Origin of the sequence: Geobacter pickeringii (assembly GCF_000817955.1) — a bacterium.
Classification (GTDB): domain Bacteria; phylum Desulfobacterota; class Desulfuromonadia; order Geobacterales; family Geobacteraceae; genus Geobacter; species Geobacter pickeringii.
In genome coordinates this window covers 2,506,120-2,730,366 of the sequence record NZ_CP009788.1, presented here as the reverse complement: position 1 = coordinate 2,730,366, position 224,247 = coordinate 2,506,120, and the positions used below count along the sequence as shown (strand labels likewise).

General features: G+C 65.5%; 211 protein-coding genes, 1 tRNA gene, 3 pseudogenes and 2 riboswitches (1 of these 217 only partly in view). Of the genes and pseudogenes, 141 read left to right on the top strand and 74 right to left on the bottom strand.

Annotated elements, in window-relative coordinates; all coding sequences use genetic code 11:
* The 7 genes from GPICK_RS12310 to GPICK_RS12280 all read left to right on the top strand — a co-directional run.
* On the top strand, window positions 1-955 hold the 3' portion of the coding sequence (locus tag GPICK_RS12310) for a lytic transglycosylase domain-containing protein (RefSeq protein ID WP_039743635.1). It extends 575 nt beyond the left edge of the window; 955 of the gene's 1,530 nt are visible here — the last part of the coding sequence; its start codon lies beyond the left edge, outside the window; its stop codon occupies window positions 953-955.
* Window positions 956-1,039: 84 nt separating this feature from the next.
* Window positions 1,040-1,771 carry a tetratricopeptide repeat protein gene (locus GPICK_RS12305; RefSeq protein ID WP_039743633.1) on the top strand — a complete coding sequence of 244 codons (732 nt, stop codon included), beginning with the start codon at window positions 1,040-1,042 and terminating at the stop codon, window positions 1,769-1,771.
* A gap of 75 nt (window positions 1,772-1,846) precedes the next feature.
* Window positions 1,847-3,061: a DUF401 family protein gene (locus tag GPICK_RS12300; protein ID WP_039743631.1), complete on the top strand. Its 1,215-nt coding sequence runs from the start codon at window positions 1,847-1,849 to the stop codon at window positions 3,059-3,061.
* A gap of 58 nt (window positions 3,062-3,119) precedes the next feature.
* Complete coding sequence (locus GPICK_RS12295) at window positions 3,120-3,989, top strand: OmpA/MotB family protein (protein ID WP_039743629.1); 870 nt, start codon at window positions 3,120-3,122, stop codon at window positions 3,987-3,989.
* 21 nt (window positions 3,990-4,010) lie between these two features.
* Window positions 4,011-4,718 carry a Smr/MutS family protein gene (locus tag GPICK_RS12290; RefSeq protein ID WP_039743627.1) on the top strand — a complete coding sequence of 236 codons (708 nt, stop codon included), beginning with the start codon at window positions 4,011-4,013 and terminating at the stop codon, window positions 4,716-4,718.
* Between the two features lie 4 nt (window positions 4,719-4,722).
* Window positions 4,723-5,145 carry a hypothetical protein gene (locus GPICK_RS12285; RefSeq protein ID WP_039743624.1) on the top strand — a complete coding sequence of 141 codons (423 nt, stop codon included), beginning with the start codon at window positions 4,723-4,725 and terminating at the stop codon, window positions 5,143-5,145.
* A 72-nt stretch (window positions 5,146-5,217) separates the two neighbouring features.
* Window positions 5,218-6,858 (top strand): aspartate:alanine exchanger family transporter, encoded by a 1,641-nt coding sequence (locus tag GPICK_RS12280; protein WP_039743621.1) that lies wholly within the window; start codon window positions 5,218-5,220, stop codon window positions 6,856-6,858.
* Window positions 6,859-6,867: 9 nt separating this feature from the next.
* Here the strand turns inward: GPICK_RS12280 and GPICK_RS12275 are convergent, their stop codons facing one another.
* From GPICK_RS12275 to GPICK_RS12255, 5 genes are all read right to left on the bottom strand, one after another.
* Complete coding sequence (locus tag GPICK_RS12275) at window positions 6,868-8,070, bottom strand: methionine adenosyltransferase (RefSeq protein ID WP_039743619.1); 1,203 nt, start codon at window positions 8,068-8,070, stop codon at window positions 6,868-6,870.
* A gap of 138 nt (window positions 8,071-8,208) precedes the next feature.
* Window positions 8,209-8,433: a hypothetical protein gene (locus GPICK_RS12270; RefSeq protein ID WP_039743615.1), complete on the bottom strand. Its 225-nt coding sequence runs from the start codon at window positions 8,431-8,433 to the stop codon at window positions 8,209-8,211.
* A gap of 36 nt (window positions 8,434-8,469) precedes the next feature.
* The gene (locus GPICK_RS12265; protein WP_052263422.1) at window positions 8,470-8,700 is read right to left on the bottom strand and encodes a hypothetical protein; all 231 of its coding nucleotides are present in this window, start codon (window positions 8,698-8,700) and stop codon (window positions 8,470-8,472) included.
* Window positions 8,701-9,056: 356 nt separating this feature from the next.
* A complete protein-coding gene (locus GPICK_RS12260; protein WP_052263421.1) occupies window positions 9,057-9,905 on the bottom strand; it encodes an autotransporter outer membrane beta-barrel domain-containing protein in 849 nt (282 codons plus the stop codon).
* Between the two features lie 37 nt (window positions 9,906-9,942).
* Window positions 9,943-12,327, bottom strand: a complete 2,385-nt coding sequence (locus GPICK_RS12255) for an Rne/Rng family ribonuclease (RefSeq protein ID WP_039743613.1) — start codon at window positions 12,325-12,327, stop codon at window positions 9,943-9,945.
* Window positions 12,328-12,600: 273 nt separating this feature from the next.
* On the opposite strand from GPICK_RS12255, the gene GPICK_RS12250 reads away from it, so the two are divergent.
* From GPICK_RS12250 to GPICK_RS12215, 8 genes are all read left to right on the top strand, one after another.
* Entirely contained in the window at window positions 12,601-14,517 is a 1,917-nt protein-coding gene (locus GPICK_RS12250; protein WP_039743611.1) for an ABC-F family ATP-binding cassette domain-containing protein, read from the top strand.
* A 127-nt stretch (window positions 14,518-14,644) separates the two neighbouring features.
* On the top strand, window positions 14,645-16,963 hold the full coding sequence (gene lon, locus GPICK_RS12245; protein ID WP_039743609.1) for an endopeptidase La: 2,319 nt from the start codon (window positions 14,645-14,647) through the stop codon (window positions 16,961-16,963).
* Window position 16,964: 1 nt separating this feature from the next.
* Window positions 16,965-17,735, top strand: coding sequence for an MlaE family ABC transporter permease (locus tag GPICK_RS12240; RefSeq protein WP_039743607.1), 771 nt, complete (start codon window positions 16,965-16,967; stop codon window positions 17,733-17,735).
* Window positions 17,736-17,772: 37 nt separating this feature from the next.
* A complete protein-coding gene (locus GPICK_RS12235) occupies window positions 17,773-18,510 on the top strand; it encodes an ATP-binding cassette domain-containing protein (protein ID WP_039743605.1) in 738 nt (245 codons plus the stop codon).
* Window positions 18,511-18,529: 19 nt separating this feature from the next.
* Entirely contained in the window at window positions 18,530-19,612 is a 1,083-nt protein-coding gene (locus tag GPICK_RS12230) for an MlaD family protein (protein ID WP_039743603.1), read from the top strand.
* Between the two features lie 157 nt (window positions 19,613-19,769).
* Complete coding sequence (locus tag GPICK_RS12225) at window positions 19,770-20,117, top strand: type II toxin-antitoxin system RelE/ParE family toxin (RefSeq protein WP_039743601.1); 348 nt, start codon at window positions 19,770-19,772, stop codon at window positions 20,115-20,117.
* A 3-nt stretch (window positions 20,118-20,120) separates the two neighbouring features.
* Window positions 20,121-20,423 carry a helix-turn-helix domain-containing protein gene (locus GPICK_RS12220; RefSeq protein WP_039743599.1) on the top strand — a complete coding sequence of 101 codons (303 nt, stop codon included), beginning with the start codon at window positions 20,121-20,123 and terminating at the stop codon, window positions 20,421-20,423.
* 243 nt (window positions 20,424-20,666) lie between these two features.
* Window positions 20,667-20,987 (top strand): hypothetical protein, encoded by a 321-nt coding sequence (locus GPICK_RS12215; protein ID WP_039743597.1) that lies wholly within the window; start codon window positions 20,667-20,669, stop codon window positions 20,985-20,987.
* Here the strand turns inward: GPICK_RS12215 and GPICK_RS12210 are convergent.
* Both GPICK_RS12210 and relB read right to left on the bottom strand, forming a co-directional pair.
* Window positions 20,984-21,253 carry a type II toxin-antitoxin system RelE family toxin gene (locus GPICK_RS12210; protein ID WP_039743594.1) on the bottom strand — a complete coding sequence of 90 codons (270 nt, stop codon included), beginning with the start codon at window positions 21,251-21,253 and terminating at the stop codon, window positions 20,984-20,986. The two genes, GPICK_RS12215 and GPICK_RS12210, sit on opposite strands and share 4 nt — an antisense overlap.
* Window positions 21,253-21,498 (bottom strand): type II toxin-antitoxin system RelB family antitoxin, encoded by a 246-nt coding sequence (gene relB, locus GPICK_RS12205; RefSeq protein WP_039743592.1) that lies wholly within the window; start codon window positions 21,496-21,498, stop codon window positions 21,253-21,255. Before relB ends, GPICK_RS12210 begins: the two co-directional genes overlap by 1 nt.
* 204 nt (window positions 21,499-21,702) lie before the next feature.
* On the opposite strand from relB, the gene GPICK_RS12200 reads away from it, so the two are divergent.
* The 3 genes from GPICK_RS12200 to GPICK_RS12190 all read left to right on the top strand — a co-directional run bounded on the left by GPICK_RS12200 (window position 21,703) and on the right by GPICK_RS12190 (window position 24,890).
* Window positions 21,703-23,187: a M16 family metallopeptidase gene (locus tag GPICK_RS12200; protein WP_039743590.1), complete on the top strand. Its 1,485-nt coding sequence runs from the start codon at window positions 21,703-21,705 to the stop codon at window positions 23,185-23,187.
* A 153-nt stretch (window positions 23,188-23,340) separates the two neighbouring features.
* Window positions 23,341-24,783: a M16 family metallopeptidase gene (locus tag GPICK_RS12195; protein ID WP_039743586.1), complete on the top strand. Its 1,443-nt coding sequence runs from the start codon at window positions 23,341-23,343 to the stop codon at window positions 24,781-24,783.
* Window positions 24,783-24,890, top strand: coding sequence for an RCKP-type rubredoxin-like domain-containing protein (locus GPICK_RS12190; RefSeq protein WP_039743584.1), 108 nt, complete (start codon window positions 24,783-24,785; stop codon window positions 24,888-24,890). Before GPICK_RS12195 ends, GPICK_RS12190 begins: the two co-directional genes overlap by 1 nt.
* Before the next feature lie 59 nt (window positions 24,891-24,949).
* Here the strand turns inward: GPICK_RS12190 and GPICK_RS12185 are convergent, their stop codons facing one another.
* From GPICK_RS12185 to GPICK_RS12165, 5 genes are all read right to left on the bottom strand, one after another.
* Window positions 24,950-25,669 (bottom strand): hypothetical protein, encoded by a 720-nt coding sequence (locus GPICK_RS12185; RefSeq protein WP_039743581.1) that lies wholly within the window; start codon window positions 25,667-25,669, stop codon window positions 24,950-24,952.
* Window positions 25,670-25,740: 71 nt separating this feature from the next.
* Complete coding sequence (locus GPICK_RS12180; RefSeq protein WP_039743579.1) at window positions 25,741-26,970, bottom strand: CxxxxCH/CxxCH domain-containing protein; 1,230 nt, start codon at window positions 26,968-26,970, stop codon at window positions 25,741-25,743.
* Between the two features lie 49 nt (window positions 26,971-27,019).
* Window positions 27,020-28,375 carry a sensor histidine kinase gene (locus tag GPICK_RS12175; protein WP_039743578.1) on the bottom strand — a complete coding sequence of 452 codons (1,356 nt, stop codon included), beginning with the start codon at window positions 28,373-28,375 and terminating at the stop codon, window positions 27,020-27,022.
* The gene (locus GPICK_RS12170; RefSeq protein WP_039743575.1) at window positions 28,372-29,055 is read right to left on the bottom strand and encodes a response regulator transcription factor; all 684 of its coding nucleotides are present in this window, start codon (window positions 29,053-29,055) and stop codon (window positions 28,372-28,374) included. The genes GPICK_RS12175 and GPICK_RS12170 overlap by 4 nt, the downstream gene beginning before the upstream one ends.
* Before the next feature lie 192 nt (window positions 29,056-29,247).
* The gene (locus GPICK_RS12165) at window positions 29,248-29,604 is read right to left on the bottom strand and encodes a PilZ domain-containing protein (protein ID WP_039743573.1); all 357 of its coding nucleotides are present in this window, start codon (window positions 29,602-29,604) and stop codon (window positions 29,248-29,250) included.
* 256 nt (window positions 29,605-29,860) lie between these two features.
* Between GPICK_RS12165 and GPICK_RS12160 the strand changes: the two genes are divergently transcribed.
* Window positions 29,861-30,493: a hypothetical protein gene (locus GPICK_RS12160; RefSeq protein WP_039743570.1), complete on the top strand. Its 633-nt coding sequence runs from the start codon at window positions 29,861-29,863 to the stop codon at window positions 30,491-30,493.
* 8 nt (window positions 30,494-30,501) lie between these two features.
* Here the strand turns inward: GPICK_RS12160 and GPICK_RS12155 are convergent, their stop codons facing one another.
* Together GPICK_RS12155 and GPICK_RS12150 are read right to left on the bottom strand one after the other, a co-directional pair.
* Window positions 30,502-30,897 (bottom strand): TraR/DksA family transcriptional regulator, encoded by a 396-nt coding sequence (locus tag GPICK_RS12155; protein WP_039743567.1) that lies wholly within the window; start codon window positions 30,895-30,897, stop codon window positions 30,502-30,504.
* Between the two features lie 124 nt (window positions 30,898-31,021).
* Complete coding sequence (locus GPICK_RS12150) at window positions 31,022-33,019, bottom strand: lipopolysaccharide assembly protein LapA domain-containing protein (RefSeq protein WP_084201433.1); 1,998 nt, start codon at window positions 33,017-33,019, stop codon at window positions 31,022-31,024.
* Between the two features lie 144 nt (window positions 33,020-33,163).
* Here GPICK_RS12150 and GPICK_RS12145 point away from each other — a divergent pair, with 144 nt between their 5' ends.
* The 5 genes from GPICK_RS12145 (at window position 33,164) to GPICK_RS12125 (ending at window position 38,216) form a co-directional block, all read left to right on the top strand.
* Window positions 33,164-33,850: a type 1 glutamine amidotransferase gene (locus GPICK_RS12145; protein WP_039743565.1), complete on the top strand. Its 687-nt coding sequence runs from the start codon at window positions 33,164-33,166 to the stop codon at window positions 33,848-33,850.
* Window positions 33,851-33,965: 115 nt separating this feature from the next.
* Window positions 33,966-35,114: a homocitrate synthase gene (gene nifV / locus GPICK_RS12140; protein ID WP_039743562.1), complete on the top strand. Its 1,149-nt coding sequence runs from the start codon at window positions 33,966-33,968 to the stop codon at window positions 35,112-35,114.
* Between the two features lie 377 nt (window positions 35,115-35,491).
* Window positions 35,492-36,298, top strand: a complete 807-nt coding sequence (locus GPICK_RS12135) for a hypothetical protein (protein WP_039743560.1) — start codon at window positions 35,492-35,494, stop codon at window positions 36,296-36,298.
* 67 nt (window positions 36,299-36,365) lie between these two features.
* Window positions 36,366-36,704 carry a P-II family nitrogen regulator gene (locus GPICK_RS12130; protein WP_039743558.1) on the top strand — a complete coding sequence of 113 codons (339 nt, stop codon included), beginning with the start codon at window positions 36,366-36,368 and terminating at the stop codon, window positions 36,702-36,704.
* Window positions 36,705-36,746: 42 nt separating this feature from the next.
* Window positions 36,747-38,216, top strand: a complete 1,470-nt coding sequence (locus GPICK_RS12125) for an ammonium transporter (protein ID WP_039743557.1) — start codon at window positions 36,747-36,749, stop codon at window positions 38,214-38,216.
* Here GPICK_RS12125 and GPICK_RS17510 read toward each other — a convergent pair.
* Window positions 38,213-38,386: a hypothetical protein gene (locus tag GPICK_RS17510; protein WP_158414178.1), complete on the bottom strand. Its 174-nt coding sequence runs from the start codon at window positions 38,384-38,386 to the stop codon at window positions 38,213-38,215. The genes GPICK_RS12125 and GPICK_RS17510 overlap by 4 nt on opposite strands.
* A gap of 53 nt (window positions 38,387-38,439) precedes the next feature.
* Here GPICK_RS17510 and GPICK_RS12120 point away from each other — a divergent pair, with 53 nt between their 5' ends.
* From GPICK_RS12120 to GPICK_RS12100, 5 genes are all read left to right on the top strand, one after another.
* On the top strand, window positions 38,440-39,186 hold the full coding sequence (locus GPICK_RS12120; RefSeq protein WP_039743555.1) for a sensor histidine kinase: 747 nt from the start codon (window positions 38,440-38,442) through the stop codon (window positions 39,184-39,186).
* A gap of 142 nt (window positions 39,187-39,328) precedes the next feature.
* Complete coding sequence (locus tag GPICK_RS12115) at window positions 39,329-40,117, top strand: inositol monophosphatase family protein (protein ID WP_039745723.1); 789 nt, start codon at window positions 39,329-39,331, stop codon at window positions 40,115-40,117.
* 82 nt (window positions 40,118-40,199) lie between these two features.
* A riboswitch (SAM riboswitch) is annotated at window positions 40,200-40,305 on the top strand.
* 77 nt (window positions 40,306-40,382) lie between these two features.
* Complete coding sequence (locus GPICK_RS12110) at window positions 40,383-41,519, top strand: trans-sulfuration enzyme family protein (protein WP_039743552.1); 1,137 nt, start codon at window positions 40,383-40,385, stop codon at window positions 41,517-41,519.
* A 17-nt stretch (window positions 41,520-41,536) separates the two neighbouring features.
* On the top strand, window positions 41,537-42,673 hold the full coding sequence (locus GPICK_RS12105; protein WP_039743549.1) for a trans-sulfuration enzyme family protein: 1,137 nt from the start codon (window positions 41,537-41,539) through the stop codon (window positions 42,671-42,673).
* A 255-nt stretch (window positions 42,674-42,928) separates the two neighbouring features.
* Entirely contained in the window at window positions 42,929-45,454 is a 2,526-nt protein-coding gene (locus tag GPICK_RS12100) for an EAL domain-containing protein (RefSeq protein WP_052263420.1), read from the top strand.
* A 79-nt stretch (window positions 45,455-45,533) separates the two neighbouring features.
* Here the strand turns inward: GPICK_RS12100 and GPICK_RS12095 are convergent, their stop codons facing one another.
* Window positions 45,534-47,021 (bottom strand): aldehyde dehydrogenase family protein, encoded by a 1,488-nt coding sequence (locus GPICK_RS12095; RefSeq protein ID WP_039743547.1) that lies wholly within the window; start codon window positions 47,019-47,021, stop codon window positions 45,534-45,536.
* Window positions 47,022-47,161: 140 nt separating this feature from the next.
* On the opposite strand from GPICK_RS12095, the gene GPICK_RS12090 reads away from it, so the two are divergent.
* From GPICK_RS12090 to GPICK_RS12065, 7 genes are all read left to right on the top strand, one after another.
* Window positions 47,162-48,316 carry an acyl-CoA dehydrogenase family protein gene (locus tag GPICK_RS12090; RefSeq protein WP_039743546.1) on the top strand — a complete coding sequence of 385 codons (1,155 nt, stop codon included), beginning with the start codon at window positions 47,162-47,164 and terminating at the stop codon, window positions 48,314-48,316.
* Window positions 48,317-48,446: 130 nt separating this feature from the next.
* Entirely contained in the window at window positions 48,447-50,414 is a 1,968-nt protein-coding gene (locus GPICK_RS12085) for a sensor histidine kinase (protein WP_039743544.1), read from the top strand.
* Between the two features lie 28 nt (window positions 50,415-50,442).
* Window positions 50,443-51,837 (top strand): sigma-54-dependent transcriptional regulator, encoded by a 1,395-nt coding sequence (locus tag GPICK_RS12080; protein WP_039743540.1) that lies wholly within the window; start codon window positions 50,443-50,445, stop codon window positions 51,835-51,837.
* A gap of 438 nt (window positions 51,838-52,275) precedes the next feature.
* Window positions 52,276-52,467 (top strand): hypothetical protein, encoded by a 192-nt coding sequence (locus tag GPICK_RS12075; protein WP_039743539.1) that lies wholly within the window; start codon window positions 52,276-52,278, stop codon window positions 52,465-52,467.
* Window positions 52,468-52,487: 20 nt separating this feature from the next.
* Window positions 52,488-52,610, top strand: a complete 123-nt coding sequence (locus tag GPICK_RS18040; protein WP_269078659.1) for a hypothetical protein — start codon at window positions 52,488-52,490, stop codon at window positions 52,608-52,610.
* Entirely contained in the window at window positions 52,591-52,842 is a 252-nt protein-coding gene (locus GPICK_RS12070; protein ID WP_039743537.1) for a hypothetical protein, read from the top strand. Before GPICK_RS18040 ends, GPICK_RS12070 begins: the two co-directional genes overlap by 20 nt.
* Window positions 52,843-52,980: 138 nt before the next feature.
* Entirely contained in the window at window positions 52,981-54,030 is a 1,050-nt protein-coding gene (locus GPICK_RS12065; protein ID WP_039743535.1) for a hypothetical protein, read from the top strand.
* An 87-nt stretch (window positions 54,031-54,117) separates the two neighbouring features.
* Here GPICK_RS12065 and GPICK_RS12060 read toward each other — a convergent pair whose 3' ends face one another.
* Window positions 54,118-54,777 carry a hypothetical protein gene (locus GPICK_RS12060; RefSeq protein ID WP_039743534.1) on the bottom strand — a complete coding sequence of 220 codons (660 nt, stop codon included), beginning with the start codon at window positions 54,775-54,777 and terminating at the stop codon, window positions 54,118-54,120.
* Between the two features lie 208 nt (window positions 54,778-54,985).
* Here GPICK_RS12060 and glgA point away from each other — a divergent pair, with 208 nt between their 5' ends.
* The gene (gene glgA, locus GPICK_RS12055; protein WP_039743532.1) at window positions 54,986-56,470 is read left to right on the top strand and encodes a glycogen synthase GlgA; all 1,485 of its coding nucleotides are present in this window, start codon (window positions 54,986-54,988) and stop codon (window positions 56,468-56,470) included.
* An 84-nt stretch (window positions 56,471-56,554) separates the two neighbouring features.
* Here glgA and GPICK_RS12050 read toward each other — a convergent pair whose 3' ends face one another.
* Window positions 56,555-57,079, bottom strand: a complete 525-nt coding sequence (locus GPICK_RS12050; protein ID WP_039743530.1) for a DUF2721 domain-containing protein — start codon at window positions 57,077-57,079, stop codon at window positions 56,555-56,557.
* A 113-nt stretch (window positions 57,080-57,192) separates the two neighbouring features.
* Between GPICK_RS12050 and GPICK_RS12045 the strand changes: the two genes are divergently transcribed.
* Complete coding sequence (locus GPICK_RS12045) at window positions 57,193-57,681, top strand: cohesin domain-containing protein (RefSeq protein ID WP_084201432.1); 489 nt, start codon at window positions 57,193-57,195, stop codon at window positions 57,679-57,681.
* A 94-nt stretch (window positions 57,682-57,775) separates the two neighbouring features.
* On the opposite strand, the gene GPICK_RS12040 is transcribed toward GPICK_RS12045, so the two are convergent.
* Entirely contained in the window at window positions 57,776-58,660 is an 885-nt protein-coding gene (locus tag GPICK_RS12040) for a carbon-nitrogen hydrolase (RefSeq protein ID WP_039743527.1), read from the bottom strand.
* Window positions 58,657-59,685, bottom strand: coding sequence for an agmatine deiminase family protein (locus GPICK_RS12035; protein ID WP_039743524.1), 1,029 nt, complete (start codon window positions 59,683-59,685; stop codon window positions 58,657-58,659). The genes GPICK_RS12040 and GPICK_RS12035 overlap by 4 nt, the downstream gene beginning before the upstream one ends.
* A 235-nt stretch (window positions 59,686-59,920) precedes the next feature.
* Here GPICK_RS12035 and GPICK_RS12030 point away from each other — a divergent pair, with 235 nt between their 5' ends.
* From GPICK_RS12030 to GPICK_RS12015, 4 genes are all read left to right on the top strand, one after another.
* Window positions 59,921-61,573: a methyl-accepting chemotaxis protein gene (locus tag GPICK_RS12030; protein ID WP_039743523.1), complete on the top strand. Its 1,653-nt coding sequence runs from the start codon at window positions 59,921-59,923 to the stop codon at window positions 61,571-61,573.
* A 193-nt stretch (window positions 61,574-61,766) separates the two neighbouring features.
* On the top strand, window positions 61,767-63,725 hold the full coding sequence (locus GPICK_RS12025; RefSeq protein WP_144400092.1) for a methyl-accepting chemotaxis protein: 1,959 nt from the start codon (window positions 61,767-61,769) through the stop codon (window positions 63,723-63,725).
* A gap of 230 nt (window positions 63,726-63,955) precedes the next feature.
* Window positions 63,956-64,234, top strand: a complete 279-nt coding sequence (locus GPICK_RS12020; RefSeq protein ID WP_039743521.1) for a peptidylprolyl isomerase — start codon at window positions 63,956-63,958, stop codon at window positions 64,232-64,234.
* A 23-nt stretch (window positions 64,235-64,257) separates the two neighbouring features.
* Window positions 64,258-64,710 (top strand): SseB family protein, encoded by a 453-nt coding sequence (locus tag GPICK_RS12015; protein WP_039743519.1) that lies wholly within the window; start codon window positions 64,258-64,260, stop codon window positions 64,708-64,710.
* 11 nt (window positions 64,711-64,721) lie between these two features.
* Here GPICK_RS12015 and GPICK_RS12010 read toward each other — a convergent pair whose 3' ends face one another.
* Window positions 64,722-65,666: a DMT family transporter gene (locus GPICK_RS12010; RefSeq protein WP_039743518.1), complete on the bottom strand. Its 945-nt coding sequence runs from the start codon at window positions 65,664-65,666 to the stop codon at window positions 64,722-64,724.
* Between the two features lie 249 nt (window positions 65,667-65,915).
* Between GPICK_RS12010 and sppA the strand changes: the two genes are divergently transcribed.
* Window positions 65,916-66,875 carry a signal peptide peptidase SppA gene (gene sppA / locus GPICK_RS12005; protein ID WP_039743516.1) on the top strand — a complete coding sequence of 320 codons (960 nt, stop codon included), beginning with the start codon at window positions 65,916-65,918 and terminating at the stop codon, window positions 66,873-66,875.
* 124 nt (window positions 66,876-66,999) lie between these two features.
* Here sppA and GPICK_RS12000 read toward each other — a convergent pair whose 3' ends face one another.
* Together GPICK_RS12000 and GPICK_RS11995 are read right to left on the bottom strand one after the other, a co-directional pair.
* Window positions 67,000-68,058, bottom strand: coding sequence for an NAD(P)-dependent alcohol dehydrogenase (locus tag GPICK_RS12000; RefSeq protein ID WP_039743513.1), 1,059 nt, complete (start codon window positions 68,056-68,058; stop codon window positions 67,000-67,002).
* A gap of 30 nt (window positions 68,059-68,088) precedes the next feature.
* Complete coding sequence (locus GPICK_RS11995; protein WP_039743511.1) at window positions 68,089-69,099, bottom strand: aldo/keto reductase; 1,011 nt, start codon at window positions 69,097-69,099, stop codon at window positions 68,089-68,091.
* A gap of 503 nt (window positions 69,100-69,602) precedes the next feature.
* Here GPICK_RS11995 and ygiD point away from each other — a divergent pair.
* From ygiD to GPICK_RS11980, 3 genes are all read left to right on the top strand, one after another.
* Window positions 69,603-70,382 (top strand): 4,5-DOPA-extradiol-dioxygenase, encoded by a 780-nt coding sequence (gene ygiD, locus GPICK_RS11990; protein ID WP_039743509.1) that lies wholly within the window; start codon window positions 69,603-69,605, stop codon window positions 70,380-70,382.
* A 56-nt stretch (window positions 70,383-70,438) separates the two neighbouring features.
* Window positions 70,439-71,680 carry a bifunctional alpha/beta hydrolase/OsmC family protein gene (locus tag GPICK_RS11985; protein WP_039743507.1) on the top strand — a complete coding sequence of 414 codons (1,242 nt, stop codon included), beginning with the start codon at window positions 70,439-70,441 and terminating at the stop codon, window positions 71,678-71,680.
* 74 nt (window positions 71,681-71,754) lie between these two features.
* Complete coding sequence (locus tag GPICK_RS11980) at window positions 71,755-72,657, top strand: YceI family protein (RefSeq protein WP_052263419.1); 903 nt, start codon at window positions 71,755-71,757, stop codon at window positions 72,655-72,657.
* Window positions 72,658-72,775: 118 nt separating this feature from the next.
* Here GPICK_RS11980 and GPICK_RS11975 read toward each other — a convergent pair.
* Window positions 72,776-72,873, bottom strand: a tRNA-Sec gene (locus GPICK_RS11975).
* Between the two features lie 272 nt (window positions 72,874-73,145).
* Here GPICK_RS11975 and GPICK_RS11970 point away from each other — a divergent pair.
* Both GPICK_RS11970 and GPICK_RS11965 read left to right on the top strand, forming a co-directional pair.
* Entirely contained in the window at window positions 73,146-73,898 is a 753-nt protein-coding gene (locus GPICK_RS11970) for a DsbC family protein (RefSeq protein ID WP_236685554.1), read from the top strand.
* 22 nt (window positions 73,899-73,920) lie between these two features.
* The gene (locus GPICK_RS11965; protein ID WP_039743501.1) at window positions 73,921-74,646 is read left to right on the top strand and encodes a rhomboid family intramembrane serine protease; all 726 of its coding nucleotides are present in this window, start codon (window positions 73,921-73,923) and stop codon (window positions 74,644-74,646) included.
* Here GPICK_RS11965 and GPICK_RS11960 read toward each other — a convergent pair.
* Window positions 74,631-75,083 carry an FxLYD domain-containing protein gene (locus GPICK_RS11960; protein ID WP_039743500.1) on the bottom strand — a complete coding sequence of 151 codons (453 nt, stop codon included), beginning with the start codon at window positions 75,081-75,083 and terminating at the stop codon, window positions 74,631-74,633. The two genes, GPICK_RS11965 and GPICK_RS11960, sit on opposite strands and share 16 nt — an antisense overlap.
* A 183-nt stretch (window positions 75,084-75,266) precedes the next feature.
* Between GPICK_RS11960 and GPICK_RS11955 the strand changes: the two genes are divergently transcribed.
* Window positions 75,267-76,607, top strand: a complete 1,341-nt coding sequence (locus GPICK_RS11955) for a hemolysin family protein (RefSeq protein ID WP_084201431.1) — start codon at window positions 75,267-75,269, stop codon at window positions 76,605-76,607.
* 34 nt (window positions 76,608-76,641) lie between these two features.
* Here the strand turns inward: GPICK_RS11955 and GPICK_RS11950 are convergent, their stop codons facing one another.
* Both GPICK_RS11950 and htpX read right to left on the bottom strand, forming a co-directional pair.
* The gene (locus tag GPICK_RS11950) at window positions 76,642-77,577 is read right to left on the bottom strand and encodes a TerC family protein (protein ID WP_039743496.1); all 936 of its coding nucleotides are present in this window, start codon (window positions 77,575-77,577) and stop codon (window positions 76,642-76,644) included.
* A gap of 53 nt (window positions 77,578-77,630) precedes the next feature.
* Window positions 77,631-78,491 (bottom strand): zinc metalloprotease HtpX, encoded by an 861-nt coding sequence (gene htpX, locus GPICK_RS11945; RefSeq protein WP_179944525.1) that lies wholly within the window; start codon window positions 78,489-78,491, stop codon window positions 77,631-77,633.
* Window positions 78,492-78,838: 347 nt separating this feature from the next.
* Between htpX and GPICK_RS11940 the strand changes: the two genes are divergently transcribed.
* Both GPICK_RS11940 and GPICK_RS11935 read left to right on the top strand, forming a co-directional pair.
* A complete protein-coding gene (locus tag GPICK_RS11940) occupies window positions 78,839-79,414 on the top strand; it encodes a TMEM165/GDT1 family protein (RefSeq protein ID WP_039745715.1) in 576 nt (191 codons plus the stop codon).
* Between the two features lie 69 nt (window positions 79,415-79,483).
* The gene (locus GPICK_RS11935; RefSeq protein WP_039743494.1) at window positions 79,484-80,371 is read left to right on the top strand and encodes a TonB family protein; all 888 of its coding nucleotides are present in this window, start codon (window positions 79,484-79,486) and stop codon (window positions 80,369-80,371) included.
* A 12-nt stretch (window positions 80,372-80,383) separates the two neighbouring features.
* On the opposite strand, the gene galU is transcribed toward GPICK_RS11935, so the two are convergent.
* From galU to ubiE, 8 genes are all read right to left on the bottom strand, one after another.
* The gene (gene galU / locus GPICK_RS11930) at window positions 80,384-81,256 is read right to left on the bottom strand and encodes a UTP--glucose-1-phosphate uridylyltransferase GalU (RefSeq protein WP_039743493.1); all 873 of its coding nucleotides are present in this window, start codon (window positions 81,254-81,256) and stop codon (window positions 80,384-80,386) included.
* Window positions 81,257-81,279: 23 nt separating this feature from the next.
* A complete protein-coding gene (locus tag GPICK_RS11925) occupies window positions 81,280-82,158 on the bottom strand; it encodes a methylenetetrahydrofolate reductase (protein WP_144400141.1) in 879 nt (292 codons plus the stop codon).
* A gap of 13 nt (window positions 82,159-82,171) precedes the next feature.
* On the bottom strand, window positions 82,172-82,819 hold the full coding sequence (locus GPICK_RS11920) for a methylenetetrahydrofolate reductase C-terminal domain-containing protein (protein ID WP_039743491.1): 648 nt from the start codon (window positions 82,817-82,819) through the stop codon (window positions 82,172-82,174).
* Window positions 82,820-82,994: 175 nt separating this feature from the next.
* A complete protein-coding gene (locus GPICK_RS11915) occupies window positions 82,995-83,249 on the bottom strand; it encodes an FmdB family zinc ribbon protein (RefSeq protein WP_039743489.1) in 255 nt (84 codons plus the stop codon).
* A 93-nt stretch (window positions 83,250-83,342) separates the two neighbouring features.
* A complete protein-coding gene (locus tag GPICK_RS11910; RefSeq protein WP_039743487.1) occupies window positions 83,343-83,651 on the bottom strand; it encodes a DUF167 domain-containing protein in 309 nt (102 codons plus the stop codon).
* Window positions 83,641-84,090, bottom strand: a complete 450-nt coding sequence (locus GPICK_RS11905) for a DivIVA domain-containing protein (protein WP_039743485.1) — start codon at window positions 84,088-84,090, stop codon at window positions 83,641-83,643. The genes GPICK_RS11910 and GPICK_RS11905 overlap by 11 nt, the downstream gene beginning before the upstream one ends.
* Window positions 84,087-84,404 carry a YggT family protein gene (locus GPICK_RS11900; protein ID WP_039743484.1) on the bottom strand — a complete coding sequence of 106 codons (318 nt, stop codon included), beginning with the start codon at window positions 84,402-84,404 and terminating at the stop codon, window positions 84,087-84,089. Before GPICK_RS11900 ends, GPICK_RS11905 begins: the two co-directional genes overlap by 4 nt.
* A gap of 75 nt (window positions 84,405-84,479) precedes the next feature.
* Window positions 84,480-85,196 carry a bifunctional demethylmenaquinone methyltransferase/2-methoxy-6-polyprenyl-1,4-benzoquinol methylase UbiE gene (gene ubiE / locus GPICK_RS11895; protein WP_039743482.1) on the bottom strand — a complete coding sequence of 239 codons (717 nt, stop codon included), beginning with the start codon at window positions 85,194-85,196 and terminating at the stop codon, window positions 84,480-84,482.
* 190 nt (window positions 85,197-85,386) lie between these two features.
* On the opposite strand from ubiE, the gene cdaA reads away from it, so the two are divergent.
* From cdaA to GPICK_RS11875, 5 genes and pseudogenes are all read left to right on the top strand, one after another.
* Window positions 85,387-86,799, top strand: a complete 1,413-nt coding sequence (gene cdaA, locus GPICK_RS11890) for a diadenylate cyclase CdaA (RefSeq protein ID WP_039743481.1) — start codon at window positions 85,387-85,389, stop codon at window positions 86,797-86,799.
* Between the two features lie 106 nt (window positions 86,800-86,905).
* Complete coding sequence (locus tag GPICK_RS11885; protein WP_039743479.1) at window positions 86,906-87,943, top strand: C40 family peptidase; 1,038 nt, start codon at window positions 86,906-86,908, stop codon at window positions 87,941-87,943.
* A gap of 70 nt (window positions 87,944-88,013) precedes the next feature.
* On the top strand, window positions 88,014-88,427 hold the full coding sequence (locus tag GPICK_RS11880; RefSeq protein ID WP_039743476.1) for a (deoxy)nucleoside triphosphate pyrophosphohydrolase: 414 nt from the start codon (window positions 88,014-88,016) through the stop codon (window positions 88,425-88,427).
* A pseudogene (locus GPICK_RS17850) lies at window positions 88,393-88,731 on the top strand (cobalamin-dependent protein); the annotation flags it as partial. The gene GPICK_RS11880 and the pseudogene GPICK_RS17850, both read left to right, overlap by 35 nt.
* Window positions 88,674-90,074, top strand: a complete 1,401-nt coding sequence (locus tag GPICK_RS11875; RefSeq protein WP_330217049.1) for a radical SAM protein — start codon at window positions 88,674-88,676, stop codon at window positions 90,072-90,074. The pseudogene GPICK_RS17850 and the gene GPICK_RS11875, both read left to right, overlap by 58 nt.
* A gap of 51 nt (window positions 90,075-90,125) precedes the next feature.
* Here the strand turns inward: GPICK_RS11875 and GPICK_RS11870 are convergent, their stop codons facing one another.
* Both GPICK_RS11870 and GPICK_RS11865 read right to left on the bottom strand, forming a co-directional pair.
* The gene (locus tag GPICK_RS11870; protein WP_039743474.1) at window positions 90,126-90,554 is read right to left on the bottom strand and encodes a hypothetical protein; all 429 of its coding nucleotides are present in this window, start codon (window positions 90,552-90,554) and stop codon (window positions 90,126-90,128) included.
* Between the two features lie 81 nt (window positions 90,555-90,635).
* On the bottom strand, window positions 90,636-93,863 hold the full coding sequence (locus GPICK_RS11865) for a YhdP family protein (protein WP_039743471.1): 3,228 nt from the start codon (window positions 93,861-93,863) through the stop codon (window positions 90,636-90,638).
* A gap of 135 nt (window positions 93,864-93,998) precedes the next feature.
* Between GPICK_RS11865 and GPICK_RS11860 the strand changes: the two genes are divergently transcribed.
* Together GPICK_RS11860 and GPICK_RS11855 are read left to right on the top strand one after the other, a co-directional pair.
* Window positions 93,999-95,300 carry an NfeD family protein gene (locus GPICK_RS11860; protein WP_039743469.1) on the top strand — a complete coding sequence of 434 codons (1,302 nt, stop codon included), beginning with the start codon at window positions 93,999-94,001 and terminating at the stop codon, window positions 95,298-95,300.
* 79 nt (window positions 95,301-95,379) lie between these two features.
* The gene (locus GPICK_RS11855; protein WP_039743467.1) at window positions 95,380-96,153 is read left to right on the top strand and encodes a slipin family protein; all 774 of its coding nucleotides are present in this window, start codon (window positions 95,380-95,382) and stop codon (window positions 96,151-96,153) included.
* A 72-nt stretch (window positions 96,154-96,225) separates the two neighbouring features.
* Here the strand turns inward: GPICK_RS11855 and GPICK_RS11850 are convergent, their stop codons facing one another.
* Window positions 96,226-97,251 carry a peptidylprolyl isomerase gene (locus tag GPICK_RS11850; RefSeq protein WP_039743465.1) on the bottom strand — a complete coding sequence of 342 codons (1,026 nt, stop codon included), beginning with the start codon at window positions 97,249-97,251 and terminating at the stop codon, window positions 96,226-96,228.
* Window positions 97,252-97,520: 269 nt separating this feature from the next.
* On the opposite strand from GPICK_RS11850, the gene GPICK_RS11845 reads away from it, so the two are divergent.
* Together GPICK_RS11845 and GPICK_RS11840 are read left to right on the top strand one after the other, a co-directional pair.
* The gene (locus tag GPICK_RS11845) at window positions 97,521-100,967 is read left to right on the top strand and encodes a pyruvate carboxylase (protein WP_039743464.1); all 3,447 of its coding nucleotides are present in this window, start codon (window positions 97,521-97,523) and stop codon (window positions 100,965-100,967) included.
* Window positions 100,968-101,100: 133 nt separating this feature from the next.
* Entirely contained in the window at window positions 101,101-101,478 is a 378-nt protein-coding gene (locus GPICK_RS11840) for a hypothetical protein (RefSeq protein WP_039743462.1), read from the top strand.
* 81 nt (window positions 101,479-101,559) lie between these two features.
* Here the strand turns inward: GPICK_RS11840 and GPICK_RS11835 are convergent, their stop codons facing one another.
* A complete protein-coding gene (locus tag GPICK_RS11835; RefSeq protein ID WP_039743459.1) occupies window positions 101,560-101,823 on the bottom strand; it encodes a hypothetical protein in 264 nt (87 codons plus the stop codon).
* 187 nt (window positions 101,824-102,010) lie between these two features.
* Entirely contained in the window at window positions 102,011-103,963 is a 1,953-nt protein-coding gene (gene htpG, locus GPICK_RS11830) for a molecular chaperone HtpG (protein WP_039743458.1), read from the bottom strand.
* Between the two features lie 381 nt (window positions 103,964-104,344).
* On the opposite strand from htpG, the gene GPICK_RS11825 reads away from it, so the two are divergent.
* The 21 genes from GPICK_RS11825 (at window position 104,345) to GPICK_RS11725 (ending at window position 129,787) form a co-directional block, all read left to right on the top strand.
* A complete protein-coding gene (locus GPICK_RS11825) occupies window positions 104,345-105,418 on the top strand; it encodes an ABC transporter substrate-binding protein (protein WP_236685553.1) in 1,074 nt (357 codons plus the stop codon).
* A complete protein-coding gene (locus GPICK_RS11820) occupies window positions 105,396-107,675 on the top strand; it encodes a sensor histidine kinase (protein ID WP_084201429.1) in 2,280 nt (759 codons plus the stop codon). Before GPICK_RS11825 ends, GPICK_RS11820 begins: the two co-directional genes overlap by 23 nt.
* A gap of 134 nt (window positions 107,676-107,809) precedes the next feature.
* Window positions 107,810-109,288 carry an anthranilate synthase component I gene (gene trpE, locus GPICK_RS11815; RefSeq protein ID WP_039743454.1) on the top strand — a complete coding sequence of 493 codons (1,479 nt, stop codon included), beginning with the start codon at window positions 107,810-107,812 and terminating at the stop codon, window positions 109,286-109,288.
* The gene (locus GPICK_RS11810; protein WP_039743452.1) at window positions 109,288-109,863 is read left to right on the top strand and encodes an anthranilate synthase component II; all 576 of its coding nucleotides are present in this window, start codon (window positions 109,288-109,290) and stop codon (window positions 109,861-109,863) included. Before trpE ends, GPICK_RS11810 begins: the two co-directional genes overlap by 1 nt.
* A 69-nt stretch (window positions 109,864-109,932) precedes the next feature.
* Complete coding sequence (gene trpD / locus GPICK_RS11805) at window positions 109,933-110,985, top strand: anthranilate phosphoribosyltransferase (protein WP_039743450.1); 1,053 nt, start codon at window positions 109,933-109,935, stop codon at window positions 110,983-110,985.
* Window positions 110,986-110,989: 4 nt separating this feature from the next.
* Window positions 110,990-111,790: an indole-3-glycerol phosphate synthase TrpC gene (gene trpC, locus GPICK_RS11800; RefSeq protein WP_039743447.1), complete on the top strand. Its 801-nt coding sequence runs from the start codon at window positions 110,990-110,992 to the stop codon at window positions 111,788-111,790.
* Window positions 111,791-111,821: 31 nt separating this feature from the next.
* A complete protein-coding gene (locus GPICK_RS11795) occupies window positions 111,822-113,177 on the top strand; it encodes a TrpB-like pyridoxal phosphate-dependent enzyme (protein ID WP_039743445.1) in 1,356 nt (451 codons plus the stop codon).
* 16 nt (window positions 113,178-113,193) lie between these two features.
* A complete protein-coding gene (locus GPICK_RS11790) occupies window positions 113,194-113,805 on the top strand; it encodes a phosphoribosylanthranilate isomerase (RefSeq protein WP_039745710.1) in 612 nt (203 codons plus the stop codon).
* A 21-nt stretch (window positions 113,806-113,826) separates the two neighbouring features.
* On the top strand, window positions 113,827-115,017 hold the full coding sequence (gene trpB, locus GPICK_RS11785) for a tryptophan synthase subunit beta (protein ID WP_039743443.1): 1,191 nt from the start codon (window positions 113,827-113,829) through the stop codon (window positions 115,015-115,017).
* 348 nt (window positions 115,018-115,365) lie between these two features.
* Complete coding sequence (locus tag GPICK_RS11780) at window positions 115,366-116,013, top strand: transglycosylase SLT domain-containing protein (RefSeq protein ID WP_039743441.1); 648 nt, start codon at window positions 115,366-115,368, stop codon at window positions 116,011-116,013.
* Between the two features lie 254 nt (window positions 116,014-116,267).
* Window positions 116,268-116,768: an LEA type 2 family protein gene (locus tag GPICK_RS11775; RefSeq protein WP_039743439.1), complete on the top strand. Its 501-nt coding sequence runs from the start codon at window positions 116,268-116,270 to the stop codon at window positions 116,766-116,768.
* Window positions 116,765-118,672 (top strand): energy-dependent translational throttle protein EttA, encoded by a 1,908-nt coding sequence (ettA, locus tag GPICK_RS11770; RefSeq protein WP_039743438.1) that lies wholly within the window; start codon window positions 116,765-116,767, stop codon window positions 118,670-118,672. The genes GPICK_RS11775 and ettA overlap by 4 nt, the downstream gene beginning before the upstream one ends.
* Window positions 118,673-118,799: 127 nt before the next feature.
* Window positions 118,800-120,983 (top strand): methyl-accepting chemotaxis protein, encoded by a 2,184-nt coding sequence (locus GPICK_RS11765; protein WP_039743436.1) that lies wholly within the window; start codon window positions 118,800-118,802, stop codon window positions 120,981-120,983.
* A gap of 69 nt (window positions 120,984-121,052) precedes the next feature.
* Complete coding sequence (gene trpA / locus GPICK_RS11760) at window positions 121,053-121,853, top strand: tryptophan synthase subunit alpha (protein WP_039743433.1); 801 nt, start codon at window positions 121,053-121,055, stop codon at window positions 121,851-121,853.
* A 120-nt stretch (window positions 121,854-121,973) separates the two neighbouring features.
* Window positions 121,974-122,816 carry an acetyl-CoA carboxylase, carboxyltransferase subunit beta gene (accD, locus tag GPICK_RS11755; protein ID WP_039743432.1) on the top strand — a complete coding sequence of 281 codons (843 nt, stop codon included), beginning with the start codon at window positions 121,974-121,976 and terminating at the stop codon, window positions 122,814-122,816.
* Window positions 122,817-122,930: 114 nt separating this feature from the next.
* Entirely contained in the window at window positions 122,931-124,202 is a 1,272-nt protein-coding gene (locus GPICK_RS11750) for a bifunctional folylpolyglutamate synthase/dihydrofolate synthase (protein ID WP_039743430.1), read from the top strand.
* A 10-nt stretch (window positions 124,203-124,212) separates the two neighbouring features.
* Window positions 124,213-126,288, top strand: a complete 2,076-nt coding sequence (locus tag GPICK_RS11745; RefSeq protein WP_039743428.1) for an LPS-assembly protein LptD — start codon at window positions 124,213-124,215, stop codon at window positions 126,286-126,288.
* A 41-nt stretch (window positions 126,289-126,329) separates the two neighbouring features.
* A complete protein-coding gene (gene rfbB, locus GPICK_RS11740; RefSeq protein ID WP_039743427.1) occupies window positions 126,330-127,406 on the top strand; it encodes a dTDP-glucose 4,6-dehydratase in 1,077 nt (358 codons plus the stop codon).
* Window positions 127,403-128,245, top strand: a complete 843-nt coding sequence (rfbD, locus tag GPICK_RS11735; protein ID WP_039743425.1) for a dTDP-4-dehydrorhamnose reductase — start codon at window positions 127,403-127,405, stop codon at window positions 128,243-128,245. Before rfbB ends, rfbD begins: the two co-directional genes overlap by 4 nt.
* A gap of 16 nt (window positions 128,246-128,261) precedes the next feature.
* A complete protein-coding gene (locus GPICK_RS11730; RefSeq protein ID WP_039743423.1) occupies window positions 128,262-128,639 on the top strand; it encodes a cupin domain-containing protein in 378 nt (125 codons plus the stop codon).
* Window positions 128,636-129,787: a Na+/H+ antiporter NhaA gene (locus GPICK_RS11725; protein ID WP_039743421.1), complete on the top strand. Its 1,152-nt coding sequence runs from the start codon at window positions 128,636-128,638 to the stop codon at window positions 129,785-129,787. The genes GPICK_RS11730 and GPICK_RS11725 overlap by 4 nt, the downstream gene beginning before the upstream one ends.
* 34 nt (window positions 129,788-129,821) lie before the next feature.
* On the opposite strand, the gene GPICK_RS11720 is transcribed toward GPICK_RS11725, so the two are convergent.
* A complete protein-coding gene (locus tag GPICK_RS11720; RefSeq protein WP_039743419.1) occupies window positions 129,822-131,633 on the bottom strand; it encodes a chloride channel protein in 1,812 nt (603 codons plus the stop codon).
* Between the two features lie 224 nt (window positions 131,634-131,857).
* Between GPICK_RS11720 and GPICK_RS11715 the strand changes: the two genes are divergently transcribed.
* The 4 genes from GPICK_RS11715 (at window position 131,858) to GPICK_RS11700 (ending at window position 134,631) form a co-directional block, all read left to right on the top strand.
* Complete coding sequence (locus tag GPICK_RS11715) at window positions 131,858-132,358, top strand: MarR family winged helix-turn-helix transcriptional regulator (protein WP_039743417.1); 501 nt, start codon at window positions 131,858-131,860, stop codon at window positions 132,356-132,358.
* A 106-nt stretch (window positions 132,359-132,464) separates the two neighbouring features.
* Window positions 132,465-132,761: a hypothetical protein gene (locus GPICK_RS11710; RefSeq protein WP_236685552.1), complete on the top strand. Its 297-nt coding sequence runs from the start codon at window positions 132,465-132,467 to the stop codon at window positions 132,759-132,761.
* A gap of 81 nt (window positions 132,762-132,842) precedes the next feature.
* Window positions 132,843-133,439 carry a peptidoglycan-associated lipoprotein Pal gene (pal, locus tag GPICK_RS11705; protein WP_039743412.1) on the top strand — a complete coding sequence of 199 codons (597 nt, stop codon included), beginning with the start codon at window positions 132,843-132,845 and terminating at the stop codon, window positions 133,437-133,439.
* 235 nt (window positions 133,440-133,674) lie between these two features.
* Complete coding sequence (locus tag GPICK_RS11700; protein ID WP_039743410.1) at window positions 133,675-134,631, top strand: hypothetical protein; 957 nt, start codon at window positions 133,675-133,677, stop codon at window positions 134,629-134,631.
* Window positions 134,632-134,759: 128 nt separating this feature from the next.
* Here the strand turns inward: GPICK_RS11700 and rbr are convergent, their stop codons facing one another.
* The gene (rbr, locus tag GPICK_RS11695) at window positions 134,760-135,332 is read right to left on the bottom strand and encodes a rubrerythrin (protein WP_039743409.1); all 573 of its coding nucleotides are present in this window, start codon (window positions 135,330-135,332) and stop codon (window positions 134,760-134,762) included.
* A gap of 273 nt (window positions 135,333-135,605) precedes the next feature.
* Here rbr and GPICK_RS11690 point away from each other — a divergent pair, with 273 nt between their 5' ends.
* From GPICK_RS11690 to GPICK_RS11670, 5 genes are all read left to right on the top strand, one after another.
* A complete protein-coding gene (locus tag GPICK_RS11690; protein ID WP_039743407.1) occupies window positions 135,606-136,496 on the top strand; it encodes an ATP-binding protein in 891 nt (296 codons plus the stop codon).
* Window positions 136,493-136,966, top strand: a complete 474-nt coding sequence (locus tag GPICK_RS11685; RefSeq protein ID WP_039743405.1) for a nucleoside 2-deoxyribosyltransferase — start codon at window positions 136,493-136,495, stop codon at window positions 136,964-136,966. Before GPICK_RS11690 ends, GPICK_RS11685 begins: the two co-directional genes overlap by 4 nt.
* Before the next feature lie 98 nt (window positions 136,967-137,064).
* Window positions 137,065-137,544: a ferritin family protein gene (locus GPICK_RS11680; protein ID WP_236685551.1), complete on the top strand. Its 480-nt coding sequence runs from the start codon at window positions 137,065-137,067 to the stop codon at window positions 137,542-137,544.
* A 219-nt stretch (window positions 137,545-137,763) separates the two neighbouring features.
* The gene (gene ald, locus GPICK_RS11675; protein ID WP_039743401.1) at window positions 137,764-138,861 is read left to right on the top strand and encodes an alanine dehydrogenase; all 1,098 of its coding nucleotides are present in this window, start codon (window positions 137,764-137,766) and stop codon (window positions 138,859-138,861) included.
* 27 nt (window positions 138,862-138,888) lie between these two features.
* Window positions 138,889-139,122, top strand: coding sequence for a hypothetical protein (locus GPICK_RS11670; protein ID WP_039743399.1), 234 nt, complete (start codon window positions 138,889-138,891; stop codon window positions 139,120-139,122).
* Window positions 139,123-139,131: 9 nt separating this feature from the next.
* Here the strand turns inward: GPICK_RS11670 and GPICK_RS11665 are convergent, their stop codons facing one another.
* Window positions 139,132-140,670, bottom strand: a complete 1,539-nt coding sequence (locus GPICK_RS11665; protein ID WP_052263417.1) for a R3H domain-containing nucleic acid-binding protein — start codon at window positions 140,668-140,670, stop codon at window positions 139,132-139,134.
* Between the two features lie 368 nt (window positions 140,671-141,038).
* Here GPICK_RS11665 and rpsA point away from each other — a divergent pair, with 368 nt between their 5' ends.
* From rpsA to GPICK_RS11625, 8 genes are all read left to right on the top strand, one after another.
* On the top strand, window positions 141,039-142,247 hold the full coding sequence (gene rpsA, locus GPICK_RS11660; protein ID WP_039743398.1) for a 30S ribosomal protein S1: 1,209 nt from the start codon (window positions 141,039-141,041) through the stop codon (window positions 142,245-142,247).
* On the top strand, window positions 142,248-142,733 hold the full coding sequence (greB, locus tag GPICK_RS11655; protein WP_039743396.1) for a transcription elongation factor GreB: 486 nt from the start codon (window positions 142,248-142,250) through the stop codon (window positions 142,731-142,733).
* Window positions 142,734-142,931: 198 nt separating this feature from the next.
* Complete coding sequence (locus GPICK_RS11650; protein WP_039743394.1) at window positions 142,932-144,005, top strand: mannose-1-phosphate guanylyltransferase; 1,074 nt, start codon at window positions 142,932-142,934, stop codon at window positions 144,003-144,005.
* Between the two features lie 16 nt (window positions 144,006-144,021).
* Window positions 144,022-146,037: a cation:proton antiporter domain-containing protein gene (locus tag GPICK_RS11645; RefSeq protein ID WP_039743392.1), complete on the top strand. Its 2,016-nt coding sequence runs from the start codon at window positions 144,022-144,024 to the stop codon at window positions 146,035-146,037.
* Complete coding sequence (locus GPICK_RS11640; RefSeq protein WP_039743390.1) at window positions 146,034-146,504, top strand: flavodoxin family protein; 471 nt, start codon at window positions 146,034-146,036, stop codon at window positions 146,502-146,504. Before GPICK_RS11645 ends, GPICK_RS11640 begins: the two co-directional genes overlap by 4 nt.
* A gap of 3 nt (window positions 146,505-146,507) precedes the next feature.
* Complete coding sequence (locus tag GPICK_RS11635) at window positions 146,508-147,080, top strand: HD domain-containing protein (RefSeq protein ID WP_039743388.1); 573 nt, start codon at window positions 146,508-146,510, stop codon at window positions 147,078-147,080.
* A gap of 29 nt (window positions 147,081-147,109) precedes the next feature.
* The gene (locus GPICK_RS11630) at window positions 147,110-147,448 is read left to right on the top strand and encodes a DUF2845 domain-containing protein (protein WP_039743386.1); all 339 of its coding nucleotides are present in this window, start codon (window positions 147,110-147,112) and stop codon (window positions 147,446-147,448) included.
* 30 nt (window positions 147,449-147,478) lie between these two features.
* Window positions 147,479-148,447: a hypothetical protein gene (locus GPICK_RS11625; protein WP_039743384.1), complete on the top strand. Its 969-nt coding sequence runs from the start codon at window positions 147,479-147,481 to the stop codon at window positions 148,445-148,447.
* A gap of 4 nt (window positions 148,448-148,451) precedes the next feature.
* Here GPICK_RS11625 and GPICK_RS11620 read toward each other — a convergent pair whose 3' ends face one another.
* Both GPICK_RS11620 and metX read right to left on the bottom strand, forming a co-directional pair.
* Window positions 148,452-149,561: a phosphotransacetylase family protein gene (locus tag GPICK_RS11620; RefSeq protein ID WP_039743382.1), complete on the bottom strand. Its 1,110-nt coding sequence runs from the start codon at window positions 149,559-149,561 to the stop codon at window positions 148,452-148,454.
* Between the two features lie 30 nt (window positions 149,562-149,591).
* Complete coding sequence (gene metX, locus GPICK_RS11615) at window positions 149,592-150,689, bottom strand: homoserine O-acetyltransferase MetX (protein ID WP_039743380.1); 1,098 nt, start codon at window positions 150,687-150,689, stop codon at window positions 149,592-149,594.
* 89 nt (window positions 150,690-150,778) lie between these two features.
* Window positions 150,779-150,997: riboswitch (SAM riboswitch) on the bottom strand.
* A gap of 215 nt (window positions 150,998-151,212) precedes the next feature.
* Here metX and GPICK_RS11610 point away from each other — a divergent pair.
* The 6 genes from GPICK_RS11610 to GPICK_RS11590 all read left to right on the top strand — a co-directional run bounded on the left by GPICK_RS11610 (window position 151,213) and on the right by GPICK_RS11590 (window position 155,131).
* Complete coding sequence (locus GPICK_RS11610; RefSeq protein WP_039743378.1) at window positions 151,213-151,602, top strand: DUF948 domain-containing protein; 390 nt, start codon at window positions 151,213-151,215, stop codon at window positions 151,600-151,602.
* A gap of 4 nt (window positions 151,603-151,606) precedes the next feature.
* Entirely contained in the window at window positions 151,607-151,921 is a 315-nt protein-coding gene (locus GPICK_RS11605) for a YtxH domain-containing protein (protein WP_039743376.1), read from the top strand.
* A gap of 79 nt (window positions 151,922-152,000) precedes the next feature.
* Entirely contained in the window at window positions 152,001-153,101 is a 1,101-nt protein-coding gene (locus GPICK_RS11600; RefSeq protein WP_236685550.1) for a YihY/virulence factor BrkB family protein, read from the top strand.
* A gap of 59 nt (window positions 153,102-153,160) precedes the next feature.
* On the top strand, window positions 153,161-153,355 hold the full coding sequence (locus GPICK_RS17845; protein WP_236685549.1) for a hypothetical protein: 195 nt from the start codon (window positions 153,161-153,163) through the stop codon (window positions 153,353-153,355).
* A gap of 150 nt (window positions 153,356-153,505) precedes the next feature.
* Complete coding sequence (locus GPICK_RS11595) at window positions 153,506-154,846, top strand: penicillin-binding transpeptidase domain-containing protein (RefSeq protein ID WP_039743375.1); 1,341 nt, start codon at window positions 153,506-153,508, stop codon at window positions 154,844-154,846.
* 15 nt (window positions 154,847-154,861) lie between these two features.
* On the top strand, window positions 154,862-155,131 hold the full coding sequence (locus GPICK_RS11590) for a CxxCxxCC domain-containing protein (protein ID WP_052263416.1): 270 nt from the start codon (window positions 154,862-154,864) through the stop codon (window positions 155,129-155,131).
* On the opposite strand, the gene GPICK_RS17840 is transcribed toward GPICK_RS11590, so the two are convergent.
* Together GPICK_RS17840 and GPICK_RS11585 are read right to left on the bottom strand one after the other, a co-directional pair.
* Window positions 155,103-155,255 (bottom strand): hypothetical protein, encoded by a 153-nt coding sequence (locus GPICK_RS17840; protein ID WP_236685548.1) that lies wholly within the window; start codon window positions 155,253-155,255, stop codon window positions 155,103-155,105. The genes GPICK_RS11590 and GPICK_RS17840 overlap by 29 nt on opposite strands.
* Window positions 155,249-155,932, bottom strand: a complete 684-nt coding sequence (locus tag GPICK_RS11585; protein WP_236685547.1) for a UDP-2,3-diacylglucosamine diphosphatase — start codon at window positions 155,930-155,932, stop codon at window positions 155,249-155,251. Before GPICK_RS11585 ends, GPICK_RS17840 begins: the two co-directional genes overlap by 7 nt.
* On the opposite strand from GPICK_RS11585, the gene GPICK_RS11580 reads away from it, so the two are divergent.
* The 26 genes and pseudogenes from GPICK_RS11580 to GPICK_RS11455 all read left to right on the top strand — a co-directional run bounded on the left by GPICK_RS11580 (window position 155,922) and on the right by GPICK_RS11455 (window position 187,123).
* Window positions 155,922-156,365, top strand: a complete 444-nt coding sequence (locus GPICK_RS11580; RefSeq protein WP_039743374.1) for a UPF0158 family protein — start codon at window positions 155,922-155,924, stop codon at window positions 156,363-156,365. The two genes, GPICK_RS11585 and GPICK_RS11580, sit on opposite strands and share 11 nt — an antisense overlap.
* Window positions 156,366-156,429: 64 nt before the next feature.
* Entirely contained in the window at window positions 156,430-157,473 is a 1,044-nt protein-coding gene (locus GPICK_RS11575) for an AI-2E family transporter (protein ID WP_039743373.1), read from the top strand.
* Between the two features lie 4 nt (window positions 157,474-157,477).
* A complete protein-coding gene (locus GPICK_RS11570) occupies window positions 157,478-158,533 on the top strand; it encodes an AI-2E family transporter (RefSeq protein ID WP_039743372.1) in 1,056 nt (351 codons plus the stop codon).
* The gene (locus tag GPICK_RS11565) at window positions 158,526-160,922 is read left to right on the top strand and encodes a heavy metal translocating P-type ATPase (protein WP_039743369.1); all 2,397 of its coding nucleotides are present in this window, start codon (window positions 158,526-158,528) and stop codon (window positions 160,920-160,922) included. The genes GPICK_RS11570 and GPICK_RS11565 overlap by 8 nt, the downstream gene beginning before the upstream one ends.
* 55 nt (window positions 160,923-160,977) lie before the next feature.
* Window positions 160,978-162,291 (top strand): sensor histidine kinase, encoded by a 1,314-nt coding sequence (locus GPICK_RS11560; protein ID WP_039743367.1) that lies wholly within the window; start codon window positions 160,978-160,980, stop codon window positions 162,289-162,291.
* 64 nt (window positions 162,292-162,355) lie between these two features.
* Entirely contained in the window at window positions 162,356-163,171 is an 816-nt protein-coding gene (locus tag GPICK_RS11555; RefSeq protein WP_039745705.1) for a PstS family phosphate ABC transporter substrate-binding protein, read from the top strand.
* A 113-nt stretch (window positions 163,172-163,284) separates the two neighbouring features.
* Window positions 163,285-163,683 carry a peptide-methionine (R)-S-oxide reductase MsrB gene (msrB, locus tag GPICK_RS11550; RefSeq protein ID WP_039743365.1) on the top strand — a complete coding sequence of 133 codons (399 nt, stop codon included), beginning with the start codon at window positions 163,285-163,287 and terminating at the stop codon, window positions 163,681-163,683.
* 30 nt (window positions 163,684-163,713) lie between these two features.
* Window positions 163,714-166,398, top strand: a complete 2,685-nt coding sequence (locus GPICK_RS11545; RefSeq protein ID WP_039743363.1) for a 2-oxoglutarate dehydrogenase E1 component — start codon at window positions 163,714-163,716, stop codon at window positions 166,396-166,398.
* A 149-nt stretch (window positions 166,399-166,547) separates the two neighbouring features.
* Window positions 166,548-167,762 (top strand): 2-oxoglutarate dehydrogenase complex dihydrolipoyllysine-residue succinyltransferase, encoded by a 1,215-nt coding sequence (gene odhB / locus GPICK_RS11540; protein WP_039743361.1) that lies wholly within the window; start codon window positions 166,548-166,550, stop codon window positions 167,760-167,762.
* Window positions 167,763-167,778: 16 nt separating this feature from the next.
* The gene (locus GPICK_RS11535) at window positions 167,779-168,519 is read left to right on the top strand and encodes a tetratricopeptide repeat protein (RefSeq protein ID WP_236685546.1); all 741 of its coding nucleotides are present in this window, start codon (window positions 167,779-167,781) and stop codon (window positions 168,517-168,519) included.
* Window positions 168,520-168,760: 241 nt separating this feature from the next.
* Window positions 168,761-170,170 carry a dihydrolipoyl dehydrogenase gene (lpdA, locus tag GPICK_RS11530; RefSeq protein WP_039743357.1) on the top strand — a complete coding sequence of 470 codons (1,410 nt, stop codon included), beginning with the start codon at window positions 168,761-168,763 and terminating at the stop codon, window positions 170,168-170,170.
* A gap of 200 nt (window positions 170,171-170,370) precedes the next feature.
* The gene (locus GPICK_RS11525; RefSeq protein WP_039743355.1) at window positions 170,371-172,311 is read left to right on the top strand and encodes an aconitate hydratase; all 1,941 of its coding nucleotides are present in this window, start codon (window positions 170,371-170,373) and stop codon (window positions 172,309-172,311) included.
* Window positions 172,312-172,384: 73 nt separating this feature from the next.
* Window positions 172,385-174,046, top strand: coding sequence for a sensor histidine kinase (locus GPICK_RS11520; RefSeq protein WP_236685545.1), 1,662 nt, complete (start codon window positions 172,385-172,387; stop codon window positions 174,044-174,046).
* Between the two features lie 39 nt (window positions 174,047-174,085).
* Window positions 174,086-175,063 carry a pyruvate dehydrogenase (acetyl-transferring) E1 component subunit alpha gene (gene pdhA / locus GPICK_RS11515; protein ID WP_039743352.1) on the top strand — a complete coding sequence of 326 codons (978 nt, stop codon included), beginning with the start codon at window positions 174,086-174,088 and terminating at the stop codon, window positions 175,061-175,063.
* Window positions 175,064-175,165: 102 nt separating this feature from the next.
* Window positions 175,166-175,873 carry a hypothetical protein gene (locus tag GPICK_RS11510; RefSeq protein ID WP_144400088.1) on the top strand — a complete coding sequence of 236 codons (708 nt, stop codon included), beginning with the start codon at window positions 175,166-175,168 and terminating at the stop codon, window positions 175,871-175,873.
* A 98-nt stretch (window positions 175,874-175,971) separates the two neighbouring features.
* Window positions 175,972-176,457, top strand: a complete 486-nt coding sequence (locus GPICK_RS11505) for a VOC family protein (RefSeq protein WP_039743348.1) — start codon at window positions 175,972-175,974, stop codon at window positions 176,455-176,457.
* Window positions 176,458-176,484: 27 nt separating this feature from the next.
* Complete coding sequence (locus GPICK_RS11500) at window positions 176,485-177,471, top strand: alpha-ketoacid dehydrogenase subunit beta (RefSeq protein WP_039743346.1); 987 nt, start codon at window positions 176,485-176,487, stop codon at window positions 177,469-177,471.
* 174 nt (window positions 177,472-177,645) lie between these two features.
* Complete coding sequence (locus GPICK_RS11495; RefSeq protein ID WP_039743344.1) at window positions 177,646-178,893, top strand: dihydrolipoamide acetyltransferase family protein; 1,248 nt, start codon at window positions 177,646-177,648, stop codon at window positions 178,891-178,893.
* 31 nt (window positions 178,894-178,924) lie between these two features.
* Window positions 178,925-179,620 carry a cobalamin B12-binding domain-containing protein gene (locus tag GPICK_RS11490; RefSeq protein ID WP_052263415.1) on the top strand — a complete coding sequence of 232 codons (696 nt, stop codon included), beginning with the start codon at window positions 178,925-178,927 and terminating at the stop codon, window positions 179,618-179,620.
* Window positions 179,617-179,883: pseudogene (locus GPICK_RS18035) on the top strand (uroporphyrinogen decarboxylase family protein); the annotation flags it as partial. The gene GPICK_RS11490 and the pseudogene GPICK_RS18035, both read left to right, overlap by 4 nt.
* Window positions 179,864-181,231, top strand: coding sequence for a uroporphyrinogen decarboxylase family protein (locus GPICK_RS18030; protein ID WP_269078657.1), 1,368 nt, complete (start codon window positions 179,864-179,866; stop codon window positions 181,229-181,231). The pseudogene GPICK_RS18035 and the gene GPICK_RS18030, both read left to right, overlap by 20 nt.
* Window positions 181,224-183,044 (top strand): sensor histidine kinase, encoded by a 1,821-nt coding sequence (locus GPICK_RS11475; protein WP_039743342.1) that lies wholly within the window; start codon window positions 181,224-181,226, stop codon window positions 183,042-183,044. Before GPICK_RS18030 ends, GPICK_RS11475 begins: the two co-directional genes overlap by 8 nt.
* Entirely contained in the window at window positions 183,041-183,676 is a 636-nt protein-coding gene (lipB, locus tag GPICK_RS11470; RefSeq protein ID WP_039743340.1) for a lipoyl(octanoyl) transferase LipB, read from the top strand. Before GPICK_RS11475 ends, lipB begins: the two co-directional genes overlap by 4 nt.
* Window positions 183,666-186,122, top strand: a complete 2,457-nt coding sequence (locus GPICK_RS11465) for a Lon protease family protein (protein ID WP_039743338.1) — start codon at window positions 183,666-183,668, stop codon at window positions 186,120-186,122. Before lipB ends, GPICK_RS11465 begins: the two co-directional genes overlap by 11 nt.
* On the top strand, window positions 186,119-186,439 hold the full coding sequence (locus GPICK_RS11460; RefSeq protein WP_039743336.1) for a c-type cytochrome: 321 nt from the start codon (window positions 186,119-186,121) through the stop codon (window positions 186,437-186,439). The genes GPICK_RS11465 and GPICK_RS11460 overlap by 4 nt, the downstream gene beginning before the upstream one ends.
* An 87-nt stretch (window positions 186,440-186,526) precedes the next feature.
* Complete coding sequence (locus GPICK_RS11455; RefSeq protein ID WP_039743334.1) at window positions 186,527-187,123, top strand: transglutaminase-like domain-containing protein; 597 nt, start codon at window positions 186,527-186,529, stop codon at window positions 187,121-187,123.
* Between the two features lie 80 nt (window positions 187,124-187,203).
* On the opposite strand, the gene GPICK_RS11450 is transcribed toward GPICK_RS11455, so the two are convergent.
* The 6 genes from GPICK_RS11450 to GPICK_RS11425 form a co-directional block, all read right to left on the bottom strand.
* Entirely contained in the window at window positions 187,204-187,803 is a 600-nt protein-coding gene (locus tag GPICK_RS11450; protein WP_236685544.1) for a hypothetical protein, read from the bottom strand.
* Between the two features lie 6 nt (window positions 187,804-187,809).
* Entirely contained in the window at window positions 187,810-188,220 is a 411-nt protein-coding gene (locus tag GPICK_RS11445; RefSeq protein ID WP_052263414.1) for a response regulator transcription factor, read from the bottom strand.
* Between the two features lies 1 nt (window position 188,221).
* A complete protein-coding gene (locus GPICK_RS16705) occupies window positions 188,222-189,769 on the bottom strand; it encodes a sensor histidine kinase (RefSeq protein ID WP_052263413.1) in 1,548 nt (515 codons plus the stop codon).
* A gap of 8 nt (window positions 189,770-189,777) precedes the next feature.
* Window positions 189,778-190,764 carry an ABC transporter substrate-binding protein gene (locus tag GPICK_RS11435; protein WP_236685543.1) on the bottom strand — a complete coding sequence of 329 codons (987 nt, stop codon included), beginning with the start codon at window positions 190,762-190,764 and terminating at the stop codon, window positions 189,778-189,780.
* 260 nt (window positions 190,765-191,024) lie between these two features.
* Complete coding sequence (locus GPICK_RS11430; RefSeq protein WP_039743328.1) at window positions 191,025-191,789, bottom strand: PEP-CTERM sorting domain-containing protein; 765 nt, start codon at window positions 191,787-191,789, stop codon at window positions 191,025-191,027.
* Between the two features lie 257 nt (window positions 191,790-192,046).
* Window positions 192,047-192,502: a hypothetical protein gene (locus GPICK_RS11425; protein WP_039743326.1), complete on the bottom strand. Its 456-nt coding sequence runs from the start codon at window positions 192,500-192,502 to the stop codon at window positions 192,047-192,049.
* A gap of 144 nt (window positions 192,503-192,646) precedes the next feature.
* Between GPICK_RS11425 and GPICK_RS11420 the strand changes: the two genes are divergently transcribed.
* Window positions 192,647-193,543 carry a diacylglycerol/lipid kinase family protein gene (locus GPICK_RS11420; protein ID WP_084201428.1) on the top strand — a complete coding sequence of 299 codons (897 nt, stop codon included), beginning with the start codon at window positions 192,647-192,649 and terminating at the stop codon, window positions 193,541-193,543.
* Window positions 193,544-193,643: 100 nt separating this feature from the next.
* On the top strand, window positions 193,644-194,006 hold the full coding sequence (locus tag GPICK_RS11415) for a hypothetical protein (RefSeq protein WP_039743321.1): 363 nt from the start codon (window positions 193,644-193,646) through the stop codon (window positions 194,004-194,006).
* A 13-nt stretch (window positions 194,007-194,019) separates the two neighbouring features.
* Here GPICK_RS11415 and GPICK_RS11410 read toward each other — a convergent pair whose 3' ends face one another.
* Entirely contained in the window at window positions 194,020-195,138 is a 1,119-nt protein-coding gene (locus GPICK_RS11410) for a TIGR04283 family arsenosugar biosynthesis glycosyltransferase (protein WP_039745693.1), read from the bottom strand.
* Between the two features lie 110 nt (window positions 195,139-195,248).
* Between GPICK_RS11410 and GPICK_RS11405 the strand changes: the two genes are divergently transcribed.
* Window positions 195,249-195,566, top strand: a complete 318-nt coding sequence (locus GPICK_RS11405; protein WP_039743318.1) for a DUF4258 domain-containing protein — start codon at window positions 195,249-195,251, stop codon at window positions 195,564-195,566.
* A gap of 3 nt (window positions 195,567-195,569) precedes the next feature.
* Entirely contained in the window at window positions 195,570-195,800 is a 231-nt protein-coding gene (locus tag GPICK_RS11400; protein WP_039743315.1) for a type II toxin-antitoxin system MqsA family antitoxin, read from the top strand.
* An 88-nt stretch (window positions 195,801-195,888) separates the two neighbouring features.
* Here the strand turns inward: GPICK_RS11400 and GPICK_RS11395 are convergent, their stop codons facing one another.
* From GPICK_RS11395 to GPICK_RS11330, 15 genes are all read right to left on the bottom strand, one after another.
* Window positions 195,889-196,827, bottom strand: coding sequence for a chemotaxis protein (locus GPICK_RS11395; RefSeq protein WP_039743313.1), 939 nt, complete (start codon window positions 196,825-196,827; stop codon window positions 195,889-195,891).
* Between the two features lie 125 nt (window positions 196,828-196,952).
* Complete coding sequence (locus GPICK_RS11390; RefSeq protein ID WP_236685542.1) at window positions 196,953-197,822, bottom strand: ATP-binding protein; 870 nt, start codon at window positions 197,820-197,822, stop codon at window positions 196,953-196,955.
* 20 nt (window positions 197,823-197,842) lie between these two features.
* Window positions 197,843-199,750 (bottom strand): anaerobic carbon-monoxide dehydrogenase catalytic subunit, encoded by a 1,908-nt coding sequence (gene cooS / locus GPICK_RS11385; RefSeq protein ID WP_039743311.1) that lies wholly within the window; start codon window positions 199,748-199,750, stop codon window positions 197,843-197,845.
* Entirely contained in the window at window positions 199,747-200,136 is a 390-nt protein-coding gene (locus GPICK_RS11380; protein ID WP_201773195.1) for a 4Fe-4S dicluster domain-containing protein, read from the bottom strand. The genes cooS and GPICK_RS11380 overlap by 4 nt, the downstream gene beginning before the upstream one ends.
* Window positions 200,137-200,138: 2 nt before the next feature.
* Window positions 200,139-200,315, bottom strand: a complete 177-nt coding sequence (locus GPICK_RS18240; protein ID WP_201773194.1) for a 4Fe-4S dicluster domain-containing protein — start codon at window positions 200,313-200,315, stop codon at window positions 200,139-200,141.
* Window positions 200,316-200,549: 234 nt separating this feature from the next.
* Window positions 200,550-201,629 carry a hydrogenase large subunit gene (locus GPICK_RS11375; RefSeq protein WP_039743309.1) on the bottom strand — a complete coding sequence of 360 codons (1,080 nt, stop codon included), beginning with the start codon at window positions 201,627-201,629 and terminating at the stop codon, window positions 200,550-200,552.
* Window positions 201,626-202,162: an NADH-quinone oxidoreductase subunit C gene (locus tag GPICK_RS11370; protein ID WP_039743307.1), complete on the bottom strand. Its 537-nt coding sequence runs from the start codon at window positions 202,160-202,162 to the stop codon at window positions 201,626-201,628. The genes GPICK_RS11375 and GPICK_RS11370 overlap by 4 nt, the downstream gene beginning before the upstream one ends.
* On the bottom strand, window positions 202,159-203,067 hold the full coding sequence (locus GPICK_RS18235; protein ID WP_084201427.1) for an NADH-quinone oxidoreductase subunit B family protein: 909 nt from the start codon (window positions 203,065-203,067) through the stop codon (window positions 202,159-202,161). Before GPICK_RS18235 ends, GPICK_RS11370 begins: the two co-directional genes overlap by 4 nt.
* A 148-nt stretch (window positions 203,068-203,215) precedes the next feature.
* The gene (locus GPICK_RS11360) at window positions 203,216-203,881 is read right to left on the bottom strand and encodes a Crp/Fnr family transcriptional regulator (protein WP_039743305.1); all 666 of its coding nucleotides are present in this window, start codon (window positions 203,879-203,881) and stop codon (window positions 203,216-203,218) included.
* 16 nt (window positions 203,882-203,897) lie between these two features.
* Window positions 203,898-205,913, bottom strand: coding sequence for a molybdopterin oxidoreductase family protein (locus GPICK_RS11355; protein WP_039745686.1), 2,016 nt, complete (start codon window positions 205,911-205,913; stop codon window positions 203,898-203,900).
* Window positions 205,914-206,019: 106 nt separating this feature from the next.
* The gene (locus tag GPICK_RS17080) at window positions 206,020-206,391 is read right to left on the bottom strand and encodes an endonuclease domain-containing protein (RefSeq protein WP_084201426.1); all 372 of its coding nucleotides are present in this window, start codon (window positions 206,389-206,391) and stop codon (window positions 206,020-206,022) included.
* Between the two features lie 224 nt (window positions 206,392-206,615).
* Window positions 206,616-207,011 carry a response regulator gene (locus GPICK_RS11345; RefSeq protein ID WP_039743301.1) on the bottom strand — a complete coding sequence of 132 codons (396 nt, stop codon included), beginning with the start codon at window positions 207,009-207,011 and terminating at the stop codon, window positions 206,616-206,618.
* Window positions 207,008-208,636 (bottom strand): ATP-binding protein, encoded by a 1,629-nt coding sequence (locus tag GPICK_RS11340; RefSeq protein ID WP_052263412.1) that lies wholly within the window; start codon window positions 208,634-208,636, stop codon window positions 207,008-207,010. Before GPICK_RS11340 ends, GPICK_RS11345 begins: the two co-directional genes overlap by 4 nt.
* A 32-nt stretch (window positions 208,637-208,668) precedes the next feature.
* A complete protein-coding gene (locus tag GPICK_RS11335) occupies window positions 208,669-209,541 on the bottom strand; it encodes an ABC transporter substrate-binding protein (RefSeq protein WP_039743299.1) in 873 nt (290 codons plus the stop codon).
* A gap of 20 nt (window positions 209,542-209,561) precedes the next feature.
* Window positions 209,562-211,382 carry a TonB-dependent receptor plug domain-containing protein gene (locus tag GPICK_RS11330; RefSeq protein ID WP_236685540.1) on the bottom strand — a complete coding sequence of 607 codons (1,821 nt, stop codon included), beginning with the start codon at window positions 211,380-211,382 and terminating at the stop codon, window positions 209,562-209,564.
* A 613-nt stretch (window positions 211,383-211,995) separates the two neighbouring features.
* On the opposite strand from GPICK_RS11330, the gene gptM reads away from it, so the two are divergent.
* The 3 genes from gptM to GPICK_RS11315 are packed head-to-tail and all read left to right on the top strand — an operon-like array spanning window position 211,996 to window position 214,014.
* Window positions 211,996-213,306 (top strand): geopeptide radical SAM maturase, encoded by a 1,311-nt coding sequence (gptM, locus tag GPICK_RS11325; RefSeq protein ID WP_039743294.1) that lies wholly within the window; start codon window positions 211,996-211,998, stop codon window positions 213,304-213,306.
* A gap of 34 nt (window positions 213,307-213,340) precedes the next feature.
* Window positions 213,341-213,574: a DUF4160 domain-containing protein gene (locus tag GPICK_RS11320; RefSeq protein ID WP_039743292.1), complete on the top strand. Its 234-nt coding sequence runs from the start codon at window positions 213,341-213,343 to the stop codon at window positions 213,572-213,574.
* Window positions 213,571-214,014 (top strand): DUF2442 domain-containing protein, encoded by a 444-nt coding sequence (locus GPICK_RS11315; protein ID WP_039743290.1) that lies wholly within the window; start codon window positions 213,571-213,573, stop codon window positions 214,012-214,014. The genes GPICK_RS11320 and GPICK_RS11315 overlap by 4 nt, the downstream gene beginning before the upstream one ends.
* Before the next feature lie 78 nt (window positions 214,015-214,092).
* On the opposite strand, the gene GPICK_RS11310 is transcribed toward GPICK_RS11315, so the two are convergent.
* A complete protein-coding gene (locus GPICK_RS11310) occupies window positions 214,093-215,187 on the bottom strand; it encodes an AAA family ATPase (protein ID WP_039743288.1) in 1,095 nt (364 codons plus the stop codon).
* Window positions 215,188-215,348: 161 nt separating this feature from the next.
* On the opposite strand from GPICK_RS11310, the gene GPICK_RS11305 reads away from it, so the two are divergent.
* The 3 genes from GPICK_RS11305 to GPICK_RS11295 are packed head-to-tail and all read left to right on the top strand — an operon-like array spanning window position 215,349 to window position 217,796.
* Complete coding sequence (locus GPICK_RS11305; RefSeq protein WP_039743285.1) at window positions 215,349-215,903, top strand: chromate transporter; 555 nt, start codon at window positions 215,349-215,351, stop codon at window positions 215,901-215,903.
* Window positions 215,903-216,427 (top strand): chromate transporter, encoded by a 525-nt coding sequence (locus GPICK_RS11300; RefSeq protein WP_039743283.1) that lies wholly within the window; start codon window positions 215,903-215,905, stop codon window positions 216,425-216,427. The genes GPICK_RS11305 and GPICK_RS11300 overlap by 1 nt, the downstream gene beginning before the upstream one ends.
* 43 nt (window positions 216,428-216,470) lie before the next feature.
* A complete protein-coding gene (locus GPICK_RS11295; protein ID WP_039743281.1) occupies window positions 216,471-217,796 on the top strand; it encodes a radical SAM protein in 1,326 nt (441 codons plus the stop codon).
* Here GPICK_RS11295 and GPICK_RS11290 read toward each other — a convergent pair.
* From GPICK_RS11290 to ligA, 3 genes and pseudogenes are all read right to left on the bottom strand, one after another.
* Entirely contained in the window at window positions 217,793-219,052 is a 1,260-nt protein-coding gene (locus GPICK_RS11290) for a sensor domain-containing diguanylate cyclase (RefSeq protein WP_039743279.1), read from the bottom strand. The genes GPICK_RS11295 and GPICK_RS11290 overlap by 4 nt on opposite strands.
* 3 nt (window positions 219,053-219,055) lie before the next feature.
* Window positions 219,056-219,331 carry an acylphosphatase gene (locus GPICK_RS11285; protein ID WP_039743277.1) on the bottom strand — a complete coding sequence of 92 codons (276 nt, stop codon included), beginning with the start codon at window positions 219,329-219,331 and terminating at the stop codon, window positions 219,056-219,058.
* A pseudogene (ligA, locus tag GPICK_RS11280) lies at window positions 219,328-221,363 on the bottom strand (NAD-dependent DNA ligase LigA). The gene GPICK_RS11285 and the pseudogene ligA overlap by 4 nt, the downstream one beginning before the upstream one ends.
* 163 nt (window positions 221,364-221,526) lie before the next feature.
* Here ligA and GPICK_RS11270 point away from each other — a divergent pair.
* Window positions 221,527-223,569, top strand: coding sequence for an ATP-dependent helicase (locus tag GPICK_RS11270; protein ID WP_039743270.1), 2,043 nt, complete (start codon window positions 221,527-221,529; stop codon window positions 223,567-223,569).
* 82 nt (window positions 223,570-223,651) lie between these two features.
* Here the strand turns inward: GPICK_RS11270 and GPICK_RS11265 are convergent, their stop codons facing one another.
* Window positions 223,652-224,194, bottom strand: a complete 543-nt coding sequence (locus tag GPICK_RS11265; protein ID WP_269078685.1) for a peroxiredoxin — start codon at window positions 224,192-224,194, stop codon at window positions 223,652-223,654.
* Between the last annotated feature and the right edge of the window lie 53 nt (window positions 224,195-224,247).

The following is a 224,247-nucleotide window of genomic DNA, read 5'->3' as shown; positions in this document are numbered from 1 at the left end:
CGATTCGTGGATCGACGAGCGCCGTGACCCCCTCAAGTCGACGGTGGCCGCGGCCCTCTACCTGAAGGAGCTCTACGCCCTCTTCAACAACAACTGGTACCTGGCGGCCGCCGGCTACAACGCCGGTGAGAACAAGATCCTGCGGGCCATCGAGCGGTACAACACCCGCGACTTCTGGGAAATCTCCAAGGGATCGTACCTCAAGCGCGAAACGAAGGACTACGTGCCGAAGCTCCTTGCCGCGGCCATCATCGCCAAGGAGCCGGCCAAATACGGGTTCGCCGACGTGGCGTACCTCCCCCCCGTGGAGTTCGACACCGTCACGATCCCGTCCCGCACCGACCTGGAGCTCGTGGCGAAGCTGAGCGACGTGAGCTACCAGACCGTGAAGGAGTTGAACCCGGAGCTGCGCCGCTGGTGCACCCCCCCGAGCTATCCGGCATACGAACTGAAGATTCCGAAGGGGACGAAGAAGCTCTTCGAGGAGGCCTACGCCAAGGTCCCCGAGGACCAGCGCTTCAAGGAGAAGATCGCCTACGCCCGCCACCGGGTCAAAAAGAAAGAGACCCTGGAGGCGATCGCGCGCCGCTACGGGACCACCGCCCAGACCCTGGCGGAGGTGAACAGGATTGCGGTCGGGAAGAAGCTCCGTGGCCGGACGATTCTCGTGCCGATCCCTGCCGCCACCGAGGAGCACGCCGAGGTGAAGGTGGCCGCGGCAGAGGCCGGCCGGAAGGAGAATTTCCGGGAGTTCCACAAGTACTACACGGTGAAGCGGGGGGATACCCTCGCGTCGCTGGCGAAAAAGTTCAATATCTCCTCCCGCATTCTGGCGACGTGGAACAATATCAGGGGGAAGCTGGCGCTTCGTCCCGGCAAGCGGATCATCGTCGCCAAATACGTGGAGAAGAAGGGGGCGATGGTCCCCGCGCCGAACGGCGAGGGGAACGGCTAGCCGTTTCGCCGGTCCGGCACGGCCCCGTCAGGGCGGTCCCGCAGCAGTGTTGCATGAGCCTCACACGAAAGGAACCTTCATTCAATGTATAACTTTTTGATTTCCGGCGGCATCGCCCTGGTCGCAATCCTGGTCATCATCCTTTCCGCGGGCGCCTCTTCCTGGTGGTGGGCGATCCTCGTCGGCCTCGTCCTCTTCGGGGGATCGTTCCTGCTCATCTCCCGCATCGTCATGAAGAAGGTGCTGGAGGTGATGGAGACCGCGAACCGGGACCTCCAGGCGCAGCGTGTCGACAAGTCGATCCGCGAGCTCAAGGAGGCGTTCCGCTATTCCAAGTGGCAGATGTACGTCGAGGGGCAGATCAACGCCCAGATCGGCATGATCTACTACCTGAAGCGGGATTTCAGCAATGCCTTCCCGTACCTGGAGAAATCGTTTGGCAAGAACTGGGTCGCCATGGGGATGCTCGCCATCACTTACATGAAGCGCACCAAGCGCGACAAGATGAAGGAGACCTTTGAGAAGGCGGTGCAGTGGAGCCCGAAGGAGTCGCTCATCTGGGCGCTCTACGCCTACTGCTGGACCGAGTGCGAGGATTTCGGGCAGGCGAAGGACGTGCTGGAGCGCGGCCTCAAGAAGCTCCCCGGCGACGAGAAGCTGAAGGCGAACCTCGAAGCGCTCCAGGCCACGAAGAAGATGAAGATGAAGGTGTACGGCGACATGTGGCTGCAGTTCCACCTGGAGCGCCAGAGCGTCGTCATGAAGCAGCAGGCCGCCGCCATGGGCGGCATGAAGCGGCGGATCGTCCGGAGGTAGGCGGAGGGTGCGGCACGGATATTTTCGGGAGAAAGGGACGGCGTCGTCCCTTTTTTCATTGGAGGGGGGAACCGAATGACGGACCTCCTGAAAACGATCGCCGTCCTTGCTGTCGTGGTGTGGCTGCTGCGGCGCAAGGTCCATCTCGGGACGGTCATGGTCGCCGGATCGCTCCTCCTGGCCCTCCTTTACCTGACGCCGCCGCTGCGCTTTCTCTTCGGGGTCCGGACCGCCCTGGTCTCCCCCCAATCGCTGGAGATGACCGCCACCCTCGTCTTCACCATGATCATGGAAAACATCCTCCGCACTACGGGGACCCTGAAGCGGATGGTGGAGAGCCTCTCGGAGCTCCTTCCCGACCCCCGCCTCGTGATGGCGGCCATGCCGGCCATGATCGGGATGCTCCCGTCCCCCGGGGGGGCGGTGTTTTCCGCCCCCATGGTCCGCGAGGCGTCGGCCCGGCTCTCGCTCCCTGCCGACCAGAAGGCGATGATCAACTACTGGTACCGGCACATCTGGGAGTACGTCTCTCCGCTTTACCCCGGCATTATCCTCGTTGCCGGCCTCAGTCACATCCCCTACCAGCGGATCGTCCTCGCCAACGCCCCCTTCGCCGTCTCGGTGGTGTGCTGGGGGGCCTTGTTCTGCTTTGCCGGCATCGGCTCCATTCCCGCCGCCGCGGAGAACCGGACCGGCAGGGGGCGGGCGCTGCGGACCTTTCTCTTCACCATTGCTCCGATTGTGGCGACGCTCGCCGCCGTGGTGCTGTTCCGGGTGAATCCGGTGATCGCCATGGGGAGCGTCACGGCGCTCCTCTATGCCGGCCATCGCTACCGGCCGTCTGCCATCCTGACGTCCCTGCGGGAGAGCGTGTCGCTCAAGGCGCTCTTCCTCGTCTTCGGGATCATGATCTTTCAGGAGACCCTCCGGGTGACGGGGGCGCTGGACGGCATCTCCCGCTTCTTTGCCGCCAGCGGCCTCCCGGTGCTTCTCATCATCACCGCCATCCCGTTCCTGGCCGGCCTCATGACCGGCCTCACCATCGCCTACGTGGGGATCACCTTTCCGATCCTCATGCCGCTCATGGGGGGTGACCCCCCGTCGCTCGGCCTCCTCGCCCTTGCCTTCGGAAGCGGTTTCGCCGGGGTGATGCTCTCGCCGGTCCACCTCTGCCTGGTGCTGACCCGCGAATACTTCGAGGCGGACATGTCCCGGGTGTACCGTCGCCTCTGGATTCCCCAGACCCTTGTGCTTGCGGCAGGCGCGGTGCCGGTGTATATTTTCTCGTAGCGCGCGTACCGCGGAACCCCCCGCTTCGCGCGAACCTTCAGGATCAAGGAGGATTTTCATGGTGAAACGTCTCGCATACCTCGTACTCGTTGCCTGCGCCTCGTGTGCCCTTTCCGGCTGCCTCGTAGCGGAGAGCAAATATCTCAAGAAGGTGGAGGAGGCCGATACGCTCTCCAAGGACCTTTCGACGCTTCAGGAGAAATACCAGGCCTTGACGGCCGAGAACGCCACCCTGAAGGCGCAGCTGGCGAAGGCGACAGGGGAGGCGGCAGGCCTCGGGAAGGAGAAGGAGAAGCTCATCGCCGACAACCGGGAGCTGGAGAAGGTCCTGAAAGCCAAATCCGACAGCCTTTCCCAGTCCGTCTCCGACCTGCGGCAGAAGGTGGCCGATCTGGAGGGCGAGAACGGGCGCCTCAGGGCCGAGATCGCGTCGACCCAGAAGGCGAAGGAGGAAAAGGTCAAGGAGGTGAGCAAGACCTACGAGGACCTTCTCGACAAGATGAAGAGCGAGATATCCCAGGGGCAGGTCACCATCTCCGAGCTCAAGGGGAAGCTGACGGTGAACATGGTGGACGCCGTTCTTTTCGACTCCGGCAGGGCCGAGGTGAAGCCCGAAGGGCTCCAGGTGCTTCAGAAGGTGGTCGATATCCTCACGGAGGTGAAGGATAAGGCGATCCGGATCGAGGGGCATACCGACAACGTCCAGATCGTCGGCAACCTGACGAAGAAGTTTCCCACCAACTGGGAGCTCTCGGCGGCGCGGGCCATCAACGTTGCCCGTTTCCTCCAGAGCCGGGGCATCGACCCGCAGGTCCTGTCGGCGGTTGCCTATGGCGAGTATAAGCCGGTGGCCGACAATGGCACCGAAGAGGGAAAGGCGAAGAACCGGCGGATCGAGATCATCCTTGTGCCGAAGGAGGCTCCGTAGCCGGCTGCGGATGTCAGGCGAATGAAGAAGAAAACCCACAAAACCGAACAGCCCGGGAAAAAAGAGCCTGACTTCGGCAGCAGGCCCTTTTCGACCCTGAAGGGGTTCCAGGCCGAGCCGGCACGGCGGGCGGAGCCGGAGAAAAAAGCCGCTCCGCCTCCCCCCCCGGTGTCGGAGCCGGACGATGCGACCCTGTTTCTCCGCGCGGTCAGCGACGCGAAGCCCCTCGCTCCCCGTGCGGCGGCATCCGTCTCCCCGAAGCACGATGCCCCCCGGTCGGCCCCGGCGCCCGCGGTGGACGAAGGAGACCAGCGGGAATTCCTCGCCGCCCTCTCGAAGCTCAAGCTCGACGTCTCGTTCCGCGAGGGTGTGCCTGCCTCGGGGGGGATGCTGCGGCCGCTGCCGGTGAACCGCCTCCGAGAGCTGAAGAAGGGGACGATCCGGATCGTGAGGGAGCTCGATCTCCACGGCCTGACGCGGGAAGAGGCGGTGCAGGCGCTGGAACGTTTCGTTGCCACCGCCTACCGCCAGGGGGAGAAGGCGCTGCTCATCATCACCGGCAAGGGGAACAACTCCGCCGGCGAGCCGGTGCTGCAGGGGGCGGTGGTCGGCTGGCTCCGGGAGAAGGGGAAGGGGATGGTGGCCGAATTCGCTCCCGCCCCCCGCGATATGGGGGGGAGCGGGGCGTTGGTGGTCTTTCTGAAACGCCCCGACCAGAAGGACGGATAGGGCCGTGTTCGGCTTTCTGCGTCGCCGCACGCGCGAACCGATCGTCTTCCCGGATTCCGGGGCCGCCTTCCGCTACGCCTGCGAGAATCTCGACAACGCCCTCCTCCTGGAGGCGGTTGTCCCGGCCCTCGTGGAGGAGCGGGGGCGGGTCGGCGCCGAAGGGGAGCGCTACTTCAGCATCCGCCTGGCGAACCGGAGCGGGGGGAGGGTGATCGACGCCTGTACCCTCAAGGAGGCGACCGACGCTCCCGCCGTGGGGGACCTGGTTGGCTTCAAGGTGGTCCGGGTCGAGCCGGAGCTCCCCGAACCCTTCGATCTGCTCGGCTTCATCGCCTACCGCCTGGCAACGGTCTATGTCCCCGGTAAGGGGTGGCCGGTGGAACGGAACTATGTCCCGGACAACATCAAGCCGATGCTCCGCCTGTAGGCCAACCGCAATCCTCCCCGCATCCAACGAGAGCGAACGCTCCCCACTCTACTGCCTCACCCCGGATCTGCCATGCTCAAGCTTCTGATCGACAACCCGCTCCTTCTCCTTTTCCTGGTGGCCGCCGTCGGCTACCCCCTCGGCCGGATCCGGATCCGCGGTTCGAGCCTCGGCGTCGCCTCGGTGCTCTTCGTCGGTCTCGCCATCGGCTCGATCCACCCCGAGTTGAAGCTCCCCGAGATCGTCTACGTCCTGGGGCTTGCCCTCTTCGTCTACACCATCGGTCTCTCCAGCGGACCGGCCTTCGTGGCGTCGCTGCGCCAGGATGGGGTCCGCAACAACCTCTTCGTTCTGGGCGGCATCGTCATAGCCGCGCTCCTCACCGTCGGCGCCCAGCGTCTCCTCGGCCTGTCGGGGAGCGTCACCGCCGGCCTCTTCGCGGGAAGCCTCACCAATACGCCGGCGCTGGCCGGGGCCCTGGAGACGATCAAGCACCTGGCCTCCCCCGGCCTCGTCGACCAGCTCCTGGCCGAGCCGGTGGTGGGGTATTCCATCGCCTACCCCATGGGGGTCATGGGGGTGGTGCTTGCCATCAGCCTCGTCCAGAAGCTCTGGCGCATCGACTACGCCGCGGAGGGGAAACGACTCAAGATTGCCGGCGCTGCCACCGAGGCGCTGCGGAGCGCCACCATCCGGGTCGCGTGGCCCGGCGCGGAGCGGCAGACCATCGCGGCCCTCTCGCGGCAGGAGAAATGGGACGTCATCTTCGGGAGGATCAAGCGGGGCGAGGCGTATCTCCTGGCGGGTCCCCAGGTCCGGCTGCAGCCGGGAGACCTCGTCATCGCCATCGGCACGGCATCGGAGCTGGACCGGGTGGCGGCGGTACTCGGCGAGGTGAGCGAGGAGGAGATTGCCCACGACCGGAGCGAATTCGACTACCGGCGGATCTTCGTCTCCAACCCGCGGGTGGCGGGCCGACGGCTCGGGGATCTCGGCCTCTTCGAGCGGTTCGACGCCACCGTCACGCGGGTTCGCCGGGGCGACGACGATTTCCTCCCCCATGACGACATGGTGCTGGAACTGGGGGACCGGGTCCGGGTAGTGACCCGGCGGGACCGGATGGCGCAGGTCACCTCCTTCTTCGGCGACTCCTACCGGGCCGTTTCAGAGGTCGACATCCTCACCTTCAGTCTCGGCCTCGCCCTGGGGCTCCTCCTCGGCACCGTGCCGATCCCTCTCCCCGGCGGGGTGACCCTCAAGCTTGGCTTTGCCGGCGGTCCCCTCATCGTGGCGCTCATCCTCGGCACCATCGGCCGCAGCGGCGGGATGGTCTGGAGCCTTCCCTACAGTGCCAACATGACCCTTCGCCAGATCGGCCTGGTGCTCTTCCTGGCCGGAATCGGCACCCGGGCCGGCTACGGCTTCGTCTCGACCCTCGCCAAGGGGGGAGGCGTCGCCATCTTCGCCGCCGGCGCGGTCATCACCTGCGTTACCGCTCTCCTTGCCCTCTGGGTGGGGCACAAGCTCCTGAAGATCCCCATGAGCCTCCTGATCGGCATGGTGGCCGGCCTCCAGACCCAGCCCGCCGTTCTCGGATACGCCCTGGAGCAGACCGGCAACGACCTGCCGAACATCGGCTACGCCTCGGTCTATCCGGTGGCGACCATCGGGAAGATCCTCATCGTGCAGGTACTCCTCTCGCTCCTCATGTAGCGTCGCCCTTCAGCAGACCGGGTGTCGCCCCTCCGCCAGCTCCCGGCAGAATTCACCGATCCCCGCCAGCCCCCGTGCGATGATCTCCTCCGCCCTGCCACTCACCTCGGTGAGCCGCCGGCCCGGCTCCAGCCGCAGCTGGGCTGCAGCCATCCGCGGCTGGTCAATGGGGGTGCCGATCCTGCTCAGCAGCAGGACCGACGCCTCCCGGATCCCCTCGATCTCCTGGCAGATCTGCCGGGCGAGGCGGTGGGCCAGGACGTTGTAGATTTTCCCCACGTGGCTCACCGGGTTCTTGCCGGCGGCCGCCTCGGTACCGAGGGGGCGACCCAGGGCGATGATCCCGTTCACCCGGTTGCCCCGTCCCACCTGCCCTGAGTCGGCATCCTCAGCCGAGGTGCCGAGGAGCGAGAGATAGACCCCCCCAAGCCCCCGCCCCGGCTCGTCCAGGGCGTTCAGACTGACCTCCCGGCGTCCGAAGCCGGCCAGCGCCTCCACGAAGGAGCCGATCGCCCTGCGGATGACCTCCCGGCGCGCGAAGTACTCCCCCTCCGAGCCGATGAACCGGGCGATGAGCGGCATCGCCACGGTCAGTTCCAGGTCGGTTCCCGTGCGCAGCCCCATCACCTTGACGTCCTCCCCCGTTTCGGGGAAGCGCTCCTTGAACGACGGCGAATTGAGGAACCGTTCCAGGGAGAGCACCGCCCGCTCCGTGGGGGAGAGGGGCCAGTAGCCGACGGCGGCGGAGGTGTCGTTGGCAACCCTGACCGCGCCGGGGCGGGCGAAGATGTCGGTCAGTTCCGGGGAGCCGGGGGCGAGGACGAGCCGGAAGGTCACATGTTCGTCGGGGTCCACGAAGCGGAGGTTGTCCCGGAACCACTGCCGGGCGGTGTCCACGGCGATCTCCGCCACGGGGATCTCCTCCCCCCCCATGGCGAAGGTGGCCCGGTCGCCGATGATCAACTCCATGGGACCGGTCACGCGTCCGCCGCCGAACCCCTTTTCCACGCGCCCGGCGGCCAGCAGGCTCTTGTCGATGTTGTGGTGGAGGACCTGGCCGAACGTGCGCAGGTAGGCGCGGGAGAGTGCCACCGAGATGGCGTCCACCACCGCGTCGCAGATGGAGTCGGGATGCCCCGTCCCCTTCCGCTCAACGATTTCCACCCGGTGTTCTGCGGCCGATGGCCCGCTATGGCTCTCGATGGTGATCATGCTGTAACTCTAGCACAGCGGGAGGGAATGTCATGCCGGTCGGCCCGGCCACGCAAAAAAGGCCGCCGGCCGCGTCGGGTGCTGACCGCGCGGTCGACGGCCTTCGGGAGACCGTCTCGTCCACCGGGCCGACCTACGTTACCCGTCGCTCTCCTCGGGAGCGGCCGTCGTCGGTTTGCGGTTGGTCCACTCCATCAGGGCGCGCAGCGCGGCCAGGGCCTGGGCAACGACGATGATGGCGCAGTAGCTGAGAAAGACCACCATGAAGACCCCCGTGAATCCGTCGGTGCCGCCGGAGGAGGCGAGGGCGGGGGTGGCTGGTGCAAGAACTGCGAGCAATGCCGTTGTGATCGATGCGTTCATGGATACTCTCCTTCGAGCCGCCGAGGCGCGGCGCGTTCACGCCGGGCCGTTTCCGGCGCCGTTTCCCGGCGGGGCGATCTGCCGTGGAGTGCTGAAGATGCTCCTGACCATGGAACTGAACAGCATGAGACCCGGCAGGAGCTGGATTACCACGGCCATGGTTCCCAAGCCGGCAAAGAGCGCCAGGAGGAAATCTTCCATCCCGACACCACCGAGGGCTATGGGGGGGATACCCTCGTCGAGGGGGGGAAACGTCAAAATGCTCATCTCATTCTCTCCGCGTGTGTTACCGGTCCGTCAGGTTTGTGATCTCCTTTCTGCACCGGATGTACCAACGGTGAGCCGGCGTTCATGTTTCTTGCGTAACATGCCGGAAATAGAAGGATCACGCTGACTGTTTTCCGGAGGGAGCGGGGCGTGCCGCGGCTGTTCTGTATACTCGGGGTATACGCGCGCGGCATCTCTGAATGGCATCCGTGAAGGAATGTTGGGGGTAATGGGCTGAAATTACGGAGTTATTCTGAAGGTGGCTGGGTGCATGGTGAAGTTATACACCCGGGCAGCAAAAAGGCGGAGCCCCGTGAGGAGGCTCCGCCCGTTCTGTCGCCGTCGAAGGAGGGACGTTACCGGAAGAGGAAACTGAAGCTGAAGCCGATGATGTCCGCTGAAGATTCGGGCTGGAGAATCCCCACCAGCTGGGCGTTGACCGGATCGTAGGCGGCAACCGTGGGGGACTTGCCGAACCGGAATCCTTCGTAGTAGACGGCCGGCCGGAAGCGGCCGAACTGCGTACTCAGCTCCCCAAAGGCCGACCATGAGCCGCGGGGCTCAAGGGTCACGTTCTGGCCGAAGGCTTCGGCGTAGTTGCGGTTGAGGAACGGGTACCGGGCACCCCCCTCCAGGGAGATGCGGACCGAGTCGGAGAGGCGGTAGGTGCCACGAACGCCGAGGCGGGCGTAGAGGCTGAGCCACTCCTCGGTGGCCGAGGAGGTCTGCACGGCGACCGGGATGGCGTCGCGGGTCTGGGTGGACGATGCCTCTATGTTGCGCAGCCAGTGGCGGTAGCCGAGGCCGGCAAAGGGCTCCAGGGAGCCGTCGGGCCCCGGAAGGCGCCAGGAGAAATCGGTCTCGATCTTCCCGCCGAAGTAGTTGACGTCGCTCTTGACGGGAAGGCGGTCGAAGCGGGGGTCGGTGTCGGTGGTCTGTCCGTCGTAGTCGACCTGACCGCCGAACAGTTCCGCCTTTCCTCTCAGGAAGAGGAAGTTGTCGTGAAGGTCGAGGGTCGCCGTCCCTCCCACCCCGAAGAGGGGGCCATCCTCCTTCAGCAGGCGCGCACCGCCGCTGTCGTACTCCTTCCAGGTGAAGTACTGGATGGTGGGGTAGAGCGAGAACTCCTCGAATCCTGCGGCGGTGGCGGAGGATGCCGTGAGCGCCGCGAAAACCGCGATGGTTCCGATTATCCGCTTCATCATGTCAGTTCCTCCTTGGGACGGGAGCCGACCGAGGGGATCAGGCCGACGGCTCTTCCGGCGTCGGTTCCTTCTTCTTGCGCGGTGCCCGCTTCTTCTTTGGCGTTTCCCCTCCCTCCGGCGCCGGCTCTTCTGCCGGTGCCGCGGTGACCGCCTCCTCGGCGGGGACCTCTTTCTTCTTCCGGGGTGCCCGCTTCTTCGGCGCGGGGGGTTCTGCCGCCACTTCGGGGGCTTCGGCGGGGGGAGCGGCCGGCGCCGCTGCCGCCGGTTCGGCCGCTTCTTCTGCAGGTACGCTCTTCTTCGCCCGGGACGCCCGCGGCTTCTTCGGCTTTGCAGTCGCCGGGACCGCCTCGGGGGCGGGTTCCGGGACGGCCGGAACGACGGGGGGCTCGATCTCTGCCGCCGGTCCCTCGCTCGCCGCTTCTTCGCCCGTGGCCGCCATCCCCTCCTCGGCGCCTCGCTTTCCGCCGCGCCGGCGGCGCCGCCGGCGTTTTTTCTTCGCCTCGTCGGCGGCGGGAGCCTCCTCTTCGGTCCCTTCCGTTTCGGGTGCGGGCTGGACCGCTTCCTCGGCCGGGACTCCTTCTGCCCCTTCGGCAGCACTCTCGGCACCTTCAACCGGTGGCTTCTTGCCGCGCCGACGCCGGCGTTTCCGCTTCTTCCGGGCTCCTTCCGCGGCGGGGGGCTCGGCTCCGGCCTCCGTCTCCTCCGCCTCGTGCTCTTCGGACGGTTCTTCGACGACGGTCTCCTCGGCGGCTTCTGCGGCCGCTTCCGTCTCCAGGGGCTCTTCGGCGCCCCCCTTCTTCCTGCTCCGGCGCCGCTTCTTCTTCCCTTCCGCGGCTTCCGCCGGCTCCTCTCCCGCGGCCACCTCCTTCGGCGCCCGCTCCTTCCGCTCGACGGGTTCGGCCGCTTCCGGGGCCAGCTCGGCCGAAAGCGGTCTCTCCCGCTTGACCAGCTCCAGCTCCACCTGGTTCATGAGGAGGGAGGTCTTTCCCTTGACGGTGACGACGATGTCGTAGTCGCTCTCGATCTGGGCCAGTTCGCCCCTCTTGCGGTTGAGGAGGTAGTAGGCCACCTCCAGCGGAAGTCCCCCCTGCACCTCGGCCACGGTCCCCTTGGCGGCGGCGGCGTGGACCTTGCGCAGGAAGGAGAGGGCCATGCTCTCCACCGATTTCACCTTCCCCCGGCCGGAGCAGTGGGGGCATTCGAGGACGCTGGCCTGATCCAGGGTCTGGCGGATCCGCTGGCGCGACATCTCGAGCATCCCGAACTGGGAGATGCGTCCCACGGTGACCCGCGCCTTGTCGCTCTTGAGGGCCGCCTTGAGGGTCTTCTCCACCGCCGCGATATGCTTCTTGTCCCGCATGTCGATGAAGTCGAGCACGATGAGCCCGCCCAGGTCCCGGAGCCGGAGTTGCCGCGCCGCCTCTTCGGCGGCCTCCAGGTTGGTCTTGAAGGCGGTGTCCTCCACCCCCTTCTCGCCGGTGGACTTGCCGGAGTTGACGTCGATGGAGACCAGCGCCTCCGTCGGCTCGATGACGATGGAGCCGCCGGACTTCAGCGGCACCTTCTTTTCGTAGATCAGGTCGATCTGCTCCTCGATCTGGTAGCGGGAGAAGATGGGGCGCTTCTCCTGGTGCATCTTCACGAGCTTCTCGAACTTGGGCATCGTCTGCTTGAAGAAGTCCCGGGCCTGCTTGTAGACATCCTTGCTGTCGACGAGCACCTCGTCGATTTCGGCGGTGAAGTAGTCGCGGATGGTGCGGATCACCAGGTTCGATTCCTGGTAGATGAGGGCCGGCCCCTTGGTGTCGGCGGCCTTCTCCTGGATGGTGTCGTGGAGCTTGATGAGGTACTGGAGGTCCTTGGCGAGCTCGGTCTTGGTCTTGCCGAGGGCCTCGGTCCGGACAATGTAGCCGAGCCCCTCGGGGATCTCCATCTCCGCCACCTTCTCCTTCAGCTTCTTCCGGTCGGACTCGCTCTCCACCTTGCGGGAGATGCCGGCGGAGTCGCTCCCTGGCATGAGCACCATGTACCGCCCCGGCAGCGACAGGTAGGAGGTGAGGGCCGCCCCCTTCATGTCCCGTTCCCCCTTTTCCACCTGGACCACCAGTTCCTGCCCCCGGCGGAGGATCTCCTGAATGCGCGGCCGGCGGCTGCGCTGCTCCTCGGGGATGTCGCTGCGCCACTGCCAGAAGGAGGGGTGGATCTCCCCCATCTGGAGGAAGCCGAGCCTCTTGAGTCCGATGTCGACGAAGGCGGCCTGGAGCCCCGGTTCCACCCGGACCACCACCCCCTTGTAGATGTTGCCGCGGGTCTGTTCGCTCCCGGCGATCTCGATGTCCAGATCGACCAGCTTGCCTTCTTCGACGATGGCGACGCGGGCCTCTTCCGGATGCATCACGTTGATGAGCATCTTCTTTGCCATTGATGGGATTCCTTTGTGCGGCGCGGGAGCGTCTCCCGCGGCGCGGAGATTTCGGCCGGCCGCGGCGGGATGCCGCGGGCCCGATATGATATTCCGAACGCCCGGAGGCGTGGAAAGCGTGATAAACCTTGAAAGTATACCAGACTTTTCCCGTATTAATAACAAAAAACTTCGGCACGGGGCTGTGTTGCGGGGATCGGTGATTGACAACGCCATTTTCCCCCCCCTACAATGACCGCTGCGGCACACGAAACAAGGATCGGAACCAACGCCATGCTCCACCTGAAAAAGCTTTCCAAAGATTTCGCGGGACGCCCGCTCTTCACCGCCATCGACTGGCACCTCAAGAAGGGGGAGCGGGTCGGCCTCGTCGGCGAGAACGGGGCCGGCAAGTCGACCCTGATGCGGATCATCGCCGGGCTCGTGGAGCATTCGGCCGGCGAGATGATCTTTGCCCGGGGGGCGACGGTCGGCTACCTCCCCCAGGACGGGATCGTCACCCGCGGCCGCCCTCTCTTCGACGAGGCGATGGAGGCGCTGGGGGAGCTGCGGGAGATGGAGCGGGAGCTCCACGACCTGACGATGCGCCTGGAAGCCGCCCCGGCGGCGGGGGAGGAGCACGACGCGCTCCTCGACCGCTACGGCCGGCTCCAGGAGGAGTTCCGCCTGCGTGGCGGGTACGCCATGGAGGCGGAGGTGGGGCGGGTGCTGGCCGGCCTCGGCTTCTCCGACGCCGACGGCCGCAAGGAGTGCGGCGAGTTCTCGGGGGGGTGGCAGATGCGGATCGCCCTGGCGAAGCTCCTGCTCCGCAAGCCGAACGTGCTCCTCCTCGACGAGCCGACCAACCACCTGGACATCGAGGCCCGCAACTGGCTGGAGGAGTACCTCTGCGCCTATCCCGGATCGGTGATCCTCGTCTCCCACGACCGCTTCTTCATGGACCGGGTCTGTCACCGGATCACCGAGGTCTGGAACGAGGCCCTCTCCGACTACCACTGTTCCTACAGCCGCTACCTCGTCCAGCGGGAGGAGCGGGTGGCGGCCCTGTGGGAGGCGAAGCGGCGCCAGGACGAGGAGGTGGCCAAGCTGGAGGATTTCATCAGCCGCTTCCGCTACAAGGCCGACAAGGCGGCGCTGGTGCAGTCACGGATCAAGCAGCTGGAGAAGATCGAGCGGATCGTTCTTCCGCCGGAACGGAAGAAGATCCGGTTCCGTTTCCCCGACCCCCCCAAGAGCGGCCGGGTGGTGATAGAGCTCAAGGGGGTGACTCGGGCCTACGGCAACCACGTCGTCCTCGACCGGGTCGACCTGACCGTCGAGAAGGGGGAGCGGATCGCCCTGGTGGGGCACAACGGGGCCGGCAAATCGACCCTCATGGCGGTCCTGGCGGGGAAGGCCATTCAGGGGGGGGAGCGGATCGTGGGGCACAACGTCGTCCCCGATTACTTCGCCCAGGACCAGGCCCAGGTGCTGGACGCCGGGCGAAGCGCCTACGAGGAGATCCTGGCCGACGCCCCCTTCGACACGGTGCCGCAGCTGCGGGACATCCTCGGCGCCTTCCTCTTCTCGGGGGACGACATCCACAAGAAGGTGGCGGTCCTCTCCGGCGGGGAGCGAAACCGGCTGGCCCTGGCCAAGATGCTCCTGCGCCCCTCCAACCTCCTCCTCATGGACGAGCCGACCAACCACCTGGACCTCTTCAGCAAGGAGGTCCTCCTCGACGCCCTCAGGACCTTCGACGGCACCGTGGTCTTCGTCTCCCACGACCGCTACTTCATCGACGGCCTCGCCACCCGGGTGGTGGAGGTGGAGGGGGGAGCCCTCACCAGCTACCACGGCGACTACGAATACTACCTGGGGAAGAAGGCATCGGTCGACGGCCAGCCTCCCCTGGCCTCCGCCCCCCAGCCTCCGTCACTTGCCGATTCCAAGGAGGAGCGCCAGCGGCAGCGGGAGGAGGAAAAGGCCCGCCAGCGCGACGACAAGCGGCGCCTGAAGCGGCTGGCCGAGATCGAGGAGTCGATCGCCGCCGAGGAGCTGCGCCTTGCCGAACTGGAGCAGCGGATGGCCGACCCCGCCTTCTTCCAGGACCACGAATCGGCCCGGCGGGGGGGGGAGGAGCACGCCGCCCTCACCGCGTTCATCGCCGCTCTCTACGAGGAGTGGGAGGGGCTCGGCGCCGCCGGTTGACCGTTCCCTCTCGCCTTCCTTTCGGCGTGGAGGTATACGGCGGCGCGAATCATTGACAGTCGCGGCTTCGGGGGGTACTCTTTGAGGACTTGAACCGGCCTCGACCTCTCGATCTCAGGGATTGCCCATGTCCGAATCCGTGTCGATATCGCTCCCCTCCCACGTCCCCCTCTACCCCTTGCGGGAAATCGTCGCCTTTCCCTTCATGATTTTTCCCCTCTTTCTCAAGGATGAGGAGCTGGTCTCCTTCGAGGAGATGCTCGGCCACGAGCAGCTCGTGGTGGTCGTGCGGATCAAGGAGGAACCGGCCTCCGGCACCCCTCCGCTCCTCTGGGAAATCGGCACCCTCTGCAAGGTGAACCAGATCTATCGCCTCCCCGAAGGGGGAGGGAAGGTGGTGCTGGAAGGGCTCTCCCGGGTGCGGGTGGAGGAGATGGTGGCCGTGGAGCCGTTTCTCCAGGCGCGCTGCGAGCCGATCCACGAGTTCGTGGAGAAGTCGGTGGTGGCCGAGGCCCTGGTCCAGAGCCTGAACGCCCTCCTCAAGATCGCCCTCTCCTACGGCCGCCCCCTCCCCGACGACGTCATGAAGATGATCGACCTCATCGACAACCCGGCGCGGCTCGCGGACCTCGTCGCCCTCTACGTGAACCTCCCCCTCGACGACCAGCAGCGGCTCCTGGAGACCATCGACCCCCTGGAGCGCCTGAAGAAGGTCTACATGCACCTGACGGCGGAGGTGCAGCGCCTCCAGGTGAAGAACGAGGTCCAGACCGAGGTGACCAAGCGGGTCGGCAAGAGCCAGAAGGAGTACCTCCTGCGGGAGCAGATGAAGCAGATCCAGGAGGAGCTCGGGGAGGACGACTCCCGCTCCGCGGAGCTCACCGATCTGAAGAGGAAGCTGGAGGCGGCCGGGATGCCGTCCGAGGTGCGCAAGATTGCCGACAAGGAGTTCCGGCGCCTGGAGCGGATCAACCCCGCTTCCCCCGAGTACACCGTGTCGCGCACCTACCTCGACTACCTGGCCGGGATGCCGTGGCAGAACGCCACCACCGACAACAACGACATCAACCAGGCCGAGGCGGTGCTGGACGAGGACCACTACGACCTCACGAAGGTGAAGGAGCGGATCCTCGAATACCTCGCCGTGCGGAGCCTCCGGGAGCGGATGAAGGGGCCGATCCTCTGCTTCGTCGGCCCCCCCGGCGTCGGCAAGACGAGCCTCGGCAAGTCCATCGCCCGGGCGCTGGGGCGCACGTTCATCCGGGTCTCCCTCGGGGGGATGCGGGACGAAGCGGAGATCCGCGGCCACCGCCGCACCTACATCGGCGCCCTGCCGGGGCGGATCATCCAGGAGCTCTACCGCTGCGGCAGCAACAACCCGGTCTTCATGCTCGACGAGGTGGACAAGATCGGCCTCGACTTCCGGGGCGACCCGGCCAGCGCCCTCCTGGAGGTCCTGGACCCGGAGCAGAACTACACCTTCACCGACCACTACCTCGACGTCCCCTTCGACCTCTCCCACGTCATGTTCATCACCACCGCCAACCTCCTCGACCCGATCCCCGCGGCCCTCAAGGACCGGATGGAGGTGATCCAGCTCTCGGGCTACACCGACGAGGAGAAGGAGAAGATCGCCGTCCGCTACCTGATCCCGAAGGAGGTCGAGGAAAACGGCCTGGCGAAGAGCCCCCCCGCCTTCGCCACGGCGGCCATCTCCAAGGTTATCGGCGACTACACCCGGGAGGCGGGGGTGCGCAACCTCCAGCGGAGCATCGCCTCGGTCTGCCGCAAGGTGGCCAAGGAGATCACCCAGGGGAAGCCGCCGCGGGAGACGATCACGCCGGAGGTGGTGGAGGAGCTCCTGGGCCCCCGGAAGTTCTTCAACGAGGTGGCGGCGGAGAAGGACCGCAGCGGCGTCGTCACCGGCCTCGCCTGGACCGAGAGCGGCGGCGACATCATCTTCGTGGAGGCGACCCGGATGAAGGGGAAGGGGGAACTGATCCTCACCGGGAGCCTCGGCGACGTGATGAAGGAGTCGGCCCGGGCGGCCCTCTCCTTCGTGCGGGCCAACGCCGTGGAATGGGGGATCGACGAAGCCGCCTTCGAGGGGACCGATCTCCACATCCACGTCCCGGCCGGCGCCATCCCCAAGGACGGCCCCTCGGCCGGCGTCACCATGGCCACCGCCATCGTCTCTCTCCTGGCGGGGCGCCTGGCGCGGCGCGACGTCGCCATGACCGGCGAAATCAGCCTCACCGGCCGCGTGCTGGCCATCGGGGGGCTCAAGGAGAAAGTGCTGGCCGCCCGCCGCGCCGGGGTGAAGAAGGTGGTGGCCCCGTCCCGCAACCGGGAAAACCTGGAGGAGATCCCCGAGGAAGTGAGAAACGAACTCGAATTCGTCTTCGTGGACGACGTGCGCGAGGCGATCGCGATGGCGCTGCAGTAACATGCCCCTTACCTTCGTCGAACATAGGGTCAAATCGTTCCTGCTGGAATTCCAGGCGTTCTTCTCCCTCTGCGGGAAGGCCGTCGTCCGGATCTTCCAGCGTCCCGCCTATTACCGCGAGTTCACCACCCAGCTCGACAAGGCGGGGGTCGGCTCCCTCTTCATCATCTGCCTCACCGGTCTCTTCACCGGCATGGTGATGGCGCTCCAGGCGCTGATCCAGCTCAAGCCCTTCGCCGCCACGAGCTACGTGGGGGGGATGGTGGCGGTGACCATGGTGAAGGAGCTGGGGCCGGTCCTCTCGTCGCTCATGGTGGCGGGGCGGGTCGGCTCGGCCATCACCGCCGAGCTCGGCACCATGGTGGTGACCGAGCAGGTGGACGCCATGCGGGTGGAGGGGACCGACATCGTCAAGCGGCTCGTGGCGACCCGGCTCAAGGCGCTCCTCATCGCCATGCCGATGCTCGCCATCGTCACCGACGCCGTGTCGCTGCTTGGGGGGTTCGTCATCGCGGTGGGGTACGACATCAACCTCCTCATGTACTGGAAATCCCTCTCCCAGTTCATGGTGTTCCAGGACCTGATCGAGGGGGTGGTGAAGCCCCTGGTCTTCGGTTTCGTCATCGCCATGATCGGCTGCTACGCGGGGCTCAACACCCGCGGCGGCGCCGAGGGGGTGGGGGCGGCGGCCAAGCGGGCGGTGGTCCTCTCGTCGGTCATGGTGCTGGTGTGCGATTTTTTCATGACGAAGATCTTCATTGTGTTCCGGTGAGGGAGGGCGGGTGACGGCCAGCGGATGCAGCATCAGGATGGAGAAGGTCGCCTACGCCGTGGGGGGGAGGCGGATCCTCGACGGCTTCGACCTGGAGTTGGAGCGGGGGGTGAACCGGACCATCCTCGGGAAGAGCGGTGCCGGCAAGACCACCATCCTGAAGCTGATCCTCGGCCTCCTGAGGCCCGATGCCGGAGAGATCTACATCGACGGCACGGCCATCGGCGGGCTCTCCGAGAGCGAGCTGTCCCGGGTGCGGAAGCGGATCGCCATCGTCTTCCAGGGGGGGGCGCTCTTCGACTCCATGACCGTCGGGGAGAACGTCGGCTACCGCCTCTTCGAGGAGGGGCGGCTGACGGAGGCCGAGATCGAGCGGATCGTCCTGGAGAAGCTCGGCTTCGTGGGGCTCGAACAGACCATCGACCTCTACCCCGCCGAGCTCTCGGGGGGGATGAAGAAGCGGGCGGCCATCGCCCGGGCCCTGGCCGCCGAGCCGGACTACATCTTCTTCGACGAACCGACCACCGGCCTGGACCCCATCGGGGTCTACAACATCCGCCACCTGATGCTCCGCCTCCAGGGGGAGGGGAAGACCACCCTCATGGTCACCCACGACCTGGAGACCGCCTTCGCGGTGTCGGAGCGTTTCTCCTTCCTCCACGAGGCTCGGCTCGCCTTCGAGGGGACGGAAGCGGAGATGCGCCAGTGCGAGCTGCCGCAGATCAGGGAGTTTTTGACACCGACCGACCGGTCGCTGTTCATGGGAATGGGATAGAGGGGGGCAAAAGCCGCACATGAAACGAAGCGACAACATCGCGTGGTCCCAGTTGCGGGGCGGGGTATTCATCCTTGCCGCCCTGGCGTTTTTCGCCGGCGGGGTTCTCATCATGGGGGACAAGACCAAATTTTTCGTCCCCAAGGGGCAGCTCTCGGTCATCATGACCGATGTGGCGGGGCTCAAGGTGGGGGCGCCGGTCTGGCTCGCCGGGGTGGACGTCGGGATCGTGACCGACATCCGGTTCGAGCGCCCCGACACCGCCAACGACGTGGAGGTGGCCCTGGAGGTGGAGCGGACCGCCCTCCGGAAGATCGGGGAGGATTCGGTCATCAGCGTCAAGACCCGGGGGCTCCTGGGCGAGAAATACGTCGACATCACCCCGAGCATGACGGTTCACCACACCCCCGTCACCCGGCTCCACGGCACCCCGATGCCGAAGATCGACGACGTGGTGCAGAAGGCGGGGCAGGCCTTCGACCGGGTGAACGCCATCGTGGCCAAGACCGAGCGGGGGGAAGGGACCCTCGGCCGGTTCGCCAACGACCCGAAGCTCTACGACAACCTCGTGCGGCTCACCGGCGAGCTGAACGCCGTGGCCGTCTCGGTCAACCGGGGGGAGGGAACCCTCGGGATGCTCAACAAGAGCCGCGAGCCCTACGACAAGCTGGTCCGGATCCTGAACCGCGCCGACGACACCCTCCATGACATCCAGTCCTCCGGCGGGACCATGAGCAAGCTCCTCCACGACCGCGAGCTCTACGACAAGCTCGTCGCCCTGGCGGACAAGAGCGTCCAGGCCGCCGAAGACGTGCGGGAGCTGAACCGCAAGCTCACCTCCAAAGAGAGCACCGTCGGCAAGCTCCTCGGCGACCGCGAGTTCTACGACCGGGGGATCGCCCTCATCGACCGGGCCGACCGCTCCATGACCTCCCTGGAGGAAGTGACCGACCGGCTCAAGCGCGGGGAAGGGACCGCCGGCAAGCTCCTCTCCGACAAGGAGCTGTACGACAAGCTCAACCGGATGGTGAGCGACCTGGATGTGCTGGTGAAGGACATCAAGGAAAATCCGAAGCGGTATGTGAAGTTCTCGCTGTTCTGAGGGGACGCGAGTGGTTGCAAATCGAAAGGCGGGCTTTTGGTCATCATTGCCGCCGTCATCTATATAAACAACCAATGATCATGGAACCAAACCACAAAAATATAGCCTTGACATTATATAGCTTGAAAGCTATTTTAAAAGCAAACGGAATGAACATATGGCTTGGAAAGTTGTAACGGTCGAATACTTCGATGATTGGTTTCTGAGCTTGAATGCTTCGGAACAACAAGATGTGTTGGCAGCCATATTCGTTCTTGAGCAATACGGCCCGACGTTGGGCAGGCCACACGTTGACAGTCTCAAGGGCACTGACAAGGTAAAGAACCTAAAAGAACTCCGCGTGCAACGCAAAGGTAAACCATACCGTGTCTTTTTCGCCTTTGACCCTCTCCGCCAAGCAGTGATGCTCTGCGGCGGAGACAAAACCGGAAACAAGCAATTCTACGAAACCATGGTCCCTATTGCAGAGCGTGAGTTTCTGAACTATCTGCAAGAACTGGAGTGAGTTATGGCAAAGCACCTTTCGGAGTTAATAAAAAAAGTAGACCCGACTGTAGTCGCAGCAGCGCGTGCTAAAGCGGATGAGGAAATTTTCGAGCTTCGCCTTGCTCAGCTACGTCAAACCGTTGAGATGTCGCAGCATGATCTTGCGGTAGCCCTTGGAATATCGCAACCCTCCGTGGCCAACCTCGAAAAACGCGGTCATGAGGTCAAGATTTCTTCTCTGAAGCGATACGTAGAGGCACTTGGTGGCAAACTGTCTCTGGATGTCGAACTGGCGGACGGTCGTCACATCGGCATAAACGTCTAGCGCTTACATATGGAGAAGTTGTATTAGAAGGTTGTGAGTCAGCCTCAAAACAGTGAGGAGGGAATGGCTAAGGGGACGTAGTTGATTAGTTGAGTAACGAGGCTTCTGGGGGAACAAGTCAACAAATCAACTACGTCCCCTTTGGTCGCCCGTCCCCTTTGGTCGCCCCATAGACTCGGACGGCTAACGCCGCCGGTCATGGCCGACCCCGTTGTTCGCAGAATCAGTAAAGAGAGGCATATAATGAATAACGATCTTAAACGGGAATTCGATGCGGCCATGATGAAGATTTATGTTCGCGCACTGAGAGAGGCTGATTACCCAGCCCACCGGTATCATCAGATGTTGTGTGAGCACGGCGGATTGGAAACGGCGAAACGCCTAGTGAATGCTCCAAACGTCTCTGAGGGTTATACGGCTCTGTGGGAGAGAAAAAGACTTGACCTGACTGTCGAAGCACTCATCCAAGATAAGAAATGGCGAGAACTATTCAGTGAGGAAGAGCTGAAAAAAGCAAAAAAACGGCTTGGAGACTATGGGTACACTCTTCAGCCTGAGGACTAAAGTTTCCGGTAAACCTCCTTACGGTGCCCAACCCTCACAACCCATATCACCAGCTCGGAATCTGTAATGGTGTAGATTACGCGATAAACTCCAGTTCGGTAACTCCAAAGAGGTGGCTTGAAGTCCCCCTGCAACTGCTTACCCTGACGAGGATCATGCGCCAGTTTGGTCTCAACCGCTTCACGGATATGTTCGGCAGCCTTACGACCGAGGGTCTTAAGATCGTGTTTGGTCCCCTTTTCCCAGAGGACGGTATAGACAGGCATCATTTCCTCTGACGCTTGGGTTTTTCAGCCGGTTTGTCCCATCCAAGTTCGCGCCAGAGTTCATCACTTGTCAGAAAGGTAGGGTTCTCCTGTTCAAGACGGGCAACGGCAATTAGCTTGTCTTCCATTTCATCAAGAAAAGTGGTAATTGCCCGCTTCACAAAATATGACTTGGAACGATGGGTTTCTTTTGCTAATCGGTCGAGTCGAGATTCAGTATTCTGGTCAAGGCGTACGGCAAGCATGTGATGCCTCCTGATTTGTTATACTTTGTAATACACTTTACCGGAGAGTATCGATTTAAGCAACCTGAAAATGAAAGCGCCAACCAGCGCCGGCACGCGGTCTTCGCTACGCTCCGCCGGTGCGGCTTGAGACGTTGATCAAAGATGGAAAATCCAGAAATACCTGCAGCGAAGACATCCCAAGCTGAACGAAACGAGGTGCTGATGAAAACGGTAAGATTCGTTGTGTGCTTCATGATGATGCTCCTCTCCCTCCCGGCCTTCGGCGCCGGGCTGGAGGAGCGGGTGCGGGAGCATACCCTGAAGAACGGGATGAAGCTCCTGATGGTGGAACGCCACACCTCTCCCACGGTGGCCGCCTGGATCCGCTTCCGCGTCGGGAGCGTGGACGAGCGGAGCGACGAGCGGGGGCTTGCCCACCTTTTGGAGCATATGCTCTTCAAGGGGACCAGGACCCTCGGGACGAAGGACTATGCCGCCGAGAAGCCGGTGCTGGAGAAGATCGAGGAGACGGCCCTCGCCCTCACCGCCGAGAAGGCGAAGGGTGACAAGGCGGACGGCGCGAAGGTGGCGGAGCTGGCGAAGCGGCTCAAGGAGCTGGAGGCCGAGGGGGAGAAATACGTCGTCAAGGAGGAGTTCGCCGAGATCTACGCGCGAAACGGCGGCACCGGCTACAACGCCATGACCGGCAAGGACGGCACCACCTATCTCATCAACATGCCGTCCAACAAGCTGGAGCTCTGGGCCGCCATCGAGAGCGACCGGATGCAGAATGCCGTGCTCCGCGAGTTCTACACCGAGCGGGACGTGGTGATGGAGGAGCGGCGCCGCTCCTACGACACCGAGCCAGGGTCGAAGCTCTGGGAGGAGTTCGTGGCCGTCGCCTTCCACGCCCATCCCTACGGACAACCGACCATCGGCTGGCCCTCCGACATCATGAACCTGACCCGGACCAAGGCGGAGAAGTTCTACCGGGATTACTACAAGCCGAGCAACGCCATCATCGCCCTGGTGGGGGACCTGGACCCGGAGAAGACCATCGCCCTGGTGGAGCGGTATTTCGGCCCGGTGCCGCCGGGAACCCCCGTGGCTCCCGTCTCGGCCATCGAGCCGGAGCAGGTGGGGGAGCGGCGCGTCGAGGTGATCGCCGATGCCAGCCCCGAGTTCCTCGTCGGCTTCCGCAAGCCGACCATCGGCTCCCCCGACGATTACGTCTTCGACGTGATCGACATGATCCTTGCCGACGGCCGGACCTCGCGCCTCTACCGGAAGCTCGTGGTGGAGAAGCAGCTCGCCACCGAGGTCTCCAGCTTTGCGGGGCCCGGCAGCCGCTATCCCAACCTGTTCGTCGTCGCCGCCTCCACCCGCGCCCCCCACACGGTGGCCGAGGCGGAGCTGGCCATCGACGAGGAGCTGGAGCGGCTGAAGAAGGAGCCGGTCTCCGGCCGGGAGCTCCAGCAGATCCTCAACAAGCTGGAGTTTGAGGAGAGCCGCCAGATGCTCTCCAACGGCGGCCTCGCCCGCAACCTGACGGAGTACGAGGCGGTGGCCGGCACCTGGCGCTACCTGATCGAGCACCGGCAGAAGGTGGCCAGGGTCACCCCCGACGACGTCATCCGGGTGGCGAAGAAGTACTTCACCCGCGAGAACCGGACCGTCGGGTTCATCACGAAGAAGGCCGAGAACTGAGCCTGTGTGCCCCGATTATCAAATAGATGAGTAGCATCAATCTTCTGCGCGCCTCGCCAGACATTCCCCTCCCGTCAAGGGAGAGGGAACCCCTTGGGAGCGGAAGATCAGTGTCAATCAGGTAGGATTATTACTTCTCAACGAGGATAGCCGATGAATATCGTGAAACGATCTGTACTCATTGTCCTTGCCGCCGTTCTTCTCCCCGTCGCCGCCGGCGCCGCGGAGCCGAAGAAGGCCGACCCCCGCACCATGACCTTCGCGCCGCTGAAGTTCGAGGTGCCGAAGAGCGAGCGGGCCGTCCTATCCAACGGCATGGTCGTCCATATGATTGCCGACCGGGAGCTGCCGCTGGTGAGCATGACCGCCTACGTCAACGCGGGAAGCATCTATGAGCCGGCCGGCAAGGTGGGGCTGGCGGGGCTTGCCGGCGCGGTGATGCGCAGCGGCGGGACGAAGGAGCTCTCCCCCGAGCAGCTCGACGGGGAGCTGGAATTCATGGCCTCCTCCGTGGAGTCGGCCATCGGCGCCGAGATGGGGACCGTCTCCCTCTCCTCCCTCAAGCGGAACCTTCCCCGGACCCTGGAGCTGTTCTCCCAGGTGCTGCGGACCCCCGCCTTCCGCCAGGAGCGGGTCGAGCTCGCCCGGAACCGGACCATCGAGGCGCTGCGCCGCCAGAACGACGACTCCAAGGAGATCGCCGACCGGGAGTTCCAGAAGGCGCTCTACCCGAACCATCCCCTGGGGCGCGTCCCCACCATCGGGACGGTGACGGCCATTACCCGCGACGACCTGGTCGCCTTCCACGCCCGGTACTTCCGCCCCAACAACGTGATTCTCGCCGTGGCGGGGGATTTCGATCCGAAGGAGATGGTGGCGCTCCTGGAGAAGGTCTTTGCCGGCTGGAAGCCCGATGCGGTGGAGTTCCCCGCCGTCGCCGCGCCGGCGCCGGAGGTGAAGCCGGCGGTGCTGATCGCCCGCAAGGAGGTGAACCAGACGGCCATCCGGATGGGGCACCTGGGGATCGACAAGAACAACCCCGATCTCTACGCCATCCGGGTGATGGATTACATCCTCGGCGGTGGCTTCACCTCGCGGTTGATGACCAAGGTCCGCTCCAACGAGGGGCTCGCCTACAACGTCCACGCTGCCTTCGACGTGGGGCGGCGCTTCGTCGGCACCTTCGAGGCCGAGACCGAGACCAAGAGCGAGACCACGGCCAAGGCCATCGGCCTCATGCGCGACATCATCGCAGGCATGACGAAGGACCCGGTCAGCGACCAGGAGCTGGCCCTCGCCAAGAACGCCATCATCAACTCGTTCATCTTCGGCTTCGCCCGGGCCGACGTGGTGGCGAACCAGCGGGCGCGCCTCGAGTTCTTCGGCTATCCCGACGGCTATCTTGAGAAATACCGCGACAACATCGCCCGGGTGACGAAGGACGACGTCCTGCGGGTGGCGCGGCGCTACCTGCACCCCGACGGGATGGTGACCGTCGTGGTGGGGGACGAGAAGAAGTTCGACCGGCCGCTGGCGACATTCGGCACGGTGGAGGAGATCACGCTGGAGAACAACACCGGAAAGGGAGGAAAGTGATGGCTACGTGGAAATGCTCGACCTGCGGATTCACCAAAGAGGGGCGGTGCAAGCCGCAGAAATGTCCCCAGTGCCTGGAAAAGGGGAATTTCGAGAAACAGGAGTAGGAACAGCGAAGGGCGGCCGATGGGGCCGCCCTTTCTGTTTCTCCCCACCCGGGGGAGGGCTACTGCGGGGTGACGGTGAGGCTGCCGAAGAGGGTGTAGGAGTCGGCCTTTGACCAGAGGCCGATTCGGCCGTCGATCTCCTCCCGCCACGTCGTGTCGATATATCTGGTGCCGTTCAGGTACGCCTCGATCCGTTTCCCGCTGACGACCACCTTCAGGGTGTGCCACCGGTTCGAGGGGGTCGGGACGTTGCGGACCCAGGCGAGGGACGAGCGCCTCCCTTCCGCCATCCCGAAGAGGACCAGGTTGTTTTCCAGGGCGTTTGCCCGCACCACGAGGTAATTCCCGTTGGGCCTGATGTTGAACGCAATCCCCGCCGCCTGGTCGATTCTCCCCTCCGCAGCCTTGAAGGAGAGCTCGATGGAGCCGTTCCGGAAGGTCTTGATCCCCCGGCAGACGGAGAGGGGGAAATAGCGGTAGTTCTCCAGGCCGGCGATGAACTCGGCGTGGCGGTCGCCGAAAAGCTCCCTGGCCTTTTCCCGCGCCCCGGGGGCCATGAGCCCCTGCTCCCAGTTCCGCCCGTCCGCGGCATAGACGGTGCGGGCGCCGTCCCGGTCGGCGTGCCAGATGCCGACCAGCGGGACGAATTCCCGCGTCTCCCTGCCGCCGGTATCCTTGCTGAAGTCGAAGGCCCGCTCTCCCCCCGCGTTGGCCGGCAGGACCGTCATCCCCAGCATGAGCAGGGCCGCTGCAATCTTGCTGACACAATTCAAATTCATGATCGGTCACCTCCGCGGAAGCCTGGTGGCGGAGCCGGCCCGGACGGGCGCCGGCCCCGCGCTCCGGCCTCCTACGGTTTCTTCACGCCGATGGCGAGGGTCGTGCTGTTGATCTCCGTCTGGTCCTCGGTGAACGAGCGGTCGTTGTAGCGGTTCAGGTCATAGATCAGACGGGCCTTGACGGTGTATTCGCCCGGCTTCAGCTCCGGCGCCCACGGCAGGATCCGCTCTTCGCCGGCACGGATGATCGGCTCGTGGAGCCCCTGGGCGTCGGCCTGCATGGCGGCCACGGCATCGGGGCGCTTCTTGTCCTCTTCCAGGAACTTGCGGTCGTCGGGGCGGGGGCCGTACCACGGGGCGAACATCCACTCCTTGGTCGCCACCTGCTTCCCTTTCTTGTCGAGCACTTGCACGTTCAGGTAGATCGCCCGGCGGTTGGAGCCGGTGGGGACCGAGTGACCGGCGCCGACGTTGATTACGTGGAAGGCGAGATCGGACTTCCCGGCGGCCGGCTGGCTGGCCACGAGGCTGAGGGCGCTTGCCAGCCGCTGCTGCGAGCGGCCGCCGGTCCAGAGGTGGCGCGCCACGGCCCGCTCGGGGGTGTCGGAGCCTTCGGCGACCTTGCGCATGGTTCTCGGCATGTGGCAATCCTGGCACTGCTGCTTGCCGAGCCCCGGCTTGTTGAAGTCGTCACGCCACTCCAGGAAGGTCTGGGTCTGCTTGCCGGGCACCCGTTTCCCCATGCTGTGGCAGTAGGCGCACATGGCCGAGGTCTGGATGGCGGGGTCGGCGACCGTTGCATGGGGGCCCTTGACGTCGTACGGTCCCCGGATCTTCCCCTCGGGGGTCAGGTGGCAGCTGGCGCAGGTGATCCCGACGGCCTCTTTCCCCTTGGGGCGGGCCTTCGGCTTGGTCATCTCCGGGACGTTCATGTCGGGGATCGCGAAGGGCTCCGGGTAGTGGCAGACGTTGCACGATTTCCCTTCCTCCTCCGCCTCCCGGCTGTGGATGGGGTAGGGCTCGACGCCGGCGAAGGCGTGGGCGGTGGCGGTGGCCGATACGGTGGCGGGGAGGTCGAGCTTTTCGCCCGGCTTCGCCGGGATGGTGGTCGGCTTGTAGGTGATGTCGCTCCCGAAGCCGAAGGCGAATTCGCGATAGATCGCCTTGTGGCATCCGCCGCATGTCTCCGACGGGGTGGCGGTCCCTTCCGGGAACTGCATCTCCTGCGCCCCGGCAGCGGTGGCAAGCGCCAGCAGCGCCGCCACGCCGGCCAGGATTCCTGATCTGACGGTACGTTTCATGGTGTGCTCCTCTCTCTGTTGTTTCGCGGTCGACGTGGCGTCGACCCGGTCATCGGGCCGGCGGCACCACAATCCTGAAGGTGCTGCCGCGCCCTTCCTCGCTTTCCAGCTCAATCCGGCCGCCGTTCGCCTCTGCTCCCCATCGGGCGATGGCGAGCCCCAGGCCGGTCCCCCCCGCCTCCGGGGAGCGCCCCGTGTCGATCCGGTAAAAACGGTCGAAAATCCTCTCCCGATGGAGCGCCGGGATTCCCGGCCCGTCGTCGGCCACCTCCAGGGTGATGTCTCCCGCCGCCGAGCGGCCGGTCACCACCCGGATATGCCCCCCCCCGGGGGTGTAGCGGATGGCGTTATCCACCAGGTTCATCAGCGATTGCCGCAGCGTCGTCCGGTCGACCCCGGCAAAGAGCGGTTCTCCCCCCTCAAGCAGCAGGCTCTGGCCGTTCTCCTCCGCCAGGACCTGGAGGCAGTCGACGACCTCCGCCGCCAGCGCCGAGAGATCGGTCCGTTCGCGGGAGAGGGGGGCGGCGCCCGAATCGGCCCGGCTCAGGGTCAGGAGGCTGTCGACCAGCTTCGTGAGCCGGTCCGCCTCCTCCAGCATGCTCCCGATCACCTCCCGGCAGGCGGCCCCGTCGGCCGTATCGCGCATCCCCACTTCCCCCACGCTCCTGAGGGCGGTCAGGGGGGTTCTCAGCTCGTGGGAGGCATCGGCGGTGAAGCGCCGCATCCGGCCGAAGGAGTCTTCGAGCCGGGCGAGGGTCTCGTTGAAGACCGCCGCCAGCTGGCCGAACTCGTCGTCCGGGTTGGTCACGGCAAGCCGCTCGGAGAGGCGCTCCGCGGTGATCTCCCGCGCCTTGGCCGCCATGGCGGCCACCGGCGAGAGGGCGCGGCTTGCCAGGAAATAACCGCCGGCGGAGGCTGCCACGAGGGTGCCGGGAATGCCGATGAGGAGGATGAGCGCCAGGCTTTCCAGGGCGTGCGCCATGGCCTGTCCGTCCCCGGCGACCCGTACGAGGTAGGTATGGCCGATGGTGGCCACCACCCCCTCCTTGAGCCGATACCGGAGCCCGGTGGGGGCGCTCCATGACCGGGAGGGGGAGCCGGGGGCGGGGGGGGCTTTCTCCAGGCCGGCGCGGTTCCAGTCGTCGGTCCCGGCGACGACATCGCTCCCCTCGGTCACCTGGAAGAGGGCGACCGACCCATGCTGGGCAAGTTCGTTCATCTCGTTCGGCTCGTCCCGGACGACCCGGGCGACGGTGGCGAAGTCCCGTTCCAGCTGGCCGTCGATCTGGTGCGTGAGGCTTGCCTGGAGAAAAAGGTAGATGCCAAGCGCAAAGCCGAGAATGATGCAGGCCAGGATCGCCGAGTACCAGAGGGTCAGCCGGATGCGCACGCTGGGCCTTTTCATGGGAGATCCTCCTGGATGATGAAGCCGATGCCGCGCACGGTTCTGATCAGCTTCGGCTCCCGCTCCCCGTCCACCTTGCGCCGCAGCCGGGCGATGTGGACGTCGATGACGTTGTCGAGGGGGGTGGAGCGCTCCCGCACCTGCCAGATGTCCCGGGCCAGCATCTCGCGGGAGACGATGCGGCCGTGGTGGCGGACCAGGTATTCGAGCAGTTCGTATTCCCGGCCGGTCAGGTCGAGAGGCGCTCCGTCCCGGGTCACCCTGCGGGTCATGGGCTCTATCTCCAGATCGGCCAGCATCAGCGTGGCAGCCTGGTCGTTCCGTCCGCGGCGGAGCAGGAGCCTGATCCGGGCAAGGAGTTCGGGAAAGGCGAAGGGCTTCACCAGGTAATCGTCCGCCCCGCTGTCGAGCCCCAGCACCCGGTCTTCCACCGCATCCCGGGCCGAGAGGATCAGCACCGGCGCCTCGAAGCCGCGCCGGCGCAGGGTGGTCAGGACCTCGATCCCGTCCCTGCCGGGAAGCATCAGGTCGAGGATCACCAGGTCGAATACGTCGGCGTTGAGCTGGAAGAATCCCTCTTCGCCGGTGTGCGCCACCGTCACCCGGTACTGTTCCGCCTCGAGTCCCTTCCGGAGGGCTTCGGCGACCTTCTTTTCGTCTTCGATTACCAGCAGATGCATGTGTGTGGTCCTTGGTGGGTATTATTCGCCAGGGGAGCGGCAGGAGCAACTGAAGTTATTCTGACAAATTCTTCAGGATTGTCACGGGGGCGGGGAGGGAACGGATGGGCGAAGCGCCGCGGAAAACGGAAAAGGCAGCCGCAGGGGCTGCCTTTTCTTCGGGGTATCTGGTCGGGGAAGCTCACCCGCTCGCTACAGGAAGGAGAGCTCTTTCCGTACTTCGTCGGGCTCGGCGGAGTTGAATTCGATGATGCTCCGCAGGTGGGTCATGGAGTCGAGGTCGATCCGGACGATCTTCACGCCGACCTGCATCCCCCGCAGGTGGGCGACCTCTGCCTCGAATTCGAGGACGATATTCGAGTTGGCGAGGGCGATGGAGACCGAGCATGAGTCGCCCGGTGCGAACGGCGGCTCCTCGGCGAGGGTCAGGAGCGCCCCCCTGAGGGAAAGGTCTTCCAGCGTTGCCTTCAGCCGCTGATTGCCGGCGGCAATGAACGACTCCGTAACGAACGAAACCCGGCGAAACCGTCTCTGCTCCATGATCTCCATGACGCCTCCCATAATTCTTCACAACTATAAAATGGATTCCAGGCAGGCTCAACGTCTTTTTGGTGAATAATGTTTAAGGTTTCCGGCCTGCCCGGCAGGGAGTGCCGCACCGGCGCCGAAAGAGATGACTGGACCGGCGCCGCCGCTCCTGTTATGCTCATATCACTGTTTTTCCGCGGTCGAATCTGCGGGGAACAGGGCCCCGCCCCCGGCGATGCCGGAGATGCGGTGAACGAGACGAAGGAAGGATGCAGCGATGGGAAACGAGAGTGATGACAGAAAACGGTCGCATCTGCGGCTGGTGGTGAATAACCCCGAGTTGCGGAATCCGCGCCCCACGCCGGGGGAGGAGCCGTTCATCCCCCTTGAGGAGCTTGCGGCGAACCGGGAGACGATCCGTCCCGATTTCTACCGGGGGCTGGGGCAGTGGCAGGTCAAATGCTACGAGTTCCTGGAGCGCCACCTTGCCCGCACGGGGATCCCCTACGGCCTCGACCCGCGGAACGGGCGGCTGGTGGTGGTGCCGGCCGGGGCCGTCTGCCCCGAGATCCTGGAGCATGGCGGCACCTCCCAGGACGAGATCCTCCTCTTTGCGGCCGAAGATGTGGCGGGGGAGGGGGGGTGCCTCTCCCTGGAGATGATCCTCCCCTTTTGGAGCGACGACGACAGCCTCATGGAGGATGCCCTCCTCACTGCGCCGATCCTCCCTTACGGCTCCCTCTTCCTGGAGGAGAACCGCAACGACGAGTATCTCGACCTGATCTACCGGGTTGCCTTCCCCATCTTTCCCCCCGCCCTGACGGGGCGTCTCCTGGACAAGCTCTTCGCCGTGGCGCGCTTCGAGCTGCGGGAGACGCTCACGAGCCTGGACCGCTATCCCGAGGCGTAGGGCGGGTATTAGAGGGTGACCCCCGGCAGGGGGCGCAGCGGCTTCTCGCGCCGCTCCTGGCAGGCGACGCAGCAGGGGGCGAAGGGGACCAGCGCCAGCCGTTCTTCGGGGATGGCGACGCCGCACTCCTCGCAGATGCCGTAGGTGCCGGCGGCGAGCCTCCGCTCCGCCTCATCCATCCGGGTCAGCTCCTCGCGCCGGATATCGGTCACCTTCAGCCCCGTATCCTCGATGAGATCCACGAGGCTTCGGTCCCCCAGGTCCATCCCCCGGTCGAACTGGGCGTTGTACTCCGTCCCCAGGGTCTGGAACAGCTCGTTCCGGACCTCGCTCCAGAGCACCCGTTTCCGCTCGAGAAGAATCCCCTTCAGCCGTTCCTGGCGCTCTCTGTCCATCCGTGACATCGGCTCCTCCCTCTCCGGGCGTCTCTCTTCCCCGGCGAAGACAATCTCCGTTTCGGGCAGCGCATTGCTCCCTGATCGATTGTACCCCATTGCCGCGGTGCCGCAACGGGAGAGGAGGGTCCGCTCAGTCGGCCGTCAGTTTGAACTGGCCGACGAGGTGCTCCAGCTCCCGGGCGAGGCGGGCGAGTTGGCCGGCTGCCAGCGCCGATTCGTTGGCGCCCCGCGCCGCCTCCTGAACGACGGTCGTGATCTCGTGGATATTGCTGCTGATCTCCCCCGTGGTGGAAGTTTGTTCGCCGGCGGCGGTGGCAATCTGGTTCACCTGCGTCGTCACGTCGGAGATCCGGTGAAGGATGAGATTCAGGGCCTCGCCGGAGCGCCCGGCCTCGTCGGTGCCGATGGTCACCTCCCGGACCCCCTCTTCCATGGAGGCGACCGCCGCACGGGTCTCGGACTGGATTGCCTTGATCATCTGGCCGATTTCTTTGGTCGCCTTGGTGGTCCGCTCCGCCAGGGCCCGGACCTCGTCGGCCACAACCGCGAATCCCCGCCCCTGTTCCCCGGCGCGGGCCGCTTCGATGGCGGCGTTGAGCGCCAGGAGGTTCGTCTGGTCGGCGATGTCCTCGATGGTGCCGATGATCTCGCCGATCTGGTTGCCGCGCGCCCCGAGGCTCTCCACGGTCCGGGCGGCGTCGGTCACCCGCTGGGAGATGACCCCCATGACCGAGACGGTTTTGTCGACGACGGAGACGCCGCCGGCGGCGGAATCGTTGGCCTGACGCGCCCCTTCCGCCGCCAGGGAGCAGTTGCCGGCAATCTCGTAGGAGGTGGCGGCGAGCTCCTCGGAGGCGGTGGCGACGGTGACGGCTTGGGATGCTACCCGCTCGATATTCCCCGCAATCTCCCCCGACGTGACGTTCAGCTGACAGGCCGCAGAGGAGAGCTGGGCCGCATCGTCGGCGATGCGCGAGACGATGCCGCGGATCGACGCCGTGAGCCGGTTGATCCCCTCCGCCAGCCGGCCGATCTCATCCCGGGAGCGGACCGGCAGCACCTTCGTGAGGTCGCCGCCGCCGCTGGCCAGCTCATCCACCTGGCGGGAGAAATCGACGATGTGATTGATGATGGTCCTGCGGAAAAAGAGGTACATGGTGGCGAGGAGGATGACAAAGAAGACCAGGGCGATCCCGAGGAGTGCGAACGCGGTTCCCCGGGCGCTGGCATAGCCGTCCTCCAGAGAGGTAGTGACGAGGATGGCGCCAAGGGAGGCAGGCCCCGCGTCGTGGCACCCCTGGCAGCGCTTCTCGTTCGCGAGGGGGAGCGCCAGGCTCAGGGTGTGGACCCCGTTGATGTTCCCCCGCGTCTCCACCGCCTTCCCTGCAGCCAGCGCCTGCTTGATCCGGGGGTTGGCCGCCGTCCCCTGCGGGGCGTCGGATTCCTTCCCCTCGGCGTCGAAGATCTTGAGGTCGAGGACGAACTTCTTCCCTTTCGCTTCGGCAATGAAGCGGTTGACCTCCTTCGAGTCCCCTTTCATCATGTATTCGTCGATGTCATGGGAGAGGAGGGCCGCTGTGCTGTGGGTGTTCTTCACCTGCAGCGCCACGGACGAGTCGAACTGAAGCCAGCCGGCAATCCCGCCGAGCGTCAGGAGCCCCACCGACAGGCTGAGTCCCAGAATGGACAGCACCTTGAATGCCAGTTTCGTTCTCATGTTCGGCAATTCCCCCCGCGCAGGTGGTTTGGCGGCGCCCCGGTGCGCCGTCATGTTCTGTAAGTGATCGCTTACATTGTCAACCTTATCGGCGGAAGATGGGAAAAGTTTAAATCTTTTTTCAATGATACCGTCAGGGCTGGTCGGGGGATTCGGGGGGGCGGTTTTGGGGTTCCGCTCGTCGGCATGCCGGCGGTGGGTTTCGAGCTCGCGGCGGAGCCGCAGGCGGGCCGGCAGAGCGAACAGCCAGGCGGCGGAAGCCCCTGCCAGAAAAGTCACGAGCAGAACGGCCACGAGGGGGCCTTCGAAAAACCAGGCGAGGAAGGTGATCTGGACCCTCTGGGCGTTCTGGAGGGAAAAGACCATGGATACGAGGGCGATGAGAGCGGCGACGAGGACAGCAGGGGTCACGGGAGCCTCCTTGAAGTGGGGTGGTGCTCACCGCAAGTATAACCCGTTCCGGATGGCCTGCCAGTCGTGCCGGCCCGTTCTGTGCAGCAGTCGGTCGTGGGGCATGGGGTGCCCATCTTTTAATCATTTCGCCAGGAGGACGGTATGATCGCAGTCATCCAGAATGACCCGGAGGTGCCGGCGGGGACCTACGCCGAGCAGCTGGAAGGGGAGAAGATTCCGTTCCGGCTCGTGAAGATGTACGCAGGGGATGTCGTGCCGGCGGTGGGCGATCTCAGAGCCGCCGTGGTGCTCGGCGGTGCCATGGGGGTCCACGATACGGCGCGGCACCCGTTTCTCCTCGACGTCACGCGCTTCGTCGGGGGTGCGGTGGAGAGGGGGCTTCCGTTTCTCGGGATCTGTCTCGGCGGCCAGCTCCTGGCCGACGCCCTCGGCGCTGCGGTCACCTCCGGTGCCCACGGCGAGAAGGGAACCCTCCCGGTCGTCCTCACCCCCGCCGGCGAGGCCGACCCCCTCTTTGCCGGCATCTCCCGCGAGTTTCTGACCTTCCAGTGGCACGACGACACCTTTGCCGTCCCGCCGGGGGGGACGCTCCTCGCCTCGTCCCCCGCCTGCCCGCACCAGGCGTTTCGCGTGGGGAACGCGGCCTACGGGCTCCAGTTCCATCCCGAGGTGACCCCTGCCATCGTCGACACCTGGGCCCGGTGGGACCACGGGACCGCGCCGCTGGCGGAGCGCTTCCTCGCCGATTTCGAGGCCGGCGCTCCCTCCTACCGCCCGGCGTCGCAGCGGCTCTTCGCCAACTTCCTCCGCATCGCCGGCCTCGTCTGACGTGCTCCCGTGGCACGGCTTGTGCTAGCCTTCGGGCAAACGCGGAATCTGTCGGCAATGGAGCCCCGGGACGTTCGTACCGGGGCTTCGTCTTTTTCGGGGGAAGGGGGCGGATATGGAGCGCACGGGAAACGGCATCATCATCGACGACACGACGCTGCGGGACGGGGAGCAGACCGCCGGCGTGGTCTTCAGCAAGAAGGAAAAGATCGCCATCGCCCGGATGCTGGACGGCATCGGCGTCCGGGAGCTGGAATGCGGCATCCCGGCCATGGGGGAGGAGGAGCGTGACTGCATCCGGGCCCTCGCGGGGCTCGGGCTCAACGCCCGGCTCATCACCTGGAACCGCGCCCTGATCCCGGACATCCGGGCGAGCATCGACTGCGGCGTGTCGGCGGTGGACATCTCTCTGTCGGTCTCGGATCAGATGATTGCCCATAAAATACGCAGGGACCGCCGGTGGGTGAAGGAGCAGCTGAAGGTCGCCCTCGGCTTTGCCAAGGATAATGGCCTCTACGTCTCCGTCGGCGGCGAGGATGCCAGCCGCGCCGACCTCCTCTTCCTCGTGGAGCTGATGGGGATCATCCGCTCCCTCGGCGGAGACCGGTTCCGCTTCTGCGATACCCTCGGCATCCTCGATCCCTTCACCATGTACGAGAAGATCCGGGCGCTGCGGACGGCGGTGCCGGAACTGGACATCGAGGTCCATACCCACAATGACCTCGGGATGGCGACCGCCAACGCCATCGCCGGGATCAAGGCCGGTGCCCGTTTTGTGAACACCACCGTGAACGGCCTCGGCGAACGGGCCGGCAACGCGGCCCTGGAGGAGGTGGTGATGGGGCTCAAGCTCGCCTGCGGCATCGACCCGGGGATCGATACCCACCGGTTCCACGAGATCTCGCGCTTCGTCGGCGCGGCGTCCCGGCGCCCCGTCCCGCCGTGGAAGGCGGTGGTGGGGGAGCGGGTCTTCTCCCACGAATCGGGGCTCCATGCCGATGGGGTCATCAAGAACCCGCGGAACTACGAGGGGTTCGACCCGGCGGAGGTGGGGCTCACGCGGCACCTGGTGGTCGGCAAGCACTCGGGGAGCAGCGGACTTGTGGAGCGCTACCGGGAGCTCGGCATCGCCCTCTCCAAGAAAGAGGCGGTCTGCCTCATGGAGCAGGTGCGGGCGATTGCCCAGCGGTTGAAGCGCCCCCTCTCCGACGGTGACCTCCGGAGAATCTACTCCGCGGGAAAGTGCTCTCTGAAGGCGGCCTGAGCCCTGATGAGCGGTTGTTCAGCGGGTGAGTAAAAAATGTGCAGATGTGCGGGGCCGGGCGGGGAGACGGCCCCTCTTTTTTGCCCCGCAAAATTGATTTGCTGCGGTAACAGACTGTAATCACGGGTACAATTTCGCTCTGAAAACAGTGGCATGGCTTGTGCTAATTAAGACGGTAACAACCCGGCACAACGATGTGCCCCCAACTGCAACGAAAATCGGGAAACCAGGCAAAGGCGCCTACCACCGTGTGTGGAGGCGCTTTTTCTTTTTTATTCGAGTCGTGAAAGGGGGAGATGCTGGAGCTCTTCAAAACAAAGGCTGTTTTTGCGGGATCGCATGGAATGCAATCACTAACTACAAAGGAGTAATGATCAATGAAGAAGGCAATGAAGATTCTCTCTCTGGCAACGGCGCTTTTTACGATGACCACCGGTGTCGCCCTGGCGACCCCTTCGACGCAGATATGGATCCCTTCCACGGATATCCAGCCCTACAAGCAGTTCCATCTGAATATCGACAACTACTTCCGGGCTTCCGGAGTGCCCAAGGCCACGACCGCCACGCGGGACGCCAACGTGATGGACATCGGCCCGACCGTTGGCATCCTCCCCTTCGAGAAGGTGCAGATGGAGGTAGGCTTTGACTATCTGGTCGCCGCCAACGATCCGAACGACAACCACCCGTTCAGCGGCAACTTCAAGATCGGCACGCCGGAGGACTCCCTCTTCAAATATTCGCCTGCCCTCGCCGTCGGCATGTACAACGTGGGGCCGACCCAGTCGGCCGCCAATGCCCCGCTGGTCACCTCCGGCCAGAACATCGCCTACGTCCTGGCCGCCAGGACCCTTCCCGAGTTCGGCACGGTTCCCTCCCTCGGCCGGATATCAGCCGGTTACTATCGCGGCAGCAAGCGCGCCCTGGTCTCGGAGTCACCCACTTCCAAGCCGCAAAACGAAGGGGTCCTTCTCTCCTGGGACCGGACCATGAGCGAGATCTCCGACAAGCTCTGGGTGGCGGTGGATTACATGGGGGGCCACAACGTGGACAGCGCGACCAATATCGGCTTCTCCTGGGCCTTTGCCAAGAACGTCTCCGTGATCTTCGCCTATGACATCTACAAGGAGAAATCGCTGGCCGGCAACAATACCTTCACCACCCAGCTGGACATCAATTTCCCCTAGGGGTTCACGCAGCAGTTCCCGGGCAGCAGTGCCCCGCTGAAAATAAATGAACAGACGGAGGTCAGCAATGAAGCTTATCGAAGCCATAATCAAACCGTTCAAGCTGGATGAGGTAAAGGACGCGCTCAACGAGATCGGGATCGAGGGGATCACCGTGAGCGAGGTGAAGGGGTTCGGCCGCCAGAAGGGGCACACCGAGCTCTACCGCGGCGCCGAGTATGTTGTGGATTTCATTCCGAAGGTTAAGATTGAGATTGCGGTTGCCGACGAACTGGTGGTGAAGGTGGTGGAAACCATCGAGAATACCGCCAAGACCGGCCGGATCGGCGACGGCAAGATCTTCATCATCCCCCTCGACGAGGCGGTGAGGATCAGGACCGGCGAAAAGGGTATCGAGGCCATCTAGCGCATTGAGCCAGGAAATAAAGATCATTCACGGAGGTAAACAATGAGGTTTAAACTGTCATTCGTCACGTTGCTGGCAACCGTAGCGCTCATGCTGCCGGTCGCCCTCCTGGCAGAGGAAGCGAAGCCCGCCGCCCCGGCCCAGGCCGCCCTGTCGTCGGCCCAGAAGGCCGCTCCCGCTGCCGCCGCCGTTGCAGCCCCTGCGACAGCCCCCACCGCGGCGCCGGCCGCCCCGAAGAACGTCGATCCGGTCCTCAACACCGGCGACACCGCCTGGATGCTCGTCTCCAGCGCCCTGGTCCTCTTCATGATCCCGGGCCTCGCCTTCTTCTACGGCGGCATGGTCCGCCAGAAGAACGTCCTCTCCACGATCATGCACTCCTTCGTCGCCATGGGGATCGTCGGGGTCCAGTGGGCCGTCATGGGCTACTCGCTCTCCTTCGGCCCCGACGTGGGGGGCGGCCTGGTCGGCAACCTGAGCAAGGCGCTCATGAACGGCCTCATCAGCTTCAAGGACGGCAACCCGGTCTTCGCCCTGTTCCAGAACGTCCCCACCGAGCCGGGGGCCATTCCCGAGTACGTCTTCGCCATGTACCAGTGCATGTTCGCCATGATCACCGTGGCCCTCATCTCCGGCGCCATTGCCGAGCGGGTGAAGTTCTCCGCCTACTGCGTCTTCGTCCTGCTCTGGACCACGCTGGTGTATGATCCCCTGGCCCACTGGGTCTGGATGAGCGACGGCTGGCTCTTCAAGAAGGGGGCCCTCGACTTCGCCGGCGGCACCGTCGTTCACCTCTCCTCCGGTATCTCGGCCCTGGCGTTCCTCGTCTTCCTCGGCAAGCGGCACGGCTTCCCCCACGAGCGGATGGCCCCCCACAGCCTGCCGCTGACGCTGCTCGGCGTCGGGATGCTCTGGTTCGGCTGGTTCGGCTTCAACGCCGGTTCCGCCATCGTCGGGCCCAACTGCTCCGATGCGGCGGGGGGGCTTGCGGGCCTCGCCTTCGCCACCACCACCATCGCCCCGGCCGCTGCCGGCCTCTCCTGGATGGTCGCCGAATGGATCCATGCCGGCAAGCCTTCCGCCCTCGGCTTCGGCTCCGGCGTCGTTGCCGGTCTGGTCGTCATCACCCCCGCCGCCGGTTTCGTGCAGCCCGGCGCCGCCATCCTCATGGGCCTTGCCGCCGGCGTGGTCTGCTACGGCGGTGTCATGATGAAGGCCAAGCTCAAGTACGACGACTCCCTCGACGCCTTCGGCGTGCACGGCGTGGGTGGGACCTTCGGTGCCCTCGCCACCGGCGTCTTTGCCACGGTGGGCGCCAAAGGGCTCCTGGCGGGCGACATGAAGCAGTTCATGACCCAGGTGATCGCCGTTGCGGCCGCCGGTGCCTACGCCTTCATCGTCACCCTGGTCCTCGCCTTCATCCTCGACAAGACCATGGGGCTCCGCGTCGAGAAGGAAGACGAGATCATGGGCCTCGACCAGACCCAGCATTCCGAGTCTGCCTACAACTAATACCTGCCGACCGCAATTCGCCGGCAGACGCGAAAGCCGCCCCTCACCGGGCGGCTTTCTTTTTTTGCCATAATATTGGGCAGGTAGATGCGTAATAATGTGGCATCGTTCAGGCGTGTGGAAAAAATACCTCGTGAAATCAAGGTGCTGGAAGAGAGTTTTTCTGGCATGCCTCGTGCCTAGTAGGGGATGGAACTCTACCTGCCGGGGCTGCGGGGCATCAATGACGAACGCACTTGCGAAATACCTTGCCGACAACGGTCCGGTCGATGGCGACCTGCTCGATCTGCTGGCCTTCAACGAGAAGATGGCCGAGCTGGGGAAGATGGCGTCCGGCGTCGTGCACGAGCTGAATACCCCCCTGTCGGTCATCGTGTCGGCCACCCAGATGATTCTGCGCGAGGACGAGCTCCCCGACTTCGTCCGTGAGCTCGTGGAGCGGATCAATCTGGAAGCGGCCCGGCTCGCCGAGCTGACCAAGGGGGTCCTCTCCTTCTCCCGCGTCGAGGGGGGAGGGTGGCGGGAGGCCGACGTGAACCAGGTTCTGCGGGACGTCATGGCCTTTCTCCGCTACGAGGCCCAGAAGCGTTCCGTCACCGTCATCGAGGATCTCGATTTCCGGCTTCCCTTCATCGCTGCCGACGGCAACCGGGTGAAGCAGGTCTTCATCAACCTGATCATGAATGCCCTCCAGGCCATGGAGGAGGGGGGGAAGCTCTTCCTGCGCACCTTGCCGGCGGAAGGTGCCCGGGTGATGGTCCAGGTGGCAGACACCGGCCCGGGGATCCCCGCCGCGACCCTGGAGCGGCTCTTCACCCCCTTTTTCACCACCAAGGGGCCCGAGGAGGGGACCGGTCTCGGCCTCTTCGTCACCCGCAAGATCATGGAGGGGGTGGGGGGGACCATCGCCGTCGAGAGCGCCGTGGGCGAAGGGACCACCTTCACCCTCACCTTTCCCGTGGCGGAGTAATAAGTATTCATCTGCCGCAGACATTCCGCCATGCCTCCCGCCGTTCACCCTCCGTGGTGGGCGGCTTTTTTTGTCGCCGCTCGTCGGAATGCTCTGGTATAAGGAGAGGGATAAATACCGGCTCCGGAGGATGACGATGGTGATGGATACATATCGGGAAACGGCGGTCCGGGCCGCCAGACGCGCGGGGGAACTGCAGCGCGAGCGGCTCTGGTGCGAGCACGAAATCAAATTCAAGGGGGAGATCGATCTGGTCACCGAGGTGGACCGGGCATGCGAGGAGTTGATCGTTGGCATGATCCGCGACGCATTTCCCGACCACGACTTCCTGGCCGAGGAGAACCGGTACGACACCACCGGCTCCCGCTACCGCTGGGTCATCGACCCCCTGGACGGCACCACCAACTATGCCCACGGCTTCCCCTGGTTCGGCGTCTCCATCGCCCTGGAGGTCGACGGCGAGGTGCGGCTCGGCGTCGTCTACCACCCGATGATGGACGAGCTCTTCACCGCCGTGAAGGGGGAGGGGGCGCGGCTCAACGGGGAGCCGATCTGCGTTTCCCGTCGCCAGCCCCTCAAGGGGTGCCTCCTCGCCACCGGTTTCCCCTACGACCGGACCCGTGACAACGAGAACAACTTCGCCCACTTCTTCAACTTCCAGTTCGCCGCCCGGGCGGTGCGGCGGGCGGGGGCCGCGGCCCTGGACCTCGCCTACGTGGCGGCGGGGCGCCTCGACGGCTACTGGGAGACCAAGCTCAAGCCGTGGGACATGGCCGCCGGCCAGCTCCTCGTCACCGAGGCGGGGGGGCGGGTCACCAACCACGCCGGCGAGCCGCACTCCATCGACGATCATCGCATCCTCGCCTCCAACGGCCTGATCCATGACGAGATGCTCGCCGTGCTTGCCGGAGCGGGCGAAAAAACGGCTTGACTAAACTTTACCTCCCCAGTAGTATTAATCCAAAGTAGAAACTTTACTTGTTGCTTCACGAATAAACAACCCAATATACAAGCACTTATCACGAGCGACCGAGGGACCGGCCCTATGACGTCGCGGCAACCCCCCGAAAGGGGAAGGTGCCAATTCCTGCGGAACCGAGAGGTTCCGGGAGATAAGGAAGAGCGATGCCCCTCAAGGCGAGATGAATCCTCTTCCGTACCCCGGAAGGGGATTTTTTCATTCAAGGAGCATTGCCATGAACATCGCGACCCAGGCGGCGCAGATCGGACTCGAGTGGGATACCCGGACCGGGGCGGTGACGGTCCCCATCTACCAGACGGCGACCTTCCGGCACCCGGGGCTCGGCCAGAGCACCGGCTACGACTATTCCCGCTCCGGCAACCCGACCCGGCAGGCGCTGGAGGAAGGGATCGCCCGCCTCGACGGCGGCGCCCGGGGCTTTGCCTACGCCTCGGGGATGGCCGCCATCACCAACCTCCTCTACCTCTTCGGCAGAGGCGACCACCTGGTGGTGACCGAGGACCTCTACGGCGGCACCTGTCGCCTCTTCGACCAGCTCTTCAGCCAGTTCGGCCTCACCTTCAGCTACGTCGACACGAGCGACCTGGCGGCGGTGCGGGAGGCGATCCGCCCCGAGACGAAGGCGCTCTTCGTGGAGTCCCTCACCAACCCGCTCCTCAAGGTGGCCGACATCGCGGCCCTCTCCGATCTCTGCCGGGAGAAGGGGGTGCTGCACATCGTCGACAACACCTTCCTCACCCCCTATCTCCTCCGCCCCCTCGACCTCGGGGCCGACATCACCGTCTACAGCGCCACCAAGTATCTCGCCGGCCATAACGATACCGTGGCCGGCCTGGCGGTGGTGAAGGACCCGCAGCTGGCGGAGCGGGTCTACTTCCACCAGAACTCGGTGGGGGCGGTCCTCGGCCCCCAGGATTCGTGGCTCACCATCCGGGGGATGAAGACCCTCTCGGTGCGGCTCGACCGGCAGCAGGAGAACGCGGCTCGCATCGCCGCCTGGCTTGCCACCCACCCCCAGGTGCGTAGGATCTACTACCCCGGTCTCCCGGAGCATCCGGGCCACGCGCTCCTGGCGCGACAGGCGCGGGGATTCGGTGCCATGGTCTCCTTCGAGGTGACGGAGCGCGCCCTGGTGGAGCGGCTGCTGCTGAAGACGCAGGTTCTCTCCTTCGCCGAGAGCCTCGGCGGGGTGGAGACCCTCATCACCTTCCCCGAGGGGCAGACCCACGCCGACATCCCGGTGGAGGTCCGGCGCCGCCTCGGGATCAACGAGGTCCTGCTGCGGCTCTCGGTGGGGATCGAGGACGCGCAGGACCTGATCGACGACCTGGACCAGGCATTTAAAGCATAACAAAAGGAGCCTATCCCATGAAATTCGGCACCCGCATCATCCACACCGGCCACGAGATCGACCCGACCACCGGCGCGCTCTCGGTCCCGATCTACCAGACCTCCACCTTTGCCCAGGAGTCGGTGGACCACTTCGGCAAGTACGACTACGCCCGCTCCGGCAATCCGACCAGGGAGGCGCTGGAGGAGACCATCGCCCAGTTGGAAGGGGGGAGCCGCGGCTTCGCCTTCGCCTCGGGGATGGCGGCCATCTCTTCGGCGCTCCTCCTCTTCTCCCCCGGCGACCATCTGGTGGTCTGCGAGGATGTCTACGGCGGGACCTTCCGGGTCCTGACCCGGCTCTTCAGCCGCCTCGGGATCGAGTCGACCTTCGTGGACGCCACCGACCTCGGGGCGATCGAAGCGGCCTTCCGCCCGAACACGAAGGGGCTCTTCCTGGAGACCCCCTCCAACCCGCTCCTGAAGATCACCGATCTGGCCGGGGCGGCGCGGCTCGCCCGGGCCCGGGGGGCGCTGACCCTGGTGGACAACACCTTCATGACCCCCTACCTGCAGCGGCCGCTGGAGCTCGGCTGCGACATCGTCCTCCACAGTGGCACCAAGTTCCTCAACGGCCACAGCGACGTTATCTGCGGCTTCGCGGTGACCAGGGACGAGGAGCTCTGCACGCAGCTCGCCTTCATCCAGAACGGCTTCGGCGCGGTCCTCGGGCCCCAGGATTCGTGGCTCGTGCTCCGGGGGCTCAAGACCCTCAAGGTGCGGATGGAGGAGAGCCAGCGAAGCGCGGTGGCCGTGGCCGAATGGCTCGCCGCCCAGACCCGGGTGCCCGAGGTCTTCTACCCGGGGCTTGCCAGCCATCCGGGGGCCGGCGTCCACGCCCGCCAGGCCGGGGGGCCCGGCGCGGTCCTCTCCTTCAAGCTCGAATCGGTGGCGCTCACCCGCCGGCTCCTGGAAGGCTCGACCCTCGCCGCCTTCGCCGTCAGTCTCGGCGGGGTGGAGAGCATCATCTCCTATCCGGCGAAGATGTCCCACGCCGCCATGCCGCCGGAGGAGCGGGCCGCCCGCGGCGTTACCGACACCCTCGTCCGCCTCTCCGTTGGGCTCGAAGACGCCGACGACCTCATCGCCGAGCTGGACTCCCTCATCAACGGCTGATCCACGACCATTCTCTGCCCCCCGTTTCCCGTCGGCCGGCCGGTGCCGGTCGACGGGCCTTTCTTTCGATGATCCCCGGCACAGCTCCTGCGTATCGAAACGCCCGATGGCTCTGCCTGCTTCCCAGAGGTTTTTTTCGTTCGACCGGTAAAGTTTTCTCCGGGGCGGCCGATATGAACTGATAGATGCCATAGTATGCGGATGACGCCGGTGCGTCTCGCAACCCGATTCTTTCCCCCGGAATCCCGTGACAGCATGAAGATCAGAGATACATTGATAGCGGGATGTTGCCTCTTCGCCCTCCTCACGGCGCTGGTCGGCTATTTCGGCGGCCGTTCCCTCAAGGAGGTCAGCGGCGTGTTCAACGCCGTCACCGATGACGTCGTCCCCCACATGGTGATCCTGGACGATCTGCGCACCGCCGGCCTCCGCATCGTTTCTTCCACCCTGGAGCTCGCCTTTTCCTTCAGCGCGGGGGAGGGGCAGGGGGGGCAGGAAACGGACTGGGACGACGACCTCATCATGGTCGAGTCGGCACGCAAGATGTTCGACGATGCGCTGCGGAGGCTCGATTCCCATGGCTCCCTGGCCCCCGAAGAGCGGGAGATGGCGGGCGATATCAGGACGGTGGGGCTGCGGATGGTCGGCACGAGCCAGGAGATCGTCCAAGCCGTACAGTCCGGCGCCAGGCCGGCCGATCTCTTCGCGCTGAAAGAGCGGTTCGTGGGGGAGGAACGTGCCTTCCTCTCGCACCTTGAACGCGCCGCGGCCTACGAGGCCGAGGAGCTTGCCTCGACCCGGGAAGAGGTTTCCAGCACCATCTCCGTCGCCCATCTGAAACTCGCCACCTTTTCCGGCGTCGCCTTCATCCTCGCCATCGTCGGCGGCGTCTTCGCGGCGCGGGCCATTGCGCGCCCCATCGCCATCCTCCACGACGGCGTCGTGCGGGTCGGCCGGGGGGCACTGGAGACCCGGATCGACGTGGATGCCCATACCGAGATCGGCACCCTCGCCGCCGCCTTCAACCAGATGACCAGCGACCTCCGCTGCGCCCAGGACGAGATCGTTGCCACCAACTCCTACCTCGACAACGTCATCCGCTCCATGGTCGACGCCCTCCTCGTCCTCTCCCCCGACGGCACCATCGTCGAGACCAACTCCGCCCTCGGCACCCTCCTGGGGTATCACGAGGCGGAGCTCGCCGGCCACCCCTTCGCCATCGTCATGGACGACCGGGTCGCCGCCCAGGAACTCCTGGCGGAACTGGTCGAAGAGGGACAGGTGCCGGACCGGGAGGTCTTCTACCGGGCGAAGGATGGGGAGATAATCCCCGTCGTCATCTCCGGGGCGGCGATGCACGGCCCTGCCGGGGAGATCCAGGGGCTCGTCTGTATCGCCCACGACATCAGCGAACGCCGCAGGGCCGAGGAGGATATCCGCCAGCTCGCCTACTTCGACCCCCTCACCGGCCTCCCCAACCGGAGCCTCTTCCAGATCCGCCTCGTCCAGACCATCGCCTCGGGGAGGAGGATGGGCGGGGTTTCGGGGCTGCTCTATCTCTATCTCGACCGCTTCAAGGATGTGAACGACACCCTGGGTCATGTTCTGGGGGATCAGTTGCTGAAGGGGGTCACGGAGCGGCTCAAGGGGTGCGTCCGCCAGTCGGATTTCCTGGCGCGGGTCGGCGGCGACGAGTTCGCCATCATCTTCGCCCCGCCGTGCGACCGGCGCAGCATTGCCGAACGTGCCCGGCTGATCCTCGATCTCCTCGCCTCTCCGTTCCTCCTTGACGGGAAGGAGATCTTCATCTCCACGAGCATCGGCATCACCCTCTTCCCCGAAGACGGGGAGGATGGAGAGACGCTCCTCAGGCATGTGGACATGGCCCTCTACGACGCCAAGGCAAAGGGGCGCAATGCTTACAGCTTCTTCATGGAAGAGATGAACCGCAGCGCCAGCGAGCGCCGCGCCATCGAGGAGAGCCTGCGGCGGGCGCTGCTCGACGACGAGTTCTTCCTGGAATACCAGCCCCAGATCGACCTGCAGAGCGGGGCGATCTTCGGCGTGGAGGCGCTGCTGCGCTGGCGCCACCCGGAGCAGGGGCTGATTCCGCCGTCGCGGTTCATCCCGGTGGCGGAGGAGATGGGACTCATCCGCCGGCTCGGCGAATGGGTGCTGCGGAGCGCCTGCCTCCAGTGCCGGGCCTGGATCGAGGCCGGCTGCCAGCCGGTGGGGGTGGCGGTCAACGTTTCGGGGTACCAATTCAAGCATCCGGACTTCGTCGATACGGTGGAGCGGATCCTGGCGGAGACGGGGCTCGAACCGGAGCTGCTGGAGCTGGAGCTGACCGAGAGCACCCTCATGGAGGGGGAAGACGATACGATCATGACCCTCGTCGACCTCAAGACCCGGGGGGTCAGCCTCGCCATCGACGATTTCGGCACCGGCTACTCATCCCTCAGCTATCTCAAGAATTTCCCCATCGACCGGCTGAAGATTGACCGCGCCTTCGTGCGCGACATCGCCACCGATGCCGGCGGGCGGGCCATCGTCGAGGCGGTGGTCGCCATGGGGCGCAGCCTCGGGCTGCGGGTCCTGGCGGAAGGGGTCGAGGAGGAGACGGAGCACACGTTCCTCAGGGAGCGGGGGTGCGACGAGGTGCAGGGATACCTCTTCGGGCGGCCGATGCCCCCCGATGAGCTGCAGCGCCGCCTGGCCCCGGCAGTGCCAGGGGGGGGCTCGGAAGCGGTGCAGGGGGAGTGTCTCTTCGGCGGGGTCTGACCGCCGCTGCCGAAGGAGTGGGGGGATGGTATGCCCGGCCGGCGATTGCGGCCGGGCCTTTTTTTCGCTAAATTTTCCCCTACCGGTCGATCTGGGCCCGCTGGAGCCGGCCGCTGAAGTCGCGATAGATCACCTTCACCCGGCTGAAGAATTCCAGTGCCCCCCCCCGACCGCCCGCCTCCGGGTGTCCCGACCCCGAATGCTTCCAGCCGCCGAAGGGGAGCTGGATCTCCGCGCCGATGGTGGAGGCGTTGATGTAGACGATCCCCGACTGGAGCTCCCGCTCGGCCCGGGCGGTGGTGTTCACGTCGCGGCTGTAGATGGCCGACGAGAGGGCGTAGGGGAGGTCGTTGACGATGGCCGCCGCTTCCTCGAAGCCGGTGCAGGGGATGACGCTGACCACGGGACCGAAGATCTCCTCCCGGGCGATCCGCATGGCGGGCGTCACGTCGGCGAAGACCGTCGGCTCGATGAAGCAGCCGCGGGCGAGCTCCCCCGACGTGCTGCGCCGGCCGCCGACGGCGAGCCGCGCCCCTTCCGCAACGCCGATGCCGATATACTCCAGTACCCGGCCGCACTGCTGGCCGTTCACCACCGGCCCCACGTCGGTCCCCGCCGCAAGGCCGTCCCCGAGCCGCAGCCGCCGCGCCCCCTCGACGATCATCCCAAGGAACCGGTCGTAGACCTTTTCGTGCACCACGATCCGGCTCGCCGCCGTGCAGCGCTGGCCGCTGGTGCCGAACCCTCCCCAGAGGACCCCTTCCAGCGCCAGGGCCAGGTCGGCGTCGTCCATGACGATGATGGCGTTCTTTCCCCCCATCTCGGTGGCGAGGGGGCGGTGGCGCGCCCCGAGGATCCCTTCCAGCCGTTCCCCCGCCGTCACCGACCCGGTGAATGAGACCACGTCGACGCCGGGGTGGGTGGCGAGGTACTCGCCGATCTCGCCGCCGGGGCCGTTCACGAGGTTCACCACCCCCGCGGGGGCGCCCGCCTCCACCAGCGCCTCCACCAGGGCGGCGGCACAGGCGGGGGTGTCGGAGGAGGGCTTGAGGATCACGGTGTTGCCGCAGACCAGGGCCGCGAAGAGCTTCCAGCCGGGAATGGCGACGGGGAAGTTCCACGGGGTGATGAGGGCCGCCACCCCCACCGGCTCCCGGACGCTCCGGCACTCCTTGTCGGGGAGCTCCGACGGCACCGTTTCGCCGGCCAGGCGCCGCCCCTCGCCCCCCATGTAGAAGGCCATGTCGATCGCCTCCTGCACGTCGCCGAGCCCCTCGGCGAGCACCTTCCCCATCTCCCGGGTGACCAGCTCCCCCAGTTCCCGCTTGCGCCGGATGAGGATCTCCCCCGTGCGGAAGAGGAGCTCGCCGCGCCGCGGTGCCGGCACCAGCCGCCAGGAGCGCCAGGCGCCACGCGCCGCCTCCACCGCCCGGTCCACATCCCCCCTCCCGGAGCGGGTCACCCGCGCCACGGTCTGCCGGTCATCCGCCGGGTTGACGCTCTCGAACCATTCACCCCCCTCTGCGGGGAGCCATTTGCCGCCGATGTAGTTCAGCACGTCGCCCATGGTGCAACCTCCCTGTTCGCCATTTCCTTTTGCTTAACGATACCAGAGCCCGGGCTCGCCACAAGTTTCGACCGGCGTTGCCGCCGGCAGGAGGCCGGTTATACTGGGAGAAAAGCTGCCGCAGAAGAAGGGGGGAGATTATGGACTTTACCCTGAACGAAGAACAGACGCAGATCCGCGACCGGGCCCGGGAGTTCACCGAGGCGGAGATCATCCCCCACGCCCGGGAGAACGACGCCCTGGAGCGCTTCCCTCGCGAGACGATCCGGAAGATGGGGGAGGCGGGGCTCCTCGGCGGGGGGGTGCCGCGGCAGTACGGCGGGGCGGAGATGGAGTGGATCGCCGATGCGCTCCTCTTCGAGGAGGTGGGACGGGGGGACTCCTCGGTGCGGACCACCATCTCGGTGCAGGTCTCCCTCGTCCAGCAGGTGATCCTTCGCTGGGGGAGCGAGGAGCAGCGCCGCCGCTACCTCCCGCCGCTCTGCCGGGGCGAGCTCCTCGGCTGCTTCGCCCTCACCGAGCCGGGGGCGGGGAGCGATGCGGCCGGCATCGCCACCCGGGCCGAGCGGTGCGACGGCGGGTGGGTGCTGAACGGCACCAAGACCTGGATCACCAACGGCGGGGTGGCCGACGTGGCGATCATCTTTGCCCGGACTGCCTCCGGGACGGGGAGCGACGAGAGCGCCGCCTTTCTCGTCGAGACGGCGACGCCCGGCTTCACCACCAACGAGATCCGGGGCAAGCTCGGGCTGCGGGCCTCCAATACGGCGGGGATCGTGATGAAGGAGTGCCGCGTCCCGGAGGATGCGCTTCTGGGAGAGGTGGGGGAGGGGCTGCGGATCGCCCTCGGCGCCCTGGACAACGGCCGCTTCGGCGTGGCCGCCGGCTGCGTCGGGATCATCCGGGGGTGTGTGGAGGAGTGCACGGCGCACGCCCGCGGCCGCACCCAGTTCGGCCGCCCCCTCGCCTCGTTCCAACTCGTGCAGGATATGATCGCCCGGATGGCGGTGGACCTGGAGGCGGCGCGGATGCTCGTCCTGCGGGCGGCGGAGCTCAAGAACCGCGGCGCGCGCAACACCCTCGAAACCTCCATGGCCAAGTACTTCGCCAGCGAGGCGGCGGTGCGGGCCGCCACCGACGCCATCCAGGTCCACGGCGCCTCCGGCTACTCCAACGCCCATCCGGTGGAGCGGTATCTGCGCGACGCCAAGGTGGCCACCATCTACGAGGGGACCTCCCAGATCCAGAAGCTGATCATCGGCGAGCATCTCCTCGGCGTGCGGGCGTTCACGTAGCGGCGGGAGGGGGGTGCGGCGCCCCCTTTTCCCCGGCCGGCACGGTTTTGCAAAAATGCAAAATACTGCTGGCTTTTTTTGTCCTGTTTACATAATATCCTTCGTGACACCGCAGGGATAGAAGAGGACCATGCACCGCTACCTGTTCGCCTTCATCAACAACCTGAAGCTTCGCTGGAAGATGCTGGTGCTCGTGCTGCCGCTCGTCACGCTGCCGATCATCGTCGTGGGCGGGGTCATCAGCTACATCTCCACCCAGCAGGCCTACCGGGGGATCACGCAGACGGCGCGGGACGACCTGGAGCATATGGCCAGCTTCACCATCGACCTCCTCAACTCCCACTACCAGCAGTTCCAGGTCTACAAGCAGGACAAGGAGCGGACCTTCCGGCTGGAGCTCGCCACCCTCTCCAATCTCGCCTACAACGTGGTGGAAGCCGAGAACCGCCAGTACCGCAGCGGCAAGATCGATCTCCGCAGCGCCCAGGAGGCGGCCCGCAAGGCGCTCCGGCGGGTCAACGTCGGCGAGACCGGCTACATCTACGCCATGACCACCAAGGGGGAGCTGAAGGTCCACATCGCCCGCGAGGGGGAAAACGTCTACGGCGAGAAGGACGAGAACGGCCGACCCTTCATCCGGGTCATGTGCGAGAACGCCCTGAAGGCGAAGCCGGGGGAGGTCCTCTACATCGTCTATCCCTGGCGCAACGCGGTGCTGGGCGACAAGTACCCCCGCAACAAGGTGGTGGCGTACCGCTACTTTCCCGAGTGGGACTGGATCATCGCCGCCGGCGGCTACGTCGAGGAGACCTACGAGGATCTCGCCTTCGAGCGCCGCTCCTTCGAGGAACTGAAGGAGAAGATCAAGAGCAAGAAGGTGGGGCAGACCGGCTACATCTTCTGCATGGACGAGAAGGGGAACTTCACCGTCCACCCCGACGGGGAGGGGAAGAACTTCCTCGATGCCGTCGACTCCAGCGGCAAGAAGTTCATCAGGGAGATGGCGGAGAAGAAGCGGGGGTGGATCCGCTACCCCTGGAAGAATGCCGGCGAGAGCCACCCCCGGATGAAGATCGTCCGCTACGACTATTTCCGCCCCTGGGGGTGGATCGTGGCGGTCGGCTCCTACGAGGAGGAGTTCTACCGCGAGGCCAACCTGATCCGGGGGCGGATCGTGGGGAGCGTGACGGTCATCGTCATCGTGGTGGGGGTCCTGGCGACCCTGCTGGTCTTTCTCGCCGCCAAGGTCCTCACCGATCCGATCAACCATATGATGGCGGTGATCCGCCAGGTGAAGAAGGGGCGGCTTGACGAGCAGATGGAGGTCGACACCAGCGACGAGCTCGGCGAGCTGGCGGGGGCCTTCAACCGAATGACCGCCATGATCCGCCAGAACAAAGAGATGGAGGCGAACCTCGCCCAGCAGGGGAAGATGGCCTCCCTCGGCGTTCTCTCCTCCGGCGTGGCCCACGAGATCAACAACCCCCTGGGGGTGATCCTCGGCTACGCCTCCTACCTGGAGTCGAAGACCGCCGAGGACGAGCCGACCTACAAGTACATCCACGAGATCAAGCGGGAGAGCAAGCGGTGCAAGAAGATCGTCCAGGATCTCCTCTCCTATGCCCGGACGCCGAAGCCGTCGCTGGAGCCGACCGATCTCAACGATCTCCTCGGCCAGATCGTCGACTTCGCCGCCAACCATACCGACATGCACCACGTGAGCATCGTCAAGGAGTTCTCCGCCGACCTCCCGCCGGTCATGGTGGACGGCGACCAGATCCGCCAGGTGGCCATCAACCTGATCCTCAACGCCGGCGCCGCCATGGCCAGCGGCGGGACGCTGACGGTGAGGACCGCATCCGACGGCGAGGGGTACGTGAAGGTCGTCTTCAGCGACACCGGCGGCGGCATCCCGCGGGAGGACCAGGAGAAGATCTTCGAGCCGTTCTTCACCACCAAGACGCGGGGGACCGGTCTCGGCCTCGCCATCACGAAGCAGATCGTGGAGATGCACCACGGACGGATCGTGATCGAAAGTGAGGTGGGGAAGGGGACCGATGTGATCGTGCGGATGCCGGTGACGCCGGAAGAGCTGTAGTCGAAGAGAAAAACCGAGGTGCGATGACGTGTCAGAAACCAAACGGATCATGCTGATCGACAACGAGGAGGGGCTCTGCCGGATGATGGAGGCGGTCCTCGCCGACAGCGGCTACGCGGTGAAGGGGTATACCCGCTCCTTCGAGGCGGCGGAGGAGTTCAAGGCGGGGGAGTGGGACCTGGTGGTGACCGACATCAAGATGCCGGGGATGGACGGTCTGGAGGTCCTCCAGAAGGTGAAGGGGAAGGACCCGGCGATCCCGGTCATCATGATCACCGCCTATGCCACGGTGGAGATGTCGATCCAGGCCCTGCGCCGCGGCGCCTACGACATGCTGACCAAGCCGTTCGAGCCGGAGGAGCTCCTCTACCGGGTGAAGAACGCCCTCAAACATACCCAGCTTCTGGAGGAGAACCGGGAGCTGCGGGAGACCCTCGTCGGCAAGTTCCGGTTCGACAACATCATCGGCGCCTCCACGGGGCTCAAGGGGGTGCTGGAGCGGGTGGAGAAGATCGCCGTCCGTGACACGTCGGTCCTCATCACCGGCGAGTCGGGTACCGGTAAGGAGCTCATCGCCCAGGCGATCCACTACAACTCCCCCCGCAAGGAGAAGAAGTTCGTCGCCATCAACTGCGGGGCGCTTCCCGAGTCGCTGCTGGAGAGCGAGCTCTTCGGCTACAAGAAGGGGGCGTTCACCGGCGCCAAGGAGAACCGCCAGGGGCTGCTGGAGGCGGCCGACGGCGGGACCCTCTTCCTGGACGAGGCCGGGAACCTCCCGATGAACGTGCAGAAGACCCTGCTCCGCTTCCTCCAGGAGCAGGAGTTCCACCGCATCGGCGATACGACACCGACCAAGGTGGACGTGCGGATCATCTCCGCCACCAACGCCGACCTGAAGGAGGCGGTGAAGAGCGGCGCCTTCCGCGAGGATCTCTACTATCGGCTCAACGTGGTCAACATCCATCTCCCTCCCCTGCGGGAGCGCCAGGACGACATCCCGCTCCTGGCGGCCCACTTCATCATCCTGCAGAACCGCAAGTTCGGCACCGCCCTGAAGGGGCTCGACCACGAGGCGCTGGAGGCGGCCACCGCCTTTGCCTGGCCCGGCAACATCCGCCAGCTCAAGAACGTCATCGAGGCGTGCACCGCCATGGAGAGCGAGGAGTACATCACCCTCCCGGTCCTCTCCCAGTTCATCGAGATCCCCGCCGGCAGCGGCGAGGCGGACGCCGGCTTCGAGGGGGAAGGGGAGGAGGGGGACTACGCCGTTGCCCTCTCCCGCTTCGAGATCGACTACCTCAAGGGGCTCCTCCGGAAAAACCGCGGCAACGTGGAGGCGGCCGCCCGGGAAGCGGGGATGAACATGGCGACCATCTACCGCAAGATCAAGAAATACCAGCTGCGGCGGGAGGATTACGCCTAGCCCCGCTGGTTTTCTCCCTTCGCATTTCTGCAAAAATTCATTCTCCCCCCCTTGCACGCCTGCGAGCCGGGGGGCGCTCCGCTGCTAACCCCTCAAAAACGTTCGGCAAGCTCCTGGCTGATCCCTCCCGTTCCGTATACAGGGGCCGCCGCCTCTACTCCGATTCCTCCCCATTCTTCTCGCAGGCCTGCGAAAACGACGTTCTATGGTTTGTTCCTCCGTTGCCGTGAACGATGCGTTTTTGTTGCTGCAACACTTCGAAATTACACGCTAATAATCCGGTTAAGAATTATTTTACCATTTTGGTATACAGGTTGCTCTTAGACGTACAGTTACTCCTTCAAGCATGGGCGAAGCGGAGGATGGTGACGACCAGATGATCCCGCTTCACTCCCATGCGCATCAGTAAGACCGACACGGTTTCTCATAGAGGTTTTCATGAAGGACGGGATAGTCTGCCCCTTCTACGGCAAAAGCGATGATATTTGCGACGTGGGTTGCGGCTACATCTCTCCCCACGACGTCAACATGATCATCAAGTTCTGCAGCTGCCGGTACCGCGAGTGCATGAAGTACCAGGAACTGGCGGAACGTTTCCCCCACGAAGTACTGACCCCGGTCAAGTGCTGAACGAAACCAAGGAGGCTGCCATGCTCTACAACCTGACCCTTCATCTGCACGGTCCCTACATTCTGTACGCGCTTACACTTGTTGCGTCTTTGATCGTCATTTCAGTCGTAAAGGAGAAGAGAGATGAGCGAAAAAGAGCTTGAACTTCTGGCAAGAATCGAGCAACTCGAGCGGCACACCTGGCGCAACAGCGCCATCCTCCGCGCGGTGGCCATGGTCGCCGGGACGGCGATGATCGGCATCATCATCGCCTCGGGCGTCGTCGGCGGGGGGCACGGCAGCCACTGGTCCGGTCCGGCCTGGAACACCATGTGGCTCTACGGGCTCTTCGCGGCCAATGCGGTGTCGATGTTCTGGACGACCCACAAAGACTAGAAAAACGCCGCTTTTCCGTAATCTCTGCGTTGCTCTGCGGGATTGCTTGTGCGGCGTACGAAACAGTACGCCTCCGCGCAATCCCTTGAGCGCCTTGACCTAACGAAAAATCGACGTTTTCAGCACGGAGGTAAAGTCATGCCAATGTCAATAAAGAACTGTATCCTGCTCCTCGTGGTGGTGACGCTCTGCGCCGCCTTCAGCATGAGGATCTTCCAGGGGCTCGACGAGATGATGGGCGAGCAGTACTGGGTCGTCGACACCACCCAGGGGGATCATGGCTGGTACGCCATGGGGCTTCTCCCCCATGTGAAGCTCATGCCCAAGGACGCGGTGAAGGCGGCCAACACCGACCCCGCCGTCAAGGAGAAGTACACCATCTACGCCCAGGCGGGCGACTTCGCCGGCAACTCGGTCTACGGCATCTGCTTCGGGATTCCCCTCATCATGTACCTGATCTGGTTTGCCTTCATACTCGGCTTTCCGGACCGGGTCGATCCCTACCTGCTGCCGCGAAGGATATTCACCGTCGCGGTCATCATAACCTGTTCGGTGCTTGCCAACCTCTTCCTGATGAGGATCGCCGCCGACTTCGCCCGTGACCCGATGTCCCGCATCGCCAACGTGGCGGGGAACCACGCCTCGCTCCTCTTCCATAACGCGGGGATCTGGTTCGCCATCCTCTTCTCGGCCCTCGGTACCCACAACCACTCGGCCAACGAGACGACCGCCCCCGACAGCCGCAACTGGCAGACCCAGGCCAACGAGAAGTTCTCCTGGATGTTCATCCTGCTCGGAGTCGTCACCGTCCTGGAGATCTCCCTGGTGAAGAACAAGCTGGCGCTCCCCGATGCCGCGGTCGACTACTCGGTCTGGATCATCTGGGTCGTGATCTTCATGCGGATGTTCGGCTTCTCCCCCAAGTACTGGGCCAAGCGGAGCCGCGGTATCTCCATCATGGTCGTCGGCACGGCGCTCACCCTCGTGGCCTTCTACTTCCTGGAGCGGGTCACCGGTAACCTCGGCGCCGGCTTCGCCTCCCCGATCCTGGCCAAGGCCCTCGGCGCGGATAACCAGAACATCGGCCTCTCCCTCATGGTCTCCATCTACCTGATCTTCTGGATGGAATTCGCCGCCGCGGTCCGGATGAACGGCCCGTCCAAGAAGGCGGTGGCCGAGAAGCACTGACCGGCTGCCGAACGAGTCTGGAACGCACAAGAGGCGACGGGATTTCCTGTCGCCTCTTTTTATTGCAATCCATGGTGCCGCCGGAGTCTATCCCTCGTCCACCCGCACTTCGGACTCCTCAAGCTCCCCCTCAAGGTGGGTGATGATCTCTCCCACGAGGTCGCGGTAGCCATCGGGAAGCTCCGCCACCCCCTCCAGGGCGGTGTCGAGCCGCCGGGCCGCCGCAAGGGCCGCCCGCAGCGGCACCGCCGGGTCCCGCACCGGCTCCTGGCGGCTCTTCGCCACCTCCCGGAACTGCTTCAGCACCGTGGGGTGGCTCCGCTCCTGCTCCACGACACTCTTGCGCAGGTCGGCGTACTCTTCGTCGGAAAACCCCTTCTCTTCCCGGGCCTGGCGCAGCAGATCGATGGAGCGGTAGTCGGGAAGGGGGCGCGGCTCCTCCCGGCGGGCCATCAGTTCCGGTTCGTGCTTCTCCATGAAGCGGTAGGCGAGGGTCAGCTTCTGGGCGGTCTCCTTCTTGATCCGGATCTCCCTCGTGCAGTACTCCTCAAAGCTTCCGTACCCCCACTCCCGAAAGAGGCTCCGGGAGTTGACGGTGAGGAGCCGGTCTCCCAGCTCCACCCAGGAGGACTTGAAACGTTTGGCGCTCTGCAGCACCTGAAAGCGATCGGAGGAGGGATCGAGTTCATCCATGATCCGCTCGATGTGCCGCTCGCCGGACGATTTGGGGGTGTCGGTATCGGTCATCTGTTCATATCCTCTTCTATGTTTTCTCCTGCTGTCCGATTAGTAGCATAGATTCCGTTTCACACCAAGCAGTGAAGGCGGAAAAAGCCCCGTCCGCCCGGCGCGGCTTTCTCCGCGGCCGGCGCGTTTTGTCTTGGCGGCTGCGGAACGTTCGGGGTACAATCCGATTCTTCCAGCCATTTCAACCAATCCAGGGAGTTGCGACTCGATGAAGAAACTCAAGATCCTCATGGCCGCCTCGGAGTGCGTCCCGTTCGCCAAGGAAGGGGGGCTCGCCGATGTGGTGGGGGTGCTCCCGAAGCATCTGGCGCGCCTCGGGCACGACGTGCGGGTGGTGATGCCCCGCTACTACAAGGTCGACCCGGAAAAGTACGGTCTGAAGCAGCTCCCCGGCGTTCTCACGGTGCCGATGGGGATCATCGGCGAGCAGTACTGCGGCGTCTGGGAGGGGCGGCTTCCGGGGAGCGACGTGCCGGTCTACTTCCTGGAGCACGAGGGGTACTACGGCCGCGACGGCCTCTACGAGGTCGACAACGTGGGGTTCCTCGACAACGACAACCGCTTCATCTTCCTCTCCCGGGCCGCCATGGAGCTGCCGAAGATGATCGGCTTCGCCCCCGACATCGTCCACGCCCATGACTGGCACACCGCCGCCGTGCCGCTCCTCCTCAACACCCTCTACGTCAACGATCCCCGCTTCGCGCGGGCCGCATCGGTCCTCACCGTCCACAACATGCAGCACCAGGGGAACTTCTACGAGGGGGCCATGGACGTCCTCGGCGTCGGCTGGGAGCACTTCACCTTCCTCGGCCTGGAGAAGGACGGCGAGGTGAATCTCCTGAAAGGAGGGATCTACCATGCGACGGTCCTCAATACCGTCAGCGAGGGGTATGCCCGGGAGATGCAGACTCCGGAGTACGGCTGGGGGCTCGACGGGGTGGTGAGGGAGCGGGCCGCCGATCTGACGGGAATCCTGAACGGGGTCGACTACGACGACTGGAACCCGGAGACCGACCCCTTCATTGCGGCCACCTACTCGGCCGCCGATCTCACGGGGAAAAAGCTCTGCAAGCGCGACCTGCAGCGGGCCTTCGGCCTGCCGGAGCGGGACGACGTGCCGCTCTTCGGCCTGGTGTCGCGGCTCGTGAAACAGAAGGGGATCGACGTCCTGGCCGCGGCGATCCCCCGCATCCTCGCCCTCGACGTCCAGGTGGTGATGCTCGGGGCCGGCGAGCCGTGGGCCCACTTCTACTTCGGCGACATCAGGAATGCCTACCCCACGAAGTTCAACTGCTTCATCGGATACAACAACCCCCTCGCCCACAAGATCGAGGCCGGGGCCGACTTCTTCCTGATGCCGAGCGCCTTCGAGCCGTGCGGCCTGAACCAGATGTACTCGCTCCGTTACGGGACGCTCCCCGTCGTCCGGGCCACGGGGGGGCTCGACGACAGCGTGGAAAACTTTGACGAGGCGCGCCTCACCGGCACCGGCTTCAAGTTCTGGCGCCTCGATGCCGGGGCCCTCTTCGACACGGTGGGGTGGGCGGTCCACACCTGGTACCACCGCAGGGACGCCGTGGCCCGGCTTATCGCCAACGCCATGGCGGCGCGCTTCACCTGGGAGGATGCGGCGGCGAAGTACGAGGAGCTCTATCGCCGAGCGCTCCGCAGGAGGTTCGGCACAAAGGGATAACCGGCAGGGCCGGCGACGGAAGAGGGGAGGGCCATGGGGCTCCCCCCCTTTTTTTGTCCGAGAGGTGTCCCCCTGTCGCCCGGATCAGGAATCCTTGTTCGCGTCCCGGGAGCTCTTGCTCAGGTAGTCGATGAAATCGAGGTGCCGGTTGATGAAGGCGAGGTTATGCCGGCTTTCGTAGAGGAGGATTGCACAGGAAGCGAACAGGAAGAGCCCCCCCAGGAGGGCGATGGCGGTCGGAATCCAGCTGGTGGCCGCGGACCCGAAGGCGACGTTGAAGGCGATGCCGAGGCTCGACGCCACGAAGAGGCCGGTGGCGGTGTAGAGGGCGGCGAGGGAGCGCTGGATGAGGCGGGCGCGGATCCGCTGCCGCTGGAGTTGCTGCTCCAGGTAGGCGAACCGCTCTTCGGGGTAGGGGAGCTTGGCGGCGATGAGCCCTTCCAGCTCCGCCTTGTAGCTGTTGACCCGGTCGAAGATCCGCCCGAGGCGGGCCGCGGTGGAGAAGATGAGGGAACCGCAGGCGGAGATCAGCACCGCGGGGGTGATCATGGAGGTGAGGACCCGCGTGCTGGAGAGGGCTTCGAGGATTTCCTTTTCGTTGAGTGCCATGGCTGATACCTCGGGATTAATATTAGGACGTTTGCCAAAGGAAAAACGCTTTGGTACTATTTTGAAACCCAGTGATTGTCCGGATTTACGCTTCTCAGGGACGAGGAGGAGATATGAGATTCCTACGTAGGCTGGCGGTGCTCGGCTGGGCCGCACTGGCACTCGGTGCCTGCGGTGGAGGCGGCGGAAACGGAACCCCCGCGGCCCCTGCCCAGGCTCCCCCCACATCGCAGGCTCCCTCCGGGCCTGCCGTGGAACTGGCGGCACTTTCGGGGAGCGCGTATGTCCTGGCAGGGCATGCCCTGAAAAACGTCGGCGGGATGCAGGTCGACATCGCGTACGACCCGGCGAAGCTCGCCAACCCCCGCGTGACCCAGGGGGCGATGGTGACCGGAGGGGCGTTCGTCGTCAACACCAATCTCGCCGGAGAGGTCCGGATCGCCCTGGTCACGAGCCCTCCCCTGGCCGGCGACGGGACCCTTGCCACCCTGTCGTTCGACCAGGCGGCCGGCACCACCGGGGGGATCATGTCGGTGGCGGTGAGCGTCTATGACCAGAACGGCGCGGTGCTCCCCATCTCGATCATACCGCCGACCCCGTGACCGACCCCATTTTTTCCCTTTTCAGTGAAAACGGGGAAGCCGCCGGCTTCCCCGTTCCCGTCTCCGGGGGGCTCGCGCCCCTGTCCCCGAACCGTCAATCCCGGTAACGCCTCAGCAGGTCGCCGTATGCCTCGATCCGCCGGTCGCGCAGAAACGGCCAGATGCGGCGGACCGACTCGCTCCGCTCCATGTCCACCTCGGCGATGAGCAGTTCCTCCTGATCGTTGGAGGCCTGGGCGAGGATCTCCCCCTGAGGGCCGGCCACGAAGCTGGAGCCCCAGAACTGGGCCCCCGGCAGGATGCCGGAGGGGTCCGGTTCGTGCCCGACCCGGTTCACGCTCACCACCGGGATGCCGTTGGCGACGGCGTGGGCGCGCTGGATGGTGACCCATGCCTCCTTCTGGCGGATCTTCTCTTCGGCCACGTCGCGGGGGTCCCAGCCGATGGCGGTGGGGTAGACGAGGATCTCCGCGCCGGCCAGCGCCATGAGCCGTGCCGCTTCGGGGTACCACTGGTCCCAGCAGACGAGGACGCCGATCTTTCCCACCGAGGTCCGCACCGGCTCGAAACCGAGATCGCCGGGGGTGAAGTAGAACTTCTCGTAGTAGCCGGGATCGTCGGGGATGTGCATCTTGCGGTATTTCCCGGCAATGGAGCCGTCCTTCTCGAAGACCACCGCCGTGTTGTGATAGAGGCCCGGCGCCCGCTTCTCGAAGAGGGAGGAGACGAGCACCACGCCGAACTCCTTTGCCACGGAGCCGAGCAGCTCGGTGGTGGGGCTGGGGATCTCCTCGGCCAGGTCGAAATGGGCGGTATCCTCGTTCTGGCAGAAGTAGGGGCCGCAGTGGAGCTCCTGGAGCACCACGAGCCGCGCGCCGAGGACGCTGGCCTTGCGGATGTTCTCGATGCTCTTGGCGAGATTGAGATCCTTGTCGCTCGTGCAGCTCTGCTGGACAAGGCCGACGGTCACGGTTTTCATGGCGTTAATACTCCTTTGGGGATCTGCATGGTGACGCAATGGAGCGAACCGTGCTGGAGGACGAGGGGGCGGCAGTCGATGCCGATGATCTCGCGCCCCGGATATGCCTGGCCGACGGTCGCCAGTGCCGCTTCGTCGGCCGGGTCGTCGTAGGTCGGTACCAGCACGGCGCCGTTGATGACGAGGAAATTGGCGTAGGTGGCCGGGAGGCGGGTTCCCTCCTCGTCGAAGCAGGCCCGGGGCCAGGGAAGGGGGATGAGGCGGTACGGCTTCCCCTCCCGGGTCCGGAAACTCTTCAGCTCCTTCTCCATCAGGAAGAGGGGGGTGTAATGCTCGTCAGCGGCGTCGTCGCACCGGACGTAGACGATGGTGTCGTCCGGGGCGAGCCGGGCCAGGGTGTCGACGTGGGAATCGGTGTCGTCACCGGCCAGGTAGCCGTTTTCGAGCCAGAGGAGGTGCCCGGCGCCGAGCCGGGAGCGGAGGGCCTCCTCGATCTCGCCGCGGCAGAGGTGGGGGTTGCGGTTGGGGTGCAGGAGGCACTCGGCGGTGGTGAGGACCGTTCCTTCTCCGTCGCTCTCGATGCTCCCCCCTTCGAGGATGAGCCCCACAGTTTCGAGGGGGATCCCCCCGAAGGCGCCGTCGTGGAAGAGGCGCCGGGTGATGAGGTTGTCCCGGTCGGAGGCGAACTTCAACCCCCAGCCGTTGAATCCGTAGTCGAGGAGAACGGGTGCGCCGTCCCGTTTGATGGTGATGGGGCCGAAATCCCGCGCCCACGTGTCGTTGGAGGGGATCTCGAAGAGCCGTACCCGCTCCATCCGTGCGCCGACGGCGGTCAGGATGGCGGCGGTCCGTTCCGCGTCGGCGGCGACCACGAGGGCCGTTTCGAAGCGGGTGATCTCCTTGATGATCTGGGCGAAAACGATCTCCACCATCGGGAGCCAGGGGAGCCAATCGCTCTCTTCGTGGGGCCAGGCGAGGAGGACACCGTCCTGCTCCTCCCACTCGGCCGGTAGCCGTAGCGTCATTGCACATCCTTTGTGTCGGGTCTGTTCCAAACGCCAAATTCTATAAAAACCGGACGGAAAGTGCAATTTTCATTTTATTCACTCGGTGTGAGGAGGGATCTGCCCTCTCTCCCGCCGGAAGGAAGGGGCTAAAGTTTGCCCGCGATGGTCCGATAAGAATACCTGTGCAGATGAGAGTCGCACCGACGCGACGCTCCCTCCACTGCGGCAGTCACGGACGAAAGGAGTCATTCATATGGGGGCATGGAGCAATCTCAGGGTTCGCAGCAAACTACTCATCATGGCCGGCGGGTTCTGCCTGGCGCTCCTTCTGGTCGGCGCCATGGGGCTCCACGGCATGCGGAGCACCAGCAGCGGCATCTCCGAGTCGAATACGAGCATGAAGGATGTCTCGGTCCTGTCCGAGCTCAAGAACAATTTCCTCCAGATGCGGCTGTCGCTGGTCTACATGCTCGCCCTCACCGATCCGGCGAAGCAGGCTGCCAAGGCGCAGGAGTTCCAGAAGCGCTCCGAGATGGTGAAAAGCGACCTCGATACGTATCTGAAATCGAAACACGACGAGCTCGAAAAGGAAAAGATCGCCGCCTTCAAGGCGGGCTTCGAGGAATATGTGCCCCAGGGGAAAAAACTTGCCGAGCTGGCGACGGCGGCCGCCGTTTCCGGCTCCGCTGCGGCGCGGGCCGAGGCGGTGGCCTTTGCCACGGAGAAAGTTGCCCCGCTCTATGAAAAGCCGGCCCAGGCCGCCTCGTTCCTGGTGGACTACAACATCAAGCAGGCCGATGAGATGTACCAGGCCGACATGGCAGCGTATCGTCAGGCCTTCCTCATCACGGCGCTCATCGTGGGGGGGGCGATCATCCTGTCGCTGCTGGCCGGCACCGCCATCGCCGCCTCCATCAGCCGCCCCCTCAACGCGGTGCTCGATGTCCTCAACCGCGTCGCTTCCGGCGATCTGACCGCCCGGGCCGATATCACCACCCGCGACGAGATGGGGTGCCTTGCCCGCGACGTGAACATCACGGCGGACAAGATCAACGAGATCATCTCTCTGGTGGCCCAGAATGCCTCCCATGTCACCGCCGCCGCGACCCAGCTCCACGCCACAGCCATCCAGATGTCGACGGGAGCGGAGGAGGTGGCCCAGCAGGCGGCCACCGTCGCCACCGCCAGCGAGGAGATGGCCGCCACGTCGTCGGAGATCGCCCACAACTGCAGCGTGGCGGCCGAAAGCTCCCGCCATGCCAATGACCGGGCCGAAAGCGGTTCGACCGTGGTCAACGAGACCCTGTCGGTCATGAACCGGATCGCGGAGCGGGTCCGCTCCTCGGCCCAGACGGTGGAGAGCCTCGGCTCCCGCAGCGACCAGATCGGCGAGATCATCGGGACCATCGAGGATATTGCCGACCAGACGAACCTCCTGGCGCTGAACGCCGCCATCGAGGCGGCCCGGGCCGGGGAGCAGGGACGGGGCTTCGCCGTGGTCGCCGACGAGGTCCGTGCCCTTGCCGAGCGGACCACCAAGGCAACCAAGGAAATCGCCCAGATGATCAAGGCGATCCAGGGGGAAACCAAGGGGGCGGTCACCTCCATGGAGGAGGGGGTCAAGGAGGTTGAGACCGGGACGAGCGACGCCGCCCGCTCGGGGGAGGCTCTGGATGCGATCCTCCACCAGATCGGCAGCGTCACCCTCCAGGTGAGCCAGATCGCCACCGCCGCGGAGGAGCAGACCGCCACCACCGCCGAGATCAACAACAACATCCAGCAGATCACCGACGTCGTCCAGCACACGGCCCGGGGGGCCGAGGAGTCGGCCCAGGCCGCGGAGCAACTCGCCCGGCTGGCCGAAGACCTCCAGACGCTCGTCACCCAGTTCAAACTCGCGGCGTAACCTCCCTCCTCCCTTCTTCGCCCGCAACGGCCCGGCATTCGTGTCGGGCCGTTGTGCATCGTGCGGTTCCATATCAAAATAAAATCAAGTTTTTACCGATCACGCCGACAAGAATAAAGGATGCCGCGTGCCGCCGATACGATGCGGCGGAGGGCCCATTGCACCATAACGAACGGTATGGGAGGACTACTTGATGAAGATCGGCATCTCGACGCGGTTATACGGAATCGTGGGGCTCGCGCTGGCGGGGCTCGCCGCGGTCACGGCCATGTCCCTCTACTCACTTACCCACCAGATCGATGCCACCGAGGAGATCGTGAAGACCGACGAGACTCAGCTCGAGCAGGCCTTCATCGCCCGGGTGAACCTCGGAGAGGCGATACATGCATACAAAAACTATCTCCTCCGCAAGGACGACAAGTATGTGACCGGTTTCCGGGAGGCAGTAGGCGGGATGGAAAAGAATATCCGCGAGTACGAGCGGCTCTGCAATGCGGAAGACGAGCGTGCGGCGGTGCGCAAGGCCGCTGCCCTCTTCGAGACCTACCGTGGTTCCATTGATGAGCTGGTGACGGCCCGCCGGTCGAGCGACGATATCGCGGGGGTCGACCGGTCGGTCAAGGGGATTGATCGTCCCCTTGCCGTAGCCCTCGCGGAGATGGAGAAGCAGGCACGCAAGGATTATCTGGATAACCGTCGCGCCCTCGCCGTTGCCTCCGAACGGCTCCTGACGGTGCAGATAGTGGTTTCCCTGATTATCGGCCTGCTGGTGTCCGCCTTCGGCATTACAACCGGTCGCCGGATCGTGAAGCGGCTCGGCGTCGTTTCAGGGGCGATCAACCGGGTGGTGGAGAACGACCTGACGGCCCGCGTCGAAATCGACGGCAGCGATGAGCTGGGAGCCATGGGGAGCGACTTCAACCGGATGATGGAGAACATGGAGCGGATGATCAACTCCATCCAGGATGCGGTGCTGGAGCTTAGCCAGTCGGCCCGGCGGCTGAGCGTCAATGCCGAGCAGATCGCCACCGGCTCCGAGCAGATGGCCTCCCAGGCGGGAACGGTGGCGACGGCCAGCGAGGAGATGGCGGCGACCTCCATGGAGATCGCCCAGAACTGCACCATGGTGGCCCAGGGGGCGACGCTGGCCAGCAGCAGCGCCACCAACGGGGCGTCGGTGGTGCAGGAGACGGTGGGGGCCATGGAGCGGATCGCGGAGCGGGTCCGCAGCGCCGCCCAGACGGTGGAGAGCCTCGGCTCCCGCAGCGACCAGATCGGCGAGATCATCGGCACCATCGAGGATATCGCCGACCAGACGAACCTCCTGGCGCTGAACGCCGCCATCGAGGCGGCCCGGGCCGGCGAGCAGGGGCGCGGCTTCGCGGTGGTTGCCGACGAGGTGCGGGCGCTGGCCGAGCGGACCACCAAGGCGACCAAGGAGATCTCGACCATGATCAAAACGATCCAGACCGAGACCCGGGGAGCGGTCGCCTCCATGGAAGAAGGGGTGGCGGAGGTGGAGCGGGGGAGCGCGGATGCCGGCAGGTCGGGGGAGGCACTCCGGCAGATCCTCGACCAGGTCCGGGAGGTGAGTTCCCAGGTGGCCCAGATCGCCACCGCCGCCGAGCAGCAGACGGCGACCACCTCCGAGATCACCACCAATATCCAGCAGATCACCGAGGTGGTGGGGCACACCGCCCAAGAGGCCGGCGAAAGCGCCCAGGCGGCAACGGCCCTCTCGCGGCTGGCTGACGAACTGCAGACCGACGTGCGGCGCTTCAAGACCACCAACGGCGAACTCTTCATGCTCGATGTGGCCAAATCCGACCATGCCGCCTTTGTGGAGCGGATCGCGGACATCCTCAACGGCCGCGACCGGATGGATGCGGCCAAGGTCAGCACTCACCACACCTGCCGCTTCGGCACCTGGTACGATGCCGAGGGGGGAACGCTCTGCGGCCACCTGCCGAGCTTCCGGGCGATTGCCGGTCCCCACGAGCGGATCCACGCGGTGGCCCGGGAGGTGGTGGCGGCCGTCAACGGCGGCGACATGGCCCGCGCCGCGCAACTCTTCCCGCAGCTGAAGGAGCTTTCGCTGCAGATCGTGAAGCTCCTCTCCGACATCCGGCACGAGTTCGAGACCCACCGGTAGTGATTGAGCAGGGCGCCGCACTGGCTGATTCCTTGAGGGAACAGTGAGCCCGGGACGAGGGCCGGTCGAATCGACCGGCCCGTTCTTTTTCCCCGCCGATGGCGAAACGGCGGCAGCCCCCTTCGGGTAAGGGCATCCCCCGCCGCATCATTTGCCGGTTGCCGAATCCTTCCGATCCCGGTACGATGGCCCGATTGATACCCCACTTACCACCAATTCAAGGAGTTCCCATGCCCACTGCAACCGCCCGTCACATCCTCGTCTCCACCGAAGCCGAATGCCTGCAGCTCAAGGCCGAGATCGAAGCCGGCGCCGATTTCGCCGAAGTCGCCCGGAAACATTCCGCCTGCCCGTCGCGCATGCAGGGGGGCGATCTCGGCGCCTTCGTCCCCGGCCAGATGGTGAAGGAGTTCGATGAGGTCGTCTTCTCCGGCGAGGTCAATAAGGTGCTCGGTCCGGTCCGGACCCAGTTCGGCTATCATCTGATCGAGATCACCAGGCGCTGGTAGGGCGATTGAAAGGATTTACGAATATGACCGAACTCGACAAGGCGCTGGATACCCTGCGCCAGGACATGAGCGACGCCAAGAGCCAGTCGAAGTATTACGATCTCTTCCTCAACGCCACCTTCTTCGTTCCGACCCTCGACGAGAAGGCCCTTGAGGGGGCTGCCGGCGCCGCGCCGGAGGGAGGGGTGCTGCCGCTGGTCATCGAGGCGGAGGGGAACGACTACCTGATGCTCTTCGACACCAGGGAGCGGATGCATGCCTGGGCCGAGGCCGAGGTGCCGTGCGTGGAGGTGCCGGGGCACATCCTGGCCGCCACCAGCATGCCGCCGCTGCACTGGGCGCTGAACGTGGGGACCGACTACTCGAAGCAGTTTCTTCCCGATGAGATCGCCTGGCTCAGGGAGGTGGTGGAGCGCTGCAACGCCGAAGCCGCCAAGGCGGAGGGCGATGCTCCCCCGCCGACTGACGCCGCGTAAGGTGGGGACCCTTATCCTGCCGTGGAGCTCTGCGCGCGGACGTACAGGATCAGGCCGGCCATAGCCAGGGCGACCCCCGCCATGCCGGCCGCGCCGGGCAATGCGCCGTGGAGGAAGATGATTTCCCCCAGGAGCGAGAAGATCACCTCCATTGACTGGGTCGAGTCGACCGCGGCAAGTTCGTAAGAGGTCGTGGCGTGGTGGCGGGCGTGGAGGAAGAGGCTCGTGGCGATGACCCCGGCGAAAACGGCGACAAGGGCGGTTTTGAGCAGTTGCCCCGCCGTGGGTGGCGGCGGGGCCGTCGCCAGCACCAGCACGACCCAGAAGGGGAGCGATCCGAGCACCATCAGCAGCAGGCGCCCGACGCTGTTCTCCATGACGGGATCATGGATGACGGGGATGCGGGGGGATTTCCCGTGCCGCGCTTCCCACACCAGCTGGTTGCCGAAGGGGTAGGCGAACGCGGCCCCGAGGACCGGCAGCGTTCCGAGGAGGATCTTTCCGAGGGGGGCCGCGCCGGCCTGTTCGAGGGTAACCAGTACGATGCCGGCGAAGATGAGGGCGGAAAACAGCATGCCCCGTGCCGGTACCCGTCTGCCGAAGAGACAGAGGACAACCGGCGTGGCGAGGATCGTTGCCTGCCACGTGGTTGCAACCACCCACCCCGGCGCGAAGGATGCGCTGTAGGTGATGAGGGCGTAGAACACCCCGAAACCGATGCTTCCCGCCGTTGTCCAGAAGAGCCAGTGCCTGCGGAATATGCGCAACGCGCCGCTCAGCACGCCTCCCTGCCGTGTCAGGAGCAGCCAGAGGCAGATCATGAGCAGCATGTAGGCGTACCGCAGGCTGGCGGTCCATACCCAGTCCCCTTCCTGCAGGCTCATCGCCCGGTTGAGAATAAACGTACTGCTGAAGAAGAATGCCGACAGTATGCCGATCGAAATAAGGCGGGTCATGACGGTTCCGGCTCGCCCCGTCGTCGTGGGGCAGGGGGATTGCCCGGCACCATGGTGTGGCGGGGGTCCCTGACTGTAGGGGAAATGGAGTTCACCGGCAAGTTATTTGTGCCGCTTCCGTCCGCCGCAGGCGGCATGGTGTCTCTCGCCCGCTCCGGCACCTGACTTTCCGCGGATTTCTGCTACAGTGCAAGGGGGGACGATGGCGCCCGTCGGTCCGTGTGTGCGGCGCCCCGGAAAGGAGGAGTCATGAGGAGGATCGGTTTGCTGGCCATTTCGCTTGCGGCGGCCCTGCTGGGGGGGTGCGCCTTTGTCGACGTCCCGCTGATGAAGGCGCCGCAGCCCCTGGCGGAGCAGGTGCTGGAGGGGAAAGGGTCGAAAAAAGTGCTGATCGTCGACATCAGCGGCACCATCGGCGAGCAGGCGCGGGGGGGAGGGCTCCTCGGCCGGGGGACCCCTTCCACGGTCTCCCTGGTGCGGGAGGCGCTGCAGAAGGCGGAGAACGACCCGAAGGTGGCCGCCCTGATCCTGCGGATCAATTCCCCGGGGGGGACGGTCACGGCCAGCGACATCATCCGCCACGATCTCACGGCGTTCAGGAAGCGCCGGAACCTCCCGGTCTCCGCCTGCATCATGGGGATCGGCGCGTCGGGAGGGTATTACGTCGCCACCGCCGCCGACGAGATCACCGCCCATCCCACGGCCGTCACCGGCAGCATCGGGGTCCTGCTCATGACCTTCAACGTCGAGGGCCTGCTGGGGAAGATCGGCGTGGAGGAGAAGACCATCAAGTCGGGGGAGAAGAAGGACCTCCTCTCGCCGTTCCGCCGGGCCACCCCGGACGAGGAGCGGCTGGTGCAGGGGATCATCGACCAGTTCCATGGCCGCTTCGTCGAGATGATCCAGGAGCGCCCCGGCAACCGGATTCCCCGGGAAGAGTTGCTGAAGCTGGCTGACGGCCGCATCTTTTCCGCCGCCGACGCCCTGAAGTTCGGGCTGATCGACCGGGTCGGCTATCTGGACGACGTCATCGCCTCCCTGCGCCAGCGGATCGGCGATCCCGCCGCCCGGGTGGTGACCTACTTCCGGCCCGGCGGCTATAAGGGGAGCATCTACGCCGGAACGGCCGACGACCCCTCCCTGGCGGAGCGCCTGGGGGGATGGGATGCGGCCGGCGGCGGGGAATTCATGTACCTCTGGAAGCCGTAGCCCGCAGCACGGCCCCGGGGATGCCGCGGTGCCGCCGCTCGGGAGCATCGCCCCGGGGGAATCAAGTTGCCCGGGCGACGCGGTCCCCCTTGTCGACCCGGACGCCTCTCTTCCGCGTGCCCGCCTACTCGGCTCTGAGCGACGCCATATCGATGGAGAAGCGGTACTTCACATCGGATTTGAGCAGTCTCTCGTAGGCTTCGTTGATCCTCTGGATGGGGATGACTTCCACATCGGCGGTGATGGCGTGCTGGCCGCAGAAGTCGAGCATCTCCTGGGTCTCGGCGATGCCGCCGATGATCGAGCCGGAGATGGTGCGGCGTCCGAACAGAAGCGCGAAGGCAGAGACCTCGAGGGGCTTCTCCGGTGCGCCGACCAGGGTGATGGTGCCGTCACGGCCGAGCATGGTGAGGTAGGCGTTGATGTCGTGCTCGGCGGCAATGGTGTCGAGGATGAAATCGAACGTGCCGGCGTGCTGCTGCATCTCCGCCGCATCGGTGGAGATGATGACCTCGTGGGCCCCCAGGCGAAGGGCATCCTCCCTCTTGCCCGGCGAGGTGGTGAAGACCACGACGTGGGCGCCGAAGGCCCGGGCGAACTTTACCCCCATGTGCCCGAGCCCGCCGAGGCCAACCACGCCGACCTTCTTCCCCGTTATGTCGCCCCAGCGGCGGATCGGCGAGTAGGTCGTGATCCCGGCGCAGAGCAGCGGCGCGACTCCGGCCAGGTCGAGGGTGGCGGGGACGTGCAGCACGAAGCGTTCATCGACCACGATGCTCTCGGAGTAGCCGCCGTAGGTGACCCCCCCCAGATGCGTGTCCGGCGAGTTGTAGGTGAAGGTGGCATTCTGGCAGAACTGCTCCAGGTCGGCCTGACAGCTGGGGCAGGTGTGGTCCGAATCGACCATGCAGCCGACGCCGACAAGGTCGCCCGGCTTGAATTTCGTGACCGCGGAACCGACCGCGGTGACCCGCCCGACGATCTCGTGCCCCGGCACGCAGGGGTAGACCGTGGGCATGACGCTGTTCCACTCGTCCCGCACCGTGTGGAGGTCCGAGTGGCAGATGCCGCAGAAGATGATCTCGATCTGCACGTCGCGGTCGGTGGCGTCCCGGCGCGGGATGGTGTCGAGGGCCAGCGGCGCGGTGGCGCTGGCGGCGGAATAGGCTTTGGCTTTATACATGGATTGTTCTCCTGTTTTGGCTTCGTGTTGTCAGCGTCCGGTCAACTGCTCCAGCTTCTCCGGATAGCGGTTGCCGTGCACGGTGATCCGGGCGGCGGCGCGGTCGATCTCACGGAGATCGTCGGCGGTTAGTTTGACGGCCAGCGCGTCAATGTTCTCGTCCAGGCGCTCCAGTCTCGTGGTTCCCGGAATCGGCACGATCCACGGCTTCTGGGCCAGCAGCCACGCGAGGGCGATCTGGGCCGGTGTCGCGTTCTTCTCGGCGGCGATCCTCCCCAGCAACTCAACGAGGGCCTGGTTCGCCTTCAGCGCCTCTGGCGCGAAGCGGGGGAGGGTGCTGCGGAAGTCGGTGTTGTCGAAGGTCGCTTTCTCGCCGATCGTGCCGGTGAGGAACCCCTTCCCCAGCGGGCTGTAGGGAACGAGGCCGATTCCCAGCTCCTCCAGCGTCTGCAGCAGTCCCTCTTCCGGGCGCCGGAACCAGAGCGAGTACTCGTTCTGCACGCAGGCCACCGGCTGTACGGCATGCGCGCGACGGACCGTCTCTATGCCCGCCTCGGAAAGCCCGAAGTGCTTCACCTTCCCTTCCTGGATCAGCTCCTTCACCGCTCCCGCCACCTCCTCGATCGGTACCTCCGGATCGACCCGGTGCTGGTAGAAGAGATCGATGACCTCGGTTCTGAGTCGCCTGAGGGAGGCCTCGGCCACCTCCTTGATGTGCTCCGGCCGGCTGTTGAGAACCGGCATCCCCCCCGTCATCCCTCGCGGGTCCTTGCCGGGACTGGTATCGAACCCGAACTTGGTGGCGATCACCACCCGGTCCCGCAGCGGGGCGAGCGCCTCGCCGACCAGCTCCTCGTTGGTGAACGGGCCGTAGACCTCCGCCGTGTCGAAGAAGGTGATTCCCCGCTCCACTGCAGTGCGCAGCAGCGAGATCATCTCCTGCCTGTCTTTGGGGGGGCCGTAGGAAAAGCTCATCCCCATGCAGCCAAGCCCGAGGGCCGAGACTTCCAGGCCGCTATCTCCCAATGTACGTGTTTGCATTGCTCTCTCCTTTCACCTGTTCATAACTTCCGTACCGGTCTTCCTGATGATGGTAACGTACTCCTGAAGCGTCGGGAATCGGTAGACCAATCCTGTCGAATTGTTGCCCGATCGTACGAATCATTGGCTAAAGATTGTAACGCAGGGTGGGGTGAGTGGTGTCTGTGTTGATGGGATGTGCTTGAAAAAAGGAGGTTGTGCAGGCGATTGACGGCGTCGGGTTTCGATTTGTCTTCGCGGTATCGGATGAGGAAATTGCCCGATGGACCGGACGTGATGGACAGGTTGCAACCGCAGTCACGGGCTGGGCGCTCTTTCGGCGGGACGAACCGACTGGGCCGGCCGGCGGCAGGTACGAAGCGGGTATCTGTCGGGCCCACGGGGAGGGTTGTCAATGTCTGCTGACTTGCTAGTATAGTGATTGTTGCCCGGTACCGAATAACCGCGGTATTGCAAATACGACCGATCAGGACGCGAATCCTGAACCGGCAAGGAGCTACTGAATGCACGAAACATTACCGGCGATCTTCCTCGGACACGGGAATCCCCTGAACGCTCTTGCCGACAACAGCTACACCCGTGCCTGGCGGCGCATCGGAGAGCAGACACCACGGCCGAGGGCCATTCTGGCGATTTCCGCCCACTGGTACGTGCCGGGAACAGGCGTCACCATAAACGCGACGCCGCGGACCATCCACGATTTCGGCGGCTTTCCCCAGGAGCTGTACCAGGTGCAGTACCCCGCCCCCGGCGACCCGGCACTGGCCCGCAGGGTGCAGGACATGCTGGCCCCTCTGCCGGTCGCGCTCGACGATTCGTGGGGGCTCGATCACGGGACCTGGGCCGTGCTCTGCCACGCGTATCCTGACGCCGACATCCCGGTGGTGCAGCTGAGTATCGACAAGACGCGGCCCGCCTCCTTTCATTTCGAGGTGGGGCGACGGCTCGCGCCGCTGCGCGACGAAGGGATCCTGGTCGTGGGGAGCGGCAACCTCGTCCACAATCTTCACGCATATGCATGGGGGCGGCACGCAGCCGATCCCTATGACTGGGCGGTCCGCTTCGAAGCGAAGGCGAAGGAGCTGCTGCTTGCCGGCGAGTACCAGCCGCTCATCGATTACGAGACGCTCGGTGAGGATGCGATGCTTGCCATTCCGACCCCCGACCACTATCTGCCGTTGCTCTACGTCATCGCCATGAGAAGGGAGCGCGATGCGGTGACGTTCCCGGTCGCAGGGGTCGATGGGGGCTCCATATCGATGCTTGCCGTGCAGGTGGGGTAGGGGAGCCTGCGGCGGCCACCGACGAGCGATCCCCGGGAAAACCAGGGGAGGTACCGATGAGAACCGAGAGGATCACCTTTTCCAACGCGCAGGGCCAGCGGCTTGCGGCCCGTCTGGAGCTCCCCGAAGGCGGACCGCCGCTGGCCTACGCCCTCTTTGCCCACTGCTTCACCTGCTCCAAGGAGCTGACTGCCGCGGTACAGATCACCCGCACCCTGGGCAGCCGGCGCATCGCCGTGCTCCGTTTCGACTTTACCGGACTTGGCGAGAGCGAGGGGGAATTCGCCGCAACGACGTTTTCCTCCGAGGTCAGCGACCTTGTGGCGGCAGCCCGGTTCCTGGAGCGGGAATACCAGCCTCCGCGGCTGCTGATCGGCCACTCCCTGGGGGGGATGGCGGTGCTGGCCGCGGCGGCGGAGATCCCCTCGACGCAAGCCATCGTCACCATCGCGGCGCCGGCCCGGCCCGGCCAACTGCGGGGGCTGCTCGGCGAAGACGCGACCCGGATCGAGCAGAAGGGGGAGGCCTCGGTCAACATCGGTGGCCGCGCGTTCATCATCCGCAAGAGCCTGCTGGATGACCTGGAAGCCCAGCACCCCCTTGAGGCGCTGCGCCGGCTCAGGGTCGCGCTCCTGGTGATGCACTCTCCCCGCGACCGGGTCGTGGCGATCGACAACGCCACCGCCATCTACCAGGCCGCGTTCCACCCCAAAAGCTTCATCTCCCTCGACCCGGCGGACCATCTCCTCTCCGACGGCAGGGACTCCCGTTACGCCGGCGAGATGATCGCCGCCTGGGCCGGCCGCTATCTGGCGCCCCCCGAGTCGCCGGTCCCTTCCCCCCACCCCCCGGAGGCAATGGACGGACGGCTGACGGCGCGTACCGGGACCGAAGGATTCCGCACCGACCTGTCCGTCAGCGGCTTCAGTCTCGTGGCTGACGAGCCGGTGGAGGAGGGGGGCGGCAACCAGGGCCCCTCTCCCTACGACTACCTGCTGGCCGCCCTCGGCGCCTGCACGGGGATGACGCTCCAGATGTACGCCCGCCGCAAGGGGTGGCCCCTGGAGGAGGCGGTCGTGCGGCTCTCCCAGGAGAAGATCCACGCCGAGGACTGCCGCGACTGCGACGAAAAGGATCGCCGCATCGACCGGTTCGAACGCGAGCTGGAACTGCGCGGGCAGCTGGATGAGACGCAGCGGCAGCGCCTGCTGGAGATCGCCGGGCACTGTCCGGTTCATCGCACCCTGACGGGGGAGGTGCAGATCGTGACCACCCTGCGGCCGGATTCCCCGTCCTGAAACAGGGCGCGGACTCCGGCCCGGGGCTAGCCGATGCGGGTTTTACGGCGTGAACACCAGGAAAGGATCAATGAATGAATGCCACGTTGTCGTGCAGTGAACTGATGCGGCGCATGGGAGCCGGCGCGGTGGTGGTCGATGTGATGACGCCGGAAGAGTACGCCGCCGGGCATCTGGCCGGTGCCAGGAATGCCTGCATCTACGAGATTGTTTTTCTCGACCGCATCGCCGAACAGGTCCCCGACCGGGATACCGACCTGATCGTCTATGATGCCACCGGCACCACCAGAGCGGCCGACCTGGCACGGGAGCGGCTGCTTCAGGCAGGGTACACCAGAGTTTCCGTGCTTGCCGGTGGCCTTACGGCGTGGCGCGACGCGGGCCTGCCGCTGGAGGGGGGTGAGCCCTTCGTGGCCGGGCCGGAGCTCCGGGACGGCAGCTACCGGATCGACACGGAACAAAGCACGCTGGAGTGGATCGGCCGCAACCTCAGCAAGCGTCACCATGGCCGCATCGCCATCCAGGCAGGAGAGCTGGCCGTTGCCGGAGGGAGAGTGTCGGCAGGGAACATCGTGCTGGATATGGCCACGATTTCCTGTCTCGATCTGCAGGATCCGGTCTGGAATGCCATGCTGATCCGGCATCTGAAATCCGATGACTTTTTCGCGGTCGACCGCTTTCCGACCGCTTCGTTCACGCTGACCCGGTGGGAAGCGCGGATTGGGGCCTCGCCGGAAGCGCCCCAGGGGATTGTTACCGGCGACCTGACCATCAAGGACGTGACCCGGCCGGTCAGCTTCCCGGCCATAGTCGCTCCGCAACAGGATGGCGGCATCAAGGCCCATGGGGCCTTCGACATCGACCGTACCCTCTGGAACGTCTGCTACGGGTCGTGCCGGTTGTACGAACATCTCGGCATGCATCTGGTGCATGACACCATCAGCCTGGAGTTGTTTGTCGTGGCGCTCAGATCGTGATTTCAGCGGAATGGAAGATCAAAATTCGTCGTCGATCGGCAGGTGACGACGGACAATAAAAAAACCCCGCTATTTCTAGCGGGGTTGCGGGTTTAACCAGCCGTGGCTGGATTGTGTCTGGCGGAAGCGCATGGGAATCGAACCCACCGGGGAGTTTTCTCAACCCCCCCACCGGTTTTGAAGACCGGGCGGCCCACCAGCGACCGACGCGCTTCCGTGAAGTGGGATGTTGAACAGGCTTTGCTGAAGAGAGCGTAACGTTCAATACATAGTATATTCATGGCGACAATACAACCCCCTTTTCCCGCAACGCGGCGAACGGGTTAGTTGTTTCTTGATGAAATGTGTGTGAAGTGCTATCAATGCTCCTATTGTCGTGCTGCTGCGTTCGAAGGACGGTGCCAGGCCTGTCCAACCTGTTTTCCGGAGGAGTCATGTCGAGATTGAGAATCAGATGGATCGGTGGGTTTTGCCTGTTTCTCTGCTGTATGACGTCCGCTGCAGTGGCGGCGTCCAAGGATGCGGGGCGGGAGGAGAATCCCGAAGCGGCAATCCGGAAGCTCTTTCCGAGGCTGCCGGTGTCGAGCGTGAAGAAGACCGATATCGACGGGTTCTACGAGGTGGTGGCCGACGGCAATGTGATTTACGTGCACCTCAAGACCGGCCACCTGTTCGTGGGGGATCTCTACGCCAGGGACGGGAAGAACCTGACGGCGGAGGCGCGCAACCGCTTCGCCGCCGAACGTCTGAGCGTTCTGACCGAAGCCGACAAGGAGAAGGCGGTGAAGGTGGGCAACGGCAAGCACGTGGTGATCGAGATTACCGATCCCGACTGCCCCTTCTGCCGCAAGATGCATGAATACTGGGCCAAGCGTCCGGACGTGACCCGGTACGTCTTCTTCCTCCCGTTGAGCATCCATCCCGACGCGGAAAAGAAGGCGCGCTACATCCTGGCCGCCGAGAACAAGGAGCTTGCCCTCTGGGAGGCTTACTCCGGGGAGCTCGACAACAACCGGGAGAAGCTCTCGAAATCATACGACGACAAGGGTCTCCTGGCGGCGCACCGCGCCGTGGTCACCAAGCTTGGGGTGCAGTCCACCCCTGTCTTCTGGGTCGACGGCAAGTATGTGAGCGGCGCCAATATCCCCCTGGTGGAGAGCATCATCGGCAAATGCAAGCTTGCGGAGGGAACCAAGCCGGGAGCTGCGGCCGCCTGCGAGGACGAAGGGCAGAAGAAGTGACGCAGGGGCGGGAGAGCCGGTCGTGATCCCGATCAAGGATTTCAACCCGACGCGGCGCTTTCCCGTCATCAGTGTCGCGTTCATCGCCCTCAATATTGCGGTCTTTTTCTATGACCGGCTGACCGGTCACTTCGAGCCGATGCTGATCGAGACGGCGCGGGGAGTCGTCCGGACGAAGGCGTTCGTCGGGGGGCTCTCCGCGCATTTCTCGTTGGTGCCGGCAACCCTCACCTCGCTCCCTCTCCTCGCCTGGCCGACCATCTTCACCTCCATGTTCCTCCACGGGAACTGGCTGCACATCGGCTCAAACATGCTCTACCTCTGGATCTTCGGCAATAATGTGGAGGATGTGCTGGGGCGGTTCCGCTTCATCCTCTTCTACTTTGCCTGTGGTGCCGCGGCCGCCATTGCCCAGGTGTTGAGCGCGCCGCAGTCGGATATCCCCATGGTCGGTGCCAGTGGCGCGGTGGCCGGCGTGATGGGGGCCTATCTCGTCCTCTTCCCCCGGGCGCGGATCCTAACGCTGGTCCCGATTCTGTTCTTCTTCACGTTCATCGAGGTGCCGGCCTTTGTGATCATCGGCTGGTGGGCGCTGATCCAGTTTCTGAACGCGAGCTGGCTCGGCGGCGGTGAGCTCCAGCGGGGCGGGGTCGCCTATTTCGCCCACCTCGGCGGCTTCGTGACGGGGATGGTGTTGCTCATGCTGACGGGGGCGCAGGGAGGGGGGCGCTCTTACCGGCGCAGGTAGGTCTTTCCGGCAAGGGGCGCCTCGAAGTCCTGGAATCGCGGCGTGCCGAAGGGGCCTTCTTCGGCGAGGCGGTAGCGGTAGAAAAACCGGATTTTTTCAGCGACGCTCCCCGGAGTGATGGGAATCGTCAGGGAAAAGGGGGCGGTTTCGTCGAGGGAAAGCTGGCCCGGGATGATGAAATAGCTCTTTTCCCCGACCTCTCTGCCGCTGGCATCGAGGAGGGTGACGGTCAGCTCCAGGTCGCGGAGATAGTAGTAACTGGTGTTGACGACGGTGCCGTCGATCGCCACCTTCCCCGCGGAGGGGGTGACTTTCCAGGAAACGGTCAGGTCGTAGTATGATACCCGGTTCGGGAAGACCTCTGCGGGGGGCAGGGATGCTGCGCAGCCCGCAAGGAGGGTGAGGAGCGCCATGAGCCGTGCAATGGTTCCGAGCATGGGGAGGTTCCTCCGTAGGTATCCGGGACTCTCATCTTCCGGAAAAGTGTAGCACACGCGATGCGATCCGCCTATTCGGCGATGCACGGAGTTGACAAGGGGCCGGGCAGAGGGGAGAATTTGCAGCGTGAATGATATGGTTTCGAAGGGGACGCCGGCGAAAACCGTCATCCCTGGGGAGGAATGCTTTTGAGCACCATCTGGCTCGATGTCCTGATTATTATCGTTCTTATCATTGCGAACGGCTTTTTTGCCGCGGCGGAGCTGGCGATCATCTCCGCGCGCAAGAGCCGGATCGCGCAGCTCGTCGCATCCGGTAACGATAAGGCGAAGATCGTTGAAAAACTCCAGGACGATCCCCACCGCTTCCTCGCCACCGTGCAGGTGGGAATGACCCTGGTCGGTTCCACCGCCTCGGCCCTCGGTGGAGCGGTGGCGGTCGACTCTCTCCGCCCGCTCCTCCAGGCGGTTCCCATCGAACTGGTTCGCAACGCGGCCGGCCCGCTTTCCCTCGGTATCGCCGTCGTGGTCGTCTCCTATTTCCTCCTGGTCCTCGGGGAGCTGGTTCCCAAGACGCTCGGCCTCCAGTACGCCGATGCCCTTTCGCTGCGGGCGGCCAAGCCGATTACCATCCTTGCCCGGGCCGGCGTGCTGGTGGTGGGGGTGCTCACCATGTCGAGCAAGGCGGTGCTGGCGCTCATGGGGATCAAGGCGGAGGGGAGTCAGGACTTCGTCACCCGCGAGGAGGTCCAGCACATCGTGGCCGAGGGGCACGAGGCCGGCGTCTTCAGCGCCACGGAGCAGGAGTTCATCCGCAACATCTTCGACTTCACCCATACCTGCGTCAGGGAGGTGATGGTCCCCCGCACCCGCATGGTTGCCCTCGATCTGGCCCGCCCCCGGGAGGAACTGGTGACGGCGGTGCTGGATAACATGTACTCCCGCTATCCCGTCTACCGCGGGAGCATCGAGAATGTGGCGGGATTCATCCACGGCAAGGACCTCCTCGGCCGCACGGTCACCGACCCCGGCTTTGACCTCGAAACGATCATCCGGCCGCCGTTCTACGTCCCCGAGGGGAAGAAGGTGAACGAGCTCCTGAAGGAGATGCAGCGCAAGCGGATCCATATGGCGCTGGTGGTGGACGAGTACGGCGGGATCAGCGGCCTCGTCACCACTGAGGACCTTCTGGAGGAGCTGGTGGGTGAGATCGAGGACGAACACGACATCGGCGAGCTCGGGAGCGTTCAACGGCTTCCCGACGGCAGCCTCCTGGTGGATGCCCTCGTCTCCATCAGCGACCTGGCCGAGCAGCTTGAGGTGAAGCTCGACGAGGACCTCCCCTACGACACCCTTGCCGGCCTCATTCTCGACACCCTCGGGCGGTTCCCGGAGAAGGGGGAGGAGGTGGCGTGGGATCACTTCACCCTGATCTGCGAAGAGGTGAAAGCCACCGCCATCGTCAAGGTGAGGATCATCGAGCGGACCCCGGCGGCGGAAGAGGGAGAGCAGCCCGAAGGATAGCGAAGGAAGAGCGGCGACCGTTCCTTGCGGTGGATCAGGCCCGGTGCGATGCCCGGGCCTTTTTGCTGCCGATGGTGATGGAGGTGATGACGGAGATGGCGAGCACCCCCACAATGGTCCCGAGGGAGAAGCCGATGGGGATGGGGTAGATGTCCGCCAGGAGCATCTTCGCCCCGACGTAGACCAGAATCACCGAGACGCCGAGTTTCAGGTAGACGAACATCTCCATGACGTTGGCGAGGAGATAGTAGAGGGAGCGCAGCCCCATGATGGCGAAGACGTTGGACGTGTAGACGATGAACGGGTCCCGGCTCACCGCCAGCACCGCCGGGATCGAATCGACGGCGAAGATCAGGTCGCTCGACTCCACCATGACGAGCGTCAGAAAGAGCGGCGTGGCGGCCGTTATCCCCCCTTTCCGGATGAAGAAGCGGTCGTCGCGGATCCGCTTGGTGATCGGCACGAACCTCCGCACGAGCCGCACCAGGTAGTTCTTCTCCGGCTCGATATGATTCTCCCCCCCGAAGGCCATCTTGAACCCCGTCACCACCAGGATTGCACCGAAGAGATAGACGATCCAGTGGAATCGCTCGATAAGCCCGATGCCGGCCATGATGAAGACCGCCCGCATGGCGAGGGCGCCGAGAATGCCCCACTTGAGAATCTTCGGCTGGTGGATCTTCGTGATGCGGAAGAAGGCGAAGATCATGATGAAGACGAAGAGGTTGTCCACCGACAGGGATTGCTCGATGAGGTAGCCGGTGAAGAACTCCAGCGCCTTGGTCGGCCCCATCTCGAAATAGATCCAGACGTTAAACGCCAGGGCCAGCGACACCCAGACGACGGTCCAGGCGAGGGCCTCGCGGAATCTGATTTCGTGGCTTTTGCGGTTGAAGAGCCCCAGGTCGATGACGAACATCACGAGGATGAGCGCCCCGAACCCGAGCCACATCATGGTTTGCACGGGCATGGATCCCTCCGGGGAAGTTGGGTGGGGGCACGGCGGTGTCCCCCCGGAGCGTATCAGAAGTTCCGGTGGTACGCCATTGCCTCGAGCCGGGCGATCCGCTCTTCCATCGGCGGGTGGGTCGAGAAGAGATTGAGCAGCGATCCGCCGGTGAGCGGGTTGACGATGAAGAGGTGGGCCGAGGCGGGGGAGGCCTCCTGCATCGGGATCATCTGCGAAGCGCTGTGGAGCTTGCGCAGCGCATTGGCCAGCGCCAGGGGGTTGCCGCAGATGCGCGCCCCCGATTCGTCGGCCAGGTACTCGCGGGAGCGGGAGACCGCCATCTGGATCAGCATCGCCGCAATCGGTGCGATGATGGCCATGGCGAGCCCGCCGATCATGCCGCCGGCCCCTTCGTCGTCGTCGCTGCGGCCGCCGCCGAACATGGCGGCCCACTGGAGCATGTGGCCAAGCATGGAGATGGCGCCGGCGAAGGTTGCCGCGATGGTGGAGACCAGGATGTCGCGGTTCTTCACGTGGGAGAGCTCGTGGGCCATGACCCCCTCGAGCTCTTCGAGGGAGAGGATGCGGAGGATTCCCTCGGTGGCCGCCACCGCCGCGTGGCTCGGGTTGCGGCCGGTGGCAAAGGCGTTGGGGCTGTCGGAGGGGATCACGTAGACCTTTGGCATCGGCAGCCCGGCGTTCACGGTGAGACGCCGCACCATGCCGTAGAACTGCGGGTTCTCCGCCTCGGTGATCTCCCGTGCTCCGTACATGGAGAGGACGATCTTGTCCGAGAACCAGTAGGAGAAGAAGTTCATGGCACAGGCCATGAAAAAGGCATAGACCATTCCGGACCTGCCGCCGATGGCGCTCCCCATGGCAACCATGAGGAGGGTGAGAAGGGTGAGGAGAAGGGTGGTTTTGAGTCGGTTCATCATGGGATGGTACCTCCGGTGTGTACCGCCCGCCGGTCCGGTAGCGACGGCGGGGTGAGAGTGATGCGCCGGGGCAAATAAAAAAGACCTTTACCCACGGCGAGACGGCGCCTTGGGTAAAGGTCTTGCATGCTTCGACGGTCGGTCGGAAGCCCCTGGCCCGGGTGTTGCCACCGTGGTGACGGGCGTCGGGTCGGCCTTGTGGGTGGCCGATTGCTACTCCCCTTTAACATGACTTATAGTAATGATCGCCGTCGGCAGTGTCAAGGGGTTCGTTGCGGCGCGGCGCCCCCCTTGCATTTTGGCGGCACTTCCCGTACTATCCCGAGGTTTTCCCGGGAGGATTCATGGATTCGACAGTTTTTTTCACCACCTTCGGACTGATTTTCCTCGCGGAGCTCGGCGACAAGACTCAGCTTACCGCCATGGCCCTCGCCACCCGGTATCCGTGGAAGAGGGTGTTTCTCGGCATTGCCGCGGCTTTCGCCCTCCTCAACCTGGGGGCGGTACTCGTGGGCAAGCTCCTCTTCACCATCCTGCCGCTGTTCTGGATCAAGGCCGTCTCCGGAGGGCTCTTCCTCTATTTCGGCGTCACTACGCTGCGAAGTGCCGGGGATGATGGCGGGGAGGAGGGCCGTGCCACCGCCCGGGGGCCGGTGATGACGTCGTTTCTCATGATCCTGCTGGCGGAACTGGGGGACAAGACCCAGCTCGTCACCACCAGCCTGGCGGCCCAGTATGCCTCCTCATCCGCCGTCTTCACCGGCTCGACCCTGGCCCTCTGGCTGGTCTCGCTCCTCGGTATTTTCCTCGGAAAGCAGCTCGTCCGCTTCGTCCCCCTCTCGGTAATCCACCGGGTTGCGGGGTTCCTCTTCCTCGGCTTCGGCGCCGCGGTCCTCTATCAGGCCTATGCCGGCCAGTGACCGGTTGCGTTTTTCTCCCCGGGGCAATACAATGGTGTTTTGCGGAAGAATTGCCCGGCAGAGAGCCTGATGTCCGATCGCTACGTTGAAAAATCCTTCCTCTATCTCCTTGCGTTCTCGCTGCTGCTCCACGTCGCCCTCTTTGCTGCCTTCATTTTCCTGCCGGAACGGAAGGTGGAGGTCCGGCAGGAACCGGTGATGATCGATCTGGAGGACCTCCCCGACCTGAAAGAGACGCCGGCGCCAACCGAACGTCCGGCCAGGCGCCAGGCCGAACGGCGAGAGCGGGTTCAGCGGGAGATGGCGCCGAAAGGGGAGCGGGAGCAGGATCGTTTCGCCTTCCAGCCGTCACGCCCCGTCCCGGCTCCCCGGCAACCGGCGGCGTCTCCCCAGCGCCTCCCCCCGTCGCAGCGGGGGGGGGAAGCGGGGCCGCCGTCTGCCACGGGAAGGGGGGGGGATATTCCGGTGCGCGAGGCGCCGCAAGGGGGAGGGGTTCTGAAGCCGCGGGGAGCGCAGCTGCCCGAGATGGCGCAACTGATGCCCAACGCCCAGCGGATGGCGAAGCTGGAGGAAGGCTACCGGAAGAAGTACAGCGCCGAGGTGGCGGAGGGGGATACGAAGTTCCTCGATACCGACGACATCCAGTTCGGCTCGTTTCTGCACCGGTTCGAGAACTCGATTTACGGGGTCTGGCGTTATCCGCAGGAGGCGGCGCGCCTCGGCGTCGAAGGGGTGACGCCGGTGAAGATAACCTTCAACAATCGGGGGGAGATCGAAAAATTCGAGATCCTGCAGAGCTCGGGGAGCAGAATCCTCGACGGCGAGGTCGAGCGGACCCTCCGGCTGGTGGGGCCCGTGGGGCCGTTCCCCAAAGGGTACACCAAGGACAAGTTCAATCTCATCGCCTTCTTCCAGTACGGCATCGTCCGCGGCTCGAGCCGCGGCACCCTCCACTGATCCCCCTCGCTTCTACCCCTCGCCGCAGAGCCGTTCCCGCAGATAGCGCTCGAATTCGCCATGAAACTCGTCCCGCTTGAGGGCCAGGTCCACCGTCGCCTTCAGGAAGCCGAGCTTGTCACCGCAGTCGTGGCGGGTCCCTTCGAAGAGGCAGCCGTAGATCGCCTCGTCGCGCGAGAGGGTGAGAAGGGCGTCGGTGAGCTGGATTTCCCCTCCCTTGCCCGGTTGTTGTTTTTCCAGGATCGGAAAGATGTCGGGGGTGAGGACATAGCGGCCGATGATCGCCATGTCGGAGGGAGCCTCCTCGCGCTTCGGCTTTTCCACCAGGTCGGTCACCTCGAAGACCCGTTCGGTGATCCTGCTCGCCCTGACGCAGCCGTAGGAGGAGATGTTTTCCATCGGCACCTTCTCTAGGGCGAGGACCGACCCGCGATACTTGCGGTAGACATCCAGGAGCTGGCCGAGGCACGGCCTGTCGCCGTCGATGATGTCGTCGCCCAGCAAGACGGCGAACGGTTCGTTCCCTACGAACTCGCGGGCGCAGAGGATGGCGTGGCCGAGCCCCATCGCCTGCTTTTGGCGAACGTAGAAGATGTTCACCATCTCGGCGATGTCGCGCACCTCCTGGAGCATGTCGTCCTTCCCCTTTTCCTGGAGGAGGGCCTCCAGCTCGAAGGAGATGTCGAAGTGGTCTTCGATGGCCCGCTTTCCCCGGCCGGTGACGAAGAGGATCTGCTCGATGCCGGACGCCACCGCCTCCTCCACCACGTACTGCACGAGCGGTTTGTCGATGAGGGGGAGCATCTCCTTGGGAGATGCCTTGGTGGCGGGGAGAAACCGCGTGCCAAGACCTGCCACCGGAAAGACCGCTTTTTTTACCTGCATGATCCGACTCCTTTCAGATCGGGTTAATCGCCCCGATGCAGATCCGCCAGGATCTCGGGGATCAGTTCCTCTTTTCCCATCGCCATGATGTGGATGCCGTCGCAGTGGGGACGCAGGGTCGCCACGAGGCGCCGGGCGATCGCCGTCCCCGTCTCCAGGGGGCGGGGGGCATCATCGAGCTCGGCGACGAGTTCCTGCGGGACCGTGAGCCCGGGGATGCGTGCGTTCATGTAACGGGCCATGCCGGCCGACTTGATCAGGATCACCCCGGCGATGACCTTCACCCCCAGGGGGCGTACCGCTTCCCCGAACCGGATGAGCTTTTCCGGGGAGAAGAGCGCCTGGGTCTGGAAGAACCGGGCGCCGGCGGCGGCCTTTTTGCGCAGTTTGGCCAGGGTCAGTTCGAAGGGCTCCGCTTCCGGCGCCGCGGCGGCTCCGGGATAAAAACGGGGAACGCCGTGCAGTGCCGTGCCGGCGAGGTCCCGGCCGGCGTTCAGGGTGGTGATGGCCTGCAGGAGCTGCACGGCGTCCAGGTCGAAGACCGGTTTGGCGGCGGCATGGTCGCCGAAGGTGATGTAGTCGCCGGTGAGGGCCAGGACGTTGGTGACGCCGAAGGCGGCGGCGGCCAGAAGCTCGCTCTGGAGGGCGAGGCGGTTGCGGTCCCGGCAGGTGAGCTGGAGGATCGGCTCGATCCCCTCCCGCACCAGCAGCGCTGCCGGGGCCAGGGGGGAGATCCGCATGTTCGCCCCCTGGTTGTCGGTGACATTGATGGCATCAACCGTTCCCCGGAGGGCACGGGCCTTTTCCAGGAATTCTCCGCAGTCGCTCCCCTTTGGGGGGGATATTTCCGCGGTCACGGCGAACCGGTCGGCCGCGAGCAGCTCATGCAGGGGGGATGTCATCGGGGAGGTCATCTTATCTTTCCAGTGTGAGGCTCCCCGGCTTGACCAGCTTCGAGAAGTCCTTGGGTGGGGTCGTTTCCGGAGAAAGGGGGCGGCCGTCCCGGTCCCTGAGTCGGACGAAGATCTGGTACCAGGCACATTCCGCGTCGGGGGATACTTCACACTTCCCCTCGCTCATGCCGCCGCAGGGACCATTGAGGATACCTTTCGGACAGGCCGTTACCGGACAGATGCCGGCGGTTTCATTGAGGCGGCACTCTCCGCAGAGGGAGCAGCGCTGTTCGAACTGGCCGAACCGGCGGATGTTGCCGAGGAACAGGGTGTCGAGGGCGGCGATGGTCGCGCGGTCCGAGCCGGCCGAAACCGATTGGACCCCGGCACCGCACGAAAGGACGATGAGCGCCTCGGCGGCCGTCACCATCTCCCCCTTGGCCCGCAGGTCCCGCTGCACCCGGAGCATGTGGCATGCCTCGTCGATCACCATCGATCCGGTGACCTCCTTGCCGGCGGCAATGAGATCCTCCTGCATCCGCCAGACCTGTTCCTCTCCACCCGACTTGCAGACCGTCGCACACTTGGCGCAGCCGATCAGGAAGACGCGGGAAATGTTCTCCAGGGAAGCGAGGATCTCGGAAAACGGTTTCTGCTTGCTGACGATCATGGCTCGTCCTGGACAGCGTCGGTGGTGGTGCCTCCGTTGATCGGCGCCAACGGTGAAAACGGTCTCAGGATAATACGGGAACGGGGATGGCGTTGTAAAGGGAGTTTGGGGGGCGACAAACAAAAAAAATCCCCCGGAGGGCGGGGGATTTCGATGTCGAGAGGGGATGGAAAATTTATGCCGCGGCGGAGGGGCAGCCGGCGCAACCGCCGCCCGAACCGCAGGGGGGGGCGTCGGGTTTCTTGCTTCCGCCGCTGCCGTAGCCTTCGGCGTACCAGCCTCCCCCCTTGAGGGCAAACCCGCTCTGGGAGATGAGCTTCTGAACCGCGCCGCCGCAGGAGGGACACTCCGTAGCCGGCTCGTCGGAGAACTTCTGGCGCAGCTCGAAACGGTTATCGCACTGGGTACACTGGTATTCGTAGAGTGGCATCGCTGGGGGGACCTCCTGTGAAACAATTTTCAACCAATATAGTGATTCGCTGAGGGTTTTGTCAACCCACCGGGGTGCTGAAATTTCGCCGCATCAGCGGAGCAGCCCGGTAACCGCCGCGGCGGTTACCCCCATGACCCGGATCGTCTTGTGGCGGGATCGTTCACCCGCAACAATGGTTACCGCCGATTTCGGGACTCTCAGGAGCTTGGCGATGAATTCGACGCAGAGGCGGTTTGCCTCCCCTTCCACCGGAGGGGAGGTGAGCCGGAGCTTGAGGGCGTCTCCCTGGACGCCGCAGAGCTCGTTTTTCGAGGCCCGGGGCTGGACGTGGACGCTGAAGGTGGCGCTGTCGGCGGCCTCGGAGATTTTCAGGCCGCCGGCGGAGGTGTCAGGCTTCATCGAGGGAGAGCATCTTGTAGTGGGTGTCGAGGAGCGACTTGAACGAGCTCTCGAACTGGACCTTCTGCCGGCGGAGCTCCTGGATCTGGTTCCCGAGCTGGGCGAGGCGGCGTTCGGCGTCGACCAGGAGCTTCTCGGCCTTCATCTCCGCCTCTGAGATGACGAGGGAGGCCTCCTTCTGGGCGTTGGCCTTCATCTCTTCGGTGATCTTCTGGGCGGCGAGCATCGCCTCCCGCAGGTCCTTCTCTTGGCGAGCCATCTGCTCCACGTCCGCCGCCGCCTTCCGGCACTGCTCCCGGAGTTCGGTGTTCTCGCGGACAAGTCCCTCCATCTCCTGGGCTACCATCTGGAGGAAGCCGTCCACGTCCTCCGGATCGAGGCCGCCGAGCATCTTACCTTTGAACTGCTGCTGCTGGATGTCGAGGGGGGTTATCTTCACGGCATCACTCCCATACCGACTTTCATTTTATATCCGAGGTCGTAGATGGTGCGGACCACGAAGCTCTGGAGAAAGTAGATGGCCACCAGCACGATGATCGGCGACAGGTCGAGACCCCCCAGGTCGGGGAGGATGCGGCGGATCCGTGTGAGGACCGGTTCGGTGCTCCGGTAGAGGAAACTGACGATGGGGTTGTACGGATCGGGATTCACCCAGGAGACGATGGCCCGGGCAATGATGACGTACATGTAGATGGTGAGGAGGATGTCGGCTATTTTTGCGATAGCCAGGAGAAAATTGGCGAAGACGAACATGGGATTGCCCCTTCGGAGGGATGGCTACCGGTCGATTTATACCGAAACGGCCCTGGCGTGTCAAGGAAACGAGCGCTATTTCGCCGTCTTCTCTCCCGTATAGACCGTGGCGATGCCAAAGGTGAGGTCGCGGTAGGCCGTGTTCCGGAAGCCGACCGACTCCATCAGGGACTGGAACTCCCCCTGGGTGGGGAATTCGAGGACCGAATCGGGAAGATACTTGTAGGCGCTGAACCGCGAGAAGAGGCCGCCGATGACCGGCAGGACCCGCAGGAAGTAGAAGTAATAGATCTTCTTGAACAGCAGGGAGCGGGGGGTGGAGAATTCGAGGATCACGGCGCGCCCCCCCGGCTTGAGGATCCGCAGCATCTCGGAGAGTCCCCGGGCGCGGTCGACGACGTTGCGGATGCCGAAGGCGATGGTGACGGAGTCGAACGTGCCATCGGGAAAGGGAATCGCCTCGCACGGGGCTATTTCCATGGTGATCCGGCCGGCATAGGGGGAGTGGGCCACTTTTTCCCGGCCGAGGGCCACCATCCCTTCGGAAAAGTCGATGCCGACGATGGAGACCGACGGCGGTGTCTGGCGGGCGATCTCCAGGGCTACGTCGCCGGTGCCGGTGGCAACGTCGAGGACCTTTCCCCCGTCACTCCATTTGGCGAGCCGGACCGCCACCCGACGCCACCGGCGGTCGATGCCGAGGCTGAGAAGGCGGTTGAGGAAGTCGTAGCGGGGGGCGATGTCGCTGAACATCTCCCGGATCCGTTCACCCTTTTCCGATAGCTTGTACATGGTATTAATTCTGTCCTTTTGGCGGCAAGAGTGGTATAAATCTTGATTCAATTACCGGGGGCAACCCGACGTTTGTAGCACACAACCCGGTACCCGCGCCAGCAGATTTTGGCTGGCGCCGGTTGCCTGCGGCTCCGCCGATTGCCCCCGGCCGACTCCCCTAAACACAAGGAAAGGTGCGGTTCAGACCGTGGCTCCGTTAATCCGCTGGCAAGACATCGCCGACATCGTCATCATGAGCTTCCTCGCGTATCAGCTCTACAGCTGGTTCAAGCATACGCGGGCGATGCAGGTGCTGATCGGCATGGCCTTCCTCGTGGGGGTCTATTTCGTCACGAAGAACCTCGGGCTCTTCATGACGAGCTGGATCCTCCAGGAACTCGGCACGGTGCTCTTTGTCCTCATCATCGTGATCTTTCAGGCGGAGATCCGGCAGGCGCTCTATCGCTTCAGCCTGCTGCGCAATCTTTTCGGCCGCCAGGAGGGTGGGGGGGAGATCGACCTCGCCGATTTCTCCCGGACCATCTTCGGCCTTGCCCGCGAGCGGACCGGCGCCATCGTCGCCTTTCAGCGCCAGGAGGCGCTCGACGACTATCTTCTGCACGGGGTCCGTCTCGACAGCCTCCCCAGCAGCCAGCTCCTCGGCAGCATTTTCCTCAACGGGACCCCCCTCCACGACGGGGCGGTGGTCATCAAGGAGGGCCGCATCACCGAGGCGTCTTGTCATCTCCCCCTCTCGGGAAAGGCCGAGCTTCCCCGCCACTTCGGCACGCGGCACCGGGCCGGCATCGGGCTCAGCGAGCGTTCCGACGCGGCGGTGGTGATCGTCTCGGAAGAGCGGGGGGAGGTGGGGCTCGCCCTCGGCGGTGAGATCGAACGGATCGGGACGGCGGAAGAGCTTGCCGAGCGGCTGCGGGGGCTCCTCTATCCCCAGCGGCAGGAAAAGGTCCGCCTGCCGCTGCGGCAACTCCTCTTCCGCAACCTCGTCCCGAAGATCGTGACCGTCCTCGCCGTGGTGGCGAGCTGGCTCGTCATCACCACCAAGCAGGGGGGGATCTTTACCGTCACGGTGCCGATCAAGTTCCACAACCTGCCGGCCAACGTGGTGCTCGTCAAGAGCGCACCGGAGGAGGTAGAGGTGCAGCTCAAGGTTTTCTCAAGCCTGATCCCGTCGCCGAAACAACTCGATATCGTGGCCGATCTGGACCTCTCCAATGTTCGCGAAGGGGTGAACAACCTGGCGATCCGCGAAGGGGACATGAAGCTCCCCCTCGGGGTTGTGGTCACCACGGTGAATCCGCCGATGGCGAGGGTGACCGTCGCCCGCAAGGTGCGAAAGCCGCTCCGGGTGAAGGCAAAGACCGTCGGCGAGCTTCCCGGCCGGCTCCGGCTGCAGAAGATCAGGGTGGAGCCGGGAGAGGTGCTGGTGGAGGGGCCTGAGTACCTGATGACCCAGTTCGATACGATCCGCACCGAAGAGATCAATCTCGGGCAGTTCCGGGAAAGTGCGGTGGTGGATGCGAAGCTTGTGCCGCCGTCGCCGCAGCTCAGGGTGCTGCGCGAAGAGCCTGTTCGGGTGCGGATTGTCGCCTCGGGACGATGACGGTGCGGGGCTGGAGCGATAATAGTTTGACAATCGGGTGACGTTTTGTTATAAAAATCCAGTATTTTTTTGAATGTGGTAAAACAAATATCATGAAGGAGGGAGTATGAACATACGATTGCGGCTTGCCGCGCTCACCGTCTTCCTGCTCGTTTTTCCTTCCCTTTCCTTTGCCGCCAAGACCCATAAAGTTCGCAAAAACGAGACCGTTACCTCCATAGCACGCAAGTATCACGTCAGTGCCGGCGAGCTCAAGGCCGCCAACAACCTCGCCAAGAACCGCGTTTCTCCCGGTACCGTCCTCGTCATCCCTCCCCGCACGGCGGCTGATACTTCCTCTGATGCTCCCAAGACTTCGGCAAGCACCTACAAGGTCAAAAAGGGGGATACCCTTGCCAAGGTGGCACGCAAGACCGGTGTTGCCGAGGGGGAACTGCGGCGGCTCAACGCGCTGCGCAAAAACCGCCTGAAGCCTGGACAGTTCCTCGTACTGAAGGAGGCCGATCCGACTCCGGCGGCGGAGCCGGCACCGAAGCTCTCCCTGAAGAAGCCCCTCAGAAATGGTGAGCTCTTCAGCGAGAAGGAATACGAGCAGAGCCTCGCAGAACTGATGGATGGCGATCCGGACCGTCCCGCCGATTTCACCAAGGGGGTAACGCTCCAGGTTGACGGTATCACAGAGCTGAAAAAGAGCGCCTACAGCTTCATCGGCACCCGGTATCGCTTCGGGGGAACGACCCGTCGTGGTCTCGACTGCTCCAGCTTTGTCCAGCACGTGTTCCGGGAGCTGGACGTAACCCTCCCCCGCACCGCCCGCGAGCAGTTCCAGATGGGGAACGCGGTGGCCACGGGCGACCTGCAGAAGGGCGATCTGCTCTTTTTTCACACCTACGCGCGCTTTGCCTCCCACGTCGGCATCTATCTCGGCAACAACAAGATGATCCATGCCTCGTCCCGCGACCGGCGCGTCGTGATTTCCTCCATTGATACCCCTTACTACCGTTCACGGTTCCTGGGGGCCAAGCGGATCGCCAGGGTCAATCCCGACACCCTCAGGCTTGATGACCTGACCGCCGGGGTCGAGGAGGAAGGGGTTGAGGATATCCTGATGAACGACACCCTTGGGGTCAGCCTGCTCAAGTAACCGGCGGACCCTTTTCGCTGACTATCGAAATCCGGCCGTGGGCCGGATTTTTTTTTGAGGTGCACCGCCGATGCTTCCCCTGATCGTCACTGCCGCCATCATCTCCCATGGTGGCCGGATACTGCTCACGCGGCGCAAGCCCGACGCCCCCTATCCCCTGCTCTGGGAGTTTCCCGGCGGCAAGCTCGAACCGGAAGAGCACCCCGAGGCCTGCATCGTCCGCGAGGTGCGGGAGGAGCTCGCCATGGAGGTGGCGGTGGAAGGGATATACGAGGTGGTGTACCACCGCTACCCCGAACGGCCCGTCATGGTCCTTGCGTACCGCTGTTCCTGGACCGGCGGGGAACTCCGGGAGCTCGACGTTGCGGGGCACTGCTGGGTTCTTCCCTCTGAGATTCCCCAGTTCGACCTCCTTCCAGCCGACATCCCCCTTGCGGAGAGGATTGCACGTGAGTTCGCCCCTGCGGATACTCCTTCTCTATAAATCGCACCCCGCCGGAGCGCGGGATCCCTACACCTCGCTGCTCCCCACCGGCCTCGGGTACATTGGCGCCGTGCTGCGGACCCATGGCTTCGACCCTCTGCTGGCCAATCTGTCGGGCTCTTCCTGGGCCGATGCCGAAGCCCTCCTTGTCCGGGAGCGGCCAGACCTTCTCTGTATCTCCCAGTTCACCCACAACCGGTTCGAGTCGCTCAGGCTTGCGGCCCTGGCGAAGCGCCTCCTCCCCTCGTGCACGACCCTGCTCGGGGGGCCCCACGCCACGCACACCGCTGCCGCCATTCTGGACAGTCACCCCGAGGTGGATGCCGTGGTGCTCGGCGAGGGGGAGGAGACCGTCCTCGACGTTGCCCGGATGCTGGCTGGGGGAGGGGGGGATTTCCTTTCGGTGCCGGGGCTCGCGTCCCGGGGGGGGGAGTGGTGCGCTCTTCCCTCCGGCCCCCGCTGTCCGATCTCGACCGGTTGCCGTTTCCCCTCCGGGGGTACGAACGGGCCGAGGGGTGCGACATCCGCCGCCAGTTGGAGTTCATCATCACTTCCCGGGGATGCCCCGCGTCGTGCCGTTTCTGCTCCTCCCCCCTGTTCTGGGGCAAATCGCTCCGGTTCCGCTCTCCCCGTTCCATGGTCGACGAGATTCGCCTGCTCCGCGACCGCTACGGACTCATCTACTTTTCGCTGCGGGACGATACGTTCACGGCGCGGGCCGATCGGGTGATCGAATTCTGCCGCCTGCTGCTGGAAGAGCAGGTGCATATCCTCTGGAGCTGCCAGTCGCGCGTCAACTGCGTCGATGAGGAGATGCTCCTCTGGATGCGTCGGGCCGGCTGCGAGTGCGTCCAGTATGGTGTCGAGTCGGGATCGGAGAGGGTGCTGGCGCTGCTCGGCAAGCGGATCACACCGGAGCAGGTGCGACGTGCTGCCCGGGCCACCCGCCGGGCGGGGATCGCGCTCTCCGTCTACCTTATTGCCGGTGTTCCGGGTGAAACCGAGGAAGACGTGCAGGCCACGGTCACGCTCGTGAACGATATCCTCCCCCACGACGGACAGGTGGCCCCCCTGGCCTATTACCCCGGCACGGCCCTCTTCGCCGATGCCGTGCGGGAGGGAGGGGTCCCCCCCGATCTTTTCGAGCGGCAGCGGGGCGAGGCGTTCTATGTCCGGACCGACCCTGCCGTCACGCGCTCCGTGGAAACGATCCTCCGTGCCGTGGACCGGGCCGGACGGCGCGCCCGCTTCGGTCCGGCGGATTTCGCCCGCCAGCGGCAGCTCCTCGGTTTCTGTCACGCCACGGCGCTGGCGCTTGGGGGGTGGCATGAGGATCGCGGAGATTTCGGCTCCGCCGGCGATGCTTACCGGGAAATCACGGAACGGCAGCCGGAAAACCCGTGGGGATGGCTTGCCCTGGGGGGGCTCTTCGGCGAGGCGGGGGAGATCGACGAGGCTGAGAGGATGTTCCGGCGGGTCGTGAAGCTCGTGCCGTCCCACCTCCCCGCCTATCTGGCGCTCGGCGATCTGCGGCTCATGGCCGGGGATCGGAAGGGGGGGCGACGGCACTACGAACGTGCCGGTGAGCTCGATCCCCACAATGGGGAGGCCCGGGACCGTCTGAAGAAGCTCGGGAAAAGGGAATGAAAAAAGGCGGCACCCTGGAGGATGCCGCCTTTTCTGCTGTTGGGGTCGTGTCTACTTCCCTGCGGTCCGCAGGCCCGGTGCGAAGATGATCTTCTCGAAGGTGCGGTTGAGGGTCTTGCTGTGGAAGTTGACCATCGGCGGCGAGTCGGGGAACTCGACCTGATCGCCTACCTTTACCTTGGTCTGCATGACGGCAACCCACAACTTCTGGCCGTTTTCCTCGACTTCCAGGTAAGTATAACCAGCCGCGTCCATCGTAGAGAGGACTTTCCCCTTGTGGCCCGCACCGGCGGGAATTTCCTGGGGCTTCAGCCCGGCGTGCGGATCACCGCCGCCATGAGCTGCATCCTGGGGCATCTGGCCTTGAGCCGGCATGCCGCTCTGGGGTGCTGCCGGAGTTTCCGGAGCCTTCGGCTTCTCCTTGCACCCGGCGGCGGCAAGGGAAACGACTGCAAGAGCAACCAATACTGTCTTTTTCACCTGTATCCTCCTGTCTGGGGTTTCTACAAAACGGAAACTTATCATAGGTTCCGAATGTTTTACAACATCAAAAACAACGGCCTATTTTCCCAGGATTACCTCGCCGGTGTCGGTGAAAAGCTTGGCGGGGAGCTGGAAAACCCGCTTGAAGATGTCGAATACTCCCCGCGCCATGGACTTGACCGGGATGGCGGTGACGACCGGGTCGTCCCATTTCCCCTTTGCCTCGAAATAGGTCGTGATGAAGTTCTTGTCCTTGCCGGTGAGGATCCAGCCGACGATCGGAATCCGGTTCACCACCTTGTCGACCGTCTGCAGGGGCTGCACGCCGACGGTGGCGTCGATCTCCTCCCGGAACAGGTCGATTTTCCCCACGGCCGAGATGTTCATCGCTTCGCTGTCGATGAAGAGATCGTTGGAGGCGATGACGCCGTCGTGGACCGAGAAGGTGGCATTGATCTCGTTGTACGGCATCCCCCCCGACACCATGTCCGGGAGCCTGAACTTGAAGAGCTGGGAGACGTTGAGGATGGAGAATATCTTCGACAGGACCGAGTATTTGCGCAGTGACCCGTCCTGGAGGTGGAGCTTCACGTTGCCGAGGAGGGTCTTCTTCAGGTCGGCAACGCTCTCCCCCTTGGCGGTCAGCTCTGCCTGAAGGGCGAGGGAGCCGGTGATGATCTCGTTGCGCAGCCGGAGGTTGAGGGCCTGGACCAGTTGCTCCGCCGACACGTCATCCACCGTGAGGCTGGCCTGATAGCGCGACTGGCCGGCGGAGCCGAAATCGGCCCGGACCCGGCCGGAGACCGTGCCGCCGAAGGCGCCGAATTCCAGGGGCTGCAGGTAGAGGATGCCATCCTCGTACATGGCGACAGACTTGAGCTTCTTGAAGGGGAGATTCTCGTATCTTCCCGCATCGGCATTGACGGCGGCCCTGATGGTAAGGGGGGAGCCGTTGCCGGTGCCGGGGCGCCGCACCCCAGCCAGGAGGATGACGTCGCCGACGTCGAGAAACGGCGCCGAAAGGGTGAGGTCGGTGCGCGGATGGCGCAGGTCCTCAACCGTCCCCTTGAGGGAGAAAACGGAGTTGTTGACCTTGCCCGAGAGGGTGCGGATCCTGAGGGTATCCTCGTGAAGGGAGAGGCTTCCCTGGAGCTGCTGAATCCGGGGGGCACCCTTGGGGGATCTGAGCCCCAGATCGGCGAGGTCGAGGGACGGCGATGAAAAATCGACCGCAAACGACGGATTGTCGAACCCGGTGAGGGTTCCCCTCCCGGAGACCGGGGAGCTGCCGAGCATCATCGAGAGGCGCGGCGTTTCGAGCGATTTGCCGCGGAAGCGGATGCTGCCGTTGATGTTCCCCAGCGGTTTCATATCCGCTGCCGGTCGGAACGAAGCCCCTCCCAGGGCAATTTCTCCGCTCCAGTTCATGTCGGCCAGGGACTCCGCTTCCCCCTCGCCCCGGGCGTTCACCTGCATCCGTCCCTGGGGGAGGTATGGGCGCGCCCGCGGCACGAGGGGGGCCACGGCGGCCATGGAGAACTGGTTGCTCCTGATCTCCAGATGATTGGGCGTTCCCTTCCCCGGATGGAACCGGGCGTTGAGCCCCAGGGCGAGGGGCGGGAGGGTGTACTGGCACGAAAGGGTGGTAGGGACCGTCCTGCCGAGCCCCAGCTTGAACGACAGCGTGTTGGGCTGGCCCGCCGGCTTGGCGACGACGTCCACGAAGCTGTAGGCGGCACCCGCCAGGTTCCATTCGCCGTTCAGGGTGTAGCCGGAGGTGAAGCCCGCGCCGGTGAGGCGCAACGTTGATCCCCCCGCCAGATGGAGCCTGGCGCCGTGGGTCGGACCCATGAGCCAGGCAAGCTCCGGCTGCTCGGGGGAGACCACGGCGGAGAACGGGTAGCCGGAAGGGGTGTCCAGGGGGTAGTCGGAGATCATGCCGTTCATGGTGAAGGGAGAGCTTCCGAACTTGCCCGCCATGTTCCGGAGGGTGAAGTTCTTGCCGGCCAGCTCCAGTTCCCCCTTGATGCCGGTGAAGGGGGGGACGCCGTGCCCCATGTCGACGATGGCGCCGCCAAGGGCCCTGGCCCTGACCGTCAGGATGTTGTAGTTCTGCCCCCGCTCCATGTGGAGGATCTGGCTTATCCGGCCGTCGAGCCTCCCGTCGTCGACCCGGAAGGTTCCCCCCTTGATGTGCTGTTCGATGAACCGGGAGGTGTCGTCGGCAATGATGCCAAAGGGGATGTACCAGAAGAACTTTTCCAGCTGGAACGGGGCGATGGTGGTGCGGGCAACGATCCGGGGATCGCGGGTGTTGATATCCTTGATGGCGCAGCTTCCCTTGACGGCGAGGCCATCCATCCGGAGATCCACGGCGGAGATGTCGACCTCGCGGGAGGTGCGCTTCATCTCGTAGGCCAGCTGCAGATCCCGGGGGGTGAGGACGGCGTGGAAGACCTGGGGGTAGTCGAACCGCAGCCCCGCAACCCGCACCGTCCCCTTGGAGGCGAAGTCGCCGGCGGTCCCCTCGAAATGGCTCTCCAGGTTGAAGCGGCCGGCGAGTTGCCGGAACGGGACGAACCGGGCGTAGTAGGGCCAGTAATGGCCGGCATCGAGATTGCGGGCGAGCACCTTCACGTCGACGCGGGAGTCGGCGAGTGGGTGATCTTTGGGGGCCAGTTTCACCGATCCGCGGACCGAAAGGGTGCTTCGGTTCCTCCCCTCGGCGATGGTGGTGGAGAGCTCCAGGGCGGTCCTCTTCCCCCGGGTCAGCCGGTCGAGGCTCAGGTCGGTCTTTTCGAAGACCGTCACCACCCCGTCGGGAGCGGCGGCGCGGTCGGTGAAGGTTACGGTCCCGTCGGCGATCCGGATGCCCCGCAGACGCAGAGCCACCCCCTCTTTTTTCTCCTCCAGCAGGTCGCTGATGTTGAAGGTGCCGTCGGGGGTGCGGACGATGCGGGCCGTGGGGCGCTCCACCTCCAGCGTGCGGATCACCACCCGCTTATCCAGAAGCGGCAGCAGGGCCAGCCGGAAGCTCAACCGGTCGGCCGTGGCGAAGACGGAGCTGCCATCCTTCTCCATGATGGCAACCCGGGTGAAGCTGAAGGCCGGACCGAAGCCGATGGAGACATCCCCCTTCTCGTAGGTGACCTTGCGGTTCAGGGCCTTCTCCACCTCGGCCAGGATCTGCCCCTTGTAGGTGTCGAGTTCGTGGAGCCGGGCGACGAGGATGGTGCCGGCGGCGCCGAGGAGCACCGCCAGCGTCAGCAGCACGGCGATGATGAGGTTCCTGCGTTTCGGGGTCATGGTGGCGGTCCTTGCGTCCGGGGGGAGCCGGGGTAATCAGAAGGGAGTATACTCCCCCCCGTCCCCTGTCGCAACCTCTTGTTTTTCCGGCAGAGCCTGCGTTGACGGGGAGTGGGAGAGGGGTATACTTTTTTCATGATCACGACCACGCTCCGGTGCCTCGTCATTTTCCTTATTGTCTGGTTGGTTGCCTCGTTCGCACCCCATGACGCCGCGGCGGCAACGGTGCGGGTCGTGACGGTACGGGGGGCGGTCAATCCGGTTACCTCGTCCTACCTCGCGCGCAATCTCGCCGACGCCTCCCGCAGCGGCGACAGCCTCTTCCTGATGGAGATGGATACTCCCGGCGGCCTTGACAGCGCCATGCGGGAGATCGTAAAAGGGGTCATGGCAAGTCCGGTTCCCGTGGCGGTCTTCGTTTCGCCCTCCGGCGCCCGGGCCGCCTCGGCCGGAGCGGTCATCGCCCTGGCGGCCGATGTCTGCGCCATGGCGCCGGGGACGAACATCGGCGCGGCCCATCCGGTTTCCCTTGGCGAAAAGCAGGACCGGGTCATGGAGGAGAAGGTCCTGAACGACGCCGAGGCCTACGTGGAGGGGATCGCGACGCGCCGCGGCAGAAACGCCGACGTGGCCCGACGGATGGTGCGGGAGAGCCTCTCGCTGCCGGCAGAGAGGGCCCTTGCCGAAAAGGTGGTCGACCTTGTGGCGGTTGACCGGCGCGAACTCCTCCGAAAGCTCGACGGCTGGCGGGTCGTCCGGGGGGAGCGGACCATGGTGCTCTCCCTTGCCGGCGCCACGGTGCGGGAAGCGGCGATGGGGCCCCGCGAGCGGGTGCTCGACGTCATCGGCAATCCGAACGTCGCCTACATCCTCCTCATGCTCGGCTTCCTCGGGATCTTCTTCGAACTCTCCAATCCCGGAGTGATCCTGCCGGGGGTCATCGGCGGCATCTCGCTGCTCCTGGCGTTCTTCGCCCTCCAGACCCTGCCGGTGAACTACGCCGGAGTGCTCCTCATCCTCCTCGCGCTCATCCTGTTCATCGCCGAGATCAAGATCGTTTCCCACGGAATGCTGACGGTCGGAGGGGTAATCGCCATGGTCCTCGGGTCGCTGCTGCTGTTCGAGTCGCCGGAGCCGTACCTGCGGGTGTCGTGGCAGGTGATCCTGGTGACGGTTGCCGCTGTTTCCGCATTCTCGGTCTTTGCCGTCACCATGGCGGTCCGGGCCCACCGGAAAAAGCCCGCCACCGGCCGCGAGGGGTTGCAGGGAGAAACCGGGAGCGCCCTTACCCCCCTCGCCCCCGAAGGACGGGTCTTCATCCATGGCGAATACTGGAACGCCTGGAGCGACGAGCCGGTTGCCGAAGGGGAACGGGTGACGGTGCTGGCGGTGGAGGGGATGCGGCTGAAGGTGAGAAGGGCCGGAATCGGGGAGTGATAGCCGGAGACCCCGGAACAGCCTGATTTTATTGTCGCCGGGCTCTGACGCGGGTCCCGGCCATTATGGAGGTATTCACATGTTCGACGTCTTCAACTTCGTGCCGGTGGTCTTTCTCGTCATCCTTCTGGTGATGTTCGCGGCCAGCGCCATCCGGATCCTCCCCGAGTACGAGCGGGGGGTCCTCTTCCGTCTCGGTCGTCTCGCCGGGGTGCGGGGACCGGGGCTTTTCTTCATCATCCCCGGTGTCGACCGCCTCGTCCGGGTGTCGCTGCGGACCGTGGCCCTGGATGTTCCTCCCCAGGACGTCATCACCCACGACAACGTGACGGTGAAGGTGTCGGCGGTCATCTACTTTCGGGTGATGGGGCCCGAGAAGGCCATCGTGGAGGTGGAGAATTATCTCTACGCCACCAGCCAGCTCTCCCAGACGACCCTGCGCAGCGTGCTGGGGCAGGTGGAGCTGGACGAACTGCTGGCCAACCGTGAAAAGATCAACAGGGAGCTCCAGGAGATCCTCGACCGGCATACCGGTCCGTGGGGGGTGAAGGTGACGGCGGTGGAGGTCAAGAACATCGACCTCCCCCAGGAGATGCTCCGGGCCATCGCCAAGCAGGCCGAGGCGGAACGGGAGCGGCGGGCCAAGGTGATCCACGCCGACGGCGAGCTCCAGGCCTCCACCAAGCTGGCCGAGGCGGCGGGGGTGCTGGCCAGGCAGCCGAGCTCGCTCCAGCTCCGCTATCTCCAGACCCTGACCGAGATCGCGGCGGAGAAGAACTCCACCACCATCTTCCCGGTCCCCATCGACCTCATCAAGATGTTCCTGGAGCGTCCCGGCGAGAAGAAGGAGTGATGACGGCGGCCGGCGGATAAAAAAAGGCCCGCCGAAACCGGCGGGCCTGGTGGCGCATTCTGTGCGGGGACGCTACTTCGCGAGGATCTCGACCTTCCCCTTCTTCTTGAGCTCTTCCACGTAGTCGCCGATCCCCTTCTGGACCTTCTGGTTCTTGAGGTACTGGGCAAGGCGCTCCTTCACGTCGTCGAACTTGGTGGTTTCGGCGTCGTGCTTTTCCGCCAGCTTGATGATGTGGTAGCCGAACTGGGTCTCCACCACACCGCTCGTCTCACCCGGTTTCAGGGAGAAGGCACTCTTCTCGAACTCGGGGACCATCTGCCCCTTGCCGAAGACGCCGAGATCGCCTCCCTGGGCCGAGCTGGGGCAGGAAGACTCTTTCTTGGCGGTTTCGGCAAAGTCGGCGCCCTCTTTCAGCTTCTTGAGGATCGCCTCGGCCTTCTCCTTCGCCTTCTTCTTCTCCTCCGCGGTCGCCTTGGCGTCGGCTCCCACCAGGATGTGGCTGGCGCGGACCGTCTCCGGCTGCTTGAATTTGTCGAGGTTCTCGTCGTAGAACTTTTTCGCTTCCTCGTCGGAGACGGTGATCTTCGAGGCGATCTCCTTCTCCACCAGGTTGCCGATGACCAGGTCCTCACGGGCAAAGGTCTCGACATCCTTGTCGTTCATGTTCATCTCTTTGAGGGTCTTTTCGTACTCGGCGGGGGAGGGGAAGCGGGCCTTGCTCTGGGCGACCCGATCCTGGACCTGCTTGTCCATATCCTTGATTTCGAGCTTCCGCCCGGCCTGATAGAGGAGCTCCTTGGCGATGAGCTGCTGGAGGGCGGCCTCTTCAACCCGCTTGGTCATCTCGGCGTTCATCGGCTGCATTTCCATCCGGTTCTGGGAGAGGAGGACCTTTTTCGCCCGCTCCAGATCGGCGCGGGTGATGTCGACACCATTGACCGTGGCCACCACGGTGGTCGGTGCGGGCGCCTTGGCGGTCTTCTCCGTCTTCGGTGCGGGTGCCTTCTCCTGTGCCGGCGCGATGCCGGGGAGGGTGAGAGCTACGAGTGACGCGGCAGAAACGAGGTGCGTACAGAGTCTGATTCTGAAGTGCATGCCGTGTGATCTCCTTTTCTGGGGTAAAAACAGAATAAGGTTACCATCTCTCGGGCAGATTGTTAAATAAAAATCTGTCAGGAACGAGAGGATGGGGCCGTGTAGAACGTAAGTTTACTGTTGACAGGGGTGGTGCTATCTGGTTTTATTCGAGAGGCGGTCTTGGCGCCGTAACTATTCATAATAACGAAACAAATTTAGTCACGCTAAAGTTTTAATGTGCTTGTATTTGTTTTATTATTGGTAAAATCGACGATGGGGAGGCAGGGATGGAAAAAAGACAGTTCAGGAAGGTGATGGCGGCAAACCGGGGGGAGATCGCGATCCGGATCTTCCGCGCCTGTACGGAGCTCGGCATCAGTACCGTGGCCATCTACTCGGAAGAGGATAAGCTCTCCCTCCACCGCTACAAGGCCGACGAGGCGTACCAGGTGGGAAAGGGGAAGAGTCCCATCGATGCCTATCTCGGCATCGACGAAATCATCGCGGTCGCCAAGCAGCATGACGTGGACGCCATCCATCCCGGCTACGGCTTCCTCTCGGAGAACGCGGAGTTCGCCGAGAAGTGCGAGGCGTCGGGGATCGTCTTCATCGGCCCCACGGCCGAGATGCAGCGGGCCCTGGGGGACAAGGTGGCGGCCCGCAAGGTGGCCATGGCCGCCGGCGTCACCACCGTCCCCGGCACCGAGGACCCCATCGAGCATGAGGAAGAAGCCCTCATCTTCGCCAAGAACTACGGCTACCCCATCATCATCAAGGCGGCGGCCGGTGGCGGCGGGCGCGGCATGCGGGTGGCCCGCAGCAAGAAGGAGCTTCTGGAGGGGCTCGTGGCGGCCCGCAGCGAGGCCAAGGCGGCCTTCGGCAATCCGGCGGTCTTCCTGGAGCGCTACATCGAGAATCCGAAGCATATCGAGGTCCAGGTCCTGGGCGACACGCATGGCAATCTGGTCCACTTCTTCGAGCGGGACTGCTCCATCCAGCGCCGCCACCAGAAGGTGGTGGAGTTCGCCCCGGCCCTCTGCCTGACCCAGCAGGCCCGCGAGGAGATCTGCACCGCGGCCCTCAAGATCGCCGGGCAGGTGGGGTACCGCAACGCCGGCACCGTCGAGTTCCTTCTGGATCAGGAGGGGAGCTTCTACTTCATCGAGATGAACCCCCGCATCCAGGTGGAGCACACGGTGACCGAGATGATCACCGGCCGCAACCTGGTCCAGGCTCAGATCCTCGTGGCCGAGGGGAAGAAGCTCTCCGACCCCGCCATCAACATCCCGAACCAGGCCGCCATCGACATGCGGGGATACGCCATCCAGTGCCGGATCACCACCGAGGACCCGACCAACAACTTCGCCCCGGACTTCGGCACCATCACCACCTACCGCTCCTCGGCCGGTTTCGGGGTCCGGCTCGATGCCGGCAATGCCTTCACCGGCTCGGTGATCACCCCCCACTACGACTCGCTCCTCGTGAAGGTCACCTCCTGGGGGCTCACCTTCGACGAAGCGGCTCACATCATGAACCGCTCGCTCCAGGAGTTCCGGGTCCGGGGGGTGAAGACCAACATCGGCTTCCTGGAAAACGTCATCACCCACCCGGTCTTTCTCAGCGGCAAGTGTGACACCTCCTTTATCGAAAAGCAGCCGGAGCTCCTCCGGATTGTCGAGAAGAAGGACCGGGCCACCAAGGTCCTCAGCTTCCTCGGCGAGGTCATCGTCAACGGCTCGCCGGGAATCACCAAGCCCCTCAAGTCGGTGGAGCTTTTGGAGGCCCGGGTGCCCGAGGTGGATCTCTCCACGCCCCGTCCCACCGGGAGCCGCGATCTCCTTATGACGCTCGGGGCCGATGGGCTCTCCAAGAGGATTCTGGAGCAGAAGAAACTTCTCATCACCGACACCACCATGCGGGACGCCCACCAGTCGAACCTGGCCACCCGGGTCCGCACCTATGATCTGCTGAAGATCGCCGAGCCGACCTCATACCTGGGGGCAGGACTCTTCTCCCTGGAGTGCTGGGGGGGCGCCACCTTCGACGTCTCCATGCGATTCCTGAAGGAGGACCCGTGGCAGCGGCTCCACAAGCTCTCCGAGGCGATACCCAACATCCTCTTCCAGATGCTCCTGCGGGGCTCCAACGCCGTGGGGTACACCAACTACCCGGACAACGTGGTGCAGCGCTTCGTGGAGGAGGCGTCTTCCTCCGGCATCGACATCTTCCGGGTCTTCGACTCCCTCAACTGGACCAAGGGGATGGCTGTGGCCATGGAGGCGGTCCGCAAGAGCGGCAAGATCTGCGAGGCGGCCATCTGCTACACCGGCGACATCACCGACCCCACCAGGACCAAGTACCCGCTGGAATACTACGTGAACATGGCCAAGGAGTTGGAGCGGATGGGGGCCCACATCCTCGCCATCAAGGACATGGCGGGGCTCCTGAAGCCCTTCGCCGCCTATCAGCTCGTGAAGGCCCTCAAGGAGAACATCGGCATCCCGGTCCACCTCCATACCCACGACACCTCCTCCAACGGCAGCGCCACGCTCCTCATGGCCTGCCAGGCAGGGGTCGACATCGTCGATGCGGCCCTGTCGTCGCTGTCGGGGCTCACGGCCCAGCCGAACCTGAACGCCCTGGTGGCGGCCCTGAAGGGGACCGAGTGGGATACCCAGTTGGACGAAGAAGGTCTCCAGAAACTGGCCAACTACTGGGAGACGGTGCGCGACTACTACGCCCCCTTCGAGTCGGGGCTCAAGAACGGCACCGCCGAGGTCTACCACCACGAGATCCCCGGTGGCCAGTACTCCAACTACAAGCCCCAGGTGGCCGGCCTTGGCCTCCTGGACCGCTGGGAGGAGTGCAAGGAGATGTACCACAAGGTGAACCTCCTCTTCGGCGACATCGTGAAGGTGACGCCGTCGTCCAAGGTGGTGGGGGATATGGCCATGTTCCTCGTGAAGAACAACCTGGATGTGCAGGATGTCTTCACCCAGGGGGGAGAGCTCGCCTTCCCCGAGTCCGTTGTCGGCATGTTCAAGGGGATGCTCGGCCAGCCCTACCAGGGGTGGCCGGAAGAACTCCAGAAGATCATCCTGAAGGGGGAGGAGCCGATCACCTGCCGTCCCGGTGAGCTCCTGGAGCCGGTGGACTTCGACGAGGAGCGGCTCAAGGTGGAGGAGAAGGTGGGGCACCCCGTGGACGACAAGGCGCTCATGAGCTACATCCTCTACCCCCACGTCTACCCGGAGTTCGACCGGCACCGCCTCGACCATTCCGACACCTCGGTCATCCCGACCCCCATCTTCTTCTACGGCCTGGAGCCGGGGCAGGAGACCTCCATCGAGATCGAACCGGGGAAGACCCTCATCATCAAGCTGAACGCCATCGGCAAGGTCCACCCCGACGGCACCCGGCACATCTTCTTCGAGCTGAACGGCAACGCCCGGAGCGTGGTGGTGCGCGACCAGTCGGTCCAGACCGACGAGGCGGTGCGGGAGAAGGCCGACAAGGGGAATGCCAAGCACGTCGGCGCGCCGATGCCGGGCAAGGTGCTGAAGCTCAACGTCAAGGCGGGCGACGAAGTGAAGGCCGGCGACGTCCTCATGGTCACCGAGGCGATGAAGATGGAGACCAACGTCAAGGCCAGGGAGGACGGCACCGTCGCCGAGGTGAAGTTCAAGGAAGGGGACAAGGTGGAGAAGGAAGATCTTCTCATCGTGATGGCGTAACAGGGACGTGTGCAAAACGCTCGATTCCGGGGCGGGAACATGATACAAGGGGGGGGCCGGCACCACGCCGGTCCCCCCTTTGTCATTTCCGCTCCGGCGGCATGAAGATCACCCGTGAAAAGGAGAGAGCACTGTGTCCAACAAGCCTGAAGTAACCTTCAAGTACATCTTCACCTACGATTACAACCCGCTCTACGTGAACGGCGCCCACGGCGGCGTCTCTCCCCGGGGCGAGCTGGTGGTGAACTTCTATCTGGAGCGCCCCCCCCTCCCCAACGAGATTACCCACGAGATCAACCCCAACGGCACCATCGGCGCCGAAACCGGCGTGGAGCCCGAGGATTTTGCCCAGAGTCTCGTCCGCTTCGTCCCGACCGGCGTGGTGCTCAACCACCAGACTGCCCGGGACTTCCATCACTGGCTCGGCGAGAAGCTCAAGGAGATGGAGGCGATAGAGCAGGCCAAGTCCTCCATGCGCAGCCAGCCGGGTGGTGAGGGTGTGGCGCACTGATCCGCCGCATCCGGTGACGTGAAGGTAAAGGGCCTGCCGGGCGATCGGCGGGCCTTTTCATTTTTGGTGGGGATACCCTCTCTAGTGAAGTTCCATCTCCCGCACCACCTGGCCGAGAATCCGCCGGATGTCCCGCTCCTCCACGAAGTTGAAGAGCTCCCCCGTGCCGACGACGATCTCCATCCAGTCCCGCCAGCTCCGGACCGTCACCGGGACTTCGGCGATGCCGTTGCCGAGGAGCCCGTGGATGACGTGCTCGACCCCGCCGGTCCGGCGGCGCGGCTCGTTCTTGCGCAGGTCGAAGTAGACCCCCTGGTCGTGATTGTCAGTAGTAAGGTAGATCATGGCGCACCTCCATCGTTTTTTATCATGAAACCATGGGTGTGCGACATAATAAGTCTCATGTTTTGAGCGGTTCGGAAATAAATTGCGATTGCAGGGTGTTGCGGTGGGGTGAGAGTGCGAAAAAAAGGGTGAGAGTCAATGACTCTCCCCCTTTCGTGCGTCGGGATGATGCGGGCGACAGGTGCGTCTATTCCCCGATCATTGCCTTGCCGTCGCTCACCATGAGCTCGGAAACGAGGCGGGTGAAGCGGAGCGGATCCTTGATGGGGGAGCCTTCGGTGAGGAGCGCCTGGTCGTAGAGGAGGTCGCAGTAGTCGGCCAGGCGCGGATTGGCCTGGTCCTTGGCGTAGATGCCGGCCAGCACCTGCATGAGCGGGTGGCTGGGGTTCAGCTCCAGGACCCGCTTCGACTCGGGGACTTCCTGGTTCATGGCCCGGAGGATCCGCTCCATGTTGGCGTTGAGACCGTATTCGTCGGCCACGAGGCAGCAGGCGCTGTCGGTGAGGCGGCTGGAGAGGCGGACTTCCTTCACGTGGCCGGAGAGTTTCTCCTTGATGAGGTCGAGAAGCCCCTGGTACCGCTTGGTGGCCTCCTCCTTCTGTGCCTCTTTCTCCTTCTTCTCCTCCTCGCTCTCCAGCGAGAGGTCGCCGCGGTCCGCCGCCTTCAGCTTCTTCCCGCCGTACTCGGTGATCCCCTGCACCACCCATTCGTCCACCGGATCGGTCAGGAAGAGGACCTCGTACCCCTTGGCCCGGAAGATCTCCAGGTGGGGAGACTGCTCCAGGGCGCTGCGGTCCGTGCCGGTGATGTAGTAGATCTCCTGCTGCCCCTCGGGCATCCGTTCCGCATACTCCTTGAGGGAGGCGAACTGCCCCGCCTCGGTCTTCGTGCTCTCGAAGAGGACCAGTTCCTGAAGCTTCTCCCGGTTGGCGTAGTCGAAGTGGACCCCTTCCTTGAGGACCGGCCCGAACTCACGGTAGAAGGCGAGGTACTGCTCCGGCTCCTTCTCCTTCATCTCGGCCAGGGTCGAGAGGACCTTGGTCACCAGGTTCTTCTGGATCCGCTTGATCTGCACGTCTTCCTGGAGGATCTCCCGGGAGACGTTGAGGGGCAGGTCGCTGGAGTCCACCACCCCCTTCACGAAACGGAGGTAATCGGGGACGAGCCCTTCGCAGTTGTCGGTGATGAAGACCCGCTTCACGTAGAGCTGGATCCCCTTGCGCCGCTCCGGCGAGAAGAGGTCGAACGGCTTGTGTGAGGGGAGGTAGAGGAGCGCCCGGAACTCGCTCACCCCTTCGGCCGCGTAGTGGATGGTCTTGAGCGGCTTGTCGAAGTCGTGGGAGACGTGCTTGTAGAACTCCTCGTACTCCTCTTCGGTGATCTCACTCTTGGGGCGGGTCCAGATCGCCTTCATGGAGTTGAGGGTCTCCTCGGTAGTCTTCTCGATGGTGCCGGCCCCCTCGATCTCCTCGCCGTTCACCCCCTTGGGGACCTCGGTGCGGGTCACGTCCATGCAGACCGGGTACTGGACGTAGTCGGAGTACTTCTTGACGATGGAGCGGATTTTCCACTCGTCCAGGTACTCCTTCATCTCGTCCTTCAGGTGGAGGGTGATCTCGGTGCCGCGGGTCGCCTTCGTGCACTCCTCCACGGTGTAGGAGCCGTCGCCGGCGGACTCCCAGCGGACGCCGGCGCTCTTCTCGTGCCCCGCCCGGCGGGTGACGAGGGTGACCCGGTCGGCCACCATGAACGAGGCGTAGAAGCCGACCCCGAACTGACCGATCAGCTCCGGGTGCTCGGCCACGTTCTGCTCCTTGAGCCCCTTGATGAACGCCTTGGTTCCCGAGTGGGCGATGGTGCCGATGTTCTTCTCCACCTCTTCCCGGGTCATGCCGACGCCGTTGTCGCGGATAGTGAGGGTGCCGGCCTCCTTGTCGGGGATCAGCTTGATCTTCCACTCCGCATCCCCCTCGATGATGGCGGCGTTGGAGTGGGACTCGAAGCGCGCCTTGTCGATGGCGTCGGAGGCGTTGGAGACCAGCTCCCGCAGGAAGATGTCGCGGTTGGAGTAGAGGGAATGGATGACGAGGTCGAGGAGCTGCTGGACCTCGGTTTCGAACTGCTTCACGGTCTTGCTCATGGGACGGGTGTTCTCCTTTGCGGTGTCAAGGTTGAATGAAACGGAAACAACATAATCATCGGCGATCCGTTTTTCAAGGGAGGCTTTTGCAAAACGTGGTGCGGGGCCGAACTGCGGTTCCGACTCGACCTCGCGGCCCCGCCCGGCGGAGAGGGGTGAGGAAGGGCAAAATTCGATGGATTTCCCTGCTAAGTCGTGTATATTTTGGCACAGTCGTTTCTCATGGAATATCGTTTGCACTCGGTTCGTCGGATAGGCTTTCCCCTCGTTCGCTCCGGTGCACCCCTTCCTGCAATCATGAGGTATTTTATGCGATTGGACGGCCCCTCCCTTTCCCGCTTCGGCAGTTTCTCCCGTGCTGTGACGACCGCCTTTTGCCTTGTGTCTGCTCTTTTCGCGGCAGGGTGCAGCAAAAATGAGCCGCTGCGGATCGGTTACGTCGGCACCCTCACCGGCCGCCATGCGGATCTGGGGACCGCCGGCCGCGACGGCGCCATCTTCGCGGTGGAGGATATCAACCGCCGTGGCGGGATCAAGGGACGGCCGGTGGAGTTGGTCATCCGCGACGACCGCGATGACCCGGAAACGGCGAAAGGAGCGGTGCGGAAGCTGGCGAGGGAAGGGGTTGCCGCCATCGTCGGTCCCATGACGAGCACCATGGCCGTGGCGGCGGTACCGGTGGTGAACGATTCCCACGTGGTGATGGTGGGGCCCACCATCACCAGCAACGACCTTTCGGGGAAGGACGACAATTTTCTCCGGGTCTACCCGACGAGCCATGCCACCGCCCGCCACCTGGCGCACCATGCCCGCCGCCGTGGCATCGGAAAGATCGCGGTGCTCTACGATCTTTCCAACCGCGCCCATACCGAGGGGTGGTACCGGCACTTCCGCGAGGAGTTCGAGCGGGAGGGGGGGAGGGTGGTCGCCGCCCTTCCCTTTGATTCGAGCCGCCCGGTGGGATTTCTCGCCCTGGCCCGCCAGGCGCTGGCGGCTCGGCCGGATGGCGTGTTCCTCCTCTCCGGCGGGCTCGACGCCGCCATGCTCTGCCAGCAACTGCGCAAGCTGGGGGTCGCCCTGCCGGTAATCGCCACCGAGTGGTCGGCCACCGACGAACTGATCCTCCATGGCGGTTCCGCCGTCGAGGGGATAACCTACTACCAGTACTATGATCGCAGCGACGGCTCTCCCCGCTTCGCCGAGTTCCGGGAAGCATTCTCCCGGCGGTTCGGCACCCCCCCCGAGTTCGGGGCCGTCTACGCCTACGACGCTACTCAGGTGGTCCTCCAGGGACTGGCAGCGGCGGCTTCCCCGTCGAAGCTGAAGGAGGCAATCCTCGCCCGGGGCAGATTCAGCGGCATCCAGGGCGAGTTTACCATCGACCGGTTCGGCGACGCCGACCGGAAACCGATTCTGATGACCGTCACGGAAGATGGTTTCAAAAAAATGGAGTGAGTACGTGGTCGGATCGCCGAGCCTGAAACGAGCCCTCGTTGTCGCCTTTATTCTCACCGCCGTGGTGCCGGTGGTTGCCATCGGCTTCATCTGCTTCGAGTTCCTCAAGCGCGATATCGTCTGCTCCGTCACCACCAGCAACCTCGCCCTTGCCCGTTCCGTGGCGGGGGAGGTGGAGTCGCAGCTCCGGGAGCCGATGAACGTCCTGCGGCACGTGGCGGAGATCGCCGAGATGCGCTCCTCCGCCCCGACGGGGACCCTCGATCGGTTCCTCGAGTCGGAACAGAAGATCTCGGGATATTTCGACTCGCTCTTCGTCCTCGACCGTCGCGGGTGCGTCAGCCACGTGGCCCTGGGGCAAAGGGAGGGGGCCCATCCCGAGGATTACCGCGGCCTGGAGATGTCGAATCTCGACGTCTATCGCGATGCCCGGAAGGCGTGCGATCTCCGCTGGTCTCCCACCTTCATCTCCATGTCGAGCGGCGAGCCGACCATGACGATTGCGCTCCCCTTTGACGGCGGTACGGTCCTCGGCAACCTGAGCCTCAAGGGATTGGCGCGGATCGCGGAACGGGCGGGGAACGGCATCGTCGGGACCGTCTTCGTCGTCAACCGGAAGGGGCGGGTGATCGCCCACCCCGACCATCGCCTCGTCGCCGAGCAGTACAATCTGGGCAACATGGAGATCGTCCAGCGGGGGCTGAAGGGAGAGGCCGGCACGTTCCGCTACGCCGTCGGGGGGAGCCCCAAGCTCGGGAGCGTCGTCCGGATCGAGCGGACCGGCTGGGCGGTGGTCGTCGAAAAGGACGAAGCGACGGTGTACGCGCCGGTCCGGCGGCTCCAGGGGATTTTCCTGGGAGGGCTCCTGGCGACGATCCTCGTCGGGATCGTGGGGGCGTTCCTGAGTCTCGGCAGGATCCTCCGCCCCGTCTCATGTCTCATCGAGAGCGTCCAGCGCATTGCCGGCGGCTGGTACGATTTCACCCCTCCTCCCGCCAGTTACCGGGAGGTTGACGATCTGGCGGCGAGCTTTTCCCTCATGGCCGCCGCCGTCCGGGAGCGGGAGGAGCTGTTGCGGGAGCGCAACGAGGAGCTCGTCATGACGGAAGAGGAGCTCCGGCAGCAGATCGACGAGTACCAGAAGAGCCAGGACGAGCTGAGCGTCACCAACCAGACCCTCCAGACCACGTTCGGCGCCTCCCCCCTGGCGATGGTGACCGTGGACCGCGACGGCGTCGTGACCATGTGGAACGGTGCGGCCAGCCGCATCTTCGGCTGGAACCCCGAGGAGGTGATGGGGGCTTTCCTCCCGATCCTCCTCGACGGCGGGGAAGGGGCGCTGGCTGACCGGGTCCTGGCGACGGACCGGTCGGTTGCCGGAATGGAGCTCACCTGTCTGCGCCGGGACGGGTCGCCGGTGAGCGTCAGCCTCTCGGCGGCGCCGTTGTGCAATGTCCGGGAAGAGCCGTCGGGGGTGATCACCATCAGCGCCGACGTCACCGACCGCAAGCGGGCCGAGGCGGATATCCGGCGCCTCAACGCCGAGCTGGAGCTGCGGGTGGCGGAGCGGACCACTCAGCTGGAGACCGCCAACCGCGAGCTTGAGTCGTTCAGCTATTCGGTCTCCCACGACCTGCGGGCGCCGCTGCGGCATATCGACGGTTTCAGCCTGGCGCTCCTGGAGGATTGCGGCGATTCACTCACCGCTCAGGGGGGCGAGTACCTGAAGCGGATCCGGAGTGCCGCCGGCCGGATGGGGCAGCTCATCGATGACCTCCTGGAGCTGTCGCGGGTGAGCCGTGGCGCGGTCTTCTACGAGCCGGTGGATCTCTCCCGCACCGTTCGCTCCCTGGCCGCCGAACTCGCCGAGGCGGAACCGACCCGGCAGGTCTCCTTCGAGATCGAGGATCATGTCGTCGTCAACGGCGACACGCGGCTTCTGCGGATCGTCCTGGCGAACCTCATCGGCAACGCCTGGAAGTATACGGGACGGAACGAGCAGGCCCTGATCCGGTTCGGCGCCACGGAGATCGACGGCGTCCGGGCCATGTTCGTGAGCGACAACGGCGCCGGCTTCGACATGTCGTATTACGACAAGCTCTTCGGGCCGTTCCAGCGGCTCCACGCCGCCACCGATTTCGAGGGGACCGGCATCGGTCTCGCCACCGTCCAGCGGATCATCCACCGCCACGGCGGGCGCGTCTGGGCTGAAGCCGCGGTGGGGCGCGGTGCGACGTTCTATTTCTCGTTGCCGTAACCCTCTTCCGCATTGCTCACGAAGGGGGGCGTCCTCCCCCCTCCCTTGACACCCCGCCGGCCGCTGTGTTACCTTAAACCACTTTAAAACAGCATCTTCGCGCACTTCCGCCCAATCCCCGTTCGGAGCCAGCCGTGTACTTCCCCGATTTCGAAACGTTCCGTGCCCTTACTGCCCGGGGAAACCTGATCCCCGTCTGCCGCGAGATCATGGCCGATCTCGATACGCCGGTCAGCGCCTTCCGCAAGATCGACGACGGCCGCAACGCCTTTCTCCTCGAGAGCATCGAGGGGGGGGAAAAGTGGGCCCGCTACACCTTTCTCGGCTCCAATCCCACCACCGTCATCCGCTCCCGTGGCGCCACGGTGGAACTCCTCTCGGCGGGGGAAGCTCCCCGCACCGTCACCACCGACGACCCCCTCGGCTTCGTCCGGGATTACCTCGCCCGCTTCACCCCGGTGGAGATCCCCGGCATCCCCCGCTTCTTCGGCGGCGCCGTCGGCTACCTCGGCTACGACATGGTCCGCCACTTCGAGCGGCTCCCGACGGAGCGGCTGGCCGTCATTGGCGCCTGGGACTCATACTTTGTCATCACCGACACGATCCTGATCTTCGACAACGTCCGGCAGAAGATCACCGTCGTTTCCAACGCCCATCTGGACCACGGGGTGACGCCGGAAGAGGCCTATGCCGCGGCGACCACCACCATCGACGCCATTATCGCCAAGCTCCGGAAGCCGCTCCCCCCTGCGGTGCCGAAGCGGGCCGACCGGTCGGTCTCCTTCGCCTCCAACGTCACGCGGGAAGCGTTCGAAGGGGCGGTGGAGCAGTGCAAGGAGTACATCCGCGCCGGCGACATCTTCCAGGTGGTCCTCTCCCAGCGGTTCAGCGGCGAGCTGACGGTGGACCCCTTCGACATCTACCGGGTGCTCCGGACCCTCAACCCTTCGCCCTACATGTTCTTCCTCCGGATGGACGACACCCTCGTGGTCGGCGCCTCCCCCGAGGTCATGGTCCGCAAGGAAGGGGAGCGGGTGGAGCTGCGTCCCATCGCCGGCACGCGCCCCCGGGGAGCCACCCCCGAGGAGGACGAGCGGCTCGCCCTCGAACTTCTCGACGACCCGAAGGAGCGGGCCGAGCACGTGATGCTGATCGACCTGGGGAGAAACGACTTGGGGCGCGTCTGCCGCACCGGCACGGTGAAGGTGTCGGAGCTGATGGTGATCGAGCGCTACTCCCACGTGATGCACATCGTCTCCAATGTCCAGGGGGAACTGGCGGGGGGGAGGGATGCCTTCGACGTGGTGCGGGCCACCTTCCCGGCCGGCACCCTCTCCGGCGCCCCGAAGGTGCGGGCCATGGAGATCATCGACGAACTGGAGCCGGTCCGGCGCGAGGTCTACGGCGGTGCGGTTGGCTACTTCTCCTTCTCCGGCAACATGGATCTCGCCATCGCCATCCGCACCGTCGTCATCCGCGACGGCAGGGTGCACCTCCAGGCCGGGGCGGGGATCGTGGCCGATTCCGATCCCGCCGCGGAGTACCAGGAGACCGTCAACAAGGCGATGGCGGTGGTGAAGGCGATAGAGGCGGTGGAGAGAGGGCTCGACTGATGCTGTTGATGATCGACAATTACGATTCGTTTACCTATAACCTGGTCCAGTATTTCGGCCAGTTGGGGGAGGATGTCCGGGTCTTTCGCAACGACCGGATCACCCTGGATGAGATCGAGCGCCTCCGCCCGGCGCGGCTCGTAATCTCTCCCGGCCCCTGCTCCCCCAGCGAGGCGGGGATATCGCTCCCCGCCATCACGCGCTTCGCCGGGGAGATTCCGATCCTCGGGGTCTGCCTCGGCCACCAGTCCATCGGCGCCGCCTTCGGCGGTATGGTGGTCCGGAGCGACTACCTGATGCACGGCAAGACCTCCGCCATCCACCACGACGGCGCGGGGCTCTTCGCCGGGCTCCCTAACCCCTTCCAGGCGACCCGCTACCACTCGCTGGTGGTGGAGCGCGCCTCGCTCCCCGACTGCCTGGCGGTCACCGCCTGGGTGGAGGAGGGGGAGATCATGGGGCTCGCCCACCGGGAGCTCCCGGTCTGGGGGGTCCAGTTCCACCCCGAGTCGATCCTGACCGAGGGGGGGATGGATATTCTCCGCAATTTCCTGGAGATGAGCAAAGGAAGTTAGCGTTACGCTGTCAGTAAAAGGTTTTCTCCGAGTCTCTGCGGCTCTGTGGCGAAAATAGAAGGGGTTATCATGATCAAAAAAGCCATTGCAAAGGTTGTCGAGCGCCAGGATCTGACCGAAGCCGAGATGATCGAGGTCATGGACCAGATCATGTCCGGCGGGGCGACCCCCGCCCAGATCGCCTCCTTCATCACCGCCCTGCGGATGAAGGGGGAGACGGTGGAGGAGATCACCGGCGCGGCCCGGGTGATGCGCGACCGGGCGACCCCCATCCGGGTCGGGAAAAACGTGCTCGACATCGACCGGGACGACATCAACATCGACCGGGAGACGATCCTTGACGTCGTCGGTACCGGCGGGGACGGCACGAACACCTTCAATATCTCCACCACCGTTTCCTTCGTGATCTCCGCCTGCGGGGTGAAGGTCGCCAAACACGGCAACCGCGCTGTCTCGTCGGCCTGCGGCAGCGCCGACGTCCTGGAGTCCCTCGGGGTCAACCTGGACGTGACGCCGGAGACCGTGGAGCACTGCATCAGGGAGATCGGCATCGGGTTCCTCTTCGCCCCCGCCCTGCACGGCGCCATGAAGCACGCCATCGGCCCTCGGAAGGAGATCGGCATCCGGACCATCTTCAATATCCTCGGACCCCTCACCAACCCGGCCGCCGCCGACTGCCAGGTGCTCGGCGTCTACCGCGAGGATCTGGTGGAGAAGCTGGCCCACGTCCTGCGCAAGCTCGGCTGCCGGCGCGGTTTCGTGGTCCACGGCCTCGACGGGATGGACGAGATCACCCTCACCGGCGGGACGCGGGTGGCGGAGATTGCGCCGGAGGGGGTGACGGTCCGGCTTGCCACCCCCGAAGAGTTCGGGTTCGTCCGCTGCCAGCCGGCGGAACTCCTCGGCGGTGATGCGGCGGGGAACGCCGTGGTCGTGCGGAATATCCTCTCCGGTGACCGCGGCCCGAAGCGGGACGTGGTGCTCCTCAACGCGGCCTTCGGCCTGGTGGCCGCCGGGCGGGCGCCGGACGTCGCCGCCGGGCTCGGGATGGCCGCCGAGGCCATCGATTCCGGCCGGGCCCTAGCGCAGCTGGAGAAGCTGATCGCCCTTACCAACGAGTGACCCCATGACCGACACCCCCGATATCCTGAAGACGATCGTCGCGCACAAGCGGGACGAGGTGACGGCTGCCCGGGCGGCTTTCTCCGTTGCCGACCTCAAGGGACGCATCGCCGACCTGGAGGACCACCCCCGGGGCTTCGATCGGGCGCTGCGCGACTGCCATGCCTCCGGCTGGACCGCCGTCATCGCCGAGGTGAAGAAGGGGTCGCCGAGCAGGGGAGTGATTCGTCCCGACTTCGATCCGCTGGCGATTGCCGAAATCTACCAGGCAAGCGGCGCCGCCTGCCTCTCCGTCCTGACAGAAGAGCGCTTCTTCCTCGGGAACCTCCGCTCCCTCGCCCTGATCCGCGAGCAGATCGGGCTGCCGCTGCTGCGCAAGGATTTCCTCTTCGACCCCTACCAGATCTACGAGGCCCGCGCCGCCGGCGCCGACGCCATCCTCCTCATCGCCGCCATGCTGGAGCTCTCCCAGATCGAAGACCTCGCCGGCCTGGCAGCGGAACTCTCCCTCGACGTCCTCCTGGAGGTCCACGACGAGCAGGAGCTGGAGACGGCGCTTCGCAGCGGCTGCTCCCTCATCGGGATCAACAACCGCAACCTCCGGACCTTCGTCACCGATCTCGGCACCACCGAACGGCTCATGCCGCAGATTCCCGCCGACCGCTTCGCTGTTGCCGAAAGCGGCATCAACACCCGCGCCGACATCCTGCGGCTCCAGGCCGCCGGCGCCAAGGGATTCCTGATCGGCGAATCGCTCATGCGCGAGGACGACATCGGGGCGAAGCTCCGGGAGCTGCTCGACTGACCGCCCGCCATCAACCGTGTGAGGAGACATGATGCAGAACAAGATCCTGCTCGACGAAAGCCGCATCCCGACCCACTGGTACAACATCATCCCCGACATGCCGGGTCCCCTGGCACCGGTCATCAACCCCCGCACCCTGCAGCCGGTGACCCCCGACAACCTGCTGCCGATCTTCCCCATGGCGATCATCGAGCAGGAGGTCTCCCCCGAACGGTGGATCCCGATTCCCGACGCGGTGCGGGAGATCTACCGCCTCTGGCGCCCCTCGCCCCTTTACCGGGCCCGCCGGCTGGAGCAGGCCCTCGGCACCCCGGCGCGGATCTACTACAAATATGAGGGGGTCTCCCCCGCCGGCTCCCACAAGCCGAATTCGGCGATCCCCCAGGCGTACTACAACAAGCTGGCCGGCATCCGCCGTCTTGCCACCGAGACCGGTGCCGGGCAGTGGGGGAGCTCCCTGGCCCTGGCCTGCTCCATGTTCGGGCTTGAGTGCACCGTCTATATGGTCAAGGTCTCCTGCACCCAGAAGCCGTACCGCAAGAGCATGATGCAGCTCTGGGGGGCGAACGTGATCCCGTCCCCCTCCATCACCACCGCCGCGGGGCGCGCCATCCTCGAACTGGACCCCGACAGCCCGGGGAGCCTCGGCATCGCCATCTCGGAGGCGGTGGAGGACGCCGCCACCCACGAGGATACCAACTACGCCCTCGGAAGCGTGCTGAACCACGTCTGCCTCCATCAGACCGTCATCGGCCTGGAGGCGAAGGAGCAGATGGCCATCGCCGGCGACTACCCTGACGTGGTCATTGCCTGCTGCGGCGGCGGTTCCAACTTCGCGGGGCTCACCTTCCCGTTCATCGCCGACCGGGCCGCCGGGAAGGAGGTCCGCTGCGTGGCGGTGGAGCCGTCGTCCTGCCCGACCCTCACCAAGGGGGTCTACGCCTTCGACTACGGCGACACGGCCAAGATGGCCCCCATCGCCATGATGTACACCCTGGGGCACGACTTCGTCCCCCCCGGCATCCACGCCGGCGGCTTGCGCTACCACGGCGAATCCCCCCTCGTCTCCCAGCTCTACCATGCCGGGGCCATCGAGGCGAAGGCCTATCCCCAGACCGCCTGTTTCGAAGGGGCGCTCCTGTTTGCCCGCAACGAGGGGATCGTCCCGGCGCCCGAGTCGTCCCACGCCCTGAAGGCGGCCATCGACGAGGCGCTTCTCGCCAAGGAGGAGGGGAAGGAAAAGACGATCCTCTTCGGGCTTTCCGGCCACGGTCAGCTCGACATGGGGGCCTACGACTCATTCCTTTCCGGTTCCCTGGAGGATTACGCCTACCCCGAGGAACTGATCCGGGAGTCGCTGACGCGGCTGCCGAAGGTGGGAGGGTAGCGGCGCCGTGGTGGATCTGGTACGGGTCAAGATCTGCGGCATAACGAGCCTGGCCGACGCCCTCATCGCCGTCGAGGCGGGGGCCGACGCCCTCGGGTTCGTCTTCCATGACCAATCCCCGCGCCACGTGGCCCCCGACCAGGCTGCGGGGATCATCGCGGCGCTCCCCCCCTTCGTCCAGACGGTGGGGCTCTTCGTGAACCGCGCCCTCGACTTCGTGAACGAAACCGCCGCCCGCTGCCGGATCGACCTGGTCCAGCTCCACGGCGACGAGCCGCCGGAATACTGCGACGCCGTGGCGCGCCGCGTCATCAAGGCGTTTCGCGTGCGGGACGGGGCGAGCATCGAGCCGATCCGCCACTACCGCGTCACTGCCCACCTCCTCGACGCCTGGTCCCCCGCCGTCTACGGCGGCACCGGCCACACCTTCAACTGGGAGATCGCAAGGCGGGTGAAGAGCTTCGGCCCCCTGGTGCTTGCCGGCGGCCTCACCCCCGAGAACGTCGCCGAGGCGGTGGCTACGGTGGAACCCTACGCCGTGGACGTCTCCAGCGGCGTGGAGAGCGCCCCGGGGCAAAAGGACCCGGCGAAGGTGCGGGAGTTCATTCGGCGGGCCAAGGGGTTGTAACGAGATTTTTCCGGAGGATATATGAAACTACCCGACAGACACGGCCACTTCGGCCAGTTCGGCGGCCGCTACGTCCCCGAGACCCTCATGCCGGCGCTCCTGGAGCTGGAGAAGGCCTACGACCACTACCGCCATGACCGCGAGTTCAAGGAGGAGTTCGACTACTACCTCCGCCAGTACGTGGGGCGTCCCAATCCGCTTTACTTCGCCGAGAAGCTGACGAAGAAGCTCGGTGGCGCCAGGATCTACCTCAAGCGTGAGGACCTGAACCATACTGGCGCCCACAAGGTGAACAACACCATCGGCCAGGGGCTCCTCGCCAAGCGGATGGGGAAGGGACGGGTGATTGCCGAGACCGGGGCAGGGCAGCACGGCGTGGCGACCGCCACCATCGCGGCCCTCTTCGGGATGGAGTGCGAGGTCTTCATGGGAGCGGAGGATATCCGGCGCCAGTCTCTCAACGTCTTCCGGATGAAGCTTCTCGGTGCCACGGTGACGGCGGTGACCGCCGGCACCGCCACCCTCAAGGACGCCATGAACGAGGCGCTGCGCAACTGGGTCACCAACGTGCACAATACCTTCTACGTCATCGGTACTGTGGCGGGGCCCCATCCGTATCCGATGATGGTGCGGGACTTCCAGGCGGTGATCGGCCGGGAGGCGAAGGCCCAGCACAAAAAGGTCGAAGGGCGGCTCCCCGACTACCTCGTCGCCTGCGTCGGCGGGGGGAGCAATGCCCTCGGGCTCTTTTACCCCTTCGTCAATGACCGGGAGGTGCGGATGGTGGGGGTGGAGGCGGCCGGCCACGGCATCCCCTCGGGGGCCCATGCCGCGCCGCTTTGCGCGGGGCGCGTCGGCGTCCTCCACGGCAACAAGACCTATCTCCTGCAGGACGAATTCGGCCAGATCGCCAACGCCCACTCCATTTCGGCGGGGCTCGACTACCCGGGGGTCGGTCCCGAGCATGCCTGGCTCAAGGATTCGGGGCGGGCCGAGTACGTTTCGGTAACCGACGCCGAAGCCCTGGAGGCATTTTCGCTCCTGACCCGGGAGGAGGGAATCCTGCCGGCTCTGGAGTCGTCCCATGCCATCGCCTACGTGGCAAAGCTCGCGCCGACCCTGCCGAAGGAGCAGACCATCGTCGCCTGCCTCTCGGGGCGGGGGGACAAGGATATCCATACGGTGGCCGATGCCATGGGGGTCGAATTCTAGTCGGCATGACTCGTTTTGGATGTAACTTATTGAAAGTAGGTGTAAAATAAAAAAAGTTGCTTGACAGCAGCACTGTTCTACGGTATAAAATAATCCGTCTGTTAAATAGAACGGACACAAGCGAAAGGACCCGACGAGGGTCCTTTCGGCGTTTTTGCAAAGAAAGTGCTTCATTAAACATAGAGGTTCTTTTTCATTGGAATGGATGGCGGCGACGCCATCCCCTGCGGGAGGGCGCTGTGTCGCTCTCTACATCAAAGAAAGGAGGTTCCGGCCGGAGCCGGTCCCCACTCCGCGTATACTTCGGACCGTCCGGCAAAGCCGCGAACACTGACAAAAAAACAGCCTATGAGAAAAAAGATTTTTGTACTGGCAGCCATGATGCTCTTCTGCGTCTCCTGCAATCAAAGTGGAATCCGCAGGGAGACCAGCCCGACGGTCCGTCTCGATCCTATCTCCGATCAGGAGGTCCGCCGGCTCATGGAACAGGGTGTCGATCTGGACGAACGTCAGAGCCAGGTCCGGGCCATCGCCACCGTCTTTTCCCGGAGGACGGATTCCGAGCGTGCCCACAAACTCGCTTCCCTCTGCTACCTGAAGACCCTCGGCACCGACCTGATGCCCCTCGACCTGGCGGAGATCGCCCTGGCCGAAACCGGCACCATCGGGTTCGAGTCGGCCGCCGTCTCCTCCAAGGGAGCCCTCGGCGTCTGGCAACTGATGCCCTACCGTGCGGCGAGCCACGGTTTCCGTCCGGAGGAGATGCTGGACGATGCCAAATGCGCCGAGGCCGCCGTCCGCGAGCTTTACAGCAAGCTCGAAATGGCCAACGGCAATCTGGTGAGGGCCAAGAAGCTTTACTGCGGCGTCGGCCCCGAGGCTGACGCCTACGAAGTGAAGCGCCGCAAGTACCGGCGCGAGATTCTCAGCGAACTGGAGTGGGCTCCGCCAACGCGGGCCGAGAGCCCACTGGCCATTCTCGTGGGGGCCTCGTAGCCTCAACCGAAACGATCCTGAATAACAGAAGTTGGCATCAACTTCCCCTCTCCCGGCCTTCGGCCACCCTCTCCCTCGGGGAGAGGGGACGGGGGTGAGGGTAACGAACCACGCACAACGACGTGCGGACGAGGCGGGCTTCCCGGGAGGCCCGCCTCGTTTTTTTTTGTGCCGCGACAGGGACGCCATGCGGGTTTCCCGGCCGGCGCGATTGTGGTATGGTAACCCGATTGCCGTTTCTGTCCGGAGGAACCATGAAAAAATTGCTGTTGCTGCTCCCCGCGCTCTTCCTTGGCGCCTGCTCCCTCTTCGTTGCCGAGCCGAAAGTGGCGGTGAAGGATCTCGCCGTCGTCGGCCTCGGTACCGAAGGGGCCGACCTGGAGTTTCTCCTCGCCGTCACCAATCCCAACTCCTTTTCCCTGACCCTCAGGGGATACACCTACGATGTCCGCATCATGGCGCTCCCCCTCACCAAGGGGGGGCTGCGGGAGCGGGTCGAGTTCCCCGCCGGGGAGACCACCGACGTGCGTCTTCCGTTCCGGGTCGCCTACCGCGACCTGTGGGAAATCCTGAAGCGCAACCCCAATCCCGACGCCATTCCATACCGGCTCGACGGGGGGCTCGAGGTGGAGACCCCCGTCGGAACCTCCACGGTACCGGTGACGACAAGCGGCAATTTTACCGTCCCCCAACGGTTTCGCCCGTCAGGGATCGTACGGGGGGTGGGCGATATCGTGAAGGGGCTCGTCCGATGAACGTGATCGACGTCATCGGCCTCATGAAGAGCTTCGGTCCCCGGCAGATCCTCGACGGGGCCACCTTCGCCATCGGCGAGGAGGAGAAGGCGGGGCTCATCGGGGTGAACGGCAGCGGCAAGTCGACCCTCATGGAGATCCTGGCGGGGATCGAGGAGCGGGAGGGGGGGACGGTTGCGCTGAAGCGGGGAGCCACGGTCGGCTATCTCCCCCAGGAGCCGCTCCTCGACGACCGGCGGACGGTGGGGGAGGAGCTGGAGGCGGGGCTGGTGGCGATCCGCAGGACCCTCTCCGAATACGAGGCGATCGGCGTCCGGCTGGCTGAGGGGGAGGGGGATCACGACCGGCTCCTGGAGCGCCAGGGGGAACTCTCCACCTGGATCGAACACCACGGCGGCTGGAATACCGACCACCGGGTGGCCGAGGTAATGACCCGGCTCCGGATCCCCGACCGGCACCAGCGGATCGGCGAGCTTTCAGGGGGGACGCGGCGGCGGGTGGCGCTCGGCAGGCTCCTGCTCCAGGCGCCGGATCTCCTGCTGCTGGACGAGCCGACCAACCATCTGGATGCCGATACGGTCCAGTGGCTTCAGGATCACCTCTGCAACTATCCCGGCGCGGTGCTCCTCGTCACCCACGACCGTTATTTCCTCGACCGGGTGGCGACCCGGATGCTGGAGCTGGAACGGGGGGAGATCACCCCCTATTCCGGCGGCTATTCCCGCTACCTCGAACAGAAGGAGGAGAAGCTCGCCCAGGAGGCCCGCGGGCACGAGCGGCTCCTGAACCTCCTGCGGGTCGAGACCGCCTGGATCCGCCGCGGGGCCAAAGCCCGGACCACCAAGCAGAAGGCGCGCATCGACCGCTACCACGACCTGGAGGAACGGAGCCAGGTAGAGGGGGTGCGGGAGACGCGGCTCGCCTTCACCGCCGGCGATACCCTCGGCGGCACGATCATGGAGCTTCTGGGGCTCCACAAGGCCCTCGGCGGCAGGCGCCTCGTCGATGGGCTCACCTTCCGGATGAAGCGGGGAGACCGCGTGGGGATCATTGGCCCCAACGGCTGCGGCAAGACGACTCTCATCCGGACCATCATGGGGGAGGAGGCCCCCGATGCCGGCTCCGTCGCCATCGGGAAAAAGACCCGCATCGCCTACTTCGACCAGAACCGGACGATTCTCGACCCCGACCAGACCATCTACGATTTCTTCGGCGAGGGGGACTACGTGACGGTGGGAGGCGAGAAGCGCCACAAGATCGGTTATCTGGAAGATTTCCTCTTTGCCCCCTCGGACCGGATGCGGCGGATCTCCACCCTCTCGGGGGGGGAGCGGAGCCGCCTCGTTCTCGCCCGGCTCATGCTGGAGGACTCCAACCTCCTGATCCTCGACGAGCCGACCAACGACCTCGACATCCCAACGCTCCAGCTCCTGGACGACGCCCTCGTCCGCTTCCCCGGCTGCGTGCTCATGGTTACCCACGACCGCTTTTTCCTCGACAAGGTCGCCACCGGCATCCTCGCCTTCGAAGGGGAGGGGCAGGTCACGTTCCACGAGGGTAATTACACCCTCTACCGGGAGCGGATGGCACAGGCCGCCAACGCCGGGAAGCAGGAGGCGAAGGATGCCGGAAAGGCTGCCAGGGCCGATGCAGCCCGCGACAAGCCGCGGAAAAGGGGGCTCACCTATGGGGAGCGCCTGGAACTGGAGCGGGTGGAGGCCGATATCGAGCGGCTCGAACTCCGCAAGGGGGAGGTGGAAGCGCTGTTGGCCGATCCCGCCGCCTACGGGAGCGTGGAGGGGGGGATCGGCGCCCTCTCCGCCGAGTTTACCCGGCTGGAGGAGGAGCTCGGCGCGCTTCTCGTGCGGTGGGAAGAGCTCGAAACGAAACGGGCCGAAGGATAGGGGCGTTTCCCGGCAGCAAACGGCGGCAAAGCGGCGCGGAACGGCTCTTTTCGCTTGATAAATAAGGCCTTGGCTGGTATATCAGACGGGTTCGGCACTCGTTTACTTCTTGCCATCAGGGGGCGGCATGCTCAAGGATATGAAACTCGGCTTCAGGCTCATCGGTTCCTTCGTCATCATGGCGGTCATCGTCGCCGTGACCGGTTTCATCGGCATCCGGAGCATCGGCATGGTGTCGAGCCGCGTGTCGACCATGCTCCAGAGCCGCTATGACCAGCAGAAGGTGGCGCTGCAGCTCCAGGCGGCCGAACGGACCTGCCGGGCGGAACTCCTCGAGGGGATCATGGCCCATGCGGACGAGAAGGGGCTCAAGGAGCACGTCGATGCCTACCGGAAAAACCGCGACATCATAAGGCGCTACAGTGCGGCGCTCCTCAAGGGGGACAAGGAGCTGGGACTCCAGCCGGCCCCCAAGGACAGCGTCATGGAGTCCCACGCCGAGACCCTCACGGAGACCTGGACCGAATACGAGAAGGTTGCCGAGCGGATCATCGCCTACAAGAGCGCCGTTATCGCCGGCCGGCAGACTGCGTCGGCCGAGGGCGAAACCCGCCTCATGTCGGAGTTGAGCGGCGCCAGCGAGTTCGTCGCCCGCGACATTGACGATCTCATCGAGACCGTCCGGGAGATGATGAAGGAGGTCGGCCAGGAGGCGGGGCGGATCAAGATGTCGATCACCGTCACCTTCATTATCGTCATCATCGGCGCCGCGATCGTGGCCCTCTCCTTCGGCATCGTCGCAACCCGCAACATCATCCGGCGCGTCAACCGGATGGTGGAGGCGATGAACCACGGGGCTGAAGGTGATCTGACGGCCCGGGTGGAGACCGACTCCCAGGACGAGCTCGGCCGCCTCGGCCACGACTTCAATATCATGCTGGAGACGCTCGGCGAGCTAATCAAGAAGGTGAACCGGTCGTTCGTGGAGGTCGGGCAGGTCTCCGCCAACCTCTTCGAGGCCTCCCGGCGGGTCATGGCGGCGGCGGAGGTCCAGTCGGAGGGGGTGAGCTCCACCTCGTCGGCGGTGAACCAGATCAACGTTTCGGTGAAGGAGGTCTCCCACGGAGTCGACAGCCTCTCCCTCTCTGCCTCGGAGACCTCGTCGTCCATCCTCGAGATGGCCGCCAGCATCGAGGAGGTGGCCCTCAACGTCGATTCCCTCGCCCAGTCGGTGGAGGAGGTGAGCTCCTCCGTCGTGGAGATGGCCGCCTCCATCAAGCAGATCGCCAACAGCGTCGTCAGCCTCCAGGAGGTTTCCACCACCACCGCCTCCTCCGTGGCCGAGATGGACAGCTCCATCAAGCAGGTGGAGAAAAACGCCCTGGAGACCGCCGCCATCTCCGAAGAGGTCCGTCGCGATGCCGAGACGGGGAAGGTGTCGGTGGAGGCGACCATCGCCGGTATCCACGAGATCAAGCGTTCGTCCCACATCACCTCCGAGGTGATCGAGACCCTGTCGCTGCGTGCCGGCGACATCGGCGCCATTCTCTCCGTCATCGACGAGGTGGCGGAGCAGACCAACCTCCTGGCCCTCAACGCCGCCATCATCGCCGCCCAGGCCGGCGAGCACGGCAAAGGGTTCGCCGTGGTGGCCGACGAGATCAAGGAGCTGGCCGAGCGGACCTCCAGCTCTACCCGTGAGATCGCCCAGCTCATCAAGGGGGTCCAGGACGAGACCGCCCGGGCGGTGGGGGCCATCGAGCAGGCCGAAAAGAGCATCGCCGAAGGGGAGAGCCTCTCCCAGAGATCGGGCGACGCCCTTGAGAAGATCGTCGCCGGCGTGCAGCAGGCCACCGAGCAGGTGGAGAGCATTGCCCGGGCCACCACCGAGCAGGCCAAGGGAAGCCAGATGATCCGCGACGCCATGGAGCGGGTATCCGACATGATCGGCCAGATCGCCAGCGCCACCCGGGAGCAGGGGAAGGGGAGCGAAATGATCATGGGGGCCGCCGAACGGATGAAAGGGCTCACGTCCCAGGTACGCACCTCTACCCGGGAGCAGAGCAATGTGGGGAACTTCATCGCCCGCTCCACCGAGAACATCACCACCATGATCCAGCAGATCAAGCGGGCCTGCGACGAGCAGACCCGGGGGAGCGATCAGATCATCCACGCGGTGGAGAACATCCAGGAATCGACCGCCACCAACCTCGGCGCCGCCCGGATGATGGACGATGCCGTCTCCCGCCTCTCCCGCCAGTTGGAGGATCTCCAGCGCGGCATGAGCAGCTTCAGGATCGACAAGCAGTGACCGGCTGCCGGAGCGCGAGGGCGCTTCCGTCGCTCCGACACCGGAACCCGTCTCCCGAAAGGTTGCAACATGAGCAGAATTGCCGGTAAATTTGCCGATTTGAAGAAGAGGAGCGAAAAGGCCCTCGTCACCTTCATTACCGCAGGGGACCCCGACCTCGCCGCCACCGAGGAGCTGATTCCGCTCCTGGCCGGGAGCGGCGCCGACATCATCGAGCTCGGCGTTCCTTTCTCCGATCCGATGGCCGACGGGCCCACCATCCAGCTCTCGTCGGAGCGCGCGCTGGCCGCCGGGACCACCCTCCCGAAGATCCTCGCCACGGTGAAGAAGGTCCGGAGCCGGAGCGAGGTGCCGCTCATCCTCATGGGGTACTACAACCCGATCCTCAGTTACGGCCTGGAGGCGTTCGCCGCCGATGCCGCCGCTGCCGGAGTGGACGGGGTGCTCCTCGTCGACCTCCCCCCCGAGGAGGCCGGCGAGTTCAAGGCGGCCGCCGACCGTCACGGCCTCGACCTCATCTTCCTCCTCACCCCCACGTCGGACGAGGCGCGGATCCGCACCGTCGCCCGGCGCGCCCGGGGATTCGTCTATTACGTCTCGGTCACGGGGGTGACCGGGGTCCGCAGCAGCGTGGAAGGGTCGGTGGCCACTCGGGTGGCCGCGGTCAAGGAGAAGGTTCCGGTGCCGGTGGCGGTCGGTTTTGGCATCTCGACCCCGGAGCAGGCTGCCGCCATCGCGGAGACCGCCGACGGAGTGGTGGTGGGAAGCGCCTTGGTGAAGCTCTTCGAGACCAAACAGGGAGCGGAGCTCCGGCAGGAGCTCGCCCGGTTCGTTTCGGCACTGAAGAGGGGCGTGACGGGCGCCCCGTAACCGGCGGCAGCACGCGGATCCGGTCAGGGTTCCATTGACAGGGCCCCCTTTTTCTGCTATCAAAAATCTTTATTTTTACTAAAATTTTCGGGATGATGACCGTCCCAACGGAGTGACGACATGGCGTGGTTCAAACGCGACAAGGCGCCGGGAGCGGCAGACAAGAGGGTGAAGGTTCCCGAGGGGCTCTGGACGAAGTGCGTGAGCTGCAAGGAGAACCTCATCACGAAGGATCTGGAGAAGAATCTCAACGTCTGCCCCAAGTGCGGCCACCATTACCGGATCGCCGCCCGGCAGCGGATCGACCTTCTCCTCGACCCGGGGAGCTTCACCGAGTTCGATGCCACCATGACCTCGGTGGACGTCCTCAGCTTCAAGGACTCCAAGAGCTACCAGGAGCGGATCACCGCCGCCGTGGCCAAGGGAGGGTCCCGGGACGCCGTCATCTGCGGCGAGGGGAAGATCGAGGGACTCCCCCTGCAGCTGGCGGTCTTCGATTTCTCGTTCATGGGGGGAAGCATGGGGAGCGTGGTGGGGGAGAAGATCACCCGCGCCATTGAACGGGGGGTCGAGAAGCGGACGCCGGTCATCGTCATCTCCGCCTCCGGCGGCGCCCGGATGCAGGAGAGCATCCTGTCGCTCATGCAGATGGCCAAGACGTCGGCGGCGCTGGCGAAGCTCAAGAGCGAGGGGCTGCCGTTCATCTCGATCCTCACCGATCCCACCACCGGCGGCGTCACCGCCAGTTTTGCCATGCTCGGCGACGTCAATGTGGCGGAGCCCAAGGCGCTCATCGGTTTCGCCGGTCCGCGGGTCATCGAGCAGACGATCCGCCAGAAGCTTCCCGAAGGGTTCCAGCGGGCGGAGTACCTCCTCGACCACGGCATGGTGGACGTCATCGTGGAGCGCAAGGATATGCGTCCCACGCTCTCGCGGCTCCTCTCCATGTTCTATCGCCCCTGAGGCGATTCCTCCGCAGTTCATCGGCAGGGGCGGGTTTCGACCCGCCCCTCTCCGTTTGTCACGGGTCAAACCGGTGGACTTTTTCGGCACTCTTCCCTATAATCCCGCCCTGTCATGACCTACGAGGAGACCCTGGCACATATCTACGGCCTGCGGCGCTTCGGCATCCGTCCGGGGCTTGAGCGCGTCTCCTCGCTCCTCGGCCGGCTCGGCAATCCCCACGACTCCCTGCGGGTGGTCCATGTGGCGGGGACCAACGGCAAGGGGTCGACGGCCGCCTTTCTCTCCTCGATTCTCGCCGCAGGGGGGTGTCGCACCGGCCTCTTCACCTCCCCCCACCTCATCAGCTTCACCGAGCGTTTCAGGATCAACGGCACGGAGATCGACCGGGGGGACGTTCACCGTCTGGCACAGCGGGTCATGGCCGCGGCGCCGGAGGGGACGACCTTCTTCGAGCTGGTGACCGCCCTGGCTCTCCTCCATTTTGCCGATGCGGGGGTCGATTGCGCCATCCTCGAAGCGGGGATGGGGGGGGGGAGCGACGCCACCAACGTCGCCTCGGGGATGCTGACGGTCATTACTCCCGTGGCCCTGGACCACAGCGAGTGGCTCGGCGAGACGATCGCCGCCATCGCCCGGGAAAAGGGGGGGATCATCAAGGCGGGACGGCCGGTGGTGCTCTCCGAGCAGCCGGATGAGGCCGGCGCGGTGCTCGTCGAACGGGGGCGGGAGCTCGGCTGCCGGCTCTGCCGCTTCGATACGGATTTCACCGCCCAGTGGGGCGACGCCGGCCTCGCGTACCGGGGGGAACGCTCCCTGGAGGGGCTGACCCCGGGAATCGGGGGACGCTACCAGCGGGTGAACGCCGCCACGGCCCTTGCCGCCGCCGAAATCCTCGCCGACCACGGCTTCACCCTTGGCGACGGAGCGCTTCGCCGCGGCATAGCCGAGGCACGCTGGCCCGGGCGGATGGAACTCTTTCCGGGGGCTCCCCCCATCCTTCTCGACGGCGCCCACAACCCGGCCGGGGCCCGGGCGCTGGCCGGATCGCTGGCCGATTTCCCCCGCCGCCGCCTCATCCTCGTCACCGGGATCATGGGGGACAAGGATGCGGATGGGATCCTCGCTCCTCTTCTCCCCCTCGTCGACGAGGTGGTGGCGGTCACCCCGGCGGTGGAGCGGGGGCTTGCGTCGGACCGCCTCGCCTCGTTCTGCCGGGAGCGGGGTGTCGCCGCCACCGATGGCGGTGCGGTTTCCCACGGGCTCGGACTCGCCCGCCAGCGGGGCGGTTCCGACGATCTCATCCTGGTCGCCGGCTCTCTCTACACCGTCGGCGAGGCACGGGCGGCACTGCTTTCAGCCTCTTACGAACCGTTTCGCGGATAGACGACTTCATATGGCACGTGACCTTTTCACATACCGCCGGCTTTTCTTCGCCCTGCTCCTTCTCGCCACCCCTGCGGCGGCCCGGGGGGAGGTGCCGGCGACGGGGGGCCCCGTCTACATCGAGGCGGACACCCTGACCCACGAGGCGGCGGGGGGACGGATCGAGGCGAGCGGCAACGTGCAGATCCGGGGGGAGGGGATGACCCTCCTCTCCGACAAGGCGCTGTTCCTCGGGGACAAGGACGAGGCCCAGGCCGAGGGGAACGTGATCATCCTGAGGGATGACGACACCCTCCGGGGCGACCGGATGACGATCAACCTCCAGGACCAGACAGGGGTCATGGAGAACGGCTCGCTCTTCATCAGGAAAGGGAACGTCCGCCTGAAGGCCCGGCGGATGTACAAACTGGGCGACGAGAGCTATCGCCTGGAACGGGGAAACTTCACCACCTGCGACGCCGACTCCCCCAGCTGGAAGTTCACCGCCACCGACGTCGACGTGACGGTGGGCGAATATGCCACGGGGAAAAACGCCCTCTTCTACGTCGGAGAGGTGCCGGTCTTCTACTTCCCCTACCTGATCTTCCCGGTGAAGCGCGAACGCCAGTCGGGGTTCCTCACCCCCCGGGCCGGCAATTCGAGCAAGAAGGGATTCACCTTCAACCTCGGCTACTACTGGGCCATCAGCCCGAGCCAGGACGCCACCGTCACCCTCGACGTGCAGTCCAAGCGGGGGGAGGGGCTCGGCCTCGACTACCGCTATATCAGGAAGAAGGGGAGCGAGGGGACCTTCCGGGGGTACGCCATCTACGACTCCCAGCAGCAGCGGTTCCGGGGCGACATGTCCCAGAAGCACCTGGAAACCGTCTCCGACACCTTCGACATCAAGTCCGACATCAACCTCGTCACCGACCGCACCTTCTACCGGGATTTCGCCGAGCAGAACGGCGTCTACAACCAGAACAGCCTCGAATCGTCCCTCTCCGCCACCAAGCGCTACCGCCGCTTCGTCCTGGCCGGGGAGGTCCGCTACGTGGAGGATCTGCGGGTGGATGTGGTCGACAACCAGAAGACCCTCCAGAAACTACCGACGGTGAGCTTCACCGGCGTGCGTCAGCGACTCGGCGAGACCCCTCTCTTTTTCTCCCTCGAATCGAGCTTCACCAACTTCTACCGTCCCGACGGCATCAAAGGGGAGCGCCTCGATCTCCACCCCCACCTGATTGCCTACGCGAAGCCCCTCGGGGCGCTGGAGCTCTCCGCCTGGGGGGGGTACCGGTTCCGATTCTACGATGTCCGCGGGACCGACACGGGTGAGGGGTACCACGGCAACGGGATCATCACCGGTGGCGGGGCGCTCTCCTCAACACTGTCCCGGGTGTACGAGACCGATAATGCCGCCATGTCGCGGGTGCGGCACCTGCTGATCCCCGAGGTGCGCTACAGCTACGTCCAGGAGAAGAGTCAGGAGAGCCTGCCGTTCTTCGACTACAACGACCGGATCGTGAGTGAGAACCGGATCGTCTACTCCCTGACCAACTCGTTCACCGGCAAGTTCGCGGGGCAGGACGGTTCCAGCGAGTACCGGGAGATCCTCTTTCTCCGCCTGGCCCAGGGGTACGATTTCAGTGGCACCCGCCGCGACCTCCTGACCCTTGTCGACGAGGGGCGTCCCTTCACCGACGTGATGGTGGAGGCGAAGGCCCGTCCCCTCAAGGAGCTCTCCGTCGGTGCCGAAACCCGTTACAATCCGTACCAGATGCGTCTTTCGACCGTTGCCGTGTCGGCCGACGCCGAAGACGGGAAGGGGAACTCCGCCGGCCTCTCCTACCGTCATGCACGGGAGGAGGTGGAGTACCTGGAGGGACGGACCTCCCTCGCCCTCGTCAAGCCGTTCATCTTTACGTTCACCGGCCGTTACTCCTTCGACCGGAAGGATTTTCTCGAGTCGCACTACGCCCTTGAATACCGGCACCAGTGCTGGAGCGTGACCCTCTCCTACCGTGACCGGATCGACAGCCGCGAATTCTTCGTCAACTTCGCCCTGGCCGGGATCGGCTCCCTCGGGTCGATCCGGGCGTTCTGAGCCGGGGCACATCACTTTTCATCATGAACCTGGAGGATCCCATGCCCGCAACGTTCTCCCCCCGCGCCGTCCTGGTTACCGGCGGCGCCGGCTTCATCGGCTCCAACTTCATCAGTCACTTCATGGCTGCCAATCCCGGCTGCCGGGTGGTGAACCTCGACCTCCTCACCTACGCCGGCAACCTGAAGAACCTGGTGGGGGTGGAGCATGACCCCGCCTACCGGTTCGTCCGGGGGGACATCGGCGACGCGGAGCTGGTGGCCCGGCTCCTGGCCGAAGAGCGGATCGAGGCGGTGGTCCACTTTGCCGCCGAGTCCCACGTGGACCGCTCCATCACCGGCCCCGAGATCTTCGTCAAGACCAACGTCCTCGGCACCCAGGTCCTCCTGGAGGAGAGCCGGAAACACTGGGCGGCGGGGGCCGTCGAACAGTTCCGCTACCTCCAGGTCTCCACCGACGAGGTCTACGGCACCCTCGGCGAGACGGGGTACTTCACCGAAGAGACCCCCCTCACCCCCAACTCTCCCTATTCGGCCAGCAAGGCGGGGGCCGACCTCCTGGTCCGGGCCTACCGCGAGACCTACGGCTTTCCGGCCCTCACCACCCGCTGCTCCAACAACTACGGTCCCTTCCAGTTCCCCGAGAAGCTGATCCCGCTCATGATCCACAACATCGTGGCGAAGAAGCCCCTGCCGGTTTACGGCGACGGGAAGAACGTGCGGGACTGGCTCCACGTGAAGGACCACTCCACCGCCATCGAGACGGTGCTGAAGAACGGCCGCCTTGGCGAGGTCTACAACGTCGGCGGCAATAACGAGTGGCAGAACATCGCCATCGTCAACCTCGTCTGCGACCTCCTCGACGCCAGGCTGGGGCGCGGTGAGGGGGAGAACCGGCAGCTCATCACCTTCGTGAAGGACCGGCTGGGGCATGACCGCCGCTACGCCATCGACGCCGCGAAGATGAAGCGGGAGCTGGGGTGGGAGCCGTCCTACACCTTCGAGCGGGGGATCGCCGAGACCATCGACTGGTACCTGGCCAACGGGGCGTGGGTCGACGAGGTGACCTCCGGCTCCTACCGCGATTACTACCAGCAGCAGTACGGAGGTGAGTCATGATACTCGTTGTCGGCGCCAAGGGGATGCTCGGCCAGGACCTGATGCGGGTGCTGCCGGGGGACGTGCGGGGGGTGGACATCGGCGAGATCGACATCACCTCCGCCGAGTCGGTCCGGCGGGTGCTTCTCACCCTGAAGCCGCGGGTGGTGGTGAACGCCGCCGCCTACACCGACGTGGACGGCTGCGAGACGAATGTCGAGCTCGCCATGGCGGTGAACGGCGAGGGGGTGGGGCACCTCGCCGCGGTGACGAAGGAGCTCGGTGCGCTCCTGGTGCAGGTGAGCACCGATTATGTCTTCGACGGCGGGAAGGGGAGCGCCTGCGGTGAGGATGATCCGGTGAACCCCCTGAGCGTCTACGGCCGCTCCAAGCTCCTCGGCGAGGAGAACGCCCGCACGAACCCGGACCACCTCATCGTCCGGACCCAGTGGCTCTACGGCCTCGGCGGCAAGAACTTCGTCGAGACGATGCTCCGCCTGGCGAAGGAGCGGAAGGAACTCGCCGTGGTGGACGACCAGATCGGCTCCCCCACCTGGACGGTGGACCTGGCCCTCGCCATCAATGAGCTGATCGACAACAACTGCCGCGGCACCTACCACGCCGCCAACAGCGGCTTCTGCTCATGGTTCGACTTCGCCGAGGCGATCTTTGCCGAGGCCGGGATCCCCATGACGGTCCGTCCCCAGACCACCGAAGAGCTCGGCCGTCCCGCCCCGCGCCCCCTCTACTCGGTACTCGACTGCGGGAAACTGACCCGCGACACCGGGCTGGTGCTGGAGCAGTGGCGCGAGGCCCTGAAGAGCTACCTGGCGAAGCGCCGGGAAGCCGGAATGAACTGAACGGAGGGAGATCCCGATGGAACGCGGCGAACGCCCCTGGGGGACCTACACGGTCCTCGAGGAAAACAACAGCTACAAGATCAAGCGGATCGAGGTCCATCCCGGTCAGCGGCTCTCGCTCCAGATGCACCACCACCGGAGCGAGCACTGGATCGTCGTCTCCGGCACCGCCCGGGTCACCTGCGGCGACGAGGAGTTCATCGTCAACGTGAACGAATCGACCTTCATCCCCATCGGCAGGAACCACCGGCTCGAAAACCCCGGCAAGATCCCCCTGGTGATCATCGAGGTCCAGAGCGGCGAGTACCTGGGGGAGGACGACATCGTCCGCTTCGACGACGATTACCACCGCTGCGATGCGGCGGAAGAGCCGGCGGCCGGTGAGCAGCAGTGAGAAAACGGATTGACCTCCTCCGGGAGTTCTCGATCCCTCTCATCGCCGGGGTGGTGGTGGCGCTCCTCTGGGCAAACCTCTCCCCGGAGAGCTACCACCGCTTCAACCACTCCCCCTTTCTGGGGGATCTCAGCTTCCATTTTGCCACCAACGACCTCTTCATGGTCTTCTTCTTCGGGATCGCGGCGGTGGAGATCACCCAGAGCTGCCTCCCGGGCGGAGACCTGAACCCGCCCAGGAAGGCGGTTAACCCGCTTCTGGCGACTCTTGGCGGGGTTGTGGGGCCGGTGGTGGTCTACCTGACGCTCAACGGGGCCTTCGGCACACCGCTGCTCGCCCGGGGGTGGGGGATCCCCACCGCCACCGACATCGCCCTCGCCTGGCTGGCGGCACGGCTGATCTTCGGCGCCGGCCACCCCGCCATCTCCTTTCTCCTTCTTCTCGCCATTGCCGACGATGCGGTGGGACTCATCATCATCGCCCTCTTCTATCCCGACCCGAACGTTCCGGTGGCGCCGGCCTGGCTCTTCCTCGTCGCCTGCGGCATGGTGGCGGCGTGGCTGCTGAGAGGGGCGCGGGTCCGCAGCTACTGGCCCTCCGTCATCATCGGCGGCGGACTCTCCTGGGGCGGCCTCTTCCTGGCCCATCTCCACCCGGCCCTGGCCCTGGTTCCCGTCGTTCCGTTCCTTCCCCACCCGCCGCGGGAGGAGAAGCACCTCTTCGAGGAAGACCCCGCCGACCGCTCACCCCTCGCCCGTTTCGAGCACGAGTGGAAGATCATCGTCGATTTCGGCCTCTTCATGTTCGGGCTGGCCAATGCCGGGGTCGAGTTCGCCGGCATCGGCACCGCCACCTGGCTGGTGCTGGCGTCGCTTCTCATCGGCAAGACCGGCGGCATTTTCCTCTGCGGCCTCGTGGGAGAGCGCCTGGGGTTTCCCCTGCCGCGCGGGATGGGGTGGCGTGAACTGCTGGTGGCCGGCGCCGTTGCCGGCATCGGCTTCACGGTGGCCCTCTTCGTGGCCGGCGAGGCGTTTCCCGATCCGCTTCTCCAGGGAGCTGCCAAGATGGGGGCCATGGGGAGCATCATTGCCGCTCCGTGCGCCTGCCTTCTCGCGCGAGGGATGCGCCTGCGGCGGCACGGAACGTAGGGGCCGGCGGGAAGCTGTTTTGTGGAGAGGGGGGTCAGGACGTGAGGGCCCGCCCCATGACCGCCCGTTCATAGGTTCCCGTTATGTCGCGGCGCGACAGGATCCCGATTACCGTGGTCCCCCCCCGCCGGTCGACGACCGGAAGCTGCTCGAAGTCGCAATAGTCGATCATGCGCAGTGCCTCGGCGAGGCTCTCGTCTCCCGTGACGGTCACGACCTCTTCCGTTGCCAGCTCCTTGAGGGGGAGCTGGTCGCGCATCCCCTCCTCGAACGCCACCCCGAGAAGGTCCTGGAGCGATACGATGCCCGTGAGCTTCCCGTGAAGGTCCACCAGGGGGAAGCTGCTCTGCCGCGATTTTGTCACATGGTCGCTGAACTGGCGGATTGTCATGCTCTCGGACAGAAGCTCCGGCGCGGTGGACATGGCATCGCGCACCGTGAGGGTTTCCAGCAGGCTTTGCTCCTTGCCGACGCGCAGGGTTATCCCCTCCGCCGCCAGGTCGACGGTATCGATCCCGTCCTTTTTGAAGTGGCGGGCGATGGCCGTGCCGATGACGCAGGCAATCATGATCGGAACGATGATCTGGTACGAGCCGGTCATCTCGAAGAGGAGGAATATGCCGGTCATGGGGGCATGGGCGACGGCGGCGAGAAATGCCCCCATGCCGACCAGGGCGTACGCCCCCGGCGTGGAGCAGGAGGCGGGAAAGAGCTGGTTGAGGAGATAACCGAAACTGGAGCCGGTCACGGCGCCGATGAAGAGTGAGGGGGCGAACGTGCCGCCGGGGAGTCCCGAGCCTATGGTCACCGCCGTGGCGACGAGCTTGCCGGCAATGAGGGCGGTGACGAGGAGCCACGCGGCGTCGTTGCCCACGACCTGCTCGATGAAGTGGTATCCGTTTCCCTGGACCTGGGGGAGCGCCACGCCGATGCAGCCGGCCAGAATGGCTCCCAGGCACGGTTTGAGAAGGGGAGGGATGGCGAGGGCCGTGAACAGGGTGCGGACCTTCCGGTAGCAGCCGATGAAGAGCACGGCGATGCCGCCGCAGGCGATGCCGAGGGAGGCGTAGAAGAGAAGTTCTACGGGGTGGAGCAGCTGGTAGGCGGGAACGTCGAAGGCCGGCATGTTGCCGAAGAGGGCTCGGGAGACGATGGTGGCCATTCCCGAAGAGATCACGATGCTCGTGAACGATGAGAGCTCAAAGGAGGAAAGGAGCACGATCTCGTGGGCGAAGAAAACCCCGGCGAGCGGCGCGTTGAACGTGGCCGCCACCCCGCCGGAAACGCCGCAGCCGATCAGGACTTTGAGCCGCTCCCCTGACGTGCCGAGGAACTGGCCGATGAATGAGCCGGCGGTCCCTCCGATCTGGGCGATGGGGCCCTCCTGACCTGCGGAGCCCCCGGAACCGATGGTGAGGGCGGAGGAGATTCCCCGGGTGAGGATGAGCCGCCAGCGAAGCTTGCCCCCTCTGAGGTTCACCGCTTCGAGAAAACAGGGGAAGCCGAAGGAGAGATCGTCGCGGAAAAAGTGAAAGAGGGGGAGCATCAGCAGCGCTCCGGCCAGGGGGAAGACGACGGCCCACAGCCGCTGCCATCCCCAGTCGGTGGGGGCGTAACCCGTGAGGGGGGTGGTCGATTCGACGATCAGCCAGTGGAAGAAGCTGATGCAGGTGCGGAACGCATAGTTGCTCAACCCTGCCAGAACCCCGATCACGACGGCGATGATCGCCATGAAGCCGTTTTCGCTGATCCTGAAGAGCGAGAGGAGCCTGAGGATATGTCGGCGGGTCTTGGCGAGCCGCTTGAATGCCCTGATGTCGGGGCGCCATTTCGACGGATGATCCATGGCGGGATGCTTCCTTTTTAGTGTTGAAATGATTTGTATGCAAATTATATACTGACATGCCTCGCCGAAAGCAACCGCTCTTTTCCGCCGGAGCGACACCTTCGGTGGCATCGGTCGAATTGACGGGTGGCGGATGAAAACGAAAATTTGCAGTTGTTTTCTCGTTAAACCGTTTGTACACTAATCATTCGCCGCATGATTTCTTCTCTGGGCAAAGGGCTGCAGTGGTGGATACGACCGAGCTGATCGCGACGATTACCGATGACCTGCGCCGGGTGTTTCAGGTGGTGAACGAGCACTCCAAGCGGGCAATGCGGGAGACCGGTCTGACGGGGCCGCAGCTCTGGGCCATCAAGGTGGTTGCGGAACACGAACCGATCAGGATTTCGGACCTGGCGAGCCGGCTCTATCTGCACAACGCGACGGTCGTCGGGATCGTCGATCGTCTCGAAATCCAGGAGATGGTGGCCCGGACCCGTTCCTCGGAAGACCGGCGGGTGGTGACGGTGGCGCTCACCCCCAAGGGGCGTGAGCTGGTGACCAACGCTCCCGAGGCCTTCCAGGGGGTGCTCGTCGGCGGGCTGGAGCGGATTCCGGCCGAGAAGCTGCAGACCATCTCCGATGGCCTGCGGCTCATGGTGCAGATCCTGGGCGCCCAGAATCTTCCCCCGCAGCTCATCCTCTCTCCCGAGGTGAACAAGGAGAGAGAGGACGAAAAAGAATGATCGGGGATCAGGGAGGAGCCGGTGCTGCTGGCAGCGAGCCCCCCTTTTTAATCACGGTATGAACGTCATGAAAGCGACCAGAACTTTCCTGCGGCATCGACGGCTGATGGCATTGTTCGTCTCGGCCATCGCCGCGCTTGTCATCGTGCAGGGGGCAAAGGCGCCGGCCCTGTCGACGGTTTCCAAGCCGATGCCCCGACCGCGGGCCGTCATCGAGGCCCAGGCGAAGTCGAGCGAAGAGGGCGGATCCCCCATCGATGGGATGGTTGGCGGCGTCTGCCGCGCCGTTCCGGAGGACGACGGCCCCACCGGCACCATCTCCCTCCGTGAAAGGAGCACGGGATGGCAGGCCATCCTCTGCCGCTTTTCTCCCTCCCGGGCACCCCCTTCTCCCCTCTGCTGAACCGAACGGTACTCACGCGCGACGGCCGGTTGCCGGCAGGTCGATGCCATTTCATCATTACAAGACGAGGGAGATACGAATATGTCGAAGCACGTTTCACGGTTTGTTGCGGTAGCGTTGTGCGGTGCGGCGCTCATGGCCGGCTGCGCCAAGCAGGAGATGGTGAAGAAGGACGAGCCCATTGCCCCGACCCAGACAAAGGCCGCCCCGCAGCAGCCGGTCGCGAAGCAGGAGCCGCAGAACGCGGCAGTCAAGGAGCAGCCGATCCGCCAGGATTCGGTGAAGGAGGCCGCCTCCCAGAAAGCGGCCGCTGAGGATTCGGCCCTTGCCGCCCTCAAGGCCGCTCTGCAGACCATCTATTTCGATTTCGACGCCTCTACGTTGAGCGATGCCGCCAAGGGCAACCTGTCGAAGAACGCCGAGGTGCTGAAGAAGAACCCGACGGCGAAGGTCCAGATCGCGGGGAGCTGCGACGAGCGGGGTTCCGACGAGTACAACCTCGCCCTTGGCGAGAAGCGGGCACAGGCGGCCAAGAAATACCTTGTGACCATGGGCGTTGCGGCGGACCGTCTCGCCACCATCAGCTACGGCAAGGAAAAGCCGGCCGAGCCCGGCCACAGCGAGGCTGCCTGGGCCAAGAACCGGCGCGACGATTTCGACGTGCTGTCGCTCAAGTAACGGCTAGATCCGTCCTGTCCGACAAGGAAAGAGGAGCCTCCGGGCTCCTTTTTCTGTTTTTGGCGGGCAGGCGCACGATACCTTCCGCCTCAGTCAGATGTCATGAACCTGCCGGCAGTGCTCAACCGTCGAATGTCGGATGAAACGCTGGACAGGGACGGGGAGCGGAGGGTAACATCACCAGATGCCGGCTCTGGTGCCGGCCAGATATTTACGTACAAGGAGAACGATTCCCGTGAAGAAGACCCTGCTTTGCCTGGCGGGTGTGGCCGTGATGCTCCCGGCATCCGTTCCGGCCGTTGCCGCCGACGCCGTTGCACCCTCCGCGGCCGTTGTTCCCGCCCTTTCCTGCGAAGATGCCATGAAACGCCAGGAGGAGGCGCTCGATGCGCTTCGCCGTGAGAAGGCGCTGCTCGAAGAGAAGCTCAAGGCCCTGGAGTGTACCCCCACCGTCTCCGGCGACGAGCTGATGCAGAAAAATATCCGCCAGTTGCGGGAGCTCGCCCAGAACACCCGGGCGCAGCGCCAGTCCATGGCCGATTTCGAGGGGTTCGTCCGGTGGATGAGCGGCAGCCTTGCCGGCTATGAGAAGTACATCCAGGCCGGCACCGTGGTGGCTGGTTTCGCGCGGGTGCTCCCGATCCCCTATGCGGGACAGGCGTCGCTCCTGACCAAGTTCGCCTCCCAGGGGATTCTCTCCCTCAACGCCACCTCCGCGTCGATCACCAAGTATCTGGAGACCTCCCAGAAGTTCCTCGCCAGGGTGGACGCCATCGATCCGGCCAAGGGGCCCGCCGCGGCGCAGCTCTCCGACGCCGCCCGTTTTGCCGACGGCGAGCTGCTGCGGGACATGAGCGACGTCCAGACGAAGCTCCGGAGCGCGGCGGATATCTCCTCCTCCACCCTCTCGTTCCTGGAATCGGTCAACCACTACGTCGGGAGCACCGACGAATACTGGTCAAAGACCAAGGCGTTCCTCGCCCGCAAGGATGCCGACAAGAACGACAAAAGCTTCCTCGCGTCGAGCATCGAGGGGCTCAGAAACCGCGCCGGCGGGTTCAACGGCAAGCTGAAGCTCTTCGAGGAGACGGCCCAGAAGGATCTGCCGCTCATCAAGAACGTGGCGGTGTACGATGGGCTGGTTCGAGAGCTGGCAGGAAAGGGCTCCCGGGTCAGTCAGGCGGCCCGGTAGGGTGCGGAACCGGAAAGGGCGGGGTGATCCCCGCCCTTTCTCTTTTGGTGCGCCATCCGTCGTGCCGATGGGGAGGGAAGTCCCGGCGCGGGCGATGGAGCGCGCCGCGCCGGGGGAAAGGGACGGGGTTACCAGTTTTCGCCGAGGAGCTCGAAGTGGGCCTTCGGGTGGACGCAGGCGGGACAGAGCTCCGGGGCACCGTTCGCCTCGTGGAGGTACCCGCAGTTGCGGCACCGCCAGACGGTCGCCTCTTCCCGCGCAAAGACCCGGTTCGCCTCGATGTTGGCGAGGAGGTCGCGGTACCGCTTTTCGTGCTGGCGCTCGGCCACGGAGATCGCCCTGAAGACCGCGGCGATTTCGGCAAAGCCTTCTTCCTTGGCCGTGGCGGCAAAGGAGGGGTAGAGCTCCGTATGCTCGTGGTGCTCTCCCATGGCGGCTGCGGCAAGATTTGCCGCGGTGGTGCCGACGACCCCGGCGGGGAAGGCGGCCACCACCTCCACGTCGCCTCCTTCGAGAAACTTGAAGAACCGCTTGGCGTGCTCTTTCTCCTGGTTGGCGGTCTCCTCGAAGATGTCGGCGATCTGGATGAATCCGTCCTTGCGGGCCTGGGCGGCGAAGTAGGTGTAGCGGTTGCGCGCCTGGCTCTCGCCGGCGAAGGCGGCGAGCAGGTTTTTCTCGGTCAGTGTTCCCTTCAAAGCCATTGGTTTCTCCTCTCTGCGGGATTGGGCAGCATGCCGCTGCCGGTATCGGTTCAATGTGCGGGTCGTGACCTCCGGCCCGTTTCGTTCCGGGGGCGTGGGGCAATAGTAAAGAAGAGTTTGGATAGTGTCAATAGCACAAAATAGCGTATTCAAGGCTTTGATGCGAAATTGTTGCAATCATTCCTTCGGCATTGACATCCCCCGGCACCTCTTCTAGAGTGCTGACATATCCCCGTGAAAACAGCAGTATGGGCGACGGAAGGAGGATGGACCATGATGGACCAGGAGTTGATCGATCAGTTGAAGCGGGTGCTCACCTCGATGGAGATGATCCTGCCGAAGCCGGTGGCGAAGGTCGACTGGGAGACGGTGCACGCCGCCAACTGGCGCCGTCATTCATTCGCGGGCTCTCTCGAACCGGTGCCGGAGATCGAGAGCATCCATCTGGACGACCTGCTCGGGATCGACAAGCAGAAGCGGGTCGTCGAGGAGAACACCCGGGCGTTCCTGGCGGGATACCCGGCCAACAACATCCTTCTCTGGGGAACCCGGGGCACCGGCAAGTCGTCGCTGGTCCGGGCGCTCCTCTACACCCACGCCTCCCGGGGGCTGCGGGTGATCCAGGTCGACAAGGACGATCTGATCCATCTCCCCGACATCGTGGACGAGGTGAAGAGCCAGCCGTACAAATTCATCGTCTTCTCCGATGACGTCTCCTTCGAAGTGGGGGAGTCGAGCTACAAGATGCTCAAGAGCGCCCTGGACGGCTCGGTCTACGCGCCGCCGGAGAACGTCCTGATCTACGTTACCTCCAACCGCCGGCATCTCCTTCCCGAATACGAGAGCGACAACCGGGGCGCCATGATGGTGGAGGGGGAGATCCATCACGGCGAGGCGGTGGAGGAGAAGATCTCCCTCTCGGGGCGGTTCGGCCTCTGGGTCGCCTTCCACCCCTTCAGCCAGGACCAGTACCTGGAGGTGGCCCGTCAGTGGGTGGAGAAGCTCTGCACCAAAAAGGGGGTCGCCCTGGAATGGACCACGGAGGCACGCAGCGAGGCCATCGGCTGGGCCCAGAGGAAGGGGGACCGCAGCGGCCGGATCGCACTCCAGTTCGCAAGCCACTGGGTGGGTCAGCAGTTGCTGTCCCGGGGGGGAGCGGCATGAGCGGCGCCCGTCTCTACCTCGCATCCCCCCTTGGCTTTTCCCCCGAGAACCGCCCCTACCTTGACCGGGTGAAGGAGAAGCTCATCTCCCTCGGCTTCACCCTCTTCGATCCGTGGGAGCAGAGCGGTTTCGCTCCGGCCATCGACGACGCCCTGCGGATCGAGGAGTTCGCCCCGCGGGTCGCCGCCTTCCGCCGGATCGCCGCCGGCATCGGCCGGGTCAACGAGGAGGGGATCCGCGCCTCCGCGCTTCTCCTCGCCATCCTCGATGGCGCCGAGGTCGACTCCGGCACCGCCAGCGAGGTCGGTTTCGCCGCTGCCCTCGGCAAGCGTTGCTACGGGCTGCGGACCGATCTGCGCGACTGCGGCGACTTCACCGGCGTCCCGATCAACCTCCAGGTGCTGCATTTCATCGAGGGGAGCGGCGGGAAACTCTTTCGCACCATCGATGCCATCGATCTTTCTCCCTGACACCAAATTGTTACGAATCTTGCAGGGATGCCGGCACAGTACGCCTTCGGGCGGTTCGCTGTCAAAACGTGGCGAAAAAGGAGATGCCGGTGTCAAAAATGTCCCTCGATATGCTGACGGTGCTGGAGAGATGCGCCGAGATAGAGTTGAAGAATATGGAGCTGTACGACCTCTTTGCCGACTGCTTCGCCGATGATATCGAGACGGCCCGGCTGTGGCGCAAGGTGGCGCGGGACGAGGAAGGCCACGCGAACCAGTTCCGGCTCGTGGCGAAGATGAGGAGCGGCGGCATCGAGTCGGTTAATGTCGACCCCTGGAAGGCCGAGAATGCCATCAAGGTGGTGCAGTCGATCATCAATGCCGTGAAACGCTCGCCACCGTCGCCGGAGGATGCGCTTCGCTCGGCGATCAAGCTGGAGGAGCACCTGTCGGCGTTCCACGTCGAATGCATTGCCACGTTCGAGGACGAGCAGTTGAAGAAGCTCTTCCACGCCATGATGACGGTTGACGATACCCACGTGAAGAGCTTGAAGGAGGCGTACGAGCGGTGCATTACTAGAGACCGTTCCCTCCTCTAGCAGTGCCGCCGGGGCGGGCGGAAGGGCGACGGATGGTGATGGGGCGCGGGACGAGATATCGTTTCGCGCCTTTCGTTTTGGTGATGCTCGTGTCCCGGTGTCACGCGCAAAGACGAACGGCGGGAATCGGGTATACTTTCTCCCATATTCTGTTCATAGAAGAGCGCCGGGGGGATGCTGTCAGTCACCCGTTGCGCCTGAAGCGAAGGAGGGCGAGGGATGGTAATCGGCGTGCCGCGGGAGGTGAAGGTCCACGAATACCGGGTCGGCATGACACCGGCCGGCGTGGGGGAGCTGGTCCGGGGAGGACACCGGGTGCTGGTGGAGCGCGGTGCAGGCGAGGGGAGCGGCTTTGCCGACGACGACTACCGGCAGGCAGGGGGAGAGTGCTGCGGCAGGGACGAGCTTTTCGCCCGGTCGGAGCTGGTGGTCAAGGTGAAGGAACCGCTGCCGGCGGAGTATGAACTGCTTCGGGAAGGACAGGCGCTCTTCACGTACCTCCACCTCGCCCCGAACCGCCCCCTCGCCGAGTTGCTTTTGCGTAAAAACGTGACGGGGCTCGCCTACGAGACCATCGAGCGGGGAGGGGCCCTGCCGCTCCTCGCCCCCATGAGCGAGGTGGCGGGGCGGATGGCGCCGCTTGTGGGGGCGTTCCATCTCCAGCGGATCCACGGCGGCACCGGTGTGCTGCCGTGCGGGGTTCCGGGGGTGGCGCCGGCACGGGCGCTCATCCTCGGTGCCGGCGTGGTGGGGAGTGGTGCCGCGCGGCTCTGTGCCGGGCTCGGGATGGAAACGGTCGTCATGAACCGCGGGGTGGAGCGGCTCCAGCGGCTCGACGAGCTCTTTTCCGGGCGGGTGCGGACGGCAGTCCTCAACCGCGATGCGCTCCGGGAAGAGCTCCGGCAGACCGACCTCGTCGTCGGTGCACTCCTCGTCCCCGGCGGGCGCACGCCGCTCCTCATCGATCGGGAGCTCCTCGGCACCATGAAGCGGGGAGCGGTCCTCGTGGACGTCTCCGTAGACCAGGGGGGGTGCGCCGTCACGAGCCGCCCCACCACCCACGACGATCCGGTCTACGAGGTGGATGGCGTCATCCACTACACCGTGGCCAATATGCCGGGGGCCTTTCCCCGCACTTCGACCCAGGCGCTCACCAACGCCACGCTCTCCTACGTGAAGGCGCTGGCCGGCCAGGGGATCGAGGGGGCGCTCCGGTCCGATCCGGTCCTGGCAGGCGCCCTCAATACCTGGCGCGGCGGCGTTGCCCACCGTGCCCTGGCGCAGGCGCTGGAACTGCCGTTTTCCCCCTTTTCCTGAGGGGGGGCTTGCAGAAGGAGGTTCACCATGGCGAGCGGTCGAATCGAGGTGGTCGCCTATGCAGGGTACCGGGAGGATGAGTGCCCGCGGGCCTTCGTGGTGGGCGAGGTGCAGGTCGATATCGTGAAGCTCCTCGACCTCTGGACCGAGGAGAATGCCTTTACCGGCAGGCGCCGGCGCTGCTTTCGGGTCAAGGGGAGCGACTGGCGCACCTACGTGCTCTGCCACGACGAGACCGGCGACGAGTGGGCGCTGGCGTAGCGCTTCCGGTCACTCGTCGCGCAGCGGCTGGATCACGAGCCGCCGCTCCGGCTCCCGCCCGACGCTCTCGGCCACGAGCCCCTGGCCGGCGATCATCCGGTGCTGCATCTTGCGCAGCGCCGGACGCTGGGGGGCAAGCTCCACCGCCACCCCTTCCTCCAGGGCACGCCGGATCCCTTCTTCCGTCTCTCGAATCACCCCCGCCAGCAGATCGTCCTCCTCACCCCCCATCAGATGGAAGATCCGCTCCAGGAGCCGGCGCATCTCGTTGGCGGTGTTGCGCTTGATGAAGTGGAGCGAGGCTTCGCCGGCGTCGACGATCCGCTTGAGGCGCAGGTCGTCGGCACGGGAGCGGAGCGCAATGATCAGGGTCGCCTGGTCGGGGCCGCCGACGGTTCGGGCGTCGAGGCCGAGTCCCCGGATCACCCGCTCCAGGAGGTCACGGGAGAGGGCGTAGGGGTAGATGCGGACCGGCCCGCGGCGTTCCGCGAGCTCCGCCATGGGCGGGGGAGGAGTGTCGGCGAGGAGCGGCTCCTCATCCCGGACGTGGACCTGTCCGTCGGCCCCCTGCTCGCGCCGCTCGCCGCGGGGGGCGAAGCCGCGCAGGATGGCGTCCACTGCGGCGGCGGTATCCCGGTGGACGATCACCTCGTCCCGGTCCACCATCTCCACCACGATCTCGAAGGTCGGGGGGGCGCGGCGCTCGCTCACCGTCTTGGCGGTGCGGCGCCGGCGGGCCTCCTCGTCGGAGAGGGTCACCACCTGTACCCCACCGACGAGATCGGAGAGGGTCGGGTTCTTGATCAGGTTCTCAAGGGTCGTGCCGTGGGCGGTGCCGATCAGTTGCACCCCCCGCTCGGCGATGGTGCGGGCCGCGGCGGCCTCGGCCTCGGTGCCGATCTCGTCGACGATGATCACCTCGGGCATGTGGTTTTCCACCGCCTCGATCATCACGGCGTGCTGGCGGTCGACCCGCGGCACCTGCATCCGGCGGGCGTCGCCGATCCCCGGGTGAGGGATGTCGCCGTCGCCGGCGATCTCGTTGGAGGTGTCGATGACGATCACCCGTCTGCCGACGTCGTCGGCCAGGACCCGCGCCATCTCCCGGAGCTTGGTCGTCTTGCCGACGCCGGGGCGGCCGAGGATGAGGATGCTCTGGCCGCTCTCCACCAGATCGCGCAGGATCTCGATCACCCCGTGCACCGCCCGCCCCACGCGAAGCGTGAGCCCCACGATCTGTCCCTTGCGGTTGCGGATGGCGGAGATCCGGTGCAGCGTCCGCTCGATGCCGGCCCGGTTGTCGTCGCCGAATTCCCCCGTGAGCGCCGTCACGTGGGCCAGTTCCTCGTGGGTGACGGGGCGCTCCGCGAGCCGCACGACCCGCTCCGGGAATCGGGCCTCGGGCGGGCGCCCGAGATCCATCACCACCTCCAGCAGTTCGTCCAGCGGCAGCCGGTGCAGCGCGGTCTGGAGCTCTGCCGGCAGGATGGCGACGAGGAGGAGGGTGTCGTCGTGGTCGACGGTCTCTTTCCGGCGGCTGTTTTTCATGGTCGGTTCTCCGTCCCGGGGATGCTCTTCTATCATCTCAGTATAGCGCGCAAACTGCGCCGGCGGCAACGACGGCCAGCCGGTGCTTGGACAAAGCCCGAGCCGGCGGGCCAGGTCAACGTACTTTTCGAGCCCCGCCCGCACCCGGTCGCATTCCCGCCACCATTTGGTAGAATTAAACCAGCCATGTGGCAAAGAGCAAGGCTGGCGCCGGGTGTGGTCCGGATGCACTCGTCTTTTCTGCCGGAGGGGACGATATGGCGATTGCCGGGAGAAGAGCTACATAAGCTTGACTAAACGAGGGTTTTCGACTAGCTTTAACGTTTGCGACTTTTACCGAGTCGGAATCAACCGCGGGAGACAATTTGATGACCATTGACGACAAGGATTTCAACGAAACGACCGAAGAGGAGAGCTTTGCCGAGCTCTTCGAAAAAAGCAGCCGCGAGACCACCCGTCTCAAGCCGGGGAGCAAGGTGGAGGCCACGGTTCTCAAGATCGGCGCCGACTGGGTCTTTCTCGATATCGGCAAAAAGGGTGAAGGTGTTCTGGACCGCAAGGAGCTGCTGGACAACGAGGGGAACCTGACCGCCGCCGAGGGGGACACCATCACCGCCTGGTTCACGGGAAGCGTCCGCAACGAGCTCCGCTTCACCACCAAGCTCGCCGCCGGCGCTGCGGCCCAATCCCAGCTGGAGGACGCCTGGCGCGCCGGCATTCCGGTGGAAGGGTACGTGGCCAAGGAGATCAAGGGGGGCTTCGAGGTGAAGGTCGGCGGCAACCTCCGCGCCTTCTGCCCCTTCTCGCAGATTTCGCTCCGTCGGGCCGAAAACCCGGCCGAGTTCGTCGGGAAGCAGCTCCTCTTCAAGATCGCCGAGTATGGCGAGCGGGGACGCAACATCATCGTCTCCCACCGCCAGGTGCTGGAGGAGGAGCAGAAGGTCAAGCGCGAGGCCCTCAAGGAGACCCTGCTGGAAGGGATGACCGTCTCCGGCACCGTAACGCGGCTGGCCGACTTCGGCGCCTTCGTCGACCTCGACGGCATCGACGGGCTGATCCCGGTCTCCGAGGCGGCCTGGACCCGCGTGAAGCACGTCCGCGACGTCCTTTCCGTCGGCGACCAGGTGAGCGTCGTCATCAAGCGGATCGACTGGGAGTCGGGGAAGATCTCCCTCAGCCTCAAAGACACCCAGGCCGATCCCTGGGAGGCGGTGGCCGAGCAGTTCCCCGAGGGATCCTACCACACCGGTACCGTGGCGCGACTGGCGGCGTTCGGCGCCTTCGTCTCCCTTGCCCCGGGCATCGACGGCCTGATCCACATCTCCAAGCTCGGCAAGGGGAAGCGGATCAGCCATCCGCGTGAAGCGCTGAACGAGGGGGAGACCGTCGAGGTCAAGGTCGACGGCGTCGACCGCGAAAACCGCAAGCTCTCCCTCTCCCTTGCCGAGGTGAGCCGGGCTGCCGAAGAAGAGCAGAAGAGCGTCGCTTCCTTCCGTCAGCAGACAACCACGTCGTCCAAGGAGTCCATGGGCTCTTTTGGCGACCTCCTCAAGGCGAAGCTCGACGAGAAGCAGTAGGTGTCGAAACAGTCGAACTACATCACCCCCGACGGTGCCAGGAAGCTCAGGGACGAGCTGACGTGGCTCTGGAAGGAAGAGCGTCCCCGCGTCACCCAGGGGGTGTCGGACGCCGCCGCCGAGGGTGACCGTTCGGAGAATGCCGAGTATATCTACGGGAAGAAGCGGCTGCGGGAAATCGACCGCCGCATCCGCTTCCTTACCCAGCGGCTCGACCTCCTCACCGTGGTCGATGCCCCCCCGCCTGCCACCGACAAGGTCTTTTTCGGCGCCTGGGTCCGGCTCGAGAACGAGGAGGGGGACGAGGCGATCTACCGCGTCGTCGGCCCCGACGAGACCGATGCCGCCCGGGGGTACATCAGTCTCGACTCCCCCATGGGAAAGGCGCTTCTCGGCCGCCGCGAGGGAGACGAGGTCCTCGTCCGTCGCCCGGCGGGGGAGGCGCTCTTTACGCTCGTTGAAGTTGGATACCGACCCCTCACGTAGTCCTTTTTACTGCTGAGGCACGGAACCGGGGTGAGTTGCCGGAGGAAACGGTCAGGATCGGAGGATTCCCTGCTGAACGCGTGGCAACCGGTACGTTTCCCCGGACGTTGCCACCCGCAGCGAACTCCCCTGCAACGCTTTTCCCCGGGCCTCCGTGTCTCTGTGGCAGACTTTCCATAGATTCAGGAGGCTTCCCCCATGTACGTCGTCATCCTCGCCGGCGGTTCCGGCACCCGCTTCTGGCCCCTTTCCCGCAAGGCCCATCCCAAACAGCTCATGTCGGTCTTCGGCGGCAAGTCGATGCTGCAGCGGACCGTCGAGCGGGTCGTCCCCCTCAACCCCAAGCGGATCCTCGTGGTCACCAACCGGCTCCAGGCCGATGAGACCCGGCGTCAGCTCAGCCATCTGCGCGGCGTGCGCGTCGAGGTCATCGAGGAGCCCATGGGGCGAAACACCGCCCCTGCCATCTGCCTCGCCGCCACCCTCATCGCCCGGCACGACCCCGAGGCGGTCATGGCGGTCCTCCCCGCCGACCATTACATCCGCGATGAAGAGGAATTCTGCACCACGATCCTGCGGGCGCGGGAAGCAGCGAAAAACGGCTATCTCGTCACCCTCGGCATCGCCCCCGACCGCCCCGAGACCGGCTACGGCTACATCGAGGCCGACACCGACCTGCGGGGGGAGGGCCCCTATCCGGTGAAGCGCTTCGTGGAGAAGCCCGACCGGGCGCGGGCGCTGGAATTCCTCGCCGCCGGCACGTTCTACTGGAACAGCGGCATGTTCCTCTGGCGGGCCGATGTGATCCTCGACCAGATTGCCCGGCAGATGCTGCCGCTCACCCAGGCCTTCGCCGGTATCACCTTCTCTCCCGACATCTGGGAACCGGCCGATCTGGCTCCGCAGATCGAGGCGGTGTACGCCATGGTGGCGGGAGAGTCCATCGACTACGGCGTCATGGAGAAGGCGGAAAACGTCGTCGTCCTCCCCGCCGCCTTCGGATGGAGCGACGTCGGGAGCTGGAGTGCGCTTCCCGAGGTGCTCGATGCCGACGCCGCCGGCAACGTGGTGATCGATACCGCTACCGTTGCCCTCGACGCCGAAGGGTGTGTCGTCCGCGGCGGAGGGAAACTGGTGGCCCTGGTGGGGGTGCGTGACCTCGTGGTGGTCGACACCCCCGATGCCCTGCTGGTCTGCCCGAAGGAGCGGGCCCAGGAGGTGAAGAAGGTGGTGGAGGAGCTGGAGCGGCGGGGAGAGAAGCGGTACCTGTAGGGGAGGCGCCAGAACCGTGGAACACTCCTTTCTCACCGATCTGGAGATCCTGCTCGGACTGGCGGTGGCGACGGTCGTCATCCTCCGCCGGCTCCGGTTCCCCTCCATCATCGGCTTTCTCGCCACCGGCATCATGGCTGGCCCCTATGGCCTCGGCCTCATCGGCAACGCCCGCCAGGTGGAGCAGATGGCCGAGATCGGGGTGGTGCTTCTCCTCTTCACCATCGGCATCGAGTTCTCCCTCAAGGAGCTGATGCGGATCCGGCATCTCGTCCTCTGGGGCGGGGGGCTCCAGGTCGCCCTGACCATCGGCATCGTGACGCTGCTCGGCGTCGCCGTCGGTTTTTCCCCGGCACAGTCGGCCTTCTTCGGCTTTCTCGTCGCCCTCTCCAGCACCGCCATCCTGATGAAGCTCCTGATGGATGCCGGCGAGCTCGACGCCCCCCACGGCAAGGCCACCCTCGGCATCCTCATCTTTCAGGACCTCTGCGTTGTCCCCCTCATGCTTTTCACCCCCTTTCTCGCCGGAGCGGGGGACGGGGTGCGGGGGATCGTCGCCGTCTCGCTCAAGGCGACGGCGGTGGTGCTCGTGGCCCACTTCGGCGCCCGGTTCGCCGTGCCGTGGCTCTTTACCCAGGTGGTCCGGAGCCGCAGCCGCGAGCTCTTCATCTTGGCCATCATCTTCGTCGGCTTCGGCACGGCGTGGGTCACGGCCCAGGTGGGGCTGTCGCTGGCGCTGGGCGCCTTCATCGCCGGCCTTGCCATCTCGGAATCGGAATACAGCCACCAGGCCCTGGGGGACATCATTCCGTTCCGCGACGCCTTCATGAGCCTCTTCTTCATCTCCGTCGGGATGCTGCTGGACCCGGCAACGCTCATCGAGCGGCCGCTGCTGGTGGGCTCCCTCGTTCTGGTGATCCTGCTGGTGAAGGGGGTGGTGACCGCCGGCACCGGCATCGCCGTCGGCCTCCCCATCCGCACCGCCGTCGTCACCTCCCTGGCCCTGGCCCAGATCGGCGAGTTTTCCTTCGTCCTTTGCCAGACCGGCCTGCAGCACGGACTCCTGACCCCGGCGCTCTACCAGGTCTTTCTCGCCGCCTCGGTGGTTACCATGGCACTCACCCCGGTCTGCCTCGCGGCGGCGCCGTCCGTCGCCGGAGGGATCGCGGCGCTGCTCCCCGCAGCCATCGCCCGGGGGCGCGGCGACCTGCTCGGGAAGGAGGAGCAGGTGGCGCTCGCGGGGCACGTCGTCATCGTCGGCTTCGGGGTGAACGGCCGGAACCTGTCGCGGGTGCTGACGCATCAGGGGATCCCCCATGTGGTGATCGAAACCAACGCCCTCACCGTCAACGCCGAACGGAAGAAGGGGGTGCCGATCATGTTCGGCGACGCCTCCCGCCCCGAGGTCCTCGGCCACGCCGGCATCGAGCGGGCGCGGATCGCCGTCATCGCCATTTCCGACGCCGCCGCCACCCGCCGGATCGTGGCCCAGGCGCGGCAGATGGCCCCCACGCTCCACATCATTGTCCGGACCCGCTATGTGGCCGAGATGGAGCCCCTCTACAAGCTGGGGGCCAACGAGGTAATCCCGGAGGAGTTCGAGACCTCCGTCGAGATTTTCACCCGGGTGCTCCGCACCTTCCTCGTCCCCTACGACCGGATCGATCAGTGCACGGCCGAGGTCCGGCGCGGTTCCTACGAGATCTTCCGCGCCATGAGCCGTCGCCACAGCCACGCCGTCGGCATCGCCGGCTTCCTCTCGGGGGCCGAGATCGGCACCTTCCGGGTGAAGCGCGGCGCCCCCCTTGAGGGGGAAAGTCTCAGCCAGGGGACCCTCCGGAGCCGCTCCGGCGCCACCCTCCTCGTCATCAAGCGGGGGGAGGAGGTGGCCCCCAACCCCGACCCGGTCTGGGAACTGCGGGAAGGCGACGTCGCCCTTCTCCTCGGCACCCCGGACCAGCTTGCCGCCGCCGCGTCGCTCTTCGAGGCGCGCCGGCGCGATGCGCACCATTCCAAAGGAGTTAGTTCATGAAGAAAGTGCTGGTTGCATACTATTCCCGCAGCGGCAACACCGATAAAATGGCGCGGATGATCGCCGACGGCCTCGCCACGAAGGACGTGGCCGTTGACCTCAAGAAAGTGGACGAGGTTGAGATCGACGCGCTCCCCTCCTACGACGGCTTCATCGTCGGCTCTCCCAACTACTTCGGCACCATGGCCTGGCCGGTGAAGAAATTCATCGACGAGAGCGTCAAGCACTTCAAGAAGCTCGACGGCAAGGCGGCCGCCGCCTTCACCTCCGAGGGGATGATCGGCGGCGGGGGGGACACGGTGGTTCTCGACATCCTCAAGGCGTTCCTGATCCACGGCTGCGTCGTCCAGGGACTCACCGCCGCCGGCCACTATGGCCCGGTGGCGGTCGGCGCCCCTGACGAACGGATCGCCCGGGAGGTGGGGGTGCTGGTGGAGAAATTCGCCGCCCTCGTGAACCGTCCGTAGCGGATGCCGTCCACCGCCACCACCGCCCGCCGCTGTCGGGAGCTGATCGAGAGCTGGCTTGCCGACGGGAGTTTCGATGCGATGCTCCCCGAGGTGACACGTCTGCGCGGGGTGCCCCAGCCCGAACAGTACCACGCCGAGGGGGACGCCTACACCCATACCCTTCTCGCCGCCGACGCGGTCCCTGGCGGCGCCGATGCGCGCGTCTTCTGGGGGGTGCTCCTCCATGACATCGGCAAGGCGGAGACCACCGCCTTCATCAAGGGGAGGTGGCGCTCCTGGGGACATGCCGAGGCGGGGGCCCAACTCGTCCCGGCGGCAATGGAGCGCCTCGGCCTCGGGGATCTCGCTGCTGACGTTGCCTGGCTCGTGAAGCACCACACCTTTCACTTCTCGTGGAACCTGGCCCCCGGCGTCCGGCTTTCGCGGCACCAGCGGCGGTTCATGGAGCATCCGCTCTTTCCGCTGCTGCTGCAGGTCTGCGACGCCGACGCCGTCGGCTCCCGCGGCGGGAGCGACAAGGGGATGAAGATCGGCCTCCTCGTCGACATGCTTCTGGACGAGGCGAAAGGGTGAGATACACTGTGCGGGGGGAGGAGAGAGCCATGGGCAAGATGATCGCCATCGCGGGCGCATGTCTGCTGGCGCTGGCGCCGTGGGGCGCCGGCGCGTCCGAAACCGGCACCATGATCTGCAGGGGAGGGATCGTCTCCATCGGTGACGCCATCCCTGCGGTGCTCCACAAGTGCGGCCCGCCGGTCTACGCCACCCAGCGCGAACAGTCGGAAGTCACCGGAAGCTCCCGGCACGGCGGTACGAAGACCATCACCCGGATCACCATCGACGACTGGACCTATAACTTCGGTCCGAACGAGTTCATGTACCAGCTGATTTTCGAGAACGGCCGGGTGGCGCGTATCGAGAGTCTCGACTGGGGATACTAGTCCCCGACGGTCCCCTCGACAGGAGCAGATATGCCATGGATGGTGTGTGTCGTGTTTATTCTCGCTGCCATCCCGGCATGGGGAGGTGAATTCTCCGGCTACGGAGGGATGGTCCAGAATAACGGCATGCACGACACCTCATACGCGTGGCAGCTGGAATACCTGAACGGCGTGGGAGAGAATTTTGCCGTAAGCCTTTCCTACCTGAACGAGGGGCACGTTCCGAACCACCACCGCGATGGCAATGCCGTCACCCTCTGGGCCCGCACCGCGCTGCTGGAGCGGCGCCTCACCCTCGCTGCCGGGGGAGGACCGTACCTGTATTACGACACCACCGCTCCGCCGGCCGGCGGCCAATCGTTTGTCGATCATGGCGTGGGTGGGATGCTCAGCCTCGCGGTGACCTGGTATTCGGAGAGCCGCTGGCTGCTCGGGTTGCGCACCAACTGGGTCAAGAGCGGCACCAGCGTCGACACCATTTCCACCCTCCTCGGGATCGGCTACCAGCTCGATTCACCCCCGTCATTTGGCGTGCCTGCCACCGCCATTTCCCGGCCGGAAACGGGAATGGACAACGAGATAACGCTCTTTCTCGGCGAGTCGATCCTCAACCGGTTCGATTCCGAGCACAGCACCGCCCTGAGCATCGAGTACCGCCGCGACCTCCTGCGCCATCTGGAGTGGAGCGCGGGGTGGCTCTATGAGGGGGAGCGCTCGCTGTACCGGCGCAACAGTCTCCTGAGCCAGTTCTGGCTGACCGACTCCTTCTTCGCCGATCGCCTGGTCATCGGTTTCGGCGCCGGTCCGTGCGTCACCGTCGACCACAACGAGGTTCCGCCGAAGAACGGCGGTGGCAACGCCCTGTCGGCCATCGTGACGATGACGGGGAGCTACCGGCTCGATCCCCGCTGGAATCTGCGCGCCTCCTGGAGCCGCCTCGCCACGGGGTACAACCAGGATGCCGACGTCATCCTCGGCGGGGTCGGCTACCGGTTCTGAGGCGCTAACCGTTGCGCGGATCGAACAGGGCGTCCAGCCGGTCGAAGTCGAGGCGCTTCTCGGCCAGGGAGCGGATGAGGTCCAGTTTCTCGGTATCCTCGGCGGTGATCTTGGAGACATCCTCGGTGATGAGGTGATAGAGCTCGGCGGTGGTGTGGGTGCGGTTGCGCAGGTAGGGGATGTTGCTCTGTTCGAGGATCTGCTGGGTGATGGTGCTGATCGGGATGATCCCCGGGATGACCAGGCCGACGATCTTGGAGCGGTAGTCGGGCATGTGGTAGAGGTTGGCAAGGGTGACGAGGAGCTCGTCGCGGCTGCTGGTGACGATGAGGAGCGTCGACTCCTGGAGCAGTTCCGCCACCCGCTGGGTGGAGGCGGCCCCGATCTGGACGTTGTGGATGATCCGCTTCATGTCCCGCCGGTTGCCGTGGAGCGGGAGATTCAGGAGCCGCGAGACGCGGCGCAGGGTCGGGTTGGCGAGGACCGGCTGGTAGTCGAACCCCCCCATCACGGAGAAGGGTTCGTCGGCAAAGGCCCGCTGCAGGTAGGAGAGGATCCGGTCGCGCTTGTCGGGGATCAGCTTGTTGGCCAGGAGCGTCCGGACGTCGACCCCTTCCTTCTCGAAAAGTGCCAGGTTCACCGAGACCGCGTCGACCACGTTGCCGACCCCGCCGCCAGTCACCATCAGCACCGGGGCGTCGAGGAGGCGGGCGATGCGGGCGTTGGAGAGCTTCATGACGGAGCCGACCCCCGGGTGGCCGGAGCCCTCGATGATGATGAAGTCGCACGTTTTTTCCAGTTCGGCATAGGCCGTCAGGATCTGTTCTTCGAGATGGCGCGGTGAGAGTTCCCCGTCGATGACCCGGCGGGTGCTGTCGGGATAGACCACCACCGGCGACATGGCGCGGAGGTTCTTGCGCAGGCCGAAGACCTGCGCCATGAGGGCGGCGTCCTTGTCCATCGGGATGCCGCGCAGGGTGGTGGGCTTGGGGCCGAGGGGCTTGATGAAGCCGACGTTCTTATATTTCTTCCGGGCGAGGTGAAACAGCGAGATGCTGGTGGTGGTCTTGCCGCAGTTCTGGCCGGTGGCGGCAATGAATATCTTTCGTGCCATCTGCTCCTCCCGAGGGGATGACGGCCACTCCTAGACCTTGTCGAGGAACCCCCGCACCAGCGGCGCGAAGGTCTCGTGCTCCAGAAGGAACGCATCGTGGCCGTAAGCGGATTCGATGAGGTGGTACTCCACCGGTTTGCCGAGTTTCCTCAGGACATTCGCCATCTCCTCGGTCTGGTAGGGGGGGTAGAGCCAGTCGGAGGTGAAGGCGAAGAACTGCAGCGGTGCCCGGACCGGGGCAAAGGCCTCCTCCAGTGATTCGTATCCCCAGGAGACGTCGTAGAGGTCGAGGGCCTTGGCGAGGTAGAGGAACGAGTTGGTGTCGAAGCGGTCGACGAAGTTGTAGCCGTTGTAGTTCAGGTAGCGCTCCACCTCGAACTGGCCGAAGAAATCGAAAAGGCCGTCCCGGGCCGAATAGCGGCGTCCGAACTTCTGCCACATCGATTCGTCGGAGAGGAAGGTGATGTGGCCGATGCCACGGGCCAGCGCCAGGCCGTCCTTGGGATTCTTCTTGTACTCCCCCTTTTTCCAGGTCGGATCGTTGAAGATGGACCAGCGGGCCACGGCGTTGAGGGAGATCGCCTGGGGAGAGGGGCGGCTGGTGGTGGCAAGGGCGATGGCGGAGCGGATCCGGTCAGGGAACTGGGTCGCCCACTCCAGGGCCTGCATCCCCCCCATGCTTCCGCCGAGAACGGTGAGGAGACGGTCGATGCCGAGGTGGTCGATGAGCAGCGCCTGGGCCCGCACCATGTCGCGGATGGTGATGACCGGGAATGTCAGGTTGTAGCGCTTGCCGGTGCGGGGGTTGATGGAGGCGGGGCCGGTGGAGCCGTAGCAGGAGCCGATGACGTTGGAGCAGATGACGAAGTAGCGGTCGGTGTCGAGAAGGCGCCCCGGTCCGACGATGGCGTCCCACCACCCCGGTTTTGACTCCTCCTCCCGGTACTTCCCCGCCAGATGGGCGTTTCCGGTCCAGGCATGGGCCACCAGGACGGCATTGGAGCGGTCGTCGTTGAGGGTGCCGTAGGTCTCGTAGGCGAGGGTGATCGGACCGAGAATTCGGCCGCTCTCCAGGCGGAGCTCCGTGTCGAAGGTTACGGATTGTTCTTCAACGATGCCGACGGACATTGCGCTTCACTCTCTCCACGAACGAAACAGCCCCTTCCCGCGGTGGCGAGAAGGGGCTTTGTGGACGGTGGGGCTATCGCTCAAGCACCTCCTCATCTTTGCCTCTCCGGCAGGATTTAGCACCTGGCGCCTTCCGCTTCGCCTTCGGGCTGATACCAGCGTTGCCATCGTCGTTGGCTCCTCAGCGTACGCTCGGTACGCCTCCGGGGCCGTCTCCTCGGCGCCTTGGTCTAAGCTCGAATGCGAACCGGAAAAGACCGGTTGCTGTGGTTTCGCAGGGCCTTTCCCTCCACCACTCTTGATAAGAAAGCGTTTCTATTCAGTTTTCATGAGAGAATACGGAACCGCCGGGGGTTTGTCAATTGAAAATTTCCCCCGTCCCGAGGGGCGGAAGACCGCGCCAATGCTGAGCATTTCGTTTGCAAATGCGCGCCGGGATGGGGTATAGTCGCCCTGCAATATTGCAATGTCATTCGTCTGCTTTATAATTTCACTACTTTCGCGCCCGGGAGGATTCGACTGCATGACTGTTACTGCTGTTGCCGTTGTGGTATTGGCGCTGGCACTGGTGGTGCTGGTGGCCTTCATGATCCCGACGCTGCTGGAGATCCGCAGGGCCGCCGCCGACCTCCGGGGGTTCGTGAACAAGGCCGGGGTGGAACTGAAGCCGGTGCTGCTTGAGCTGGAGAAGACCCTGACCGAGCTGCGGACGGTGACCGAAGGGATTGCCGCGAAGCGCGAGGAGGTCCAGACTTTCATGGAGGCCGTCGGCGATACGGGGCGCAACATCCGGACGATCAACGCGGTAATCGGCACCGTCGCCCACGCGGCAGCCACTTCGTCGGTATGGGCGAGCGGTGCCCGGGCCGCGGGCAAGCTTCTCATTGAGCGAATCATCAAGAAAAGGGGGTAATGTCATGGCTGACGATGAAAAAGGAATAAGCGCGGGAACCGTGTTTCTCTCGTTTCTGGCCGGCGCCGCGGTGGGAGCGGGGCTCGGGCTTCTTCTGGCACCCAAGACCGGACGGGAGATGCGCGAGAACATCGCGGATCTGACCGAGGAGGCGATCGACAAGATCAAGGGGTTCACCAAGGAGGCCCAGTCCAAGATCAAGGATACTTACGAAGAGACGAAAGACGTCTTCTCCGAGAAGAAGGCGATCATCACCTCGGCCCTCGAGGCTGGCAAAGAGGCGATGGAGCGGGAGAAGGAAAAGTACCGCGAAATGTAATCGATCCCGACGCCGCACGAAAGCCCACCTCCGCGTGGGCTTTTTCGTGTGCGGAGGGCGGGTTCGGCATGGTGGGGCGATGGTGAACGGTATCGGTATCGTGGAGCGGATTACCCGGTTTGTGGCCACCCTTTCCGAGGGAGAGGTGCCGGAATCCTTCGGCCCGGTCAGGAGGCGTCTCTTCACCTCCCTTCAGTTCGCCATGATAGTCTGCCGCGGTTTTTTCGCCGACCAGTGCCTGCTCCGGGCCTCGGCGCTCACCTTCTCGACCCTCCTCTCCATCGTGCCGCTCTTTGCCTTGGCGTTTGCGGTGCTGAAGGGGTTCGGGGTGCAGAACACCCTGGAGCCGTTCATCCTGAGCCAGGTGGCGGCCGGCTCCCACGAGATCGTCGAGAGGATCGTCACCTACATCAACAACACCAAAGTCGGCTCCCTCGGCGCCGTCGGTCTCGCGGCGCTCCTGGTCACCGCCGTCACCCTCCTCGGGAACATCGAGGAGGCGTTCAACGCCATCTGGGGGGTGCGGGAGACCCGTCCCCTCCACCGCAAGTTCAGCGATTACCTGAGTGTCCTGATCAGCGGTCCCCTCCTCCTCTTTGCAGCCCTGAGCGTCACCACCACCCTCCAGAGCCAGCGGTTCGTCCAGTGGCTGATCCGGACGAGCTACCTGGGGGACCTCCTCGTGCCGCTCTTTCACCTCGTTCCCTACCTGAGCATCTGGCTGGCACTGGTCTTTCTCTACATGTTCATCCCCAACACGAAGGTCCGCTTCCCGTCGGCCGTCGTGGGAGGGATGATCGCCGGGACCCTCTGGCAGGGGGCCCAGTGGGGTTACATCCATTTCCAGGTGGGGGTGGGGCGGTACAACGCCATCTACGGCACCCTGGCGGTGCTGCCGGTCTTCATGATCTGGCTCTATGCCAGCTGGCTCATCGTCCTTTTCGGCGTCGAGGTGGTCTACGCGCACCAGCACCTGCGGACCCTGCGGCGCGAGGTGCGGGTGCCGTCGGTGAGCAGTGCGGTCCGGGAGCGGCTTGCCCTGGCCCTGATGCTGGAGATCGCCCGTGCCTTCTTCCAGGATATTCCTCCCCGGAGCGCCGCAGGGCTCGCCGAGTTCCTCGACGTTCCCGAACGGATCGTGCGGGAGATCCTCGACGGCCTCGTCGCGGGGGGTGGGTAGCGGCCAATGGCGCCGACCCACCCCGCTATCTGCCGGCCCGGGAACTGGATCATATCCGGGTGGACGAACTCCTCGGCTCGATCCGGAGTGCGGGTGGGGAGGCGGAGCTGGGAGTGGGGACGGGCGCCGACCCGGTGCTGGAGGAACTCTGGCAACGGATCGAAGGGGGTGTTGCGGGGGCCGTCGCCGGGGTCAGTTTCCGCGAACTGGCGGCGCGGGAGAACGCCTCCCGCGATACCGGGGAGCGCGGCTGAGCCACGACTGCATGAGGCATGTTTAACCGGTGCCGGCGTTGACAAAGAAGGGGGGTTTGACATATAGTGGCCGCAACGTAACCACACTAAATTTCAGCATCCGCGCCCTGTCCGGTCCCCCTTGGCGAGGATGCCGGGCGAAGCGATAGCATGCAAGATCTCAAGCATCTCACCAGAAAGAAACGATTCTCCCTCGCGGACGCCTTTGCTCCGCGGAAAAACTCTTCCCAAAATACCTACAAACGGCTCATCGAACCGAAACCGGAGAAGAAGCGGCTTCGCCTCATCCTCCCGGCCCTCGCCGTCCTCATTGCGGCATATCCGGTCTTTTCGCTGATTTCCGGGAAACCGGCAGCCTCCAGCGTCCGCAAGGAACAGAAGCCGGAGGTGAAGCAGGACCGCCCCCTGGACGTCTTCAGTTCGTTCCAGCTGGCTGCCGACGCCTATCCGTCCGCCCATTTCGAGGGAGGGAGGCTCTCCGCCCAGCTCCCCGGCGGCGGGACGGTGGTCTACGCCATCAACGAGGAGGTGCAGCGACGGGTCACGGAGGTGATGACGCAGTTCCAGGTCCCCTTCGGCGTCTTCGTTGCCATCGAGCCGAAGACCGGTCGGGTCCTCGCCATGGCCTCCCATTCGGCGATCGAGCCCGAGTGGGCCGGGCACGCCTACTACAGCATCTATCCCATGGCGTCCCTCTTCAAGATCGTCACCGCCACCGCCGCCCTGGAGCAGAAGAAGGTGACCCCCGAGACGGTGATTCCGTTCCGCGGGGGGCTCTATTCCGAGAGCTCCCGCTACTGGAGCAACCTCCCGAAGCGCGGCGCCCAGCAGATGGACCTCACCACCGCCATGGGCAAATCGGTGAACCCGGTCTTCGGCCGGCTCGCCTGCGACATCGCCGGCCGCGAGTCGGTGCTGCGCTGCGCCGAGCGGTACGGCTTCAACCATCCGCTGCTTCCCGGTACGCCGGTTCTGCCGAGCAAGGCGGAACATCCCACCACCGACGACCAACTGCGCCTCATGGGAGCAGGGCTTGGCCGCGAGGTGAAGATCTCGCCGCTCCATGCGGCGGTGCTGATGGCCTCCATCGCCAATGGCGGCACCATGTACGCTCCGTCCCTCGTGGACGAGGTGAAGAGCGCCACGGGGGAGGTGGCCTACGTCCATCGGCCGAAGCCGCTGCGGACCGTCGTTACCCCCGAGGTGGCGGCCCAGCTCACCAAAATGCTCTCCTCCACCGTGAACAGCGGCACCTCGCGGCGTGCGTTCCATGACCGCCGGGGACGGCCGAAGTTCACCGATATCCACATCGCCGCCAAGACCGGCTCCATCAACGGCACCGACCCCGAGGGGCACTATAACTGGTTTGCCGCCTATGCCCCGGTGGAGGACCCGCAGATCGCCCTGGCCGCCCTCGTCATCAACCGGGACAAATGGAAGATCAAGGCGTCATATCTGGGAGAACAGGCGCTGGAGGCGTTTTTCAGGTAGGTGCCGGAGGAAGGGATGGAGTGTCTGAAGTGCGCCACCTGCTGCACCGCCCCCGATATTGCCGCCCTCGGCAAGGGGCTCGGGGAGCGATGCCGGCACCTCGACGACGGGGGGCTCTGCGGAATCTACGCGGAGCGGCCGGCGGTCTGCCGGGGGTACCGGCCCGACGAGCTCTGCTGGCTCGTGGCGGCGCCGACCCTGGAGGAGCGGGTGCGAAACTATCTGCGGATATTCGGGATGGAGGATGGGGTGGGGGCTACGCCCCGGAGTCCTGGTAGCTCTTGAGGGAAAAGGCCCCGTCCCTCCACTCCCCGTAGGTGAAGTGGGTGAGCCAGTCGCCGAGGGAGAGGAGAGTTTTGTCCTCGGTGGTTTCCAGAAGCGGTAGGTGGAAGTGGCCGGAGATCACCACGTCGGCCCCCTCGCGAAACCGCTCGGCGGCAAAGGCGCGGAGCAGGGCGGTGTAGTCCCACTTCTGCCGCCGTTCGCCGTGCTGTTTCCTGCTTTTGTGCGCCATCCGCTCCGCGATCCAGGAGGCGACGGCGGGGGGACCAGCGGCACCGCCGCTTTGATGAGGCGGTTGTGGAGAATGAAGCGGAGGAGGCGGTAGGAGTGGTCCCGACGGTTCACCTCGTCGCCGTGGCAGAGGTAGACCCGCTTCCCCCCCAACTCAACCTCGACCGGGCCGGGATGGACCGAGACCCCCAGGGTTTCGGTGAAAAACGGCCCCAGGTGGAAGTCGTGGTTCCCCTCCAGATAGACGAGCCTGACGCCGCTCGCCGTCAGCTCCCGGAGCAGGTCGAGCAGCGGCAGGTAGTGGGTGAAGGGGACCTGCCGGTAGCCGATCCAGAATTCGAAGAGATCGCCGAGGATGTAGAGGGTGTCCGCCGTCCCCCGCAGGCCTGCCAGGAATTCCATGAGGAGCCGGTAGTTCCGGTCGTCCTCGTGTCGCAGGTGGGCGTCGGCGATGAAGATTGTGCGCATGGCGGCACTATAAATCAAAAGACGGGCAAAGGTAAAGGCAATGAAGTGACGGTCCCCGGCGCGGGACCGGCCGCCGCTCTGCCTGGGGATCATTATGGGAATCATGCGGGACGTGGAGATAGTCTGGGACGATCTCCTGGAGGCGTTCGACAACCCGGACAGCGACATCGCCTACTTTCTCGACCGGGAGACGGGGGAGATCTTTGCGGTCCCCACCGACTACGACGACGAGGAGTTCTGGGCGGAGATCAACGGGAACGAGGAGCGTTTTCTCCGGATTCCGGGCTTTGACTACGACGACGAGCGGCTGTTGCTCTACGATTTCATCCGCGGTCTCGAAAACGAGGGGCTCAAGGGGATGCTGGAACGGGCCTTCGAGGGGAAGAAGCCCTACGGCCGCCTCGACGAGATCCTCTCGTTCTATCCCGAGGAGTTCGAGCAGTTCATGCTGATCAAGGAAGGACTCATCGCCGACCGCGCCCGGCGCTGGCTCGAAGAGCACGATCTGTTCGGGGCCGAGGCGGAAGACGATTTCTGATGCCGCTCGCGCGGGGTTCGGCAACCGTCGGCCCGCGGGCAATTTCCGGTAAAAGGGGGGATGGATGGAAGAACGGGAGCCGGTGATCAACAGGGTGGTCGGCGTACTGCTTGTGGCGGTGGCCGTCATCGCCGCGGGGTATGCCCTACGCCACACGGTCTCGTGCTTTCTCCTCTCGTTCGTCATCGCCTACCTCCTCGATCCGCTGGTGGTGATGCTGGAGCGCCGGGGAGTGCGCCGCCTCTGGGGGATCCTCCTCCTCTACGTCGGGCTCACGATCTTTTCGGTCTTCTTCTTCACCTTCCTGGTGCCGTTCCTGAGCATCCGCTGGGAGGGGTTCGTGACCGGGCTCCCCGCGTATGTCCAGAAGGCGAAGAACCTTGCCCTCGCCTGGAAGATGCGGATCGTCCCCCCCTATGCCGCCGAAGAATGGGGATGGCTCTTCGAATCGGCCACGGGGCAGCTCGACAAGCTGTTCGCCAAGCTCGGCACCGGCGTCTACGAGACCGCCGCCGGCCTCGCCTTCAACCTCTTCACCCTGGTCCTCGCCCCGATCCTCGTATTCTTCATGCTCTGGTACAAGAACGAGGCAAAGGCAGGGGTCACCGCCTGGCTCCCCGCCGCGCGCCGCGAGGCGATCATCGCCCTCGGCCGGGAGGTGAACCGGAGCATCGGGGGGTACCTGCGGGGGCAGCTCATCGTCTCCGCCATCGTGGCGCTCCTCTCCACCGCCGCCCTCTTCATCCTCGGCATCGACTACCCGATCTTCAACGGCATCTTCGCCGGCCTCGCCTCGGTCCTCCCCTTCATCGGCGTGATCCTGGCGACCCTGCCGCCGCTCTTCTTCGCCTATGTCCAGTTCCAGAGCGGCGCGGCGATCCTCAAGGTGATCGGGGTCTTCGCCGTCATCTACTTCCTGGAGGGATACCTGGTCAAGCCGATCGTCTTCAAGGAGTCCATGGACCTCAACCCCCTCGTCACGATCATCGTGGTGATGGCCTTCGGCGAGCTGATGGGGTTCTGGGGAATCCTCCTCGCCATCCCCATCGCCGCCGCCGCCCGCATCGTCCTCGACCACGCCCGGCGGGGCGACTTCTCCCGGAGGTAGGGGGATGCGCCCCCGGGAAGCGGCCCATGTCGCCTGGTTCCTTGCCGGGATCTTCGGGATGGTCCTTCTCGCGGGGCATTTCGCCCGCCACAGCCTCTCGGCCGTCCTGACCGCCCTCGTCATCGCCTATCTCCTCAATCCGCCCCTGAAGTACCTGGAGCGCAAGGGGCTCGGCCGGCTGCCGGCCATCGCCGTCCTCTACCTCTGCTTTGCGGTCCTCATCGTCATCGCTCTTTTCGCCGTGGTTCCCTATCTGAACCACCAGATCGAGGCCTTTCCCCGCGCGATCCCCCGCTACCTGCAGAATCTGGAGCGGATGCTCGACGACTGGCGGGGACGCCTTGCCCTGTACTCCGGCGGCGAGGAGGGGAGCTGGCTCCTCGCCCGCACCGAGGAGTCCCTCAAGAAACTTGCCCTGGAGGCCTCCGGCCAGGGATACCAGCAGCTGAAGCGGGCCCTGTTCGGCATCCTCAACCTGATACTGGCGCCGATCCTGATCTTTTTCATGCTGTACTACAAGGAGTTCGTCAAGGACCTGATCCTCCGCTTCGTTCCCCACCGGGAGCGCCCCTCCTTCCGCCGGGTGGGGGGGAGGATCAAGGGGGCGCTGGAGCGGTTCGTGGTGGCCCAGTTCATCGACTGCCTCCTGGCCGGCATCCTCTCCGCCGTGGCGCTCTCCCTCCTCGGCGTGGAGTTTCCCCTGCTGAACGGCCTCGTGGCAGGCTTCGCCTCCATAGTTCCCTTCGTGGGGGTCGTGGTGGCGGTCATTCCCCCGACCCTCATCGGCTATGCCGAAACCGGCGATCTCGCCATCATCCCCAAGGTCTGCGCCGCCTACTTCGTCATCTACGTCATCATCGAGGGGAACCTGATCAAGCCGCTCCTGATGCGGGGGACCCTGCGGCTCAATCCGCTGGCGGTGATCTTCGCCCTGATGGCCATGGGGGAGCTCCTCGGGTTCTGGGGGGTGGTGCTGGCGGTGCCGGTGGCGGCGGTGGTGAAGATCTGCGCCGGCGAACTGCGGGGACATCTGGATGAAAGGAATATGCCCAATGGTTAGATCGATATTTGCCGTGACCGGGATGCACTGCGCCGGCTGCGCGACCCGGATCGAGAAGGAGATCGGCCGGATGGCCGGGGTGGCGACGGCGGCGGTGAACTTCGCCACCGAAGAGCTGGCGGTGGAGTACGACGAGGGGACGCTGGCCGACGAGGCCATCGTGGCGCGGGTGAAGGAGCTCGGCTACGGGGCGCGGCGGCTCACGGCGGCCGGCGAACTCCGCTTCGGGGTCCGGGGGCTCCACTGCGCCTCCTGCGTGGCGAACCTGGAGAAGAAGCTCCTGGCCGACCCCGCCGTGAGCGCCGCCGTGGTGAACCTGGCCCAGGAGGAGGCGCTGGTCCGCTTCGACCCGGCGCGCCTCAGCCAGGCCGACATCTTCGCCCTGGTATCCGCGGCGGGATACACGCCGGTGGAGCCGGAGCAGGGGGGGGCGGAGGCCGCGGCGGAGCTCGTCGCCCAGCGGAACTGGTTCGTCCTGAGCGCCCTCCTCTCCGTGCCCATCATGCTCACCATGACCCTCCACGACAACCGGGCCGTGGGGTGGATGAACCTGGCGCTGGCCACCGCGGTCCAGTTCTCGGCGGGGCTCACCTTCTACAAGGGGAGCTGGTTCGCCCTGAAAAACAAGAGCGCCAACATGGACGTGCTGGTGGCCCTCGGCACCTCCGCCGCCTACTTTTACTCCCTCTTCGCCTTCTTCGGCGCCTTCGGCTCCCACGGCGGCCACGTCTTCTTCGAGACCTCGGCCATGCTCATCGCCTTCATCCGCCTCGGCAAGTATCTGGAGGCCCGGGCCCGGGGGAAGGCGGGGGAGGCCCTGAAAAAGCTCCTGCGGCTCCAGGCCGACAAGGCGCGGCTCGTGACCCCGGAAGGGGAGCGGGAGGTGGCGGCCTCCGCCGTCCGGGTGGGGGACCTGGTGCGGGTCTTCCCCGGCGAGGCCCTTCCCGTGGATGGTGAAGTGGTGGAGGGGAGCTCCACCGTGGACGAATCCATGGTCACGGGCGAGTCGCTCCCGGTGGCAAAGAAGCCGGGTGACCCGGTCACCGGTGCCACGGTGAACCGCGGCGGCGTCCTCACGGTCCGGGCGACGCGGATCGGCGAGGAGACCCTCCTGGCCCAGATCGTCCGGATGGTGCGGGAGGCCCAGGCGGACAAGGCCCCCATCCAGCGCTTCGCCGACCGGGTCTCCGGCGTCTTCGTTCCGGTGGTCATCGCCCTCGCCCTGTTCACCTTCGCCCTCTGGTTTTGGGGACTCCACCAGGAGTTCCTCTTCGCCTTCAAGCTCGCCATCGCCGTGGTGGTCATCGCCTGCCCCTGCGCCATGGGGCTTGCCACCCCCACCGCCATCATGGTGGGGAGCGGGGTGGGGCTCGCCCGCGGCATCCTCGTGAAGCGGGGATCGGTGCTGGAAAACATCTCCCGGGTCCAGGCGATCCTCCTCGACAAGACCGGCACCCTCACGCGGGGAGAGCCGGCGCTGACCGACCTCGTCCCGGCGCCGGGGGAGGGGGAGGCGCGGCTGCTGACCCTCCTGGCTGCCGCCGAGTCCCGCTCCACCCACCCCCTGGCCCAGGCCGCCGTGGCCGGTGCCGCGGAGCGCGGGGTGGCCCCGGCGGAGGTTGCCGACTGCCGGGAGGTGGAAGGGGGGGGCGTTGCCTGCACCCTGGCCGGCGAACCGCTCCTGGCGGGCAATGCCCGCTTCCTGGAAGAGGGGGGGGTGGCGACGGCCCCCCTGGCCGATGCGGCGGCGCGGCTGGCGGCGGAGGGGAAATCCCTGGTCTTCGTGGCGGCGGGGGGGCACCTCGTGGGGGTCGCGGCCCTGGCCGACCGGCTGAAGGAAGGGTCGGCCGCCGCCGTGGCGGCCATGAAGGGGATGGGGATCGCCACCTTCATGATCACCGGCGACCACCGCGCCGTGGCCGCCGCCGTCGCCCGGGAGGCGGGGGTGGACGGTTTCGAGGCCGAAGTCCTCCCCGGCCGCAAGCAGGAGGTGGTGCGGGAGTACCAGGCAAAGGGATACTTCACCGCCATGGTGGGGGACGGCATCAACGACGCCCCGGCCCTGGCCCGGGCCGACGTCGGCATTGCCATCGGCGGCGGCACCGACGTGGCCAAGGAGACCGGCGACGTGATCCTCGTCCGCGACGACCTGACGGACGTGGTGCGGGCCATCCGTCTCGGGCGGGCCACCCTCGCCAAGGTGAAGCAGAACCTCTTCTGGGCCCTCTTCTACAACATCCTCGGCATCCCCGTGGCGGCGGGGGCCCTCTTCTATCCCCTCGGCATCACCCTGAAGCCCGAGTACGCCGGCCTCGCCATGGCCTTCTCCTCGGTGTCGGTGGTGACCAACTCGATCCTGCTGCGGCGGGTCGGTGGAAAGCTCGGCTAACGTCCCGTCCCCTCCCGTCGAAGGGTGAGTTTTACCTGAAAGGAGCAACGGTCCGGTGGAGAAAGACGGTTCCGCAAGCATCGCCCGCACGCTGTCGCAGCGGCTTTTTCCGGTGGCCTTCGGCATCGGCTTTCTGGTCAGCGTCGGGTTCCCGGCACTCTATGCCGGCCTCGAATACCGCTCCCTCAGGGAACAGGCCACCATCCATGCCCACGAGCTCGCGGGGCGGATCAGCCGGCTGGCGCTCGATACCGGTCCGCTCTGGAAATATCAGGTCCATCGCTACGATCAGCTCATCCGGGATTTCCTGCTCTTCCGGAAGGTTGTCGTCGTCCGGGTGCAGGACGGGGGGGGGAAGGCCATTTCCGGCTATGACCGGTTCCGGGACGACGGAGACACCGTTCTGGACGACTACGTCGTCTTCGGCGAAGCCCCCGTTATCTTCAACCGCACACGGATTGCGACGGTGGTGATCGGTATCTCGGCCGGCGACGCAATCCAGGTCACGTTCCTCTTCTTTGCCGTATCGTCACTGCTCGCCGCGCTCTTTACCGTCATCAGCTACCGTTATCCGATCAGGGTCGTGTCGGCACTGGAGCACGACGTCCGGGCGCTGAACGAGACGCTGGAACAGCGGGTGACGGAGCGGACCGCCCAGTACCAGGCCGCCAACGATGAACTGGAGGCGTTCAGCTATTCGGTTTCCCACGACCTGCAGGCGCCGCTGCGGCACATAACGGGGTACATCGACGCCTTCCGCGAGGACTACGGCGACCGCTTCGATGCCGATGGGCTCCACTACCTGAACCGGATCGGGGCGGCGAGCACACGGATGGACCGGCTCATCGAGGCGATGCTGGCCCTGTCGCGGGTCAACCGCAACGAGATCCGCCGGGAGCGGATCAACCTCACCGGCCTTGCCGCCGAGATCGCGGCGGAACTCTCCGCGGGGACTCCGGAGAGACGGGTCTCGTTCCGGATCGAGGAGGGGATGGCGGTGTCGGGCGACCCCTCCCTGCTGCGGGATGTCATGGAGAACCTCCTCGGCAACGCCTGGAAGTTCACCCGCAAGCGGGACGACGCCGAGATCGCGGTGGAGACGGTGGAGGTGGAGGGGGAGGGGGAGCGTGCCATCTGCGTGCGGGACAACGGCGCCGGCTTCGACATGGCGTTTGCCGGACGGCTCTTTGCGCCGTTCCAGCGTCTTCACCGGGAGGAGGAGTTCGAGGGGACCGGCATCGGCCTTGCCACCGTGCAGCGGATCCTCCACCGCCACGGCGGGCGGATCTGGGCCGAGAGCGAACCGGGGAGGGGGACTGCCTTCACCTTCGTGCTCCCCAGGGAGGGGAGCGGCTCCGGGGGGAAGTGACGGAGTCGTTGCAGCGTGAGGGGAGATGAGGATGACAATGAGGATGAACGGAGAGGGGGGTGTCATGAAGAGAGTTGTCGCATTGACCGTTATCCTGGGAAGCGTGCTGACTGCTGCCCCACCCTCTTTTGGCGACGAGGGGAAGAGCGTCATCGCCGGTTCGGGAACCTGCATCCCCATCGTCCGGCTCCTCGCCCGGGAGTTCCAGCGGGTCACCCCCGGCTTCTCCTTCGACGTCCCGGCCAGCATCGGTTCCGGCGGCGGGGTTCACGCGGCGGCTGACGGGACGGTGGAGATCGGGATCGTCTCCCGCGAATTGAAGCCCGATGAAGGTCGGCTCGGCCTCATCTATCGCCCCTTTGCGCGGACCGCCGTGATCCTGGCCGCCGACCGGCGGGTTCCCGACGCCGGACTCACCCGCGCCGAGATCGCCGCCATCTACCGGGGGGAGAAAAAGAGCTGGAAAAACGGCCGGTCGATCGTCGTCCTCACCCGTGAACCGGAGGACAGCTCCATCGACACCCTGAAGAAGATTCCCGGCTTTGCTGCCGCCTATGACGAGAGCATCCGGGGGCGGTACTGGTCGATCCTCTACTCGGATCAGGAGATGAACCGGGTGCTGGCACTGACCGCCGACGCCCTGGGGGTCACCGATTGCGGCGCGGTGGGGGTGGAGAAGATGCCGGTGAAGGCACTGGCCATCGACGGCGTCCCCCCCACGGCGGAGAATGTCCGGAGCGGCCGCTACGGCCTCGTGAAGCCCCTCGCCTTCGTCTACCGCGACGACCGCCTTACCCCCCGGGGGAGGAAGTTCATCGCCTTCGTGCTGGGCGATGCCGGCAGGAAGGTCCTCAAAAAGTACGGCTACGTGGTGGAATGATCCTACGCCGGCAGCGGACCGGAGGTGGGCGCCTCCCGGCGCTTGAACCGCCGCCGAATCGGGGTACACTGTAACGGATGGCCTGGACGGGCACCGCGTTGTCGGAGGGGATCATGGGCACACGGAAGATTGTCAAGACGGATGCCGAGTGGCGGGCGCAGCTCTCTCCCGAGCAGTACGAGATCACCCGGAAGAAGGGGACCGAACGGGCCTTCACCGGCGAGTACTGGAATTCCCATGACGTCGGGACCTACCGCTGCGTCTGCTGCGGGGCGGAGCTGTTCCGTTCCTCCGACAAGTTCGACTCCGGCACCGGCTGGCCGAGCTTCACCGCCCCGGTTGCCACGGAGAGCGTGGAGAGCGAGGAGGACCGGAGCTTCTTCATGCGCCGCACCGAGATCCATTGCACCTCCTGCGGCGCCCACCTCGGGCATCTCTTCGGCGACGGCCCCGCCCCCACCGGCAAGCGGTACTGCATCAACTCCGCCGCCCTCAGACTCGACCGGAAATAATCCATCCCCCTCGGACGCCAGGATATGCCCATGGACTTCCTCTCCGGAGCCTCCCCCGATTACCTTGAATCGCTCTACCGGCGGTGGTGCGACGATCCCGCCGCAGTTACCCCCGAGTGGCGCGCCTTCTTCAGCGGTTTCGAGGCCGGCCGCGGCGCGCCGGTGGCTGAAAGCCCCTCCCCCGAGCTGATCGCCAAACAGTCGGCGGTGGACTCTCTGGTCTACCGCTACCGCGACCTGGGACATCTCCTCGCCTGTACCGACCCCCTCGCCCCCTGCCGGGTCGAGCACCCCCTCCTCTCCCTTCAACACTACGACCTGGACGAGAGCGACCTGGACCGGACCTTCCGGGCCCGGCGCTTCCTCGTCAAGAAGGAGGCGACGCTCCGGGAGATCATCGAGACCCTGCGGGAGACTTACTGCCGCTCCATTGGCGTCGAGTTCATGCACATTCAGGACCCCCGCGAGCGTTCGTGGCTCATCGAGCGGATGGAGCCGGTCCGCAACCGCCCCCCCTTCACCCGGGAGGAGAAGCTCACGATTCTGGAGAAACTCCAGCAGGGGACCCTCTTCGAGAGTTTCCTCCACCGCCGCTTCATGGGGCAGAAGCGGTTTTCCCTGGAAGGGGGGGAGACCCTGATCCCCGTTCTCGATGCGGTGGTGGCGCGGGGGGCGGAGCAGGGGATCACCGACCTCATTCTCGGCATGGCCCACCGGGGACGGCTCAACGTCCTGGCCACCCTCTTCGGCAAGCCGCTGGAGAACATCTTCGCCGAGTTTGCCGACAACCTCCCCCTCGGCTTCGTGGGGGACGGCGACGTGAAGTACCACAAGGGGTTTTCCTGCGATCGGGAGCTTGCGGACGGACGGCGCATCCACCTCACCATGGCCTTCAACCCGAGCCACCTGGAGGCGGTGGACCCGGTGGTGACGGGGAAGTGCCGCGCCCGCCAGGATGCCGCCGGCCCCGGCGGGGCGAAGCTGGTCCTGCCGGTCCTGATCCACGGCGACGCCGCCTTCGCCGGCCAGGGGGTGGTGGCGGAGACTCTGAACCTCTCGCAGCTGGAGGGGTACCGGACCGGCGGCACCCTCCACATCGTCGTCAACAACCAGATCGGCTTCACCACGCTGCCGGCGGACGCCCGGTCGTCCCTCTACGCCACCGACGTGGCCAAGATGGTGGCGGTGCCGATCTTCCACGTCCACGGCGAGGACCCCGAGGCGGCGGTCCATGCCGTGCGCCTCGCCCTCGACTACCGGCAGACCTTCGGCAAGGACGTGGTGGTGGAGATCATCTGCTACCGTCGCCATGGGCATAACGAGGGGGACGAGCCCTACTTCACCCAGCCGGTGATGTACGGGCGGATCAAGGACCGTCCGCCGGTCCACGAGCTGTACGCCGCCGCTCTGGTGGCGGAAGGGGTGGCGCGGGAGGAGATCGACGCCCGGGCCGCGGCGTACGCGAAGATCCTCGAAGATGCCTTTGCCGCTCCCCCCCGCCCCCTCCTCGCCGGTTTCGGCGGGAAGTGGGAGCGGTACCGCCGCGAGTACACGCCGGGCCCGGTGGCGACCGCCGTGGAGGCCGAGGCGCTGCGCACTCTCGCCGCGCGGCTGGCCGCCATCCCCCCCGGCTTCGCCCTCCACCCGAAGGTCGCCGCCCTGCTGGAACGGCGCCGGGAGGCGGTGGCGAAGGGGGAGGGGATCGACTGGGGGAACGGCGAGACGCTGGCCTACGCCACGCTCCTTGCCAAAGGGATATCCATCCGGCTTTCGGGCGAAGACTCCCGGCGCGGCACCTTCGGCCATCGCCACTCCTTCCTCTACGACATGGCGACGGAAGCGCACCACGTCCCCCTCGCCACTGTGGCGGCGGACGGGGCCGTGTTCGGGGCATGGGACAGCATGCTCTCCGAGTTCGCCGTCCTCGGCTTCGAGTACGGCTATTCGGTGGAGGAGCCGGAGGCGCTCGTCATCTGGGAGGCCCAGTTCGGCGACTTCGCCAACGGCGCCCAGGTGATCATCGACCAGTTCATCGCCGGCGGCGAGTCCAAGTGGGAACGGGTGAGCGGTCTCGTCCTGCTGCTCCCCCACGGCTTCGAGGGGCAGGGGGCCGAGCACTCCAGCGCCCGGATCGAGCGCTACCTCCAGCTCTGCGCCGACCACAACCTGCAGGTGGCCTACCCCTCCACCCCGGCCCAGCTCTTCCATCTCCTGCGGCGCCAGGCGAAGCAACCCTTCCGCAAGCCCCTCGTCGTCTTCACCCCCAAGAGCCTGCTGCGCCACCCCCGCTGCGTCTCCCGGCTGGAGGATTTCGCCGCCGGCGGATTCCGGGAGGTGCTGGTGGACGCCGTCCCCCCCTCGCCGGCGGCGACGCTCCTCCTCTGCACCGGCAAGGTCTTCTGCGACCTGCGGGAGCGGTGCGAGCGCGACGGCCGCGGGGACGTGGCCATCGTCCGGCTGGAGCAGCTCTATCCGCTCCGGACCGACCTGCTGCGGGAGGCGGTGGCGCCGTTCGGGGGGGCGAAAAAGGTCGCCTGGGTCCAGGAGGAGCCGAAAAATATGGGGGCGTGGAGCCATCTCCGGCCGCACCTGGCGGAGATCTTAGGTGCCGAGCCCCGCTACGTGGGACGGCCGGAGAACGATGTCCCGGCGGTCGGTTCCCATCGGCTGCATCAGGAGGAGCAGGAACGGATCGTCAACGATGCACTTTCGTAAATTTTCCCCTCACCCCTCCCCCTCTCCCTCAGGGCGAGGGGAAAATCAAACCCTCTCCCCCGGGGAGAGGGTGGCCGGAGGCCGGGTGAGGGGGTACGCGGTTTGCCGAGAGCAATTCGCGTCATCTTGAATAACTTCAGGAGCGGAATATGGAACTAAAAGTCCCCTCAGTCGGCGAATCGGTCTTCGAGGCCCTGGTGGCCAAGTGGCTCAGAAAGAGCGGCGATGCGGTCAGAAAGGACGAGCCGGTCTGCGAGATCGAGACCGACAAGATCACCATGGAGCTCAACGCCGAGGTAGACGGCGTCCTCACCGTCACGGTGCCGGAGGGGACCACGGTGAAGATCGGCACCGTCATCGGCTCCATCGCCGAAGGGAGCGCAGCGGCCGCGGCGCCGGCGTCTCCGCCCCCGTCCTCCCCAGCTCCGCCCACTGCGGCGCCCCAGGAGCCCCTCCCCCTGTCGCCGGCGGTCCGCAAGATCTCCCAGGAAAAGGGGATCAGCCCCGAGACGGTGCAGGGGAGCGGCCGGGGAGGGCGGGTGACGGTGGACGACCTGCTCACCGCCACGCCGCCGGCTGCCCAACACCCCTCGCCCGTTGCGCCGCCGCCCCCCGCCGGGGTGGTTTCTCCCGCGCCGGAGCCGGCGCGCTCGGCGGGGGAGGAGGGGCGCATCACCCGCACCCCCATGACCCCCATCCGCAAACGGATTGCCGAGCGGCTTCTGGCGGCGCGGCAGCAGACCGCCATGCTCACCACCTTCAACGAGGCGGACCTGGGCCGCGTCATCGAGCTGCGGAAGAAGTACAAAGAGCACTTCCAGAAGCGCCACGGCGTCTCCCTCGGCTTCATGTCGTTCTTCGTCAAGGCGTGCGTGGAGGCGCTGAAGGAGTATCCCGCGGTGAACGCCTTCATCGACGGCGGCGACATCGTCTACCACCACTACTGCAACATCGGCGTCGCCATCGGCGCCGAAAAGGGGCTGGTGGTGCCGGTGCTCCGCGACGCCGAACTACTCCACTTCGCCGAGATCGAGCGGACCATCGCGGCGTTCGTGGAGAAGATCCGGGCCAACCGCCTGGAGCTCTCGGACCTGGAGGGGGGGACCTTCACCATCTCCAACGGCGGCGTCTACGGCTCGCTCCTCTCCACGCCGATCCTCAACCCTCCCCAGAGCGGCGTCCTCGGGATGCACGCCATCCAGGAGCGTCCCGTGGTCCGCGACGGCCAGATCGTGATCCGCCCCATGATGAATCTGGCCCTCTCCTACGACCACCGGATCATCGACGGGCGGGAGGCGGTCGGTTTCCTGAAGAAGGTGAAAGAGTACGTGGAGGAGCCGGAAGAGCTCTTCCTGGAAGGGTAGGCTGGTGGCAAGAACAATGGGACATCTGATGGCGGCGGTGGCGGTGCTGTCGCTGCTGGCGGCGGCCCCCGCCGCCGGCCAGGGGGGGGCGGGGAACGGGCTCGCCGTCGCCCGGGGCGCGGCACGAAAGGGAGATCCCCGGGCCGCCTACATGGTGGCCCTGAGATACCTTTACGGCTCCGGCACCCCCCGCGACCCGGCGGCTGCCGCCCGCTACATGAAGATGGCGGCGGAGCGGGGACTCGTGCGGGCCCAGTACTACCTCGGCACCTTTTACTACGAGGGAATCGGCGTGAGGCAGGATCGCCGGGCCGCGGCCCGCTGGATCGGCAGGGCGGCGTCCGCGGGGGACGCCGAGGCCCAGTATGCCTACGGGATGCTTCTGCTGGCCGGGGACGGGGTGCCGGTCGACAAGGTGACGGCGATCGACTGGCTCGGCAAGGCGTCGCGCCAGGGGAACGAAGGGGCCCGCGACGTCCTCCAGGAACTCGTCTCCTTCCGGGGGCGCCCCGTGGAGATCCGTTCCCTCGATCCCACCGTGGCGGCGCCCGCTCCCACCCCGCGCAGCGAGGGGAGCGACGGCGGACCGCGCCTCGCGGAGAAAGGGGTGATCCTCGATCAGGGGGAGTTCAGCCTCAAGTTCTCCCTGCCGGGTTTCAGCGAGACCAGGACCACCTCCCCCGCCGCACCGGATGAGAAGCTCTGGAACCGCCTCCAGGGGGGAACCTTCGACATCATCTACCGGCCGGGGAAGTAAACCTCGTTTGCGTTGCGATCGCGTTTCGGTGGCGGGAGGGAGGCGGGGGCTCCCGCTCCGAAAAGAGTCAAGCGTCACCGGGCGGTTTTCAGGCGAACTGAGCAGCCGCTTCTTTATGCTTTCCCTTTGAATGGCGTCCGGTGCTTTTTTGCGGGACTCTTTTCTCCGCGGGAGCCCCCGCCCCCCTCCGGGGAGCCTTGGTGGCTTTGTCGGCAAAAACAGAATTCATCCGGGAGGAACCATGTCCGAACAGATTTACGACCTCATCATCATCGGCGCCGGCCCCGGCGGCTACGTGGCCGCCATCCGCGCGGCCCAGCTCGGCATGGCCGTGGCGGTGGTGGAGAAGCGGGAGGCCCTGGGCGGGGTCTGCCTCAACGAGGGGTGCATCCCCAGCAAAGCGCTCCTCGATTCCTCCGAGCTCTTCGCCCTGGCCCGGGACAGATTCGCCGGCCACGGCATCGCCATCGACCCGCCGCGGCTCGACCTTGCCCGGATGATGGCCCGCAAGGACGACGTGGTGAAGAAGCTGACCGACGGCGTCGCCTTCCTCTTCAAGAAGAACAAGATCAACTGGGTGCAGGGGACGGCCCGCCTCACCGGCGGAGAGGGGGGCGCCCACGGCGTTGACGTGGCGGCACCCGGGGGGACGCAGCAGCTCCGGGGGAAGCGGGTCCTTCTGGCCACCGGCAGCGAGGCGGCGGCGATTCCGTTCATCCCCTATGACGGCGAGACCGTGGTCAGCGCCCGGGAGGCCCTTGCCTTCGACAACGTGCCGGAACATCTGCTGGTGGTGGGGGCGGGGTACGTCGGCTTGGAGCTCGGCTCGGTCTGGCGGCGGCTCGGCGCCCCGGTGACGGTGGTGGAGATGCTGCCGAAGATGCTTCCCGCCACCGACGGCCAGGTGGCCGACACCCTGATGCGCTCCCTGAAAAAGCAGGGGATTGCCTTCCGGATGGAGACGAAGGTGACCGGCTTCGCGAAGCGTGACGGGAAGGGGGTGGTCACCGTGGAGACGGGAGGGGCGGCGGAGGAGATCGTCTGCGACCGGGTGCTGGTGGCGGCGGGGCGCCGTCCCCTCACGGCGGGGCTCGGGGTGGAGGAGCTCGGCGTCCGGCCGGAGGATGGACGGATTGCGGTGGATGCGAACTACCAGACATCCGTTCAGGGCGTTTACGCCATCGGCGACCTGATCCACGGCCCCATGCTCGCCCACAAGGCGATGGCGGAGGGAGAGGTCTTTGCGGAACGGCTTGCGGGGCAGGCTTCTGAGGTGGACTACGCCTTTATCCCTGGTATCGTTTATACATGGCCCGAGGCGGCCAGCGTGGGGCGGACCGAGGAGGAGCTCAAGGCGGAAGGGGTCGAGTACGCCGTGGGGAAGTTCCCCTTCATGGCCAACGGCCGGGCCAGGTGCATGGACGAGACCGAAGGGTTCGTGAAGATCCTCGCCAAGCCCGACAGCGGCCGGGTCCTCGGCATCCACGTCATCGGCCCCCGGGCCTCGGACCTCATCGCCGAGGCGGTCACCGTCATGACCTACGGCGGCAGCGCCGCCGACATCGCCATGACCTTCCACGCCCACCCGACCCTGGCCGAGGCGATGAAGGAAGCGGCCCTGGATGTGGAGAAGCGGGCGATACATGCGTAACGTGTAACCAGTCAAAACCTGCCACGGAGACACAGAGACACGGAGGGACCGCTTGACACCGGTCCCTTCTCCCCTGGGGAGAAGGTGGCCGAAGGCCGGATGAGGGGAAGACGGACCCTCTCCCCCTGGGAGAGGGGACTGACGCGTGCGTCCGCCTCCGTGCCTCCGTGTCTCTGTGGCAGATTTCCAGGAGGGTGAAAATGGGCAAGAACCTCGCAACGAAGATTCTCGAAGCACACCTCGCAAAGGGCGAACTGAAACCGGGCACTGAGATCGCCCTGACGATCGACCACGCGCTGCTGCAGGACGCCACCGGCACCATGGCGATGCTGGAGTTCATCGCCATGGGGGTGGACCGGGTGAAGGTGGAGCTGGCGGCTCAGTACATCGACCATAACCTCCTCCAGACCGACAACCGCAACGCCGACGACCACGTCTTCCTCATGACGGCGGCCCAGCGGTTCGGCATCCACGTCTCCAAGCCGGGGAACGGCGTCTCCCACCAGGTGCACCTGGAGCGCTTCGGCGTGCCGGGGCGGACCATGCTCGGCGCCGACTCCCACACCACCTCCGCCGCGGGGCTCGCCATGATCGCCATCGGCGCCGGCGGCCTCGACGTCTCCCTCGCCATGGCGGGGCACCCGTTCCACCTCCCCTGCCCGAAGATCTGGGGGGTGAAGCTCACCGGCCAGCTCCAGCCGTGGGTCTCGGCCAAGGATGTGATCCTGGAGATGCTCCGCCGTCACACGGTGAAGGGGGGGGTCGGGAAGATCATCGAGTACTACGGCCCCGGCGTGGCGACCCTCTCGGCCACGGACCGGGCCATCATCGGCAACATGGGGGCGGAGCTGGGGGCCACCACCTCCGTCTTCCCCTCGGACCACCGGACCCGCGAGTTCCTGGAGGCCCAGGGGCGCGGCCAGGTCTGGCAGGAGCTCGCCGCCGATCCCGACGCCACCTACGACGAGTACGAGGAGATCGACCTCGCCACCGTGGAGCCGCTCATCGCCTGCCCTTCGTCGCCGGACAACGTGGTGCGGGTGGCCGACATCGAGGGGCTGAAGGTGGATCAGGTGCTGGTGGGGAGCTCCGCCAACTCCGCCTTCCGCGACCTTATGTCCGTCTGCCGCATCCTGGACGGCCGGCGTGTCGCCTCCCACCTCTCCTTCAACGTGAATCCGGGGAGCCGCCAGGTGCTGGAAAACGTGGCCGACCAGGGTGGGGTGATGATGCTCCTTCTCGCCGGTGCCCAGATCCACCAGCCGGGGTGCCTCGGGTGCATCGGCATGGGGCAGGCGCCGGGGACCGACCAGGTGAGCCTCCGCACCTTCCCCCGCAACTTCCCGGGGCGCAGCGGCACCAAGAACGACCGGGTCTACCTCTGCTCCCCCGAGACGGCGGCCGCCGCCGGCATCTTCGGCGTGGTCACCGACCCCCGCAAGCTCGGCGACCTCATGCCGTGGCCCAACGTCCAGAACCCGACGAAGTACGTCGTGGACGACTCCAGCATCATCTTCCCCCTCCCGCCGGAGGAGGCGAAGAATGTGGAGATCGTCACCGGCCCCAATATCATCCCGTTCCCCGACTTCGCCCCCCTCCCCGAGACCCTGGAGGCGGAGGTCATCATCACCGTGGGGGACAACATCTCCACCGACACCATCATGCCGGCCGGCAACAAGGTGCTGCCGTACCGGAGCAACATCCCGGCCATCAGTCAGTTCGTCTTCGAGCAACTGGACCCCGATTTCCACACGCGGGCGAAGGAGAAGGGGAACGGCGTCGTCATCGGCGGGGAGAACTACGGCCAGGGGTCGAGCCGGGAGCACGCGGCCCTGGCGCCGCGCTATCTCGGCATCCGGGCCAAGATCGTCAAGAGCTTCGCCCGGATCCACAAGGCGAATCTGGTGAACTTCGGCATCCTCCCGCTGACGTTCAGGGATCCGGCGGACTACGATGGCCTGAAGCAGGGAGACACGCTCACCTTCCCGGACCTGCGGCGGCTCGTGGCCGCCGGGGCCACGGAGATACCGGTCAAGGTAAACGGTCGGGAGATCGTCACCTTGCTTGAGGTCTCCGACCGGCAGCGGCAGGAGCTCCTGGCCGGCGGGACGCTGAACTTCGTGAGGAGCAGTGCAGGGTAACGGGAAATCGAACCGGCACGGTTCATGGCAATCGGCGAGCGGTCCGACGAATCGTCGTCATCGGGGCATGAACATGAGCAGAGCAGCAGGATGGGCGGCGCTGGTCTTCTTCGCCTTCATGGCGGTCGGCACGCTCATCGTCGAACAGGTCGAAAAAACCCGCGAGCATGATCGCCGCCAGATCGTCTCGCAACTTGCGGCCAGCTCCGCCTACACGCTGGAGCGCCAGCTCTCCCGCTCGCTGTCCGCCACCTATGCCCTGGCGTCGATCCTCCACCAGTACGGGGAGGTCAGGGACTTCGACGAGCTGGCCCGGGAGATGATCCGCACCTACGGCGGCATCAGCAGCCTCCAGCTCGCCCCCGGCGGCGTGATCTTCAATATCTATCCCCTGGCCGGGAACGAGAAAGCCTTCGGCCACGACCTCCTCCGGGACCCGCAGCGGCGCACCGAGGCCCTGAAGGCGATCGAGAGCCGCCAGCTCACCCTGGCCGGACCGGTGAAGCTGATCCAGGGAGGGGTCGGGGTCATCGGCCGTCTGCCGGTGTTCGTCCGGGGGGGAGAGACGGGCGAGCGGTTCTGGGGGTTCGCCACCGTCCTGATGCGTCTTGAGGACCTGCTGGTGGCGAGCAATCTGGCCCAGTTGGAACAACACGGCTACGCCTACGACCTTGCGCGGCTCAACCCCGATACCACCCGGTGGGAATCGTTCGCCCGCTCGCGACGCCCCCTTGCCGCCGGGCCGGTGAATTTCGTCTTCGATGTGCCGAACGGCAAATGGCGGCTTTCCATGACCCCGGCATCCGGTTGGCGCACGTCTCTGGTCGTCGCCCTGGACTATGCGCTGCTGGCCATCTTCAGCGTGGCGGTGACCGCACTCATCTATATCCTGCTGCGGCAGCCGGAGCTGCTGCAGGTGGTGGTGCAGAAGCGGACGGCGGAACTCTGCGAGTCCAACCGGCGGCTGGAGGATGAGATCAGGCAGCGGACGCGGGCCGAAAAGGAAGTCCGGCGCCTCAACGCCGAACTGGAGCAGCGGGTCCGGGAGCGGACCTCCCAGCTGGAGGTCTCCAACCGGGAACTGGAATCGTTCAGCTATTCCGTCTCCCACGACCTGCGGGCGCCGCTGCGGCATATCGAGGGGTACAGCCGGATCCTTCTGGACGATTTCGGCGACCGGATCGGCGAGGAGGAGAAGCAATATCTGGAGCGGATCTGCCGGAGCAGCGACCGGATGAAGGAGCTCATCGACAACCTCCTCAAGCTGGCGCGGTTCAGCCGATGGGATCTGCAGATGAAGAGCGTCGACCTGAGTTCCCTGGCCCGGCAGGTTGCCGAGGAGCTGCAGTCCGAAGAGCCGCAGCGCCGGGTGACCTTTCGGATTGCGGATAAACTCACGGTCTTTGCCGATGCCGAACTGATCCGGATTGCCCTGGAAAACCTCCTGGGCAACGCCTGGAAGTACACCGGCAGGACGGAGAACGCGGTCATCGAGTTCGACGCCGCGGAATCCGACGGCCGGCGGGTCTTTTTCGTCCGCGACAACGGGGCTGGCTTCGAGATGAAGCATGCCGACAAGCTCTTCGGCGTCTTCCAGCGGCTCCACAGCGCCACCGAGTTCGAGGGGGTCGGCATCGGTCTGGCCACGGTCCAGCGCATCGTCCAGCGCCACGGCGGGCGGATCTGGGCCGAAGGGGAGATGGGGAAGGGGGCCACTTTCTATTTTACGCTGTGACAGCGGGGCTTGCGAGACATCCACATCAGGGAGGTATCCATGGAAAGCAGACTGCGGGCGGTTCTGCCCGACGCCGAGCTTCTGAAAATGTACGAGCAGATGGTTCTCTCCCGCGAGTTCGAGGAGTCGTGCGCCGAGCAGTACACCAAGGGGCACATCACCGGCTTCCTCCACCTCTACAGCGGCCAGGAGGCGGTGGCCGTCGGCGCCACGGCGGCGCTCCACAAGGACGACTACATCCTCTCCGCCTACCGCGAGCACGCCCAGGCCATCGTCCGAGGGGCGGAGCCGCGGCGGGTCATGGCCGAGCTCTTCGGGAAGCGGACCGGCCTCTGCAAGGGGAAGGGGGGCTCCATGCACCTCTTCTCCCCCGAGCTCTCCTTCATGGGGGGGTATGCCATCGTCGGCGGCCAGTTCCCCATCGCCGTCGGCCTTGCCTTTGCGGCCACCTACCGGAAGGAGGACCGGATCGCCGCCTGCTTCTTCGGCGACGGTGCCGCGAACCAGGGAACCTTCCACGAATCCCTCAACTGGGCCCGGCTCTGGGAGCTGCCGGTCCTCTTCGTCTGCGAAAACAACTTCTACGGCATCGGCACCTCCGTGGCGCGGGCCTCCGCCCTCTCCGACATCCACAAGCGGACCTGCGGCTATGACATCCCCTCCGTGCGGGTTGACGGCATGGACGTGGCGGCCGTCTACGAGGCGGTCAAATGGGGGGCCGACTGGGTGCGGGAGCAGAGCCGGCCGTACCTCATCGAGGCCATGACCTACCGCTTCCGCGGGCACTCCATGGCCGACCCCGGCAAGTACCGCAGCCTCGCCGAGGTGGAGCTCTGGAAGGCCCGCGACCCGATCCCCAGCTTCGGCAAGCGCCTCGTGGCGGAGGGGATCGCCACGATGGAGCAGCTCGACTCCGTCCGGGAAAAGTGCGTCGGCTGGGTGGAGGAGGCGGTGCGGTTCGCCGAGGAATCGCCGTGGCCGGAGGAGGATGAGGTGTTCCGGGATGTCTACGTGTGAACACACGTTTGAACACCTGCCACGGAGGCACAGAGACACGGAGAAGAAGCTATGGGTGGAGATCCCATGGTGCGGCCGAGGGAGTTATCTGGAGAGAGGAAAATGCAATTAATCGATCTCGCCACCATTTCCAAGAAACACTTTCATTTCTTCGTCGAAAAATGCAATCAAACTTATCGATCAGGGCATGCCTTAGCTTATTACAGGGACTTGATTGCGATGCACAGGCAATCCAGAAGCCTAGAAACGTTAATCGATAACGACCAATTCTTGATCATAACTTATAGAACTTTAGAAGAATGGGATATGAACAAGAGGAGGGCAAAGCTTGCGCCATTTCAAGATTTCAAGAAATCTGTTATAACTTACAAAGAACAATTATTAAAATTGTATACATACAAGTTGTATGACGATATTTACGATGATCTTTCAACAATAAAACCAATATCTGAAATAATATTTAGTAATTTGAACGTTATGTTGTCAAATAGAAAAATTGTTGGTGTATCTAAAGCGCTTCATTTCTTGTTACCAGATCTTATTATGCCTATTGATAGCAAATATACTATGATGGCATTTTACGGTTACAATAAGTATTCAAATTCTACCAAAAAGGAATTTGAAACCTTTTGGGACATCATCAGTAGCACCTATGACATTGCTGGGCGCTTGAAGCTAAGCCCTCACGATGCCGATGGAGTTTTGTGGAAACAATCTATTCCCAAACTTATTGATAATGCAATTATTGGCATGTGGAATAGCGACAAAGAGGAAATCCTTTCCCTATGCGATAGCGAACCTAGCAGATAACCACCAAGCTTACGGCCGGCCCAAAAAGCAGGCCGGTCAGCCTTACGTTGGCTAGTTAATATGAAACAGTAACACGTCCATAGCCCAGGAGGTGTGACATGAATAAGCACGCAAAGAATACGATTTGCCTTTGGTATGATGGCGACGCCGAGGAGGCGGCGCGGTTTTATGCCGAGACTTTTCCCGATTCATCCGTTGGTGCGGTGCACCTCGCGCCCGGAGACTTTCCGTCTGGAAAGAAAGGGGATGTGTTGACGGTGGAGTTTACGGTGATGGGAATTCCCTGCCTCGGGCTCAATGGCGGACCCGGGGTCGAGCACAACTGGGCCTTCTCGTTTCAGGTCGCAACCGTTGACCAGGCCGAAACGGATCGCTACTGGAACGCCATCGTCGGCAACGGCGGTGAAGAGAGCCCCTGCGGTTGGTGCAAGGACAAATGGGGGCTGTTCTGGCAGATTACGCCGGTTGCTCTAACCGAAGCGATAACCGATCCCGACCCCGCCGCCGCCAAGCGTGCTTTCGATGCGATGATGGAGATGAAAAAGATCGACATCGCTGCAATCGAGGCGGCGCGCCGCGGTTGACGCGGTAATCGAAACCGGAGGATTTTCATGCCTGAAATGACCTACCGCGACGCCCTCAATCTGGCCATGAAGGAGGAGATGCGCCGCGACCCTTCGGTGGTGGTCTGGGGGGAGGATGTGGCATTCTACGAGGGCTCCTTCAAGGTGACCCGGGGGCTCCTGGCGGAGTTCGGGGAGGAGCGGGTGAAGGATACCCCCATCTCGGAGAACACCATCGTCGGTGTCGCCGTCGGCGCCGCCATGGGAGGCTTGCGGCCGGTGGCGGAGCTGATGACGGTGAACTTCGCTTTGCTCGCCATGGACCAGATCGTGAACCACATGGCGAAGATCCGCTCCATGTTCGGCGGGCAGGCTTCCGTGCCGATGGTGCTCCGGGCCCCCGGCGGCGGGGGGAGCCAGCTGGGAGCCCAGCATTCCCAGAGCCTGGAGAGCTACTTCATGCACTGCCCCGGCCTCTACGTGGCGGTGCCGGCAACCCCCGCCGACGCCCGGGGGCTTTTGAAGACGGCGATCCGCGACAACAACCCGGTGGTGTTCCTGGAGCACGAGCTCCTCTACAACAGCAAGGGGGAGGTCCCCGACGATCCGGAGTCCGTCGTCCCCTTCGGGAAGGCCGAGGTGAAGCGCGCGGGGACGGACGTGACCATCGTCGCCTACTCGCGGATGACCATCCTGGCGCTCCAGGCCGCGGCGGTGCTGGAGAAGGAGGGGGTCTCCTGCGAGGTGGTGGATCTCCGCACCCTCACCCCCCTCGATTCGGCCACCTTCGTGGAGTCGGTGAAGAGGACCGGCCGGGCGGTGGTGGTGGAGGAGTGCTGGCGGAGCGCCGGGCTGGGGGGGCATCTGGCCTCCATCATCGCCGAGGAGTGCTTCGATCGGCTTCGGGCGCCGGTGCGGCGGGTCTCGGGGCTCGACGTGCCGATGCCGTATTCGCGGCAGATCGAGCGGCTCTGCATTCCGCAGGCGGAGACTATCGCCGCGGCGGTGCGGGAGACGCTGAGCGGAACGTATTGAGAATCAATCTGCCACAGAGAGACGGAGACTCAGAGATAACAGCAAGAATACGTTGACAGCCATGGGAAAGCCGGGATGCACAGCGCACAGGAGTGAAAAGACGAGCGGCGTATTAAGTGGGAAATTTGATTTTCTCTGTGTCTCTGTGTCTCCGTGGCAGAAATTGAGGTGTTTATGCCAACCGACATAACCATGCCCAAACTCTCCGACACCATGACCGAGGGGCGGCTCGTCTCCTGGAAGAAGAGCGTCGGCGAGCAGATCGAGCGGGGGGAGATCATTGCCGAGGTGGAGACCGACAAGGCGACCATGGAGCTGGAGGCGTTCGCCTCGGGGGTGCTGGCCGAGCAGCGGGTGAAGCCGGGGGAGATGGTGGCCGTCGGCGCGGTGATCGGCGTCATCGGCGGGGGGGGGGAGGCTCCTCCCCCTGCCGGCGAAAAGCCGGCGCCTCCCCCCGAGGGTGCCCGGCAGCCGCCGGCGGAACCGCCAGCGCCGGAACGGGCGGGGGAGGTCCCCGAGCGGGTGATGGAACTCCCCGGCGAGGAGCAGCCTTCCCCGGTCTCCGCCGGCCACTCCGACGATACGAAGGCGGCGCCGGCGGTGCGCCGTCTGGCGCGGGAGCAGGGGGTCGACCTTGCCCGGGTGGCAGGCAGCGGCCCCGACGGACGGATCCTCCAGGAAGATCTGGAGCGGTATCTGGCCAAGCGGGACGAGGAGGGGACCGCCGGGGGCGCCCCGGCCGCCGCGGCAGGGGAGGGAGAGCCCCTCACGCGGATGCGCGGCGCCATCGCGAAGGTGACGGGGGAGGCGTGGCGGACGATCCCCCACTTCTACGAGACGGTGGAGATCGACATGAAGGAGGCGGTGGAGATCGTCCGGGAGCTGAAGGGGAGCGGGCACGACGCCACCTACAACGACCTGACGATCAGGGCGGCGGCCATGGCCCTCGGCTCGTTTCCGCTGATGAATGCCTCCTTCGCCGCCGACCGGATCGTGCGGCATGACGCCATTAACATCGGCTTTGCCGTGGCGATGGACGACGGCCTCCAGGTGCCGGTGGTGAAGGGGTGCCAGGGGCTCTCCCTGGCGGAGATTGCCCGGCAGACGGTGCGCCTGGCGGAACGGGCCCGCAGCGGCGCCATCACCCAGGAGGAGATCTCCGGCGGCACCTTCAGCATCTCCAACCTGGGGATGTTCGGGATCGACGAATTCGCCGCGGTGATCCTCCCTCCCCAGGCGGCGATCCTCGCGGTGGGAGCCGTGGCCGAGCGGCCGGCGGTGCGCGACGGGCACCTCGTGGCGGCGAAGACCATGCGGGTGACCCTCTCCTGCGACCACCGGGTGGTGGACGGGGCCTACGCCGCGCGGTTTCTGGGGGAGCTGAGGCGGATACTGGAAAATCCGGTGCTGATGCTGGTGTAGAGGGTGGAAGAGGGGAGTGGGAGAACTCTTGATGGTCGTTCCGGCAAAGGGAAACGCGAAATTGCAGGCGTTGATCGCCGAACTCTCCCGGATGATCGACGAGGCCGACCGGGAGGGGGCGAACCGCCTCATCGACCGGTGGGCCGCCACCCATGGCTACCAGAGCGCCCTCTCGGAGGTGCTGGAACCGCTGCTCCGTGAGGTGGGGGAGCGGTGGGAGCGTGAGGATATCTCCCTGGCCCAGAGCTTCGTGGCGGGAAAGGTGGCCGAGGATATCCTGAACAAGGCACTGGCCGCAGCCCCGGCCGGGACGCTCCGGGAGGTGCGGGGGACGGTGGTGCTCGGCAACATCGAGGACGACTACCACTCCCTCGGCCGCCGGATGGTCGGCACGTTCCTCCGCGCCGCGGGGTGGGGGGTGATCGATCTGGGGAACGACGTCCCGGCGGTCGAATTCGTCGACCGGGCCGTGGAGGCCGGCGCGCGGGTGATCGGGGTCTCGGCCATGATGCTCGTCACCGCCCGCGGCATCCGCGCGGTGCGCGAGGAGCTGGACCGCCGGGGGCTCTCCGGCAGGATCATGCTGGCGGTGGGGGGAGCGATCTTCAAGGTCCGTCCCGAGCTCGTCGCCGAGGTGGGAGGGGACGGGACGGCGGAGAATGCCATTGCGGCCCCCGCCCTCATGGAGTCGCTCCGGGAGCGCTCCCTGCGCGGGGAAGGGCAATGACCGCCGCCGAGCGGGTCATGGCCGCCTTCACCGGGGCGCGGACCGACCGCCCCCCCTTCACGCTCACCCTGAGTCTCTACGGCGCCCGGCTGATCGATATCCCCCTCGACCGCTACTATTCTGACCCGGCGCTCTACGCCCAAGGCCAGGCCCGGGTGGCCGAACTGATCGCCCCCGACATCATCTTCGCCCCCTTCGTCCTCCCCAAGGAGGCCGAGGCGTTCGGCGCCGAGCTCGCCATCCATGCCGCCGGCCCCCCCACCGTCCGCCGGCACCCGTTCCGTTCTCCCCGCGCCGCCGCGTCCCTGGCCCCACCCCCCATCGACCGCACCCCCCCTCGCCTATCTCTGCGAGAGCGTCCGGCGGCTTGCGGACCGTCTCAGGGGGGAGGTGCCGCTGGCCGCCGTCCTCACCGCCCCGGTCGATCTGCCGGCAATGCTCATGGGGCTCGAAGGGTGGCTCGAAACCCTTCTCTTCGATCCGGAGCTGGCGGAGCGGGTGCTGGCGGCGACAACGGAGCATTTCGTTGCCATGGCGGAGGCGCTGGCCCGGGCCGGGGCCGGCTGCATCGTCATCCCGCTCATGCTCTGCAACCCGCGGCTCGTGACGCCGGCCGTCATCTCCCGTCTCATCGTTCCACCCCTGGAGCGGGCCTTCGCCCGGGTCGGCCTGCCGCTCATCATCCATCACGGCGGCAATCCGGCCGTTCCTCTCCTGCCGCTGGTCTCGGGGCTTCCCAACGTGGCGGGGTTTGTCATCGGCCCCGGCGACAGCTTCGCGGAGGCGCGCCGCATCGTGGGAGAGACGCCGCTCTTGCTCGGCAACCTGAACGGGCCGGTCCTGAACCGCCTCCCCCCCGACCGGGCGCGGGAAATGGCCGGAAAGATCCTCGCCGAGCGCCGGGATGACCGGCACTTCGTCCTGGCCTCCTCCGCGGCGGATGTCCCGCTGGATACGCCGCTGGAGACGCTGCGGGCCATCCGGGACGAGGTCGCGGGGCAGGGAACGTCCGCCGTCCGCGGCGCCGCTGCCGGTGGCGATGCGGTGGTGGTCAGCTGCGGCATCTTCCGGGGCGAGCTGGCCGCCCTGGAGCAGGGGGGGAAATTCCCCTGGCCGGTGCGGTGTCTCGATTCCATGCTCCACATGCACCCCGATCTCCTGGCGCACAAGCTGGACGAAGAGGTCGAAGCCCTCCCCGGACGGCGCATCGTCCTGCTCTTCGGCGACTGCCAGGCCCGGATGGACCAGCTTGCCGCCCGTTCCGGCGTCCGCCGGGTGGCGGGGCACAACTGCTGCGAGATCATCCTGGGGAGCGAGGAGTACCGCCGGTTACGGCGCGCGGGGGCCTTCTTCCTCCTCCCCGAATGGAGCGCGCGCTGGAAGGAGGCGTTCCGGGACGAGCTGGGGTTCGTGACGGCGGAGAGCGCGCGGCTCTTCATGCAGGAGATGCACCGGCGCATCGTCTACCTCGATACGGGGGTGGTGCCGGTGCCGACGGAGACCCTGGAGGAGATCGGCTCCTACTTTGGTCTGCCGGTGGAGGTGATGGCGGTCCCCCCCGACCGCCTGGCCGATGCCGTTGCAGGGGCACTGGAGGTCGACGATGGGTGACGATTCCAACCACAAGTCGCTGAACTTCCTCTTCGTGGAGCTTCTGGAGAATATCCTGCGGCTGGCGGAGAATCCGGGAGAATGCGGCACCTACATCACGGAGCAGATTCGCGAACTGATCGGGGTGCGGGTCGTGGCGCTCATGCAGTGCGTGCAGTCGTCGGCGTGCGCGACGTACGAACCGGTGAGCCTCTGCCCCCGCCGCACGCGCGACGGCGGGTTTGCGGCGAACCTGCAGCGGCTTGCCCTCCTGAGCAGCGCCGCCCAGGGACCCCAGGTCTGGTTGCCCGAAGAGTCTCCGCCCGAAGTCCGCGATCTCCTTCCCCCCCACGCTGACGGCGAGAGCCTGATCTTCCCCCTGGATGCCGGGGGAGAACGGGTCGGGGTCCTGATGCTCCTCGGCGTCATGGGGCACGCCGGCCTCGATACCATTTACGCCTCCCTGGAGCGGCTGTCGGGGGTCCTGGCGCTGGTGCTCCGCAACAGCCTTCTCTACCGCGATCTGGAGCGGAAGGTGATGGAACGGACCGAAACGTTGCGCTGGCGCGCGCGGGTCGCCGCCGCCCTGGCCGACCTCTTCCCCCCCGTCGTCTGCACCACCGCCACATTCAACGATGTGGCGGCCATTGCCGTGGAGAAGGCCAAGGAGCTGACGGGGAGCAGCCACGGCTACATCGGGATGCTGGACGAAGCGGGGAGGCTGGTGACTAATCTCACCTCCGATATGATGGCGGGGGGCGGCGACCTCACCTTTCCCCCCGACGCCGCGGGGCGTTTCCCGGGGCTCTGGGGGCACTCGCTCAACACCCTGCTGCCGTTCTACAGCAACGCCCCCTCCCGCCATCCCGCCGCACTGGGGGTGCCGGCCGGGCATATCCCGGTGACCCGCTTCCTCTCGGTGCCGGTCCTCTTCGGCAACGCGCTCGTTGCCCAGATCGCCCTCGCCAACCCCCCCCACGACTACACCGACCGCGATCTCGAGGCCGTCTGCCGCATCTCCGAGTTTCTCGCCCTTGCCATTCAGCGGCTTCGGAGCGAGGAGGAGATCCGCCGGCTCAATGTCGATCTGGAACAGCGGGTGCGGGATCGGACGGCGCAACTGGAGGCGAGCAACCGGGAACTGGAGAGCTTCTGCTATTCGGTCTCCCACGACCTCCGTGCCCCGCTGCGCCACATCGAGGGGTTCAGCGCCATCCTGATGGACGAGCACTGCGAAACCGCCGGCGAGGAGGCGCTCGGCTGCCTGCGGCGGATCCGGGGGGCGACCGTCAAGATGGAACGGTTGATCGACGCCCTCCTGAACCTCTCACGGCTGTCGCGGGAGCCGCTGCACCGCGTGCCGCTCGATCTGTCGCAGCTCGCCCGCAAGGTGGCGGGGGAACTCGCCACTTCCGTACCCGGGCGGCGGGTGACATTCCGGATCGCCGACGATGTCCGCGCGGTTGCCGATCCGGTGCTGACGGAGGTGGTCATGACCAATCTCCTCGGCAACGCCTGGAAGTACACCGAGAAGAAGAAAGAGACGGTCATCGAGTTCGGCGCCCGCCCGGTGGACGGCGGGATGGTATACTTTGTCAGGGACAACGGCGCGGGATTCGACATGCGGTATGTGGGGAAGCTCTTCGGTGCCTTCCAGCGCCTCCATTCCTCCGAGGAGTTCGAGGGGATCGGCATCGGGCTGGCGACGGTGCAGCGGATCATCCACCGCCACGGCGGACTCGTCTGGGCCGAGGGGGTGCCGGGGGAGGGGGCGTGCTTCTCCTTCACCCTCGACGGTACCGGCGCGCCCCCCTTTGGAGGCGGGGAACCATGAAGATCCGCGACCTCGGTCTCATCGATTTTGCCGCCGCCTTCGCCATCCAGGAGCGACTGGCCGCGGAGGTGGCTGCCGGCGGAGCCCCCGAGACGCTGCTGCTGCTGGAGCATCCGCCGGTTTACACCATCGGCCGGGGGGGGAGGGGAGAGAACATCCTCGACCCGGCGATCGCGGCGGTGGAGACCAACCGGGGGGGCGACGTGACGTACCACGGGCCGGGACAGCTCGTCGGCTACCCCATCATCGACCTCGGGAGGCGCGGCCGCGATCTGCACCACTATCTCCGCTTCCTGGAGGAGGTGCTGATCCGGGCGGCGGCCGACTTCGGCGTGGCGGCCCGGCGGGTACCGGGGCGGACCGGCGTCTGGACGGAGCAGGGGAAGCTCGCCTCCATCGGCGTCGGCGTCCGCCGCTGGGTGACCATGCACGGCTTCGCCCTCAACGTCGCCACCGATCCCGCTCCTTTTTCCCGGATCAACCCGTGCGGCATCGCGGGGTGTCCGGTGACGTCGCTCGACGCCCTCTGCGGCCGAGCCGTTTCGCCGGAAGAGGCGAAGCGGCAGGTTGCAGGGTGGTTCCGCGCTGTGCTCGATCAACTGCTGACCAAGGAGGTTTTCCGTGTCCACTGACGAGTTGAAGCTCCCCGCCGAAAGGCTCCGCTGGGTATGCGATCCCGAGCAGTTCGACTTTGCCACCACCGCCGATCTCCCCGAGCTGGAGGGGACCCTCGGCCAGATCCGGGCCCTGGCCTCCATTGACTTCGGCCTCGGCATCCGCGAGAGCGGTTTCAACCTCTTTCTGGCGGGGGAACCGGGAACCGGCCGCACCTCCACCATCAAGAACATCCTCAAGAAGCGGGCGAAGACCGAGCCGACCCCGTCGGACTGGGTCTACGTCAACAACTTCAAGTCCCCCGACCTCCCCATCGCCCTGGCCCTGCCGGCCGGCCAGGGGGCGGAGCTGGAAGAGGAGATGCAGGAGCTGATCTCCAACGTCCGGACCATCATCCCCAAGGCCCTCGACAGCAAGGAGTACGAGGCCAACAAGGCCGCCATCGTCGAGGAGTACCAGGAGAAGAACAACGAGCTCTTCGGCGGGCTGGAGGGCGAGGCCCAGGGGAAGGGATTCGCGCTGCAGCGGACCGTTTCGGGGCTCGTCATGGTCCCCCAGAAGGAGGAGCGCAACTATACCCAGGAGGAGTATGAAGCGCTCTCCGCCGAGGAGCGGGAGAAGCTGGACGCCACCGGCCAGGAGTTGACGGAGAAGCTGAACGACGTGCTCCGCCAGGTGCGGGAGAACGAAAAGGGGACCAAGGACGCCCTGGCCCAGCTCGACCGCGATCTGGGGCTCGCCGCCGTCGGCCACCACATCGATCCCCTGCGGGAGAAGTACGGCGCCAACCCCCAGGTGGTGGAGTTTCTCGACGCCGTCCAGGAGGACATCATCCTGAACCTGGAGGACTTCAAGCCCCAGCAGCAGGTGCCGTCCCCCATCCCCGGCCTCAAGCTCCCGCGGCAGGAGCCCTCCTTCGAGCGCTACCAGGTGAACGTCTTCGTCGACAATCACGGCTGCGAGGGGGTGCCGGTGGTCTTCGAGCCGAACCCGACCTACAACAACCTCTTCGGCCGCCTCGAACACGTCATGCAGATGGGGGGGGTCGCCACCACCAACTTCACCCTCATCAAGCCGGGGGCGCTCCACAAGGCCAACGGCGGCTACCTGATCATCGACGCCCGGGAGGTGCTGATCAACCCCTTCTCCTGGGACGCCCTCAAACGCTGCATCCGCAACGCCGAGATCAAGATCGAGGACCCGCTGGAGCAGTACCGCTTCATTACCATCGCCTCCATGAAGCCGGAGCCGATCCCGCTCCAGTCGAAGATCATCATGATCGGCTCGCCGTGGATCTACTACCTCCTCTTCCACCTGGAGCCCGACTACCGGAAATTCTTCAAGGTGAAGGCCGACTTCGACAGCCGCATCGCCCGCACCCCGGAGGTGCTGAAGGATTACGCCCTCTTCGTCGCCACCCACTGCAAGAACGAGAAGCTCCTCCCCTTCGACCGCAGCGGCGTCGCCGCCCTGGTGGAGTATGCGGCGCGGCTCGTGGAGGACCAGGGGAAGCTCTCCTCCCAGTTCATGGAGATCTCGGACCTGATCCGCGAGGCGAGCTTCTGGGCCGGGAAGGAGGAGAACGGTGCCGCCACCCGGGCCCACGTGACCCGGGCCATCGAGCAGAAGACCTACCGGAGCAACCGGATCGAGGAGCGGATGCAGGAGCTCTTCGACGAGGGGACCATCCTCGTGGACACCGCCGGAGAGATGGTGGGGCAGATCAACGGCCTGTCGGTCATCACCCTGGCCGACCATACCTTCGGCCGCCCCTCCCGGGTCACCGCCCGGGTCTGGCTCGGCCGCGCCGGGATGGTCAACATCGAGCGGGAGGTGAAGCTCTCGGGGCCGATCCACGACAAGGGGGTCCTGATCCTCACCGGCTACCTCGGCGGGAAGTTCGCCCACGACAAGCCGCTCTCCTTCTCCGCCTCCATCTGCTTCGAGCAGAACTACGAGGGGGTCGAGGGGGACAGCGCCTCCTCCACCGAGCTCTACTGCCTCCTCTCCGCCTTCTCCGGCGTCCCGATCCGCCAAGGGATCGCGGTCACCGGCAGCGTCAACCAGCACGGGATGATCCAGCCCATCGGCGGGGTCAACTTCAAGATCGAGGGGTTCTTCGAGGTCTGCAAAGCGAAGGGGCTCACCGGGGAGCAGGGGGTGCTGATCCCCAAATCCAACGAGCGGCACCTGATGCTGAATGACGAGGTGGTGGAGGCGGTGCGCGCGGGGCGGTTCCACATCTGGAGCGTCGAGACCATCGACGAGGGGATCGGGATCCTCACCGGCGTCCCGGCCGGCCAGCTCCAGGAGGACGGCACCTATCCCGAGGGGAGCATCAACTATCGGGTGGATCAGCGGCTGCGGGAGATGCTGGAGAGCATGAAGAAATTCGCGGTGGGGGGGGAGAAGGAGGAACGGAAGGAGCTTCCGCCTCCCGCCGATGGCGGAGCCGCACCATGAGGCGCCGGGGGGCATGGGCGGCGATGGCGGCGGGGATGGCACTCCTGGCGGCGGGGTGCGGTCGGGGGGGCGGCGCCACCGGCGCGGCCCTCTTCGCCACCCACTGCGCCGGCTGTCACCCCGACGGCGGCAACACCGTGAACCCGAAGAAGACGCTGCGCCCCGCAGACCGGCAGGCAAACGGCATCCGCACGGCCGACGACGTGGCTGCCTTCATCCGCAACCCCGGCCAGGGGATGCCCGCCTTTCCCCCGGGGGTGATCCCCCCCGGCGACGCGCGGCGGATCGGAGCCTACGTGATCGCCGCGTTCCGGTGAGCCAGCGCCGTTCTCCCTTTCGCGGCTCATCGTCGACAGGACCGTGCCGGTGCGAACAGACGGGGCACGTCCTTCCGAGGTACGACCATGGCTGACGAACTCACCCCCTACCTCGAACACTCCCCCCTCGTCGACTGGCAGACCCCGGCGGTGCGGGAGCTCGCCCGGCGCCTCTCCACGGACACCGACACGGAGACGGCGGCGGCCTGCTTCGCCTTCGTCCGCGACGAGATCCGCCACAGCAACGACATCGAGACCGCGGCGATGCCGCTGGCGGCCTCCGCGGTGCTGGCGGCCCGCACCGGCCTCTGCTTCGCCAAGAGCCATCTGCTGGCGGCGCTCCTGCGGGCGAACGGCATCCCCGCAGGGTTCGGCTACGTCCGGCTCGCCTCGCAGGGGGCGGTCTCCGGCTTCTGCCTCCACGGCTTCAACACGATCCGCCTCCATGAGTTCGGCTGGGTACGGGCCGACGCCCGGGGAAACAACGCCCGCGTGAACACGGTCTTCGCCCCCCCCGGCGAGAGCCTCGCCTACCTTCCCCGGCGGGAGGGGGAATATTTCCTGGCGGAAAACTATCCCCGGCCGCTTCCGCTCGTTGTCGATGCCTATGCCCGGGCCCGGGATCTGGAGAGCCTTCGCGCGGCGCTCCCCGATGACCGGCGGGCACGCTTCGGTCCGATGTGACGGGGTGGCGGGAGAGAGACAGGGGTGAACGGGGGACGATGGCAGCTTGAATGCAATGGTGAAGCCTTGGTCCGGCTCCGTCAGAGGAGGCGAAAGAGCAGGTCGTGGGCCCCCTGGAACGGCCCGAGGGGGTTGCGCTGGTCCCGCATCTCATCGATGTGGGGGGCGCCGCTCCAGAGCTTGTAGGTCACATGGCCGTCCACCAGGACGAGCAGTGCCTTGAAGCGCCAGCCGGTCTCGGAGGAGATGCGCCGGAAATTGAAGAAATCGAGCCAGAAGTTGCCGATCCGCCTGGTGTGGAGGCGCTTGGGCTCGAAGACGTAGGCGCGGCAGTTGATGCGGGCCCGGAGGCACTCCTGGAGCCCCTCGTCGAGCTTGTCGAGGGGGATCGACTGGACCGTGCCGGCGATGTCGAGATAGGTGAGGATCTGCAGGTTGGGGGAGGCGACGGGGTCGAACCCGAGCGACTTGAGGTCCGCCATCGTGGTGATCCCGGGAATGATCTTCTCATAGGCGGACTTCGCCTCGTCAAAACTCTTCCACGGAGACTCGACGGTCTCCTTCGAGCTCGGCAGCAGCGTGCTGCACCCCCCCATAACCAGCAGGGCCCCGGCCAGCGCCAGGCGTCCGATCATCCCCAACGGCATCGCTTTCCCTCCGGCATCCGTCAGTCGCGGCACGTTACGCTATGCTCCTTCCGGCTCACTCCCCCCGATGCAGCGGTCGATCAGCGCGAGCAGTTCCCTGAAGTTGATCGGCTTCAGCACGTAGTGGTCGATGCCGATATCGCGGGCCATCCCCTGGTGGAACGTCTCGTTGTAGGCGCTGGTCACCACGACGATCGTGGCGGGGGCCAGGTTCTTGATCTCCCGCGCCATCCGGATACCGTCGAGGATCGGCATGTTGATGTCGGTGATGACGATCTCGGGCCGGTGCTGCCGGAACAGCTCCAGCCCCACGTGGCCGTTCTCGGCGGCCAAAAGGGTGACGGCGGGAAACCTGCGGGTGATCATGGTTTCCATGATGCTGCGGGCGACGGGATCGTCTTCCGCGTACAGGATGGTGACTGGCTGCGGAACTTCTTTGCGGTGCTCCATCTCAGACCTCTATCCGGAATTCGGCGCCGTCTCCGGTGTTGCGCGCGGTCAGGCGGCCGTGCATGTTCTTCTCGATGATGGTTTTCGACAGGAACAGGCCGACCCCGGTTCCCCGGTCCTGATCCTTGGTGGTGAAATAGGGATCGAAAATCCTCGGCATGATCGCCTCGCCGATCCCGCCGGCGTTGTCGGTAATCGTCACGACGCTCCGCCCGTTTTCCGTCCCCACCCGGATCACGACCCGGGGGTGGTCGTGGGGGCTCGCCTCGAAGGCGTCGCGGGCGTTGAGCAGGATGTTGAGCAGCACCTGCGAGTATTCGTTCGGGTAGCCGATGATGCGTGGGTCCCCGGCGGCATCGACGTCGAGGGCGATCCGCTGCTCCCGGTAATTGTCCTCGACGAGCGCCACGGCCCGGGCCACCATCTGGTTCAGGGGGAACTCCACCTTCTCCTTGTCGGGGCGGAAAAAGTGGCGGAAGTCGTCGATGGTGCGGGACATGTGGCAGATCACCTCCATCGCCTGGGCGACGGTGGCGTCGAGGACCTCCCCGTTCAGCTCCCCCTCTTCCTGCATCAGGGGCAACTGCTGGACGAGGAGCCCGAGGGTGTTCAGCGGCTGCCGCCACTGGTGGGCGATGTTGCCGATCATCTCCCCCAGGGCGGCGAGGCGGCCTTGCTGCATCAGCAGCCGCTCCTTTTCCCGCAGCTCCTCCACAGCCCTGATCCGTTCGAGGGTTTCCGCATGGAGCGTCTCCTCCGCCTCCTGCCGCTGGGCGACCTCCTGCCGGAGTTCCCTCACCGTCGCCGTCTGGGCAGCCATGGCCTTCTGCAGGCGCTCCGTCATCGCGTCGAAGGCGGCCGCCAGCTTTCCCAGCTCATCCCGGCTCACCGGTCCCACCCGATGGTCGAGATTGCCGGTGGCGACGGTTTCGGTCCCCTTCAGGAGGGTGTCGATGGCATCCATGATCCGCCTGCTGCCGGCAAAGGACGCGATGGCGACGATGACGGCAAGAACGGCGAGCGCCAAGACGAGGGTAGTTTCGAACCGGTCCCGAAGAAGGATCGTCGCCTGTCTGCTGTTGCCGGCAAGCGACGAGGCGGCGGCGAACATCTCGTGGGCCTTGATGAGCAGAATCCCGGAGAACCGTTCCTCTTGCTCTTGCAGAAGGGTGTCCCCGCTCTCCCGTGCAGCATGCCCGCGATCGGAGATCAGCAGGGCGAATATCGTCTCCATTTCGCCGTGCGCCGTCCGCAGCTTCAGCAGGAGCTTCCGTGCCGGTTCATCCCTGAAGCGGACCTCGGCCAGAAGCGTCCCCAGCCTGCCGTGCTTTGCGAACCACTGGTTTTTGAGCGCTTTCCCGCCATAGATCAGATACCGGTCGGTAAGGAAATTGAGCTCGAACACCTCCCGGGCAATCCGGTTGGCCATGTCGGTATCCCGCCGCTGTTCCTGGATCCGCCCTGCCATCAGCACGTGGCAAAGGCCGGCCAGCAGGGCCAGGAGCATGGGGAGGAGGGCGATGGTGATGAGGCGGGCTCTGATCGTCATGGCAGACTCTATCGGATCAGCGTCACCGCTTCGGGCCTGACGCCCGACAGGGGATCGGCGTAAAGGATGTCAGCAAGGTCCGGAACTTCCGCGTTCGAGAGCTTGTTATGCGTGATGATCCATCGCGCCTCTCTTTCCAGAGTGAGGGCGAACGCCTGGTCGAGGGTGAGGTCGAAGTCATAGTTCGACCAGAGCTGTCGGAGCTTGGCGGGGGAGAGTCCGACGTTCCCCGCCACGATCTGCTGGGCCTCCGCGGGATGCTTCCCTATAGTGTCATTGGCCCGGACGAGGGCCCTGAGAACTCCTTTCAGTGCGGTCGACGTTGCTGCCGCCGGCCCGGCGGAGGCAGCAACGCCCCAGTACATCCGGTACGTTTCGCCCGCGTCGAAATAGACGCTGTTCCCCGCCAGCCGCTCCTGCAGGTTTTCCGTGTGCGGTGTCCAGGTGGCGACGGCATCCACCGCTCCTCCGGCAAGCGCCTCCACCATGGCGTTCGGCGGAAGATTCACCATGGTCACCGCCGTGTGCGGGATGCCGTGGAGGAGCAGGAACTCGTCGAGCATGAACTCCGCCGATGTGCCGAGGGTTACGCCGATCCGTTTCCCGCGCAGGTCTTCCGGCCGGGCAATTCCTCGGTCGATCCGGGCCACGATGCTGTTTTCCCGGGTATTGCTGCTGAGGGAGGCAATGACGCTGATCTTCTCCTTGCGCATGGCCAGGATCGCCAGCGGCAGGTCGGCGCCAGTGGCCAGATCGGCTTCGCCGCGCAGGAGGGCATCGAGACACTCCTTCCCCGAGGTGTACGGGATGATCTTCACTGCCACCCCCTCGCTCCGGAACAGCCCCTTCTGCTGGGCGACGAACACCGGCGCCGAGTCGATGAGGGAGGCGACGGCGAACCGCACCGTCGCGGGAGGGGGAGCGGGGTGCTTCCGTGGCTGGAGAAAAAAAGCGAGGGCGGCACCCACGATTGCCGTCAGGGCAAAAATGATCACGGGAGCGGTCCGAGAGCTGGGCATCGTATCCTCGTGGCGAAATCGGAATCGGAATGGGAAGGCGGGAGCGTGAAGAGCGCGTCCGTCCGGCAGTTCCGGGGGGGTACTGCCAGTTGTCCGGGGAACGTCACTCCCTTAATGAACAAGTATAATCGGCGGACATCGGAATGCAACCAATGGCGTGGGCGGCTCGGGAGCGGGAATGAAAAAGGGGAAAGCCCCGTGGAGCTTTCCCCTGGTGTGTTGCCCGGGTTCTGCGTTCAGCTCCGGGCGCGTTTGCGCAGACATGCCGCCACGGCCAGGCCGGCTCCCAGGAGCAGGAAGGTGGACGGCTCGGGAACGGGGGCGGGGCCCGGTCCCGGTCCCGGCGGCGGGGGGGCGGCGCCGAAGCCGTCGAAGTAGGCGTAGCCGCCGTGGCCGCCGTAGGCGCAGTCGGAGGCGAGGACGGTCAGGGTCAGGTTGTGGCCGAGGACCCCCGAGGTGTCCAGGTTGGCGATCTGCCAGTCGCTGTAGCCCCAGGTCGACCAGCCGGAAGTGGCGGTATGCCACGCTGCGCCGCCGCCCGGCAACTGGCTCTGGTTGTAGTAATCCACGTACACGTCATAGAGGGAGGTGTTGGCGGTGTCGTCGTGGAGCGTTACCCGCACATGGCCGGGGTTGGGGTGGCCCGGGTCCTCGATGACCGCCGCCCAGGCGAAGTAGATGCTCGGATCGCTCCAGCCCAGTACCTGCTGGGTGAGGGTGGAGTAGTGATAGTTTGGATCATAGTTGTTGACCCGTGCGGAATAGGTGCCCTGGTAGACCGAATTCAAGGCTCCGCCGGTACGCGGGTCGGGGGCAGCCGTTACCACCGCCGATTTGCCGGGGTCCCCGGAGGGAGAGTAGTAACCGTAATAGGCCCCGCCCCCCTTTGTCCAGCCGTTGAAGTCTCCCAACTCGAATCCTCCGTTGATGAAGCTTGCGGCCCCGGCGGCGGTAGTGAAGGCCAGAGTCAGGACTGCTGCTAAGCTCCCTGCGCATCTCATGGCGAGTCTCCTTTCGCGGCAAGTATTGGATTGCAATAATTGGTGTTTTGCAATGTTGATGCCCGGGTGACATGGGCCGGAATCAGAGGGAATTTGCCGCTATTGCCGCACAAGGAGGGTCGTTTTGTAAGATTTGTCGACGTTGTATGTCGCTCCGCTTTACGTTGTCATCCTCAGAGGGGGGGCGGGACGAAAAAAAGGGGCCGCCTTGTCGGCGACCCAATGAAGGAGGCAATGATGTGTTCTGTTGCTGCTCGTTACTGCTGCTTTTCCGGCGGCGCCTTCATGGGGGCCTTCTTCTGCTCCCCGCGCTCCCGGGCCTTCTCACGCATTTCGTCCATTTTCTTCTGTTGCTCGGGGGTGAGCATCTCCCGGATCCGGTCGTGGCAGCGGGTGCGGATTTCATGCAGCTTGTCCCGCTTCTGGCTGCGGGAAAGGGAGGTGTCGTCCCGCAGCGCCTTGAGCTCCTTCGCCTCTTCTTCCAGGATCGGCTGGATCTTCGCCTTCTGATCGTCGGTGAGCCCGAGGTGCCTGGTCATTCGCTGGAGCCGCTCCGCCGGGTCCATCATCTGCATCTTTTCGTGGCGTCCCATCTTCCCGTGCCCCATTGCCGGGGCGTCTGCCGGCGTCGTCTCCGCCGAGGCTCCCTGCTGCAGCCCCGCCAGGGCCGCCAGGGCCGTGGCCGCCGCAATCGCCAGTTTCACCTTTCTCATGATCTCTCTCCTTTCGTCGTAGCTGCCGATGGTCCTCGCTGTCTTAAACGGAAAGGGGCGGTCGGCCGTTGACACGTTCCGGAAAAATCTGGTCTGCGGGGAAGACGCGGTGCTATACTCGCCGCTTCCCTCTCCGCGGAGGGGATGTCCAGGGTAAGGAGTACGCCGGTGTCGACCCGCTGTTCGATCATCATCAACCCCACATCGGGAAGCTATTCGGAAAAGGTGGTCGGCCGGGTGGTGGCGACCCTGCGGGAGGGGGGGCTCGACCCCCTGGTCCTCCCCACGGCGGGTCCCGACGATGCCGCGGCCTTTGCCGCCCGCATCTGCGCCCGGGAGCCGTCCCCCCTCATCATTGCCGCCGGGGGGGACGGGACGGTGAACGGGGTCATCAACGGCCTCGAACCGGGGAGGGCGACCGTGGCGTTTCTTCCCCTCGGTACCTCCAACGTCCTGGCGCGGGAGCTCGGCATCGGCTCCGCCGAGGAGGCGGCGCGGCGCATCATCCGCGGAGAAACCCGCCCCCTGACGGTGGGGCTCCTGGAGGGATTCGGCGTGCGCCGCCGCTTTTTCCTCATGGCAGGGGTCGGCTTCGACGGCCTGGTGGTGGAAGGGGTGCGGGGGGGAGAAAAGCGGCGCTTCGGCGCGGCGGCATACCTCCTGTCGGCCCTGCGGACCTTCGCCGCCTGGGAGACGAAGAGCATGGCGGTGACGGCGGGAGGGGAGCGCCGCCTCTGTCACAGCGTCGTGGTCTGCAATGCCGCACGCTACGGCGGCAACCATCTCCTGGCCCCCGGCGCGAACCTCTTCGGGCCGGAGTTCGGCGTGGTCTGCCTCGGCGGGAGCCGGCGGCGCGACTACCTCCGCCTTGCCCTCAACGTGGTGGCGGGGCGGGGGGCCCGGGGGAGCGGCGTCTCTCTCTTCCACGCCGCGGAGGTGGAGATCGGCGGCAACAAGCCGGTGCAGGTGGACGGCGATTTCGTCTGCCACGGCCCGGTGCGGATCTCGTCGCTTCCCGGCTTTGCGCGCCTCGTGGTGTGATGGGGGCCTGTGCTCAAGAATCGGCCGGGGGAACCGATATGAAAACTAGGGGGGCTCCCTTTCGGGCGGCAACCGGAAAACAAGAGAGGAGGATGACGGAATGAAGAAATTTGTTATGGCGCTCGTCGCGGCACTCTGCCTCGGCATGGCGGCGGGTGCCCTGGCCGGCGGCGGCGCAATCAAGGCGGGGGATGAAATCTACGTCTGCAACTGCGGCGAGAAATGCCCCTGCGGCGAGATCGCGAAGAAGGCCGGGAGATGCACCTGCGGCAAGGATATGGTGAAGGCGCGGGTGACCGGCGTCGAGAAGGGGAAGGTCGTCGTGACGCTGGACGGCAGGGAACGGGAGTTCAAGACCGTCGGCAAGTATGCCTGCGGCTGCGCAGGGTGCGGCTGCGGCAGCACGGCCCAGTCCGCCGGCAAGTGTGCCTGCGGCAAACCGATGAAAGAGGCGAAGCCGTAAGGCGTCGCCGGATTCAGCGCACCGACGGGCGGGGGAGATCCTCCGCCCGTTTTTTTTCGTCCGGGCGCTCCCGCCGGAGGGAGAGCCGGAACCAGAGCCAGGTGAGGAGCGCCGCCGCGGCCGTCCCCCCCCGATTGTCGGTGAGCCGGTCGAAGAACCGGTCGTGGAGGGCGAGGAGGGTCGCTTCCCCGCTCCCCGGCGGGTCGCCGGCCCGGAAATGGCGCCGGGCGTCGAGAGCGAAGGGGAGCTGCCAGGCGTTACCCCGCACGTACCCCCCCGTGGCATGCCAGAGCCGGCGCCGCTCCGCACGCGGAAGCCGGCGCAGGAGCCCGTCGATGCGGCGCAGGATCGGGGCAAGGTGGAGGCGCTCGGCTCCCCCCTGGAGCCGGTATCCCGCCACCAGCTCCGCCACCCCGTCGCTCCAGCCGATGTGGGCGAAGTTCATGAGCAGGGCGTTGACGGTCTGGCGCTCCCGCACCCCCTCCACCTCGAAGCGCCGGGCCGAGGTGACGATCTCCCCCGGCAGCAGGAGCCACTCCCCCGCCGCGGCGACGCGGGCTGCCAGCGCCACGTCTTCCAGGATCGGCAGCGACTCGTCGAAGGGGCCGGCTTCCTCGAAGAAGGAGCGCCGGATGAGGAGCCCCTGGTCGCCGTGGGTGCAGCCGGCGCGATGGAGCCGCGCCTTCCATTCGTAGAAGTGCCACGGCAGCGCGGGAGCCGCGTCGCTGCGCGCGAAGCGGAGGCGGAAGTGGCCGGCGACCCGCCCGTCCCCCCGGCGGGCGATGGCGGTCTCCAGGCTCTCCCGCGCCGTGAGCAGCGCCCGGGGATCGGGGAAGGCGCAGTCGGCGTGGAGGAAGAGGAGGGTGCCGGACCGGGAGGCGCGGCATCCCGCGTTCATCTGCCGCCCCCGCCCCCGGCCGGCCGTGACGACGGTGACCGGAAACGGGACCTCCGCCGCCAGGGCGCGGACCGCGGCCACGGTGCCGTCGTCCGAGCCGCCGTCGGCGATCACCAGCTCCAGCGTCACTCCCCGCTGGGCGGCGAGGGTGCCGAGGAGGGGGGCCACGGCCGGCGCCTCGTTGAGGACCGGGACGATGACGGAGATGTGGGGTGCTTCGGATCGCGAGGGCATGGTCGTCCGGAGAGTGGCGTTTTCAGGCATCATAGCACCTTGAGAGGGCGCATCAAGACATTTGCCGTTTTTTCTTGACACACTTTGTTTTGTCGCTATACAGACATTGTATGCCGTTCAATATATCAACCATCCGTTCGCTGGCCGCATCCGACAAGATGGCGCTCAAGCGCCACTCTATCCTGAGGATGCATCAGCGCCGGATTGCTGTCGATGAACTGAAGGAAGCGCTCCTTTTCTGCGAACTGGTCGAGGGTTATCCCACCGACCGGCCCTTGCCGAGCGGTCTGGTCCTGGGCCATACCGCCGGAGGAAGGACGCTCCATGCGGTGGTCGCCATCGACCAGGATGAACAGATGCTCTGGATCATAACCGTTTACGAGCCGACTCCCGCCGATTGGGAAGAAGGCTTCACCCAAAGGAGATAAGCCATGAAGTGCCCGCTCTGCAAAGGGAAAATGGTGCCGGGAACGACCAATCTCCCCTTCACTCTTGACGATGGTAACGTAATCGTCGTTACCCATGTCCCCGCCCTTGTGTGCGACCAGTGCGGCGATGATTTCGTCGAGATGGACGTGGTGAGGAAGGTGGAGCGGGTTGTCGAGCGCGTCGAGCGCGACGGCATCAGCATGGGGCTCGTCGAGTACGGCAAGGCCGCCTGATTCCTTTTTCCCTCAGGTCGGAACGTGAAAAGGCCCCGAGGGTTATCCCCCGGGGCCTTTTCACGTCCATTAAGCAGAAAAGCGCCGATCAGTTCATGATGCTGTCGGCGATCTTCACCAGGTTCGGCAGGTCGGGCTTGGTGACGATGTCGAGCGCTCCCAGGTCCTTCCACTTCCGCCGGTTGTCGTCGGTGGCCAGGGAGGAGAAGATCAGCACCGGCAGCTCCTTCAGGATGTCGTCCTTCTTGACCAGGGTGGTGAGGTGGAGACCGTCCATCTTCGGCATCTCCACGTCGGTTATGAGGAGGTCCAGCTCGCGCTTGAGGTCGGTGCCGGCGGTGCGGCAGCGGTCGAGCTTCGCCGAGATCATCTGCCACGCCTCTTCGCCGTTCTCCGCTTCCTCCACGAGGTAGCCGGCCCCCCGGAGGGTGGAGCAGATGCTGCTGCGGATGAAGGAGGAGTCGTCGGCCACCAGGATCCGGTGCCGGCTCCGGTCCAGGGCCGGCGCCTCCAGGAGCTGGCTCTCGTTCACTTCGTGGAGGATGTTTTCCGAACAGATCTCGCCGAGGATCTTCTCGAAGTCGAGGATCAGGATGATCCGGTCATCCATCTTCACGACGCCGGTGACGTAGGCCGACTCGATGGCCCGCACCGGCGGCTCCACCTGCTCCCAGGAGATGCGGTAGATGCGGGAGACGTCGTTCACCAGCACCCCCACGATCATCCGGTTGAATTCGAGGACCACCACCCGCTCGGCGGGGAGGACCTCCATGCTCTTGCCGAGGACGGTGGCCAGCTCCACCACCGTGATCACCTTGTCCCGCAGCTTCATCATCCCGGCGATGGCGGGGTGGGCGTTGGGAACCTTCCACATCTGCGGTTTGCGGATGATCTCCCGCACCTTGGCGACGTTGACGCCGAAATGGGACGGGATCGTCTCCCCCCGCTCGTTCTGCTCGTTGAGCATGAACTCCACGATCTCCAGCTCGTTGGTACCGCTCTCCAGGAGTATTCTGTTGTCAGCCATGTGCCGATACCTCGCGGGTTGATGGGCCCTCGGTCCGAAGGCATAGTTAGCGTATCGGCGATGATCGTGAAAACTTTAGGGTTTCGAGCCGCCGCTCCGCAGAAACGGTTCCGGCGGGTTCTCCCTCACCGGGGGGAAGCAGAGCGGCACGAGCCACGCCCCCCGATTTCGACGGTGAGGGCATCCTTGATCGCCAGGGCTTCGGAACGGGCCTTCCCGTCGCAGTCGAAGGGGGATGCCCCGTCCCGGTCCGCCGCCCGGATCTCGTCGCTCAGGGAGATGAAGCCGAGCAGGGAGGCCGGCGGCATGGCGGCGGAGATGAAGCGGCAGTCGGCGTCGTCACGGATCTTGCTCCCCACGAGGAAGACGTTGCCGATGCCGATGTCACCGGCCAGGGCGGTGATCTGCCGGGCGGTCTGCATGCTCCGCTGCCCCGGCTCCACCACGATGACGAGCGCATCGACCGATTCCGCCGTCCCCCGTCCCAGGTGCTCGATGCCGGCCTCCATGTCCATGATCACCACGTCGTCCCGCTCCAGCAGGAGATGCTTCATGAGCCGCTTGACGAGGGTGTGCTCGGGGCAGACGCAGCCGCTCCCTCCCTGCTCCACGGTCCCCATCTGCAGGAGCCGCACCCCTTCGTGCTCCACGCCGTACCGCTCGGGCAGGTCGCTCACCGTCGGATTGAGCCTGAAGAGCGAACCCTCCCCCTCCCCCGCGCCGGTCCGTTCCCGGGCCAACTCCTTCATCTTCGAGATGGGGGTGAGGCGGGCCCCCGCCTCCGCGGGGACCCCCAGGGCCGATGCGAGGTTGGCGTCCGGGTCGGCGTCGATGGCCAGCACCCGCCGCCCCTCCGCCGCGAAGGCGCGGGCCAGCATCCCGGCGAGGGTCGTCTTGCCGACCCCCCCTTTCCCCGTGATGGCGATCCTGATCCCTTTTCCCGTTGCTGCGGCACCGTCGTGATGGTGATGGTGCCCGTGATGTCCGTCGCACATGAGCTATTTCTCCTTTCCTCTCAGATACCCAAACCCTGCCGCCGCTCGTCGATCACCGCCAGGAGCCGGTCCGCGGCCTTGTCGGGGTCGAGCTCCACCATGAAGTAGCCGCCCAGGAGATCCTTGGCCGTCTCGGTCAGCAACTCGGTCACCGCCGGGGAGCCGGTCACCTGCGGCATGGTCCCCAGGTGGGTCGGGATGCCGAGGGCTACGCTCCAGGTGCCGATGGCGACCGCCTTCTCGGACATCGCCTCCGGCGCCGAGGCCACCAGGGGGAGCTGGTCCAGGTCGACCCCCAGCCGGTTGGCCACCGCCACCGCCACCTCCACCGCCCGGCTGTTGTCGACGCAGGAGCCCATGTGGAGCACCAGCGGCAGCGGTCCGCCGAGGCCGGCCGCCGTCCCCACCGCCGTCAGCACCCCCTTGAGGGAGTCGCCGGCATGCTCTTCGGTCGCCTCCTGGGTCATGAGCCCGTGCTTGGCAAAGGAGCCGGCGCCGCAGCCGGTGGCGAGCAGCAGGACGTTGTTCCGGGCGAGCTTCTTCGCCATGGTCACGAAGCTGCTGTCCTGGGTGGTCCGGGTGTTGTTGCACCCCGCGAAGAGGGCGATTCCCCGGATGCTGCCGTTGGCGATGCTGTCGATGAGGGGCTTCAGGGGATCATCGGCGTTCAGGGCGGCCAGGGCCCCCACGATGGCCTCGGTGCCGAACCCCACCACCGCCGTCTGCCTGAAGTCGGGGATGACGACCCGCTGCGGGTTGCGCCGCCGGAAGGCGGCGATGGCCAGAGAGACGATCTCCCGGGCGTTCTCGGCGGCGGTCGTCTCCCGGAACCGCACGTGGGTGGCGCCGGGAATCCGGTTGTCGTCCATGGTGGTGATGATCTCGGTGTGGAAGCAGGCGCCGATCTCGCTGACGGACGGCATGATGCACTGCACGTCCACCACCATGGCGTCCACCGCCCCGGTCACCAGCGCCATTTCCTGGGAGAGGTAGTTGGTGGCCAGGGGGATGCCGTGACGGACCATCACCTCGTTGCCGGTGCAGCAGATGCCGACGATGTTGATCCCTCCCGCGGCCCCGGCCCGCCGCGCCTCGTCATCCATCAGCAGGGCCAGGTCGCAGACCACCTCGCTCAGCAGCGGGTTGTGGCCATGCACCGCGATGTTGACCGCGTCCTCCTTCAGGACCCCGAGGTTGGCGGCGGTCACTGCCGGCCGGGGGGTGCCGAAGAGGACGTCGGAGAGCTCCGTGGCGAGGCACATGCCGTCGTAGTCGGCCAGGGCCCCCTTCACCCCGCCGAGGATCAGGTTGGCGGGGTCGGCGTCGCACCCCACGTGGGTACGGGCCAGGATCTGGGTGACCACCGCGTCGATGTTGTGGGGGAGCGCGTGGAGCCCGGCGAGCCGCTCCAGTCGCTTCTCCGTCAGGGTCGAGGCGAGCCAGGTGCACGGCGTGTCGTGATCCTGGTTCTGGAAATCCCCCAGCGTCGCCAGGGCAACCTCCCGGGCGATGGCGGGAATCTCCTTACCGTCGGTCTCCAGGCCGAGCTTCGCGGCCACGGCCCGCAGCTTCTCCTCGTCCCGGATGCGGTAGTCGGGGAGCTTCCCTTCGGCCACCCCCAGCAGGGCGAGGGCCACGTGCCGGCCGTGCTCCGAATGGGACGCCGCGCCGCTGGCGATCATCCGGATCACGTTGCGGGCCACGATGGTGTCGGCGTCGGCGCCGCAGATCCCCCGCTGGGGGCCGTCGCCGAAGGGGTCGATGCGGCAGGGGCCTTTCCAGCAGATGCGGCAGCAGACCCCGAGCTGGCCGAAGCCGCACTGGGGCTGCATCGCCTTGTAGCGGTCCCAGACGGTGGCAATCCCTTCCTTCTTCGCCAGGGGGAGCAGCGCTGCGACGGCCGGATCGATGGAGTGGTTCATGGTCATGGTTTCACCTTCCTCTGAGTGAGATATCTGTGGGATTGGGCCAGTTCCGCCACCCGCGCCTCCAGCAGGGTCTGGCGGAATTCATCAAGATCGACGAGGCTCAAGGCCTTGGTGGGACATGCCTCGATGCAGGCCGGCACCTCCCGGCCGGTGCCGGCGCAGAGGTCGCACTTGCGCGCCACCCCCCGGTTGGTCCGCCCGTCGGGGGCCGTCTCCGCCTCGGCCTTGACGCTGATGGCACCGAAGGGGCAGACCATCACGCAGACCTTGCAGCCGACGCAGTTCTTCTCCCGGATGCCGACCTTCCCCTCCTCCTGGAGGATCGACCCGGTGGGGCAGGCGAAGGCGCAGGGGGCGTCCTCGCACTGCCGGCACTGGACCGGCATCGTCACCCCCCCGCCGCCACCACCCGGTTGCGGGGGCGGAGCGTGAGCCCCCGGGCCGCCGCCGCGTACAGGTCGCACCCGCCGTGGGCCACGGCGCAGGCCAGCTCACAGCCGTGGCAGCCGAGGCACCGCTCCGGATCGGAAAAGACGATCACATTCTCACGCTGCTGTTTCTTCATTCTTGTCTCCTTTGCATGTCGCCTCCCGTCGGTCCATGACCCCGAAGAGGCTGCCGGCGGTGCCGATTTCGTGCATGGTTCACTCCCTCATTTTTCCCCCTCACCCCTGCCCCTCTCCCTCAGGGCGAGGGGAGAATTAAACCCTCTCCCCACGGGAGAGGGTGGCCGGAGGCCGGGTGGGGGGGTAACCGAGACGCCACGAGCAATTCGTGCCATCTCGCCTGCGATGTGGAATCAGCGATCCGTGCAGGAGATGCAGGGATCGATGCTGTTCACCACCAGGGGGATGGCGGAAACCTTCTCCCCCTTCAGCATCACCGCCAGGGCATCCCAGTTCATGTAGCTCGGCACCCGCCACTTGAGGCGGGCCGGCATGTCGGTTCCGTCGGTGTTGAGGTAGTAGATGAGCTCCCCCCGGGGGGCTTCGGATTTGGCGATGGCCTCTCCGGCCGGGATCTCCGGCAGGGTGTCGAGGCAGGCCGGCTCCGCCGGCATCTGCGCCAGGCACTGCTCGATGAGGGAGACCGACTCCCGCGCCTCTCGCAGCCGCACCAGCGTCCGGGCCCGGACGTCGCCGGCACCTTCACCCGCCACCTCGACGCGGAGCCGGTCATAGGCCCCGTAGGGGCTCTTCGTCCGCACGTCGTAGGCGACGCCTGAGGCCCGCGCCACCGGCCCCACCACGGCGCAGGCGACGGCATCCCGCCTCGGCAGAACCCCCACCCCCTCGGTGCGGGCCGTGAGGTCGGCGTCCGTGGCGTAGATCCGGTACAGCTCGTCCAGGGGGGCCTTCATCCGTTCCATCTCCCTTCCGAGGAAGGCGGCCGACTCCGGCGCCAGGTCGTACCGCACCCCGCCGATGCAGTTGGCGGCCAGGTCCATCCGGTTGCCGTAGATCGCCTCCTTGGTTTCCTGCATGATCTCGCGGGTCTCCATCACCCCCCTGAAGAGGGTCCCCCGGCCGACGATGTGGGCGATGACGGCGCAGTTGAAGAGGTGCGAGGAGATCCGCTTGATCTCGTCGGCAATGGCCCGCAGGTACTCTGCCCGCGCCGGGATGCAGATGCCGGCGATCTCCTCCACCGCCGTGCAGAAGGTGCTCGGGTGGCTGTTGGAGCAGAGGGAGCAGAGGCGCTCCAGCAGGGTGATGTTCTGGTAGAGGTTGCGCTTCATCACCAGGTGCTCCATCCCCCGGTGGACCTGCCCCGCCACGACGTCGAGCCCCGTCACGGTCTCCCCTTCCACCTCCACCCGGAAATACATCGGCTCCTCCAGGCCAACCTCGCGGGGGCCGAGGGTGATCGTCCTGCTCATGGCGCCTCCTCTCCGCCGGCGCGGGTCATCACCTTCGCCCAGAGGGCCGTGCTGCTGGCGCCGTTGGTGAAGGTGGAGTAGGGGATGAGCCGCTCGAAGGCGGCCGGCTCGATCGATTTGTCGAGGAAGAGCCGCCGGGGGTCGGGATGGCCGATCACCCGGATTGCGTACAGCTCCATGAACTCCCGCTCGTTCCAGTCGGCGTTGCGGAATACCGGGGTGAGCGATGGAACCTCCGCCCCCTCCAGCGGGAGCTCAATGGTCAGCGTCAGGGTCGTGCCGTCCAGGTCGAAGTGGTAGGCGATCTCCCGTACCCCCCGCTGTCTTGCCCCCGCCGAGAGGGAGGCGGTCACCATGCTGAGGCGCCCCCCAAGGCGTGCCACCCCCTCTGCCGCCGGGAGGATGAAGGCCCCCTGGCGCAGCCGGCACCAGCCGGTCATGACCCCCTTGGCGTCGATCCGCCACTCCACGGCCACCTCTTCCCCGATCCGCCGCGACAGCGCGGCCGGTACCTTTTCGCTCAGTTCCGTCATCGTCTTGTTCCTCCGATACTCTCCTTCTGCCGGCATTCCGGGCAGAGGGCCGTCAGCCGGGCGATCTCCGGGCTCGTCTCCCGGAAGGCGACCCGGAGCAGTTCCGGGGGGACCGGCAGAAGGGGCTCGCCGCAGCCGGCGCAGGGGAGGCGGGGGACCACCCCCTGCTCCACCAGGCGGTACTGCTCTTCATGGCGATGGGCGAGCTGCCACTCCTCCGTCACGGCGAGGGCCCCGGTCCGGCAGTAGTGGGCGCAGAGGGCGCAGAAGGCGCAGCTGTTGTGCCAGAGGGTGAAGCGGAGCCCCGCCTCCTCCTCGTCGAAACGAATGGCGCTGCCGGCGCAGACGTGGGCGCACATGCGGCAGCCGACGCAGGCTGCGGCGTTGAACCGCATCCTCCCCCGCACCCCGGCCGGGGCGGCGTTCTCCCCGCCAGATTCCGGGAGGCTCCCCGCCGTCGGCGGTGGCACGCCGTCGCGCCGCGCCTTCCAGAGGAGCACCGCCTCGGCGATCCCCGCGACGATGGCCTGGGGGCGCGGCGGGCAGCCGGGGACGTTGACATCCACCGGCAGATACGCGTCCACCGGACCCGCCACGGCGTAGCTGTCGCGGAAGACCCCGCCGGAGACGGGGCAGACCCCCACGGCCACCGTCACCTTCGGCTCGGGGACCGCGCCGTGGAGGCGGAGCGCCTTCTCCCTCACCCGGGCCGTCAGCGGTCCGGTAATCAGGACGATGGCGGCCTCCCCGGGCGACTCGGTGTAGCGGCACCCGAGCCGCTCCACGTCGAAGCGGGAGACGGCGGCGGTGGCGGCCAGCTCCACGTCGCAGCCGTTGCAGGAGCCGGCATTGATGCGGAACAGTCCCAGGGGCGGTTCGGAGGTGTCGTTGTGCGCAGTTTCCATGGGGGGCTCCCCTTCATCGGGTGGTGACGCGGGGAGGTGTCCGGGCGGTCCGGCCTCCGTGCGTAGTTCCGACTATAGGGAGAAAGGGGAGAGGAGTCTGTCGGGTGGCCGACAGTTTTGGAAAAAATCGAGGGGTGCGGAGGGAGAGCTAGAGGGAATCCTTCCAGGCGGTCAGCTCGTCGAGCTTGCGGACGCAGATGGTCCGCCGGTCGATCTTCTCGATGATGCCGGCCTTTATCAGGTCGTTCATGATGGTGGAGATCGTCTGGCGGGTCGTCCCCACCAGCAGGGCGATATCCTCGGTCTTCAGCCCGAGCTCCACCATGATGCCGCCGCCGGCCGGCCGTCCCCGGTCAGCGGCGGCCGCGGCGAGGAATTCCACGAGGCGCAGCCGCGCATCCTTGAACACGAGCCCCTCGATGGTCGACAGGGAGTTCTTGAGCAGGTCCCCCAGCACCTTCACCATGGCCTGGGAGACCTCCGGGATTTCCGACACCCGCTGCTGAAAGGCCGCCGTGCCGGTCACCAGGAGTTCGGTATCCTCCACCGTCTGGACAAAGGCCCGGGTGTGGGTGCTGAAGATGTCCCCCGCCTCCAGGAAGGCGAGGGTGAACTCCCGGTCCTCGTAGGAAAGATAGACCCGCAGCCTCCCCCGCTTCACGATGAAGACGAGGTCCGCCTCGTCGGACGGGGAGTAGACCAGGGTCTTGCGGGGGAAGAGGCGGCTGCGGAACTCCCGCCCCAGGTCGCCGGCGCCGGGGGCCTCGAAGAGCCGCAGCAGGTTCACGTTGGTCAGTTTCATCCTGGCAGGCATGCTCCCTCCGCCCCCGTCAGGCCGTGGCGCGGATGTCGATCCGCGTATCGTAGAAGGTGCTCCCGTTCCCCCGGTCGGTGAGGCGCTGGCTGGTCAGGGCGTTCACCGTCCGGTCGCCCGGTGCATGGGCGCTCCACCAGACCCCTTCGGCCACCGCCACGCCGGCCGGCACCCCCCCGGTCACCCGCAGGATGAACGCCACCTCCCCCCGGACGTTGAAGGCGACGACCCGCTGGCCGTCGGCCAGGCCGCGCGCTGCCGCCTCCGCCGGGTTCACCATGAGGCACATCCCCCCCTGCTTCTCCCGCAGCTCCTCCTGCTCGTAGAACGAGGCGTTGAGGGCGTAGGGGGTCGGGGCGGTCATGAGCATGAGCGGCAGCGTCCCCCCCTCCTCGTGGGCCGGGAGGAAGCGGGGGAGCGGTTCCGGCTCCCGCGGGTTCAGGATCTCCACCTTCCCCGATGGCGTGCGGAAGGTGCGGGGGGCATCAGCGGGAAGCGGCAGCTCCACCCCCTTCCCCTCGTTGAAGCGGGCCAGGTCGATCCCCTCCCGCATCGACGTCGGGATCGCCAGGAGCCGGTCGATGAGCTCGTCGGCGCTCTGGCGGAAGAATGGCTCGTCGAACCCCATCGCCTCCGCCAGGAGGGCGAAGGTATCCCAGTTAGACCTGCTCTCCCCCACCGGCGGGACCGCCGGCCGGCACCGCTGGATGCAGTAGGTGCCGTAGGCGCGGTAGAGGTCGCTCGTCTCCAGGGACGAGGTGGCGGGGAGGACCACGTCGGCCCAGCGGGCGGTGTCGGTCATGAACCGCTCGTGGACCACCGTGAAGAGATCGTCGCGGCCGAGCCCCCGGAGGATCGCGTTCTGGTCCGGCGTCACGGCGGCGGGGTTTGAGTGGTAGACGTAGAGCGCCATCACCGGCGGGTCGGCCAGCTCCGTCAGGGCATGGCCGAGGCGGTTCATGTTCACCAGCCGCGTGGGGCGCGCCTGGAAATCCTCCCGGGTCACCTCCTTCAGGGCGAAGGCGGGGCCAGTGGAGGTGGAGGCGAAGAGCCCGCCCCCCCGCTTCCCGTAGGCCCCCACCAGCGCCGGCAGGGCGCAGATGGTGCGGATTGTCATGGCGCCGTTGCCGTAGCGCGACAGCCCGCTCCCGAGGCGGATGAACGGCGCCCGGGCCTTGGCGTAGAGCCGGGCCAGCTCCTCGACGGTGGCCGCCGGGATGCCGGTGAGGGCTTCCACCCGCTCCGGCGGATAATCGGGGAGGATCGTTTCCGCCAGCTCCGCGAACCCCTGCACCCGCTCCGCCACAAACGCGCGGTCCACAAGCCCCTCCCGGCTAATGACGTGCATCAGCCCCAGGGCCAGGGCCCCGTCGCTCCCCGGCCGGGGGAGGATCACCCGGTCTGCCGTCTTCGCGGTGGGGGTCTCGTAGGTGTCGATGAGCCAGACCGCCGCCCCCCGCCTCTTTGCCTCCCGCACCCCGTGGAGGAAATGGATGTTCGTCGCCGCTGCGTTGATCCCCCAGAGGATCACCAGATCGCTCTCCGCCACCTCGTCCGGGTGGGGGGCCGGGGTCTCCCCCATCACCGCCTGCCACCCCGCCTCCTTGGCCGGCGAACAGATGGTCCGCTCCAGCCGGGAAGCCCCCAGCCGATGGAAGAACGGGTGGCCGCTGTTGCGCTGCACAAGCCCCATGGTCCCGGCGTAGGAGTAGGGGAGGATCGCCTCCGCCCCGTGGGCCGCGATGATCTCCTGCCAGCGGGCCGCGATGGTGGCGATCGCCTCCTCCCACGAGGCCCGGCGGAACTCCCCCGCCCCCTTGGCCCCGGTGCGGATCAGCGGCGTCGTCAGGCGCTCGGGCGAGTGGACCGTCCGCTCGTAGTGGAGCATCTTCGGGCAGAGGGTGCCGCGGGTGAACGGGTGCTCCGGGTCGCCGGTCACCCGGACGGCCCGGCCGTTTTCCACCTCCACCAGCAGGCCGCAGGTGTCGGGGCAGTCATAGGGGCAGACGGAGCGCGTGATCGTTGCGGACATGAGAACCTCCAGAGAAACATGCTTCATAATTCCCTCTCCCCGGGGGAGAGGGTAGGGAGTGGCTGCTTTCCTGAGAGCGCCGACTTCTCCGGATTTCCCCTCTCCCTCAGGGAGAGGGGGAGGGGTGAGGGGAATAACAGGCGGTGTGTATCGTTTCCAGCACCGATTCGGTGTTTTTGAGTACATCATCGTTCCAAAAACGAACGACTCTGACGCCGGCACCTTCAAGCGCTTTGGTTCGTTCGTCATCATACGCCCTTTGGGCTCTGTCCGTGTGGGAGCTCCCGTCCAGTTCGATGGCCAGGAGTGCTTCGTGGCAGTAAAAGTCGAGAATGAACCTTCCTACCGGATGCTGCCGCCGAAACTTGAAGCCACAAAAGCGGCGGTTTCGCAGGAGTTGCCAGATCAGATTTTCGGCATCGGTCTGCCTCGTTCGTAATGTCCGGGCGTTGTCGAGGATGTCGGATGGAACGGCCATAAAGGTACCCCTTCCACTTATCCCCTCACCCGGCCTCCGGCCACCCTCTCCCCGAGGGAGAGGGTAAGGAGTGGCTGTTTTCCTGAGAGCGCCGACTTCTCCGGATTTCCCCTCGCTCTCAGGGAGAGGGGGCGGGGTGAGGGCGAGTAGGGACGAATGCGTGAGGAAAAATTATCTGGTCAGCATACCTCAGATGTCAGAAGGCGGCAACGGCAGGAGGGCGTTCACCCCGCCATCCGGGCGATGATCTCTTCCAGCGGGGCGACGTCGAGGGGTTTCATGATGAAGCCGGCGACCCCCAGTTGGCGGCAGCGGTCGAGGTCGGTGGGGTGGTCGGAGGACGAGGCGATGACCACCGGCACCGTTTTGGTGGCGGGGTCCTGCCGGAGCTGCTGGAGCACCTCCATGCCGTCCACGCGGGGGAGCTGCAGGTCGAGGATGACCAGGGCCGGGAGCTCGGGGGCGGGGGCGTCGCAACTCCCCTGAAGCCGGCGCAGCGCCTCGGCCCCGTCGCGGGCGATCTCCAGACGGACCGGCCGCGACAGCTTCTTCATCGCCCGCGAGGCGAGAAACCGGTCGTCATCGTTGTCTTCCACCAGCAGGACATTCAGTTCGGTCACAGACAGGCTCCGTCAGGATGAGAGTCGGCACATTTTTCCGGGCAGGGGGGGAGGGTGAAGTAGCAGGTGGTCCCGCGCCCCTCCTCGCTCTCCAGCCAGATCCGCCCCCGGTGGCGGGAGATCACCCGCTGGACGATGGCGAGCCCCACGCCGGTGCCGGGGAACTCGTCGGGGCCGTGGAGCCGCTGGAACGGCTGGAACAGCTTGTTCGAATAGGCCATGTTGAAGCCGGCGCCGTTGTCCCGCAGGTAGCAGACCGTCTCGCCCCCCCGCCATGCCCTGCCGAAGGAGATCTTTCCCCGCTCGGCGCGGGCGGTGAACTTCCAGGCGTTCCCCACCAGGTTCTCCATCGCCACCCAGATCAGCTCCATGTCGGCGCAGACCGTCACCTCCGGCTCCACCGAAACATCCATCCGCCGCTCCGGCTCCCCCTCCTCCAGGGACGCGGCGATGGTCCGGACCACGGCGCTCAGGTCGATCTCCCGCGGCGCCAGCTCCCGCCGCTGCACCCGGAAGAGGGTCGCCATGGCGGCGATGACCCGCTCCATCTGGCCGCTCACCCCCCTGATCCGCCGCAGGTAGTCGCGCCCCTCGCCGTTCAGCTGCGGGCCGAAGTCCTCGTCCAGGGCCTGGCAGAAGCCGTTGAGACGCATGAGCGGCGCCCGCAGGTCGTGGGAGGCGGAGTAGTTGAACGACTCCAGCTCCCGGTTGGCCTCTTCCAGCTGGGCGGTCCGCTCCTTCACCCGCAACTCCAGGCGGGCGTTCAGCTCGGCGATCTCCCGCGCCGCCTCCTCCCGCTCCCGCCGGCGCTGCCAGACCGCATCCACCATCCGGTTGAACGATGCCGCCAGCGCGCCGATCTCGTCGGTGGACTCCACCGGGATGCTCGTCATCTCCCCCGCCTCCACCGCCCGCACCCCCTGCGCCAGATGGGTGAGGGGGCGGGTGATCCCCCGGATCACCCCGTAGACGGCCAGGGAGGCGGCCGCGAGAAACGCCGCAGCCGCCAGGGCCGCCGTGGCGATCATGTTCCGGAGCCGCTGGTGGAGGGGCTCCTCGTCCATCGCCACTCGCACCGTCCCCAACGGGGCCAGTCCCCCTCCCGTCCCCTTGGTCTCGAAGAAGAGGTCCGACTCGTGGGTCGCCTTGTCGCTGCCGCTCACCGCTTCGGAAAACTCGATGCGCCGGCCGACGCGGCGCATCCCCGGTTCCCCGGCGGTCGCCTCCCCCGGTGCCGTCGCTCCCCCGCCACCGGTGGCGGCGTCGGACTGCCGCGCCAGGGTCACCAGCGGATGGTTGTCGCGGTCGAAGATCGTCACCGTCAGGAGCTCGGGGGTTGACATCGCCCCCTCGGCGATCTCGCGGAGCTGCTCGACATTGCCGGCAAAGAGCGCCACCCGGGCGTGGTTGGCCAGGAGCCGCGCCAGGAGCTTCCCCTCGGTGACGAGCTTGTCCTGCTCGGCCTGGTAGTAATGGGTGATGAAAAAGCCGGTGAAGAGCGTCGAGACGACGATGACCACCGATGCGGTCACGAGGAAGAGCTTGGTGCGGAAGCTGTCGCGGATGCAGGCGATGGCTCCGGGGGGTGTCGTGACGAGGGGGGTGCTCCGGGTTTCAGCGTTCATGCTGGCCTCCTGGGAGCCTTATTAAGCAATAATCATTCCTCCCGCAGGTCGGGGGAGACGCCGAGATTCCGGGCCACGGTCTTGTTGAGCCGGAGGGTGGTCCGGGCGGGGGCTTCGGCAGGCACCTGCTCCACGGCGGCGCCGTCCATGATCCGGCGGGCCATCCGTCCCGCCTGGCGTCCCATGTCGGCCGGGTCCACCTCGAAGGCGGCCAGGGCGCCATTCTGCAGGTACTTGGCGGCGAAGGCGATGACCGGAACCCGGTTCTCCTGGGAGAAGAGGGCGATCGCCTCCATGGTCTCGGCGGTCACCACCGTCGGGTCGGGGAGGAGCCAGAGGACGTCCACCTTTCCCCTGAGGGTGGCGAGCTGCTGCATCGCCTGGCGGGGAGAGCGGACCTCGCGGCTCACCAGGGCGACCCCCTGCCGCTCCGCCGCCTGCGCCGCCTCCTTCGCCAGGGCGCCGGTGCGGGCCGGGTCGAAGAGGAGCCCGACGCGCCTGCCGGCCAAGGTCCCCCTGGCGAAGGCGAGGTAGCGCTCCGCCGGGACGTTCATGGCGACGCCGGTCACGTTGCGGCTGGCGGCGCCGGTCGATTCGGGGGTGGCCACCATGACGTAGACCACCGGTATCTCGCGGATCTCCTTCAGCCGTGCCAGGGCCTCGCGGCCGATGGCGAGCACCACCCGCGGCCGCGCCTCCCGCACGGAACGCACCACGTCGGCCCCCCGCTGCTCGGAGAGGACGAGCCGCTCCACGGAACGGACGCCGGCCGTGGCCTTGAAGCCGCGCAGCGCCGCTTCGAAGGGGGCCATCCGCTCGCCCTGCACCACCACGACCTCCGCGGCAAAAGCCGGGAAGCCCCAGAGGAGCAGGAAAGCGAGTATGTGGAGGATGCGTGTCGTCATGCGTTCCTAAATCGTTGCCGTTACCACGTGATGCGGAGGCCGCCTTCGAACCAGCGGCTGGGGTTGATGAATGTTTCGTCCGGATATTGCCGGCCGTTGAAAAGATTGTGGCCGGTGAAGAAGATCTCTGTCTCGGTGGTGCGGTCGCGGTAGAGGCGCCACCCCAGATTCAGATCCCAGATGAAGTTCTTGTATTTGCCACCCCAGTCGCCCGGGGTGTTCCACCAGGCGTAATGTCCGGTCAGGGCGCCGCGGATGGTCCGATCATCATAGTGAAGTCCAAGGTCCCACCTGTCTCGGGCCACACCCGGAATCTCGGTGTTGGTGCTGCGGCTCGTGGCGTCGGTGAAGACGTAGCCGGCGGTGAGCCAGGTGTTGAAGAGGGGGACGGTCCGGGCTTCAACCTCAACCCCTTCGCGGACGGTCCGGTCCGTGGGGTCCTCGGCCGTGGAGCGGAACCAGGTGCCGCGCAGCCAGAGGAACGGGATTTCCGAAGTCTCCAGACCACCTTGGATGCTCCACCCTTTTTCCGGGGTACGAAACTCTGGCCTGAGTCTGGGGAGGCTGTAGCCCTTGGCGGCAAACGCGCGGAGAATGGTCTTGTCGGTGAGGCTGTAGGCAGCGCCGATGCTGGGGCTGAAATGGTCGCCGGTGGCGCTGGTCAGGTCGTAGCGCACGGCCGGGGTGAGGGCGAACGGTCCCCAAACGATGGTGTCGTTCAGGAAGAGGCCCCACTTGTCGTTCCTGACGGAGAACGCGCTGTTGTAGTCAGGCCATGCCGGATAGGAAACGCTTGTATCGCTCTTGCCGTGGTCGTACTCGACTCCGCCGGTCACGGTGTGGAGTCCCTGACGCCAGGTGAGGAGCGTGGCGCCGCCGACGGTGATCTCGTCATTGGATATGAATGCGCTGGGCTCGCCGGTGCTGATGAGGCTTTCGTTCCTGTTGTAATCCAGGCGACTCCCCTTGAGAGTGCCGCTGAGGGTCAGCCGGTCGCTTAAGGCATAGTCGAGGGAGAGGGTGGAGAAGAGTTGGCGGTTCGTGAGTCGAGAAGTCGCATCACGCCAGGTGAAGAGACCCTCTTCAACACCGATTTTCTGGTAATTGAGGGTCAGGCGGACGGTTCCACGGTTTTCGGGGATGTCCCAGCGGAGTTTGGCATAGAGGTCGCTGCGTTCGGAGGCGTTGAAGGGGCGGAACCCGTCTCCCCGGAGATTCCCGCCCGCCAGGTAGTAGCCGAGGGAACCCATCGTGCCGGAGAGTTCTCCCCGGCCGTCCCGCGTCCCACGCTCCCCCCCGGAAAAGTACGCCGCCCCGCCGAAACGAGACCCTTTCTGCGGCTCCTTGGTGACGACATTGACCACCCCCCCCAGCGCCGAGCCCCATGCTGAGGATGCCGGTCCTTTGACGATCTCCACCCGCTCGATATTCTGCACCGGGATCTGCCCGGTAAAGGCGATATTGTCGAGTTGGTCGTTAATCGTTACCCCGTCGATCAGCACCAGGATGTGTCTGCTGGTTGCCCCTGCCAGCTCGAACGTGGCACCGATGCTGGGTGCACCACGGAGGTCCACCTGGACGCCGGCGACGGTGTTGAGCACCTCCGCCAGGGTGTGGGCGTTCAGACGTTCGATATCATCGGCGGTAATGACGGTGATGTTTTCGGCGCTGTGGGAGAGGGGGCGGGGAGAACGGGTGGCGACAGCGATCTCGAGGTCGTGCGGCTCGTAATAGAGTCCCAGCGTCTCCCGGTCGCTGGCGTTATCTTCGGCGCGAATCGGTGAAATGGCGGAGAAGGTCGTAAAGAGGCAGAGCAGGGCACAGAGGAGCCAGCGCTTCAACGAGGGGTGTCGATAAGCGGTTTTTACGGCAGTTGTAGCTGCTATGCGGGAAATGGTCGCTGGCATCGGTGTTGCAACTTCATTAAAATATTACCGTCATTTGACCGGTAAGGGGCTGAAAAACCAAGCTGTTTATAGCAGACAGTTGCCGGTGGCGTCCAGTCTTTAAACGAGGGGGGGTGACAATTATGGGGTATGAGCTGACGGTTGATGAAGTGGAAGTCCTCGAGGAAGGGGTGCTGGCGTTGACCGAAGGAGTTTCCGCCTGCTGTACGACAGGTCCGATGGCTTCACGGTCTCAGAACTGAGGGTGGATGGTTGTCGCACCGGTGGGGGCCGCGTCATGGCGCGGTGCGTTGCTGCGCGGGGGCGTTGCCCCCGTCCCCCACGTACTTTCTTTGGGCGCCCAAAGAAAGTACGCAAAGAAAACCGCCCCCGATGCCTTGGCCGCTGGCGCGGCTTCCCTCGCTCCGTCGGCCGCTGCGGCGGGGGCCGGAACTCGCTTCGCTCGGACAGCCGGCCCCCTTTTCCCGCCGCGTCCTTACTCGCTCGGCTGCAGCAAAGGGGGAAACCTCCCGTTCATTCCTCCCATAACGTTCATTCGGAGCCTCCCATGATCCTCTCCCGTTACGTCAAGGAATTCCCCTCTCCGGAGGCGCCGGACCAGGTTCTCCTCTTCTCCTGCCGTACCGGCGCGGTGGTGCGGGTCTCCTGCGCTACCCTCGAAGCTGCGCGAAGCGGCTCCCTCTCGCCGGCGGCGGCAGCTCCCCTTGAAAAACATGGCTTCCTCACCCCCGACCCCGCCGCCGAGCGGGCGGAAATGCTCGCCTGGTTCGACCGGATCAACGCCGCGCGCCGCCGCGCCGGCATGGTGGCGGTCCTCACCCGGCGCTGCAACCTGGCCTGTCCCTACTGCTTCGAGGGGGGGCAGGCGCCGGAGGGTGATATGGCCGATGAGACCGCCGATCTCCTGGTGGCGATGATCGAACGGGAATGCCTTGCCAAGGGGTGGCGGGTGGACCTCGATTTCTACGGCGGCGAGCCGCTCCTGCGCCCCGACCTGATCCGGCGGATCGCCGCGCCGCTCCGGGCCGCGGGGGGCGGGTTCTTCCACGGCCACATGGTGAGCAACGGCACCCTCCTCAACCGCGAGGCGATGGCGGAGCTGGTCCCTTTGGGGATCGAGTCGGTGAAGGTGACCCTGGACGGTCCGCCCCACGTCCACGACCGGCACCGCCCCTACGGCGGCGGCGCCGGGAGCTTCCGCGACATCCTCCGGGGGGTGAAGGAGGTGGCGGAGTTGGTGACGGTCCACGTGGGGGGGAACTTTACCCGGGAGAGCTGGCGCGAGTACCCGGCGCTCCTGGATCTGCTCCTGGTGGAGGGGCTTACCCCGGACCGGCTCGGCACGGTGCGCTTCACCCCGGCCGTGGGGGGGAAGGGGGGCGGGGCGCTCCCCCACTTCGCCGAGGGGTGCGTGACCTGCGAGGAGCCGTGGCTGGCGGAGGCGGAGCTGACCCTGCGGGACGAACTGGTGAAGCGGGGCTTCCGGGTGCCGAAGCCCGGCCCCTTTTCCTGCATGATCGATCTGGCGAGCGACCTGGCGGTGGATGCCGACGGCCGCTGCTACAAGTGCCCGGCGTTCATGGGGCACGAAGGGTACGCCGTGGGGGATCTGCGCGGCGGCCTGACCGGGATTGTCCCTGCCTACGGGTGCGATATCTGGAAGCAGGAGGAGTGCCTCGACTGCGCCTACCTCCCCCTCTGTTTCGGCGGTTGCCGCTTCATGAAGCTGGTGGAGGCGGGGAGGGTGGACGGCGTCTCGTGTCTGCGGGAGTATCTGGACGCCACCCTGGAGGCGATGGTGCGGGGGGGGATCACATCAGATGGCGCAAAGTCACCGTCGGAGCTGTCGTCCGCTTGACATGGTGAAATGGTTGCACTACTATTGCTCGCATATGCCGACCCTCAAGCACTTCCGCCACTGCCGTCTGACCATCTATCCCAACGAGCACGGGACTCCCCACTTCCATCTGGAGTTCGTGGACGGGGACCGCTGCTCCGTTGCCATCGAGACGCTGGAGATACTCATCGGCGAGGTGCGGCCGGCGCGGAAGATGACCGAGGCGCTGGCATGGGCCGGCGAAAACCGGGAACTGCTGCTGGAGAAATGGGAGGAGATTACGCGATGAACAAGCCGCCACGGATCGAGGAAGTGACCGCCACTTCCCCGGCGACCCTGACCATCCGCTGGTCGACGGGGGAGACGCTGACCGCCGATGTCGGCGACTGGATCGGCCGCTTCGCCCTGCTGGCTCCGCTGCGGGACGAGTCGGTCTTTGCCGGCGCCCGGGTGGGGTGGTACGGGCACAGCGTCGAGTGGGGAGAAGGGGTTGAGCTTGGGGCCGATCAGCTCTATTCCCGCTGCCGCATCGAGGCGGGAGAGCCGTCCCCCGCCGAGTTCGATGCCTGGATGCGGGCCAACAACCTTTCCCTGGCGTCTGCTGCCGAAGCCATCGGCATGTCCCGGAGGATGATCGCCAACTACCGGACGGGAAGCAGGCCGATCCCGCGGCACGTCTGGCTCGCCTGTATCGGGTGGGAGACCATCAAGGGGCGCCGGGCGGCGTAGGGGGCAATTGTCCCCTCACCCGCCCTTCGGGCACCCTCTCCCCCAGGGAGAGGGGGACGGGCGCCAGCGCCGCCGGCATTACCCCAGCAGCGCGTCGATGGCGTCGAAGTCCAGCACTTCCTCGGCCTGGGCCTTGATGAGGTCGATCTTTTCCTGGTCTTCGGCGCTGATCTTGGAGACGTGGTAGGTGAGGGCGGAGAAGACGTCGGCGGTGGTTTCGTGGATCCGGATGTAGGGGATGTCGCTGTCGTCGAGGATCTTCTGGGTGATGGCGGAGACCGGGGCGTGGCCGGGGATGACAAGGCCGGCGATCTTCTCGCGGTAGGCCGGGATGTGGTAGAGGGAGGAGAGGGTGACGAGGAGTTCGTCGCGGGAGCTGGTCACCACGAGGAGTGTCGATTCTTCGAGGCCGTCGATCACCTTCTGGGAGGAGGCGGCGCCGAGCTGGATGTGGTGGATGATCCGCGTCCCCTGGCTCCGGTCCCCTTTGAGGGGGTGTTCGAGGAGCCGGGAGAGGTGGTTGAGGGTCGGGTCGGCGAGGACGGGGGAGTAGTCGAAGGCGCCGACGACGTTGATGCCGTGGGGGGCGAAGGCCCGTTGGAGGTACGAGAGGGAGGTGATGCGCTTCTCGGGGAGGAGCTTGTTGACCACGAGCGCCCGGACGTCGGCCCCTTCCAGGCGGTAGAGGGGGAGGTTGAGCTGGACCGAGTCGATGACGTTGCCGATCCCCCCGCCGGAGACCATGATGACCGGCGCGTCGACGAGCTTCGCCACCCGGGCGTTGTTGAGCCCGATGACCGAGCCGACGCCGCCGTGGCCGGCCCCCTCGATGATGAGGAAGTCGCTCTTCTCCTCCAGGGCCGTGACCGCCGTCCTGATCCGCTCCACCGGCCAGAGGGCGGGGATTTCGCCGTCGATGAACTGCTTGGTGGCCCCCCGGCCGAGGACCACGGGGGACATGTGGGCGATGTCCGCTTCGAGCCCGAAGATGCGGGCCATGAGCCCGGCGTCCTTGTCGATGGTGATGCCGTCGAACACCTGGCATTTGGGGCCGATGGCCTTGATGAAGCCGACTCGGCCGTATTTCTTCCGGGCCAGGTGCATCAGCGAGACGCTGATGGTGGTCTTGCCCGAGTTCTGCCCCGTGGCGGCGATGAAAACCTTTTTGCACATCGTCGTCGTTCGCTCCTTGCCGTGGGTGTTAAACTGTTTCTTTCTCCCAGTATAGTGCCGGCCGCCGCGTCGGTGCAAGGGCGTATACCGTATCGGGAAACGCCGCGGGGGGGAGCTATCCTCTTGCCGTGTGGCGGGCTCACCTGCTATAACTGGCGGTCATGGATACGGTACGGAAGAGGATACCCCTCGGCGAGCTGTTCGGCACCTTTCTCCTCATCGGCACCACGAGCTTCGGCGGGGGGATGGCGGCGGTGGCGTTCATCGAGCGGGTCTGCGTGCACGAGAAGGAGTGGCTCACCCACGAGGAGTTCATGCACGGGCTCGCCTTCGGCCAGTTTCTCGGCCCCTTTTCCCTCAATTCCTGCACCTTCGTCGGCTGCACCCTCCGGGGGCGGATCGGCGGGGTGGTGGCGGCCACCGGCTTCATCCTCCCGTCGTTTCTGATTATCTCGCTCCTCTCCGGGCTCTACTTCCGGTTCCACGAGCTCCCCCAGCTCCAGGCGGCCCTGCGGGGGACGAATCCGGTCATCATCGGCCTCATCGTCGTGGCGGCCATCGGCATGGCCCGCAAGATCAAGGGTGCGGAGCGGTGGACCATCGCCGTTCTCGCCTTCGTGCTGGCGGCGTTTTTCAAGGTGAACGGCCTGGCGCTCCTCGTCGGGGCTGCCGCGTGGTCGCTGGCGCGGGCGTACTTCCCCCGGGAGCACCGCTGATGGCGGCCCTCGTCAAGATCGCCTGGACCTTCTTCAAGATCGGCCTCGTCTTCGTGGGGGGGGGATACGTGCTGATCCCGCTCCTGCACCGGACCATGGTGGACCAGTTCCACTGGCTCACCCTCAAGGAGTTTCTGGACGGGGTGGCGCTCTCCCAGCTCACCCCCGGCCCCCTGGCCATCATCGCCACCTTCGCCGGCTTCCGGGTGGGGGGCTTCGTCGGGGCGCTGGTGGGGACGGTCTGCATCTTCATCCCCTGCACCGCCCTCATGCTCTTCCTCACCCGCCGCTACGAGAAGCTGCGCAACGTCAAGATGATCCGGGAGATCCTGGACGGCGTCGTCCCCGCGGTGGTGGGGCTCGTGACGGCTGCCGCCTGGAACCTGGGGAGCACCTCCCTCGTCTCGCCGCGCGATTTCGCCCTCCTCGCCGCCAGCTTCCTCCTCCTCCAGTTCACGAAGGTCAGCCCGATGTTCGTTATCCTCGGGGCCGGGGCCCTCGGCTATTTCTTCAACTTCTCGTAAATCCGGGCCGGCGCTCCGCCGCCGTCCGCATTCAGGTGACGCCATGAAACGAAAAACGCTCCCGAAACTCCTCTACGCCGATGCGCAGGGGAACATCTTCGACCATCCCACCCTCTCCATGGCCGGCATGAGCGGCCCCGAGGCGGTGCTCCCCGAAGGGGTGGAGCTGATCCCCCTTCCCGAGGGGAGCCGGCTCTTCACCATCCCCGACACCCCGCCGATGGCGTGGGACGAGAAGGAGCGGAAGTTCGTCACCGTGGCGACGGTCCGGGAGGGGCGCCGGACCGTGCCGGTGCAGGCGGTGTCGGCCTTCATGGCGCCGGGGTACGTGCGGCTTCTGCTCCCGGCGTGCGATTACTCGCGGAAGAAGGTCCACCTCCCGCTCTGGTCCTATACCGCCGTGGGGTGGGACGAGGAGACGGAGCAGTTCGTGGTGGCCGCCTCCCGGGTGGACACCAACGACAACTGGAACCCCTGCAACTACGACGACCGGAAGCTGGACCCCCTGGTGCGGAAGCTCCTGGCGGAGATGCCGAAGAACCGCCTCCTGGAGCAGCTTGCCCGCTGCGCCGTGGATTACCACTGCTTCGCCGCCAAGAACCTCTTCTTCCGCCGCTGGGAGGCGCCGCTCCCCACCTCGCCGGCGTGCAACTCGCGCTGCCTGGGGTGCATCAGCCTTCAGCCCTCGGACTGCTGCCCCTCCAACCACGAGCGGATCGGCTTCGTCCCGACGCCGGAGGAGATCGTGGAGCTGGCCCTGCCGCACCTGGAGCAGGCGCCGGAGCCGATCGTCTCCTACGGCCAGGGGTGCGAGGGGGACCCGATCATGCAGGCCGACACCGTGGCCGAGGCGACGCGGCGGCTGAAGAAGGCCACCAGTCGGGGGACCGTGAACTTCAACTCCAACGGCTCCTTCCCCGACCGGGTCGCCATGCTCTGCGACGCCGGGATGGACTCCATGCGCTTTTCGATGAATTCGGTGCGGGAAGAGTTCTACGACAGGTACTACCGGCCGGTGGGATACCGCTTCGCCGACGTGAAGGAGTCGGTGCGGCTGGCCAAGGAGCGGGGGCTCTTCGTGATGATCAACTACCTGGTCTCGCCGGGGCTCTCCGACAGCGCGGAGGAGGTGGAGGCGCTGGTCCGCTTCATCGGCGAGACCGGCGTCGACATGATCCAGATGCGGAACCTCTCCATCGACCCCGATTTCTACAACCGGCGGATGGAAGCCACGGGGCGGGGGATCGGGATGTACCGGATGCTGGAGCGGGTGAAGCGGGAGTTCCCGCGGATCCAGTACGGCTACTACAACCGGACCCGGGAGAACTTCTTTCCGGACGGTTTCGAGACGGGGTGGCCGGTCCGCTAGCCGGACCGCACCCGGTTTCTCCCCTCCTGCTTGGCCTGGTAGAGGGCGGCGTCGGCCCGCCGCATGATGGTGCTGATCGTCTCGTCACCGTCGGCCACCGTGGTGACCCCGGCGCTGACGGTGATCCTGACCTCCCGTGACCCGTCGCTGATGGACTCTTCCCCCACCCGTTCCCGCACCCGGTCCGCCTGGACGATGGCTTCGTCGAGGGTGGTCTCCACCGAGATGAGGATGAACTCCTCCCCGCCGATCCTCCCGAGAATGTCGTAGCTGCGGAGCGCGCCCCGCATGGTCTCGGCCACCCGCTTCAAGGTGAAGTCGCCGAAGGGGTGGCCGTAGGTGTCGTTGATCCCCTTGAAATGGTCGAGGTCGAAGATCGTGACGCAGAGCGGCTCGCCGAGCCGTCGCGCCCGCTGGCTCTCCTCCTCCAGCCGCTGCATGATGGTGCGGCGGTTGGCGAGGCCGGTCAGCTCGTCGGTGGAGGCGAGCTTCTTGAGCCGGTGCTGGATCGTGTCGAGCCCCACCACGAGGCGCCAGGTGAGGAAGTAGGTGATGCCGATCAGCAGGGCGACGATGCCGAGGGAGGAGACCATGATAAGGGTGTTGTTCTTGTCCGTCTCCCTGAGGGCCGTTGCCGCGGGAATGGTGACGCTGATGGCGCCGATGAGGCGGCCGACGGCGGTCGGATGGCATTCGAGACAGCTGGCGTCGGCAGGGAGGGGATGGATGAAGCGGAAGCGGGGGGGAATGCCGTCGTCCCGTTCGAGCCGGTAGGCCTCCGGCGCCCCCTGCTCGAAGCGGAGCAGCGCCTCGCGTTCGAAGGGGTCGGGGGCGTTTTCCGGGTCGATGGGGTTCAGGCTGACCGGGCGGAACCGGGTCCCCTCGCGGGCGGCGAAGCGCTGGGAGAGTTCCTTGACCATGACGGCATGGTTGCGGAGGGAGAAGACCCGTCCGCGCAGGTCCCGGAATTCCGGCTCCTTCCCCAGGCGGCTCAGGTACGGGTTGGTGTCGCTCTCTCTGCGCTTCTCGACGTAGACCCCGCCGTAGGAGGCGTTCCACGCCTTCATCTGGAGGATGAGATCGGCGTAGTTGTTGGCCTGGTCCCGGAGGCGGCGAAGCAGCAGCTCGCTGTTGCGGAAGGAGAGGAAGGAGGCGATGGTGAAGACGAAGAGGGAGATGACGGCGCAGACGGTGACCAGGAAGACGCGGACCTGGTCGAAGTGCTTGAACGGTTTGGGCCAGAGCTCGGGCAGCATCGGTCAGTACCTGACGTCGAAGCCGTCGAACTCGCCGCGGTAGGGCTCATTCTCGACGATGACGCGGTCGACCCGGGCCCGGGAGGGGCCGAGGCGGCACCATTCGACCAGGGCCTGAACGCTCGGCTCGTCCCCTTCGAAGCACCCCTGGACGTCGCCGTTGGGGAGGTTTCTCACCCAGCCGGCGACCTTGAGCTGCTGGGCCCGAAGCACCGTGTGGTGACGGAAGGCGACCCCCTGCACGAGCCCGGAGACCGTTACGATGGCGCGGATCTTCATGTCGCCTCCTTCATCATCTGCAGGAATTCCTCCTCACCGAGGACCGTGACCCCCAGCTCCCGCGCCTTGGCGAGCTTGCTCCCCGCCTCGGCGCCGGCCACCACGTAGTCGGTCTTTTTCGAGACCGACCCCGCCGCGTGCCCTCCCTCCCCCTCCACCATCTTCTGGGCCTCGCTCCGGGTGAAGCGGGTGAGGGCCCCGGTGAAGACGAAGGTCTTGCCGGTGAAGCGCCCCCCCACCTTCTTCTCCTCCACGGTGGGGGCGACCCCGGCCGCCAGCATCCGCCGGACCGTCTCCCGGTTCCCCTCGTTGTGGAAGAAGGTGACGATGCTCCGGGCCACCTGGGGGCCCACCTCGCGGATGGTGAGGAGCTCCTCCTCCGTGGCCCGGGTCAGGTTGTCGATGCTCCCGAAAGAGGTGGCGAGGAGCTTGGCGGTGTGCTCCCCCACGTGGCGGATGCCGAGGGCGAAGATGAAGCGGGAGAGCTCCCGCCCCTTGCTCGCCTCGATGGCGTTCAGCAGGTTCTCCGCCAGCTTCTCCCCCATCCGGTCGAACCGCATGAAGTCCTCTCTGGCGAGGGCGTAGAGGTCGGCCACGTTCTTCACCAGCCCCAGCCGCAGGAGCTGCTCGATGTACTTCTCGCCGAGCCCCTCCATGTCCATGGCGTCGCGGGAGGCGAAGTGGATGATCGCCTCGCGGATCTGGGCGGGGCAGGAGAGCCCCATGCAGCGGACCGCCACCTCGTCCGGGATCTTCACCACCTCGGAGCCGCACTCGGGGCAGGCGGTGGGGACCGGGAGGAACCGTTCGTCGCCGGTGCGCTGCTCGGTCAGGACCCGCACCACCGCCGGGATCACGTCGCCGGCCCGCTCGATCACCACGGTGTCGCCGATGCGGATATCCTTGCGCTCCATCTCCTCCCAGTTGTGGAGGGTGGCGCGGGAGACGGTGACGCCGGAGACCTCCACCGGCCGCAGGTTGGCCGTGGGGGTGATGACGCCGGTGCGCCCCACCGACGGGACGATGTCCTCCACCACGGTGACCGCCTGGCGGGGGGGGAACTTGATCGCCACGGCCCAGCGGGGAGAACGGCTCTTTTCCCCCAGCTCCCGCTGGAGGGGGAAGGAGTCGACCTTGGCCACCACGCCGTCGATCTCGTAGGGGAGGGTGTCGCGCCGGTCGGTCATCTCGCGGTAGAAGGCGAGGATGCCGGCCACCCCCGTCACCCGCCGGACCAGGGGATTCACCGGGAGCCCCCAGGCGGCGACGGCGGCCAGAAACTCCTCCTGGGAGGCGAAGGCCGCCCCCCGGACCTCCCCCGGTGCATAGCAGAAGAGGGAGAGGGGGCGCCGGGCGGTGATGCGGGAGTCGAGCTGGCGGATGGAGCCGGCGGCGGCGTTGCGCGGGTTGGCGAAGGGGGGCTCCCCCTCCTCCTCCCGCTGGGCGTTCAGCTTCTGGAACGCGGCGAGCGGCAGGTAGACCTCGCCCCGCACCTCCAGGAGCTCCGGCGGCGCGTCGCACCGCAGCCGCAGCGGGATGGTCCGCACCGTCCTCAGGTTGTGGGTGACGTTTTCCCCCACGAAGCCGTCCCCCCGGGTGGCGCCGACGGTGAGCTCACCCCGCTCGTAGACCAGCTCGATGGCGAGGCCGTCCATCTTCGGTTCGCAGACATAGGCGATCTCTTCGCCGGGAGGGAGGCCGAGGAAGCGCTTCACCCGGTCGTCAAAATCGGCGATCTCCTCCTCGGAGAAGGCGTTTTCCAGGGAGAGCATCGGGAGCCGGTGGGCCACCTGCTCGAACTTGTCCAGGGGCGCCCCCCCACCCGCCGGGTGGGGGAGTCGGGGGTGACGAGGTCGGGAAACTCCCCCTCCAGGGCGGTGAGCTCCCGGAAGAGCGCGTCGTACTCCGCGTCGGTGATCTCGGGGCGGTCCTCCACATAGTAGAGGCGGTTGTGGCGTTCGATCTCGGTGCGAAGCTCGCGGATGCGGGCTTCGGCGGCGTCTCTGTTGGGCGGGTTCTCGTTGTGGGCCATAGGGAGCTTATAACATACGAAAGTGCCCATTACAACGCAGGTTGGCACGGATATCGCCGTCTTGATTCCGTTCGCCCACTTCTGCTATCAAGGATGAAACGGCCGGGCCGCGAGGTCCGGCTGTCGTGCGTCAGAGGAACCGCAATCATTTCAGGAGCATCCCGTGTCAAAGTTCGATCTTTCCACCCTCAACCCTCCCCAGCGGGCCGCCGCGGAGCATACGGAGGGGCCGCTGCTGGTCCTGGCCGGGGCGGGGTCCGGCAAGACCCGGGTCATCACCTTCCGGATCGGCCACCTCCTCCTCGACCGGAAGGTGCGGGCCGACAACATCCTGGCAGTCACCTTCACCAACAAGGCGGCCGGCGAGATGAAGGAGCGGGTCCGGGACCTGGTGGGACGGGCGAAGTGCAAGGGGATGGTCATCTCTACCTTTCACTCCCTGGGGGTGAAGATCCTGCGCCGGGACATCGAGCGGCTCGGCTACAAGAAGAACTTCGGCATCTACACCACCTCCGACCAGCTCGGTCTCATCCGCCAGGCGATGCGCGAGGTGAACGCCGACGGCAAGAAGCACGACGCCGAGGGGATCCTCTGGCGGATCTCGGGGTGGAAGAACGCCCTGATCCCCCCCGAGCGGGCGCTCCCCCGCTACGAGGACCCCGACGAGCTCCTCGCCTGCGACGTCTACCCCATCTACCAGCGGCTCCTCAAGGCATGCAACGCCATCGACTTCGACGACATCATCATGCTGACGGTGGGGCTCCTCCAGGGGCACCCCGAGGTGCTCGAACACTGGCAGGAGCGGTTCCGCTACATCATGGTGGACGAGTACCAGGACACCAACGCCTCCCAGTACCTCTTCATCTCGCTGCTGGCGAAAAAGTACCGGAACCTCTGCGTGGTGGGGGACGACGACCAGTCCATCTACGGCTGGCGCGGGGCGGATGTGGGGAACATCCTCGACTTCGAGAAGGACTACCCGGGGTGCCGGGTGGTGAAGCTGGAGCAGAACTACCGCTCCACCGGCACTATCCTGGAGGCGGCGAACCACGTCATCAGGAACAACGTGAAGCGGAAGGAGAAGCGCCTCTGGACCGATTCCGGCGAGGGGCGCCCCATCGACCTCGTCACCGCCCAGGACGACGAGGAGGAGGCCTCCCTGGTGGTGGAGCGGATCCAGATGGAGCGCTACCAGCACAACCTCGCCTTCAGCGACTTCGCCATTCTCTACCGGACCAACTCCCAGAGCCGCGCCTTCGAGGAGCAGCTCCGCTTCGAGGACATCCCCTACGTGCTGGTGGGGGGGATGCAGTTCTACGAGCGCAAGGAGGTGAAGGACGCCCTCTCGTACCTGCGGGTGATCGACAACCCCCTGGACGAGCAGGCGCTGCTGCGTATCGTTAACTTTCCGCGGCGGGGGATCGGCGACGGGACGGTGCTGCGGATCAACCAGTGGTCCCTGGAGCAGTCGTGCCATCTGATGGAGGCCTTCGGCCGGGTGGGGGAGATCGAGGGGATCAACGAGCCGACCCGGGAGAAGGTCCTCGCCTTCCACCGGCTCATCACCGGCGCGACGGAGGATTTCCGCCGTCCCGGCGACCTGGCGGGGCGGGTGAAGCGGCTCTTCGACCGTCTCGGGATCGAGGAGGAGCTCTACCGGACCATCGAGGAGCCGGCCACGGCCCGGAAGAAGGTGGAGAACGTGGAGCAGGTCATCAACTCCATGGCGGGGTACGAGGAGCGGATCCCCGGCGCCACCCTCTCGGGGTTCCTGGAGAAGGTCTCGCTGATGGACGAGGACCGCTTCAGCGGCAAGGACAAGAAGGAGCACGGCCGGGACGCGGTGACCCTCATGTCGCTCCATTCCAGCAAGGGGCTGGAGTTTCCCTTCGTCTTCCTGGTGGGGTTCGAGGAGGAGATTCTCCCCCACAAAAAATCGATGGAGGAGGGGGGTACCATCGACGAGGAGCGCCGGCTCTGCTACGTCGGCATCACCCGCGCCCGGCGGCACCTCACCGTCACCCGCTGTCTCCACCGGAAGAAGTACGGCAAGCTCCTGGAGCGCCAGCCGTCGCGGTTTCTGGAGGAGATCCCGGAGCGGCTCCTCCAGTTTCATGAAGGGGGGGCGAAGAAGGCCGCCACCGAGGAGGAGCAGGAGGCGATGGCGCAGGATTTCTTCGCCCGGATGCGGGCGAAGCTGGGATAGAAGAGAACGAGCCGGAGAAAGGAAAAAGGCCGCGGGGAACGCTCCCCACGGCCTTTTTCTCGGTCAGGCGACCGGGATGGCGTCACTTGCCGATGGTCTTCTCCCCCGGCTTCCACCCCAGGGGGCAGAGCTCGCCGGTCTGGAGCGCCTCCAGGACCCGGAGGGTCTCCTCGACGCTTCGCCCCACCGAGAGGTTGTTCACCACCTGGTACTGGACGACGCCGTTGGGGTCGATGATGAAGAGCCCCCGCAGGGCGACCCCTTCCTTCTCGTCGAGGATGCCGTAGCGGGCGGCCGTCTCCTTCTTGCCGTCCGCCAGGAGGGGGAACTTCAGCTCGCCCAGGTCCCCCCGCTTGATCCAGGCGAGGTGGGAGTATTTGCTGTCCACCGAGGCGCCGAGGACCTGGGCGTTGAGCTCGGTGAAGCGGTCCAGGGCCTTGTTGAAGCCGGTGATCTCCGTGGGGCAGACGAAGGTGAAGTCGGCGGGGTAGAAGAAGAGGACGACCCATTTCCCCCGGTAGTCGACGAGGCTCACCTGCTTGAACTCGTTGGTGACCACGGCGTCGAGGGTGAAGGAGGGGGCCGGTTCGCCGACCTTCGCCACCGCCGGTTCGCTGCGGACCATCCCCTTGTGGTGCTGGACCATGAGCCCCGCTGCGGCCCGCTCCATCTCCCCGG

What these genes read in the sequence shown, in the direction of transcription:
- GPICK_RS11390 (WP_236685542.1), bottom strand. Translation starts at nt 197,822, where the DNA reads ATGTGCGACGGACATCACGGGCACCATCACCATCACGACGGTGCCGCA.
- GPICK_RS12060 (WP_039743534.1), bottom strand. Translation starts at nt 54,777, where the DNA reads ATGACCGATACCGACACCCCCAAATCGTCCGGCGAGCGGCACATCGAG.
- GPICK_RS11880 (WP_039743476.1), top strand. Translation starts at nt 88,014, where the DNA reads ATGCTTCCCCTGATCGTCACTGCCGCCATCATCTCCCATGGTGGCCGG.
- GPICK_RS12130 (WP_039743558.1), top strand. Translation starts at nt 36,366, where the DNA reads ATGAAGCTTATCGAAGCCATAATCAAACCGTTCAAGCTGGATGAGGTA.
- GPICK_RS11835 (WP_039743459.1), bottom strand. Translation starts at nt 101,823, where the DNA reads ATGATCTACCTTACTACTGACAATCACGACCAGGGGGTCTACTTCGAC.
- GPICK_RS11510 (WP_144400088.1), top strand. Translation starts at nt 175,166, where the DNA reads ATGCAATTAATCGATCTCGCCACCATTTCCAAGAAACACTTTCATTTC.
- GPICK_RS11860 (WP_039743469.1), top strand. Translation starts at nt 93,999, where the DNA reads ATGATCACGACCACGCTCCGGTGCCTCGTCATTTTCCTTATTGTCTGG.
- GPICK_RS11585 (WP_236685547.1), bottom strand. Translation starts at nt 155,932, where the DNA reads ATGATTCCCATAATGATCCCCAGGCAGAGCGGCGGCCGGTCCCGCGCC.
- GPICK_RS12300 (WP_039743631.1), top strand. Translation starts at nt 1,847, where the DNA reads ATGACGGACCTCCTGAAAACGATCGCCGTCCTTGCTGTCGTGGTGTGG.
- GPICK_RS11915 (WP_039743489.1), bottom strand. Translation starts at nt 83,249, where the DNA reads ATGCCACTCTACGAATACCAGTGTACCCAGTGCGATAACCGTTTCGAG.
- GPICK_RS11590 (WP_052263416.1), top strand. Translation starts at nt 154,862, where the DNA reads ATGGAGTGTCTGAAGTGCGCCACCTGCTGCACCGCCCCCGATATTGCC.
- GPICK_RS11820 (WP_084201429.1), top strand. Translation starts at nt 105,396, where the DNA reads ATGGTTTCAAAAAAATGGAGTGAGTACGTGGTCGGATCGCCGAGCCTG.
- GPICK_RS12260 (WP_052263421.1), bottom strand. Translation starts at nt 9,905, where the DNA reads ATGATGAAGCGGATAATCGGAACCATCGCGGTTTTCGCGGCGCTCACG.
- GPICK_RS11730 (WP_039743423.1), top strand. Translation starts at nt 128,262, where the DNA reads ATGGAACGCGGCGAACGCCCCTGGGGGACCTACACGGTCCTCGAGGAA.
- GPICK_RS11970 (WP_236685554.1), top strand. Translation starts at nt 73,146, where the DNA reads ATGACGTCCGCTGCAGTGGCGGCGTCCAAGGATGCGGGGCGGGAGGAG.
- GPICK_RS11925 (WP_144400141.1), bottom strand. Translation starts at nt 82,158, where the DNA reads ATGACATCCCCCCTGCATGAGCTGCTCGCGGCCGACCGGTTCGCCGTG.
- GPICK_RS12225 (WP_039743601.1), top strand. Translation starts at nt 19,770, where the DNA reads ATGGCTTGGAAAGTTGTAACGGTCGAATACTTCGATGATTGGTTTCTG.
- GPICK_RS11335 (WP_039743299.1), bottom strand. Translation starts at nt 209,541, where the DNA reads ATGACGACACGCATCCTCCACATACTCGCTTTCCTGCTCCTCTGGGGC.
- galU (WP_039743493.1), bottom strand. Translation starts at nt 81,256, where the DNA reads ATGCAGGTAAAAAAAGCGGTCTTTCCGGTGGCAGGTCTTGGCACGCGG.
- GPICK_RS12070 (WP_039743537.1), top strand. Translation starts at nt 52,591, where the DNA reads ATGAGCGAAAAAGAGCTTGAACTTCTGGCAAGAATCGAGCAACTCGAG.
- GPICK_RS11920 (WP_039743491.1), bottom strand. Translation starts at nt 82,819, where the DNA reads ATGATCGTCAGCAAGCAGAAACCGTTTTCCGAGATCCTCGCTTCCCTG.
- GPICK_RS12290 (WP_039743627.1), top strand. Translation starts at nt 4,011, where the DNA reads ATGAAGAAGAAAACCCACAAAACCGAACAGCCCGGGAAAAAAGAGCCT.
- GPICK_RS11640 (WP_039743390.1), top strand. Translation starts at nt 146,034, where the DNA reads ATGAAGAAAGTGCTGGTTGCATACTATTCCCGCAGCGGCAACACCGAT.
- GPICK_RS11570 (WP_039743372.1), top strand. Translation starts at nt 157,478, where the DNA reads ATGCGCCCCCGGGAAGCGGCCCATGTCGCCTGGTTCCTTGCCGGGATC.
- GPICK_RS12295 (WP_039743629.1), top strand. Translation starts at nt 3,120, where the DNA reads ATGGTGAAACGTCTCGCATACCTCGTACTCGTTGCCTGCGCCTCGTGT.
- GPICK_RS12240 (WP_039743607.1), top strand. Translation starts at nt 16,965, where the DNA reads ATGCCCCTTACCTTCGTCGAACATAGGGTCAAATCGTTCCTGCTGGAA.
- GPICK_RS11950 (WP_039743496.1), bottom strand. Translation starts at nt 77,577, where the DNA reads ATGCCCGTGCAAACCATGATGTGGCTCGGGTTCGGGGCGCTCATCCTC.
- GPICK_RS11855 (WP_039743467.1), top strand. Translation starts at nt 95,380, where the DNA reads ATGTTCGACGTCTTCAACTTCGTGCCGGTGGTCTTTCTCGTCATCCTT.
- htpX (WP_179944525.1), bottom strand. Translation starts at nt 78,491, where the DNA reads ATGAACCGACTCAAAACCACCCTTCTCCTCACCCTTCTCACCCTCCTC.
- GPICK_RS11520 (WP_236685545.1), top strand. Translation starts at nt 172,385, where the DNA reads ATGAGCAGAGCAGCAGGATGGGCGGCGCTGGTCTTCTTCGCCTTCATG.
- GPICK_RS11720 (WP_039743419.1), bottom strand. Translation starts at nt 131,633, where the DNA reads ATGGATCATCCGTCGAAATGGCGCCCCGACATCAGGGCATTCAAGCGG.
- GPICK_RS11460 (WP_039743336.1), top strand. Translation starts at nt 186,119, where the DNA reads ATGAGGCGCCGGGGGGCATGGGCGGCGATGGCGGCGGGGATGGCACTC.
- GPICK_RS12035 (WP_039743524.1), bottom strand. Translation starts at nt 59,685, where the DNA reads ATGACGCTACGGCTACCGGCCGAGTGGGAGGAGCAGGACGGTGTCCTC.
- GPICK_RS11935 (WP_039743494.1), top strand. Translation starts at nt 79,484, where the DNA reads ATGTCCGATCGCTACGTTGAAAAATCCTTCCTCTATCTCCTTGCGTTC.
- GPICK_RS11505 (WP_039743348.1), top strand. Translation starts at nt 175,972, where the DNA reads ATGAATAAGCACGCAAAGAATACGATTTGCCTTTGGTATGATGGCGAC.
- GPICK_RS12305 (WP_039743633.1), top strand. Translation starts at nt 1,040, where the DNA reads ATGTATAACTTTTTGATTTCCGGCGGCATCGCCCTGGTCGCAATCCTG.
- GPICK_RS11370 (WP_039743307.1), bottom strand. Translation starts at nt 202,162, where the DNA reads ATGACGGAACTGAGCGAAAAGGTACCGGCCGCGCTGTCGCGGCGGATC.
- GPICK_RS12210 (WP_039743594.1), bottom strand. Translation starts at nt 21,253, where the DNA reads ATGCCTGTCTATACCGTCCTCTGGGAAAAGGGGACCAAACACGATCTT.
- GPICK_RS11555 (WP_039745705.1), top strand. Translation starts at nt 162,356, where the DNA reads ATGAAGAGAGTTGTCGCATTGACCGTTATCCTGGGAAGCGTGCTGACT.
- GPICK_RS11565 (WP_039743369.1), top strand. Translation starts at nt 158,526, where the DNA reads ATGGTTAGATCGATATTTGCCGTGACCGGGATGCACTGCGCCGGCTGC.
- GPICK_RS11265 (WP_269078685.1), bottom strand. Translation starts at nt 224,194, where the DNA reads ATGGTCCGCAGCGAACCGGCGGTGGCGAAGGTCGGCGAACCGGCCCCC.
- gptM (WP_039743294.1), top strand. Translation starts at nt 211,996, where the DNA reads ATGATCCTCTCCCGTTACGTCAAGGAATTCCCCTCTCCGGAGGCGCCG.
- GPICK_RS11355 (WP_039745686.1), bottom strand. Translation starts at nt 205,913, where the DNA reads ATGTCCGCAACGATCACGCGCTCCGTCTGCCCCTATGACTGCCCCGAC.
- GPICK_RS11495 (WP_039743344.1), top strand. Translation starts at nt 177,646, where the DNA reads ATGCCAACCGACATAACCATGCCCAAACTCTCCGACACCATGACCGAG.
- GPICK_RS11810 (WP_039743452.1), top strand. Translation starts at nt 109,288, where the DNA reads ATGCTGTTGATGATCGACAATTACGATTCGTTTACCTATAACCTGGTC.
- GPICK_RS12165 (WP_039743573.1), bottom strand. Translation starts at nt 29,604, where the DNA reads ATGGAGATCATGGAGCAGAGACGGTTTCGCCGGGTTTCGTTCGTTACG.
- GPICK_RS12085 (WP_039743544.1), top strand. Translation starts at nt 48,447, where the DNA reads ATGCACCGCTACCTGTTCGCCTTCATCAACAACCTGAAGCTTCGCTGG.
- GPICK_RS12200 (WP_039743590.1), top strand. Translation starts at nt 21,703, where the DNA reads ATGAAAACGGTAAGATTCGTTGTGTGCTTCATGATGATGCTCCTCTCC.
- GPICK_RS11425 (WP_039743326.1), bottom strand. Translation starts at nt 192,502, where the DNA reads ATGAGAAAGGTGAAACTGGCGATTGCGGCGGCCACGGCCCTGGCGGCC.
- lpdA (WP_039743357.1), top strand. Translation starts at nt 168,761, where the DNA reads ATGTCCGAACAGATTTACGACCTCATCATCATCGGCGCCGGCCCCGGC.
- ettA (WP_039743438.1), top strand. Translation starts at nt 116,765, where the DNA reads ATGAACGTGATCGACGTCATCGGCCTCATGAAGAGCTTCGGTCCCCGG.
- GPICK_RS11360 (WP_039743305.1), bottom strand. Translation starts at nt 203,881, where the DNA reads ATGCCTGCCAGGATGAAACTGACCAACGTGAACCTGCTGCGGCTCTTC.
- GPICK_RS12250 (WP_039743611.1), top strand. Translation starts at nt 12,601, where the DNA reads ATGCTCCACCTGAAAAAGCTTTCCAAAGATTTCGCGGGACGCCCGCTC.
- GPICK_RS18240 (WP_201773194.1), bottom strand. Translation starts at nt 200,315, where the DNA reads ATGAAGAAACAGCAGCGTGAGAATGTGATCGTCTTTTCCGATCCGGAG.
- GPICK_RS11985 (WP_039743507.1), top strand. Translation starts at nt 70,439, where the DNA reads ATGAGAACCGAGAGGATCACCTTTTCCAACGCGCAGGGCCAGCGGCTT.
- GPICK_RS11575 (WP_039743373.1), top strand. Translation starts at nt 156,430, where the DNA reads ATGGAAGAACGGGAGCCGGTGATCAACAGGGTGGTCGGCGTACTGCTT.
- GPICK_RS12265 (WP_052263422.1), bottom strand. Translation starts at nt 8,700, where the DNA reads ATGAGCATTTTGACGTTTCCCCCCCTCGACGAGGGTATCCCCCCCATA.
- trpA (WP_039743433.1), top strand. Translation starts at nt 121,053, where the DNA reads ATGAGCAGAATTGCCGGTAAATTTGCCGATTTGAAGAAGAGGAGCGAA.
- htpG (WP_039743458.1), bottom strand. Translation starts at nt 103,963, where the DNA reads ATGAGCAAGACCGTGAAGCAGTTCGAAACCGAGGTCCAGCAGCTCCTC.
- GPICK_RS11545 (WP_039743363.1), top strand. Translation starts at nt 163,714, where the DNA reads ATGGACTTCCTCTCCGGAGCCTCCCCCGATTACCTTGAATCGCTCTAC.
- GPICK_RS11910 (WP_039743487.1), bottom strand. Translation starts at nt 83,651, where the DNA reads ATGAAGCCTGACACCTCCGCCGGCGGCCTGAAAATCTCCGAGGCCGCC.
- rpsA (WP_039743398.1), top strand. Translation starts at nt 141,039, where the DNA reads ATGACCATTGACGACAAGGATTTCAACGAAACGACCGAAGAGGAGAGC.
- GPICK_RS11340 (WP_052263412.1), bottom strand. Translation starts at nt 208,636, where the DNA reads ATGAACGCTGAAACCCGGAGCACCCCCCTCGTCACGACACCCCCCGGA.
- GPICK_RS11795 (WP_039743445.1), top strand. Translation starts at nt 111,822, where the DNA reads ATGCAGAACAAGATCCTGCTCGACGAAAGCCGCATCCCGACCCACTGG.
- GPICK_RS11620 (WP_039743382.1), bottom strand. Translation starts at nt 149,561, where the DNA reads ATGGCACGAAAGATATTCATTGCCGCCACCGGCCAGAACTGCGGCAAG.
- GPICK_RS11405 (WP_039743318.1), top strand. Translation starts at nt 195,249, where the DNA reads ATGCCGTTCAATATATCAACCATCCGTTCGCTGGCCGCATCCGACAAG.
- GPICK_RS11445 (WP_052263414.1), bottom strand. Translation starts at nt 188,220, where the DNA reads ATGGAGCACCGCAAAGAAGTTCCGCAGCCAGTCACCATCCTGTACGCG.
- GPICK_RS12160 (WP_039743570.1), top strand. Translation starts at nt 29,861, where the DNA reads ATGGGAAACGAGAGTGATGACAGAAAACGGTCGCATCTGCGGCTGGTG.
- lipB (WP_039743340.1), top strand. Translation starts at nt 183,041, where the DNA reads ATGAAGATCCGCGACCTCGGTCTCATCGATTTTGCCGCCGCCTTCGCC.
- GPICK_RS11595 (WP_039743375.1), top strand. Translation starts at nt 153,506, where the DNA reads ATGCAAGATCTCAAGCATCTCACCAGAAAGAAACGATTCTCCCTCGCG.
- GPICK_RS11650 (WP_039743394.1), top strand. Translation starts at nt 142,932, where the DNA reads ATGTACGTCGTCATCCTCGCCGGCGGTTCCGGCACCCGCTTCTGGCCC.
- GPICK_RS11845 (WP_039743464.1), top strand. Translation starts at nt 97,521, where the DNA reads ATGGAAAAAAGACAGTTCAGGAAGGTGATGGCGGCAAACCGGGGGGAG.
- GPICK_RS18040 (WP_269078659.1), top strand. Translation starts at nt 52,488, where the DNA reads ATGCTCTACAACCTGACCCTTCATCTGCACGGTCCCTACATTCTGTAC.
- GPICK_RS12170 (WP_039743575.1), bottom strand. Translation starts at nt 29,055, where the DNA reads ATGCATCTGCTGGTAATCGAAGACGAAAAGAAGGTCGCCGAAGCCCTC.
- GPICK_RS12065 (WP_039743535.1), top strand. Translation starts at nt 52,981, where the DNA reads ATGCCAATGTCAATAAAGAACTGTATCCTGCTCCTCGTGGTGGTGACG.
- GPICK_RS11610 (WP_039743378.1), top strand. Translation starts at nt 151,213, where the DNA reads ATGACTGTTACTGCTGTTGCCGTTGTGGTATTGGCGCTGGCACTGGTG.
- metX (WP_039743380.1), bottom strand. Translation starts at nt 150,689, where the DNA reads ATGTCCGTCGGCATCGTTGAAGAACAATCCGTAACCTTCGACACGGAG.
- GPICK_RS11455 (WP_039743334.1), top strand. Translation starts at nt 186,527, where the DNA reads ATGGCTGACGAACTCACCCCCTACCTCGAACACTCCCCCCTCGTCGAC.
- GPICK_RS11310 (WP_039743288.1), bottom strand. Translation starts at nt 215,187, where the DNA reads ATGTGCAAAAAGGTTTTCATCGCCGCCACGGGGCAGAACTCGGGCAAG.
- GPICK_RS11295 (WP_039743281.1), top strand. Translation starts at nt 216,471, where the DNA reads ATGAAACGAAAAACGCTCCCGAAACTCCTCTACGCCGATGCGCAGGGG.
- rfbD (WP_039743425.1), top strand. Translation starts at nt 127,403, where the DNA reads ATGATACTCGTTGTCGGCGCCAAGGGGATGCTCGGCCAGGACCTGATG.
- GPICK_RS11900 (WP_039743484.1), bottom strand. Translation starts at nt 84,404, where the DNA reads ATGTTCGTCTTCGCCAATTTTCTCCTGGCTATCGCAAAAATAGCCGAC.
- GPICK_RS11630 (WP_039743386.1), top strand. Translation starts at nt 147,110, where the DNA reads ATGGGCAAGATGATCGCCATCGCGGGCGCATGTCTGCTGGCGCTGGCG.
- GPICK_RS11665 (WP_052263417.1), bottom strand. Translation starts at nt 140,670, where the DNA reads ATGAAAAACAGCCGCCGGAAAGAGACCGTCGACCACGACGACACCCTC.
- GPICK_RS12175 (WP_039743578.1), bottom strand. Translation starts at nt 28,375, where the DNA reads ATGAAAAGGCCCAGCGTGCGCATCCGGCTGACCCTCTGGTACTCGGCG.
- GPICK_RS18235 (WP_084201427.1), bottom strand. Translation starts at nt 203,067, where the DNA reads ATGGAAACTGCGCACAACGACACCTCCGAACCGCCCCTGGGACTGTTC.
- GPICK_RS12280 (WP_039743621.1), top strand. Translation starts at nt 5,218, where the DNA reads ATGCTCAAGCTTCTGATCGACAACCCGCTCCTTCTCCTTTTCCTGGTG.
- GPICK_RS12025 (WP_144400092.1), top strand. Translation starts at nt 61,767, where the DNA reads ATGAAGATCGGCATCTCGACGCGGTTATACGGAATCGTGGGGCTCGCG.
- GPICK_RS12090 (WP_039743546.1), top strand. Translation starts at nt 47,162, where the DNA reads ATGGACTTTACCCTGAACGAAGAACAGACGCAGATCCGCGACCGGGCC.
- GPICK_RS11680 (WP_236685551.1), top strand. Translation starts at nt 137,065, where the DNA reads ATGTCCCTCGATATGCTGACGGTGCTGGAGAGATGCGCCGAGATAGAG.
- GPICK_RS12185 (WP_039743581.1), bottom strand. Translation starts at nt 25,669, where the DNA reads ATGAATTTGAATTGTGTCAGCAAGATTGCAGCGGCCCTGCTCATGCTG.
- GPICK_RS12105 (WP_039743549.1), top strand. Translation starts at nt 41,537, where the DNA reads ATGAAATTCGGCACCCGCATCATCCACACCGGCCACGAGATCGACCCG.
- GPICK_RS11850 (WP_039743465.1), bottom strand. Translation starts at nt 97,251, where the DNA reads ATGCACTTCAGAATCAGACTCTGTACGCACCTCGTTTCTGCCGCGTCA.
- GPICK_RS16705 (WP_052263413.1), bottom strand. Translation starts at nt 189,769, where the DNA reads ATGACGATCAGAGCCCGCCTCATCACCATCGCCCTCCTCCCCATGCTC.
- odhB (WP_039743361.1), top strand. Translation starts at nt 166,548, where the DNA reads ATGGAACTAAAAGTCCCCTCAGTCGGCGAATCGGTCTTCGAGGCCCTG.
- GPICK_RS12125 (WP_039743557.1), top strand. Translation starts at nt 36,747, where the DNA reads ATGAGGTTTAAACTGTCATTCGTCACGTTGCTGGCAACCGTAGCGCTC.
- GPICK_RS11980 (WP_052263419.1), top strand. Translation starts at nt 71,755, where the DNA reads ATGAATGCCACGTTGTCGTGCAGTGAACTGATGCGGCGCATGGGAGCC.
- pdhA (WP_039743352.1), top strand. Translation starts at nt 174,086, where the DNA reads ATGGAAAGCAGACTGCGGGCGGTTCTGCCCGACGCCGAGCTTCTGAAA.
- glgA (WP_039743532.1), top strand. Translation starts at nt 54,986, where the DNA reads ATGAAGAAACTCAAGATCCTCATGGCCGCCTCGGAGTGCGTCCCGTTC.
- GPICK_RS11490 (WP_052263415.1), top strand. Translation starts at nt 178,925, where the DNA reads ATGGTCGTTCCGGCAAAGGGAAACGCGAAATTGCAGGCGTTGATCGCC.
- GPICK_RS12100 (WP_052263420.1), top strand. Translation starts at nt 42,929, where the DNA reads ATGAAGATCAGAGATACATTGATAGCGGGATGTTGCCTCTTCGCCCTC.
- GPICK_RS11885 (WP_039743479.1), top strand. Translation starts at nt 86,906, where the DNA reads ATGAACATACGATTGCGGCTTGCCGCGCTCACCGTCTTCCTGCTCGTT.
- GPICK_RS12235 (WP_039743605.1), top strand. Translation starts at nt 17,773, where the DNA reads ATGGAGAAGGTCGCCTACGCCGTGGGGGGGAGGCGGATCCTCGACGGC.
- GPICK_RS11775 (WP_039743439.1), top strand. Translation starts at nt 116,268, where the DNA reads ATGAAAAAATTGCTGTTGCTGCTCCCCGCGCTCTTCCTTGGCGCCTGC.
- GPICK_RS11710 (WP_236685552.1), top strand. Translation starts at nt 132,465, where the DNA reads ATGGCATTGTTCGTCTCGGCCATCGCCGCGCTTGTCATCGTGCAGGGG.
- GPICK_RS12190 (WP_039743584.1), top strand. Translation starts at nt 24,783, where the DNA reads ATGGCTACGTGGAAATGCTCGACCTGCGGATTCACCAAAGAGGGGCGG.
- GPICK_RS11430 (WP_039743328.1), bottom strand. Translation starts at nt 191,789, where the DNA reads ATGAGATGCGCAGGGAGCTTAGCAGCAGTCCTGACTCTGGCCTTCACT.
- GPICK_RS12020 (WP_039743521.1), top strand. Translation starts at nt 63,956, where the DNA reads ATGCCCACTGCAACCGCCCGTCACATCCTCGTCTCCACCGAAGCCGAA.
- GPICK_RS11955 (WP_084201431.1), top strand. Translation starts at nt 75,267, where the DNA reads ATGCTTTTGAGCACCATCTGGCTCGATGTCCTGATTATTATCGTTCTT.
- GPICK_RS11290 (WP_039743279.1), bottom strand. Translation starts at nt 219,052, where the DNA reads ATGCTGCCCGAGCTCTGGCCCAAACCGTTCAAGCACTTCGACCAGGTC.
- GPICK_RS18030 (WP_269078657.1), top strand. Translation starts at nt 179,864, where the DNA reads ATGCCGCCGGCCCCCCCACCGTCCGCCGGCACCCGTTCCGTTCTCCCC.
- GPICK_RS11525 (WP_039743355.1), top strand. Translation starts at nt 170,371, where the DNA reads ATGGGCAAGAACCTCGCAACGAAGATTCTCGAAGCACACCTCGCAAAG.
- GPICK_RS11285 (WP_039743277.1), bottom strand. Translation starts at nt 219,331, where the DNA reads ATGAAGATCCGCGCCATCGTAACGGTCTCCGGGCTCGTGCAGGGGGTC.
- GPICK_RS11600 (WP_236685550.1), top strand. Translation starts at nt 152,001, where the DNA reads ATGGTGAACGGTATCGGTATCGTGGAGCGGATTACCCGGTTTGTGGCC.
- trpC (WP_039743447.1), top strand. Translation starts at nt 110,990, where the DNA reads ATGACCGACACCCCCGATATCCTGAAGACGATCGTCGCGCACAAGCGG.
- trpB (WP_039743443.1), top strand. Translation starts at nt 113,827, where the DNA reads ATGAAACTACCCGACAGACACGGCCACTTCGGCCAGTTCGGCGGCCGC.
- GPICK_RS11995 (WP_039743511.1), bottom strand. Translation starts at nt 69,099, where the DNA reads ATGCAAACACGTACATTGGGAGATAGCGGCCTGGAAGTCTCGGCCCTC.
- lon (WP_039743609.1), top strand. Translation starts at nt 14,645, where the DNA reads ATGTCCGAATCCGTGTCGATATCGCTCCCCTCCCACGTCCCCCTCTAC.
- ygiD (WP_039743509.1), top strand. Translation starts at nt 69,603, where the DNA reads ATGCACGAAACATTACCGGCGATCTTCCTCGGACACGGGAATCCCCTG.
- GPICK_RS11410 (WP_039745693.1), bottom strand. Translation starts at nt 195,138, where the DNA reads ATGCCCTCGCGATCCGAAGCACCCCACATCTCCGTCATCGTCCCGGTC.
- GPICK_RS11320 (WP_039743292.1), top strand. Translation starts at nt 213,341, where the DNA reads ATGCCGACCCTCAAGCACTTCCGCCACTGCCGTCTGACCATCTATCCC.
- GPICK_RS11745 (WP_039743428.1), top strand. Translation starts at nt 124,213, where the DNA reads ATGGCACGTGACCTTTTCACATACCGCCGGCTTTTCTTCGCCCTGCTC.
- GPICK_RS12010 (WP_039743518.1), bottom strand. Translation starts at nt 65,666, where the DNA reads ATGACCCGCCTTATTTCGATCGGCATACTGTCGGCATTCTTCTTCAGC.
- GPICK_RS11300 (WP_039743283.1), top strand. Translation starts at nt 215,903, where the DNA reads ATGGCGGCCCTCGTCAAGATCGCCTGGACCTTCTTCAAGATCGGCCTC.
- GPICK_RS12045 (WP_084201432.1), top strand. Translation starts at nt 57,193, where the DNA reads ATGAGATTCCTACGTAGGCTGGCGGTGCTCGGCTGGGCCGCACTGGCA.
- GPICK_RS11960 (WP_039743500.1), bottom strand. Translation starts at nt 75,083, where the DNA reads ATGCTCGGAACCATTGCACGGCTCATGGCGCTCCTCACCCTCCTTGCG.
- GPICK_RS11670 (WP_039743399.1), top strand. Translation starts at nt 138,889, where the DNA reads ATGGCGAGCGGTCGAATCGAGGTGGTCGCCTATGCAGGGTACCGGGAG.
- GPICK_RS11690 (WP_039743407.1), top strand. Translation starts at nt 135,606, where the DNA reads ATGATGGACCAGGAGTTGATCGATCAGTTGAAGCGGGTGCTCACCTCG.
- GPICK_RS11685 (WP_039743405.1), top strand. Translation starts at nt 136,493, where the DNA reads ATGAGCGGCGCCCGTCTCTACCTCGCATCCCCCCTTGGCTTTTCCCCC.
- GPICK_RS12120 (WP_039743555.1), top strand. Translation starts at nt 38,440, where the DNA reads ATGACGAACGCACTTGCGAAATACCTTGCCGACAACGGTCCGGTCGAT.
- GPICK_RS11940 (WP_039745715.1), top strand. Translation starts at nt 78,839, where the DNA reads ATGGATTCGACAGTTTTTTTCACCACCTTCGGACTGATTTTCCTCGCG.
- GPICK_RS17510 (WP_158414178.1), bottom strand. Translation starts at nt 38,386, where the DNA reads ATGCCAGAAAAACTCTCTTCCAGCACCTTGATTTCACGAGGTATTTTT.
- cooS (WP_039743311.1), bottom strand. Translation starts at nt 199,750, where the DNA reads ATGACCATGAACCACTCCATCGATCCGGCCGTCGCAGCGCTGCTCCCC.
- relB (WP_039743592.1), bottom strand. Translation starts at nt 21,498, where the DNA reads ATGCTTGCCGTACGCCTTGACCAGAATACTGAATCTCGACTCGACCGA.
- GPICK_RS12195 (WP_039743586.1), top strand. Translation starts at nt 23,341, where the DNA reads ATGAATATCGTGAAACGATCTGTACTCATTGTCCTTGCCGCCGTTCTT.
- GPICK_RS11750 (WP_039743430.1), top strand. Translation starts at nt 122,931, where the DNA reads ATGACCTACGAGGAGACCCTGGCACATATCTACGGCCTGCGGCGCTTC.
- GPICK_RS12135 (WP_039743560.1), top strand. Translation starts at nt 35,492, where the DNA reads ATGAAGAAGGCAATGAAGATTCTCTCTCTGGCAACGGCGCTTTTTACG.
- GPICK_RS11635 (WP_039743388.1), top strand. Translation starts at nt 146,508, where the DNA reads ATGCCGTCCACCGCCACCACCGCCCGCCGCTGTCGGGAGCTGATCGAG.
- GPICK_RS12030 (WP_039743523.1), top strand. Translation starts at nt 59,921, where the DNA reads ATGGGGGCATGGAGCAATCTCAGGGTTCGCAGCAAACTACTCATCATG.
- nifV (WP_039743562.1), top strand. Translation starts at nt 33,966, where the DNA reads ATGGAGCGCACGGGAAACGGCATCATCATCGACGACACGACGCTGCGG.
- ald (WP_039743401.1), top strand. Translation starts at nt 137,764, where the DNA reads ATGGTAATCGGCGTGCCGCGGGAGGTGAAGGTCCACGAATACCGGGTC.
- GPICK_RS12050 (WP_039743530.1), bottom strand. Translation starts at nt 57,079, where the DNA reads ATGGCACTCAACGAAAAGGAAATCCTCGAAGCCCTCTCCAGCACGCGG.
- GPICK_RS11475 (WP_039743342.1), top strand. Translation starts at nt 181,224, where the DNA reads ATGGGTGACGATTCCAACCACAAGTCGCTGAACTTCCTCTTCGTGGAG.
- msrB (WP_039743365.1), top strand. Translation starts at nt 163,285, where the DNA reads ATGGGCACACGGAAGATTGTCAAGACGGATGCCGAGTGGCGGGCGCAG.
- GPICK_RS12040 (WP_039743527.1), bottom strand. Translation starts at nt 58,660, where the DNA reads ATGAAAACCGTGACCGTCGGCCTTGTCCAGCAGAGCTGCACGAGCGAC.
- GPICK_RS12015 (WP_039743519.1), top strand. Translation starts at nt 64,258, where the DNA reads ATGACCGAACTCGACAAGGCGCTGGATACCCTGCGCCAGGACATGAGC.
- rfbB (WP_039743427.1), top strand. Translation starts at nt 126,330, where the DNA reads ATGCCCGCAACGTTCTCCCCCCGCGCCGTCCTGGTTACCGGCGGCGCC.
- GPICK_RS11780 (WP_039743441.1), top strand. Translation starts at nt 115,366, where the DNA reads ATGAGAAAAAAGATTTTTGTACTGGCAGCCATGATGCTCTTCTGCGTC.
- GPICK_RS12110 (WP_039743552.1), top strand. Translation starts at nt 40,383, where the DNA reads ATGAACATCGCGACCCAGGCGGCGCAGATCGGACTCGAGTGGGATACC.
- GPICK_RS12075 (WP_039743539.1), top strand. Translation starts at nt 52,276, where the DNA reads ATGAAGGACGGGATAGTCTGCCCCTTCTACGGCAAAAGCGATGATATT.
- GPICK_RS11315 (WP_039743290.1), top strand. Translation starts at nt 213,571, where the DNA reads ATGAACAAGCCGCCACGGATCGAGGAAGTGACCGCCACTTCCCCGGCG.
- GPICK_RS11765 (WP_039743436.1), top strand. Translation starts at nt 118,800, where the DNA reads ATGCTCAAGGATATGAAACTCGGCTTCAGGCTCATCGGTTCCTTCGTC.
- GPICK_RS11395 (WP_039743313.1), bottom strand. Translation starts at nt 196,827, where the DNA reads ATGGCTGACAACAGAATACTCCTGGAGAGCGGTACCAACGAGCTGGAG.
- GPICK_RS11580 (WP_039743374.1), top strand. Translation starts at nt 155,922, where the DNA reads ATGGGAATCATGCGGGACGTGGAGATAGTCTGGGACGATCTCCTGGAG.
- GPICK_RS11415 (WP_039743321.1), top strand. Translation starts at nt 193,644, where the DNA reads ATGAAGAAATTTGTTATGGCGCTCGTCGCGGCACTCTGCCTCGGCATG.
- GPICK_RS11380 (WP_201773195.1), bottom strand. Translation starts at nt 200,136, where the DNA reads ATGCCGGTCCAGTGCCGGCAGTGCGAGGACGCCCCCTGCGCCTTCGCC.
- GPICK_RS12230 (WP_039743603.1), top strand. Translation starts at nt 18,530, where the DNA reads ATGAAACGAAGCGACAACATCGCGTGGTCCCAGTTGCGGGGCGGGGTA.
- GPICK_RS12145 (WP_039743565.1), top strand. Translation starts at nt 33,164, where the DNA reads ATGATCGCAGTCATCCAGAATGACCCGGAGGTGCCGGCGGGGACCTAC.
- GPICK_RS12270 (WP_039743615.1), bottom strand. Translation starts at nt 8,433, where the DNA reads ATGAACGCATCGATCACAACGGCATTGCTCGCAGTTCTTGCACCAGCC.
- pal (WP_039743412.1), top strand. Translation starts at nt 132,843, where the DNA reads ATGTCGAAGCACGTTTCACGGTTTGTTGCGGTAGCGTTGTGCGGTGCG.
- GPICK_RS12215 (WP_039743597.1), top strand. Translation starts at nt 20,667, where the DNA reads ATGAATAACGATCTTAAACGGGAATTCGATGCGGCCATGATGAAGATT.
- accD (WP_039743432.1), top strand. Translation starts at nt 121,974, where the DNA reads ATGGCGTGGTTCAAACGCGACAAGGCGCCGGGAGCGGCAGACAAGAGG.
- GPICK_RS11400 (WP_039743315.1), top strand. Translation starts at nt 195,570, where the DNA reads ATGAAGTGCCCGCTCTGCAAAGGGAAAATGGTGCCGGGAACGACCAAT.
- GPICK_RS12095 (WP_039743547.1), bottom strand. Translation starts at nt 47,021, where the DNA reads ATGGGCGACGTGCTGAACTACATCGGCGGCAAATGGCTCCCCGCAGAG.
- GPICK_RS11535 (WP_236685546.1), top strand. Translation starts at nt 167,779, where the DNA reads ATGGGACATCTGATGGCGGCGGTGGCGGTGCTGTCGCTGCTGGCGGCG.
- GPICK_RS11625 (WP_039743384.1), top strand. Translation starts at nt 147,479, where the DNA reads ATGCCATGGATGGTGTGTGTCGTGTTTATTCTCGCTGCCATCCCGGCA.
- GPICK_RS12220 (WP_039743599.1), top strand. Translation starts at nt 20,121, where the DNA reads ATGGCAAAGCACCTTTCGGAGTTAATAAAAAAAGTAGACCCGACTGTA.
- GPICK_RS11375 (WP_039743309.1), bottom strand. Translation starts at nt 201,629, where the DNA reads ATGAGCAGGACGATCACCCTCGGCCCCCGCGAGGTTGGCCTGGAGGAG.
- GPICK_RS12180 (WP_039743579.1), bottom strand. Translation starts at nt 26,970, where the DNA reads ATGAAACGTACCGTCAGATCAGGAATCCTGGCCGGCGTGGCGGCGCTG.
- trpD (WP_039743450.1), top strand. Translation starts at nt 109,933, where the DNA reads ATGATCAAAAAAGCCATTGCAAAGGTTGTCGAGCGCCAGGATCTGACC.
- rbr (WP_039743409.1), bottom strand. Translation starts at nt 135,332, where the DNA reads ATGGCTTTGAAGGGAACACTGACCGAGAAAAACCTGCTCGCCGCCTTC.
- GPICK_RS12155 (WP_039743567.1), bottom strand. Translation starts at nt 30,897, where the DNA reads ATGTCACGGATGGACAGAGAGCGCCAGGAACGGCTGAAGGGGATTCTT.
- GPICK_RS12115 (WP_039745723.1), top strand. Translation starts at nt 39,329, where the DNA reads ATGGATACATATCGGGAAACGGCGGTCCGGGCCGCCAGACGCGCGGGG.
- GPICK_RS11865 (WP_039743471.1), bottom strand. Translation starts at nt 93,863, where the DNA reads ATGACCCCGAAACGCAGGAACCTCATCATCGCCGTGCTGCTGACGCTG.
- GPICK_RS11605 (WP_039743376.1), top strand. Translation starts at nt 151,607, where the DNA reads ATGGCTGACGATGAAAAAGGAATAAGCGCGGGAACCGTGTTTCTCTCG.
- GPICK_RS12000 (WP_039743513.1), bottom strand. Translation starts at nt 68,058, where the DNA reads ATGTATAAAGCCAAAGCCTATTCCGCCGCCAGCGCCACCGCGCCGCTG.
- GPICK_RS17080 (WP_084201426.1), bottom strand. Translation starts at nt 206,391, where the DNA reads ATGGCCGTTCCATCCGACATCCTCGACAACGCCCGGACATTACGAACG.
- GPICK_RS11420 (WP_084201428.1), top strand. Translation starts at nt 192,647, where the DNA reads ATGTCCAGGGTAAGGAGTACGCCGGTGTCGACCCGCTGTTCGATCATC.
- ubiE (WP_039743482.1), bottom strand. Translation starts at nt 85,196, where the DNA reads ATGTACAAGCTATCGGAAAAGGGTGAACGGATCCGGGAGATGTTCAGC.
- GPICK_RS12275 (WP_039743619.1), bottom strand. Translation starts at nt 8,070, where the DNA reads ATGATCACCATCGAGAGCCATAGCGGGCCATCGGCCGCAGAACACCGG.
- GPICK_RS11500 (WP_039743346.1), top strand. Translation starts at nt 176,485, where the DNA reads ATGCCTGAAATGACCTACCGCGACGCCCTCAATCTGGCCATGAAGGAG.
- GPICK_RS11305 (WP_039743285.1), top strand. Translation starts at nt 215,349, where the DNA reads ATGGATACGGTACGGAAGAGGATACCCCTCGGCGAGCTGTTCGGCACC.
- GPICK_RS12255 (WP_039743613.1), bottom strand. Translation starts at nt 12,327, where the DNA reads ATGGCAAAGAAGATGCTCATCAACGTGATGCATCCGGAAGAGGCCCGC.
- sppA (WP_039743516.1), top strand. Translation starts at nt 65,916, where the DNA reads ATGAGGAGGATCGGTTTGCTGGCCATTTCGCTTGCGGCGGCCCTGCTG.